223 protein-coding genes, 13 pseudogenes and 2 riboswitches (2 of these 238 running past the window's edge) are annotated in these 230,686 nt (G+C 34.6%); of the genes and pseudogenes, 64 read left to right on the forward strand and 172 right to left on the reverse strand.

The window, feature by feature from the left end; all coding sequences use genetic code 11:
- Positions 1-410, reverse strand: the beginning of a protein-coding gene (gene hemE / locus M1D66_RS21695) for a uroporphyrinogen decarboxylase (RefSeq protein WP_000252605.1). 637 nt of this gene lie to the left of the window's left edge; the window shows 410 of its 1,047 coding nt (coding positions 1-410); the start codon lies at positions 408-410; the stop codon falls past the left edge of the window.
- Positions 411-587: 177 nt separating this feature from the next.
- Entirely contained in the window at positions 588-2,705 is a 2,118-nt protein-coding gene (locus M1D66_RS21700) for a transglycosylase domain-containing protein (protein ID WP_000756287.1), read from the reverse strand.
- Positions 2,706-2,832: 127 nt separating this feature from the next.
- On the opposite strand from M1D66_RS21700, the gene hmoB reads away from it, so the two are divergent.
- A complete protein-coding gene (gene hmoB / locus M1D66_RS21705; RefSeq protein WP_000644062.1) occupies positions 2,833-3,330 on the forward strand; it encodes a heme-degrading monooxygenase HmoB in 498 nt (165 codons plus the stop codon).
- Between the two features lie 293 nt (positions 3,331-3,623).
- Here hmoB and M1D66_RS21710 read toward each other — a convergent pair whose 3' ends face one another.
- The 14 genes from M1D66_RS21710 to M1D66_RS21775 all read right to left on the reverse strand — a co-directional run bounded on the left by M1D66_RS21710 (position 3,624) and on the right by M1D66_RS21775 (position 20,416).
- Positions 3,624-5,039 (reverse strand): PH domain-containing protein, encoded by a 1,416-nt coding sequence (locus M1D66_RS21710; protein ID WP_000278131.1) that lies wholly within the window; start codon positions 5,037-5,039, stop codon positions 3,624-3,626.
- Complete coding sequence (locus tag M1D66_RS21715; RefSeq protein ID WP_046392433.1) at positions 5,032-5,508, reverse strand: PH domain-containing protein; 477 nt, start codon at positions 5,506-5,508, stop codon at positions 5,032-5,034. Before M1D66_RS21715 ends, M1D66_RS21710 begins: the two co-directional genes overlap by 8 nt.
- A 230-nt stretch (positions 5,509-5,738) precedes the next feature.
- A complete protein-coding gene (locus tag M1D66_RS21720) occupies positions 5,739-6,680 on the reverse strand; it encodes a DMT family transporter (protein ID WP_000939621.1) in 942 nt (313 codons plus the stop codon).
- An 89-nt stretch (positions 6,681-6,769) separates the two neighbouring features.
- Positions 6,770-7,516 (reverse strand): SDR family NAD(P)-dependent oxidoreductase, encoded by a 747-nt coding sequence (locus M1D66_RS21725; protein ID WP_001208947.1) that lies wholly within the window; start codon positions 7,514-7,516, stop codon positions 6,770-6,772.
- Positions 7,513-8,250 carry a 2OG-Fe dioxygenase family protein gene (locus M1D66_RS21730; RefSeq protein ID WP_000144813.1) on the reverse strand — a complete coding sequence of 246 codons (738 nt, stop codon included), beginning with the start codon at positions 8,248-8,250 and terminating at the stop codon, positions 7,513-7,515. Before M1D66_RS21730 ends, M1D66_RS21725 begins: the two co-directional genes overlap by 4 nt.
- A gap of 478 nt (positions 8,251-8,728) precedes the next feature.
- On the reverse strand, positions 8,729-14,686 hold the full coding sequence (locus M1D66_RS21735; protein WP_242554793.1) for a SpaA isopeptide-forming pilin-related protein: 5,958 nt from the start codon (positions 14,684-14,686) through the stop codon (positions 8,729-8,731).
- Positions 14,687-14,745: 59 nt separating this feature from the next.
- Positions 14,746-14,838, reverse strand: a riboswitch (cyclic di-GMP riboswitch).
- Positions 14,839-15,010: 172 nt separating this feature from the next.
- Positions 15,011-15,547, reverse strand: coding sequence for a TetR/AcrR family transcriptional regulator (locus M1D66_RS21740; protein WP_000028016.1), 537 nt, complete (start codon positions 15,545-15,547; stop codon positions 15,011-15,013).
- Between the two features lie 338 nt (positions 15,548-15,885).
- A complete protein-coding gene (locus M1D66_RS21745) occupies positions 15,886-16,152 on the reverse strand; it encodes a CPCC family cysteine-rich protein (RefSeq protein ID WP_049107223.1) in 267 nt (88 codons plus the stop codon).
- Complete coding sequence (locus tag M1D66_RS21750) at positions 16,149-16,586, reverse strand: hypothetical protein (RefSeq protein WP_242554794.1); 438 nt, start codon at positions 16,584-16,586, stop codon at positions 16,149-16,151. Before M1D66_RS21750 ends, M1D66_RS21745 begins: the two co-directional genes overlap by 4 nt.
- A 224-nt stretch (positions 16,587-16,810) precedes the next feature.
- Positions 16,811-17,464 (reverse strand): DUF975 family protein, encoded by a 654-nt coding sequence (locus M1D66_RS21755; protein ID WP_000625400.1) that lies wholly within the window; start codon positions 17,462-17,464, stop codon positions 16,811-16,813.
- Positions 17,465-17,664: 200 nt separating this feature from the next.
- Positions 17,665-19,116 (reverse strand): PH domain-containing protein, encoded by a 1,452-nt coding sequence (locus tag M1D66_RS21760; RefSeq protein ID WP_242554795.1) that lies wholly within the window; start codon positions 19,114-19,116, stop codon positions 17,665-17,667.
- Positions 19,109-19,585, reverse strand: a complete 477-nt coding sequence (locus tag M1D66_RS21765) for a PH domain-containing protein (protein WP_000371345.1) — start codon at positions 19,583-19,585, stop codon at positions 19,109-19,111. The genes M1D66_RS21760 and M1D66_RS21765 overlap by 8 nt, the downstream gene beginning before the upstream one ends.
- 79 nt (positions 19,586-19,664) lie before the next feature.
- Positions 19,665-19,832 (reverse strand): hypothetical protein, encoded by a 168-nt coding sequence (locus tag M1D66_RS21770; RefSeq protein WP_000783813.1) that lies wholly within the window; start codon positions 19,830-19,832, stop codon positions 19,665-19,667.
- 2 nt (positions 19,833-19,834) lie between these two features.
- Positions 19,835-20,416 (reverse strand): TetR/AcrR family transcriptional regulator, encoded by a 582-nt coding sequence (locus M1D66_RS21775; protein WP_000164838.1) that lies wholly within the window; start codon positions 20,414-20,416, stop codon positions 19,835-19,837.
- Positions 20,417-20,571: 155 nt separating this feature from the next.
- On the opposite strand from M1D66_RS21775, the gene M1D66_RS21780 reads away from it, so the two are divergent.
- Entirely contained in the window at positions 20,572-20,715 is a 144-nt protein-coding gene (locus M1D66_RS21780) for a YjcZ family sporulation protein (RefSeq protein ID WP_000522759.1), read from the forward strand.
- Positions 20,716-20,755: 40 nt separating this feature from the next.
- Here the strand turns inward: M1D66_RS21780 and ecsC are convergent, their stop codons facing one another.
- From ecsC to ecsA, 3 genes are read right to left on the reverse strand one after another with little or no spacing between them, the layout of a single operon-like run.
- Positions 20,756-21,463: an ecs operon protein EcsC gene (ecsC, locus tag M1D66_RS21785; RefSeq protein WP_000634142.1), complete on the reverse strand. Its 708-nt coding sequence runs from the start codon at positions 21,461-21,463 to the stop codon at positions 20,756-20,758.
- Positions 21,464-21,476: 13 nt separating this feature from the next.
- Positions 21,477-22,688, reverse strand: coding sequence for an ABC transporter permease EcsB (ecsB, locus tag M1D66_RS21790; protein WP_001089131.1), 1,212 nt, complete (start codon positions 22,686-22,688; stop codon positions 21,477-21,479).
- A complete protein-coding gene (ecsA, locus tag M1D66_RS21795) occupies positions 22,681-23,424 on the reverse strand; it encodes an ABC transporter ATP-binding protein EcsA (protein WP_001292603.1) in 744 nt (247 codons plus the stop codon). The genes ecsB and ecsA overlap by 8 nt, the downstream gene beginning before the upstream one ends.
- Before the next feature lie 562 nt (positions 23,425-23,986).
- Between ecsA and M1D66_RS21800 the strand changes: the two genes are divergently transcribed.
- The 3 genes from M1D66_RS21800 to M1D66_RS21810 all read left to right on the forward strand — a co-directional run bounded on the left by M1D66_RS21800 (position 23,987) and on the right by M1D66_RS21810 (position 25,819).
- On the forward strand, positions 23,987-24,421 hold the full coding sequence (locus M1D66_RS21800) for an HIT family protein (protein ID WP_001016835.1): 435 nt from the start codon (positions 23,987-23,989) through the stop codon (positions 24,419-24,421).
- Between the two features lie 178 nt (positions 24,422-24,599).
- On the forward strand, positions 24,600-24,962 hold the full coding sequence (locus tag M1D66_RS21805; protein WP_000030300.1) for a YtxH domain-containing protein: 363 nt from the start codon (positions 24,600-24,602) through the stop codon (positions 24,960-24,962).
- A 299-nt stretch (positions 24,963-25,261) separates the two neighbouring features.
- Positions 25,262-25,819, forward strand: a complete 558-nt coding sequence (locus M1D66_RS21810) for an HTH-type transcriptional regulator Hpr (RefSeq protein WP_000834924.1) — start codon at positions 25,262-25,264, stop codon at positions 25,817-25,819.
- 5 nt (positions 25,820-25,824) lie between these two features.
- On the opposite strand, the gene M1D66_RS21815 is transcribed toward M1D66_RS21810, so the two are convergent.
- Positions 25,825-26,160, reverse strand: a complete 336-nt coding sequence (locus M1D66_RS21815; protein ID WP_000383655.1) for a DUF1878 family protein — start codon at positions 26,158-26,160, stop codon at positions 25,825-25,827.
- Between the two features lie 115 nt (positions 26,161-26,275).
- Between M1D66_RS21815 and M1D66_RS21820 the strand changes: the two genes are divergently transcribed.
- Both M1D66_RS21820 and prsA read left to right on the forward strand, forming a co-directional pair.
- The gene (locus tag M1D66_RS21820; RefSeq protein ID WP_000172690.1) at positions 26,276-26,470 is read left to right on the forward strand and encodes a hypothetical protein; all 195 of its coding nucleotides are present in this window, start codon (positions 26,276-26,278) and stop codon (positions 26,468-26,470) included.
- 423 nt (positions 26,471-26,893) lie between these two features.
- Positions 26,894-27,757 carry a peptidylprolyl isomerase PrsA gene (gene prsA, locus M1D66_RS21825; protein ID WP_000710074.1) on the forward strand — a complete coding sequence of 288 codons (864 nt, stop codon included), beginning with the start codon at positions 26,894-26,896 and terminating at the stop codon, positions 27,755-27,757.
- A gap of 85 nt (positions 27,758-27,842) precedes the next feature.
- Here the strand turns inward: prsA and M1D66_RS21830 are convergent, their stop codons facing one another.
- Positions 27,843-28,088 (reverse strand): hypothetical protein, encoded by a 246-nt coding sequence (locus M1D66_RS21830; protein ID WP_001174905.1) that lies wholly within the window; start codon positions 28,086-28,088, stop codon positions 27,843-27,845.
- 279 nt (positions 28,089-28,367) lie between these two features.
- Between M1D66_RS21830 and helD the strand changes: the two genes are divergently transcribed.
- From helD to M1D66_RS21845, 3 genes are all read left to right on the forward strand, one after another.
- The gene (gene helD, locus M1D66_RS21835; RefSeq protein WP_242554796.1) at positions 28,368-30,701 is read left to right on the forward strand and encodes an RNA polymerase recycling motor HelD; all 2,334 of its coding nucleotides are present in this window, start codon (positions 28,368-28,370) and stop codon (positions 30,699-30,701) included.
- Positions 30,702-30,789: 88 nt separating this feature from the next.
- On the forward strand, positions 30,790-31,353 hold the full coding sequence (locus M1D66_RS21840; protein WP_242554797.1) for a hypothetical protein: 564 nt from the start codon (positions 30,790-30,792) through the stop codon (positions 31,351-31,353).
- A 278-nt stretch (positions 31,354-31,631) separates the two neighbouring features.
- Positions 31,632-31,820: a hypothetical protein gene (locus tag M1D66_RS21845; RefSeq protein WP_063246215.1), complete on the forward strand. Its 189-nt coding sequence runs from the start codon at positions 31,632-31,634 to the stop codon at positions 31,818-31,820.
- Positions 31,821-32,018: 198 nt separating this feature from the next.
- Here the strand turns inward: M1D66_RS21845 and glpD are convergent, their stop codons facing one another.
- The 19 genes from glpD to M1D66_RS21940 form a co-directional block, all read right to left on the reverse strand.
- Positions 32,019-33,701: an aerobic glycerol-3-phosphate dehydrogenase gene (glpD, locus tag M1D66_RS21850; protein ID WP_016122054.1), complete on the reverse strand. Its 1,683-nt coding sequence runs from the start codon at positions 33,699-33,701 to the stop codon at positions 32,019-32,021.
- A 133-nt stretch (positions 33,702-33,834) separates the two neighbouring features.
- The gene (gene glpK, locus M1D66_RS21855; RefSeq protein ID WP_000760006.1) at positions 33,835-35,325 is read right to left on the reverse strand and encodes a glycerol kinase GlpK; all 1,491 of its coding nucleotides are present in this window, start codon (positions 35,323-35,325) and stop codon (positions 33,835-33,837) included.
- A 13-nt stretch (positions 35,326-35,338) separates the two neighbouring features.
- Positions 35,339-36,160, reverse strand: a complete 822-nt coding sequence (gene glpF, locus M1D66_RS21860; RefSeq protein WP_001272200.1) for a glycerol uptake facilitator protein GlpF — start codon at positions 36,158-36,160, stop codon at positions 35,339-35,341.
- 228 nt (positions 36,161-36,388) lie between these two features.
- Complete coding sequence (gene glpP, locus M1D66_RS21865) at positions 36,389-36,949, reverse strand: glycerol uptake operon antiterminator GlpP (protein WP_000394285.1); 561 nt, start codon at positions 36,947-36,949, stop codon at positions 36,389-36,391.
- Positions 36,950-37,046: 97 nt separating this feature from the next.
- On the reverse strand, positions 37,047-37,496 hold the full coding sequence (locus tag M1D66_RS21870) for a helix-turn-helix domain-containing protein (protein WP_242554798.1): 450 nt from the start codon (positions 37,494-37,496) through the stop codon (positions 37,047-37,049).
- Between the two features lie 382 nt (positions 37,497-37,878).
- On the reverse strand, positions 37,879-39,075 hold the full coding sequence (locus M1D66_RS21875) for an oxalate decarboxylase family bicupin (RefSeq protein ID WP_242554799.1): 1,197 nt from the start codon (positions 39,073-39,075) through the stop codon (positions 37,879-37,881).
- Between the two features lie 229 nt (positions 39,076-39,304).
- The gene (locus M1D66_RS21880) at positions 39,305-39,454 is read right to left on the reverse strand and encodes a hypothetical protein (RefSeq protein ID WP_000260576.1); all 150 of its coding nucleotides are present in this window, start codon (positions 39,452-39,454) and stop codon (positions 39,305-39,307) included.
- The gene (locus tag M1D66_RS21885; RefSeq protein WP_086385438.1) at positions 39,435-40,085 is read right to left on the reverse strand and encodes a DUF7018 domain-containing (lipo)protein; all 651 of its coding nucleotides are present in this window, start codon (positions 40,083-40,085) and stop codon (positions 39,435-39,437) included. The genes M1D66_RS21880 and M1D66_RS21885 overlap by 20 nt, the downstream gene beginning before the upstream one ends.
- Before the next feature lie 274 nt (positions 40,086-40,359).
- Positions 40,360-41,211, reverse strand: a complete 852-nt coding sequence (locus tag M1D66_RS21890) for a DUF2935 domain-containing protein (protein ID WP_000554479.1) — start codon at positions 41,209-41,211, stop codon at positions 40,360-40,362.
- 214 nt (positions 41,212-41,425) lie between these two features.
- The gene (locus M1D66_RS21895) at positions 41,426-41,626 is read right to left on the reverse strand and encodes a sporulation YhaL family protein (RefSeq protein ID WP_000449223.1); all 201 of its coding nucleotides are present in this window, start codon (positions 41,624-41,626) and stop codon (positions 41,426-41,428) included.
- Positions 41,627-41,704: 78 nt separating this feature from the next.
- Positions 41,705-42,577 carry an alpha/beta fold hydrolase gene (locus tag M1D66_RS21900; protein WP_000819487.1) on the reverse strand — a complete coding sequence of 291 codons (873 nt, stop codon included), beginning with the start codon at positions 42,575-42,577 and terminating at the stop codon, positions 41,705-41,707.
- A gap of 240 nt (positions 42,578-42,817) precedes the next feature.
- Positions 42,818-43,009 (reverse strand): hypothetical protein, encoded by a 192-nt coding sequence (locus tag M1D66_RS21905; protein ID WP_049107796.1) that lies wholly within the window; start codon positions 43,007-43,009, stop codon positions 42,818-42,820.
- The gene (locus M1D66_RS21910) at positions 43,009-44,097 is read right to left on the reverse strand and encodes a response regulator aspartate phosphatase (protein ID WP_049107795.1); all 1,089 of its coding nucleotides are present in this window, start codon (positions 44,095-44,097) and stop codon (positions 43,009-43,011) included. Before M1D66_RS21910 ends, M1D66_RS21905 begins: the two co-directional genes overlap by 1 nt.
- Before the next feature lie 240 nt (positions 44,098-44,337).
- Entirely contained in the window at positions 44,338-45,315 is a 978-nt protein-coding gene (locus M1D66_RS21915; protein ID WP_001072554.1) for a ring-cleaving dioxygenase, read from the reverse strand.
- 49 nt (positions 45,316-45,364) lie between these two features.
- On the reverse strand, positions 45,365-46,309 hold the full coding sequence (locus M1D66_RS21920) for a ring-cleaving dioxygenase (protein WP_153595068.1): 945 nt from the start codon (positions 46,307-46,309) through the stop codon (positions 45,365-45,367).
- 504 nt (positions 46,310-46,813) lie between these two features.
- Entirely contained in the window at positions 46,814-48,241 is a 1,428-nt protein-coding gene (locus M1D66_RS21925) for a serine hydrolase domain-containing protein (RefSeq protein WP_242554800.1), read from the reverse strand.
- 294 nt (positions 48,242-48,535) lie between these two features.
- A complete protein-coding gene (yhaM, locus tag M1D66_RS21930) occupies positions 48,536-49,480 on the reverse strand; it encodes a 3'-5' exoribonuclease YhaM (RefSeq protein WP_000726639.1) in 945 nt (314 codons plus the stop codon).
- 41 nt (positions 49,481-49,521) lie between these two features.
- Entirely contained in the window at positions 49,522-52,446 is a 2,925-nt protein-coding gene (locus M1D66_RS21935) for an ATP-binding protein (RefSeq protein ID WP_242554801.1), read from the reverse strand.
- A complete protein-coding gene (locus M1D66_RS21940) occupies positions 52,443-53,684 on the reverse strand; it encodes a metallophosphoesterase family protein (RefSeq protein WP_017673397.1) in 1,242 nt (413 codons plus the stop codon). The genes M1D66_RS21935 and M1D66_RS21940 overlap by 4 nt, the downstream gene beginning before the upstream one ends.
- A 208-nt stretch (positions 53,685-53,892) precedes the next feature.
- Between M1D66_RS21940 and M1D66_RS21945 the strand changes: the two genes are divergently transcribed.
- Entirely contained in the window at positions 53,893-54,078 is a 186-nt protein-coding gene (locus M1D66_RS21945; RefSeq protein WP_000539552.1) for a YhzD family protein, read from the forward strand.
- A 27-nt stretch (positions 54,079-54,105) separates the two neighbouring features.
- On the opposite strand, the gene M1D66_RS21950 is transcribed toward M1D66_RS21945, so the two are convergent.
- Complete coding sequence (locus tag M1D66_RS21950) at positions 54,106-54,468, reverse strand: hypothetical protein (RefSeq protein ID WP_000582785.1); 363 nt, start codon at positions 54,466-54,468, stop codon at positions 54,106-54,108.
- Between the two features lie 155 nt (positions 54,469-54,623).
- On the opposite strand from M1D66_RS21950, the gene M1D66_RS21955 reads away from it, so the two are divergent.
- Positions 54,624-54,764: a YflJ family protein gene (locus M1D66_RS21955; RefSeq protein ID WP_000273537.1), complete on the forward strand. Its 141-nt coding sequence runs from the start codon at positions 54,624-54,626 to the stop codon at positions 54,762-54,764.
- Between the two features lie 121 nt (positions 54,765-54,885).
- Here M1D66_RS21955 and bsh read toward each other — a convergent pair whose 3' ends face one another.
- A complete protein-coding gene (bsh, locus tag M1D66_RS21960) occupies positions 54,886-55,872 on the reverse strand; it encodes a choloylglycine hydrolase (RefSeq protein ID WP_144597347.1) in 987 nt (328 codons plus the stop codon).
- Between the two features lie 174 nt (positions 55,873-56,046).
- Here bsh and M1D66_RS21965 point away from each other — a divergent pair, with 174 nt between their 5' ends.
- Together M1D66_RS21965 and M1D66_RS21970 are read left to right on the forward strand one after the other, a co-directional pair.
- The gene (locus M1D66_RS21965) at positions 56,047-57,039 is read left to right on the forward strand and encodes a zinc-dependent alcohol dehydrogenase family protein (RefSeq protein WP_086385428.1); all 993 of its coding nucleotides are present in this window, start codon (positions 56,047-56,049) and stop codon (positions 57,037-57,039) included.
- Positions 57,040-57,130: 91 nt separating this feature from the next.
- Complete coding sequence (locus M1D66_RS21970) at positions 57,131-57,436, forward strand: hypothetical protein (RefSeq protein WP_086385427.1); 306 nt, start codon at positions 57,131-57,133, stop codon at positions 57,434-57,436.
- 95 nt (positions 57,437-57,531) lie between these two features.
- Here M1D66_RS21970 and M1D66_RS21975 read toward each other — a convergent pair whose 3' ends face one another.
- The 5 genes from M1D66_RS21975 to M1D66_RS21995 form a co-directional block, all read right to left on the reverse strand.
- Positions 57,532-57,678, reverse strand: a complete 147-nt coding sequence (locus tag M1D66_RS21975; RefSeq protein WP_000498628.1) for a hypothetical protein — start codon at positions 57,676-57,678, stop codon at positions 57,532-57,534.
- A gap of 339 nt (positions 57,679-58,017) precedes the next feature.
- Positions 58,018-58,329 carry a YbjQ family protein gene (locus M1D66_RS21980; RefSeq protein WP_000637511.1) on the reverse strand — a complete coding sequence of 104 codons (312 nt, stop codon included), beginning with the start codon at positions 58,327-58,329 and terminating at the stop codon, positions 58,018-58,020.
- Between the two features lie 142 nt (positions 58,330-58,471).
- Complete coding sequence (locus M1D66_RS21985; protein WP_002023439.1) at positions 58,472-58,675, reverse strand: DUF4028 family protein; 204 nt, start codon at positions 58,673-58,675, stop codon at positions 58,472-58,474.
- Between the two features lie 139 nt (positions 58,676-58,814).
- On the reverse strand, positions 58,815-59,345 hold the full coding sequence (locus M1D66_RS21990) for a general stress protein (RefSeq protein WP_001100088.1): 531 nt from the start codon (positions 59,343-59,345) through the stop codon (positions 58,815-58,817).
- A 36-nt stretch (positions 59,346-59,381) separates the two neighbouring features.
- Positions 59,382-59,522, reverse strand: a complete 141-nt coding sequence (locus M1D66_RS21995) for a hypothetical protein (protein ID WP_001004570.1) — start codon at positions 59,520-59,522, stop codon at positions 59,382-59,384.
- Between the two features lie 236 nt (positions 59,523-59,758).
- On the opposite strand from M1D66_RS21995, the gene M1D66_RS22000 reads away from it, so the two are divergent.
- The 3 genes from M1D66_RS22000 to M1D66_RS22010 all read left to right on the forward strand — a co-directional run bounded on the left by M1D66_RS22000 (position 59,759) and on the right by M1D66_RS22010 (position 63,779).
- On the forward strand, positions 59,759-60,010 hold the full coding sequence (locus tag M1D66_RS22000; RefSeq protein ID WP_140335724.1) for a hypothetical protein: 252 nt from the start codon (positions 59,759-59,761) through the stop codon (positions 60,008-60,010).
- A 204-nt stretch (positions 60,011-60,214) separates the two neighbouring features.
- Positions 60,215-62,905 carry an ATP-binding protein gene (locus M1D66_RS22005; RefSeq protein WP_242554802.1) on the forward strand — a complete coding sequence of 897 codons (2,691 nt, stop codon included), beginning with the start codon at positions 60,215-60,217 and terminating at the stop codon, positions 62,903-62,905.
- A 16-nt stretch (positions 62,906-62,921) separates the two neighbouring features.
- On the forward strand, positions 62,922-63,779 hold the full coding sequence (locus M1D66_RS22010; protein WP_000429036.1) for a CheR family methyltransferase: 858 nt from the start codon (positions 62,922-62,924) through the stop codon (positions 63,777-63,779).
- Between the two features lie 39 nt (positions 63,780-63,818).
- On the opposite strand, the gene M1D66_RS22015 is transcribed toward M1D66_RS22010, so the two are convergent.
- The 5 genes from M1D66_RS22015 to rsbV all read right to left on the reverse strand — a co-directional run bounded on the left by M1D66_RS22015 (position 63,819) and on the right by rsbV (position 67,210).
- Positions 63,819-64,961, reverse strand: coding sequence for a fused response regulator/phosphatase (locus M1D66_RS22015; protein WP_000025520.1), 1,143 nt, complete (start codon positions 64,959-64,961; stop codon positions 63,819-63,821).
- 172 nt (positions 64,962-65,133) lie between these two features.
- Complete coding sequence (locus M1D66_RS22020) at positions 65,134-65,574, reverse strand: ferritin-like domain-containing protein (protein WP_000017742.1); 441 nt, start codon at positions 65,572-65,574, stop codon at positions 65,134-65,136.
- A 69-nt stretch (positions 65,575-65,643) separates the two neighbouring features.
- A complete protein-coding gene (gene sigB / locus M1D66_RS22025; protein WP_016122036.1) occupies positions 65,644-66,420 on the reverse strand; it encodes an RNA polymerase sigma factor SigB in 777 nt (258 codons plus the stop codon).
- Positions 66,383-66,865: an anti-sigma B factor RsbW gene (gene rsbW, locus M1D66_RS22030; protein WP_000970572.1), complete on the reverse strand. Its 483-nt coding sequence runs from the start codon at positions 66,863-66,865 to the stop codon at positions 66,383-66,385. Before rsbW ends, sigB begins: the two co-directional genes overlap by 38 nt.
- A 6-nt stretch (positions 66,866-66,871) precedes the next feature.
- Positions 66,872-67,210, reverse strand: coding sequence for an anti sigma b factor antagonist RsbV (gene rsbV, locus M1D66_RS22035; protein ID WP_002106052.1), 339 nt, complete (start codon positions 67,208-67,210; stop codon positions 66,872-66,874).
- A gap of 347 nt (positions 67,211-67,557) precedes the next feature.
- Between rsbV and M1D66_RS22040 the strand changes: the two genes are divergently transcribed.
- The gene (locus M1D66_RS22040; protein ID WP_242554803.1) at positions 67,558-67,758 is read left to right on the forward strand and encodes a methyltransferase; all 201 of its coding nucleotides are present in this window, start codon (positions 67,558-67,560) and stop codon (positions 67,756-67,758) included.
- A gap of 180 nt (positions 67,759-67,938) precedes the next feature.
- Here the strand turns inward: M1D66_RS22040 and M1D66_RS22045 are convergent, their stop codons facing one another.
- The 3 genes from M1D66_RS22045 to M1D66_RS22055 all read right to left on the reverse strand — a co-directional run bounded on the left by M1D66_RS22045 (position 67,939) and on the right by M1D66_RS22055 (position 68,906).
- Complete coding sequence (locus tag M1D66_RS22045; RefSeq protein WP_000522903.1) at positions 67,939-68,190, reverse strand: GlsB/YeaQ/YmgE family stress response membrane protein; 252 nt, start codon at positions 68,188-68,190, stop codon at positions 67,939-67,941.
- 75 nt (positions 68,191-68,265) lie between these two features.
- The gene (locus M1D66_RS22050; protein WP_029442042.1) at positions 68,266-68,466 is read right to left on the reverse strand and encodes a CsbD family protein; all 201 of its coding nucleotides are present in this window, start codon (positions 68,464-68,466) and stop codon (positions 68,266-68,268) included.
- Between the two features lie 50 nt (positions 68,467-68,516).
- Positions 68,517-68,906, reverse strand: a complete 390-nt coding sequence (locus M1D66_RS22055) for a YflT domain-containing protein (RefSeq protein ID WP_016125605.1) — start codon at positions 68,904-68,906, stop codon at positions 68,517-68,519.
- Between the two features lie 213 nt (positions 68,907-69,119).
- On the opposite strand from M1D66_RS22055, the gene M1D66_RS22060 reads away from it, so the two are divergent.
- Positions 69,120-69,575, forward strand: coding sequence for a hypothetical protein (locus M1D66_RS22060; protein ID WP_086385424.1), 456 nt, complete (start codon positions 69,120-69,122; stop codon positions 69,573-69,575).
- A gap of 84 nt (positions 69,576-69,659) precedes the next feature.
- Here the strand turns inward: M1D66_RS22060 and M1D66_RS22065 are convergent, their stop codons facing one another.
- Positions 69,660-70,073 carry a hypothetical protein gene (locus M1D66_RS22065; RefSeq protein ID WP_000120217.1) on the reverse strand — a complete coding sequence of 138 codons (414 nt, stop codon included), beginning with the start codon at positions 70,071-70,073 and terminating at the stop codon, positions 69,660-69,662.
- 280 nt (positions 70,074-70,353) lie between these two features.
- Here M1D66_RS22065 and M1D66_RS22070 point away from each other — a divergent pair, with 280 nt between their 5' ends.
- A complete protein-coding gene (locus M1D66_RS22070) occupies positions 70,354-70,593 on the forward strand; it encodes a DUF2798 domain-containing protein (RefSeq protein ID WP_000700224.1) in 240 nt (79 codons plus the stop codon).
- Between the two features lie 331 nt (positions 70,594-70,924).
- Here M1D66_RS22070 and M1D66_RS22075 read toward each other — a convergent pair whose 3' ends face one another.
- Positions 70,925-71,833 (reverse strand): alpha/beta fold hydrolase, encoded by a 909-nt coding sequence (locus M1D66_RS22075; protein ID WP_002023421.1) that lies wholly within the window; start codon positions 71,831-71,833, stop codon positions 70,925-70,927.
- A gap of 484 nt (positions 71,834-72,317) precedes the next feature.
- Between M1D66_RS22075 and M1D66_RS22080 the strand changes: the two genes are divergently transcribed.
- Positions 72,318-72,848, forward strand: coding sequence for an RNA polymerase sigma factor SigX (locus M1D66_RS22080; protein WP_000955512.1), 531 nt, complete (start codon positions 72,318-72,320; stop codon positions 72,846-72,848).
- A gap of 3 nt (positions 72,849-72,851) precedes the next feature.
- On the forward strand, positions 72,852-73,829 hold the full coding sequence (locus M1D66_RS22085) for a DUF4179 domain-containing protein (RefSeq protein ID WP_242554804.1): 978 nt from the start codon (positions 72,852-72,854) through the stop codon (positions 73,827-73,829).
- Positions 73,830-74,465: 636 nt separating this feature from the next.
- Here M1D66_RS22085 and M1D66_RS22090 read toward each other — a convergent pair.
- From M1D66_RS22090 to M1D66_RS22110, 5 genes are all read right to left on the reverse strand, one after another.
- Positions 74,466-75,083, reverse strand: coding sequence for a DUF6241 domain-containing protein (locus M1D66_RS22090; RefSeq protein WP_086385422.1), 618 nt, complete (start codon positions 75,081-75,083; stop codon positions 74,466-74,468).
- A gap of 151 nt (positions 75,084-75,234) precedes the next feature.
- Positions 75,235-76,968, reverse strand: a complete 1,734-nt coding sequence (locus M1D66_RS22095) for an S-layer homology domain-containing protein (RefSeq protein WP_242554805.1) — start codon at positions 76,966-76,968, stop codon at positions 75,235-75,237.
- Between the two features lie 258 nt (positions 76,969-77,226).
- A complete protein-coding gene (locus M1D66_RS22100) occupies positions 77,227-78,567 on the reverse strand; it encodes a C40 family peptidase (protein WP_000474055.1) in 1,341 nt (446 codons plus the stop codon).
- A gap of 62 nt (positions 78,568-78,629) precedes the next feature.
- Positions 78,630-79,895 carry a 3D domain-containing protein gene (locus tag M1D66_RS22105; RefSeq protein WP_242554806.1) on the reverse strand — a complete coding sequence of 422 codons (1,266 nt, stop codon included), beginning with the start codon at positions 79,893-79,895 and terminating at the stop codon, positions 78,630-78,632.
- 1,030 nt (positions 79,896-80,925) lie between these two features.
- Positions 80,926-81,207, reverse strand: a complete 282-nt coding sequence (locus tag M1D66_RS22110; RefSeq protein ID WP_000473814.1) for an LCI fold-containing protein — start codon at positions 81,205-81,207, stop codon at positions 80,926-80,928.
- 368 nt (positions 81,208-81,575) lie between these two features.
- Here M1D66_RS22110 and M1D66_RS22115 point away from each other — a divergent pair, with 368 nt between their 5' ends.
- Complete coding sequence (locus tag M1D66_RS22115; protein ID WP_242554807.1) at positions 81,576-82,469, forward strand: helix-turn-helix domain-containing protein; 894 nt, start codon at positions 81,576-81,578, stop codon at positions 82,467-82,469.
- Between the two features lie 371 nt (positions 82,470-82,840).
- Here the strand turns inward: M1D66_RS22115 and M1D66_RS22120 are convergent, their stop codons facing one another.
- Positions 82,841-82,978 carry a DAK2 domain-containing protein gene (locus tag M1D66_RS22120; RefSeq protein WP_000942237.1) on the reverse strand — a complete coding sequence of 46 codons (138 nt, stop codon included), beginning with the start codon at positions 82,976-82,978 and terminating at the stop codon, positions 82,841-82,843.
- A gap of 43 nt (positions 82,979-83,021) precedes the next feature.
- On the reverse strand, positions 83,022-83,411 hold the full coding sequence (locus tag M1D66_RS22125) for a hypothetical protein (RefSeq protein WP_000940665.1): 390 nt from the start codon (positions 83,409-83,411) through the stop codon (positions 83,022-83,024).
- Between the two features lie 292 nt (positions 83,412-83,703).
- Between M1D66_RS22125 and M1D66_RS22130 the strand changes: the two genes are divergently transcribed.
- Positions 83,704-84,255, forward strand: a complete 552-nt coding sequence (locus tag M1D66_RS22130; protein ID WP_242554808.1) for a DUF4352 domain-containing protein — start codon at positions 83,704-83,706, stop codon at positions 84,253-84,255.
- Between the two features lie 192 nt (positions 84,256-84,447).
- On the opposite strand, the gene M1D66_RS22135 is transcribed toward M1D66_RS22130, so the two are convergent.
- Positions 84,448-84,798, reverse strand: coding sequence for an SH3 domain-containing protein (locus M1D66_RS22135; RefSeq protein ID WP_000946193.1), 351 nt, complete (start codon positions 84,796-84,798; stop codon positions 84,448-84,450).
- Positions 84,799-85,027: 229 nt separating this feature from the next.
- Positions 85,028-86,779: a dihydroxyacetone kinase subunit DhaK gene (dhaK, locus tag M1D66_RS22140; protein WP_242554809.1), complete on the reverse strand. Its 1,752-nt coding sequence runs from the start codon at positions 86,777-86,779 to the stop codon at positions 85,028-85,030.
- A 178-nt stretch (positions 86,780-86,957) separates the two neighbouring features.
- Between dhaK and dhaS the strand changes: the two genes are divergently transcribed.
- Both dhaS and dhaQ read left to right on the forward strand, forming a co-directional pair.
- Positions 86,958-87,524 (forward strand): dihydroxyacetone kinase transcriptional activator DhaS, encoded by a 567-nt coding sequence (gene dhaS, locus M1D66_RS22145; RefSeq protein ID WP_061113231.1) that lies wholly within the window; start codon positions 86,958-86,960, stop codon positions 87,522-87,524.
- 19 nt (positions 87,525-87,543) lie between these two features.
- Positions 87,544-88,542, forward strand: a complete 999-nt coding sequence (dhaQ, locus tag M1D66_RS22150) for a DhaKLM operon coactivator DhaQ (protein ID WP_242554810.1) — start codon at positions 87,544-87,546, stop codon at positions 88,540-88,542.
- A gap of 99 nt (positions 88,543-88,641) precedes the next feature.
- On the opposite strand, the gene M1D66_RS22155 is transcribed toward dhaQ, so the two are convergent.
- The 4 genes from M1D66_RS22155 to M1D66_RS22170 form a co-directional block, all read right to left on the reverse strand.
- Positions 88,642-89,280 carry a VanZ family protein gene (locus M1D66_RS22155; RefSeq protein WP_025710322.1) on the reverse strand — a complete coding sequence of 213 codons (639 nt, stop codon included), beginning with the start codon at positions 89,278-89,280 and terminating at the stop codon, positions 88,642-88,644.
- 312 nt (positions 89,281-89,592) lie between these two features.
- A complete protein-coding gene (locus M1D66_RS22160) occupies positions 89,593-89,964 on the reverse strand; it encodes an ATP synthase subunit I (protein ID WP_006917967.1) in 372 nt (123 codons plus the stop codon).
- A 39-nt stretch (positions 89,965-90,003) separates the two neighbouring features.
- The gene (gene pssA, locus M1D66_RS22165) at positions 90,004-90,588 is read right to left on the reverse strand and encodes a CDP-diacylglycerol--serine O-phosphatidyltransferase (protein WP_016122030.1); all 585 of its coding nucleotides are present in this window, start codon (positions 90,586-90,588) and stop codon (positions 90,004-90,006) included.
- A complete protein-coding gene (locus tag M1D66_RS22170) occupies positions 90,581-91,039 on the reverse strand; it encodes a MarR family winged helix-turn-helix transcriptional regulator (protein ID WP_086385414.1) in 459 nt (152 codons plus the stop codon). The genes pssA and M1D66_RS22170 overlap by 8 nt, the downstream gene beginning before the upstream one ends.
- A 440-nt stretch (positions 91,040-91,479) precedes the next feature.
- On the opposite strand from M1D66_RS22170, the gene M1D66_RS22175 reads away from it, so the two are divergent.
- On the forward strand, positions 91,480-91,746 hold the full coding sequence (locus M1D66_RS22175; RefSeq protein ID WP_000400965.1) for a YmzC family protein: 267 nt from the start codon (positions 91,480-91,482) through the stop codon (positions 91,744-91,746).
- A 178-nt stretch (positions 91,747-91,924) separates the two neighbouring features.
- Here M1D66_RS22175 and M1D66_RS22180 read toward each other — a convergent pair whose 3' ends face one another.
- Both M1D66_RS22180 and M1D66_RS22185 read right to left on the reverse strand, forming a co-directional pair.
- The gene (locus M1D66_RS22180; protein ID WP_049107785.1) at positions 91,925-92,479 is read right to left on the reverse strand and encodes an HPP family protein; all 555 of its coding nucleotides are present in this window, start codon (positions 92,477-92,479) and stop codon (positions 91,925-91,927) included.
- 117 nt (positions 92,480-92,596) lie between these two features.
- Entirely contained in the window at positions 92,597-93,181 is a 585-nt protein-coding gene (locus tag M1D66_RS22185) for a CGNR zinc finger domain-containing protein (protein ID WP_242554811.1), read from the reverse strand.
- A 427-nt stretch (positions 93,182-93,608) separates the two neighbouring features.
- Between M1D66_RS22185 and M1D66_RS22190 the strand changes: the two genes are divergently transcribed.
- Positions 93,609-95,015, forward strand: coding sequence for an alpha/beta hydrolase family protein (locus M1D66_RS22190; RefSeq protein WP_242554812.1), 1,407 nt, complete (start codon positions 93,609-93,611; stop codon positions 95,013-95,015).
- A 268-nt stretch (positions 95,016-95,283) separates the two neighbouring features.
- Here M1D66_RS22190 and M1D66_RS22195 read toward each other — a convergent pair whose 3' ends face one another.
- Positions 95,284-95,544: a hypothetical protein gene (locus M1D66_RS22195; RefSeq protein ID WP_000013698.1), complete on the reverse strand. Its 261-nt coding sequence runs from the start codon at positions 95,542-95,544 to the stop codon at positions 95,284-95,286.
- 197 nt (positions 95,545-95,741) lie between these two features.
- Here M1D66_RS22195 and M1D66_RS22200 point away from each other — a divergent pair, with 197 nt between their 5' ends.
- Together M1D66_RS22200 and M1D66_RS22205 are read left to right on the forward strand one after the other, a co-directional pair.
- A complete protein-coding gene (locus M1D66_RS22200) occupies positions 95,742-95,867 on the forward strand; it encodes a YjcZ family sporulation protein (RefSeq protein ID WP_000540377.1) in 126 nt (41 codons plus the stop codon).
- Positions 95,868-96,730: 863 nt separating this feature from the next.
- The gene (locus M1D66_RS22205) at positions 96,731-98,113 is read left to right on the forward strand and encodes an alpha/beta hydrolase (RefSeq protein ID WP_242554813.1); all 1,383 of its coding nucleotides are present in this window, start codon (positions 96,731-96,733) and stop codon (positions 98,111-98,113) included.
- Positions 98,114-98,192: 79 nt separating this feature from the next.
- Here the strand turns inward: M1D66_RS22205 and M1D66_RS22210 are convergent, their stop codons facing one another.
- The 6 genes and pseudogenes from M1D66_RS22210 to M1D66_RS22235 all read right to left on the reverse strand — a co-directional run bounded on the left by M1D66_RS22210 (position 98,193) and on the right by M1D66_RS22235 (position 100,675).
- Positions 98,193-98,579 (reverse strand): hypothetical protein, encoded by a 387-nt coding sequence (locus M1D66_RS22210; RefSeq protein ID WP_086388855.1) that lies wholly within the window; start codon positions 98,577-98,579, stop codon positions 98,193-98,195.
- Positions 98,563-98,760, reverse strand: a pseudogene (locus tag M1D66_RS22215) (GNAT family N-acetyltransferase); the annotation flags it as partial. The gene M1D66_RS22210 and the pseudogene M1D66_RS22215, both read right to left, overlap by 17 nt.
- A gap of 331 nt (positions 98,761-99,091) precedes the next feature.
- Positions 99,092-99,415, reverse strand: coding sequence for a hypothetical protein (locus M1D66_RS22220; RefSeq protein WP_000351757.1), 324 nt, complete (start codon positions 99,413-99,415; stop codon positions 99,092-99,094).
- A 46-nt stretch (positions 99,416-99,461) separates the two neighbouring features.
- Positions 99,462-99,794 (reverse strand): annotated as a pseudogene (locus tag M1D66_RS22225) (hypothetical protein); the annotation flags it as partial.
- Positions 99,795-99,889: 95 nt separating this feature from the next.
- Positions 99,890-100,435: a GNAT family N-acetyltransferase gene (locus M1D66_RS22230; protein ID WP_001241521.1), complete on the reverse strand. Its 546-nt coding sequence runs from the start codon at positions 100,433-100,435 to the stop codon at positions 99,890-99,892.
- A 132-nt stretch (positions 100,436-100,567) separates the two neighbouring features.
- Complete coding sequence (locus M1D66_RS22235; protein ID WP_000540375.1) at positions 100,568-100,675, reverse strand: YjcZ family sporulation protein; 108 nt, start codon at positions 100,673-100,675, stop codon at positions 100,568-100,570.
- Between the two features lie 214 nt (positions 100,676-100,889).
- Here M1D66_RS22235 and M1D66_RS22240 point away from each other — a divergent pair, with 214 nt between their 5' ends.
- A complete protein-coding gene (locus M1D66_RS22240; protein WP_001198456.1) occupies positions 100,890-101,024 on the forward strand; it encodes a hypothetical protein in 135 nt (44 codons plus the stop codon).
- A gap of 92 nt (positions 101,025-101,116) precedes the next feature.
- Here M1D66_RS22240 and M1D66_RS22245 read toward each other — a convergent pair whose 3' ends face one another.
- Positions 101,117-101,299: a hypothetical protein gene (locus M1D66_RS22245; RefSeq protein ID WP_049108295.1), complete on the reverse strand. Its 183-nt coding sequence runs from the start codon at positions 101,297-101,299 to the stop codon at positions 101,117-101,119.
- A 135-nt stretch (positions 101,300-101,434) separates the two neighbouring features.
- Here M1D66_RS22245 and M1D66_RS22250 point away from each other — a divergent pair, with 135 nt between their 5' ends.
- Positions 101,435-101,590, forward strand: a complete 156-nt coding sequence (locus M1D66_RS22250; protein WP_180985045.1) for a hypothetical protein — start codon at positions 101,435-101,437, stop codon at positions 101,588-101,590.
- Positions 101,591-101,698: 108 nt separating this feature from the next.
- Here M1D66_RS22250 and M1D66_RS22255 read toward each other — a convergent pair whose 3' ends face one another.
- The gene (locus M1D66_RS22255; protein WP_242554815.1) at positions 101,699-103,174 is read right to left on the reverse strand and encodes an MDR family MFS transporter; all 1,476 of its coding nucleotides are present in this window, start codon (positions 103,172-103,174) and stop codon (positions 101,699-101,701) included.
- A gap of 142 nt (positions 103,175-103,316) precedes the next feature.
- Between M1D66_RS22255 and M1D66_RS22260 the strand changes: the two genes are divergently transcribed.
- Positions 103,317-103,892, forward strand: coding sequence for a TetR/AcrR family transcriptional regulator (locus tag M1D66_RS22260; protein WP_000999318.1), 576 nt, complete (start codon positions 103,317-103,319; stop codon positions 103,890-103,892).
- Positions 103,893-104,515: 623 nt separating this feature from the next.
- Entirely contained in the window at positions 104,516-105,403 is an 888-nt protein-coding gene (locus tag M1D66_RS22265; RefSeq protein WP_242554816.1) for a DMT family transporter, read from the forward strand.
- A 157-nt stretch (positions 105,404-105,560) separates the two neighbouring features.
- On the opposite strand, the gene M1D66_RS22270 is transcribed toward M1D66_RS22265, so the two are convergent.
- Complete coding sequence (locus M1D66_RS22270) at positions 105,561-106,328, reverse strand: TSUP family transporter (RefSeq protein WP_242554817.1); 768 nt, start codon at positions 106,326-106,328, stop codon at positions 105,561-105,563.
- A 109-nt stretch (positions 106,329-106,437) separates the two neighbouring features.
- Here M1D66_RS22270 and M1D66_RS22275 point away from each other — a divergent pair, with 109 nt between their 5' ends.
- Positions 106,438-107,223 (forward strand): TrmB family transcriptional regulator, encoded by a 786-nt coding sequence (locus M1D66_RS22275; RefSeq protein WP_242554818.1) that lies wholly within the window; start codon positions 106,438-106,440, stop codon positions 107,221-107,223.
- An 88-nt stretch (positions 107,224-107,311) separates the two neighbouring features.
- Here M1D66_RS22275 and dnaB read toward each other — a convergent pair whose 3' ends face one another.
- From dnaB to M1D66_RS22355, 16 genes are all read right to left on the reverse strand, one after another.
- Entirely contained in the window at positions 107,312-108,598 is a 1,287-nt protein-coding gene (dnaB, locus tag M1D66_RS22280; RefSeq protein ID WP_242554819.1) for a replicative DNA helicase, read from the reverse strand.
- Entirely contained in the window at positions 108,595-109,464 is an 870-nt protein-coding gene (locus M1D66_RS22285) for a DnaD domain-containing protein (protein ID WP_242554820.1), read from the reverse strand. The genes dnaB and M1D66_RS22285 overlap by 4 nt, the downstream gene beginning before the upstream one ends.
- A gap of 193 nt (positions 109,465-109,657) precedes the next feature.
- Positions 109,658-109,984 carry a nucleoside triphosphate pyrophosphohydrolase gene (locus M1D66_RS22290; protein WP_242554821.1) on the reverse strand — a complete coding sequence of 109 codons (327 nt, stop codon included), beginning with the start codon at positions 109,982-109,984 and terminating at the stop codon, positions 109,658-109,660.
- Positions 109,985-110,036: 52 nt separating this feature from the next.
- On the reverse strand, positions 110,037-110,780 hold the full coding sequence (locus M1D66_RS22295) for a MerR family transcriptional regulator (protein WP_242554822.1): 744 nt from the start codon (positions 110,778-110,780) through the stop codon (positions 110,037-110,039).
- Between the two features lie 8 nt (positions 110,781-110,788).
- A complete protein-coding gene (locus M1D66_RS22300) occupies positions 110,789-111,040 on the reverse strand; it encodes a hypothetical protein (RefSeq protein ID WP_142390979.1) in 252 nt (83 codons plus the stop codon).
- Positions 111,041-111,043: 3 nt separating this feature from the next.
- Positions 111,044-111,382 carry a DUF4870 domain-containing protein gene (locus tag M1D66_RS22305; RefSeq protein WP_221839637.1) on the reverse strand — a complete coding sequence of 113 codons (339 nt, stop codon included), beginning with the start codon at positions 111,380-111,382 and terminating at the stop codon, positions 111,044-111,046.
- Positions 111,383-111,598: 216 nt separating this feature from the next.
- On the reverse strand, positions 111,599-112,417 hold the full coding sequence (locus M1D66_RS22310; RefSeq protein ID WP_205687785.1) for a hypothetical protein: 819 nt from the start codon (positions 112,415-112,417) through the stop codon (positions 111,599-111,601).
- A gap of 643 nt (positions 112,418-113,060) precedes the next feature.
- Complete coding sequence (gene brxL, locus M1D66_RS22315) at positions 113,061-115,091, reverse strand: protease Lon-related BREX system protein BrxL (protein WP_242554823.1); 2,031 nt, start codon at positions 115,089-115,091, stop codon at positions 113,061-113,063.
- A 23-nt stretch (positions 115,092-115,114) separates the two neighbouring features.
- Positions 115,115-117,679, reverse strand: coding sequence for a BREX-1 system phosphatase PglZ type A (gene pglZ, locus M1D66_RS22320; RefSeq protein WP_242554824.1), 2,565 nt, complete (start codon positions 117,677-117,679; stop codon positions 115,115-115,117).
- Positions 117,680-117,758: 79 nt separating this feature from the next.
- The gene (gene pglX / locus M1D66_RS22325) at positions 117,759-121,289 is read right to left on the reverse strand and encodes a BREX-1 system adenine-specific DNA-methyltransferase PglX (protein WP_242554825.1); all 3,531 of its coding nucleotides are present in this window, start codon (positions 121,287-121,289) and stop codon (positions 117,759-117,761) included.
- A gap of 58 nt (positions 121,290-121,347) precedes the next feature.
- Positions 121,348-124,935 (reverse strand): BREX system P-loop protein BrxC, encoded by a 3,588-nt coding sequence (gene brxC / locus M1D66_RS22330; RefSeq protein ID WP_242554826.1) that lies wholly within the window; start codon positions 124,933-124,935, stop codon positions 121,348-121,350.
- Between the two features lie 27 nt (positions 124,936-124,962).
- Positions 124,963-125,541 (reverse strand): BREX-1 system protein BrxB, encoded by a 579-nt coding sequence (gene brxB, locus M1D66_RS22335; RefSeq protein ID WP_242554827.1) that lies wholly within the window; start codon positions 125,539-125,541, stop codon positions 124,963-124,965.
- Between the two features lies 1 nt (position 125,542).
- Positions 125,543-126,145, reverse strand: a complete 603-nt coding sequence (gene brxA, locus M1D66_RS22340; protein ID WP_242554828.1) for a BREX-1 system RNA-binding protein BrxA — start codon at positions 126,143-126,145, stop codon at positions 125,543-125,545.
- 147 nt (positions 126,146-126,292) lie between these two features.
- A complete protein-coding gene (locus M1D66_RS22345) occupies positions 126,293-127,261 on the reverse strand; it encodes a tripartite tricarboxylate transporter substrate binding protein (protein WP_242554829.1) in 969 nt (322 codons plus the stop codon).
- Entirely contained in the window at positions 127,258-127,935 is a 678-nt protein-coding gene (locus M1D66_RS22350; RefSeq protein ID WP_242554830.1) for a response regulator, read from the reverse strand. Before M1D66_RS22350 ends, M1D66_RS22345 begins: the two co-directional genes overlap by 4 nt.
- A 19-nt stretch (positions 127,936-127,954) precedes the next feature.
- Entirely contained in the window at positions 127,955-129,544 is a 1,590-nt protein-coding gene (locus M1D66_RS22355) for an ATP-binding protein (protein ID WP_242554831.1), read from the reverse strand.
- Positions 129,545-129,768: 224 nt separating this feature from the next.
- On the opposite strand from M1D66_RS22355, the gene M1D66_RS22360 reads away from it, so the two are divergent.
- A complete protein-coding gene (locus tag M1D66_RS22360; protein WP_242554832.1) occupies positions 129,769-131,091 on the forward strand; it encodes an MFS transporter in 1,323 nt (440 codons plus the stop codon).
- Positions 131,092-131,222: 131 nt separating this feature from the next.
- A pseudogene (locus M1D66_RS22365) lies at positions 131,223-131,438 on the forward strand (site-specific integrase); the annotation flags it as partial.
- A gap of 83 nt (positions 131,439-131,521) precedes the next feature.
- On the opposite strand, the gene M1D66_RS22370 reads toward M1D66_RS22365, so the two are convergent.
- From M1D66_RS22370 to M1D66_RS22430, 13 genes and pseudogenes are all read right to left on the reverse strand, one after another.
- Entirely contained in the window at positions 131,522-131,803 is a 282-nt protein-coding gene (locus M1D66_RS22370; RefSeq protein ID WP_046945335.1) for a hypothetical protein, read from the reverse strand.
- Between the two features lie 24 nt (positions 131,804-131,827).
- Positions 131,828-132,016, reverse strand: a pseudogene (locus M1D66_RS22375) (DUF4176 domain-containing protein); the annotation flags it as partial.
- Positions 132,017-132,289: 273 nt separating this feature from the next.
- Positions 132,290-132,940: a Yip1 family protein gene (locus tag M1D66_RS22380; protein WP_000450156.1), complete on the reverse strand. Its 651-nt coding sequence runs from the start codon at positions 132,938-132,940 to the stop codon at positions 132,290-132,292.
- A gap of 268 nt (positions 132,941-133,208) precedes the next feature.
- On the reverse strand, positions 133,209-133,661 hold the full coding sequence (locus tag M1D66_RS22385; RefSeq protein WP_000265793.1) for a YrhA family protein: 453 nt from the start codon (positions 133,659-133,661) through the stop codon (positions 133,209-133,211).
- Positions 133,662-133,816: 155 nt separating this feature from the next.
- On the reverse strand, positions 133,817-134,389 hold the full coding sequence (locus M1D66_RS22390) for an imm11 family protein (RefSeq protein ID WP_139872627.1): 573 nt from the start codon (positions 134,387-134,389) through the stop codon (positions 133,817-133,819).
- 201 nt (positions 134,390-134,590) lie between these two features.
- Positions 134,591-134,758: a hypothetical protein gene (locus M1D66_RS22395; RefSeq protein WP_000490950.1), complete on the reverse strand. Its 168-nt coding sequence runs from the start codon at positions 134,756-134,758 to the stop codon at positions 134,591-134,593.
- Positions 134,759-134,909: 151 nt separating this feature from the next.
- Complete coding sequence (locus M1D66_RS22400; RefSeq protein WP_176505817.1) at positions 134,910-135,347, reverse strand: hypothetical protein; 438 nt, start codon at positions 135,345-135,347, stop codon at positions 134,910-134,912.
- Between the two features lie 81 nt (positions 135,348-135,428).
- Positions 135,429-135,641, reverse strand: a pseudogene (locus M1D66_RS22405) (DUF4176 domain-containing protein); the annotation flags it as partial.
- 16 nt (positions 135,642-135,657) lie between these two features.
- Positions 135,658-135,876 (reverse strand): hypothetical protein, encoded by a 219-nt coding sequence (locus M1D66_RS22410; RefSeq protein WP_000856860.1) that lies wholly within the window; start codon positions 135,874-135,876, stop codon positions 135,658-135,660.
- A gap of 1 nt (position 135,877) precedes the next feature.
- Positions 135,878-136,045 carry a hypothetical protein gene (locus M1D66_RS22415; protein ID WP_375363488.1) on the reverse strand — a complete coding sequence of 56 codons (168 nt, stop codon included), beginning with the start codon at positions 136,043-136,045 and terminating at the stop codon, positions 135,878-135,880.
- Entirely contained in the window at positions 136,046-136,216 is a 171-nt protein-coding gene (locus M1D66_RS22420) for a hypothetical protein (protein ID WP_427251510.1), read from the reverse strand.
- 36 nt (positions 136,217-136,252) lie between these two features.
- The gene (locus M1D66_RS22425) at positions 136,253-136,408 is read right to left on the reverse strand and encodes a hypothetical protein (protein ID WP_000412691.1); all 156 of its coding nucleotides are present in this window, start codon (positions 136,406-136,408) and stop codon (positions 136,253-136,255) included.
- Positions 136,409-137,080: a hypothetical protein gene (locus tag M1D66_RS22430; RefSeq protein WP_242554833.1), complete on the reverse strand. Its 672-nt coding sequence runs from the start codon at positions 137,078-137,080 to the stop codon at positions 136,409-136,411.
- 127 nt (positions 137,081-137,207) lie between these two features.
- Between M1D66_RS22430 and M1D66_RS22435 the strand changes: the two are divergent.
- Positions 137,208-137,432, forward strand: a pseudogene (locus M1D66_RS22435) (tyrosine-type recombinase/integrase); the annotation flags it as partial.
- Positions 137,433-137,530: 98 nt separating this feature from the next.
- Here M1D66_RS22435 and M1D66_RS22440 read toward each other — a convergent pair.
- The 4 genes and pseudogenes from M1D66_RS22440 to M1D66_RS22455 all read right to left on the reverse strand — a co-directional run.
- On the reverse strand, positions 137,531-137,740 hold the full coding sequence (locus M1D66_RS22440; protein WP_033684284.1) for a hypothetical protein: 210 nt from the start codon (positions 137,738-137,740) through the stop codon (positions 137,531-137,533).
- A 3-nt stretch (positions 137,741-137,743) separates the two neighbouring features.
- A complete protein-coding gene (locus M1D66_RS22445; RefSeq protein WP_086385387.1) occupies positions 137,744-138,214 on the reverse strand; it encodes a hypothetical protein in 471 nt (156 codons plus the stop codon).
- A 178-nt stretch (positions 138,215-138,392) separates the two neighbouring features.
- Positions 138,393-138,540: pseudogene (locus M1D66_RS22450) on the reverse strand (DUF4176 domain-containing protein); the annotation flags it as partial.
- Between the two features lie 129 nt (positions 138,541-138,669).
- Positions 138,670-139,146, reverse strand: a pseudogene (locus tag M1D66_RS22455) (hypothetical protein); the annotation flags it as partial.
- On the opposite strand from M1D66_RS22455, the pseudogene M1D66_RS22460 reads away from it, so the two are divergent.
- A pseudogene (locus M1D66_RS22460) lies at positions 139,138-139,212 on the forward strand (integrase); the annotation flags it as partial. The pseudogenes M1D66_RS22455 and M1D66_RS22460 overlap by 9 nt on opposite strands.
- 129 nt (positions 139,213-139,341) lie before the next feature.
- Here M1D66_RS22460 and M1D66_RS22465 read toward each other — a convergent pair.
- The 11 genes and pseudogenes from M1D66_RS22465 to M1D66_RS22515 all read right to left on the reverse strand — a co-directional run.
- The gene (locus M1D66_RS22465) at positions 139,342-139,812 is read right to left on the reverse strand and encodes an SMI1/KNR4 family protein (protein WP_000694781.1); all 471 of its coding nucleotides are present in this window, start codon (positions 139,810-139,812) and stop codon (positions 139,342-139,344) included.
- A gap of 18 nt (positions 139,813-139,830) precedes the next feature.
- Positions 139,831-139,935 (reverse strand): HNH endonuclease, encoded by a 105-nt coding sequence (locus M1D66_RS22470; protein ID WP_098343272.1) that lies wholly within the window; start codon positions 139,933-139,935, stop codon positions 139,831-139,833.
- Positions 139,925-140,050, reverse strand: coding sequence for a hypothetical protein (locus M1D66_RS22475; RefSeq protein WP_002025382.1), 126 nt, complete (start codon positions 140,048-140,050; stop codon positions 139,925-139,927). Before M1D66_RS22475 ends, M1D66_RS22470 begins: the two co-directional genes overlap by 11 nt.
- 117 nt (positions 140,051-140,167) lie before the next feature.
- A pseudogene (locus tag M1D66_RS22480) lies at positions 140,168-140,398 on the reverse strand (hypothetical protein); the annotation flags it as partial.
- Between the two features lie 108 nt (positions 140,399-140,506).
- Entirely contained in the window at positions 140,507-140,860 is a 354-nt protein-coding gene (locus M1D66_RS22485; protein WP_000877046.1) for a type II toxin-antitoxin system toxin, read from the reverse strand.
- 33 nt (positions 140,861-140,893) lie between these two features.
- Positions 140,894-142,531, reverse strand: coding sequence for a ribonuclease (locus tag M1D66_RS22490; protein ID WP_000056051.1), 1,638 nt, complete (start codon positions 142,529-142,531; stop codon positions 140,894-140,896).
- Entirely contained in the window at positions 142,528-142,890 is a 363-nt protein-coding gene (locus M1D66_RS22495; RefSeq protein WP_000076116.1) for a DUF3958 family protein, read from the reverse strand. The genes M1D66_RS22490 and M1D66_RS22495 overlap by 4 nt, the downstream gene beginning before the upstream one ends.
- Positions 142,891-142,931: 41 nt before the next feature.
- Entirely contained in the window at positions 142,932-143,207 is a 276-nt protein-coding gene (locus tag M1D66_RS22500; protein ID WP_000529655.1) for a TIGR04197 family type VII secretion effector, read from the reverse strand.
- 186 nt (positions 143,208-143,393) lie between these two features.
- Positions 143,394-143,690: a WXG100 family type VII secretion target gene (locus tag M1D66_RS22505; RefSeq protein WP_000918591.1), complete on the reverse strand. Its 297-nt coding sequence runs from the start codon at positions 143,688-143,690 to the stop codon at positions 143,394-143,396.
- Positions 143,691-143,816: 126 nt separating this feature from the next.
- Positions 143,817-143,969 (reverse strand): ornithine cyclodeaminase, encoded by a 153-nt coding sequence (locus tag M1D66_RS22510; protein WP_325844544.1) that lies wholly within the window; start codon positions 143,967-143,969, stop codon positions 143,817-143,819.
- A gap of 115 nt (positions 143,970-144,084) precedes the next feature.
- Positions 144,085-144,270: pseudogene (locus M1D66_RS22515) on the reverse strand (DUF4176 domain-containing protein); the annotation flags it as partial.
- Between the two features lie 830 nt (positions 144,271-145,100).
- On the opposite strand from M1D66_RS22515, the pseudogene M1D66_RS22520 reads away from it, so the two are divergent.
- The 4 genes and pseudogenes from M1D66_RS22520 to M1D66_RS22535 form a co-directional block, all read left to right on the forward strand.
- Positions 145,101-145,319: pseudogene (locus tag M1D66_RS22520) on the forward strand (transcriptional regulator); the annotation flags it as partial.
- A 679-nt stretch (positions 145,320-145,998) separates the two neighbouring features.
- Positions 145,999-146,403 (forward strand): lactococcin 972 family bacteriocin, encoded by a 405-nt coding sequence (locus tag M1D66_RS22525; protein WP_000709112.1) that lies wholly within the window; start codon positions 145,999-146,001, stop codon positions 146,401-146,403.
- 87 nt (positions 146,404-146,490) lie between these two features.
- A complete protein-coding gene (locus M1D66_RS22530; RefSeq protein ID WP_044307484.1) occupies positions 146,491-148,656 on the forward strand; it encodes a DUF1430 domain-containing protein in 2,166 nt (721 codons plus the stop codon).
- Positions 148,657-148,658: 2 nt separating this feature from the next.
- Positions 148,659-149,276: a putative bacteriocin export ABC transporter gene (locus tag M1D66_RS22535; protein WP_000571715.1), complete on the forward strand. Its 618-nt coding sequence runs from the start codon at positions 148,659-148,661 to the stop codon at positions 149,274-149,276.
- Positions 149,277-150,083: 807 nt separating this feature from the next.
- Here M1D66_RS22535 and M1D66_RS22540 read toward each other — a convergent pair.
- The 9 genes from M1D66_RS22540 to M1D66_RS22580 all read right to left on the reverse strand — a co-directional run bounded on the left by M1D66_RS22540 (position 150,084) and on the right by M1D66_RS22580 (position 159,977).
- On the reverse strand, positions 150,084-150,608 hold the full coding sequence (locus tag M1D66_RS22540) for a nuclear transport factor 2 family protein (RefSeq protein ID WP_197323509.1): 525 nt from the start codon (positions 150,606-150,608) through the stop codon (positions 150,084-150,086).
- A gap of 347 nt (positions 150,609-150,955) precedes the next feature.
- Positions 150,956-151,576 carry a DsbA family protein gene (locus M1D66_RS22545; protein WP_000448622.1) on the reverse strand — a complete coding sequence of 207 codons (621 nt, stop codon included), beginning with the start codon at positions 151,574-151,576 and terminating at the stop codon, positions 150,956-150,958.
- 604 nt (positions 151,577-152,180) lie between these two features.
- Positions 152,181-153,152: an ABC transporter ATP-binding protein gene (locus M1D66_RS22550; protein ID WP_242554834.1), complete on the reverse strand. Its 972-nt coding sequence runs from the start codon at positions 153,150-153,152 to the stop codon at positions 152,181-152,183.
- Positions 153,145-154,137: an ABC transporter ATP-binding protein gene (locus tag M1D66_RS22555; protein ID WP_242554835.1), complete on the reverse strand. Its 993-nt coding sequence runs from the start codon at positions 154,135-154,137 to the stop codon at positions 153,145-153,147. The genes M1D66_RS22550 and M1D66_RS22555 overlap by 8 nt, the downstream gene beginning before the upstream one ends.
- A 26-nt stretch (positions 154,138-154,163) precedes the next feature.
- Positions 154,164-155,015: an ABC transporter permease gene (locus tag M1D66_RS22560; protein ID WP_001065302.1), complete on the reverse strand. Its 852-nt coding sequence runs from the start codon at positions 155,013-155,015 to the stop codon at positions 154,164-154,166.
- A gap of 6 nt (positions 155,016-155,021) precedes the next feature.
- Positions 155,022-155,972 carry an ABC transporter permease gene (locus M1D66_RS22565; RefSeq protein ID WP_000278778.1) on the reverse strand — a complete coding sequence of 317 codons (951 nt, stop codon included), beginning with the start codon at positions 155,970-155,972 and terminating at the stop codon, positions 155,022-155,024.
- Positions 155,973-156,027: 55 nt separating this feature from the next.
- A complete protein-coding gene (locus M1D66_RS22570; RefSeq protein ID WP_016121974.1) occupies positions 156,028-157,614 on the reverse strand; it encodes an ABC transporter substrate-binding protein in 1,587 nt (528 codons plus the stop codon).
- Between the two features lie 361 nt (positions 157,615-157,975).
- Positions 157,976-158,953, reverse strand: a complete 978-nt coding sequence (locus M1D66_RS22575; protein WP_242554836.1) for an ornithine cyclodeaminase family protein — start codon at positions 158,951-158,953, stop codon at positions 157,976-157,978.
- Between the two features lie 19 nt (positions 158,954-158,972).
- Positions 158,973-159,977 carry a proline racemase family protein gene (locus M1D66_RS22580; RefSeq protein ID WP_242554837.1) on the reverse strand — a complete coding sequence of 335 codons (1,005 nt, stop codon included), beginning with the start codon at positions 159,975-159,977 and terminating at the stop codon, positions 158,973-158,975.
- A gap of 208 nt (positions 159,978-160,185) precedes the next feature.
- On the opposite strand from M1D66_RS22580, the gene M1D66_RS22585 reads away from it, so the two are divergent.
- Positions 160,186-160,416, forward strand: coding sequence for a YflJ family protein (locus tag M1D66_RS22585; RefSeq protein ID WP_100617920.1), 231 nt, complete (start codon positions 160,186-160,188; stop codon positions 160,414-160,416).
- 141 nt (positions 160,417-160,557) lie between these two features.
- Here the strand turns inward: M1D66_RS22585 and M1D66_RS22590 are convergent, their stop codons facing one another.
- The 3 genes from M1D66_RS22590 to M1D66_RS22600 form a co-directional block, all read right to left on the reverse strand.
- Positions 160,558-161,511 carry a TRM11 family SAM-dependent methyltransferase gene (locus M1D66_RS22590; RefSeq protein WP_025709965.1) on the reverse strand — a complete coding sequence of 318 codons (954 nt, stop codon included), beginning with the start codon at positions 161,509-161,511 and terminating at the stop codon, positions 160,558-160,560.
- 150 nt (positions 161,512-161,661) lie between these two features.
- Positions 161,662-163,269, reverse strand: a complete 1,608-nt coding sequence (locus tag M1D66_RS22595; protein ID WP_088859411.1) for an N-acetylmuramoyl-L-alanine amidase — start codon at positions 163,267-163,269, stop codon at positions 161,662-161,664.
- 391 nt (positions 163,270-163,660) lie between these two features.
- Positions 163,661-164,710, reverse strand: coding sequence for a M42 family metallopeptidase (locus tag M1D66_RS22600; protein ID WP_000930085.1), 1,050 nt, complete (start codon positions 164,708-164,710; stop codon positions 163,661-163,663).
- A 126-nt stretch (positions 164,711-164,836) separates the two neighbouring features.
- Here M1D66_RS22600 and M1D66_RS22605 point away from each other — a divergent pair, with 126 nt between their 5' ends.
- Positions 164,837-165,016 carry a hypothetical protein gene (locus tag M1D66_RS22605; RefSeq protein WP_001027085.1) on the forward strand — a complete coding sequence of 60 codons (180 nt, stop codon included), beginning with the start codon at positions 164,837-164,839 and terminating at the stop codon, positions 165,014-165,016.
- Between the two features lie 21 nt (positions 165,017-165,037).
- On the opposite strand, the gene M1D66_RS22610 is transcribed toward M1D66_RS22605, so the two are convergent.
- The 3 genes from M1D66_RS22610 to M1D66_RS22620 all read right to left on the reverse strand — a co-directional run bounded on the left by M1D66_RS22610 (position 165,038) and on the right by M1D66_RS22620 (position 166,621).
- Positions 165,038-165,364 (reverse strand): nucleoside triphosphate pyrophosphohydrolase, encoded by a 327-nt coding sequence (locus M1D66_RS22610; protein ID WP_001277350.1) that lies wholly within the window; start codon positions 165,362-165,364, stop codon positions 165,038-165,040.
- 17 nt (positions 165,365-165,381) lie between these two features.
- Positions 165,382-165,699 carry a hypothetical protein gene (locus tag M1D66_RS22615; RefSeq protein WP_000827122.1) on the reverse strand — a complete coding sequence of 106 codons (318 nt, stop codon included), beginning with the start codon at positions 165,697-165,699 and terminating at the stop codon, positions 165,382-165,384.
- A 109-nt stretch (positions 165,700-165,808) separates the two neighbouring features.
- Positions 165,809-166,621, reverse strand: a complete 813-nt coding sequence (locus M1D66_RS22620) for an enoyl-CoA hydratase (RefSeq protein ID WP_001999174.1) — start codon at positions 166,619-166,621, stop codon at positions 165,809-165,811.
- A 301-nt stretch (positions 166,622-166,922) separates the two neighbouring features.
- On the opposite strand from M1D66_RS22620, the gene M1D66_RS22625 reads away from it, so the two are divergent.
- Positions 166,923-168,317 (forward strand): O-antigen ligase family protein, encoded by a 1,395-nt coding sequence (locus tag M1D66_RS22625; protein WP_086385380.1) that lies wholly within the window; start codon positions 166,923-166,925, stop codon positions 168,315-168,317.
- Between the two features lie 46 nt (positions 168,318-168,363).
- Here M1D66_RS22625 and M1D66_RS22630 read toward each other — a convergent pair whose 3' ends face one another.
- The 4 genes from M1D66_RS22630 to M1D66_RS22645 form a co-directional block, all read right to left on the reverse strand.
- A complete protein-coding gene (locus M1D66_RS22630; protein ID WP_000847506.1) occupies positions 168,364-170,226 on the reverse strand; it encodes an S-layer homology domain-containing protein in 1,863 nt (620 codons plus the stop codon).
- A gap of 146 nt (positions 170,227-170,372) precedes the next feature.
- Positions 170,373-171,461 carry a polysaccharide pyruvyl transferase CsaB gene (csaB, locus tag M1D66_RS22635; protein WP_242554838.1) on the reverse strand — a complete coding sequence of 363 codons (1,089 nt, stop codon included), beginning with the start codon at positions 171,459-171,461 and terminating at the stop codon, positions 170,373-170,375.
- 143 nt (positions 171,462-171,604) lie between these two features.
- Positions 171,605-173,125 (reverse strand): putative polysaccharide biosynthesis protein, encoded by a 1,521-nt coding sequence (locus M1D66_RS22640; protein WP_006919753.1) that lies wholly within the window; start codon positions 173,123-173,125, stop codon positions 171,605-171,607.
- A gap of 335 nt (positions 173,126-173,460) precedes the next feature.
- A complete protein-coding gene (locus M1D66_RS22645; RefSeq protein WP_242554839.1) occupies positions 173,461-174,930 on the reverse strand; it encodes a SulP family inorganic anion transporter in 1,470 nt (489 codons plus the stop codon).
- A 187-nt stretch (positions 174,931-175,117) separates the two neighbouring features.
- Here M1D66_RS22645 and M1D66_RS22650 point away from each other — a divergent pair, with 187 nt between their 5' ends.
- Together M1D66_RS22650 and M1D66_RS22655 are read left to right on the forward strand one after the other, a co-directional pair.
- Positions 175,118-175,582 carry a hypothetical protein gene (locus M1D66_RS22650; RefSeq protein ID WP_000954998.1) on the forward strand — a complete coding sequence of 155 codons (465 nt, stop codon included), beginning with the start codon at positions 175,118-175,120 and terminating at the stop codon, positions 175,580-175,582.
- A gap of 134 nt (positions 175,583-175,716) precedes the next feature.
- Positions 175,717-175,914, forward strand: a complete 198-nt coding sequence (locus M1D66_RS22655; protein WP_001098262.1) for a hypothetical protein — start codon at positions 175,717-175,719, stop codon at positions 175,912-175,914.
- Positions 175,915-176,466: 552 nt separating this feature from the next.
- Here M1D66_RS22655 and M1D66_RS22660 read toward each other — a convergent pair.
- Together M1D66_RS22660 and M1D66_RS22665 are read right to left on the reverse strand one after the other, a co-directional pair.
- Positions 176,467-178,023 carry a fatty acid--CoA ligase gene (locus M1D66_RS22660; protein WP_242554840.1) on the reverse strand — a complete coding sequence of 519 codons (1,557 nt, stop codon included), beginning with the start codon at positions 178,021-178,023 and terminating at the stop codon, positions 176,467-176,469.
- A 316-nt stretch (positions 178,024-178,339) separates the two neighbouring features.
- The gene (locus M1D66_RS22665) at positions 178,340-179,830 is read right to left on the reverse strand and encodes a coproporphyrinogen III oxidase (protein WP_002164625.1); all 1,491 of its coding nucleotides are present in this window, start codon (positions 179,828-179,830) and stop codon (positions 178,340-178,342) included.
- A 251-nt stretch (positions 179,831-180,081) separates the two neighbouring features.
- On the opposite strand from M1D66_RS22665, the gene M1D66_RS22670 reads away from it, so the two are divergent.
- Positions 180,082-181,785: an S-layer homology domain-containing protein gene (locus M1D66_RS22670; RefSeq protein ID WP_242554841.1), complete on the forward strand. Its 1,704-nt coding sequence runs from the start codon at positions 180,082-180,084 to the stop codon at positions 181,783-181,785.
- A 94-nt stretch (positions 181,786-181,879) separates the two neighbouring features.
- Here the strand turns inward: M1D66_RS22670 and M1D66_RS22675 are convergent, their stop codons facing one another.
- Both M1D66_RS22675 and M1D66_RS22680 read right to left on the reverse strand, forming a co-directional pair.
- Complete coding sequence (locus tag M1D66_RS22675) at positions 181,880-185,824, reverse strand: SpaA isopeptide-forming pilin-related protein (protein ID WP_242554842.1); 3,945 nt, start codon at positions 185,822-185,824, stop codon at positions 181,880-181,882.
- 394 nt (positions 185,825-186,218) lie between these two features.
- A complete protein-coding gene (locus M1D66_RS22680; protein WP_000640415.1) occupies positions 186,219-187,091 on the reverse strand; it encodes a Cof-type HAD-IIB family hydrolase in 873 nt (290 codons plus the stop codon).
- Between the two features lie 134 nt (positions 187,092-187,225).
- Between M1D66_RS22680 and M1D66_RS22685 the strand changes: the two genes are divergently transcribed.
- On the forward strand, positions 187,226-187,843 hold the full coding sequence (locus tag M1D66_RS22685; protein WP_086385377.1) for a DNA-3-methyladenine glycosylase: 618 nt from the start codon (positions 187,226-187,228) through the stop codon (positions 187,841-187,843).
- A 179-nt stretch (positions 187,844-188,022) separates the two neighbouring features.
- Here M1D66_RS22685 and alsD read toward each other — a convergent pair whose 3' ends face one another.
- The 6 genes from alsD to M1D66_RS22715 form a co-directional block, all read right to left on the reverse strand.
- Positions 188,023-188,781: an alpha-acetolactate decarboxylase gene (gene alsD, locus M1D66_RS22690; RefSeq protein WP_000215024.1), complete on the reverse strand. Its 759-nt coding sequence runs from the start codon at positions 188,779-188,781 to the stop codon at positions 188,023-188,025.
- A 16-nt stretch (positions 188,782-188,797) separates the two neighbouring features.
- Positions 188,798-190,486 (reverse strand): acetolactate synthase AlsS, encoded by a 1,689-nt coding sequence (gene alsS, locus M1D66_RS22695; protein WP_086385376.1) that lies wholly within the window; start codon positions 190,484-190,486, stop codon positions 188,798-188,800.
- Positions 190,487-191,263: 777 nt separating this feature from the next.
- Positions 191,264-191,920: a response regulator transcription factor gene (locus tag M1D66_RS22700; RefSeq protein WP_086385375.1), complete on the reverse strand. Its 657-nt coding sequence runs from the start codon at positions 191,918-191,920 to the stop codon at positions 191,264-191,266.
- A gap of 35 nt (positions 191,921-191,955) precedes the next feature.
- On the reverse strand, positions 191,956-194,259 hold the full coding sequence (locus M1D66_RS22705; protein ID WP_086385374.1) for an ATP-binding protein: 2,304 nt from the start codon (positions 194,257-194,259) through the stop codon (positions 191,956-191,958).
- Between the two features lie 575 nt (positions 194,260-194,834).
- On the reverse strand, positions 194,835-195,191 hold the full coding sequence (locus M1D66_RS22710; RefSeq protein WP_000164614.1) for a YlbF/YmcA family competence regulator: 357 nt from the start codon (positions 195,189-195,191) through the stop codon (positions 194,835-194,837).
- A 142-nt stretch (positions 195,192-195,333) separates the two neighbouring features.
- Positions 195,334-196,470: a DUF445 domain-containing protein gene (locus M1D66_RS22715; protein ID WP_025709955.1), complete on the reverse strand. Its 1,137-nt coding sequence runs from the start codon at positions 196,468-196,470 to the stop codon at positions 195,334-195,336.
- A 129-nt stretch (positions 196,471-196,599) separates the two neighbouring features.
- Between M1D66_RS22715 and M1D66_RS22720 the strand changes: the two genes are divergently transcribed.
- Positions 196,600-197,652 carry a YheC/YheD family endospore coat-associated protein gene (locus tag M1D66_RS22720; protein WP_242554843.1) on the forward strand — a complete coding sequence of 351 codons (1,053 nt, stop codon included), beginning with the start codon at positions 196,600-196,602 and terminating at the stop codon, positions 197,650-197,652.
- A 20-nt stretch (positions 197,653-197,672) separates the two neighbouring features.
- Positions 197,673-199,130 carry a YheC/YheD family endospore coat-associated protein gene (locus M1D66_RS22725; protein WP_000658062.1) on the forward strand — a complete coding sequence of 486 codons (1,458 nt, stop codon included), beginning with the start codon at positions 197,673-197,675 and terminating at the stop codon, positions 199,128-199,130.
- A gap of 19 nt (positions 199,131-199,149) precedes the next feature.
- Here M1D66_RS22725 and M1D66_RS22730 read toward each other — a convergent pair whose 3' ends face one another.
- Complete coding sequence (locus M1D66_RS22730; protein WP_000510474.1) at positions 199,150-199,395, reverse strand: hypothetical protein; 246 nt, start codon at positions 199,393-199,395, stop codon at positions 199,150-199,152.
- A 457-nt stretch (positions 199,396-199,852) separates the two neighbouring features.
- Between M1D66_RS22730 and sasP the strand changes: the two genes are divergently transcribed.
- Positions 199,853-200,056, forward strand: a complete 204-nt coding sequence (sasP, locus tag M1D66_RS22735; protein ID WP_000013338.1) for a small acid-soluble spore protein, SasP family — start codon at positions 199,853-199,855, stop codon at positions 200,054-200,056.
- Positions 200,057-200,107: 51 nt separating this feature from the next.
- On the opposite strand, the gene M1D66_RS22740 is transcribed toward sasP, so the two are convergent.
- The 5 genes from M1D66_RS22740 to M1D66_RS22760 all read right to left on the reverse strand — a co-directional run bounded on the left by M1D66_RS22740 (position 200,108) and on the right by M1D66_RS22760 (position 206,405).
- Positions 200,108-200,842: an amino acid ABC transporter ATP-binding protein gene (locus tag M1D66_RS22740; protein WP_000623610.1), complete on the reverse strand. Its 735-nt coding sequence runs from the start codon at positions 200,840-200,842 to the stop codon at positions 200,108-200,110.
- Positions 200,843-200,870: 28 nt separating this feature from the next.
- Positions 200,871-201,569: an amino acid ABC transporter permease gene (locus M1D66_RS22745; RefSeq protein WP_000281497.1), complete on the reverse strand. Its 699-nt coding sequence runs from the start codon at positions 201,567-201,569 to the stop codon at positions 200,871-200,873.
- Entirely contained in the window at positions 201,556-202,353 is a 798-nt protein-coding gene (locus tag M1D66_RS22750; RefSeq protein WP_000732840.1) for an amino acid ABC transporter substrate-binding protein, read from the reverse strand. The genes M1D66_RS22745 and M1D66_RS22750 overlap by 14 nt, the downstream gene beginning before the upstream one ends.
- 294 nt (positions 202,354-202,647) lie before the next feature.
- Positions 202,648-204,648, reverse strand: a complete 2,001-nt coding sequence (locus M1D66_RS22755; RefSeq protein WP_086385373.1) for an ABC transporter ATP-binding protein — start codon at positions 204,646-204,648, stop codon at positions 202,648-202,650.
- On the reverse strand, positions 204,645-206,405 hold the full coding sequence (locus M1D66_RS22760) for an ABC transporter ATP-binding protein (RefSeq protein WP_000953782.1): 1,761 nt from the start codon (positions 206,403-206,405) through the stop codon (positions 204,645-204,647). Before M1D66_RS22760 ends, M1D66_RS22755 begins: the two co-directional genes overlap by 4 nt.
- A 595-nt stretch (positions 206,406-207,000) precedes the next feature.
- Here M1D66_RS22760 and gapN point away from each other — a divergent pair.
- Positions 207,001-208,440, forward strand: a complete 1,440-nt coding sequence (gene gapN, locus M1D66_RS22765) for an NADP-dependent glyceraldehyde-3-phosphate dehydrogenase (RefSeq protein WP_000213634.1) — start codon at positions 207,001-207,003, stop codon at positions 208,438-208,440.
- A 78-nt stretch (positions 208,441-208,518) separates the two neighbouring features.
- On the opposite strand, the gene M1D66_RS22770 is transcribed toward gapN, so the two are convergent.
- Both M1D66_RS22770 and racE read right to left on the reverse strand, forming a co-directional pair.
- Complete coding sequence (locus M1D66_RS22770) at positions 208,519-209,604, reverse strand: DUF3626 domain-containing protein (RefSeq protein WP_242554844.1); 1,086 nt, start codon at positions 209,602-209,604, stop codon at positions 208,519-208,521.
- Positions 209,605-209,714: 110 nt separating this feature from the next.
- Positions 209,715-210,545 carry a glutamate racemase gene (gene racE, locus M1D66_RS22775; RefSeq protein WP_242554845.1) on the reverse strand — a complete coding sequence of 277 codons (831 nt, stop codon included), beginning with the start codon at positions 210,543-210,545 and terminating at the stop codon, positions 209,715-209,717.
- Positions 210,546-210,746: 201 nt separating this feature from the next.
- A riboswitch (Lysine riboswitch) is annotated at positions 210,747-210,928 on the forward strand.
- A 147-nt stretch (positions 210,929-211,075) separates the two neighbouring features.
- Here racE and M1D66_RS22780 point away from each other — a divergent pair.
- From M1D66_RS22780 to M1D66_RS22795, 4 genes are all read left to right on the forward strand, one after another.
- The gene (locus M1D66_RS22780) at positions 211,076-212,500 is read left to right on the forward strand and encodes an amino acid permease (protein WP_001186301.1); all 1,425 of its coding nucleotides are present in this window, start codon (positions 211,076-211,078) and stop codon (positions 212,498-212,500) included.
- A gap of 60 nt (positions 212,501-212,560) precedes the next feature.
- Positions 212,561-213,760, forward strand: a complete 1,200-nt coding sequence (locus M1D66_RS22785) for an ABC transporter permease (protein WP_242554846.1) — start codon at positions 212,561-212,563, stop codon at positions 213,758-213,760.
- A 274-nt stretch (positions 213,761-214,034) separates the two neighbouring features.
- The gene (locus M1D66_RS22790; protein WP_242554847.1) at positions 214,035-216,059 is read left to right on the forward strand and encodes a catalase; all 2,025 of its coding nucleotides are present in this window, start codon (positions 214,035-214,037) and stop codon (positions 216,057-216,059) included.
- The gene (locus M1D66_RS22795; protein WP_242554848.1) at positions 216,056-216,571 is read left to right on the forward strand and encodes a type 1 glutamine amidotransferase domain-containing protein; all 516 of its coding nucleotides are present in this window, start codon (positions 216,056-216,058) and stop codon (positions 216,569-216,571) included. Before M1D66_RS22790 ends, M1D66_RS22795 begins: the two co-directional genes overlap by 4 nt.
- 63 nt (positions 216,572-216,634) lie before the next feature.
- Here M1D66_RS22795 and M1D66_RS22800 read toward each other — a convergent pair whose 3' ends face one another.
- Entirely contained in the window at positions 216,635-216,784 is a 150-nt protein-coding gene (locus M1D66_RS22800) for a hypothetical protein (protein ID WP_166669621.1), read from the reverse strand.
- A 99-nt stretch (positions 216,785-216,883) separates the two neighbouring features.
- Here M1D66_RS22800 and M1D66_RS22805 point away from each other — a divergent pair, with 99 nt between their 5' ends.
- On the forward strand, positions 216,884-217,087 hold the full coding sequence (locus M1D66_RS22805; protein WP_001063863.1) for a hypothetical protein: 204 nt from the start codon (positions 216,884-216,886) through the stop codon (positions 217,085-217,087).
- A gap of 51 nt (positions 217,088-217,138) precedes the next feature.
- Here M1D66_RS22805 and M1D66_RS22810 read toward each other — a convergent pair whose 3' ends face one another.
- Entirely contained in the window at positions 217,139-218,401 is a 1,263-nt protein-coding gene (locus M1D66_RS22810) for an MDR family MFS transporter (RefSeq protein ID WP_242554849.1), read from the reverse strand.
- Positions 218,402-218,507: 106 nt separating this feature from the next.
- On the opposite strand from M1D66_RS22810, the gene M1D66_RS22815 reads away from it, so the two are divergent.
- Positions 218,508-220,247, forward strand: coding sequence for an SgrR family transcriptional regulator (locus M1D66_RS22815; RefSeq protein WP_242554850.1), 1,740 nt, complete (start codon positions 218,508-218,510; stop codon positions 220,245-220,247).
- Between the two features lie 62 nt (positions 220,248-220,309).
- On the opposite strand, the gene M1D66_RS22820 is transcribed toward M1D66_RS22815, so the two are convergent.
- Positions 220,310-220,858, reverse strand: coding sequence for an NAD(P)H-dependent oxidoreductase (locus M1D66_RS22820; RefSeq protein ID WP_086385365.1), 549 nt, complete (start codon positions 220,856-220,858; stop codon positions 220,310-220,312).
- A 19-nt stretch (positions 220,859-220,877) separates the two neighbouring features.
- Positions 220,878-221,417 carry an ester cyclase gene (locus M1D66_RS22825; protein ID WP_242554851.1) on the reverse strand — a complete coding sequence of 180 codons (540 nt, stop codon included), beginning with the start codon at positions 221,415-221,417 and terminating at the stop codon, positions 220,878-220,880.
- 169 nt (positions 221,418-221,586) lie between these two features.
- On the opposite strand from M1D66_RS22825, the gene M1D66_RS22830 reads away from it, so the two are divergent.
- Together M1D66_RS22830 and M1D66_RS22835 are read left to right on the forward strand one after the other, a co-directional pair.
- Positions 221,587-221,925, forward strand: coding sequence for a winged helix-turn-helix transcriptional regulator (locus M1D66_RS22830; protein ID WP_001059468.1), 339 nt, complete (start codon positions 221,587-221,589; stop codon positions 221,923-221,925).
- Between the two features lie 39 nt (positions 221,926-221,964).
- Positions 221,965-222,075 (forward strand): annotated as a pseudogene (locus tag M1D66_RS22835) (DUF6262 family protein); the annotation flags it as partial.
- A 418-nt stretch (positions 222,076-222,493) separates the two neighbouring features.
- Here M1D66_RS22835 and M1D66_RS22840 read toward each other — a convergent pair.
- The 3 genes from M1D66_RS22840 to M1D66_RS22850 form a co-directional block, all read right to left on the reverse strand.
- Entirely contained in the window at positions 222,494-223,516 is a 1,023-nt protein-coding gene (locus M1D66_RS22840) for a 2,3-butanediol dehydrogenase (protein ID WP_242554852.1), read from the reverse strand.
- Between the two features lie 204 nt (positions 223,517-223,720).
- Positions 223,721-224,275 (reverse strand): TetR/AcrR family transcriptional regulator, encoded by a 555-nt coding sequence (locus M1D66_RS22845; protein ID WP_000064560.1) that lies wholly within the window; start codon positions 224,273-224,275, stop codon positions 223,721-223,723.
- Positions 224,276-224,462: 187 nt separating this feature from the next.
- Positions 224,463-225,689: a cytochrome P450 gene (locus M1D66_RS22850; protein ID WP_086385361.1), complete on the reverse strand. Its 1,227-nt coding sequence runs from the start codon at positions 225,687-225,689 to the stop codon at positions 224,463-224,465.
- Between the two features lie 158 nt (positions 225,690-225,847).
- Here M1D66_RS22850 and M1D66_RS22855 point away from each other — a divergent pair, with 158 nt between their 5' ends.
- Positions 225,848-226,432 carry a TetR/AcrR family transcriptional regulator gene (locus tag M1D66_RS22855; protein ID WP_086385360.1) on the forward strand — a complete coding sequence of 195 codons (585 nt, stop codon included), beginning with the start codon at positions 225,848-225,850 and terminating at the stop codon, positions 226,430-226,432.
- Positions 226,433-226,917: 485 nt separating this feature from the next.
- Positions 226,918-227,859, forward strand: a complete 942-nt coding sequence (locus M1D66_RS22860; protein WP_086385359.1) for an alpha/beta hydrolase — start codon at positions 226,918-226,920, stop codon at positions 227,857-227,859.
- A gap of 250 nt (positions 227,860-228,109) precedes the next feature.
- Here the strand turns inward: M1D66_RS22860 and M1D66_RS22865 are convergent, their stop codons facing one another.
- Positions 228,110-229,552 carry a DHA2 family efflux MFS transporter permease subunit gene (locus M1D66_RS22865; RefSeq protein ID WP_086385358.1) on the reverse strand — a complete coding sequence of 481 codons (1,443 nt, stop codon included), beginning with the start codon at positions 229,550-229,552 and terminating at the stop codon, positions 228,110-228,112.
- A 52-nt stretch (positions 229,553-229,604) separates the two neighbouring features.
- Positions 229,605-230,686 carry the 3' portion of an FAD-dependent oxidoreductase gene (locus M1D66_RS22870; RefSeq protein WP_242554853.1) on the reverse strand. Its footprint extends 28 nt past the window's final position, so 1,082 of the gene's 1,110 nt are visible here — the last part of the coding sequence; its start codon lies beyond the right edge, outside the window — the gene reads right to left on this strand; it ends in the stop codon at positions 229,605-229,607.

Genomic DNA, 230,686 nt, shown 5'->3' on the forward strand with positions numbered 1-230,686 from the left:
ACGTCTAACATTTCTGTCGTTAATAAACGAATTGTATCTAGTATGTACGGTACGTCATCTTCTGGATTGATTTCCCCTAGTTTTTCTACATCTTGTAAAGAACGGATTGGGTTATCGATAACTGGGCCAATACCTGATTTAATTTCTACATCCACACCAATTGCAGGTAGTGGTGACATAATATCTTTATAAAGAATTGCTGCGTCTACGTTATATTGATCAACCGGCAACTTTGTCACGTAAGCACACAACTCTGGATTGTGTGTAATTTCAAATAAAGAATACTTTTCTTTTATCTTTCTATATTCCGGCTGCGAACGACCTGCCTGACGCATATACCATGCTGGTACATAATCAGTACGTTCCCCCCTACATGCTTTTAAAAATGTCTCATTTATAGTTCTTACCAAGACCCTTGCTCCCTTCCTTACCAATGCTTCGAATACGTTCGATATTTATCTTTTTTTACTATACAGCTTGTAAAAACAAAATGCATAATATTATGTACGTTGTTCATTAAATTGACACAAACATTCTTAAAAACGCTTACTATTTTCACAACATTCTTATTATAACACAGAGAAAAACTATGGTTTAGCTACTTTTGACTTTTCTCCTTCACGATTCGTTTGTGTATTATATGGTACAACGTAAAAGCTCGGTTTTGAAAATATGTTAATGAACTTTTCCTCATATTCTCCAGCACCATTTACAGTGCTAACATGCGTATGAATTCCGTTCTCCACTCTATAGATTCGGTACATAATTCTGTTATCTGGAAGTGGCGTCCAGCTTAATTTTGCTTTAAATAAACCGAAAGGGCTAAATGATAATTTCATTTTTACATCTTCAATTTTGCGCAGCCGAATCGGAGCGCCGATTGTTTCCACACCTTCAGGCTTCATAAACTTCTCTTTATGTTCTACATTAGCCTTCGTTAAAATTTTCTTAAACAATTTTGTCGCAGATGCACTTTCTCCTTGCAACTGATGCTCCTTATCCGTACGGTCATAACCAATCCAAACAGCGCCTACTAAGTTCGGTGTATAACCAACGAACCACATATCTCTTGCTCCCTTATCGTCATTTGGCAATGAAGTTGTACCCGTTTTTCCAGCTAACGCACCGTTATATACACCAACTCTTGCTGTTCCTTCCTTCACAACTCCTTCTAACATTTTCGTCATATACCATGCTGTCTGCTTCGAGAAGATTTTTGTCTCTACTTTTGGAGATTCCCCAATGACTGCACCGTGTCTATTTAATACTTTATCAATAACGTGCGGCTCGATAATATTTCCATTTGCTAAAAATGAACGATACATTTTTACAAGATCAAATGTTGAAACGCCATTTTTCAATCCGCCAAGCGCTGTACTTAAACCAGCATCTGCAATATGAACATTTCCTTTTTCTAAATATTGCTTTCCTTCTTCTACCCCTAACTCATTTAATAAAGAAACTGCCGGTACATTTGCCGACTCTAAAATCGCATCATACATCGTCATTTCTTTTGAATACTCATGATTATAATTTCGAGGTTCATACCCTTCAAAAGAATTTCTTTCATTCGTTAATAAAGAATACGGATTATACTTTTTCGTTTCTAGTGCTGGTGCATAAACGATAAGTGGTTTTAAAACAGATCCAGGCTGCCTTTTGGCAAAAACACGATTAAATCCTCTCGGGACGTACTTTCTTCCCCCAATCGCCGCTTTAATCCCTCCCGTACGATTATCCATTAATAAGAAAGCACCTTGCGCCCCCTCTTCTTTCCCAGGGAAATTCCTTGCATCTTGAAACTGGTTATATGCTACCTTTTGAATCTTTTCATCCATAGGTACGACAAACGTATATCCTCCGCGAAGTACTTCTTGATGAGACAATCCGTATAAACGAGCGGCTTCATCTATGACCATATCAATATACGGCATATATGCAAGCTCATTCTCATCTAAATTTTTATATAGAGCAATTGTCTTCCCTTGATAACGAACGCTTTCTTCTGCAGTCAAATAGCCTTGTTTATGCATAAGTGACAACACTAGATCACGGCGTTCCTTACTCTTCTCTGCAGAATAGTACGGTGAATATCCGTTTGGTGACTTCGGAAGGCCTGCAAGCATTGCCCCTTCCTCTACTGTTAAATCCTCAACATTTTTATTAAAATACAACTTTGCTGCCGCTTGAATGCCGTAAGCCCCATGACCAAAATAAATATGATTCATATACATTTCAAGAATTTGTTGCTTCGTATATTTTTGCTCTAATTGAAGAGAAATTGCGACTTCCTTCAATTTGCGCGTAAATGTTTTTTCACGAGTTAAAAAGACGTTTTTAGCGAGTTGCTGCGTAATGGTACTACCGCCCTCTACCTTCTCTCTAGCTAACGTATCTTTATAAAGAGCACGGAATATAGACGGATAATCAATCCCTTGATGCTCATAAAAACGAGAATCTTCCACCGCAACAAACGCCTGCTGCACATACTTCGGAATTTGCTCGATTGGTACGAGCTCTCTATTTTCTACGTATAATTTCGTAATTTCTTTCCCTTTCTGGTCAACGATACGTGATGAAGAGTGGAAAACGAGCTGCTTTTCATCCATCATATAGCCACCAGCTAACACGATAAGTTTATAGATTACAATCGCTACTACGAACGTTGCGACGCCGCCTAATAAAGTCCACTTTACTTTCTTCATACATCGTCCTTCTTTCCAAATGATGGTACATTTATTATTTGAAAAAGAAGTATCTTTATGTATATAATCTTCGAAGTTTTTTAAGAGAGTTGATATAATAGAAACAAACTATTAAGGGGGCATTAAAATGAAGGCTATTATTTCGTACGAAACACCTCTAGAACAAGCACATTTCACTGCAAAAAATGATGAAAAAAATATGTTTTATAAAGAAAATACAGAAGAATCTGTAGAAGGCTCACTTCAGTATGACGTACTAGATGCTGTCGGTGAATTTAAAGGACAACCTGGCTATATCGTTTGTAACAACATTTCTGTCACAGACGAAGGTCGCCCAGTATTCGAAAACCGCTTTAAAAACCGCGCAGGCCTTATTGAAAACGAACCAGGATTCCAAGCGATCCGTGTTCTACGCCCATTAAGTAACGATACATACGTCATCTTAACGATGTGGGAAACAGAGCAAAACTTTAAAGACTGGACAGAATCACGTTCATTCGAAAACGCTCATAAAAAACGTCCCACGCAAGCAGAAGGACAAGCTCCAGCGCATCCACATGCGGAACAGCAAAAGAGTATTTTCTCTCGTCCATCTTTTGTGACTACTTTTGATGTGTTAGTTTAATTAAAACATAATACAACACTAACAGTACGTGAAATTATATTAACGATTTTCCGAATATATCTATCATATCTTTGAATATATCAACGATTTTCCGAATATATCTATCACATCTTGAAATATATCAACGATTTTCCGAATATATCTATCATATCTTGAAATATATCAACGATTTTCCGAATATATCTATCATATCTTGAAATATATCAACGATTTTCCGAATATATCTATCATATCTTGAAATATATCAACGATTCGACTAAAGATATCAATTTAATGACAAAAAGGAAACACCATTACACACCGGTGTTTCCTTTTTCTTTGTACCAATTATATATACGAAGTGAATCTTTTTTTCTCATATGCTTTACTTCATAACCGCGCCCGGCTACCGCTACAAGAGTTGTACATAATTCATCTTTTCTTTGAAAATACGATTGATTATAACCTACTGCTTGAACATGTCTTCTTCGCATTATTCCTGTATATTTCGAAAAATTACGATATACAACCGTTAGTTGATTTTCTCTTAATTCATAACCGCCACTTTTATATCTAGCATACGCAAGTAACGAAAACACGATAAATAACGGTAAAATAACAAACAACGCAATATATTGTTTAAAATATATACTCACGCTGGCAATTAGAACTGTGAGTATGATACTTATTAACCAGCCCATAATGAAATAACGACGCAACGCTGTTTTTGGTAAGTGAACGATCTCTGCTTCGATTTCATATGGTAACTCTAAATATGTGATCAGGTGCTGTACATCTTTTTTCTTCATAAATGGATGCAACATTACTTCGTTACTTGCTGCTCCAATACTTTGAATTGCTTCCACTTCAACAGCACAATAGCCAAACGGCTGGCGAAGCATACCTTCTTTTACAGTAATCGCTTGAATGCGGTGCAATTTTAAGACAAACTCTTTCTTTTCAAATAATCCTTGAACGATACGAATCTCTTCCCCTTTTCGCTCAATTTTAAAGTTTGCATATTTCAACACATATCCAGCTGTGGAAATAATCCACGAAATTGCCATTAAAATTAATGCAATTACAATTAGTTTATAAACACCGTTTCCCATCACATACGCTTCTACTTTACTTGTGAATCCTTCAGGAAGAACAAAATCAAACTTTGTGTAAAGAAGTACTAGTCCAGAGAACACTAGTCCGAACCGACCAGATGTAATCGCTGCGGCTAAAACCTCTTTCGCTGTTAACTGATAAACCGTCTTGCTTTCTTCCTCTTCTATTTCTTCTTTTACAGTAGTTTCTTTCTTATGTAATAAAGAAATTAAATGTTTTGCCTCGTCTTCTTTAATACCAGCCAACATCACTTCTGGTTCATTACCACCACCGGCTACTTCTATATTTAACTTCATAAGTCCGAGCATTTGATAAATGATGTTAGAAGACGTACTAATATTTTGTACACGCTCTTTATTTAAATAGCTTTCCTTCTTTACAAAAACACCGTGCTTTATATGTAAAATATTATTCTCAATCCAGTACACTTTAAAATACCATTTAATTGCTGAAAAAATAGCCATGATGAATAAAACAACCAGAAGAAAAAGATAAAATAAATACCAAGGTTCCACTTGTTCATCAGGTTTAAATAAAACAAGAATAATAAGTGGCAACAAACTCGCAATCCTAATACCTAACAATATCGTAATCGGATGTTGCCTCTTATACATCCTCATCACTCACTTTCGCAAGTTCTCCAATTTGTCTTTTCAGCTGTTCTGCTTCTTCTTTCGTTAAACCTGGAATACTATGAGAAGTTGCGGCTGTTGAAATATGTAATTCTGCTAAATTATACTTTCTCATAATTGGCCCTTGCTCAATCGTTACGTGCTGCACACGGATCATCGGAATAAGTACGCGTTTTACAACGAACATTCCCTTTTGAATCTCAATCTCTTCTTCATTTAATCTGTAACTATAATAGCGCTGACGTAAATTTGGAAACACAAAATAATCAAGTGGAATAAATGTAATAGCTCCTGTTACTAATAGTCCAAACAACCAGCCCCACCAGTTAAAGTTAATCATAAAAAAGAAATACGCAATTACGACTGTTAGTATAACTGCCGTCCCAATTAAAGCGTGAATTCGCCACACTTTCAGCATATTAGAATGAATCTCCCTTTCTAACGGCTGCATCTCATCACTCCAATTCTATGAATTTATTACTTATATATTATCAAAAAATAAGGTTTTATATACATTTTTGTAAATTTATAGTCAAATGAAAATAGTTGAATCAAAAGCATATTAAAGAAACACATACCTCAGTTTTGAAAATTATGTATTATAAATATGAATTATATTGAACTAAAATAAACCTTACATGATTCATGTAAGGTTTATCGTTTTATACACAATATATTTCATTATTGTTGAGATATACTAGCATCGCTTTCAATTCGCTTTTCTTTTTGGCTCAGTTTTTTATCTTTAGATTTTTTTAATGTTAAAGTCATGCCAATAAAAATAAAAAGAATTCCTGTTATTTGCATTAAAGTTGGACGGAACCCAGTAAGTACAGTATCTAATAATATTGCCACTGCCGGATCTAAAAAAACTAATATTGAGATTGTTTTTGTAGATAAATAGCGTAAACTATCAAAAAACAGATAATATACTATCCCTGTGTGAATAAAACCAGTAGCTATAATATATGTCCAATTACTTTGAGTGAGGCCACTAAAAGCATCTAAATCTATAAATGGTATTAAAAGAAATATCCCCAAGAATGTTTGTAAAAATGTCATTGCATACGCACTCATTTTGTTAATCCCTTTACCAAATAAAGTTGTAAATGCATAAAAGAGAGCTGCAAGAAATCCCCATATCATACCTGAAGACATTAATGAACCGAAAGAGAAGCTTCCATCGATACCAGCAATTAATAAAGCTCCTGCAAAACACACAATTATTGAAATGATAGATATGAATGTTAATTTTTCTTTAAAGACGATACTTCCAATTAACAGTACAATTACTGGTGCAAGATGATAAACTGAGATAGCAATGGTAACTGACATATTTTCAAAGGCTTTAAATAAGAAAACCCAATTAAATACTAAGAAAAAACCACATATTAAAACTTGAATAACTTCTTTTCGTTCCCATTTATCTTGTTTATATTGCCCTGTAAGCAACCAGCATACACTTAAAAATATTGTCGCAAAAATACACCTTACAAACACTAATTCAAACGAAGGTAAGTTTGTTTGAACCGAAAAAAATCCAACTGATCCAAAGATAACCATTGATGCTATCATCTTTAAGGCCGGTACCGTTTTCTCTTGCTTAAAACTCTTTTGAAGCAAATTAATCCCCCTCCAATAAAAACTCGGTTTATAGTGAGAAAAACACCAGCCTAAAAAAAGGACAGGTGCTTTTCCTCAAAAACACTCAATTATAAATTTTTTCCAGCAGTCCAACCACCATCAATTACAAAATTAGAACCAGTAATAAAGCGGGCCTGATCAGAAATCAAGTACTCAATACATGAAACAATATCCTGCGGCAACCCCCAAGTATCTAAAGATTGATTACTTTTTATCATAGACATCAAGGCTTTATTACTAAAGTATTCTTCTGTAAGTTCAGTTCTAATAACACCGGGAGAAATACTATTTACCCTTATATTTTGCTTCCCAAATTCCATAGCCATCTGTTTAGTCAATCCGATTAAAGCATGTTTTGATGCAACATAAGCAGCTCGCTCTGGTTCAGCCATTAATCCAGAAACCGATGCTATATTCACAATACAACCTTTTATTTTCGATTCACACCATCGCTTAGCTACTTCCCTAGAAAGGATAAATGGGGCTACTAAATTTACATCAATTACTTTTTTAAACATATCATCGGATAAATGTAAAACAGGTGTTATCTCTCGAATACCAGCTGCATTTATTAATATATCAGGAGAAAGCTTTTCTAAATCTAATTGAGTAAAAAGATTATGAATCGCTTCGCTATTACTTAAATCAATTTGCACTACTTTCAAAGGCATATCTGTTTTCATATAATCTATTAAATTATTATTATGAATATCAAGCGCTATTACATAAAATGATTTTTCTAAAAAGTATTTTATACAAGCATGACCTATACCGCTATTGGCTCCAGAAATCATAATTATTTTATTCTCTCTCATTTTGTCTCCTTATAAGAAAATGTTACTAATAAAATATCACGAAAAGCCTCCGTACTACATTCTGTTCCAAGTGGCGTTACGGCATGGAAGACCTTTTGTCCAAATACTAAAGTTTCTAAAGGCTCCTTCAAACTTATAAACTGATTAATTTCCCGAGGAGAATTAGCTATTAAATTATCTCCACCAATAGCTGTATTACTTAAATTCATAAGGTGTAAAAATACTACTGGTTCATCATCTTTATGTAACCAAATAGGTGAACTAAAAGATGGTCTTTCTTTAGTAGCTTTATATCTTACTTGATGTAAACCTATAATTAAGTCTTTACTTGTATCTATTATATTTGTTTTAAATGCAAATTCAGTATCGAAACGCACGATATTTTGAATTAAAGGATTGCATAAAAAGCTATCATTTATGCTATTGAACTGTCTAACTTTCCCGCCATCGTCATAGTTATATTCTTTAGATTGGAAGTAATCATTACTATTATCTAAAATATAATCTGGTGAATCAACATACTTTATATACCTTGAATAAGATCTAGCACGGCATTCACCGTACGCATCATCTTCCAAATTATAATAATCTAACTGTGCTTGTGTTAATAAACGATGATTCTCTTCCTCTTGTAAAAAGATTTCATTTGAGATTTCAAGGAATCCTTTAGATTCAAATTCATGTACCTTTTCTTCTATGCTAAACCCATTCATTTTACTAAGAACAAACGTCATTATAAAAACCTCCACACTATTGTATTTTTCTATCTCATCCTATGTTAGAAATGCAATAAGTAACCGAGATTCTTGCTTAATAAAATTTTAAATTATGATATTCAATTAATACACCAAATGAAATATATGTAATTCATTAAAATTATTTATTAAGCAATATTATATATCCTTTTGGTTATTTTTTCCAATTATCTGAAGATTTATCAACATTAGTCTTAATATTCGAAATTAAAGAAATAGATTTTTCAGAAAGATAAAACTGCGCGTATTGCAATTATTTATGTATATAACTTTTTTAAAAATTATATTTTAAATATAGCTAGTTTTTTATAAATTTTTTGATATAATTACATACGGGAAAAGGGAAGAATTTTGTCTTCCCTTGTGTTTTTATTTGCATCTAGTACTTTTGCTAGATGCTTTTTTTTATGCTAAAAAAGGTATCCTCAAATACTTTGAGGATACCTTTTCACCTTTATTATCTCTGCTGTTTTCTACCTAATACGAGTAACCCAAAACTCATCATTACAAGAAGTGCTCCCATATATGGTTCCACAGGCATTTTCTGCCCTGTCTTCGGTAATTCTTTTTCAGGTTTCTCTGGATTCGGTGTCCCTGGCTTTTCTGGATCTGGTGTTCCAGGTTTTTCTGGATCTGGTGTTCCAGGCTTTTCTGGATTCGGTGTTCCAGGTTTTTCTGGATCTGGTGTTCCAGGCTTTTCTGGATCTGGTGTTCCAGGCTTTTCTGGATTCGGTGTTCCAGGTTTCTCCGGATCTGGTGTTCCAGGCTTTTCTGGATTCGGTGTTTCTGGACCTGGTGGTGCTAAATGATTCAATTTGTTTAATACTTCTAATTGAACTGCATTTATCATTCCATTTGTAATTTCAAATGGAATTGGATTAGTTAATTTTTCATATCCCTTTGGTGCTTCTACTTCTACTAGTGTGTAGTTACCTACAGATAGATCTGTGATTTTTGCCTTTCCATCTTTATCTGTTGTTACTTTCACTACTACTTTTCCCTTTTCATCATGAACTTCAAACACAGCTCCTGATAAGACTTCCTTGCTTTCAGCGGCCATTTTTGTAATCTCCACTGAACCTTTGTCTAACTGTTCGTTCTCTACTTTCAATGATAAGACTTTTGTCATACCTTTTGTAATTTCGAATGATACTGGTTCCGTTAACTTTTTGTAACCTGGTAAGCTCTTCGTCTCTACTAATTTGTATTTTCCTACTGATAGATCTGAAACGTTTGCTTTTCCTTCTTTATCCGTCGTTACTTTCGCAACTACTTTGCCTTTTGAGTCACGTACTTCAAATACAACATTTTCTAATGGTGCTTTACTGTCTTTATCTATTTTTGTGATTTCTACATTCCCCGTATCTACCATTTCATTTTCTACAGTGAACGCTAAAGATTTTGTCATACCTTTTGTAATTTCAAATGGTACAGGCTTTTCTAATTTTTTGTAGCCTGGTAAACTCTCTACTTCTACTAGCTTGTACTTTCCTACTGATAAATCTGAAACTGTTGCTTTTCCAGCTTTATCTGTCGTTACTTTCGTTACTACCTTGCCTTTGTCGTCTTGTACTTCAAAGACTACACCTGCTAACGGTGCCTTATTATCTTTATCTATTTTTGTAATTTCTACATTTCCCGTATCTACCATTTCATTTTCTATTTTTAATGATAGAACTTCTGTCATACCTTTTGTAATTTCAAACGATACTGGTTCTGTTAATTGTTTGTAACCTGGTAAGCTTTCTTTCTCTACTAATTTGTACTTTCCTACAGATAAGTCTGAGATTTTTGCTTTACCATTTTTATCTGTTTGTACTTCTGTTACTACTTTTCCTTTGTCGTCTTGTACTTCGAAGACTACGCCTTCTAATACTTTTTGACTATCTTTATCTACTTTTGTGATTTCTACTGAACCTTTGTCTAACTGTTCATTCTCTACTTTTAATGATAAGACTTCTGTCATACCCTTTTTAATTTCGAATGATACTGGCTCTGTTAGCTTTTTGTAGCCTGGTAAGCTTTCTTTCTCTACTAATTTGTACTTTCCTACAGATAAGTCTGAGATTTTTGCTTTACCATTTTTATCTGTTTTTACTTCTGTTACTACTTTTCCTTTGTCGTCTTGTACTTCGAAGACTACGCCTTCTAATACTTTTTGACTATCTTTATCTACTTTTGTAATTTCTACTGAGCCTTTATCTACTAATTCATTCTCTACTTTTAGTGATAAAACTTCTGTCATACCTTTTTTGATTTCGAATGATACTGGTTTCACTAGTTTTTTATATCCTGGTAAGCTTTCTACCTCTACTAGCTTATATTTTCCTACTGGTAAATCTGAAATTGTTGCTTGTCCTTCTTTATCTGTCGTTACTTTTGTTACTACTTTTCCTTTTTCATCTTGCACTTCGAATGTTACGCCCGCTAATACTGCGCCACTTTCTTTGTCCACTTTTGTAATCTCTACTGAACCTTTATCTAACTGTTCGTTCTCTACTTTCAATGATAAAACTTTCGTCATACCTTTTTTAATTTCGAATGATACCGGTTCCGTTAACTTTTTGTAACCTGGTAAGCTCTTCGTCTCTACTAATTTGTACTTTCCTACAGATAAGTCTGAGATTTTTGCTTTACCATTTTTATCTGTTTTTACTTCTGTTACTACTTTGCCTTGCTCATCTTGCACTTCGAAGACTACGCCTTCTAATACTTTTTGATTATCTTTATCTACTTTTGTTACTTCCACATTTCCCTTGTCTAACATTTCGTTTTCTACTGTTAAAGCAAGAGATTTTGTCATGCCTTTTTCAATTTGGAAAGTAATCGGATCTACTAATTGTTTATATCCTTTTGGTGCTTTTACTTCTACTAACTTGTATGTGCCGACTGATAAATTAGTAACTTGTGCTTGTCCTTTTTTATCTGTCGTTATTTTAGCGACTACTTGTCCTGCTTCATCTTGAATTTCAAAGACTGCATCAGCTAAAGCATCTTTATTTTCTTTATCTACTTTTGTAATTTCTACATTTCCTGTATCCACTAATTCATTTTCTACAGTCAATTGTAATGCTGTTACTCTACCCTTTTCAATTTCGAATGAAATTGGCTTTTCTAGTGGTTTGTATCCTGCCGGTGTTTCTACTTCTACCAACTCATACTTTCCAATAGATAAATCTGAAACGTTTGCTTTTCCTTCTTTATCCGTTTTTACTTTCGCAACTACTTTTCCTTTTGAATCACGTACTTCAAATACAACATTTTCTAATGGAGCTTTACTATCTTTATCTATTTTTGTTATCTCTACATTCCCTGTATCCACCATTTCATTTTCTACTTTCAATGATAGGACCTCGGTCATGCCTTTTTTAATTTCAAATGATACTGGTTTTTCTAACTTTTTATAACCAGGTAAACTTTCTACCTCTACTAATTCATACTTTCCTACAGGTAAATCTGAAACATTTGCTTTTCCTTCTTTATCTGTCGTTACTTTCGTAACTTCCTTACCCTTTTCATCTTGTACGATGAATGTTACTCCCGCTAACGGTGCTTTATTATCTTTATCTATCTTTGTTATCTCTATATTTCCCGTATCTACCATTTCATTTTCTATTTTTAATGATAAGATCTCGGTCATACCTTTTGTAATTTCAAACGATACTGGCTCTGTTAATTTCTTATAGCCTGGTAAACTTTCTTTCTCTACTAATTTGTACTTCCCTACTGATAGATCTGAGATTTTTGCTTTACCATCTTTATCTGTTTTTACTTCCTTTACTACTGTTCCAGCTTCATCTTGCACTTCAAAGACTACGCCTTTTAATGCTTTTTTGCTGCCTTTATCTATTTTTGTAATTTCTACTGAACCTTTATCTAACTGTTCATTTTCTACTTTCAACGATAGGACTGTTGTCATACCTTTTGTAATTTCGAATGATACTGAATCTGTTAGCTTTTTGTAGCCTGGTAAACTTTTCGTCTCTACTAATTTGTACTTCCCTACTGATAAATCAGAGATTTTTGCTTTACCATCTTTATCTGTTTTTACTTCTGTTACTACTTTGCCTTGCTCATCTTGCACTTCGAAGACTACGCCTTCTAGTACTTTTTGGCTATCTTTATCTATTTTTGTAATTTCTACTGAGCCTTTGTCTAACTGCTCATTTTCTACTTTTATTGCTAAAGCTTTTGTCATACCTTTTTTTATTTCAAATGGTACTGGTTCTGTTAGCTTTTTATAACCTGGTAAGCTTTTCGTCTCTACTAATTTGTACTTTCCTACTGATAGATCTGAAACGTTTGCTTTTCCATCTTTATCTGTTACTACTTTTCTTACTACTTCATCTTTCTCATCTTGGACTTCAAATTCGACACCCGCTAATACTGCCCCGTTTTCTTTGTCCACTTTTGTAATTTCTATATTACCTTTGTCTACCATTGCATTTTCCACTTGTATTGGGAATATGCCGTCCCCTGTTACATTTACTTCGAACTCTGCTTCTTTTAATTGGTAGCCTTCAGGCGCTTTCGTTTCTTTTAAAATATATTTCCCTGGTGCTAACGGTTTAGAGATTGCCTTACCATCTTTATCTGTAACAATATGTTCGACTACTACACCGTCTTTTACTATATCAAACTCTGCATTTGCTAATGGTTTTTCACCATTTTCCGAATCAATTTTCTTTACTTCAATTTGACCCTTTTGCATAGTATTTTTAATTTCAATTGTTTTTGTTTCTCCAGCTTGAAGTGTAACCTCTACTGGACTTGTTAATTTTTGATATCCTTCTGGTGCTACTGTTTCATATACTTTATACGTCCCAGGAGCTAAAGGTTGAGGTACTGAAAAACCTTTTTCGTCCGTTTTCAGTTTTGCAACAACTTCATTTGCACTATTTCGGACTTCAAATTCGGCACCTTTTAACCCTTTGTTCGGATTCTCAGAATCTATTTTATGAAGCGATACTGTACCATCTTTTGGAGCTTCAGGCGGCGTAATAGTTACTTCTTTTGATGTTAATGTTTTATCATCAAAATGTAATTCCGCTTTATTAGGAATCTTCTTATCTACGTAAGAAGATAAGTCTGCATCATTTTTAATTTTCGCCTTGATACTAAGATTAATTATCTGGTCTTCATATGACTTATAGTCAAAATTCTCACCAAACGTAAATGTTACTTCACTTCTTTGCTTATCTATCTTTAACGTCCCTTTAGAAGTAATATCTTGGCCATTTTGATCATATACTTTTGCCTCTAATACTTCTAAAACATCTTCTAAATCATCACGAATTACCATTGATGTGTATTTAGGAGGATCGTTCGGTATATGTGTACCAACTTGGTATTGAATCACTTGATCCATTTGTGTTAGCTGCTCATTCTCTACAAGCTTGCCATTCTCATCAACTATATTTTTTTCAATACTAGGTGGATTATCGTCACCTGAACCGGTTCCCCCTCCACCACTTACGAATACTTGTCCTACTTTTTCTTCAGTTTTAATATTTTTACCTTCTAATTTCACAGTATTTTTATGAGGCTTTGCAGAAGGATTAGTAATCTTTGTTTTATATCTTAAAATATAACCTTTTGAACTGTCTGGAAACTCAATTGTAAATCCAGCCTTTGTTGTATTAATTTTAATGTTAGATAAATCTGCTGGCTTAATATTTGTTGGTGCATAACCATCTTCAAATACAGCCTCTTCTAATACTACGCTGTCTGTAATTAACTCATGCCCAGGTCCTAATGTATCTGTTAATTTAAGATCTTGCATTTCTGTTCCAGTTGCATTTACATATACAAGCCAATCAGCAATCGAAGGATCTTCTTGATTATAAGAACCCCATTTCAATAGATTATCTGTATTGGGCTGTGGCTTCGGTCTCTCTGTCGTATTACTTACATTTACTTCTTTATTGACGATTTGACCATCAACGTTAAATTCTAATGGAATTTCTTTAACACCATCATATGCTTCTAGACCAAAGTAGAATTCTACGAATAAAGAACCTTTAATGTTATTCTTTCCTTCTACGTAATCACCCATAGTACACGTTAATAGACCCTTTTTCATCTCACATGTACCAACTGTTTTTCCTTCAGCATCTTTTAAAGGAAAACTCATATTCATAAGGTCTTTTCGAAACTCTTTTGGCATATCAATTGTGAATTGATCTCCACTTTTTATTTTTTCTTTAGCTGACCACTTCACTTCTACTTTCATACCATCTGAGGCTTGATACGGTTCAGATGTCGTGCCATCAGTACGGGAAATATTAATTTCGTCCACTGGACTTTTCATCACAGCAGCTTGAATAACTGGAGCCCACACATTCAGCACTGAAAATAATACTAGAAAAACTAATGAAACCATTGAAATATGTCTTTTAGTACTTTTCATTTGCATAGTTCCCTCCTATTTTTTATATTTATATAACAAAAAAAGACCGTCCGGTTGCATCAAAAATGTGCAACCAGACGATCTTAGTAACCAATATGTATTACCGTAGACTCTAAGCTTTGCGGCCTATCCTTTCGAATAGTGTGCTAAAAATATCTTTTATTCTTTTTTTGTTTCATTTTCCTCTTAAACCAAATATTACTATACCGTCTGGACGGTTATAATTCAATACTCTATAAAATTGTTCTATTTTTCTAATAAAAAAAATAATTCACCACTACATTAAAGAAGCAACGGTGAATTATTTTCACATTATATAGTTCGTATATTCTATTTATATGAATTTCTAATAAGAGCTTGAATCACTTTTTCTCTTAACTCGGGGCTTAGTCTTCCAACCCCTAAATATTCCGAATACCATAATCCATCTGCTGCTAATCTAATAATTGTTGCACAAACTGCATCTATCTCATCGTTTTCTATATTCTTTTGCAGTTGCTGAAATGATTGTTGTAATGGCTCAAGTAATTCAGGTTTTAACATGAATGCTGCCATCATACTACTAGATAACTCTTCTGTTCTTCTCTCATTATTTAATCTTTCCTCTACAAAAGAGCGAACCCATCTCCCTTTCTTCTCTGCGTCTTCCGCTACTTTATTGTAAATGGCTCCCTCATAATCCTCTACCCCTCTGACTATCATACCTTCTATTAAAGCTTCTTTATTTGAAAAGTGATACAATAATCCACCTTTACTTACACCCGCCTCTTTTGCCACTGCTTCTAAGGTTAATTTAGCAACCCCTTTACATTGCACAATTTGAGAAGCGGCCGCCAAAATCTTTTGCCGCGTTATGCTTATACTCATTCCTTTTTAAAACCCCATTTCTACTAAATTTATATAAATACGAATCTTATTTTTAATATTGTTGATTACTACTAAGTATTTTCTTTATACAACAAAAGCTTCATTACCTTTGAATTTTTAGTTACTTATTCTATTAAAAATTTCCATATCATTCAATATGATAACATTAAACACACAAAGCTGACTATACATCTATACTTTTGTATTTATTGAAAATATATCCATTAATAAAATTTACCAATTTAGTCCTTCTTATTACCTTATAAGACGGCAGTAATTCTTTCAGCACTAAATAAAAAATGTTATTACTCCCATTGAATTGAGTAATAACATTTCACTTAACAAATTCGCTGCCAACTAGCATCCTTCACATCTTCACTAGTCGGTTTTCTAACTAATCCAATAAAACATTCCTCGCAAGCACCAAATGCAATAAAATTTTTCTGTGCTTGTCTTAACGAGACTTCATTTGCACCACCTTCAAAGTCAGGATTGTTAAACTGTACCTCATCATCTTCCCAGTAACATATATTACAAATTTCATATGTACCTGGTGGTTCTTCTTCTATTGTTCTATACCCGCAGCACGGACATGTATATTTCATTCTGTTACTCCATTATTCATTTCTTTTTTCTCCCATATATTCCGGCCCATAAAGAATGTCACAGCACAAATCATAGTTATCCCCATGAAAAATGTATTAGAATCTTCATATGTAGTTGGAATGCCTACCGTTACGAAAACAATACTAAAAGCTAAAAGTAGATATAATAATAAAGATATAATATAGCTGAGTTTAAATCGTAAAATGATACCTCTAAACAATAGCTCACCAAGTAGACAGCCACCTAAAATAATAGGTACTCCGAAATACAATGTAAGGACTCCCATTTGCGCAGTAGATTGAATTATCTTTGCAATTATGTTCGGCGAAACCAGCTCACTATTGTTTCCCATCCTATCATATAAATCAAGTGCTGTTGCTGAAATAAAGAAACTTAATATAGAAAATGAATACGGTATTAAAAATTTGCTCACTCTCATTCACCTCGCTTGTTTCTTTACATATATTATTCATTATTTCCTATCATTTTTACATAAAAAAATAACCCTCTATGATAAAACATAGAGGGTAGCATTTCTATATAAAAATCTATACCTTATCCTGAAGTGAATCCCGAAAATAGGACAAATATCAAAACACCTAAACCATCTGCTATCTGCTCCCTACATTCTTTAGGGTAGATAGTTTATATGTTTTATTAGAAAGTAGTGCCTTCTTTTTTATAATATTCTTTTGAAATCTCTTCATAAAATGCGGCTGATGTCGCGTAGAAATACGGTGCTAACCATAAGAAACCGATTCCTACAGTAAGAATACTTAAAATGAACCAACCTAAGAAACTTAAGCATAGTAAAAAGTAATCCATTTTATGTCCATTCATCATATGACGACTCTCAGTAATCGCTTGATTCGCTGTATATTCTGGATGATCATTCAAAATAAAATATGTCATAGAATAAGAAAATGATTTAATAATACCTGGAATAATAAGAAGTAATGTCCATAGAGTCAAGTATACATACATTAGTAAATATGTTAAAAACGACTTCATCAACTTACTTCCATCGCTAAACCATCTAAATATATGACCAATGCGAGCATCAGTCCCACGAATTGCATTTAAAACAAGATAATAGGCACCTATTGTTAATGGACCAATAACAAGCATTACTATAATACTTACTGTAAGTGAATCACTTGCTTCTTCCCAACCCCAAAATATCGAGAAAATACCTGTTGTTAGCATTTCAACAGCTCCAATAAGGATTCCAATTAATAAGGTTGCCCCTACCGCTAGTCCCCATCTTCCTTTTAATGCATCAAGTGCTTCTCTTTTCAACTGACTTATCATATATAACCTCCTAATACTATTTCCATTTTATTATACCATTTATATCAAAAATCCCACATATTTTCCTAAAACAGAAGCATATTACCTTTTTTCATACGTATTGATACATGTGTGCTGTAGTTGTACTAATATATGGATTAAACGACTCTTTTCCCTATAACAAAAAAGCCTGCCTTTCATAATAGGCAAGCTTTCTCAAGTTACATCTCATTTATTTTCTTCTTATACCAATCCTGCATTCTCTCCGCATCTTCTACTCTCGTATGCTCTATTTTATAACTAGATGATGCACTCGAAAACTTATACGTACATAAATCCGCACGGCGCTGGAAATATGATTGTGTCTTCTCCATTGATTGGACGTGTCTTCTTCTAATAAGTCCTGTATATTTTCCGACGCTACGATAGACAAGTGTAATTTGTTCTCCGTTAACACTGTAACCATTTGTTTTAAATGTTGCGTATCCAAGTGTAAAGATAAGGATTGCGAGCGGAATTAATGCCCACATGATGAAGTGCTTTTCAGAGTATATACTTATTCCAAGAAGCGGGATTGCTAGCATTGCGAAGAAAATGAAACTATCAATGAGATAGCGGCGTAATGCTGCTTTTGGTAATGCAATAATGTTTGCATTCAGTTCGTATGGTAATTGTAAATGGGCGAGTAACTGTTGTACTCGATCTTTTCGAATGATTGGGTGCAGTGTAACCTTTTCTTTTTCGTCACCCATTCCTTTACTTTGAATGACTTCTACTTGCACAGCACAATAACCGAATGGTTGGCGTAAAATACTTTCTTTTATCGTAATACCTTGAATACGATGCAATTTTAGTACGAGTTCTTTTTTCTCCAGTAATCCTTGCGAAATACGGACTTCGTCATTTCTTCGATTCACTGTGAAATCGCCATGTTTTAACGCGTAACCGATTGTAGATATAATCCAAGAAAGAACGAGTAACATGGCTACCATGAAAATCCAGCCATATATATCATGTTCCATTACATACGACTTTACACCATTCTCTATCCATTTCGGAATGTACTCATCTACTTGGTGATAGACGAAAAAGATTAAAGAGAATAATAGTCCAAATTGACCAGATGTAACAGATGCTAATAAAATCTCTTTCCAAGTTAATTTATATTCTGTCGTTTGTTTTTCCTCTGTAACAATTGCTTTTTCTACTACATTTTCTGCTACTTCGTCTAACGTTTTTTCTGCTTTCACTTCTGGAGTTGGCTCATTTAGCAAAGTAATAAGCTCCGCCGCTTCTTCTACCGTAATTCCAGCTAAGCTAACTTCTGCTTCATCGCCTCCGCCAGCTGTTTCAATCTGAATTTTTTTCAAACCGAGCATTTGATATAGTACGTTAGAACTTGTATTAATCGTTTGAACACGTTCTTTATTTAAGTAGCTCTCCTTTTTCACAAAGAGACCTTGTTTCACATGCAATACGTTATTTTCAACCCAGTATGTTGTGTAATACCATTTTTCAAACGCTGAAAAAACGGTGAGTAAACCAAATGCAGCGGGAATTAAATACCAAAACGGGAACTTTCCGTTTAAGCTAAACATGAAAATAATGAGTGGTATAAAGTCTGTTATTTTTAACTCTAATAACATCGTGATTGGATGCTGCCTTTTATACATCCTCATCACTCACTTTCGCTAATTCTGCGATTTTCGTTTTCAACATTTCAGCTTCATACATCGTTAAACCTGGGATGCTATGAGAAGTTGCTGCTGTTGAAATGTGTAATTCTGCTAATCCGTATTTTCTCATAATTGGCCCTTGTTCAATCGTTACGTGCTGTACACGAATCATCGGCACTAATACGCGCTTAACAACGAAAAGGCCATGCTGAATTTCAAGTTCTTCTTCATTTAGTTGGTAGCTGTAATAACGTTGACGTAGTTTCGGAAACGTAAAGTAATCAAACGGTGTATATACAATTGTTAATCCGATGAGCACATAGAAAATCCAAGCCCACCAATTAAACTTAATCATAAAGAAAAGATATGCAAAAATGACTATAATACTGATTCCTAGCTCAATTAAAGAACGCGCTTTCCACACCTTGACCATGTCAGGGTGAATTTCATTTTTCAATGGATCCATGTAACCACTCCAAATCTAGTAATCTAATATATGAATACTCTCAATCTATATTTTACGTAACTTTACAGAAAATTGGAATTTAATCTTCTTTCTTCTCAGGAATAAAATATCCGAACCAAAGTAGCCAAATGAAACCGATTAACTTCATCCAATTTCCATCCGCTTGAAAAGCTTCAATCATACCTGGTATTTTATAAACCCCAATAAATCCAAGAAAACCGAGCCACCAGTTTTTTTGCATTTTCATTTTTACTCCTCCTTCATTACGTTTTTCACATTTCGAATCCAAATTTCTTTATACTTTAACTGGAATCCCATGAGCATATAGTTGCTCATATTATCGATCACGAGCGCTAGCGTATGAGCATTTTCTTCCGTTTCATGTTGTGACACAACGCCCAGTCTCGCGCCTTTCTTCAATAAATCATGGAAACCATGCAAAAAATCCTCTTGTATTTCAAATAAACGTTTCTGATACTTTTCATTTCGCGATGCAGTTACGATAAATTCATTGATAACGCGTAGTATTCCTTCTTGCCCTTCATACTCAGAGAGCATATGTAAACCATCTGCGATTAGCTTTTCTGCAAAGTTTTCTTTCGTATACCGCTCTTCATTAAAGTATTTTGTAAAATGATAATCAGAAAAAATCTCTTCAAATAAAAAATCAACTAACGCTTCTTTAGAAGAAAAATGATAGTAAATAGCCGGTTTTGAAATACCTACCTCTTTCGCAATCATGGAAAGACTCATCTTCTCAATGCCGTGTTCTGCCATAAGTTTAAATGATGCCTCTACAATGTTCTGCGATGTTTGTAAATTCTTCGTCATACTGTACCTCACTTATTTTTACTTACCGGTCGGTAAGTAAATTATAAAACAAAACGAAATGATTTTCAATTTAGTTAGCACTACAGAAGGTATTTATTGGAAAATACAGAAAGTTATAAAGTAAAAGCAACATATAAGAATAAGGAGGATATCATATGGGACTTGGTGGTAATGGCGGTAGTGGTGGTAATGGCGGCGGTGAAGCGGGACAAGCTGGTAAGAGCGGATTTTCATTAATCATTGTACTTTTTATCGTATTGATTATAGTTGGAATTAGCTATATCGGACTTAGCTTCTAAGAAAAGGCGTCCTACATTACATATGTAGGACGCCTTGTTTTTAATCCCTATTCAGCAATCGCATACGATAACAATTCATCGTCACTTCTCCAAGCCTTTGCAGTAATTGATAGTTCGCATACGCGCCGACTGGGGCGCCGATTACTGGGACGAGCTGAAGCATTTTTGCTAAATCAATATAGTCTCGGTACTCTGTTTGGAACTTTTCCCAGTCCATATGATTTTCTTTTTCTGTATCCCACGTTTCGATTGCTTTCCATATTTCTTTTCTGTGATCGTCACTTGAAAAGGCAAGTTGGAAAACGTGAAGGATAAAAAGACGCTCTTCTTGTTTACTCGTATCAAATCCGTACAATGTCGCTGCATCGAATAAAAATTTAATTTTAATTGTAAGTAAAAGCGGAAAGTCAGCAAGACCGAGGAGAATACCACCAGCTCCAGTCCCTGCTCCTTCTGCCGCTGCTATTTTTTTGTACTCATCCATTTTTTTACGAACTTCATCGTCACGTCTTTGCAGTGACCATGTCGTCTCTTTTAGTTTCGGCTTTATAAAGTTTGACCCGGCGCTAATCGTTTGCACCATCATACGAATCGTCTCTGTTAGTACCTTTTGTACTTTCGCCGGAATGAGCTGTTGCACCTTCGTCTGCACTTTTTTGGAGAACCGTGTCATCATAGAAGAATCTTTCATGAATGTAGCTTTCCACTGCTCCAATTCTTTTATAACCTTCTCTTCGTATGTAATCATAGGTTCATTCCTTTCAATTTAAACGCTCAATGCGCTTCGCCCCGTATTGGTAAACGAAACCGATACTAAATAATATGCTTACGATAAGTAAAATTCCTGTCATCATGAAATCTTTCGTTGCTAGTGCAAATATAACTGTAAAGATTACGCTTCCGATGATTAGAATCGCGTTTAATAAAGCAAGAAAATCTTTCTTCTTCTCTTCTCCCCCTACTGGATACAAATCAAGCCAAATTTTCATGCGATGATGTTTCCATAAAGTTAATAGCTGATAACCGATTAAGTATAGGAAGATAAGGCTTACGATAAATCGTCCATATAAAAATGGAATGAAGTAAAGAATTACTCCGCCAAGAGCGAGCAGACGCACATATAATCCAAAATAATTACCAGATCTTAAAAATGTTCTCGTATATAAGTATAAATATGTACGCTTTTCGCCTATCATCGACAGAATGAAATCTAGCCATTTTCTGCGGGCTACTCTTTCTTTTAATGCTGGTACATCAACGAACATGTTCGCAATGCGGTACAGTAGCATCATCTTCTTACCTTCTTCGGAAATTAAATACTCCCAGTTTAGTGGCTTTCCTTTGACCATTTGATGCATGATAGCAAGGTATAACACCATGAGAAGGACGATTCCACCAATGAAAAGAACTGAAGTACGTTCTACAAGGAAATATACAAATAAACCGTTTAGGATAAAACGAATAAACCAATCAGCCCTTTGTATATTTTGATCTGTTAAAAATGACTTTTCCCACGCTACAAATAAATTCCACGCTTTTACAATGACAAATGCGAGTACGATCCATATGTAGCCAGCTCCTGTTTGCTTCATTTGTTGGAAGTATAACGGAGCAAGCGCGGCTGCTACGATTGCGATTATGTATAACTGAATCATAAATGTAAAAAGAAATGCCTTTGTGAAGTAAGGTTTTAACTTTTCTTCAACTGGAAGTAAGTAAACGAGATCCGCTTCTTTTAATAACGTTTGAATGGATCCAGCCGTTAACACGAGTCCAATTAATACTGCCATTACGAGCGCAGTTGGAAACGAAGTTGTTAACGTTTGTAACCATTGCTGGTAATAATACGCTCCCGCACCGATGATGAACACGAAAATAAATTTCAAATGATCATTAAATACGTATTTACTATATGTACGAACTTCTTTTAGAAAGTGACGAAATCGTTCTTTCCATAACGCTGTGCTATTCATAATCTTCTTCCTTTGTTAGCGCGATGTAAATATCATCTAACGTTGCACCTGGCATATTAAACTGTGATTGCAGTTCAGATAGCGTTCCCTTCGCTCTTACTTCACCTTGATGCAAAATAATGAACGAATCACAATAACGCTCTGCCGTCGCTAAAATATGTGTGCTCATTAAAATACCGGCACCACTCTTTTTCATTTGGTCCATCATTTGAAGAAGGGATTGAATCGCTAACGGGTCTAATCCAACGAAAGGTTCATCTACTATGTAAAGAGATGGCTCCACTAAAAATGCGCTCATAATCATTACTTTTTGTTTCATCCCTTTTGAGAAATGAGATGGAAACCATTTTAAACGATTTTTCATACGAAATTCTTGTAGTAGTTGTCCTACACGTTCTTCATATTGTTTTTCATCCACGCCATACGCCATAGCTGTTAATTTCAAATGCTCTTCTAACGTTAATTCATCATATAATACCGGCGTTTCCGGAATAAATGAAAAGCTAGAACGGTACGCTGTCATATCATCACGAATTGTTTTCCCATTAATTGTGACAGTTCCTTTTTTCGGTTCCATTAAACCGATAATATGTTTAATCGTCGTACTTTTACCAGCTCCATTTAAACCGATTAAGCCGACAAGTTCGCCTTTATTAACAGAGAACGAAACGTCTTTTAATACAGGTCGTTTCGTATATCCTCCTGTAACATTTTCCACACGCAATAACTCGCTCATACGACACCACTTTCTTCATTAGTATTCATTCTATATTCATCTTACCAAAAATTATGCTGTACTACATAGTATCCATGTACTCAAAAAAAATTTTTAAATTTATTAGCATATAATTTCCCGAAAGCGGACATCATAATTATTGAAGAAGGAACATATTGAAAAAGCAACCACCAATTGATGAGTACAACAACATAGTGAAGTCATCATGAAATGGGGTGTCCAAGTTGGACAATGAAATTTACACATAACCAGATCATTTGTTTCATTTTCGAAACGGGGTGTCTCTGAAAGAGCATATACTGTTTTAAAAAATAAACAATTTCATTTAAAAAAAGATTGCAATTCATTTCACTTGAAAATGGGGTGTCTGCGGCAGAAACTTTAGCCGATTTACCGTGCATTTCTTAAATAAATGAGGTGTCTGCGAAACGTAAATTACGATAATGCTTTTTCAATCCCTCTTCAGAAAACAGGAAGCTGAGTCAGCTTCCTGTTTTTCGTGTTTGTTCTCTTATGTAATTATGGTAAAATACGGCTAAGGATATTTGAAAGGATGAGATCAATGAATCATACAGCAGACAATTGTATTTTTTGTAAAATCATTGACGGGCAAATCCCTTGCTCAAAAGTATACGAAGATGAACATGTGCTTGCATTTTTAGATATTAGTCAAGTAACAAAAGGACATACTCTTGTTATTCCGAAAGTTCACAAACAAGACATTTTTGCGTTAACGCCAGAAATCGCATCACACATTTTTTCTGTCGTTCCAAAAATCGCAAATGCGATTAAAGCAGAGTTTAATCCAGTTGGCTTTAACCTACTTAACAATAACGGTGAAAAAGCTGGACAAACTGTGTTCCACTTCCACCTTCATTTAATTCCACGCTACGGTGAAAAAGATGGTTTCGGTGCTGTTTGGAAATCACACCAAAATGAATACACTATGGAAAATTTACAAAACATCGCAAGTACAATTGCAAATAGTGTGAAATAATGACACTATAAGAAGGCGTAATACATAACAAGCCACTTCCCTGAAGTCATCAAATTCCGCATGGCTTGTTTCTTTACTTAAAATGCTCAGGGATGATTGTTTGTGCATAGCACATATAAGAAAGATATGCATATTTTCCCATCATGAATACGAACAAAAAATAAGGAGGTCTCCTTTTATGTCAAAAGCTAAATCCTTTATTACAGGTGTTATTTGCGGCGGAGCAGTTGCTGGACTAGCTGTTCTTTTCTCAACTCCTTCTTCTGGTAAAGACATGCGCGGCAAGTTAAAAGAAAAAGGAAATGATATTAAAAAGACTTTAGCTGATATTACAGCTGATACGAAATTATTAAAACGTCAAATCGTTGAAACTGCTTCAGAAGGTAAAGAAGTGTTCCAAGAATTAAAAGACGATATGCACGATACACTTTCTAACTGGAAGCAAGATATTTCTCAAAACAAGCGCCATATTGAGAAAGAAATTTTGGACATCCAAAAGTCAATTGAGAAACTACAAGAAGCTGTTCCAGAAAAAGCGTAAACAAATTCCTGCTTAGTTTTTTGCATATAACAAATATTTTTTATATAAATTGACCTTGACACGGCATGTCGTATAGATATGCCGTGTTTTTATGCATTTACAATATATGTTATCACTTAACATGTAAGGACAACGTATGTATTCACGACTCATAAAACGCTTCCATAGTTATGCATGATTTGTATAGAATGTCATTTTTCCGAAAAATTTTCACAATTCTCACAAAAAGACTTTATTAATTTTTATTTTACTGGCATAATAGATAGTAATGAAAAAAGAATGTTAAAGTGGGTGAGTAAATGAAAAGTGGAGAAAAAGATTACTCGGTAAAAGAAGCGATGATTTTCAGCCAACGCATTGCTCAATTATCGAAAGCGTTATGGAAATGTGTAGAGAAAGATTGGCAGCAGTGGATTAAACCTTACGATTTAAATATTAATGAACATCATATTTTAACAATCGCTTATCATTTAAAAGGGGCTTCTATTTCTGAGATTGCTAAGTTTGGAGTTATGCACGTATCAACGGCGTTTAACTTCTCTAAAAAGCTGGAAGAACGCGGCTATCTTGTATTCTCAAAAAAGGAAGATGATAAACGAAATACGTACATTGAAATTACAGACAAAGGGGAAGAATTACTACTTCGCTTAATGGAGGAGTATGATCCTGAAAATAATTCAGTGTTTAATGGAGCTCTTGCACTTCGTAATTTTTATGGGAAGTTCCCAGAAAATATCGAACTGATTGCAATCCTGCGTAATATTTACGGACAAGACTTTATCGATATTTTTGAGAAATCATTAGAAGATATTGAAGAGAACTTTACAGAATCCGATCAAAAGTTAGTTAAGAAATAATCTATTTATTTTTTCGCAATCATGCTTAAGAATTCATTCATAAGCGGCTTAAATAAACCTTGTTTTGCTAGCGCTTCCGCAGTTTCGTGTACTTCGAGCTGATGTGGAAGCGCTTTTTCAAATTGATCTAACAGCGCATCGAACAAAAGAAGCCCTTCTGCTTTCTCCACTACATATTGCTCGTTCAGTTTTTCACAAAGATTTAGTATACGTTCAATATCTTTTTTACGAGCTTTTTTCTTTATGATCAAAGAATAAAATGGACACTTCTCTTCATCAATCATTTTAAATAGTAGGTCTACATAGTATTCAGCTTGTTCTAATCTTCTAACAACGTCCATTTTCTCCCTCACTTTCTAACACAAAGTCTTCTATTTCTGAATTTTGTAACACGAACAAAATATCGTGTGATACAATATATGTATATGTATTTTAGCCAAAAGGAGGTCTCGCCTCATGACACTTATAACAGTTGTTTTTGTCGCATTCGCACTTCTTGTTATATTTTACACGAATTTCATGACACATACACTGTGTGAACGAAAACAAATAGCTGCGAGCCGCCAGCCCGGTGTCTTTCGGGTTATTAATGTATGTATAACAATTTTATTAATTTCTAGTTATATAGAAATTATATTTCATGGAAAGTGAGGAAGGAAAGCCCCTTCCTCACTTTTTTCCTCTATAAGCAAATTATACCTACAATAACCAATAAAATAAACAGTACAAGTAATAAAATAAGTTGAGAATTCATCCCCATCCCCTCCTCTATTCTGTATATGCGGCATACGCCCAATATGGCACACTTTCAAAATCTGACACGTGCTGGTTAATTTTTCTTTATCAATATGAAAACGGTTCGAAATATGATATATTAAATTTTGTACATATTGCTTATACTATAGAACAAAACATTCATCAAAACTTTATCCTCAGCCTCGGTAAGCCCTGTTAAGCGCGCTTTACCAATATAAAAAAGCAAAAGTATCAGTGAGACTTAATCGGGCTCTTATGAATCAAAATTCATTGGTGTAGGATAAATTAAAAATACATAATAGTAGGAGTGTTTATCGAATGAAGAAAGCTATGCTTGCCTTAGCCGCAACAAGTGTAATCGCATTATCAGCATGTGGAACATCATCATCAGACAAAATTGTTACATCTAAAGCTGGTGACATTACAAAAGAAGAATTTTACAATCAAATGAAGACACAAGCTGGTAAACAAGTACTAAACAACATGGTTATGGAAAAAGTACTTATTAAAAACTACAAAGTAGACGACAAAGAAGTAGATAAAAAGTTCGATGAAACGAAAAAACAAGTTGGTGATCAATTCGATACACTGTTAAAACAACAAGGTCTGAAAGAAGAAACATTTAAAAATATGTTACGTGCTCAATTAGCTCAAGAAAAAGCAATTGAAAAAACAATCACTGATAAAGAATTAAAAGACAACTACAAGCCTGAAATTAAAGCAAGCCACATTCTTGTAAAAGATGAAGCTACTGCGAAAAAGGTAAAAGAAGAACTTGGACAAGGTAAATCTTTCGAAGAGTTAGCGAAACAATACTCTGAAGATACTGGCTCAAAAGAAAAAGGTGGAGACTTAGGATTCTTCGGACCTGGTAAAATGGTTAAAGAATTCGAAGATGCTGCTTATAAACTGAAAAAAGATGAAGTAAGTGAGCCTGTAAAATCACAATTCGGTTACCACATCATTAAAGTTACAGACATTAAAGAGCCAGAAAAATCATTCGAACAATCTAAAGCTGACATCAAAAAAGAACTTGTTGCGAAGAAAGTGCAAGATGGCGCATTCATGAACGATCTTATGATGAAAGAAATCAAAAAAGCTGACGTAAAAGTTGACGATAAAGATTTAAAAGATCTTTTCGAAGAGAAAAAAGCTGACGATAAAAAAGAAGAAAAGAAATAATGAAATAAAAAAAAGCTTGGGCTTCGGCCCGAGCTTTTTTATGTATCCTCTTCGTTAATGAAAGTTTATTTTTTCATTCGTTTAACTAAAACCATCTTTTATGCATTTCACTTAAAAACATTTCTGTAATTTTAAATCCAGAATTTTCTCCTATAATAGAGTCAATCCCGCAATGCGGACAAACTGCTGTGTTATCATCATCCCACCACTCTGTAATTTTTTCTGGATGAAAAATTTCTAAACAATAGAAACAACCACATATAACATCCTTTTCTAAGTGCTTTCTATTACGAGAACAAAAACGATGCGCTTCCTCAAAATATTTTTGCATCAGTATCCCCCTATTCCTGATTTTCTTCTTTGCTTTACTTACATTCTCCTCAATAAAATTGCAATTCTTCCTTAAAGAAAAACACAAAAAAACCTTGATCCACGCCATGCAGAACCAAGGTTTATCTTATTATCATTGATTAAATTCAAAAACTATGTTAAATTAGTACAGAAACACGTTTTCTAAAACGAAATGAACGTATTTATCCGTATCTTAATTGTACACCAAAACACATCTTCAGTCAACCTCTATTTTTCACTTTTAAAGGAGTGCTACCGTATGAACAAAAAACTTGATTTAGAGCAAAAAAGATTGGATACCGTAATCGAAACGATTAAGGAGCAAATTGATAAACTGGAAAACGAAACTGGCAGACGCCGGGCAGAAGTAATCAATATTCGTAAACACTTTTGGGATGATGTGAAAGTGAACACGGATACTTTTGATGATTATCTTGAAACAGTTATCAACTTAAGACAACAAGCTCAGTCACTAGCTGTCACACAAATTACTCATAAGCACACCTTTAATCGACTTGCCGCACTAAAACGCATGCATAAAGCACCTTATTTTGGACGAATTGATTTCAAAGAAGAAGGAGAATCTGCTGCGGATCAAATTTATATCGGTGTTGCTACACTTACGGATGCTAGCGGAGAAAACTTTCTTATATATGACTGGCGCGCACCTATTTCGAGTGTATACTACGATTATCCACCAGGACCGGCTGAATACAGTACACCAGGCGGCGTAATCCACGGTAATGTGGAGAAAAAATTACAATACATTATTCAAAATGGCGAGATTGATTCTATGTTCGATACGAGCCTGACAATTGGTGATGAAATCTTGCAACAAGCGCTCGGAAAAGGTACAAACAAACATATGCAAAGCATCGTTGCTACGATTCAGCGCGAGCAAAATGAAATTATCCGTCACGATGAAGGCCGACTCCTTATCGTGCAAGGAGCTGCTGGTAGCGGTAAAACATCAGCTGCCCTTCAGCGAATCGCCTACTTACTATATAAATATCGCGAATGGCTAAAAGCAGATCAAATTATTCTCTTCTCCCCTAACTCTATGTTCAATAGCTACGTTTCTAACGTACTACCTGAACTCGGTGAAGAAAATATGCAGCAAGTGACATTCCAAGAATATTTAAATCATAGACTGAGTAAGTCATTTGACGTTGAAGACCCTTATGAGCAATTAGAGTATATGCTAACTGAAACAAATAGCCCTACCTATAAAACGAGAAATGCTAGCATCCGATTTAAAGCATCTACTCAATTTTTCGAGATGATTAGAGCTTACAGACAGTCTCTTGAATCTTCAGGCATGCTATTTAGAGGAATGAAATTTAGAGGGAAACTAATTGCCTCAGCTAAAGAAATCACAGAGCAATTTTATAATACTGACTCCTCTCTCCGCTTCCATAGCCGAATTGAGAAGTTAACGGATTGGCTAAATAAGCAAATAGATGCACTTGAAAAAGCAGAACTGAAAAAGCCTTGGGTAGAAGAAGAAATCGAACTACTTAGTAAAGATGAATATCAAAAAGCTTATAAATATTTACAGAAAAAAGGCGAGTTTGACGACAACTCCTTTAACGATTTTGAGAAAGAGGCGAAAGTACTTGGACGTATGATTGTCCGTAAAAAATTGAAGCCTCTTCGTAAAGGCGTTCAAACATTGCGCTTTATCAATTTTACAGGTATATATAAACAGCTTTTCACAGATGCATCATGGGTTACTGGAGAAAAACCGAAAGAGTGGGATGATATTTGCTCATTAACAGTAAATATGCTTGATGAAGGAAAGCTATATTACGAGGATGCGACTCCATTTTTACTTTTAAAAGAATTAATTGAAGGCTTCCAAACGAACAGATCGATTAAACACGTACTCGTAGACGAAGCACAGGATTACTCGCCGTTTCAGTTCGAGTTTTTAAAACGTCTCTTCCCTGCTGCAAGAATGACGGTACTCGGAGACTTTAACCAAGCGATATTTGCCCATGCGAGTGAAACGGTGAATTTCGATACACTTACGAAGTTATACGGGCCAGACGAAACAAACGGCATTAACTTAACTCGTAGCTATCGCTCAACAAAACCGATTATTGAATTTACACGTGCTCTCGTACCGGAAGGGAAGAACATTCACGCCTTTGAACGTGACGGCGAGAAACCTACAGTGACGAAAGTATCAAATGAAAGCGAACTGCACGAACATATTACTGCCAAAGTTGCTGAACTACAAAAAGAGCAGCACAATACGATCGCAATTATATGTAAATCTGCAGCTGAGAGCGCCGCTGCCTACGAAGCACTTAATCATATCGAGAATATTAAACTTGTGAAAAGTAACTCAGCCGAGTATGAGCAAGGCATTGTCGTGATCCCCGCTTACTTAGCGAAAGGTATCGAATTTGATGCTGTTATTATTTACGATGCTTCTAAAGATGTGTACAGCGATGAGAGCGTTCGTAGATTGTTCTACACTGCTTGTACGCGCGCAATGCACGAATTACAACTTTATAGCGTTGGCGAAGTTAGTCCTTTTATACTTGGGGCTGATTCGGAGAGTTTTGAGCTTATTACAACACCTTGATAACAATCAAGGTGTTTTCTTTTTTATGCAGGACTTACACCTTTAAAGTAGAATATATGAGTTTAGAAAAAAGTTAAGGAGTGAAAAGATGAACCATTATTTTATTGCTATTTATGACGGTGAATTTCCTACCGAAAAATTACATACCATTTTACAATCTAATCAAACTTTTACTAACCTAAACGTCCGTACCATTTCAATCTCCTCACCAAGACCTTTCACATTATTAGTTGGCGAAGAACACGATGTACTTACAATTGGACTTACAGACAAATACCACTTATTAACGAAAGAGTTGCAAACACTTGAGCAGCAAGAAAAGTACTACTATGTATACGATTATAAAATTAGAAAGACCATCGAGAATCCTACCCAAAAATGCTTTCCATTCGCACAAATCCATATAAGTGTTACGAAATTCCACCAGATGATTCAAAAAGTAAAAGACTTAAAACAACCTGTATTTGCAGGTTATAACATCATTTCTCATGATGCAGACATACTTACGATTGATGTACTTCTTTCTTCACCTTTACTAGATCCTAACACTTCTGAAAAAAATGCGGAAGAATACTCTTATTTACAGCAACTAACTGAATCAATCTCTCGTTCTGAATTATGTATTTCTGTTAAAGAGAGTGCACTTATTTAAACACGAAAAGAGGGTTATTTATCATAACCCTCTACATACTATCTATTTATGTTTTTGAAACAAAACGTACTAAGTGTGCTAGTGTAAAAAATACAGATTGCGATGTCCATACCGTTTTTTTATGAATATTTATTTACTTCTTGTCCCCTGACACTAATGTTCTGCTTAAAAACAGGAATTTTCATCCATATATCTTGTTCCCTATTTTAAAACATAATACAATGAATACGTAACTTAATAAGCTATAACTAGTAGGTGTGGCAGTCATCTCTTCCATTTTGAAAAAAGGGGGAGGTGATAATATAATCGCGATGTTTGTAATTAAATTAGTGTATGGTATCCTAACCGGAGCTGGCGTTGTCATCGGTAGAAGATACGTCGGTCCGTGGCTAATTTCTGTATACAAAAAAGCGAGAACCACCCTGCTTCGTGGAAAAGGTAAGGGCGGTTCTCGGCTAAAACGTTAATGTAATTGTCTTATAACCGCACCTACTACCACCACAATAGCAAGTTAGGTTACACAAGGCAGAAGTTTCTCAGGCTTCTGTCTTCTTTATTTTATGCAAAATCCATACTACATACTCTATCATTATTGTAACACATTCTAATTATTTTTAGTCAAGAGAAAAAACACCTAAAGGGCTCTCCTTTAGGTGTTTCTCTTTTTATGCTAACGCAGCTGCCTGTTCTTGTTGATCTACAGGAATGACAGCGTCTGTTAGTGCTTTTTCTAGTTCAGCTGTATATTTCATTTGTTCTTCTTTGCTCCAGCCTAGTTTCGCAGCCATGTAGTTGATTACTGCTTCTTTCCACTCGTATACCCAGTGGATGTTGAAGAATACAGCGCCTCTGCGGCGTACGAAGAAGTCAACTGGTTTTGCTGTCATTTCGTAATCCATTGCGTATACAAGCGGGATTAGAACGTCTAGTGGCATGTTGTATTCTTTCGCTTCGTCTTTATGTTTTTTCGCTAAGTCAAATAGTACGTCAACGTTAGAGCCGTAGAATTTCGCGAATTCTTCTGCTTGTGCTGTCGTTAAACCATATTTCGTACCTTCCCCAGCTTTTTTCGCAACGAATGCTGGGAATCCGTGTGAACCATCTACATGTCCACCAGAGATTGGCATATGTTTCGTTGTACTCTTCGGATATGCACTATGGCCTTCTTTTTGTAGTAAGTTCGTTACGTAATCTACTACCATTTCAGCCATTTTGCGGTATCCTGTTAATTTACCACCTGCGATTGTAATTAAACCAGATTCAGAAGTCCAAATTTCATCTTTACGAGAAATTTCAGATGCACTCTTACCTTCTTCATAAATTAACGGACGTACACCAGCCCAGCTTGATTCGATGTCTTTTTCCGTAATTTTTACGCTTGGGAACATGTAGTTAATCGCATTAATGATGTATGTGCGATCTTCTGTTGTCATTTGTGGTACAGCTGCGTCTTTATCGTAGAACGTATCTGTTGTACCTACATATGTTTTTCCGCCGCGAGGAATCGCGAACACCATACGTTTATCTGGTGTATCGAAGTAAATCGCTTGACCTAATGGGAAACGTTTTTGGTCAATTACTAAGTGAACACCTTTTGATAACTGAAGTACTTTTCCTTTTTTCGAGTTATCTTTTTCACGAAGTGTATCTACCCAAGGGCCAGCTGCGTTTACAATTTTCTTACCGTAAACTTCATATACTTCACCGTCTAGTAAATCGATTACACGTACACCGCATACTTTTCCATCTTTATATAAGAAACTGTCTACTTTTGCATAGTTAACAGCTTTTGCGCCGTGCTCAATTGCTTCTTTCATTACTTCAATTGTAAGACGCGCATCATCTGTACGATATTCTACGTAGTAACCGCCGCCTTTTAATCCTTCTTTTTTTACAAGAGGCTCTTTGTTTAGCGTTTCTTCACGGTTAAACATCTTTCTGCGCTCGCTTCGTTTTACACCTGCTAAGAAGTCGTATACACGAAGACCAATTGATGTACTAAATGATCCGAACGTACCGCCTGTATGGAACGGAAGTAACATCCACTCTGGTGTTGTTACATGGGGACCGTTCTCATATACGATCGCACGCTCTTTACCCACCTCTGCTACCATTTTCACTTCAAGTTGTTTTAAATAACGTAGACCACCGTGTACAAGCTTCGTTGAACGACTTGATGTACCTGCTGCAAAGTCCTGCATTTCAAACACAATTGTTGATAATCCGCGTGTTGCTCCATCTAATGCAATACCAGAACCAGTAATACCTCCACCAATTACGATCACATCTAACTCTTGTTTATTTACTCCGTTTAATACGTCTTTACGTTGTTTACTTGAAAATTTCATGGTAATTCCTCCCTTTGATAACGAAAAAAGAGACCACAAACTCCGCTATAGATTTCGCCTCTATAGCGCGTTGTGGTCTCTCCAAATCTCCTACCGAATTATTAACTTGTCACCATTATAACACTGTTTATGATTATTTGAAAGCTTTTGTTGCTTCAATTGCTTTTTTCCATCCAGCATATAGCTCTTCGCTTGTTTTCGCTTCCATCGTTGGCTCAAAGCGTTTGTCCATATGCCACTGTTCTTTAATTTCATCTTGGTTTTTCCAATATCCAACCGCAAGACCAGCTAAGTATGCTGCACCTAAAGCTGTTGTTTCATTGATCACCGGACGCTCTACAGGAACATCTAAAATATCACTTTGGAACTTCATTAAGAAGTTATTTTTAACTGCTCCGCCATCAACGCGTAATGTTTTCAGTTCAATACCTGAATCTGCTTCCATTGCGCATAATACATCTTTCGTTTGGTAAGCTAAAGATTCTAGCGTTGCACGAATGAAGTGCTCTTTCGTCGTACCGCGTGTTACACCAAACATAGCGCCGCGTACTTCACTATCCCAATAAGGTGTTCCTAGTCCAACGAATGCTGGTACAACGTATACACCGTCAGTTGATTCAACGCGAGAAGCATATACTTCACTCTCACTTGCATCTTTAAACATGCGCATTCCGTCGCGTAACCACTGAATTGCAGAACCTGCTACGAAAATACTTCCTTCTAATGCGTAGTTTACTTTACCATCTATTCCCCATGCAATTGTTGTTAATAGGCCGTGCTCAGAAGCTACTGCTTTTTCACCAGTGTTCATTAACATGAAACAACCAGTTCCGTAAGTATTTTTCGCCATACCTTCACCGAAACAAGCTTGTCCAAATAATGCCGCTTGTTGGTCACCAGCTACACCTGCAATTGGTACATTTTGACCGAAGAAGTGATAGTCAATTGTTTCCCCATATATTTCAGATGATGGACGTACTTCTGGAAGCATGCTCTTTGGTACTGTTAACATATCTAGAAGCTCATCATCCCATTGTAAGTCGTGAATGTTAAACATTAACGTACGTGATGCGTTTGAGTAATCTGTTACGTGCGCTTTACCACCAGATAGTTTCCATACAAGCCACGAATCAATTGTTCCGAATAATAGATCGCCGTTTTCTGCTTTCTCTCTTGCACCTTCAACGTTATCTAAAATCCATTTTACTTTCGTACCAGAGAAGTATGCATCAATTAAAAGACCTGTTTTTTCGCGAACCATTTCGCTATAACCTTTTTCTTTTAACTCATCACAAATTTCAGCTGTTTGGCGAGATTGCCATACGATTGCGTTGTAAATTGGTTTACTAGTTGTTTTATCCCATACAACCGTTGTTTCACGTTGGTTCGTAATACCGATACCAGCGATTTGTTCTGGTTTTACATCCGCTTCGCTTAAGCAAGTTGCGATAACTGCTAAAATAGATCCCCAAATTTCTTGTGCATTATGCTCTACCCAGCCTGGCTTTGGAAAATGTTGTGTAAACTCTTTTTGAGCTGAATGAACAATTTCACCTTTTTTATTGAATAAAATTGCACGTGAGCTTGTTGTTCCTTGGTCTAATGAAAGAATATATTTTTTCATATCGGTTTCCCCCTTATGCTACTTTTCTACTATTTGTATTGCTTCCGCTTTTTTTACTTGTCATATAAGAGATTGCTAGTACAATCACAGTTGCGATAATCACATAAATAAGTGCTGAATTTTGTTTTCCTTCAAATACAACTTGATGGAATAAACCTGCAAGTGATCCACCTAAAATTGGACCAACTACTGGAATCCATGCATACTTCCAGTTTGAACCGCCTTTTCCTGCAATCGGAAGGAAGAAGTGTGCGATACGCGGACCTAAATCACGAGCCGGGTTGATTGCGTATCCTGTTGTTCCACCTAATGATAAACCAATACTTACGATTAAGAAACCTACGATAAATGGATTTAATCCATCTGCAAATTTATTTGCTCCAATTGCTAATATACCAAATACTAAAACGAATGTTCCAATCATTTCACTTAAAAGGTTTGCAAATGTGTTCGGAATTGCTGGACCTGTTGCAAATACACCTAACTTTGTTCCTGGATCTTCTGTTTCTTTCCAGTGTGGTAAGTAATGTAAATATACGATAACTGCCCCGATAATTGCCCCAATCATTTGTGCTACGATATAACCTGGTACGTCACTCCATGGGAACGCTCCCTTAAATGCTAATCCTATCGTTAAAGCTGGATTCAAATGTGCCCCACTAATTGATCCAACCGCATACGCTGCAACCGCTACTGCTAAGCCCCAGCCCATTGTAATAACAATCCAACCTGAATCTTTCGCAAACGATTTCTTTAAACTTACACCAGCACAAACGCCGCCACCAAGTACGATTAACAACGCAGTCCCTATTAACTCTCCTAAAAATGCTGACATAGTATCCCTCCACAATCAATTTAAACGCTTCCAAATGTGATAGAGGTAAAATGAATGGCCATTCGTTTTTGTCAAAAGAAAAAGACCCACAGCTTTGCACGCTTCTATATAAATTTATATAGAAACAATGAAATGTGGATCTCTACTTTTCTCCGTCACGTTTATTAACTTGTCTATAATGTTAACCTCTTATGAAAGCGGTGTCAACAGAATTTTTTCACATTTTCGTCACTTTTTTTGGTAATGTTTCCATAGTTCACGTTTTGATGTCGTAATTGCTGTCGCACCAGCGTTTAAAGCTCTTTCCACATCTTCTACAGTACGAATAAAACCACCTGCTAAAATCGGTACACCAGTACGCTCTTTCACTTCAGCGATAACATCCGTTAATGCTCCAGGAAGTACCTCAATATAATCCGGTTTCGTCTTATCTAAAAGATTGCAGCTCTTCTCCATCGCACTCGAATCGATTAAAAAGATGCGTTGTATTGCCACAACACCTTTTTGCTTCGCCTTCATAATAACGCTCGCCTTTGTTGAAAGTAACCCGTACGGTCTAAACTCCTGACATAAATATTCCGTCGCATGCCCATCACTCTGCAAACCATGAATTAAATCCACATGTAAAAACACCTTCTTACAATATTGCTTCGCAAGCGATATAACACTCTTCAATTGACCGACATGAATATCTAAAATAACGATATATTCATACGAACTATGTAATAGCTTTTCCAAATCTTTAATTTGCCTCACTGCCGGCAAAATCTTCTGTTCATGAAATTCCATTCTAAATGTCCCCTTCTTTATGTCATCCTATCCTTTATAGTACACAATTTAAGTGAAAAGAACAGCCAGTGTTGGGGATTTCTTTCAAATCTTTCCTCTATTTATATATTTTCTTCAACTTATCGGAACCTATACCACCTATAATCATGAATACAAGGGGCAAAAGATTCATTACATATGGCGCATCTACTACAATTGTAATACTTGCTCCAGCAAACTTATTTAGCATCCATACAACGATTTTTGTAATAAATAAAAATACTCCTATCATAAATAGACTATCAAAAAACACCTTCCATTTTGGATACGCCAATTGCTTACTATCTTCAATTATTTTCTGCGTCAATTCTTCATCACTCCTTAGCAGTTCATCAATTGTAATACCGAACAGATCACTTAAATGAATAATAATTTCAATGCTCGGATAGTTCTGTCCCGTCTCCCATTTCGAAACCGACTGCCTACTTACATGAATTTTTTCAGCCAAATCATGTTGCGACCAATTTCGTTTTTCTCGTTCTTCTTTTAAACGTTCGCTAAAAATCATACTGTGTTTATCACCTCTCTATGCCCCTTATGTTCAAATAATGATGAAGAGTAAAGCGAGTTATCGTTGCATTTCCTGCGCAACTTATGCGTTACAGCTTATAATGGCGCTATTTTATATGTATCTTCCCTATACTATGCTCCAATAATAATTTCCCGAACAATAATACAAAGAATGGATACTAATAAAGTGAAACTTTAATCAGCCCTCACCAATCGGGCTTTTACGGACAGCCCCCCCCACCTAACTTCTTTACTTCAGCTGAATTTTGAGGTAGGGGGCTTACTCCCCGGCAAATAGCGGGATAAAGACTAGATTAGGCATAAAAAATACGCCATCCCTTCTTATCAGTCTCCAGAAAGAATAACGCAAATTTTCATTTTTACTCATCACTTTTCGGACTATATGAAAACCCCGGATATTTCACAACAGGCCACTTCTCCTTACGCAGAGAATCCATTACTTGCGGGCCAACATGTATATTACTCTCCACTATTTCTTTAGGAGTCAGTGCCATCCATTGATTTAACGATACATCTTCAAAACGATTGCTTCTGAACATCTCTAAAAACCATAATGTTTCGGTACCTGTATTTTGAATATAATGCCCCGTCGCAAACGGTACATATCCGACATCGCCAGCTCTATAATCAAATGTACGAGCGGTACCATTTCCAAGAAACACAGTCATTCTCGCTTCCCCTGTCAAATAATATTGCCATTCATCATTATTCGGGTGCCAATGAAGTTCTCTCATTCCACCAGGCTCAACCTCAACGAGCGCTGCTGCGATTGTTTTGGAAATAGGGAAATTTGTGGAATCTACAATTCGAACGCTACCACCAGGCGTCTTAATCGGCTTTTGTTTTAACAATTCATGTTTAAATGTTAAAGAAACTTCTCCTTTCGGTGATTGAACTTCCTGACTTTCAAGGGAACCTGGCACCTCTCCTTGATAAATATAAACTTGATCTGAAGGGATAGAACGAAAAGCACTCTCAGGTACTCCAAAATTAGCCGACAACACCTCTTTTGGCGTATGCGCAAACCAATCAGAAATAGCTAAAGTAGATAAATCAGAAAAATGTCCATCATCGAAAACGAGTAGAAATTCACAATGTTCCAATCCTTGAATGGAATGCGGAATACCAGGCGGAAAATACCAAAGATCACCTGGTCCAACATCAGCAATAAAATTCCGTCCATTTTGATCAACAGCCGTTATGCGTGCCCGTCCTAAAAGCATATACGCCCATTCCGCTTCTTTATGCCAATGTAGTTCTCGTACTCCACCGGCCGTTAAACTCATATTTACTCCTGCAATCGTCGTCGAAACCGGTAGTTCTCGAACAGTAATCTCCCGAGACCACCCCCCTTGTTTCAAAATCATAGAAGTGTCCGAGAATGAAAACTTCAAGTTAGGAACTAACCCTGCATCCGTTATAGGCGGAACAAGCATATTCGGATTTTGAATATCCCGCATAACATTACGAGGTCCAGAATCAATCGCACCTGCTCCGTCGCTGCGGATTGGTTGTGGCACATTCCCTCCTGCTTCATTAACAGTACGTTTCTTCATGATTACACTCCTTTTTCATCCGGTTATGAAGTAAAAAGCCTCCATCATAGTGTATGGATTGGGCTTTAGATGGTTACAGTTACTATGGAGTTACATCATCTGCCTATCATTATCGTTTTGTTCATTTCTCAACTTATACTAGTATGCTTAGCGCTTAGGAAGACAAAAAAATAAACTAGAACTAACAAAAAACCCTGTAAAATTTATTACAGAGTTTTTCACCAATTATTTATTGTTTTACATATCGAATACGAACATTATCGTCCATTTGATAAATTTGTAATGTGTTTCCATAACTAATTCCTAACTCTTCACTTGCACCAACTGCACTTACAAATACCCCTTTAAATACTTTATTCTTAGTTGGTTTTACTACCAATACTCTTCGCTGCTTCTTCAAACAGTTTTGAACCTTCTTGTGCTTTACTTAATGATTGATGCATTTTACTCTCGTCTTCTTGGTCCAATGCATCAAAAAGAAGTTGAAAACAATCCGCATATAGTTCCATCGACTGCTTTATCTTCGCCTGTTCTCCCTGTAACTCAGGGGGTGCTTGTAAATTCTTCAGTTTCTTCGTTGTTGCCTTTGCTCCACCTAAACTTAGTTGTACTTCACTTTTCTTTTGTTTGTATGATTTTACGTCTGAATTTGCTATTCCTTCAATTAATTTCATTGTATCTTCAATTTGAGTAGCACTGTTTATGATATCTGCCTTATACCTTTCAACATCAGAATCAGTTACCTTACCAGTTGAAGAATTAGAAGAGGAACTTTGTTGACTACTTGATGAACTACTGTTTGTACCTTCACCTTTCGCTACAGATAAGCTATCTTCTTTCTTGCTATCAGTTGACTTACTCTCTTTTTCAGAAGCCTTATTCTCTTTCTCTACCTGTTGTGTTTCTTCTTTCTTTGGTTCATCAGCTTTCTTACCATCCGTTTCAATTGTAATACAACCGCTCAATAACATAACTGGTAATGCTAAACTTACTAATTTCTTTGCTTTCATGATTACTAATACCCCTTTATTTGTAAAATGTAGTGCAAACAAGTTAATATACTTAACTAATAAATTTCCCCCGAGTAATTTATCAAAATTTACTATCCATATATTTCCTATATATTCATAATCTTTCCATATATATCATTTTACAAAGAATTACATATTTGGTCAAAGGGATTTATGTAGTTCTTAAAAGGAAATTTTAATCGCAAAGAAAAGAAGCTAACAATAAATTGTTAACTTCTCAGCTTAAGGAAAAAATAGTATCTTTCCTTATCTTCTAATATCTAGGTTGTGATTGAATATTTGTAAGATGAACATCATACATATCAATGATTTCAAGAAATCTATCAGCTTCACGGAAAACATGGTCTGCCAATAATGGATGAATGATACTCTTTATTTTACATTGCTCAATTAAATCACGTGCTGTTTTCTTAAAATCCCGAAGAGATGCAACCGACACACGATTTTGATCTAAAAATTGATCTAAAAGAGGGGCTGTTTGGGATTGTGGTTTCATAGATTCTAAGTCAATTGCTTGATACATCAATTCATCAAAATCATTGCTAAAATTCCGTGCTGTATCTACAAGCTTTCTTTCCGATGGATCAAGAAGATGACCAATAAATTTAGCATGGTCTGCCATAATCCGTAAAAAGAAAACATTTTCTTTAATAATAGCATCAGGAAGGGCGTCTAATTTACCTTCATTTAATTGTATTAAACGTTTTCTAAAATAATCCGCTTCCCTGCTCGTATGATCAACTAAAAGTGGAAAATTATTTTGTCCTGGCAATTTACATGTGAGAATTAACCCTAAAATTTTTCGCTTAAATCCCCAAATATTAGTTGCGGCTTGTTGTACTTCTGCATTAAATCTTTTTATTTGCTCAGGATCTGTTTCATTTGTATAGGAATGCGCTATTTGTTCAATATGTTCAAACAACCGATAAAATTGATTCGCCTCTTCAATTAATTGAGTATCCTCACATCTAAATCCCAATCGAAGAAAAAAAGAATGCTCTTTCATGATTCTAGACCAAAAACGAATTTCATTTAATGAACGCTCAACAAACATTACAGACGTAACGCCTGTATCAGGATGTAATGAAGTTTCATCCCTATGCATTGTTAATCCCCCCCAGTAAAATCCCCGCTAGTTCCATTCTTATGAGGAAAAATATATATAAATGCCATCAATAAAAGTTTATGATGACTCTCTTATACATGTAAAATTAAACTAATATAACCTTAGCTTGATGAACATATACTGCTCCCCCAGAAGAAAAAAGCTACCACCTAGATGTAAAATCCTACTAGGTGGTAGCCTTTCAAAATTTCTATTAAAGCAATACCGAATCTTTATCACTATCCTGATTACGTTTCTCGCGCTCTTCTTCTAAGCGCTTCATATACACTTCGCCTTCTTTTTCGATAAACTCATTATCCATATCTTGCTCTTTTTTCGAAGTATATAAAACCATGTAGCCACTTAGTACAATCCCGACAATTACAAGATAAACCCACCATGGTAAAGTTTCCAAATCACTTCATTCCTTTCCTTAGACAAGCCTTATTAGTTTCACTTTATGAGGAAAGAAGTGGATTTATGCTTAAAATTTTTATTGTGGATGCTTCGCGAAAAATGCTTGTACATATTCCATAAACTCAATTGGTTCCTGACGAAACGGTGCGTGGTATCCTTTTTCAATAATATGAAACGTACTATTTGCAAATAACCCATGATACAGTTCACCATTTTTCCAAGAAACACTTTTATCATGTCGTCCCCATATAATTAAAGTCGGTACCTTAATTTTATCAGCTTCCATCGCAATGCGGCGCTCTCTCATTTTCGTAAGCTGATCATAATGCTCTTTATCATCACGACTATTTTTTACTTCATTTTTATTATACTTCGTAATCTCAGTTACAGTTTGTAAGTCCGTCGATAGCGGTGGTACTTCATAACTTTCTTTTTGTTGGAAAGACTCTATCCCTGTAGCATCCGCCAAGATGAGATGCGTGACTGCATCCGGATATAAATACGCTAAATTAAGGGACATCTCTCCGCCCATCGAATGGCCGAGCACCGCAAACTGATCGTATCCGAGCTTCTTCATTAACTTATAATATAAATTCACTTGCGCAGGAAACGAATACTGAAAATCAACCGGCTTAGAAGAACGCCCAAACCCTAAAATATCAACCGCAATAATCGTATGATCTCGCACTAGTTCCGGATAAATATCACTAAACCCATCAGAAGAACCACCAAACCCATGCAACATAAGTAAAGGAGGTTTTCCCTCACCAATTTGTTTAAAATAAATCGTCTGTCCATCAATTTGCGCCATACTCTCTTTCGTATTCAGCTTCATCATAACAGTATCTTTCACTTCTCCAACCTTCGCAATCGGCTTCTCAACGAAGTTACAAACAATTAACAAAACGAGCACAATACCGCTAATCATATAAAACTTAAACCTTTTCAAAGTTCCCGTCTCCTTTCTCTTGTTGCTATTTAAAGTTTTTACATTTTTTGGTTATTTTATGTTCTCTTTTTAATTGTAACTAAAACAGTTACAATTATACTAAAAAAATATAACTCATTTCTGTTACTAATGGTTATTCTGTAACCATTATAGTTACATATTTAAAGTAAGTCAATTCTTTTCTCTACATGACCTGAAAATAGAAAAAGGGACTTCATGTTGAAGTCCCTTTCTTTGTTATTATAGTTGGCTTACTCCGCCGTCGCCTTTATTATCTGCTGGTGCTCCGCCTGTGTCACCAATGTTAACGTAGTCTGGTCTTGCTGGTGCTCCGCCACCATCCCCTTTATTAAGTGCAACTGAATTAAAATCATGAAATCCTAGAGATAAAGTAAATGCGAACCCTATTACCGTTAATACAATTTTTTTCATTATTTTAACGCTCCTTTTATCATTTGTTTTTTTCTTGCTTCTTTACTCATATGATAATATTCGCTAGATTTTTCATGATTTTTTTCATAATAAAATTTATCTGCTAAGCGTTCCGTATACTCTTGAATACAATCAAATAATTCTTCTTTTTCAAAATAAGAAATCGCATCTAAAATAACATTTTCAAACTCACCAGTAGTCGCATTCATTTTATTTAAAATCATGAATCGGTATTGATACTCTTGATTTTTTAACTGATTACAAATACGTAACCCTTTATTTATTAACGACTCTGCTTTTTCTAATTCATTTAGTTTTAGGTATTCGTCTGATTCCAAGTATAGTGCTCGAAAATGATTAGGAGATTTCTTTGTTACTTCTGATAAGTGACGGATAGCTAACTCAGATAAATTTTGATTCGCGTACAATAAACCTAAATTATTTCTAACCATTAATATATATTTTTCATGATTAACTTGTTGGAAAACATTCAATGCTGTATTAAACGTTTCTTCAGCGAACTCGAATTGTTGTAAATCAATATAACACAACCCTAACATATTGTCGCACAACGCAAGATTAATTTCATAACCTGGTTGTTTTAAAAAAACCTCTTTTGCTGTTTTTATTTGATCAATCGCTAACATTTGTTGATATGATTGGTTATAAAGATATCCATAACGATAATTAAACTCCGCATGTTCTATCGGATCGGCAATATATTTCAATAACTTCTCAGCTTGCTCATACTGTTCTTTCGCTTCGTTATAATTTGAAATTAATGTGCAATGAAACCCTTTAAAGAAGTGATAATAATAAGCTAAAAAGCCCTCTGTTGGAATTTCGAAAGATTCCACTTTATCAAAACTATCTTCTCTAACTGAAATCCAATCAACTAATGCATCATATCTAAAATTCAACAACGCATGATAAAGCAATACCTCCTGATCCACATCCAACCCACTAATCTTACTTTCAATCTCCTCTTTCATTTCTGTGGCCTTCTCTATGTTTTGCTGCAACATTACACGATACCAATCATCTAAAGAATGTTTCATTTGCTCCCGCGTTACTACATCTGCTCCCATACACTCGCATCCCCTTTTCTCCAAAATTACAAAATTAGGATTTTTATACAATTATCAAAATTGTATATTACCACTCCTTTTCTATGCATTGAAAAACAATTATCAGAAAATTAAATATTCAAATTAATTATACCAAAGTTTTCCTTTTTGATAACTTGAGAAACAATTGTCAGAAAACTTACTAGAATAAATAAAAAAGCAAGTACTTCCAGCAATCCGCTAAAACTACTTGCTCTATTTTTACTCTTTAATAAATTCCTTCGTACTTCTCACTGTATCAATTGGACGAACTAATTTTTCAATTTCTTCACGTTTTGGCTCTAGGAATGGAGGTAAAGATAATTTTTCGCCAAGTGTTTCGTATGGCTCATCTCCCATAAATCCTGGGCCATCTGTTGCAAATTCAAATAAGATTTGTGGTGCAACTCTTGCGTATAATGATTCAAAGAAATGACGGTCTACATAACCAGATGAAGGAAGTCCAACGCTACTGATTCTCTCAATCCATTCTTCTAATACAGCGCGATCTTCTACGCGGAATGCAGCATGGTGAACCGTACCAAAACCTTGTCGTGCTTCTGGAAGAACCGTATTATGTTCTACAATGACAGAAGCACCATTTCCACCTTTATTCACTTCAAATAAATAGAATTCTCCTTCTTGCGCAACCTCTTTAAATAATAAAACTTTTTCTAGCACTTCTTTGAAGAAACTAAAGTTTGCAATACGGATGAATACAGGGCCTAAACCAGTAATTGCATATTCTAATGGAACTGGTCCGTTTTGCCATGGTGTACCTGATTCGATCCCTTTATCAAGTTCATCTGAGATTAATTGATAGTGTTGGTCATCAAAGTCAACGAAAGAAAGAGTTTTCTTACCAAATTGCTCTTTAATTCCTGTATGTTCTACTTCAAGACGGTCAAAGCGTTTCACCCAATACTCTAGTGCTGCATCAGTTGGAACACGGAATGAAGTTTTTGAAATTTCATTTGTACCGTGTACTCCTTTTGGAATACCTGGGAAGTCAAAGAATGTCATATCTGTTCCGGCACTACCTTTATCATCTGCAAAGAATAGATGATACGTTTGAATGTCATCTTGGTTTACTGTTTTCTTAACTAAACGCATCCCTAAAACGTGAGTGAAAAACTCATAGTTCTTTTCTGCACTACTTGTAATTGCTGTAACGTGGTGAATTCCTTTTAATTGGTTCATTTTATATTCCTCCAATAGTTTTAAATTTTATTTTATCTTTTCTCTACTATTACTTCTCTTCAATAGGTGCTAAATTCGCTTCAATTTCTGCTCGCTGACCTTCTAAGAATGGTGGTAAATCAAGTTTTTCTCCTAAATGTTCCACATCTCCATCAACTGTAAATCCTGGGCCATCTGTCGCAATTTCAAATAGGATTCCGTTTGATTCGCGGAAATATAAGCTTTTAAAATAGAAACGGTCGATGATTCCTGAAGAATGGAAGCCTCTTTGTTTCACCTGTTCTTCCCAATAGGCAAGCTCTACATCGTTTTTCACGCGAATTGCTAAATGGTGAATGCTGCCTCGGCCCGGCTTTTCAGTAGGACCATCTAAATATTTCACAACGATTTCTCCAAAAGCCTCTCCTTTAATGGACTGGAAAATTGCTTCTTCATCATTTCGGCTAACCTCTGTATAACCGAACATCTCTGTAAGTGTACTCGCCATTTTATCAAGTCTACGCACTGTCATTTCTACAGAACCCATTCCTTGAATTTGATGCTTTGCAGGAACTTCTGATTTCTCCCAAGTTTCCCAGTGCTCTACTTTTTCTCCGTTTGAAACGAGTAGTACTAAGCGAAGACCTTCAGCATCCTCAAATTGTAAAGCAGGACGATTTGCATATGTTGTCATTTCACTATGTTTCACATCAAATTTCTCAAATCGTTCTTTCCAGTAATGTAAGCTTTCCTCTGAAGGAACGAGTAATCCAATTCGAGTAATCGCATTCGTACCGCGATATGTTCTTCCTACTAATGGAATTTCAAAAAATGATAATTCCGTACCTGGACTTCCTGTTTTATCTCCATAAAATAAGTGGTACATTGACGGATCATCTTGGTTTACTGTCATTTTCACACGACGTAAGCCAAGCACGTTTTTATAAAAGTGATTATTTTCATTTGCATTTTTCGTAACCATTGAAATGTGATGATGCCCTTTAATTTCATACATTGGTTATTCCTCCGTTTCGTTTTACTAGTCAAGTGATAACTAAAAAAATAACATTTCCCACAACTAATATGGTTTTTAGCTTTTCAATTTATTCTTAATTATATTTTTGTAAATTCATCTTAGTTTTTACTGTATAAGTTACTTTGTTTTTTAATCGAAAACAACTGAGTGTATGTTTTTCATATGACTCAATCGCTTTCGTTACTATCACTTTACACCTCAAGTGATTAAAAAGCAAGTGATTTATCTCAAATTCGAGATGTTTTTTATAAAGTCTTATGTACTTCCTATAAAAACAGCTGTGCAGAAATAATATAGTTGTTTAAAAATCCTTATTCCACGAACGGAGCAGGTTCGTGGAATCTATGGTAATTAGGTTTGGCTGGGAATTTTGTCGATGATATTAAAAAAGACACCGAAGTGTCTTTTTTTTTTCAAATTAAGCATACCGATAAATTAAAATTTAATTACTTAACATTATGCTTATCTTAGGAGCAAGGTATTTTATCGGTGAGTGTATACAAACCATGTAATGCTTGCTGTTAATAATGCTGACGAAATCAAAGCTGTAAGAACACTATATGTTTGCCACATAAGTATTGTTGACCAATCGAAAGCGCAGCACAGTATACCCAGAGCAATCGTAGCGATCAGGAAAATAACTGTTACGGTTATTCTCTTTTTTGTCATTGGCTGTCGCTCATTCGTTCTCCTTCTGCGTAATCCTAAGAGAAATAGCAAAACGGCCAATAGGCAAAAAATAATTGTGATAGACGACAAAATGATATCCAAAAGCTGTGTGCCGCTTATTTCATATGACTGAGTTAGATTGCCTTCTAATATATCTTTAACTTTTAGTACCATGTTTGTATTGGTATTTGTGCCGTTGCTCAGCAAGGAGACGGCTGTTCGTTCATTTGGCAGTATGACTACTTCGGTTCTGAAATTTGGATTGCTCCCAGTGTGTTCTATAATCGTTTGTTCGGCATTTACGGACCAACCTGCCGCATAATACATACCGTTGACAGCCGAAACAGACATATCACCCCTATGTGATTTTTCGATAACCGTGTGAAATATTTCGGGTATGTCCTGCACGATCCCCATCTGTATGCCCAGCCAACGAGCCATATCTTTTGTATTAGAAATGATGTAGCCTGCGGGTTTATTCCCGGCATAATCCGGAGCTTTAAATGGAGTTGTCATAAAAAAGGAAGAACGGTAGCCCTGTGCCAACTGTCCAGTAGCTTGAGCATCTTCTTTATAAACATACGTCTGGTGAAGACCTAGCGGCTGAAATACCTGTTCCTTCATAAAGTCTTCATAGCTTTGTCGCGACACAATCTCAATAACCAAACCCAATACGTCATAATTAACGGTTCCATAGTTATACTGTTCACCGGGAGGGAACGCCAATTCAGCATCAACGAGCATTTCCACAGTCTTTTGCAACATATCCGGTGTATTGCCTTGTGGAATATTTTGAAGATGCCTAATATTTGTTAGACCACTGGTATGGTGAAGAAAGTTATTTAGTGTAAGACTTTGCATATCAACAGGTTTCCCTTGATACTTTAATGTAAACCAAGGTAAATATTTTTGGACAGGGTCAGTCATTGAGAGCAGCCCTTGCTCTTCCAATAGCATAATACCCATACCGGTAAAAGCTTTACTGACCGAGGCTAACTCATAGAGTGTATTTTCACTTGCAGACACCCCCTTTTCACGGTCTGCATACCCTGAAGAAAAGTAGAACACTTCATCATCAGCAAGTATTGAGATTGACATTCCCGGCACACCTGATATACGACAGGCATCATCTAGCAACGCTTGTATTGCCGCAGATTGCGAATCTGACAACGCATAACTTTGTGTTGCAAATCCTGAGAATAATATAAATATCGTTAATACAAAAACAATAATCTTTTTCATAAACTCTCCTTTTTGGAAAATTATAAGAGAATAATATAAATAACCTCCTTTTACAACTACGAAACTAAATTTTAATTTATCTTTCTATTCACCTGTATAATATCAAATGATTGCGAATAGTTACAATTGAACGAACAGATAGATGTAATTTGAAACAACTTTAAAGAGCCTTGCTACGTAGAATGTAGTAAGGCTCTTAGCTTTTTAATAATCAAAATTCAATAACTTTATTATCATTATACAACAGCCCCACTAAGCGTATTAAAACTTAATGAGGCCACTTTATTCACACTATTAATTATGGAACGTCGGCTTATAGAACGAACGATTATCAAGTGCGAAGACACGCTCTGTGTATTCGCCTGGTTTTGTGCGTCCTAATGCGCGGTCCATCATGTTCATTTTTGCATCTAAGTTATCGATGTAGTGCAGAATTTCTGCTTCTTTTACTAATGGTGGTTTTGGGCTACCCCATTCTGCTTTTCCGTGGTGAGAAAGGACGATGTGTTGAAGAATTAATACTTCTTCTGCATCGATTTGCAATTCATCTGCTGCTTTACCAATTTCGTTTACCATAATAGAAATGTGGCCTAGTAAGTTTCCTTCTAACGTATACGTTGTAGAAATTGGGCCAGATAATTCAATTACTTTACCAAGGTCATGTAAAATAACACCTGCATATAGTAAGTCTTTATCTAATGATGGGTATAGATTTGAGATAGCTTTCGCTAAATCAAGCATTGATACGACGTGATAAGCTAGTCCAGATACGAACTCGTGATGGTTTTTTGTCGCTGCTGGATAGTCTAAAAATTCATTTTGATGCTTATTTAATAAATGTCTTGTTAGACGCTGAATGTTCGGGTTTCTCATTTCAAATATGTATTGCGTAATTTTCTCAACCATATCTTCTTTTTTCACTGGTGCTTTTTCTACGAAGTCTGAGATGTCTGTTACTTCATTTTCATTCGCAACACGGATTTGTTTCACACGTAATTGAATACGTCCTTTGTAGTTTAAAATATCTCCAGCTACTTTCACGATTGTTTCCGCTACATATTGTTTCTCAACTTCTGGTGATACGTCCCATAGCTTCGCTTCAATATCTCCACTTGGATCTTGTAAGATTACTGTTAAAAATGGCTTTCCATTGCTTGCGATACCTTTTGTCGCTGTTTTAATTAACAAGAAAATATCGACTTGTTCACCAACTTCATACTCTGCAATTTTCTTTTTCATTCGAATTCCTCCACCAAATCAGTTACTTTTAGTATAGCACACTACAACTCATTTTCTTTACGCATATGTGTTAATTTTATAATCTGTTTTTCTGTAAAATACGCGAGTAAATGCGCATGACATGTAAAGAATATGACTTGTCTATCCTTTGCAATTTCCTTTATAAGTTCAATCGTTCGATTCGTCCTTACCGCGTCAAAGTGCACGAAACTATCATCAATAATAAATGGATAATCATGCTCAAATGTTTTTGCTAGTGCAAATCTCAGCGATAAATACAACTGCTCCGCTGTCGCTTGGCTTAGTTCATGACTGTAAAAACGCATACCATCGTTACGCTCTACAATAAACGGCTCTGACTCTGACGGTGAAAAGATTTTACTATATCGTCCGCCTGTTAAATAGACGAAATACTCTTCTGACTTTTGTAAAATACGAGGAAGATGTACTTCATGATAATATTGCTTCGTTTTCGTTAACACCGTTTTTGCGGCCGCATAAGCAGCCCACTTCTTCACTTGTTCACGCACTTGCGCTTTTTTCATTTCCCATTCATGCATTAAATCGCCGTACGTACTACCTTCTTCTAAATTCGCAATTTCCATACGATGTTTCGCAATACGCTCTGTCAGTTCTTTCTCTTGCGCCAGACAGTTTTGCACGACTGTCAGTTCTTGCTTTAATTTTCCGTCATAACCGTCAGCTTCGTAATGTTCAGCTAATGATAAACTCGTTAAACGTTGTTCTAACAGATCAATTTGCGGTAATAAACGCCCCACTTGTTTCTCTGCATCTTCACGTTTTTCCGCTAGTTTACCCGCTTCTAAAAACATCTCTTCATCTGTAGACGCTGCAATATGCCATAAACCATCTCGTTCTATTAGTAATTGCTTTAATTGTTCTTGCATAAACTCATATTCTTCTTGCCATTCCGCCAGTTTTTCTTTTAACTGCTTACAAGTTTGGCGCTTCTCTTTCTCATTTTGCATACGGCTTTGTGCCTCATGTAGCTTACTATACTCCGCACTACCGATAACAGTTTCTAGTTTATGTTCAAATTGCGAAATCATTTCATATAATGAAGATTTTCGCGTGCCTTGTTTCTCTAATTCACGATATAATTGCTGCATTTTTTCAATACGCTCAAACGCCGGCAATATGTGTGCATACGTATAAAATTCAGGAAACATATAGCGCGTTTTATATGCATCGACTTGTTCTCCCGCCTGGAACGTTTCTCTCTCCCATTCCTCATACGATGAAACGACTTTATCATACGCTCGTTCCAACTGCTGTAACTTATAAGACTCACGCTCAAATAACTTCCGAATCTCTTCATCTTTTTCTAACTGATAGCGAACAGACATCGCTTCTTCACTTTGTCTCCCGCCAGCACTTTGCTGAAGTGTAAGGAGCTCTTCTTGTAATCCATTTGATGGATTTTTATATAAAACAAGGGCGAGAACAATCCCTACAAAAACAATGACACTAATAAATAAGAGCGCTCGGTTATCTATAAATAAGCTTGTGAATAAAACGCCTGTGTTAATAAGAAGTAACAGAAGACAAACTCTTTGCCACTGCTTTTTCTTTTGCTTAGCTGCTTCTGCTTTCTCTTCATACTTGCGCTTCATTCTCTCTGCGCCCATACCGATAAACGCCGCATCTTGGAACGATTTCTCTTTCTCAACTAACACATTTCTCTCTTCATCCACTAACATTTGTTTCTTAATCTGTCTTATATTTTCTTCTTGTTCTTCTAATTGCTCTTGCGCTACTTTAAAACGATCATCGAGCTGTGCTTTTTGCGTTTCTAATTCGCGCGCCTTTTGCACTGTTTGCGTAATTAACTCTTTCGTTGCCAAACTCATATCAAATGAAAGAACTGTTTCCTTTTCAAAAGTAGTACCAATTTGTTGTTCTAGTTCTGCGATTTCTTCTTTTATATTCGTAATATTCCCGCTCATATCACGCATTTCTTGGCGTGCATTTTCGTAAGACATATGCTGCATACGAAGTTCTTCTACATAACTTTCTTTTTGTAAAAACTCTTCATCTATTTGAATCGAGGCAATTTCCGATTGCACTGTCTCAATTTTCTTGTGGAGCGAATCAATTTGTAATTGAAGCGGCTCCATTTTCGCCTTAATTGCTTCATAACGCGCCATTCCGTTTACAGGAAACTGCCCGCTCTCGTTCTCTAACACTTTCTCATGCGCACGCTTTTCAATAACGAGTGGCTCAAGCGCTGCTAATATTTCATAATCTTGCTTTCGCTTTTCTGCACTCTCTTTTTCCCCGCGAACAGAAGCAAGCTTCTCTTCACTTTCTTTTAACTGCTCCACTTGTTTTTCATACGTGCCAATTTTCCCTTGCCACTCTTTCATCTTCTCTTCAAGTTTCTTCATCTCTTGCAATGACACGTTAATTTCTGGTTTACGACCACTCGGCTTGAAGCGCTGGTCCATTTCTTTTTCTAGCTTTTTATCTAACTGCAATAGCGCATCACTTCCGACTGCACTTGCCGAAAATAAATAATTGCCAATATCCGCTTCGCCAAGCTGATGAATGTTTTGAAGGCCATGCATATCAAATGAAAAGACAGATTCAAATAAACTTTCATTCATCCCGCTTAATATATCGTTTAAAATTTCTTCTCCGCCCGTTTTCCCGTCTTCAAAATAAACGGTCACCTCGCCAGCTGCCGTCTTTGGCAATCGCTCAATTTTCAAACGACCGTACTGCTCTGTTTGCACAGTCATCGCGCCGCCATACTTCCCACCTTCTTTCGGCTCATAACGGCGCTGTCCTCTCGTCGGAAAACCGAATAAAATGCTTTTCATAAATGAGCGAATTGTCGATTTCCCCGCTTCATTTTCACCATATAACACCGTCAGCAAGGAAAGATCCATTTCCACATTTTCTAATTTTCCGTACCCATAAATATGGAGTTTTTCAATTCTCATTTTTTATCCCTCTCTTGCTGGAATAATTGCTCTAAAATAATATTTTCTGCTTCCTTTTGAATCTCTTTCTTCTCTTCTTCTGTAAAAGATTCAATACTATTACGCGCTACAGGAGATGTCCAAATAGTGCGCAATACGCCGTCCATATTGCTGAAAGCTTCTAACTCCTTTAGCACACTACCTACGAAATGATTTTCCGCTTTCAAACGTTCGATTTCCGCAAAAGAAACTGTCTCATTTTTCCACTTCATCGCATATACAAAATCTTTTCGCTCTTCGCTAGATGCTAAAATGTGAAAAATCTCTTCCACACGCTTTTCGTCACGCAAATAAGGAGAAAGTGGGCCCTGCCCTGTGAATACGACAGTTAAAAGCGTCCCTTCCTCTTCTCTTCTGCATTCATTCATCGCAGCAGATAGGCTCGTCATAAGTTCATCAACAGTTTCAAGTCCATCAATACAAACTTCAATCTCATCCCATACAACATCTGCCGTATGGAAAAATGAACACTGCGTTCCTTGTTTCGTAAGTTCAATAAGGTACGCACCCTTCTCGCCTGTTTCCTTACGATGACGACCTTGTATGTTCCCTGGATAAATAATGTATGGCTCTTCTGATAAAATTTCACGTTTATGTATATGGCCAAGAGCCCAATAGTCAAACTGTTTTTCTTTCAACTCACGAATTTGAAACGGTGCATAGCGATTATGCTCTGCATCTCCTTCCACACTTCCGTGAAGCATACCAATATGAAAAGGCGCATCACTCATTTTCGTATACTGCGCTGTCATATTATCCGTTACCGCTTGCTGCAAATAACTAAACCCATAAATAGAAGCTAATAGCTCACCATTTTTATAAAATGATTTCTCTTCTACATAAGGCTCAGTAAATACATGAACATTTTCCGGAAACTCAATCGCTGCCCAGCTTCCCCCTAAATGATCATGGTTACCGTGAATAATAAAAACAGGGATATCGTACTGCGAAAGTCTCTTCATTTGCTCACGCACAAACACTTGCGCCCTCAAACTTCTCGTCTCCGCATCATACAAATCCCCAGCTAGTAATACGAAATCAACGCGCTCTTGAATCGCTTTATCAACAATACGCTCAAATGATTCAAACGTACTTTGCTTCATTCTCTCCCAAACAGACTGCGCAACATTCATCTCCATCCCTTTAAACGGACTATCCAAATGCAAATCAGCCGCATGTATAAACTTTACTTGTTTCACAAATAACGATCCTTCCTATCTTTCAAAAGTTTCATTTTATTAAAATTAAAATCGCTGAAAACTAATATTCATCGAGAATAAAAATATTCTCGATGATTAAAGTTTCATTCTATTTTACCACGCAATGTCATATATTTCTTTGCATATTGTAGCGTTTTATGTCAAAATAATTATAAGATTCTGATTTTAATTATTGGAGGGAATTTTCATGGGAGTATACGTTCTAACAGTCTTTGAAAAAGATGGTTCAAAAGCATTAGACGAATCATTCGAGGCGGCAACTGAAAAAGAAGCAAAAGCAAAAGGTGAATCTATCTTACAAGAAAAAGGATTGTATGAAAAAACACATCGCTGTACATCTACTGCAGGTAAGCTCGTTTTATTCCAGCGCTAAAAAAAAGAAGCGTCATCCGCTTCTTTTTCACTCTACTATATCTTCGTCACACCACGTAAACACCACATCTAGAATGCGATTACCGATACGTACGCGTTTATTCCATTTACCTGTTTGGATCTGATGTTGCAATTCAGCTTTCATCTTTTCCGTCCAGTCGTGAATCGTTTCACTACCGTCGTACGGATATACGCTCGGAAACTCTTTCTGCAGTAGATGCAAGCTCTCTGCATCAAAATGAAAATGGAAGAAGTAGTTTGCTGTAAGCGATGGTTCTTGCAATCGTAAAAAATGATCATCAATTTGCTTTCTATTTCTATAGAAAGTAAAGATATTCACTTTACCGCTAGTAATTTGGTCAATTTGAATTTCGTGCTTCTCTATAATCACGTCTTGTCCACCTCGTTGTATACTATCTTTAGTATATATGTCTTTTGCAACAAAGTTAACCATTTTCGCGCGAAATTCATTTCCTTCATTAATAATTCCTGTACCTCCATATGCAATCAGAATAAATAAAAACAAAGTTGAAGGGGAGCGATCACATGTATTTCGGAAGCAAAGGTTGGTATGTAAAAGAACTTAAAAAATTAGGTATCCGTACTTATGAAGGTAAAAAACTAGAATCTTATCGTACGCATGTGTTGTCTAGTTTACTTGAGAGAATGAAGAGAGCTTCGGCTTAATAGAATAGCAAGAGGTAAACCTGAATATTGGTAAATGATAAAAAACACCTCCTAAATTCGCATACTAAGTATGCAAATTAAATGGAGGTGTTTTTATTAGTCTCACTTTTTCAAGGGCGCTTCAGTTTTCATAAAATATTTTTTGTTTCCGCTGAAACGGATAAGTTTTAATCTCAGCTGTATCTAAATTTTCATGGAATAAATGAATAGCTATAATTTGTCTACAATCGTAAGTATGGTAATAATATGTTCCAGACTCCATACACATTGCACTCGTATAGATCGTATTATCTAATATACCGTCTTCTGTTATTACTGCCCCCTTAGGAACCTCACAATTCGATAAGATATGAAAAATAGCCGATATCCCCTCTTCTTCGTTCTCTATACCTTGAATGTTTTGTTTGCCATACGCTGCCCGCACAAATCTTGATGGCGGTGTGAAATCTCCAGGAAGTCCCATCGATCCTGAACCTTGGCCAAAAGCACTTAATGGTACATCGCCCCACTCCGTTGGCGCAAATGGCTGCGATTTAAGACCAATATATTGTCTTAAATTTTGTAAATGCCAACTAAACTCCGGACTATTAGTCATCACTCCTATTGGATTGTCATACACTTTTATTCCATCAGCTGTCGGCTCAAGTACAATACACGCTCCCGATTTATCTGCTAAAATCCAATGTAGCGGTGGCGTAATTCCTAAAACTGGTAATGGCACATCTATAAAGGCAATGTTATCAATAGATTTTCTTACCTCTTCAACAGAATTGAACTGCGTGAGGCTCCAAGTCACAAAATCAAATGGCGCTACATTCGTTTTATTGCTATCTATATGATTACTATAAGTAGCGAATCCTGGGAAATAGAGAGTTGCACATGTCATACCAGTTTCATTTACTCCGTCCGCCATCATGACCCTTCCTCCAAAATTAATTCCCATTCCGACAACAGCCTTTTTCGCTCGGATCGTTTCACCAGTTATATTGTTCCACTGATAACGCCGAGGAATGATTATTACTTCCTGATTCATATCTAATGTGAAATCCATTGTTCTCCCAAAAAGATGCTGGAAATTTTTTGTTTGTAACGTCAAACTAGTACACATGAAGAAATCCCCCCCATTTCATATTTATATACACATTTTATAAAATTCTGATAAATACGTAAATTAAAATCTATTTTACTTACCATTGTACAAACCCTATTTATCATTAACAAAATAACCACCCAAACTAAAAATGCTATAATAAACCCAATGAAACTAAGGGGGCAAATTACTTTGCTTGGAACATGCATTCAATTTCATAAGTTTGGCAATCCAAAAGACGTATTACAAGTTGAATATAAAAATATAGAACCACTGAAAGATAATGAAGTTTTCGTCCGTATGCTAGTTAGACCGATTAATCCATCTGACTTAATTCCAATAACCGGAGCGTACGCACATAGAATCCCTTTACCTAACATACCTGGTTATGAAGGTGTTGGTATTGTAGAAGATGTGGGAGCTTTTGTTTCTAGAGACCTTATCGGCAAACGTGTTTTACCGTTACGCGGTGAAGGTACTTGGCAAGAATATGTGAAAACATCGGCTGATTTTGTAGTCCCTATTCCCGATTCTATTGATGATTTTACCGCGGCACAAATGTATATTAATCCCCTTACGGCTTGGGTTACATGTACGGAAACGCTAAACTTACAACGGAATGATGTTTTGTTAGTGAATGCTTGTGGATCCGCTATCGGGCATCTTTTTGCGCAGTTATCGCAAATTTTAAATTTCCAACTCATTGCCGTGACAAGAAATAGTAAACATACAGACGAATTACTTCAGCTTGGCGCTCATCATGTAATTGATACTTCGACTGCCCCGCTTTATGAAACAGTTATGACATTAACAAACGGCAGAGGTGCAGACGCTGCGATTGATTCTATTGGGGGACCGGATGGAAATGAATTAGCTTTCTCCTTACGTCCCAATGGGCACTTTTTAACTATAGGACTTTTGTCGGGAATACAAGTAAACTGGGCAGAGATTGTCACGAAAGCAAAAGTGCACGCGAACATATTTCATTTACGACATTGGAATAAAGAAGTGTCACCTTATAAATGGCAAGAAACGTTTCGTCATTTAATTCGCTTAGTAGAAAATGAGCAATTACGTTTTATGAAAGTACATTCTACATATGACTTAGTGGATGTAAGAGCTGCGGTTGATATTGTGCAGTCTGCTGAAAAAACGAAAGGGAAAGTTTTTTTAACGAATTATTAAATTGAGTACATTCAACTATCAATCCATTTAGTAGCATAGAATTTTAAGTAGCTTATGTAATTTAATTAAAAAAGCGAAAGGAGATTCTAACATGTGGTTACTCAAAGCAATTGCGCCTGTTGTAATAGCCGGAGGAATTGTAGTATATGTGATTGGTAGCCTTAAACATAAATATAACAACGGTAACTTAGGTAAGAAAAAATCAAAAAACGCTCAAATTTTATTAGACAGTTTAATACCTATAGGAATGCTTGTTGGCTGTATGATCGGTTTGATTTTCGGTATATTTTTCCCGAACTTCGCCCTGCTTTCAGTTAGTTTAGGAGCTGGAATAGGCTATTTATTTGGATATTTCGCCTATGAATTTTACAGCAAGACAGGAAACAATTTTTCCTAATCCAAAAGGAATAAGCGGAACAGTACATAGTAGTCATATACAATATGTACTGTCCTTTATTTTTGCATCAATGTTATCACCTTACCTTTCGCCTACTATACACCTCTTTTATTGATTTTTCTCTCCTCCCCTTTTTGCATATCCGCTTTTTTATTTTCATTGGATCTATATCCAAAGTAAAGTAGCGCACATGTAATAATAGAACCTACAATGTATCCTAAAAAACATCCTAACCAAAACATAGTGTAACCGCCTCCATTCATAATAAATTTTATGTAATATAACTCTTTACATACTCCATCGTTTATTTCTATTAACTATACACTTTCTAAAATTATTCATACCACTAATTCTCTTCGTACCTCAAATAGCAATTTTATTATTTGTCATAAAATTAACACCTTCTTTAAATACAAAAACTTCCATTTACTTGCTTTTTCTTAAGAAATAATATACTACATTTGAAATAAGCGAGCTAGTACATCGGCCCTTCTCTATTTTAACTTTAGTCATGAACAAAAGAAAAACAAAAAACCCCCTCAAAGCATAAACTTCAAGGGGTGAGCCTGTTTTTTATTTACTTATATACGTACAGCTGTACCACTTACAGCAACCATTAACATTCCATCACGAACTACTTCGTAATCTACGTCAACACCAACGATAGCGTTCGCACCTTTTTGTTTTGCAAGTTCTTTCATTTCGTCCATTGCGATATCACGAGCTTCTTTTAGCTTACTTTCATAAGAACCAGCACGACCACCGACAACATCACGAACAGAAGCGAATAAATCGCGGACAATATTTGCACCCATAATAGCTTCACCATTTACAATATCGATATACTCAATAATTTCTTTACCTTGAATTCCAGACGTTGTTGTTACAATCATGACTGACACTCTCCTAATAAGTTGTAGTTTTAATTAGCTTTCTTATGTCTTTATTATGACACGGAACAAACAACTAATCTATTGAATTACCTTACAGGAATGTGACAGTTTTGTAAGAATGAAACGCGCATTATGTTTCATTCTAATAAAGCGCTTTAACATTGGGATACATAAACGACTCTTTATTTTCTTTCCAGTCCTTTTCTACTTCTTTGAAAGTTGGTCGTCCTAATTTTTCATTGTTCTCATGTTTACGAAACCATTTCTTCACATACTGGTCTCCATTTTTATTTTGAACTGTACAAAGGAAACTATTACTGCTATCCTTTAATATTTTTACAATCACGAAAAGGCACCTCTTCCCTTTTAAATAACAGAATAGAACTTGATCTTTTACTATAAGCCCTTCCTCTCTTATAGTCATACGACTCCTCGGCCGCGCCAAAGTTGTAAGATCAAAAAATGATATTCACTTTGTTTACATTTTATTTAAAGAAATCAGAGTTATAGGCATTATGCTTATCAAATATTTTATAGATTTCTAACTTATCATCTAATTTTGCATCTACTAAAATTAATATATTGCCATCGTAAATATATTCTTCATACTTTTTAGCATGTTCTTCTGGAATTCCTAACCCTATAAATGCTCCTATTAAACTTCCAGCTCCTCCGCCAATACCGGCTCCTCCAATAGCTGCTGCGATCGGTCCTGCTGCTACGATTGGACCCATTCCAGAAACGGCAAGTATACCAAGACCTGTTAATAAACCACCGAGTCCGCCTGCTACTCCTCCTGCCACAAGCCCTGTTGCTGAAAAGATATCTGCTTTATGTGCAGTTTCATGATTTACTTTTTCACCCGATTTTTCTTCAAGGTGTTCAATTTCCTTCTGATCTTTTGCAATAGCTGAAATGTTATCTGCTGAGTATCCTTTATCATTTAATTCATTAATAACGAGTGCCGCATCATCAATTGTTCTAAAAACACCTACTATTTTTCTATCTACATTCATAACTATTAACCTCCTAAAGTTTTATATAATATATTTTTATTTTTCTTCATTTCTGTATACACTAATTTTCTTATTAACATAACCATTTATGAAAAAAGCGAATAGTAAAAGCACTACAAGTGAACTACTTAACAAGTAAATTAAATCAAATGTAATATTAATCATCATTTCATTCATGTATACCAGGCTCCTTTTTATTTAAAGTAAAAGTATATTTTGATAGACTAATCTACTAAACATAGACATCTTACAATTCATCTTCAGTCAATCTCTTTGTAGTATATGTATACCCTTCCTAACCTTTTCTAAACGTAAAAAACTATACTTATATTTTTTCTTATTTATATGTTTAACATTTTTTAAAACGGGTATGTTTATATTGTTATGCTTACTATATGGAAAGGAATATTACGATGAACGCCATTCACTCTACTACTATTTCTTATAATGAAACACCTACAATAACTCAGATTCATCATTTTTATGCTTTAATGACAACATTTCAAGCTAATTTATTTATAAGTAAACATGGAACAATAACATCAATCAAAAATTTAAGCACTCTAGTATCCTTTTTCCTTACTGTAAAAAAGAGAGATCTTGTATTATTTATTTTTGAAGGAATAGATGCAAAAAGAGCTTTAAGAACACTCTTCCCTTCTTAGAATGTTTGTTATCCTCTATTCCCTCGTCTACTACCTTTCATATATGTTTTTATATTTCAAAATGATTTCCTCTATTAAAAAAGAACCCCCTAATACAATAGGGGGATTTCTAGTTTGACCTTATGAAAACTGATATAATATATATTACGTTTTTCATTCTTTAAAATAGAAAAGTTTTAATAACCTTGAAGGTAGGAATTTTTAATGAACTCGAAAGCAAAATTTAGTATTCGCTACAAAATTATGGCTGGTTATTTAGTTATCATTTTGTTCTTACTTGTTTCTTTCATTATGTTAAACAATGAGATTTCCAGCTTACAAAAATCTCGTAATTTTATTATTGATCACGATTTTAAAGTTCTCAATTTAACGAATCAAGTGGAGAAAGAGTTACTAACAATTGAAAATAAAGCGAAAGGGTTTATCATTTCTAATAACCCTACTTACGTGCAATCCCTTAACTCTGCGGAAAAGGATTACGAAAAACATTATCATGATCTTTTTGCTTTATTAGAGGATAACCCCTCTCAGCAAGAAAAATTAAAACAGATTAACGAAAACATTACTAGTTGGATTAATAAAGAGATTCACCCACTCATTGCAAATAATAATAGTAATAATGTACAAACAATCGACACGACTCAAATTCAGTCATTACAATCACAGCTAACTAACTTCCGGAGCACTGAGGAGCAACTAACGAAAAAAAGAGCTGCACAATTAGATACTGAAAATAATAAATTAGAGATTTGGTTATACAGTTTATTGTTCTTACTTTCTTGTATTTCTATTATCGTTTCACTCTATATTTCGAATTCCATTACAAAAACGATTAAAAATGTAATTCAAGCTATTAAATCCATTTCTTCTAAAGAAAAAATTACGGAAAGAATTCATGTAAATACACATGATGAAATAAAAGATCTTGCTCATACAACAAATCACCTACTAGACGAAATATCAAAAAGAGAGTGGTTACAAACTGAGCTTGCAGAATTAATTTTACTGTATCAAGGTGTATCTTCTATTGAGATGTTAGGTAAAAAACTTCTTAGTGGAATTATACAAAAAACGCAAACTTCTTGCGGTGCATTTTATGTACGTGAAGAATATGAAGAAACTGTCTACTATGTGAAAAAAGCTTCTTTCGCCGATCAAGGTGCTGATATTGGAAAACAATCCATTAAAATGGGTGAAGGTTTCATTGGACAGTCTGCCTTAGAAAAGAAAAGTTTTATTCTCAGTGACATACCCGAAGAGTTTCGTTATGTCACTAGTGGCGTATTAGAAATACGTCCTAAAAATTTACTAGTCATCCCTATCTTATTTGAGGATGAAGTGATCGCAGTAATGGAGTTAGTAAGTGTAACTGAGATTTCAGATTTACATCAAGATTTAATTCAACAAACCGTTGATAATCTAGGTTTAACAATTCATAGCATTATGGGACGTATGCGAATTCAAACTCTTTTACATGAATCACAAGCAATGACAGAAGAGTTGCAAGTTCAATCAGAAGAATTACAAACGCAAGCGGAAGAACTACAAATGCAAGCAGAAGAATTACGAACAACGAATGAACAATTAGAGTCTAGAACTGAAGAGGCTGAGCAGAAGACAGCTGACTTACAAATTACCAAATCAGAATTAGAAGAAAAAGCAAGCGAGTTGTTACGCAGCTCAAAATACAAATCTGAGTTCCTAGCAAATATGTCACATGAATTACGCACACCGTTAAATAGTATTTTACTATTATCTGAAATGTTAAGAGAAAATCATGATAACAATTTATCCGACGATGAAATTGAATTAGCAACTGTCATTCATTCATCAGGGAAAGACTTACTTACTTTAATTAATGACATACTAGATTTATCTAAAGTAGAAGCAGGCAAACTAGACATCATTTTTGAGGCAACGAACATAAGTGACATGGCAGCCAATATGCATCAAAACTTTTTACATATAGCTGCACAAAAAAATGTCGAATTTACTATTGAAGACAGTGATACGATTCCTGATCTGTTTTATACAGATGCAAAACGGATTGAGCAAATTATTAAAAACTTATTATCCAATGCATTTAAATTCACAGAAAAAGGATCCGTTTCTTTACATTTTGATTCGATAGAAACAAGTAATTTAAGTCATGATATGCAGTCTATAAGTAAAGATTGGATTACAATTTCAGTAAAAGATACTGGTATTGGTATCGCTAAAGAACAGCATCAGCTTATTTTCGAAGCCTTTCAACAGGCAGATGGAGCAACGATTCGAAAGTATGGTGGTACAGGATTAGGTTTATCTATTTGTAAAGAGTTTGCGAGATTATTAGGTGGTTGGATTACGTTAGAGAGTAATGTAGGAGAAGGTAGTACTTTCACGGTATATATTCCTAACCTTCCAAATGGATTACATGATATACAGTTATCCAATTTAGAAGTCGCAGCAACGATAGAAGATGTTATTCCTGCTGAAGTTGTTGAAGAAACTATCGTTACTCCAGAAACAAATAACGTCTTCCAAGAGAAAACAATTTTAATTGTCGATGATGATCATCGAAATATATTTGCGTTACAAAATGCATTAAAAAAACAAAATGCCAACATTATTACTGCCCAAAACGGCATAGAGTGTTTAGAAATACTACAAAGTAATACAAATATTGACCTTATTTTAATGGATATTATGATGCCTAATATGGACGGTTATGAAACGATGGAAAATATCCGAATGAACTTAGGGTTACATGAAATACCTATTATCGCATTAACTGCTAAAGCAATGCCAAATGATAAGGAAAAATGTTTATCTGCTGGCGCTTCAGATTATATAAGTAAACCATTAAATCTACATCAACTCTATTCGGTAATGAGTGTATGGTTAATAAAATAAGTGAGGTTTAGTTGGAGTGGAAAATAAGTATTATAATTTTGATCCATCAGTAGATACAGATGAGCGCACGAACTTAGAAATTGAATTACTATTGGAAGCGGTATTTAAACTATCAGGATTTGATTTTCGCCAATATGCTCGCACATCTATTTATAGAAGGATTTGTAATCGAATGCAGCTCTCTAATATCCCAACCATTTCAAAATTAATTGAAAAAGTAATTCACGAGGAAGGAGTTTTAGAACAGTTATTAAATGATTTCTCAATTAATGTAACTGAGATGTTCCGTAACCCTGCCTTTTTTAAAGCGCTTAGAGAGCATGTTATTCCTGAATTAAAAAAGCATCCCGAAATTAGAATTTGGCATGCTGGATGCGCAACTGGTGAAGAAGTATTATCAATGTCCATCTTACTTCACGAAGAAGGATTAAGTGAAAAGTCGGTTATTTACGCAACAGATATGAATACAAATGTGTTAGAAAAAGCAAAACAAGGTATCCTCCCGTTAAATAAAATGCAAACTTATACGAAAAACTATTTACAAGCTGGCGGTACACAAGCGTTTTCTAACTATTATTCAACAGATAATCGTTTTGCTTATTTTAATCCATCACTTTTACAAAACATTATTTTTGCACAGCATAATTTAGTAACCGATCAATCTTTTAACGAGTTTCATATTATACTTTGTCGTAACGTTTTAATTTACTTTACAAGTAAACTTCAAAATCAAGTGCAGCAACTATTTTATGAAAGCTTAGGTCACAATGGTTTTCTATGTTTAGGGAATAAAGAAACTCTTCGTTTTTCAAATATAATGCCGCATTATACTCAATTTAATCCTAGCGAACAAATTTATCAAAAAATACAATAAAAAGCGTATGAAATCCTCTGTTTGGATTTCATACGCTTTTTATTTCGCATTCGTTTGTATCATAATGAGACACATATCATCTGATTGCGCTTTCTTTTGTTCTTCCTTGTAAAACCCTTCTATCTCGCCTTCTAAATCTCCCCATTTTCTTTCTGTAAAAGTACGTAATTTCTCTTCAGCTTCAAATTCATCATTTGCAATTGCTTCAAGAACACCATCTGTAAACAATAGTATTTGAGCGTTCTTCTCAAAAGGTATAACTGTCTTTTTAACTTTTATTTCATCAAAAAATCCTACCGCACAACTCCCGCGATCTAGTTCAACTACATTTGTTTCATCAACTAAAACATATCCAGAAGGATGCCCTGCATTTACATATTCAACTGTTCTATCTTCTGTATTAACAACTAAGTATATGGCCGTAAAATAATAGGGAATATTATCATTTTCATTATGTAAAAGGGTCATATATTTATTTAATTCTTTAATAACAAGTTCTGGATCAATTAAACATTTAATCGTTTCACGTAATACAGACGAAATAAACATGCAAACTAATGAAGCAGATACACCATGTCCCATCACATCTAATAATATAATACCGTAGCGATTTTCATCGATTTTATACCAATAATACATATCTCCAGCTAGTTTAAATGAAGGTAAGTAACTTGCTTCAATTTTTATATGATCTTCTCGTAATGGGCTACTTAATAAGTTTCTTTGTACTTGCGTAGCTAAATCTAGTTCATTCCGAAGATTTTCTTCTTGTTCTTTATGCCAATTTAATTCCGATTTCAAGCGTAACGCTACACGCATACGTGCTAATAGTTCAACTTTATTTATAGGTTTCGTAATATAATCCATTGCCCCCATATCAAGAGCTTCGGCCAATTTATTTGCATCCTCTAAAGCTGTAACAAAAATAATAGGGATATCTTTAAACTTCTCCTCTTTTTGTAATCGCCTACAAACTTCAAGTCCATCAATTTCAGGCATCATAATATCTAATAATATTAAATCAATTTCATTATGCCTGGAAGAATCTTTTCCAAACTGTATGTATTCGAAGAGCTCTTGTGCAGAATTGAGCGATACAAGATCATGATATCCGGCTTGTTTTAAAATCTTCTCAATTACAAATATGTTAACCGGATTATCATCAACAATTAAAATGGACACAAGTTATTTCCCCTTTTCTTATTTAAAATGTAAATCTATTATTATTTTCTATTTTTCTAGTATTACATACTCAGTTACAAAATGAAAATTTCTTACTCAAACATATTTATACAACAAAAGAACAAACCCCCAGAAATAGGAATTTGTTCTTTCACTCTATAAATTTCTACTTTTAATTTAACACCATTGCTTTATCATTTAAAAGACGATCTAATTCTTCCATATGATTAGTTTCATCTGCAATCATATCTTCTAGCTTTACAACTAACTCTGTCATATTTAATTTCGCTGCCTGTTCTTTTCTCGTTTCATAACGCTTAATTGTTTCATATTCTGATTGTCTAGCGTATTCTAACATTTCTCTAACATCTTCTACTTGTTTCACTGATAAAGGGATCGTAGTAGGTGTACCACCTAGCGTCTTAATTTTCTCCGCTAAATATAGGGCATGTCCTTGTTCATCACTAATTTCAGATTCAAAGAAAGGCTTTAACACTTGTCTATATATACCAGAAACTGTAGCTGCATTATGGTTATACATAATGATTGCTGCGTATTCTCCTGCTAAATCTTCATTCAATCCTTCGATTAGTTCTTTCACATCGTGTGACATTTTCATATCTCCTCCTATACTTAATAAGTACCCCTTTTCTCATGTTTTAAACATCATTATTTTTAATTTTTATGTATCTAAAAATGCGGCTTGCTTCAATTTACTTATCGCTTGTCTTTTAATACGAGAAACGTGCATTTGTGAAATACCTAACCGTTCCCCTGTATCTTTTTGATTTAAATTTTCTCCAAATATATAATGAATAACACTCTTTTCCGTGTCATTTAATACGTTAAAAATATCCTTTAAAACGAGACGCCTTTCTGTCTCTTCATATCCTTGCTCTACTTCACCTACAGATTCAATTCTCGCTACCGAACTACCATCAGATGCATTTTCAACTACATCATCTAAGGAAGATACTCGATAATTATTTTTAGCATCCATAATCTCTAGAACTTCCTCTTCCGATAGTCCTAAATGATTTGCGATTTCTATAATCTTCGGCGAACGTTGCAGGTGATCTGTTAACTCCTCTATCGCAAGTTTAATTTTTCCGCCTAAATCTTTAATTCGCCTTGGAACGTGAATGCCCCAAGTTTTATCGCGTAAATACTTCTTTATTTCCCCTACTATCGTAGGTATTGCAAAAGGCTCAAAAGCATTCCCTATCGAATAATCATACCTTCTTATTGCACCTAAGAGCCCTAACATGCCTACTTGTATAATATCCTCATGCATCGGCCCGCCTTTTGAATAGCGATATGCAATGGAATATACGAGATTTTTATAATGATCAACTAACCTTTCCTGCGCTTCATTACATTGGTTTTGTTGGAAGTCTGCAATTAGTTTAATAACGTCTTCTTTAGTAAGATTCGTAGGTTGAGATTGGATTTCCATCATTCTCCACCTGCTCTCTTTGTATATATTTTGTCATTAAAACCGTCATGCCCTCATCATGCATGATTTGTATATCATCCATTAACGTATTGATTAAATATAAACCTAAACCATTTTCCGGCAAATGTTCTACTGGTTTACTAATATCATACGGACCAACTTTTCTTTTTAAGTTATTAAAATCAAAGCTAACCCCATTATCCGCAACCATAATTTCTAATCGATCTTCATATAGCCCAAAGACAATTGTAATTTCTCCAACGTCTTCTTTGTATGCATGTTGTACAATGTTTGTACACGCCTCACTAATAGCAATTTTCATATCTTCTATATCGTCATAAGCAAAGCCTATTCGATTCGCAACACCAGCCATTGTTAAACGAATAATAGCCACATATTCTGCCTTTGCAGGAATTTTCATTTCTATCTTTTCAAATCTCTCCATCATCCCTAGTCACCTTCTTTCTACTTTTTCAAAATCGGAATTCAAATTTAATATTTCTGTTAACCCTGTAATATCAAATAATCTTTTTAACCTTTTAGATACACCGATAAACTCTAGTTTTCCATCATTTTTCTTAACCGCTTTTAATAGCGCTATAAAAACACCTAAACCGGTGCTATCCATATAATCTACGTTATGAAAATCTACTACAATATGAACCTCTTTTTCGCTTGTAATAGGCATTACCTTATTTTTCAAATCTGATGCCGTATACGCATCAATTTCACCATTAAGTTGTACCGTATAACCTACATCATTTTGCAAAATATTTATTTCCAAATTCATCATTTCCGCCCCCTTATCTCGAACTTTTACTATTTAATTACCCATAAAAATTAGTTTTAAACATATTTTTTTATTTTTATTATAAATAAAGTGAAACTTTAATCAGTGGGGGTTTTCTTCATCCCCCACTGATTATTAGTTGAACCAATCGGACTTTTATGGGCAGTAAGACCCCCACCTAATTTCTTTGCTCTGCTAAATTTTGAGGTGGGGGTCTTACTGCCCGTTAAAGCGGGATAAATTTTCTACACCTTTCTCAGCTTAACACGTAAAAAATACTACCAAATGTTTAAACCTTATAAATTTGTGTATATATAATGTATAAACATTATTTTTAGGGGGATCTATCTATGGAAGAGCACAGCTTTAAAAAGGGAGATTTTGTTCAATTTTCTTATCGACACGATCATGCTACAAAATTAGTTGGTTCCATTATTAATATACTAACGAATACAATTGTAGTGGATATAGGTAATAACGAGGACTTATCTCATATAGAACCAAGGCAGGTCGTAAGAATAAATAATTGTCAAAAAGTAACGATGGTTTAATACATAATAGAAATTGTAATTTCAATGAGTGGGGGCCTTCATCCCCCGCTTATTCCTATGTAGATTACATTAAAAAAGCATCCAAATTAGTTTAATTGGATGCTTTTTTATGTATATTTATCAGTTCATTCACTTTATAGTTATATATAATAAACTTAAGATTACTATTCATTATCATACTTACGCTTTCCGCAACATTCTAGAGAAGAATGTAACGATTAAAATAAAGACGATTGCACCTAATAACGCTGGAAGAACAAAAATGCCTCCCCATTCAGGACCCCAATGACCAAATAACGCACTACCTACCCAAGATCCAATTAAACCAGCAATCACATTACCAACTATACCTAAAGGAAAGTCTTTTCCCGTAATCATTCCAGCTAACGCACCAATAAGTCCACCTACAATACACGTAATAATAAGTCCCACAATTAAACCTCCTATATTGTTTTTATATTTGATTTATCAAGCTTTGGTATGTAACCAAAGCTTGATAAACATGTATTATTCTTTATTATCCAATCCATCACTTATCTTTTGTTTCACTTTTCCGACTTTTTCTTTTATCGTTCCCTTCGTCTTCTCCCACTTCCCCTCATTTTTCAACTCTCTATCTTCTGTTATTTCACCAATTCCTTCTTTTACTTGTCCTTTTTTCTTTTCAACTTTACCCGTAATTTGTTCTTTTAGACCGCTCTCACTCATATTTCCAATCTCCTTTTCGTAATAGATTTATAGATGTAAAGGATATAAATTTAAATAGAATACATGCATCTTCTTTCGTGTAGCCATTCACCGACTCTTTCTAAATCCTTAACGAATAACAAGATTTTTCCTTCATCCAGCTTTTCTTCATAAAAGTTAGCTTCTTCCTCATTAAGCCCTAACTCCTGCATCTTATTTCTTAACTGATCTCCCGTTTTTTGAAAGACATTAATAATGCTTGTCCCAAGTCCTTCCTCTTTTATTCCAATCGTGTTCACGTCTGCATTATCTGCGATTCTATCTGTCCTCTCTTTCTCATGTGTTAACACGTAAATATCTTTTTGTTCTATTCCTTTCTTCACTAGATCATTCGCCGCATTCATGACCTCTTTCTCCGTAATAAATTCATATACAAAAGGTTTACTATACTTCGTTTCCATCTTTAACTTCCTCCTTTAAAATGAATTATTTGTTATATTATATGTAGTACACCTATTTTCGAAATGTTAAACATAAAATATGAAAAAAGTTATGTGAATTTTAATTTTAATAGAAAATGAACAACATCATTTACCACTTTAAAACATCTTCTCCTTACAATAACTACCTAAATTAACAGAAAATTGTTATAATTAAATTTAAGGAGGGATACTATGAAAAAAATCATATCTATATGCGCTCTAACCGCTCTATCTTTCAATTTAATAGGTTGTACAAGCACCTCGGCTACAGATAAAGCTTCACAAGTTAAGCAAGAACATACACAATATACCTTTCAATTAAACTCCGCAAATATTTCAGACATTGAAATACTAAAAACAACAAATCATACTACTTCCAAATCTCAAACAGATAATAAAGAAATGATAAAATCTATCGTTTCAGCCGTTCAAAATGGAACACCTAAAACTATCACTTTAGATCAAAAAAAGAGAGAATCTGCACATTCTACTATTACCGTTACATATAAAGATGACGCAAAAGAAGAATTTCTTGTTTGGGTGGATAATAAGGAACAAATTACAATTGCTAAAGATGAGAAGAAAGATAAGGTAGAAGGTGTGATAGTAAATATTAAAGATGCTAAAATGATGAAGGATTTCTTTTAAAATTCTAGTTAACGTTAAAAAAAGAGTAGGATTACACCCTACTCTTTTGTTTAATCATGCTCAATAAATAGACCTTTATAAAATCTATTTAAGGTCTAATTTTGCTAAATCATGTTGTAAAACATTATTTCCTTCTTGTGGGTTAAATACGATTGCACTAAGACCAAAAACATTCGTAACAACATCTCTATCTTTCGGACGAATGATTCTTACTTCATAAGCAAAAAGTGCTGGAGGAAGAGCTGCTGAACGAAAAGTAACATATCGATTAGGTGGCAATGTTTGTGTTGAAGGGTCTATTAATGGTAATAATACCGGAGAACCTGATGACCAATCAAACATTTCAACTGTTACTCTACGAGTATCATCTGGATCAACATTCATAGCTTCAACAGTAAGAAATAACGTAGCGGAATGTCTACGTAATACACCCGTTGATAAAGTTTCATTATGATGTTCAAAGCATTTTTTTGGAGGGTGACCATAGCCATAACTCATACCAATTCCCCCCTTTCATTTACAATTAAGGACAAGTATTCCTTATAATATATAATGCTATTATTCTTTTATTGAAAGGTATAAAAGCGGATTTCTATCTATATTATTAGATATTTTATTTTTCATTTATTCGCTCTTAAATAATAAAGTGAAACTTTATTCCAAACAATATTGCTATTGCACCAAAGTAAAACAAACTGGACAACCTAGATTTCAAACTGTAAGATTAGATGTTGGTGAAATCGGGCAGCAAAGCATATATAGAAAATAGGTGTTAATGTTGAAAATCAATAAAAAATTTGAACCATTAATTTTTAATATCTTTATGATTTTAGGCATATCTAGCATTATCTCTTTCGTCATGGTTTCAATGAATGTTGGATATACAGCTTTATTTCTCAAATCATGGATGAAAACATGGGGAATTGCTTTCGTACTTGCATTTTTAGCTTCTAAATTATTACCCTTTGTAGTTAAAAAGATAATGAAAATCTTCACTTTTGTTGAGAATGATGCTTAAGAATAAAGTGATGTACTGCGTAGGTTCATTCCAATTAAAAGAGTTTATTATCACAAAAACTTAACCTAGTAAAATGTTTCAAATCGAAGGAAGACACCTTAAAGGTTGTCTTTTCTTTATAAGTAAAAAAAGCCCGCCTATTTCCGTAGGCGGGCTTTATCTTTATTACACAATACGAAAGTATACTCTCTTTTTCACTGAAATTTCATGTAATTATACATATTCATGAAAATAGCAGAATTAAAATATGCCAAAATAAAAAATGAGCTAAATCCCCTAAATAGCTATATAGAGATGAAGTTGTTATGACAACATATTTTCCACTTTCAACTTAGTTATCATTAGAATGTTTTTCTACAAAATCAAGGATCCTAGCATTAACTTCGTTAGAGAACTCACCATTGATTGCGTGAGATGCATTTTTCCAATTAACTATATCAATATCTTTAACGTATTTTTTTCCAGTTTCAACTGCTTTTACCGAATTGTGCATTGTACTTTTTTCAGCTATAAGTGCAAGCACTGGAATATCAATATTTTTTAAGTCTTCTTTACTAAATAAATCAGGCGCTGGCGTTTTCAGTTTATAGTTACGCATACCCGACTCGATTAACTTAGCGATAGGCTCATCGTCACTTGCTTCTGCTCCTCCAGCAACATAGCTTAACATCTTTTCTCTTAAAAACTTAGGGACAATAGGAACGGAAGCTGGAATAGATGCCAGAATCATTTTTATGGATATTTGCGCAAATACAAAGACTGGATCTAATAAACTAGCCGTAGCAATATGCTCAGGATTATATCTGGCCAAGTTCATTGTTGTCCACCCTCCAATGGAGACACCTACGATATGCACTCTTTCTAAACCTAATCCTTCAATTACTTCATTTAACCATTCTGCTTGTTGTTTTTGGTTTTCAATCACCTTCGTTTGCACACTCATCCCAGGTTCACCTAGTAAATCTATCGTATAAACAGGCCTTTTTTCTCTTAGACCTTCTAAATTAGGTACCCACATTGGAGTAGATGCACCACGTCCAGGGAGTAAGAGTATTGGTTCCTTATGTTTGTTTTCCTCTTTAGTAAAATAATAAGCACGAATTGTGCCATATTTCGTTTTTATATTTTTCGTATCGTTAGGTTTTGGAAGGAGTGCCATTGATTCATCGTAGGCAATTTGAAAGTCTTCCTTTCCTTTTTCAGATGTAAAGTGACCAACCTTATTATCATGTCTCTTCATTTGAATGCCTCCTTTCTACAAATATATGGATGAACTTTATCTATATATTCATGGTAATTATCCATTGAATTTTTATCTTCTTTAAGACAAGACTCTCATTTAGAAAAAAGAAAATCGTACGTTTAGATACAATTTGGCAACAAACTAACTGTTTTTTGTACATTAATAGACAACTACTGCAAGAATTATAGTTTTTATGTTTTCACTTATCTTTTTAATCAGATGAATGCTTTTTTAGTACATAATAAAGTGAAACTTTAATCAGTGGGGGGTTCATCGACCACTGATTATTAGCTCACACCAATCGGGCTTTTACGGTCAGCCCGCCCCCCACCTAACTTCTTTGCTTCCGCTGAATTTTGAGGTGGGGGTCTTACTACCCGTTAATGCGAGATAAAAAATATCCAGAAAAACTGTCACAAAATCCGTTTTTCTGGTTTCTCTATAATACAGGTATCAAATTGAAAGTGAGGTTTAAACGAACATGTTAACCATAGAAAATGAAGAAAGTCATGCTTCTAATATGACCTTTGAAGATTTATTTAAGCAGTACTATGCTTATGCTGTGAAACAGATTATATGGATTGTTAAAGATCAATCTATCGCTGAAGAGTTAGCACAAGAAGTATTTTTACAATTATATCGTAGCGATTGGAAAGGAATTAAAAATATACCTGGATGGTTGATTAAATCTTCTACTTATGTAGCTTATAACCATTTTCGATTTGAAAAAAGGCAGCAAGCGAAGATTGATAAGGAAATACAATACCATGAAGTACAAAATGTATCATCATTAGACGATGATTGGATAAGAAAAGAAGAAATTACAAAGGTCCAAACGACACTAAATAAAATGAATGATCGAGAACGAACCCTTTTACTAATGAAATTCTCTGGTTTTCAATATAAAGAAATTGCAGAAGTACTTCAAATTGAAATATCTTCTATAGGAACATTATTAGTCCGAGCCAAAATGAAATTCCGCAAGATTTATAAACAAATAGAGGAGGCATAACAAATGAAATGTTATGATATCGGGTTTATTCAAACATATATTGATGGAGAACTTTCTCATGATATAAGAAAGGAATTTACAAAGCACCTAGATACATGTGAAGCATGCCAAGATTTATTAGTAGAAATTAGTAAATTAAATCAATGGGAAAACGTAATGCTAGATGAAGAATCTGCAAATTCACCACAAGAAATCAAAATTGATATAGAACAAGCATGGAAAACATTTGAAAGTCGTTCCAAGTTAGACAACGTTTCTAATATAAATTACAAAAAACAACAAAAGAAAGGCATCTTTACAAACATGAGTAAAAAATCAAAATGTTTCATTTATACAGCAGTAGCTGCAGCTGCACTTTTCATAACAGCAATGATTCCACAAGTACAAGTGGCGGCTACAAATGTCGCTTCATATTTTTCTGATGCAATTACAAATGATAAAGTTGTAAATGAAGGAATAAAAGATGCAAATGGTATCACACAAGATATGATGAAGAATGGTAAATATATTCCTATTGATGAAAAAATTACAGATCAAGGTATTACTGTACATCTCAAAGAATTATTTATCGCAGATTCACGTATATCAGTTCATTATAGAATGGAAAAAGCTGACGGAAGTTTAGTACCATTTGAATTTGATACATCAGGATTAGATCTCCAAAGTGATGGTATAATTAATGGACAACAAGAGGAAAACCCTGAGATTAAACATGATGGGAGACTATCATTTATCCATGATTCAGATGATCGTCTTCCTTTTGAACTTATGGCAGCAGGTAAAAAATTAAATGAAGTGGGCATTCGTGATAATGATAAACCCGAAGGTGTCGCTACATTTGTTATAGTTCCTGGAGGAAAAGACGATTTTAAACAGCCCCTTACTTTAGATGTAAATATAACTAGAATTGGAAAAGTAATTGGATCTTGGAAAGCTCAAATTCCAATTGATACTTCACATTTGAAAAATAATACGAATTAACATGAAAAAAAGAATAGAACAATATGTATCTAATTCTCAGTTTATATGTTTTCTTGTTTTCGTTACATTTATTTCGTATATAGTTTTTACTCTATCTTTTATTTATGATTTAAGACCATTATAAGAAAAAGCCCTCTAAAAAAGTAGGAAAATAAATAACCGGTTTCTTAACGTATAAGGAATCGGTTATTTTGTATTTAAAATGCGTCTAAACGTACAATTTTCTTTTTATAAAAAAGAATAGACACCCTAAGGTGCCTTCCTCCGACTTGAACCATCTTAATTTTAATAATATGTATTGGACTCCCGTCCAACTATTATTTTACCACGTTAAGTTGTTTTGTTTATTGAGAAATACAATGTTTTATTTATGCTAATCTTCTGTATTAGTTCATTTTGTAGTCTGTGCAGCGGTTAACAAGAAAATAATAGCATTGATGACACCTAAAAGTCCCTGCTTAATCCACATAGATAATGCAGCATTTGTGCCAATGGCTAGAAAAATAAGCATTACTGTGTATCTATTGAATCTCAGTATAGACAACCTCCCGATGGGACTATATTTAAGGAAATTTCATTATTTTTTTGTTCCGTAAAACATTGTACTTCCTAGTGAAGAGAAATTCAGTTTTACTTCTATAACTGGCCCTGTTTCCACTCTTTATTATGGATATCTAATCCTTCTTGACCAAAGAAATGGAGAATAAATTCTTTTTCATCACTATCAATTTTTTTAGCTAGTTTAGATCCCTCCATACTTTGCTTTTTTCCTGAACGTAAATAATGAATTTCTTCAAAGTCTTTAACTACAGATTCGAACTCTCCATCATACCATTTGTTCAGAATAGATTCATATTTTGGTCTTTCATCATTATTAATAACATTTAAGTTGTTTTTTAAGTATTGAATGTTTTCTTTCGTCATTTGAAATCGCCCTACATCACGGGTACCGGAAACATGAAGATTATTCCCATTGAATTTGAGTTTTTGTAAAGACATATGTATCATCATATCATTTATAGTTTGCTCGTTTTGAATTTCACCAATCGACTGTGCCGCTTTAGAGAGTTCATCTTCACTTACTATATAACTATCTTTTTGCTGCTTTTGAATGGTTTGAACTTTCGGTTTTTCCTGAACCTTTTCTTCTTGTTTAGGTTTTGATTCAGTTGTAGTCTTCTCATTTGAGCTACAAGCAGCCATTCCCATAAGCAATGTACCGCATGTTAAAGCCATTAGTAACTTTCGGTTCATTTTTTTCCGCCTATCTGCATTAGTTATTTTAAACAGTTTTTTAATGTAAGATTTCTCATCTCATAGTAGCAAAGAATGTATCTATATATTGTCATGTTTTGTCGAAGAATAATAAAAAAACAACCTAGATCCTATAGGATCTAGGTTGCTTTTAATATGTAAACGTAATCGTCACTAAAGAATACCCTTCTTTCGCATTATAAGGCTCCGCTTTATAAGAAACTCGATTTGCCCCTTGCGGATAATCGATTTCGCCAATTGCCTTTTTCACATCTTGCAGTGCACCATTCATTGATTGCTTGTATAGCACTTCAATTTTCTCTGGTTTTGCACTATAGCGTTGCTGCATTTTATTTTTTAATTCGGTATAGTTATTTGCGATATATTCATTTCCTAAATAGTTTAACTTTGTATCTTTTAATATTTGTTGATATGCAGGCGTTTTCGTACTACCTGCCGCAATTTTGTTTGTCAGTGTACTATAATAATTCGTTGTAGCTTGCGGGTAGTCTCCGCGGTTCCACTCATGATTTCTTGCGATTTGTTCATCTGATAAATTGAAATACGAATACGTGACGCGGCCCTGCTCATCTGGCACTGGATCATCGAATGTTGTATCAAGGTGATACCATTTGTTTTCGATTTTCACTAAATTCCAAGCATGAGGTTGTCCGTCCCCAGTTCCTGTCACAAAATGATTTTCAATTCCTGCTTCTTTTAATAATTGATAAGTTAATAGTGCGTAACCTTGGCAAACCGCAGAACGATTTACAAGTGCTTCATATGCTGTGTAAGCTTTATAAGACGTATCATAAGAAACATGCTTTACTACGTAATCATGAATCGCCTTCACTTTTTCGTGATCATCCATTCCAACTTGAGTAATAGAAGAAACGATTGCTTTCGCTTGTTTCATGACATATTCCGTCTGTTCTTTCGTTTCACGATATGTAATCTTAAGCGTAAACGTATAATTTCCAGGTGATCCAGAAAGTCCATATGAAACATTCGATCTATTATTATTTGTATACTCATTTTTACTTGCAACTTCTTTATATGCGTTAAAAAGTGTATTCATCACTTCTTCTGTATTATTATTTTTCGTTTTATATGGAAGTGTAATATTTGTCTCGTATGTATTAATACGCTTTTGTACTTCCTCTTTAAAAGCTGTTAATAATGCCGCATCTCCTGTGTCTTTCACATCGGCATTTTTATATTTCAAAGTTTTATATAAAAACTGCGCATACTGTTCACGTGTTACTGTGCCATACGGTTCAAAATTCCCGTTCCCTGTGCCATCTGCGATTCCATTTGACTGCACCGCACTAATTGCATTTTCTGCCCAAAATGGATTTGGAACATCCTTAAAGGTATGTTTTTGTTTTGCCACAAGACGGAAAGCATTTGTAAGAATTTGTGCCATTTCCGCACGACTCACAGAAGCTTTCGGTCTAAATTGGCCATTTTCATCACCTTTAAAAACTCCTAAATTCGTTAAAGTTAACACCTCTTCTGGGAACATTGTAGAACTTTGATTAATATCACCGTAAGGATTTTTAAACGTAGATCCATCCTTTAATATGTAACGAGTTCCACCATTACTAAACGAACCGCCTTGTTTATTTGGTACTAACACTCGATAAATTAAAGCCGCAACTTGCTCCCTTGTCGCAACATCTCCAAAACCAAATATCCCATTTCCATAACCGGAAATAATATTCTTACTCGCTAAATCTTTAATCGCAGGATATGACCAATGTGATGTCGGCACATCAGAAAAAACACCCACTTCAGCAGCTTTTACATCGCTGCCATTTGTATATAACAACGCACCACCAATCAGTGATAATGATGTAATTGATTTTAATAGTTTTGTATACATAATGTCTTCTCCCAATACGCTCTCTATTTTTGTTGGTTTATGTCGAAAAATCTAAAAATATGACAAAATATATTATACAATTAAAAGTTTTTGAGGGATATATTGAATTTTAAAATATGCAAAAATTCATATTAATATATTTTTCCGTATTAATATTATGTTGTTTTGCTTGTGAATATATATAAGTAGTCAAGTCAACACAAATAATAAAAAGACAGCTATCCATAGATAGCTGTCTTTTTATTGAATCCAATTTAATTATTTTGAAAATCTAGCATACCCCAAGAAGTGCTTTTGAGTGTATGAACTATTTATCTTACTTTTAATTACACCTGTTGTTTCGTCAGCAGCATGAATATATTCACCATTCCCTAAATATATTCCTAAATGAGAAGGACCCGCTTTATATGTATTCTGTAAGAATACTAAATCTCCTGGTTGAGGATCACTTATTTTTGTAACCATTCCCCAGTATCCTGCAACACTTGTTCTCACAATGTTATATCCATTATTTTTAAATACGTAATAAATAAAGCCACTACAATCAAATCCATTTGGTCCTGTCCCAGCTTCAACATACGGCTTTCCAAGTTGTTTTAAAGCTAAATCAATTACTCCAGAAGAACCAGAATCTGTTTGGTTTAGGTTCATCCACTTGTCGCCTTCCCATGTTTTAATCTTCAACCATCCACTAGTTGTCCCATCTATTACTCTAAAATTCTGCGGACTATATAATGCTCCAGCGTTTGCTTTGCCTGAACTAAATGAAGGCTCGTTATACGCATAGAATGCTTTTTCTATGAACCTTTCTTCTCCATCTAGATTCAGCCATTTCTCGCCTTCCCATGTTTTAACCTTTAACCATCCATTAGGTGTCCCATCCACAACTCTAAAATTCTGCGGATTATATAATGCTCCAGCGTTTGCTTTTCCTGCATTAAATGAAGCTTCGTTATACGCATAGAATGCTTTGTTTATGAATCTTTCTTCTCCATCTGGATTGATCCACTTATAACCTTCATAAGTACTTACCTTCATCCAGCCATTTTCTTTTTTTTCTACTACTCCCCAATTTTGTGGGTTAAATGGTGCTCCATAATTTGCTTTCTGTGCATTAAATGAAGGCTCATTATATGCATAAATCGTTTTGTTGACGGTAATTTGTTCAGCCGCAGGATTCATCCATTTTTCGCCTTCCCACGTCTTAAATTTAAGCCAACCATCTGTTGTTCCATCTACTATTCTAAATGTTTGTCGCCCGTACTTCGCTCCAGCATTCGCAACCTTTGATGAGAGAGAAGGTTCATCATATGCATAGAAATCTCCCATGACACGTTCTTCCCCATTCAAGTTAATCCAAACTGGACCTTCCCATGTTTCAATCTTCCACCACCCATTATCTCTTTTTTCCATGACTCCTACATTTTGAGCACCATACTCTGATCCGCCATTTGTTTTAGCTGAATTAAAAGATGGTTCTTTATACCCATAGAATGATTGATTCACGTATTCTGAACTATTAGCAGCGTGAGTTACCATACTGAATGTCGAGATAGATAGAATAAAAAACAATAAGATTCCTATACTTTTCTTAAACATAAAAATATCCTCCCTTTTATTTTGTCTAATATATAATTTTCGAAGCAAAGAATAGATATATCCTATTTCATTATTTTAATTCTCACTTTTTTACGTCCCCATTCACGTGCTTGCTTTTCTGTAGGAAACAGAACATCAATTTTATTGCCTTTAATAGCCCCACCTGTATCTCCAGCAATTGCATCACCGTATCCTTCAACCCAAACTTTCGTTCCTAGTTTAATAACTTTAGGATCAACTGCAATTAACTTGATGTTAGGATTTTTTCCTATGTCTATTCCAGACGCCGTAATCCTTTCATTTGGTGGACTACCTTCTACACTATATGCAGTAGCTTCCACGTAGAATTCTACGCCTGTATCTTCCGCATTTAAATTCATCCACTTGTCGCCTTCCCATGTTTTAATCTTCAACCATCCACTAGGTGTCCCATCTATTACTCTAAAATTCTGCGGACTATATAATGCTCCAGCGTTTGCTTTGCCTGAACTAAATGAAGGCTCGTTATACGCATAGAATGATTTGTTTATGAATCTTTCTTCTCCATCTAGATTCAGCCATTTCTCGCCTTCCCATGTTTTAACCTTCAACCATCCACTAGGTGTTCCATCCACAACTCTAAAATTTTGTGGACTATATAATGCTCCAGCGTTTGCTTTAGCTGCATTAAATGAAGCTTCGTTATACGCATAGAATGATTTGTTTATGAACCTTTCTTCTCCATCTGGATTGATCCACTTATAACCTTCATAAGTACTTACTTTCATCCAGCCATTTTCTTTTTTTTCTACTACTCCCCAATTTTGCGGGTTAAATGGTGCTTCATAATTTGCTTTCTTTGCATTAAATGAAGGTTCATTATACGCATAGATTGTTTTGTTGACAGTAATTTGTTCAGCCGTAGGATTCATCCACTTGTCGCCTTCCCACGTCTTAAATTTTAGCCAACCATCTGTTGTTCCATCTACTATTCTAAATGTTTGTCGCCCGTACTTCGCTCCAGCATTCGCAACCTTTGCTGAAAAAGAAGGTTCATCATATGCATAGAAATCTCCCATGACACGTTCTTCCCCATTTAAGTTAATCCAAACTGGACCTTCCCATGTTTCAATCTTCCACCAACCATTATCTCTTTTTTCCACGACTCCTACATTTTGAGCACCATACTCTGATCCGCCATTTGTTTTAGCTGAATTAAAAGATGGCTCCTTATACCCATAGAATGATTGATTCACATATTCTGAACTACTAGCAGCGTGAGTTACTATACTAAATGTAGAAATAGATAAAATGAAAATTAATAGCAATGATACGCCTTTTTTAAACATATAAACTTTTCACCTCTTCCTTTTTTTAACAGTATATTACCATAAGTACATTAACATAAATTTCTTTATTTATCTATAATTTACCATACTAATTGGTAAACAATTTAGATTATTATATTTCTTTTAAACCCTCTCTATTCAAGGCATAATTGAGTTCAATGTAATATGAAATACAAGATATGCAATATTGCATATCTTGTATTCTTTATATTAAATTATTAATCTATTCCTTTCTTATACAAAAGTATCTAATTTTTGCTAGTTTCTCTTCTTTTTAAAATAACTATTTAAAGATAGTTTTATTAAATTTTTCACTACTAGCCACAAAAATATCTTATAATCTTTATATAATAAATTAATGTATTAGGGGTAGATAAAATGCCAGTTACACTCGAACTTATTCTTTTCATTCTTATAGCAATTAGTGCTGTTGGCTATTTAATAAAAGAATTTCAAAAAACTAGGAAACGAACACTTGGAATTTCACTAGAATTTTTAGTTCTTTTCTGGTCAATATGGAGAATATCAACTATCATAATCTAATTTATAAAACATGAATTCCTTCGAATGAAGTGAAACTCTAATCAGCGGGGTTATAGGATAAATTTACCAGTATTTTTACCACAACATCCATGTTAAAATCCCTTGTGAGTACGACATAACTCGACCTTATGAAGCTCCGCAGCTTTTATCGCGGAGCTTTTTTTATTTAAAATAACTATTTTGTTCACTTTTTTGATACATTTACGAAACATTCATATGTTACGTTATATAAGTCCTTTTTTAAATCTTATTCATTCTAGCAAAAAGTCCTAGTCCCCCTAGGGCTTTTTGCATTCAAACAATGAGTTGTATTTTTTCTCAATAACCGAAACTACTTAAGGTGGTAAAATAATAATTGGACTGGCATCCAATACCATATTACAATGGAGCAAATCGCAAGAAGGCACCTTAGGGTGTCTTTTTTATAGAGAATCGGTTTAAAAACTACAAATAAAAGAACCTCAATAAATGAGGTTCAAAAAATCTACTATTTTAAATTACCTTCGTAAAAAGCAACTCCATTTTGAACATGTTTTAAGTACCACGTAATCGTCCCGCCACAAACATTTTCATTAAAACTATTAGCATATACTCCATTTGAGTAATAAAGAGTTCTTTTGAATTTACCATTAGAATACTCATAAGGAATTGAGCATGTGGCTTGCTTCGGAGAGCTCACAGCTTTTTGTGTATCAGCTGAAGCTGCACCAATTCCTCCTGTTAATGCAATACCTGTTGCTAACGCTCCTACTACTAATTTCTTGAACATAATAAATCCCCCTTTAATAGTTTTTATAGCTTACAACTTAAATGTATCACTTTTATAATTTATGTAAATATCTTGAATATGTAGAAATATTTATTTAATTATTGGTAATATTGGAATTTCATTTTATCAAATGGAAAATAGAGGAATTGGAAAGGCATGTGAAAATACAGCTAGGTTTATATTAAATGAAAGTGGTTCAAGTCGGCGGAAGGCACCTTAGGGTGTCTTTTTTGTACATAAAAAAATCTCACCATCTTATAGAAACGATAAGCCCTTTAAAACAATAATTGCAACTATATTAATTTTACATTACATTAAGGTTAGAGAATGTTCTTATTTTAATAAAGTGCTAAATAGTAGGTGGAAAAATGGAATTTAACGATTTGGGTATTACCATTAAAGAACTTAGAATCAAAAAAAATATATCACAATCCGAATTATGTCATGGAATATGTTCACAAAGTCAAATTAGCAAGATTGAAAAAGGTATGATTTATCCATCTAGTATATTGTTATATCAATTATCAGAAAGACTTGGTATTGACCCAAATAATATATTTGCACTAACTCAAAACAAAAGATTAAAATATGTAGAAAATGTAAAATACGTAATAAAAGATTGCTTAAAGCAAAAACAATATAAAGAACTTTATGAAATAGTAAAAAAAGAGAAAAACTTAAATAATTTTCAAACAAAAGATGAGAAACAATTTCTAATGTGGCATGAAGCAATTGCTGTATTTATGGTGGATAAATCAATAAAAACTGCTTTAGATTTTTTAAATCATGCATTAAAACTGACTTTAACTAATTCTGATTTTTTATCAGAAAGAGAAATAGATATTATGCAAACAATGGCTATATTTTATGCAGAAAGTAAAGAATATGAAAAAAGTATTAATATATTCAAAAGATGTTTAACTAATTTTAATAAATTAGATTTTCCTAGAGATAAAGAAATTAAATTAAAACTCATGTTAAATTTAGCAAAATGTTTCGACTTCACATATCAATATGAAGAGGCAATAAAGTACATTGATAAGGGTATCAAATTAGCAATTAATCTACATACTTTATACCTACTAGGTGAACTATTCTATTTAAAAGGTCAGTGTTTATTAAAAATGAAACAACATAATGTAGAAGATGTTATTTATAACTGGAAAAAAGCATTATTTATATTTGAACTAACAGAAAAAGAATATTATACAAAAGTGATACCAGATGAACTTATTGAATTACAAAATAAAAAACACTCATAATTTCATAAAAACTACTTACAAATCCTATAGAAAAAATCCTTATAGCTTTTAAACTTAGATCGATAATATTAAAATAATTTAAGCCGGCGGAAGGCACCTTTAGGTGTCTTTTTTTTATTTTTACAAGGACCTGCTCAATTAATTCTTAAAAACATAATAGGGAATATTGTTTTATTTATCTCATTTTCATTCATGCTATATATAAAATTCTTTAATAAATCCACCTCAAATACTAGTTCCTTTTATAAGCCGTTTGTTTTGATGTAGATGACATTATTTTCCATACAATAGAATGAATTATTGGAACATATTTAGCAATATATATCAAAAAAACATAAAAAAAACCCTTCACCTTAAGGTAGAAGGGATCTTCAAATTTCCGTAAAGATAACCCAAAGCGTATGTGCACCTGCATCTGGATATCCTAAACTTCTTTCGCCAACTACCGCTCCTCTGCCGAACAATCTTTCACCGATAGATTGTATGCCGTGAAGTGCTACTTGTAACATTTCAATTCAGATATACGACAGTAAAGAATACATCATTACAGTGTCAGCAAGAAAAAGTGTATTCTGCATTTCTGAAAACAGTAGATGGCAGATTATGACCTACTGAATCTGCTAAGAAAGAATATACAAGAACATCCTTAACATCCTCTCTATTTCCACTAATGATGACATCAAGGAAATCTTCTACTTGGAATTCTGGAGTAAACAACACAATCTTAGTTGTTCTGTTTGGTTCTAAAGAAACAAAAGTACGAGAGATTTCAACTAATTCATTTTGAGTTGGGAAAAAGGTGTTTCGACTTCTCTTAACAGTTACCGTTACATTACTAGTATGACAGCGTGAATCATTGTTTAACATAATGTTGAGAGCAGTTGGAATAATCCCATTTTCAGAAACTGGAACTCGAAACACTCCAGTAGATTTATGAGCCATATAATCACATCCTTCCAAAATAAAATATATTTACAATATATTAAATGCAAAAAACGTTCATTTTGATATGGACAAATTACATGATTAATATATCTATAATAACCCTCGGTATTACTAAGCCAATGTTTTAAAAGATTAACAAATATCGCGAGAACCAATCGAATGTATATTAAAAGTAAAAAGAATAAGTTGTCTAAAAGATCCCCTATTTTGAGCCAATAATGAGACATTATGTTAATCTTATATGTATAGCTGCACAAAATTGAGAAACTTAAGGAGACAGATAAATTTTATGAGAAAATTATCTATATTACTTACTTTCATTCTAGTATTAGTCAGTATTACGGCTGCTTGCACACAAGATAAAACAGATAGTGCCGTTGAAAATGGTCCAATAGAAGAACCAACCGCAAAAAATGAAAATGAAGAATTAATAAATTTTGAAGAAAAAGAAGAGATAAGCCGCTTGGAACAAGGTATTTTATTAGTTGGTGAGAGTGTTAAGGGAGGCTATTACTTGACCGCTGTTCAAAGTGCATATTTAAATGCTAGCAACGATTCCGTCATTGTTAATGTCTCTGTAAAAAATGTACGAGGTCAAACGATTGGATTATCAGAATTAAAATATAACTTAAAAGATGAAAAAGACGGAAAGATCTATAAAGGAAAGGTGCTTGATCAAAACCCTTCTGATATACAAGTTAAACCAAATGAAACGGTAGAATTGAAAATAGCTTTTGAAGTACCAGGTACCGTAGATGAATATATGTTTTATATTGAAAGCTCTTTAGACCCTCTACAAACATACTGGAAAATTGATAAGCTGCAATCACAAACAAACTAAGTCTAAAATAAGCAAAAAACAATGAAAAATTTAATATAGATACAAATGAATACTATATAAACGTAAGACCATCGATTTAATGAATCGTTGGTCTTTTTCAAAAAATGCCCCATTAAAAACTAAGAGATAAAAAAGAACTAATCTCTAGAAGAGATTAGCTCAATATATCCAAAGCTATTATGGTACATAGTTTTATGAGCAAACGTTATATAATGTTGTATGGGATACATAACCTGTCATCCCTTTATATGTAACTTTTAACCACTGTTTAGAATTACTGTAATGACCTTGAACATATTCACCAGTTACCCATGTTCCAGTAATTTTCGTACCATCATTAAATGTATGTAAGACAGGTGAATCGACAGTATAACCACTGCGCATTTTTGCACCATATACACCTACCGTACCTCCCTTTGCACAAGCTGCTACTACATTTTGATTTTCAGTAGCATTCGTAGCCGCGAAAGCAGAGCCGTTAAATGTAAATAAAGTAAATATAAAAGCTGTTAGTACTGTACAAATAGATAAACGACGTAACAAAATAAATTCCCCCTTTTTTTATAATTTACTTCTTCACAAATGATTATCTTAAATATTCTAACTATTTTCAATATATTAATGTTGAGAAATATTAGTTGTATTTTTGAAATAAGATTTTATCAAAAATAGTAACAAACTCATATTTTACTGAGAAAGAACCGAAAGAAGTCTTCTACATATCAACTATATAAAAACCCCTCTACCTTAAGGCAGAGGGACTTTCCAATTCCTATTTCAAACTACCCGCAATCTCCGTAAAGATAACCCCAAGTGCATGTGCACCTGCATCTGGATATCCTAAGCTTCTTTCGCCAACTGTACCAGCGCGGCCCATGCGAGCTACGATTTCTTTCGTGTACTCTGCTCCTTTGACCGCTGCTTCTGCTCCTTTTTCAAAGGCAGTTTTTACGTCTACTTCGTTTGAGGCGCTATCTAACCAAGAATCTACACATGGAGCAAGTGCGTCAACTAATGTTTTGTCACCAACTACTGCTCCTCTACCGAATGATCTTTCACCGATAGATTGTATGCCTTGCAATGCTGCTTGCAGCATTTCAGCGAATTCTTTCACTGTTAACTCACGCTTCTCGCCTGCTGCTTTACTAGCTGCGCGGAATGCACCGCCCCAAATTGGACCAGATGCGCCGCCACAATGTTCCATAATAATCATGGAACAACCGTCAAGGAATGATCCGATCGTTACATTTTCTTGTTCTACAATAGAATGCCACTCACGTTTTAACTGCTTAAATCCTTTTGCCACACTCATTCCGAAGTCGCCATCACCAGCATGCGTATCTAGCTCACAGAACGGTACTTCATTTTTAATAATAACGTCGCTCATTTTATCAACGAGATAAATCATGTTGTTTAATGTAATAACATTATCTTTAATAACAGCGTGCTCTTCCGCTGTTTCTAGTTCAAAGGAAACTTCCTTCTCTTCTGTCTCTTCAAGTACATTTACGTACTCTACACTTTCAACTGGACCGTCTACTTTAAACGCTGGTGTATTACATTCTTTTGATAGTAATGTTTTTAGCTCTTCATCTAACTTCATTACCGTTAAAGACATACCAGCCATATCAATACTTGTCATATAGTTACCGACGAATACTCTATTAATTTTAATGTTTCTAGCTGCTAGTTCTCTCGTAACGGCGTTGTTAAATAAGTAAAGTTCTTGCAGTGGTGTTCCGCCAAAACCGTTAACTAGAAGCGCAATTTCTTCTCCATCTTTTACTCCTAAATCTTTTACAAGATCATTTGTCATACGGTTCGCTAGTTCATCTGCTGACAGCATTTTTTCACGCTTAATTCCTGGTTCGCCGTGAATACCTACGCCGTATTCCATTTCATCTTCCGCAAGTGTGAAAGTAGGTGATCCGCTCGCTGGAACTGTACAAGACGTTAATGCTAAACCGATTGTGCGCACGTTAGCCGCTGCTTTTTCTGCTACAGCTTTCACCGCTCCTAAATTCATACCTGCTTCCGCTGCTGCGCCAGCAATTTTATGAACTAAAATAACGCCTGCAACGCCGCGGCGTCCTACTGTGTACAGACTATCTTCTACCGCAATATCATCGTCCACTTTTACGTAGTCGACTTCAATTCCATCTTCCGTCGCTAAATGCGCACCGTTTTTGAAATTCATAATATCGCCGCTATAATTTTTAATAATTAATAACGTACCTTTTTTACTAGCTGTCTCTTTAATCGCTTGGTAAACTTGAATTTGCGAAGGAGAAGCAAACACATCTCCGCACACTGCCGCATCTAACATTCCTTTTCCAACTAATCCTGCATGTGCCGGCTCGTGACCACTACCGCCTCCACTAATTAACGTTACTTTATTTTCGTTCATTTCTTTCTTCTTAATTACTTTATATTTTTTCAAAAGCTCAAGCTCTGGATGAGCCATAACCATTCCGTTACACATTTCCATTACTAATGTTTCTGGTTTGTTTATAATCTTTTTCATTGTAGTTCTCCCTCAATTCCTTTAATATATTGTGATATATTTGAAATCTTCTTCTTACTACTCATGTTAAAATGAAAGCGTTTTATAGTAAACGGACAAAATGGACAATCTGTCTAAAGACACCGCTCTCATTTATAGATAGGATTTTTATATTACTAACATTCTAGGGATGATTCAGATGACCTCTTCTATAATTTCTAAAAAGATAATCGCGAACTCATTGAAGTATTTAATGGAAACAGAGTCGTTTCATAAAATATCAGTGAGCGATATTATGTTACACTGTCAAATGCGTAGGCAAACTTTTTATTATCATTTTAAAGATAAATTTGAACTATTAAGCTGGATTTATAGAGAAGAAACGAAAGAAAATATTATAGACTTTCTCGATTATGAAAAATGGGAAAACATTTTCGATTTATTATTTGATTACTTTTATGAAAATCAAAAATTTTACCGAAATGCTTTTAAAGTCATTGAGCAAAACTCGTTTAATCACTATTTATTTGAGCATACGAAAAACTTATATATGAAGATTATTGATGAACTATCTATGAGCTGTGGATTCAGCCTTTCTAATGAGACAAAAAATACGATTGCCTCCTTTTATAGTCACGGCTTCGTTGGAACGATAAAAGATTGGATTGAAAGCAAGTGCGAAGTAGATCCATCCGTTATGTCTTCTCTTATGAAAAATATGATAAACAATCAATTACTACTATTACTTGAGCAATCAGCAAAGTAATTAAAGGGTGGCAAAAGCAATGAAAAAGATTATGAATGATGTACAAAATATCGTTCAAGATATGCTGCATGGCTTTTATTTTGAACATAACGACAAAGTAAATTATGACGAAACAAATAACATCATTTATGTAAAAGATATTGAAAAACTAAAGCAAAACGTCGCGATTATAAGCGGCGGTGGTAGCGGACATGAACCCGCTGATATTGGCTATGTAGGAAAAGGAATGCTTACGGCGGCAGTAAACGGCAGTATTTTCACTCCGCCTACAGTGGAACAAATTATAATGGCAACTCGCCTTATGCCGAAAGATAAAAGTATACTATTCATCATTAAAAACTTTAAAGATGACGTTGAAAACTTTCTAGCGGCTGAGCAGATCGCTAAAGAAGAAGGAAGAAAAATTGACCACATCATCGTAAATGACGACGTTTCAATTGAAGATGATGCTTCTTTTAATAAAAGAAGACGCGGCGTCGCTGGTACTGTTTTCGTTCAAAAATTATTAGGTGCGGCCGCTCTTGAGGGCCATTCTCTAGAAGAACTAACAACACTTGGCCACTCTATAACTGAAAACTTACACACATTAGGAGTTGCCCTTTCCCCTGCCAACGATCCAGTAAAAGGAAAAGCTTCATTCACATTAAATGACGATGAAGTGTTTTATGGCGTCGGCATCCATGGCGAAAAAGGTTACCGTAAAGAAGCACTATCCTCTTCTGAAATATTAGCAATCGAACTAATGAACAAACTAAAAAGCATTTATCGCTGGAGAAAAGGAGACAACTTCGCTATCCTCATTAATGGACTCGGCGCAACTCCATTAATGGAACAATACATTTTCGCAAACGACATTCGCCGTTTATGTGAACTTGAAGGATTGCAAGTGGCATTCGTAAAGATTGGTACGCTGTTAACTTCTTTAGATATGAAGGGTGTTTCACTCAGTTTGCTTAAGGTAGAAGATTTGGATTGGGTGAAGTGGTTGAAGGCGGATGTTAGAGTGGGTAATTGGTAAGTAAAAATTATGATGATAAAAGCCTTTAACTATAACAAGTTAAAGGCTTTTTGCAAATTGAAATATCGCTCGAGCGTTCAAAAGAAATTCGTAATTACCTCACTGAATGATTACAGGTCTTCCAAATAAAGCTGGATGATAAATTAACATCGCCCCTACAAATGAACACACTAAACAAAAAATAGCCTCGTATTTTATAACTAGAGAAGAGTTTGTATCCAGCTTTTTTTCCTCTCTTTTATATATCATTTTAAATAATGCTTTATATAATAAATACCCAATAATCGCCCCGAGAGTGTTCGTAAATAAATCATCAATATCTGTAATTCTATTATTTAGTAATTGATTTAACTCAATAGCCAATGAAAAAAAGAATCCCGCGCATACCGTGTTTTTCATTTTTCTAAACTGAGGCCAAATAGTCGGTAATAAAAAACCTAATGGCATAAACAGTACAATATTTAAAAGATACGTCGTACTACCTGCCGTATCAAATAGAGTCAAGTTGATTTGATTTACACGAATCCACGTTTCATATCTACTTATATCCCATACAGTCGCGATTTGCGTCACCTTATACACTAACGAAAGGTAAAATAGAAAAACATACACCCACAAAAAATGCAGAATAGATATAGTTCTTTTCGCTTTAAAATAAAATCCAATTTGAAACACAACACAAAACATAATAGTAAAAAAATAAGTATACAAATAACTCATCAAAACTCCTGTATGCATGTGGAATCCCCTAACTTTACATTTTCATCTATTATTTAGAACATAGTTTAAGAATCGTTACTTTGTTCATATATTTAATCTTCTACTTTGTCTTCGAACATAGGGAATATATTAAAAATAAAAAATCCCCACTTCTTCATTTTCAGTCTCCTCCTTGATGTAACTTGTTTATAGGATAGGAAAAACTTTTAAAATAAAAAGTGGGGTAAATATAAAATTTTTCTTAAATTTTATGTTAGTTTTTATTATTACTCTAATTACTAATCCGCTATTCGTTGTTAGGCAACAGTATGCTTAAACTTAGTTTTCACTTTACTCCTTCTCATCCCTCATACTGTAATACCCCAAATTAATAATAACCAAGAAATACCCACTCATAATTCCAGCAGCAAATGTCCACATGAATTCATGGTGTTCAATTTCATACATAATAATTGCGCCGAGAATTGCGGCTGCGAACCGGTTCATCATTCCGAGCATCGGTGCTTTTTCTTTTTTTACAATGCTATCTCCGAACTTTTCAATACGTCTTCCTAAAATCCAGGCGCAGTACATACTTACTAAAAGGCCAATGCTTATCCCTACGAACTGTGCTGAAAAAGGTGTCACAAGCCATCCCAATAACATTACGCCTAGCAAACAATACATTTGTATGTTGAATGATCTTAATGCCATACGAATCATGTTATACTCCTTTATCTTTCTCATTGTAATCCCGTATCATCAATCCAATCTTCCAGGCTTCAAGCTTTCAGCTATATCTTTTTTAAAATGAGGGAATTTGATTTTGCTCACCATTAAATAAGCGAGTACGCATGTACCAAACGCCACAGAAACTGGATTCTTTAAAAAACATAAAATGAGGAGACACATTGCCGCGAATGGGATTGGCATGCCGATAAAGGTTGGGAGTTTGCTTTGCTGCGTGTTAAATCTCGCAAGCCGAAGCATTCCGCAAATACTATAAGCAAGCGCACATATCATCCCGATAGACTGCAAATCTTTTAACGCGACACTATATGCAAGAATAGACGGTGCCACACCAAAAGTAACTAAATCCGCAAATGAATCCAACTCTCCACCAATTTCCGAAACAGAATCAAGTTTCCGAGCAACCATGCCATCAAAAAAATCAAACAACATACCCGTAATAATAAAAACTGCTCCCAAATAAATATCGTGAACGAAAACAGCGTAAATAGCTAAAAGTCCACATACAAAATTTGCTATCGTAATCATATTTGGTATGTAACTCATAACACGCTTCTCCTCCTTTCTACTAATTGCTTCATCTACGTTCTTACTCATTACAATTAAGATCCTTCTGTTTTTCTTCCAATATCACTTTATTTATTTTCGTTAACGTATCTGTCATTTGCTCTAGGGCGTTTATATCGATTTTAGAAAAATATTTCTCAATTAATACATCATCTAACTCCGACAACCGCTCTATATACTTACTACCGTTTGGACCAAGTGTAAGAAAATACTCCCGTTTATTATTAGGGTTTACTTGTTTTGAAATCATCTTCTGTTTCTCCAATTTAGATAAAACTTGGCTAACGGCACTTTTTGATATATTAAAAGTAGTCGCAATGTGATTTGCTGTCGTGTTTTCATTTAAATTAATATGAAATAGCATGCTCTCTTGCTGTCCTGTAAGACCGAACTCATCTTTTAACTCCTGGAATAGTAAAATGTAGAATTCATTATAAGCTCGGTTCATTTCATTAATTACTTCTTTATACGTTCTAGTCATAGCGTTATTCCTCCATGCTTTTATTTCGTTCCGTTTGATAGTTAAGTTTACTTAACTTAACTATAGTATACCGTTATGTTCGTGTAAAGAGAAACATAACGCTACACTTTACTCACAATGATACAAAAAAGAAGACACTCTTCTAAAACAAGTTAAGTCCCTTCTTCCTCACTGCTTCCTTCATCCAAATACCCAATTAATCGTTCTGAATAATCAAAAAGAAAATCAATTAAATTCCATATAGACCCATTACTGGTTAAAATGTTATAATGGAATTACCCTACATAGTTACTCATAGCCAGACTGAGGAACTAGCGTCTTATTAAGTAATGCGCATAACTAAAATAAAAAAGACACTTTACGGTGTCTTTTTTATTTATATTCATTGCAATTATCTCTTTTATAAACAAACTCTATCAAACAGTAAAGGAGACTAACAGATGGAACATCCTGTTGCAAGAGAATTACGTTTTATACGGGTATGTCTTATCATTTTGATTATTGTCATTGCATTCTGGGATCGTGAGAAAACTGTGGAAATTACTGATCACGGTAGCGATCCTATCTTAAACACCAGCAATATGACCCAAGTTGGTGAGAATACATTTGCATACAAAGACGAATCGAATCAAATTAAAATATTTAAGTTTAATCCAGATACAAATGAAATAAAATTAATAAAAGAGTTTTATGCTAACGAATATTAATTACATGAATTAAATAATTCAAATCTGTAGAAGACACTTTAAAGTGTCTTTCCTTTATGAACTACAAAGTATGAGGCCCCAAGCCATTAGCTGCAATTACGACTAAGGCTTTTACTATATAAAAAATAAAACATAGTAAGAATAGAATACTCACTTAAATTATTTTTCACTTCACAAACTACATCCAAAAAGTTGGATAACTTCTTTTACTACTCATATTATTAATGAATAAAGCAATAACTACAATAACAACGGAGCCAATTAAAACTGGTGTTACTAAATAACTCCAACTATTTGCCCCTAAAATAACGATAATCGGATCGGCGCCTGCCGGAGGGTGCGTCGTTCTCGTTAACATCATAACGGCTATTGCCATCCCCACCGCTAAAGCAATTGTCCAATATTCATTCCCAAACAAATGATATATTGATAGACCAATGAAAGTTGAAATCAAATGTCCTCCAATAATATTACGCGGCTGAGATAATGGCGCATTCCAAACTCCAAACGCTAATACACAACTCGCACCAAATGGAGCCATTAATAATTCTGTAGAGGTTATGCTCGTTAAATATGTTAAGGTAAGAATTGTTAAAAATCCCCCTAGTAGTCCCGTTAAAGAGTCCTTTACATTTACTTGTAATGGACTTCTTCCTTTCCCTTTCATTTTTGTAAAATATCGTACACTTATTGGTTGAGGGTCTTTTTGCTTAGTTGCTGTTATATGATTCATCGTTCTCCTCCTTTATTTACCAACCATTATAACTCGGCAATAAATAACCTGTAAATATTAATTTTAGGGGTTAGTTAGAGAATACAAAAAAAGAATCAACTATTATAAGTTGATTCTCTAAACTTCCTCAAATTTTCGATCCTGAAATTTTGCTACCTTTTTCCGGTTCCCACATATTTTCATAGAACACCATTTTCGTTTCCCACTCTTATCTATAAATAATAAAACACATTCAGGATTTGAACACCTTTTAAGGAAAATCAGCTTATTTTCTGCTATTAAGGTTAAAGCATCAAATGCAATTAACGATGCGAGTACATCCTCGATTTCTCCAACCGGGATAGATACTAGCTGTTGTTCAATGATTTTATATGTAAATGGTGCCTTCTCAATTTGTTTTTCTAAATACGTAATAAAATCATTAGAAATTTTTTGCTGATCAGCAATTGCCTCAAACTGTTTTCTCAGTACTTTTCTTATTTCTAATATACTAGATGTAACTTGATTCATTCGCTTCTGAATTCCTATAAGTGTTTTTTCATTCCAAAAAGGAAGATTAACCTTTATTACATGTAACCATTCTAATACATCTTCATCTGTTATTAATAAATCATAACGTTGTCCACGCCTAACTAGCTCTGTATTTACTAAATCTAATGAGAGATTTCCAGATATAAGCGGGAATTGTTTTTTGTCCTGCATGTACTCATCACCTTCTCTTTAAATAATCATATTCCAAATTAATACAGCAGTGCAACTTTTTTATAAACTAAAAAGTATGAAGATCAAAGCCTTTAGCCATAATTACGACTAAAGGCTTTTTGTATGTAAGTAAATGAAAAAGGAGCTAATTTTATGGAACATAATAAAAATGGAATACTTGCTTTAATTGTTTTATTTGTAGGACTAGCATTTTTTGTCAGTGGAATGGTTTATCATTTATGGGGAACGGTTTAAAAATAAATAATAATTCATTTAAGAAAAAGTACTCGTATGAGTACTTTTTTAAATGTCATATAAAAACATTCTAAACTTACTTACATGCATACAATTATCAAAGATAGTTATATAATTGAGAAGGTTTTAAATTATCAATCTATATTTATATTGATTAGGAAAGGAGCTAAAAATGTTAGAAATCATTTTTGTTGCTGTATTACTTTTATCTAGTATCATTCCCATCTTTATCAAACGGGGTTTGACGAAAAAAAATGGAGTCATTTTACTAATAAATTATGCATTATTATTTGTCACCATCATTGTAATTGGTGCAAACTGGCGTATGATTCCCGCCTATTTCTTATTGTTCGTTTTAACATTACAAGTTTTTTTGAAACCAAAAACTACAGCCGTTTCTAAAAAGTTAGTGATGAAAGTTTTAAAAGGTTTAGGAATTATCGTAACTGCTATCGCAATGTTTACATTACCTTTACTTTTTCCGATCATAACACTCCCAGAGCCTACTGGAAAATATACAGTAGGCACGAAAGCTTTTCATTTAATTGATACAAATCGAAAAGAAACAACTGTACCAAATAATCATGGAAATCGTGAGTTAATGATACAAGTATACTATCCTGCCGCAAAAGGATCAGGGAATCCTTCTGCCTATTTTGAGAACATAAACGAACTGGGTGAACAATTTGCAGTAACAAACGGTGCTCCGTATATCGTAACGACACATTTAGGGCTGACAAAAACACATTCTTATCAAAATGCTAAGCCACTTCAAGCTAAAGAAAAATTCCCCCTCCTTTTATTCGGCCATGGGATGGGATTATATAGTCAACAAAATACATTCCAGTTAGAGGAATTAGCTAGTCAAGGCTATGTAGTAATCGCTCTTAATTTCACAGGATATGCAGCAACAACGATTTTCCCTAACGGAAACCGTGTAGACTCTATACCAATTGAAAATACACCTACGGCCTTAAATACCATAGTTCAAAAATGGGAACAGGATACTACTTTTGTTTTAAACGAAGTAATAAAAGGTAATTTCGATAAAAGTTTTAAAACGATTGCAGACTTAATTAACTATGACAAAATTGGAATGTTCGGTCACTCTTTTGGCGGAGCAACTGCCGCACAGATGCTAGTAAAGGATACGCGTATTAAAGCTGCAATTGATATGGATGGCGGATTGTTTGGCGACCCAATGCCTAAAGACGGTCCTCAGAAACCATTCATGTTGATGAATGCTGAGGCGACGATTCATTATATGAAAGAAGCGGAGAATCAAAAGACAACCGGAATCCAAAATGAATTATTGGAAATATCCTATTTAAGAAATAAAACGATTGAAAAACCGGGCGTGTACACAGTGGTAATTCCAAAAACAAACCATACCAGTTTTACAGATTTAGCAGCATTTTCACCTATTATTAATGAACCAGACGAAGATGTAGCCGCAAATTATACACTCATTAATAAACTAGTAACTAGCTTCTTTGATCAAAATTTAAAAGGGATAAACGAAAATCATTTAGAAGAAATTCAGAAGCAATATCCTGAACTTCAGCTCATTAAACACTAATAACCATTCATTTCCCTAGTCATGTAACCCCTCACTATGCTTGAGGGGTTTCTACTTTAACACAATTATAAAAAAGGCCTCATTACTGGGGCTCTCAAAAAATAATACGAATAAATGAATTAAAACAAATAATAGATAACTAAAATAGGAGTCGACAATCGTTATTTTCTTCTTATTTCTAAAGCAATATGGATATATCTTCTTAACTTCATTTGGATTGTACAAGCAAAAGAAGACATCTTAATTGATGTCTTCTTTTTTTATAGTTTTATGAATTTTTTTGAGCAGCTGCTCTCCAATCACGAAAAGATGTTGGGCGTCCAGAAAAAGCTCTTTGCTTTGTAACAGATGGTTTTTCTTCAGGAGTCATTGTTTTTTCTTTAAGAGTCGCTGGTTTTTCTTTAAGCGTCACTGATTTTTCTTCAAGAATAGTCACAGTTGTTTGCATTTTCTCTAACTGTTCTTTCAACAATTGTTGTTCAATCTTTAAATCCGTAAGTAAACGTAAAATCATCTCAGAATTAGCCATAAGATCCTCCTTCCCCCAATACACAGAATAAAATACAATATGTAGAAGACAAAATTCCGGTGACAAAAATAAGATCGTCAACTCTTTTTAACTTCCAAAATCCTTTTATTTTTTTAAGGACCTGCTCCATTCACCCTTAAAAACATAAATTAAATTAAATCCATTAATAAATGGTCTTTATGGAAGGAGGAGTTAATATGGGCTATGGAGGTAGTTGTGGTGGAGGCTGTGGTTTCGGCGGCGGATTTGCCTTACTTGTTGTGCTCTTCATCTTATTAATCATCGTTGGCGCTAGCTGTTGGGGCGGCGGATTCGGCTGCTAAGGAGAGGCACTCTTGAGAGTGTCTTTTTTTTGATATGTGACTCATATACATATTGCTCATAATTTCCGTTCTGGGGATAGTATACAGCATCCCCCTAATTAATAGTTGGTTCAAATCGATATAATTCTTTTAAATATAGGTTAACACTATATTTCTCAAGGAATAAAACAACTTAACATGGTAAAATAATAGTTGGATGGGAGTCCAATATATTATTAAAATTAAGATGGTTCAAGTCGAAGGAAGGCACCTTAGGGTGTCTTTTCTTTATGACTTCTAACATCAACAAAGGGTGATACAAACTATTACATATGTTTGTACCACCCTTTATTGATGCGTTTAGACTTCACAGTTGTTGAAGTTGTTGAAGTTTTAGACTTCTCCCTTAGTGTACCCATATTATTAGAACATCCTGTAATCTGTAGACAAAATGTAGCTAATAAAAACAATATTAATAATTTCTTCAATAAATCCTCCTACATGCATAAAACACCATATGTTACAAAACAAACATAACATCAACTCTTTATAAAAACAATATAATCCTCGGTCCTTAAGCTATCTCTTAACATAGGAGTACCGCCACAAATCCATTTTTAAAATATCCCCTACTTAAGGAATTTGTAAGTATCAAGTAAGAAAAACGAGAGCTTTGCTTCGTATAATCAAAATATAAAGTGAAGGAAGAAAGATTATTTCTGGGATTAATATGCATGTGACAAGAGAAGAAAGCTACGTTTTTTTAGAATAATAATATGAGTATGTCCAAGTTTTGGAGATTGCTTGCAAATGTTTTGAAGTTTTCGCACCAGAATTCTAATTACCATACCTGTTTTTTACCATCACATATTGGAGGTTAAAACATGAATAAAAAAAAGAAAATACAAAGATCAATACTTACCTTTCCCCTACTCTTTTCTTTAGGCGTTTTATCTTTCCCGCTTACAACAACTATTCACGCAGATACACGCGAGGAACAATCTGCTGAAAAGAAACTAGTCTCTTTAACGGAGCGTACATCATTATTTTTTGAATATCTCCAGCAAGGTAAGTATGCAGAGGCACTACAGTTGACGTCTACTGCTTTTCAATCCAAGTTTACAGCAACCACATTACAAAACTGGTGGACACAAAGTGGCTGGAGCGGGATAAAAAGCATGGGAACCCCTGTGATAAAAGAACGAAACTTGGTCCATCAGACGGTAGAAATTCCAGCAGCTACCGAAGGAACTACCATACCACTACTCCTTAAATTCACACCTGGCGGGAAAGTAGATGAAATTGGAGAAAGGCCACCCGAGGAATCTTTTACCATCCCCCATCCTAGCTATGATCAACCTAACTCCTATCAAGAACGTGAAATCGTCATTGGAAATTCTACCTATCCGTTACCAGCGACATTAACAGTTCCGAAACATAAGCGTGGTGAAAAGCTGCCCGTAGTTGTTCTTGTTCATGGTGCTGGCATCCATGATCGCGATAGCACATATATGGGAACAAAAATCTTACGAGACATTGCGGTGGGCCTTTCATCCAAAGGAATTGCAGTGTTGCGCTATGAAAAACGCACCTTAGAACATGCATTAAAGATGAGTGCAGAACCCATTACGTTAGACCGTGATACTACAGATGATGCCATATATGCAGCAAAATCAGCAGCGCAGCAGGAAGGCATTGATCCAAATAATATTTTCATTCTTGGACATAGCCTAGGAGCTGGCACAATGCCGCGTATACTGAGCAAAGCGCCTTCCTCACTTATCCGAGGAAGCATCTTACTCGCACCACCTGCACGCCCTTTGACTGAAATTGCCATTAATCAGTATGAATACCTTGGGGCATCAAAGGAAGAAATCGATGAACTAAAAAGACAGGCTGCTTTTATTCAGGACCCTACTTTCAATCCTGACCATCCTCCAGCTGGCTATAATTTTGGGTCACCTCATTTTATGTATGATGTTTCTAGGTGGCGTCCAGTTGAAGAGGCAAAATCACGAAAAGAGCCTTTACTCATTCTGCAAGGAGCACGCGATTATCAAGTAACAGTAAAAAACGAATATACAAAATGGCAGAAAGGACTTTCAAACCGCGGGAATGTTCAGTTCAAAAAATATCCGAAATTGAATCATTTCTTCACGGAGGGTGACGGGGAATTAAGTCTTCCTAGTGAATACGAAATCCCTGCTAACGTTCCCGAATACGTCATCCAGGACATTATTACATGGGTTAACGAGACAAAAAAATAAGAAAACATCAAAAGCCTTCATGCAATCATCATTGCGTGAAGGCTTTTTGAAACTGGTGATTCAGACATATCTATTATAATTATATTTTTCTACGCACTAAATAAAAAACTAAGGACCCCATCATAACAGGTGCAACGAAATAAAAGAAATGTGAAAAAGAAAAAGTAAAAAGAAAAAGAAATGGTATAAGTGTATAGATAACTGCTAGTCCTATAAATAAAGGAATTCCAAATTGAAACTCTCTACATCGTTTAATTTTCCTATATAAGACTTCCCCAAGTAAACAAGCTATAAGAGCTGGTATACTACCATAAGTGACGATAGTTTTTATGAATCCCTGTAAAACGTCCGGGTGAATAAAGCTAGGATTAAAAATATATGAAATTAAAAACCATCCAAAAATAAAAGCAAATAGACTTGCAGCATAACTAACTACAAATTTTATCAAAGTAAGCAACGTAATCATCCTCACAATTCCCTAATATTATCTTCATTTTATCATTTTCTCTTAAAAAGATTCCAAAAGGGTATACTTGCCCTTCAGCTTTCTTTTTTAACGCTTGTTCAAGACGTATTTTTTGATGTTATTTTGTATAAAAAACTTTTGGGAGCAACCTGTTCGAAAAATTGATAAAGAATAAGCGATTGAAGGATGAAAACAGAAGACTACAAGGAAAACTGTATGAACAAATATAATGAAACAAGGCTCTTACTTTGTAGCGGTATCCACGAAGTAAGAGCCTTGTTTTTTCTACTCATTTTTTATATCAGTCTTGATTTTCCGATGGAAAGGCACAGAAAATCTACTACAGAAGTTGTGATACCTCTAGGATTAACAAATTCTTTAAATTTCTGTGTACTACGTACAAGCCCTCTACTTTTGGCATGTGCCTCTAATTCAGCTCGAACTTGTATTGTATCCGGAGCCATTCTTTCTAAAGCATGCGCAGAATATTTACGATCATTAATTTCGAGTTTTTAAAACTCATTTATTGTAACTGTAAAATGTGGTTTGAATTTTACTTCGATTTTTTTCTTTTCTTCTGTACCTAGAATGTATAGTGAATCATTACGAGTATATATTTCTTTCACTGATTCCATCTTGGTTTCTATGATACGTTTGTCTTCGTATAGCATTATTAATTCAACTGTTGCATCATAATAGAACATATTCATAACCAGTTCAAATCCAAGTTTATCAATTTTACTATATCGATACGCACCTGCACCTGGAATATAGTAATCTTCTGGTTCGCTTTCGAAAATTTCTAGTAACTCATACTTATCATGTTTAATATCCAATATTCCTCAACCTTTTTGTCATAGATTACTTACTATGCTATTCATTCTATTCTTTTTTCTTTGCGGGAACAACTGTGATAACATCACCTTTATCATTTATAACTACGTAGCCTTCGTCTCTAACGTATTTCCAAGTACCAGGAGTGTCTCCTGGTTTGCGAGTGCCTGTTTTTATAATATCTTCAACTACATTTGGAGTCATTCCCCGAGGATCAACTTTTTTTAATTCTTCCATGTATTTATCTGATCCGAATGCATACCCTTTTCTTTCAGCTCGCTCACGTGCTCGTTTTGTAAGCTCCGCTCAAACTTGAACGGTATCAGGTGCCATTCTTTCAAGTGCATGTTCAGAGTACTTACGTCCATCAATGACGCCGCCAGCATTCCGAAAAAATCACGCTAAGCAAAAAATATAATAAGCTGTCGATATAGACAGCCCTTTACATAATTATCGTTATTGGAATCAAAATAAGCTTACACATCCAAACTGTTGATAATAGCTAATATTTGATGATCTGTCCATTTGCCATTAATCCTTATATTTTCTTTCGCTATACCTTCTTTTTTAAATCCCACTTTTTCTAATACACGAATAGATGCAATATTATCAAGCATCGCTCCTGCTTCAATTCTATGTAGCTTTAATTCCCTAAAAGCAAAATCTACAACAAGTTGAAGAGCCTCTGTTGTATAGCCCTTTGCATTATGCTCCTTATCTAAAGTAAATCCCGTATAACAGCTTTGGAGGTCTCCCCTAACAATTTGAGTTAATGAAATGTCTCCAATCAGTTTATCATTTTCTCTTAAAAAGATTCCAAAAGGGTATACTTGCCCTTCAGCTGTCTTTTTTAGAGCTTGTTCAAGACGTATTTTTTGATGTTCTTCTGTATAAAAAACTTCTGGGAGCAACGGGCAAACTCGTTGAAAAAATTCGCGATTTCTAATATGTAAGTTAGCTAACTCGTTAGCATCATCAGTTTTATAAAGCCGGATATAAATGTGCTTCCCTACTAGTCTCATAACATCCCTCCAACATTTTTATATGTCTAATGAGGAAAAAATATACCGTATACTATATACAGTTGGATAATATCAGGAAGCATTTTGCACGAAAGAAAAGACACTCTATATGAGTGTCTTTTCCAATAGTTTTTAGCAGAAGCAAGAAGCTCCAACGATGATTAATAAAATGAATAACACGACTAATAAAGCAAAGCCTCCCGAGAAGCCACAACCGCCACAACTACCACCATAACCCATAATAGTTCCTCCTTTAGATAAGAGGGGAAAACTAAGGTTCACTCATGTATTTTAATGGATTCGTTTCATCTTATGTTTTTCCGCATTGATTGAGCAGGTCCTTTCGAAAAGTATTCACATATTAACTATATTTTTAAAAATGAATAATTTAACTATATCAATAAATAGATTAATTAATATAATGTATTAATTCTAAAAGAAGGGAGGAATAGCCATGCAAGTAGTTTGTTTTAAAATAGTAAGTGGTCAGTATTTCTTGTTTGTAGAAGGCATTCAAATTCCTGTACCAATTCCAGCAGTTGCTGCAGCTTTATTAATTGGTTTAGGAGTAATTCCACTTTGTTCTTAATGTAAGGAATTCGGATCATTCCTATCTTTCCATTAGAAAAGCCTCAAGTATATGAATACTTGAGGCTTTCTTTATATTAAAGAAAAAACACCTTACAACGCTTGAAGATCTCCTGATTTAACTAATGCAGCCGTTACATCATCACCGAAAGTATTGAGACAGAATACTTGCTCGTCTACCGTATCCATTACTGTAGCTTCACCTATCTTGCCACCTTTTGCAAGTACTACTCCCCCTATAATAGATGCTAGCCAATACGTTAGCTTCTTGTCCATCTTCATTTCCCCTGTCTTCGTTTAAATATCTTAACTAAAGAATACCATATTTAATTCCTTTTTATTGAAGAGTCTCTAATTTTTACTATAAAAAACGCGCAAATCGTTTAATGTAAATATAATAACTTCATAATCATGACTATGCCTATTCTCATAACAGAATCTATATACGATGTCACTAAATCATCTGGTGAACTATTAGCGGCAGAACTTATTATAAGAACACACTCTCTCATTATTGGACTTTTAGTTATTAGCACAGCTTTGCATCGTTATTCTCAAAAAGGATAAATATTGTACATACCAATTCTTATGTATGAAGACAACCAAAACAAGTGTTACGAAAAAAATATGAAAAAGACATCTTTGCTAGGGAAAGATGTCTTTTTTATATAAACCTTAATGTTCGTTCTGTAAAACTCTCGCTTCCTTTACTCCTTCTTTCTCTTCTTTTAAGAATAACGATACGATAAATGCAACAATGATAAAGACTAACCCAAGTGCAAATGCACCTTGGAATCCTGAAGTTAAACCGTTTAACTTCTCTACCGGATCCAGTGGATTTGCGGAGCTTTCCATATACTTAGTTGTTCCTGAAGACATTTTCGAAATAAAGATAGCTGTACCAATTGCACCAGCTACTTGTTGCAACGTATTAAACAGTGCTGTTCCATGCGGATATAAATCTGGTGTTAATTGATTTAAACCGTATGTTTGTGCTGTCATGACAAACATAAGTCCAACCATTAATACGCTATGCATAATAATAATTTGTAACATTGATGTATCAGGAGTAATGCCTTTAAATAAGAACATTGCAATCCCTACTAACACAATGCCGGGAACGATAATAACTTTCGGACTAAATTTATCAAATAGTTTACCTGCAATTGGTCCCATTATAGCGCTAATAATACTTCCTGGAAGCATGATGATTCCTGACTTAAAAGCTGTAACGAGTAAAACTGTTTGCAGGAACATCGGTAATAAAGTCATCGTTGAAAATAACGACATCATCACAATGACAATTAATCCAACTGATAATGTAAACATCGGAACTTTAAATGCGCGTAATTCTAAAATTGGATTCTCAATTTTTAATTGTCGAACGACAAAAATACATAATGAGATAAGCCCAACAATTAAAGCGCCATATACTTTCGCATCGGACCATCCTAAATCACCTGATGCACTAAAGCTATACACAAATCCGCCAAATCCTAATGTCGATAAAAGGATTGATGGGTAATCTACTTTTGGCCTTGTTAACTCTGAAACATTTTGAATGTACTTCATCCCAATCATAATGGAAATAATCACGATAGGAATAACAATATAGAATAACCAGCGCCAATTTAATGAATCCACAATTACTCCAGATAATGTAGGACCAATTGCCGGAGCTGCCATCATCACAAGTGCGATTAATCCCATTGTCGCACCACGTTTTTCAGGCGGACAAATAATTAAAATCGTATTCATTAATAACGGTGAAATTAACCCTGTCGCTATAGCTTGGACGATACGGCCGATTAATAAAACAGAAAATGTTGGTGCAAATCCCGCAATTAATGTACCAGCTAAAAACGTTACCATAGCGATCAAAAACATTTGTCTCGTTGTGAGCCATTGCTGAAGTAACGCTGTAATTGGGACTAAAACCCCAACCACCAACATGTAAGCTGTAGAAAGCCATTGAATCGTTGAAGCTGTTACGTCAAATTCTTTCATTAATACTGTTAACGCATTACCAAGTAATGTTTCATTTAATAATGCAACCATTGCTCCTAAAAGTAACGCAATTAAAATGGGGGTATGTTTCAAATTAGAAGTATCAACTTTGCCACTTGCAGGGCTCTTAGTTGTCATATTCATTTACAGATTCTCCTCCTGTTTCTTACTTAAAAAACTTTAAATATACCTAAACACATGTAATATAATATACATATGTAGATTAAAAAGGGAGAATCAATTTTCAACCACTGTATATTTAATCTACAAAAAAGGAGAATTGTAGATGAATGATAACGAAAAACAACTTGATTTACGTATTAGACGTACACATAAATTACTGTGGGATTCCTTATTTGAATTAATGACGCAATCAAAACAGAAATATAGTACGATTACGATTAACCAAATATGTGACCGCGCTATGGTACACCGAACAACCTTTTATAAACACTTTGAAGATAAAGATGCTTTATTAACATTTGGATTTAAACGATACGGCAAGATGATTGCTGAAATACCGGTTTCAGATCGATTAAGTAAACCATTTCAAGTAATGGAACAATTCCTACATCATGAAGAACTCGGTAAAATATTAGAAACGCAAATGTCTGATGAACAATTTATTACCCGTACACATTATTTAAGTCACGAAACGAGAAAACAAGAAATAGAAGCATTAAATCAACTTTGCAAAAACCATACGATACCAAATGATTTAATCATTGAGTTTTATTCAGGGGCAATCACCTCATTAAGCACATGGTGGTTTAAAAATAAAAAAAGCGTTTCTGCTGCTGAAATGGATAGGTACCTCCACCAACTCATTAATCGGGATATTTTTCAGTTTGAAGAGGAATAAGACTACACCTTTTCAATCATTCAATCAAATTGACCACAAAATAGGAATATGATATATTTTCCGTAGAATACTATATAAGTATGACATCAAATAAAATGGCATATAATAAAAAGAAGAGATGCGCTCACATCTCTTCCCTAACTGCTACCGCTTAGGGTGGTGGTTATTATAAGCTATTTCTTTTTGCGGAACCCCCCCCTTTGCTTGTGACGGCGCGGAGTGGGTTTTTTGTTGTCCTTATCCAGAAGTTGATTCCGCAAAAAATACGCTGAAGCTTCGCGCACAGTCGCTTTGACAAACTCTTTTACAAGGTCAAACAAAACTCCATATTATCACCTCCTTTTCTTCCGAATAGAAAGAAGGGATAACCACCCTCACAATATGCAGTTGACTTTATTTTATCAAATTATTGTAAAGATATTATGTAAACAAAACAAATGAAATTTTACATAGAAAAAATCCCCTCCAAACTGGGCTTTTTTTTTATACATACTATTACTTCCCAATTGTTCTGAAAAAACCGTCGATAAATTTAAGTTACAAATATTCAGAATTAATATTAAAATTTAAAATGGGGATAGGGGTATGGGCTTATAAAATTTATACATAACGAGGGAATAGAAATGAAACTACAATTAAAAGCGGATTTAATGTTACTACTAGTTACATTTTTTTGGGGTGCATCCATCCTACTTACAAAGCTTGGACTTGATGGCATAGAAGAATATAATTTAATTGCATTACGATTTATTATCGCTTTTCTTTTATCAGGTTTAATATTTTACAAACATTTATTCAAAGTTGATTTTAAAACTGTAAAATATGCATTTATACTTGCTTCTGTCTTATTTATCGTTTATATTTTCGCGACTTTCGGTACAAAGTATACGAGTGTTTCTAATGCTGGTTTCTTACTATGTCTCACAGTCATTTTCATTCCAATATTATCAGCTATATTTTTAAAACACATTCCGGAAAAGAAAGTTATAGTAGGAATCATTTTAACGATAATAGGAATCGGCTTATTAACATTAACGAGCGAATTCAAAATCGGTAACGGCGATATATTTTGCATACTGTCTGCCCTATTTTATGCGATCCACGTCATCATTACTGGAAGCGTAACGAAACATGTGAATTCCATTGCACTTGGAGTAGTGCAACTAGGTTTCGTCGGTCTATTTAGTCTTATTTTTTCATTCATTATAGAAACGCCAAAGCTTCCTAGCACAATCAACTCATGGCTCATCATATTAGCTTTAAGCATATTTTGCACCGCAGTCGCATTCATCGTGCAAGTAATTGCCCAGCAATACACTACACCTACCCATACAGGTCTTATTTTTTCATTAGAACCTGTCTTTTCCGCAGGCTTTGCTTTCGTCTTCACAGGTGAAACACTTACCGGGAAAGGATATTTAGGAGCGACACTTATATTAGTCAGTGTGTTGATTGCTGAAGTGGATTTTAAGAGTTTATTACGAGTTAATTATAAAAAGAATATGGAATAGATAAACATACCCCGAGAAAATATTTGTTACTATTATTTTCATTCTCTTTTAAATGAGACTTTTTTAGATGCTATCTTCGAATAAGATAGCATCTAAAACATGTTAAAAGGAATTATTATATTAATGTAGCCTGCATAGTTCACCGTTTCTACATTACTTACTGCACATAGTCATACAGATTTTTCGCTAACAATAAACAAGTTACTGTAATGAAAAGAGCACGAACATACCCGCTCCCTTTTTTTATAGCAAATTTGGAGCCAACAATCCCTCCAGCAATTTGAGCAATTCCCATTATAAAACCATACGCATAGTTAACTTGCCCTACATACATAAACATCAACAATGCACCAACATTACTTCCTAAATTAAGAAGCTTCGCATTACCTGCTGCTTTTAAAAAATCATACCCAATAAATAAAAGAGCAAACATTAAAAATGAACCTGTACCAGGACCTAGAAATCCATCATAAAAACCAATAATAAAAATAAAAAAGGTAAAAATAATGACGTGTCGACCAGACAATTTTTTATGAGTGGAAATACTTCCCCAATCCTTTTTGAATATCGTATAAATAGCGACCACACCGAGCATGATCAGCATTAATGGCTTTAATACTTCTGGATTCATTAAATGAACGGTCCATGCCCCTATTATGGAACCTATGAAAGTGATTGGAAATAATTTAAACGCCGATTTCAAATCAAGATTACCAGAACGATAAAACACAATATTACTAGTTGCACTTCCCATCGTCGATGCTAGCTTATTTGTGGCTACTGCATTTGCTGGATTCAGTCCTGTAAATAATAAAGCTGGTAAGGCGATGAGTCCGCCACCACCTACAACTGAATCAATAAATGCAGCTACAAATCCAAAAACAATCAAAATCATTAATACAGATGGGTCTAAATAAAAATCCATATTAGTAGCCTCCCCTTTAGTCACTATTGTAATAGTAACTACTGATTTGCTAAATGTAAAGAGTTATTGTAACGTTGAAATATAACAGCAAACATCGGAGGACAAAAAAGTGGACTACATAGTGCAACAGCTTAAAAAAATTGGTTTTAATGAATATGAAGCTAAATCTTATGTATCTCTTGTGAAACAAGGGCCTGTCACAGCCTATCAAGTAAGTAAAGATTCGGGTGTCCCAAGAGCACGAATTTATGAGATTTTAGGTAACCTTGTAGAAAAAGGAATTGTCATGAAGGAAGAAATAAATGACACCACTCGCTATTCACCTCTACCTGTTGAAATCTTTTTACAGAAGGCGCAATCAGAATGGCAGTCTACTTATGAAGGAATTAGTGATTCATTAAAGAAACTAGAAACTTCCGAAGAAAAAACGGATAATCGAGTCATTACTTTAAAAGACAATCAAACCATCATTAGCTATTGTCAGGCATTAATAAAAAAAGCTGAACGACGTATTGTCATTTCGATGTGGGATGAAATGTATGAAGCGTTAAAAGAAGATCTAGCTGAGGTAGCTGATAAAATCACAGTACAAGGCATTACCTTGCATGTTGAAAATCCTATTAAAAATCTAGAAGCCCATCGTATAACAGCTTATACAGAAACCCTCTCTACAGAACATTGGTTTATTTTATCGATAGATTCTAAAGAGATGATTTATGGCCCATCACTTGAAGAGCGTAATGTTGCTTTTTATACAGATGACCCCGTTCATATATACTTATTAGAGGATTATGTATGGCATGATGTTTTAGTAAATCGACTTGTCCGACGTAGCCAAGATGACTTGGAGCAATGGATTACTGCAGAGAGAAGAGCTTTCTTTATGGGGAAATAAGAAGCATATTCAAAAAATAAAGCATAAGTGAATACAATGGAAAACTTATGCTTTATTTTATATGCAAAGCGATACCCAAATCTTTTCACTATTTCTCCTCCACAAACCGCCCAAACTCCTTCAAAAATCGCAGCTTAAAACTCCCCACAGGCCCATTGCGATGCTTCGCCACATGAATCTCCGTCATCTCTTTCTGCTTCGTTTCCTTATCATAATAATCCTCGCGATACATAAGCATAATGACATCCGCGTCTTGCTCAATTTGTCCTGTCTCTCTTAAATCAGATAAAAGAGGGCGCTTATCTTGACGCGACTCTACAGAACGAGACAATTGCGATAATGCTACTACACAAACATTTAACTCACGTGCTAATAACTTAAGTTTACGAGAAATCTCACTAATCTCTTGAAAACGATTGCCCTTATGCTTCGGATCGCCCGTAATAAGCTGCAAATAATCTACAATAATTAAAATCTTTTTATCACCGTGCTTCCTCTTTAACTTACGAGTTTGCATCCAAATATCTTGCACCGTAACCCCTGCATTGTCGTAAATCTCAAGAGGTAACTCACCAATCTCCGCAAACGCCTTACTCACCTTTTCCCAGTCTTCCATCGCAAAACGATGCTTCGGATTTTTCAGCCTACCTCCTGACACTGCACCTACGCAAGAAGCCACCCTTTTCAATAATTGCTTACTACTCATCTCTAACGAAAACAACCCAACCGCCGCGCCAGACTTCGCCGCATGCAGTCCAACATTTAGCGCAAACGCTGTCTTCCCCATCGAAGGACGAGCACCGAGAACGACAAAATCTCCTTCCTGCAATCCGCACGTCATTTTATTTAGCGATGTATAACCCGTCTCAATACCAGTAATCTCTTTCGCATCTTGATGAAGCTCTTCATATAAATCAACTAGCGCATCCTTCAAATCAAACTCACATACACAGTCCTTCTCCTCTAACTCACAAAGTGCCGTAATCGTCTCACCAATAATTTTCTCACTCTTCTCTGCAATAAGACGCTCTCCCATCTTGTGCCCAAGAACACCCGCCTGATACATTTTCCAGGCACCTCGAACAAGCCCCTCATAATAAGAGAAGTTGGCAGTTGTAGGCACACCATCCATTAACCCTATAAAATACTCCATTCCCCCGATCCCCTTCAAAAACTTCGGATCCACTCTAGAAGTGAACGTCACAAGATCAATCGGTTGCCCCTCATCTTCCATCTTTCGCATTAACTGAAATATAGACTTATGCACCGGCATAGAAAAATACTGCTCCGTCAAACGGCACTCCTTAATAAGCTCTCCATCAAGTAATAGAGAGCCTAACACCGTCTTTTCCGCCTCCACATTTTGAATACTCATGGACGCCACCCGCGCTCCGCTAAAAAGCGCTGCAACTCTTCCTCAGACGGCGTATTCTTCTCCCACTCCTCACACCTCGCCAAAAACTCCTCCGTCTCCCCCGTACTAACAGACGACCCCTTCTTCCGGAAATTCGCAGCATCCGCCTCAACCTCAGACACTTTCGTAAACCCTTTCCCGTACCAACCACGCAAAATCCCCTTCACATAAGCCATCTTCCGATTTTTATTCTCATACGAAATTTGAAGAGCCTTCAGCACAAGCTCCTCTGACAAATCATTCATCCATGCATTCAATTCCTCCACCGTAAAAGGAGACAAACTACCAAAATGTTGCTCATAAAACGTGAACACCTTACTTCCCGTCTCTTCCTGAACAACCTCTTCTTCCTCTTCTTCCTCTGCCTCCTCACAAGCCGGCTCTACATCATCCATAGCCAAATCACCAGGCATACCGAAATGCGCTAACAGCATCGGAACATTCATCTCCTCCTCCGCACACTTCTGAAGAAACATATGTACAAACTCCTTATTCTTCACACCCTTAAGCTCACGAAGCACACACTTCTCCACATTCGTATTTGTTACCGGATTATAACGAAGCCAATTCAAAACGAATAACTCCCGCGTATCCGCATCATAAAGAATCTTTCCATAATCAACAAAGCGCTGCACAAGCTTATCAACAGTCTCCCGATTATAACCAGTCTCCATCTCAGCTAACCGCTTCGGAAAAGGAAAAATCCCACACTGCGTCGTCTTCGAACAAGTCAACAAATACACATAAAAATACCGCTCCTCCGGCGTCAAATCCAAAACAAAATCATCCTGCCAAAAATTCACCTGCACAGTACGATACACCGCCATCCTAATTCCTCCCGTCTCCGTTCAAAATGAAAACCTCTTCATAATATATATGGGAGGATGGCCGGGTTTTTGGCGTGTTATTTCAAAATTTTTTTCGACTCCTACTACGGTGTTTGTTATAGTTTTTGTTATGGTTTTGTTTTTTCTTAGTGATTTATTACTTGATAGAGGCTTGTAAGGGGCTTAGGAGGGGCTAGTTATCGGTTACTTCGATTAGGAAGACTCGATTTGAGAAGCCACCTCGTTCTCCTGCTTTCTTTTTACGGATGTTGTTGATTTCTTTTAGTGTTGTGCCTTCGTGTTCGGCTAGGGCGTTGATTAGTTCTAGTAGGTCGGATAGTTCTTCTAGTTTATGTTCTTTAGTATTTGCTTCTAGATATTCAGTTAGTTCTTCTTCTGTTTTTTTGCAGAGTTCTTTTATGTATTCGTCTTTGGGTAGGATTCTTGTTGTGGGTATTTTTCCGTTAGCTTTTATGATTTGTGGGATTTTGTTTCGGATTAGTTTGTTGTAAGTTGGCATGTGGTTTTCCTCCGTTTGGTTTTTCTTCTATTATAATGGAAAAGCAGTTTAACTAGTTGTTAAACTGCTGCATTGCTTCTTTTATATAGTTTTCTTCTTCGGTTGTGAAGAGAGCTGGGAATTCGGATAGTGGGAGGTTTGATTTTTGGATTATATCCTCTATATCACTTTGAGGTATATCAAGATAGTTCGTTACTCCTTCTATTAAATTGAAAAATTCCTTCAAATTAACTTGAACGTCATGATGACTCGGATCCTTCTCTTCTTCCTTATACTTTTTCAACTTCCCTATCACATCCATAAAACGCCGATCAAACTTTTCTTTTAATTCCTTATTATTATAAAACGCTTGAATACTCTCCGTTGAAAAGTGTTCCTCTAACCATTCTTTATTTTCTTTCTCCCATATGAAGGTTTGCAAAAACGAAGAAAACAAAGCGACATCCACTCGTTCTTCCTTTTGAAACTTCTTCGTCATCTCATCCATATGCGAAAGCACCTTCGCAATTCTTTCTTGCTCTGCCAGAAGCACTTCTCTTTGAAAATGCATCTGTCTTAAAAAGACTTCTGTCTCTATATCACGCTGCAATATAATATTTTGAATTTCTCCAAGCGAAAAACCAAGATGCTTAAACGATTGAATTTGTTGCAGCACATACAGATCATCTTTCGTATATAACCGATGCCCACCCTCAGTATAATCGCTCGGTTTTAATAAATTAATCTTGTCATAATAACGAAGCGCCCGCACCGTAACATCCCCAACACTTGCGAACTCACTAATCATCCAAGCCATGTCATCACCTACTCCGATAACTTCTCTTTCACATACTGAAGCATATGAGAAAAACTCATCTCATTCTGCCTACAATATTGAAACAAACCTACAACAAGTAATAAAAAAGGAACATTCCCTCTATAACGATTTTCATACTCGCTAATACCATCATAAAAGTACTCATACTTTCTTTTTCGTAAAACAATATAAATCGCAATAAACAACACTGCAACCATAACAAAAAATTGCTTTCCCTTTACCTCCACTTCTTGTTTCATCACCTATTCTCCTTCCAACGCGTACTTATCTTCTTTAAATAACGGAATTCGAATGAAATAACGATACGGTTCATCACGTATTACTTTCCACGCAACAATGATCACTTGAACTACCTCAAAGATAAATACAATCCAAAACAAAACATCACTAATACGCGAACTAATATTAAATAGAAGAAAGATTAACAAATGAAAGTTGAACGCCTTTCGGCAATGGTACTTGTACACCTCATTTTTACGTGCCAGTGTGATGTACATGAGTAGTGGTGAAAAGATTCCTATTACGGCTGAGAGTAGTAGCATAATGATGGTGTTTCTTTTTTCTTTTGTGGTGGTTTTCATGAGTGGTTTGGTCCCCCCTTTTTTATTTTGTCTTCTTTAGATTAGGGGGTAACGTTGGGGGAGGTGCAAGGAAAATATATAGAAAATTGGTATCACCAATAAATGAAATGTAGTTTAAAAAAGCTTATATTATAACTATGTAATGAATAACAATTACTGATTAAATACCTAGAAAAAAGAACAAGCCATGAATGAAATCACGGCTTGTTAAGTTAATTAACAATTATTTTCCACATGACCTGTAGTATTAGTTTCAATGGTACTAGATGTTTTTAGTTGATTAGTATTAATGTCCGTTCCACTCAGCTTAATACATTTCATGTAGAGTTTTAAAGAAGAGTCATATATATACGAAGTCTTTTCTTCGGATTCTCCTGTATAAAAAACTATCCTGTTCTCATCCATTTGGTAATCAAATTTTAGATTTTTGATATTTTTAAATTCTTCTTCCTTAATGGGGTAAATATCATATTTGAATTTCTGCTTCTTTTCACTATTAGATTTTATAAGCATAGGAAAATGGACTATACTTAATAAAAAAGCTATTGTTCCTGTATTCCATAAAAAGTTTAAATAATTGTCTTTTTCGAGATATTCATATGAAAGAGAAGCAACCATTAATACACTGGAAATTATATGGATTAAAAACAACATGAAATGCCACTTCGTTTTAATAATTTTTTGAAACAATTTGATTGGTAATAAAGTGATAATAAAATAAATAAACATAAAAAAACAAACAATAACATTTAAAATCAAGGCAAAAGAATAAAGATACCCATGCAAACATTGATAAAGAACTATAGCATAAATTAAATAAAATATAGTTCCTAACAATATACCTGTAGCATAAAACCAAAATTTAAGTTTAACTTGATTAGATTTATCTTTGAATCGTCCATCAAGTGCATTAGTTGTTACTACGTTTATAAATTGACCACAAATATACATGAAAGCCCCTGTAACCAATGTTATAATAATAGCAATAATTGGAGAAAATTTACTTATTGTTTCAATTGTTAATCCTGCAAACATTTTTATACATTCCTTTCTTTTTTACTTATTTCAGCAATATTTGTTTTAACTTAGGATCATTTATATTCTTTCTATCCTTATTTCATTATATCACGTTATAACAATAATAAGAAAAAAAGTAATTCCTATATATGTACAGGTTTTAATTCTGGAAGCAAAGAACAATTTATAAAAAAATGCTATACACTATTTGAGTTCACCTATTTTACTTAACTAAACCTTTTACAACATATTTATTCATATTTATAAAAGATAAGTTAGCAAAAAACTCCATCATATCATTTCTAAAAAACGAACCTAAATTACAATCCTTAAACTCCATTATCACTTGTATTTTTTAACACCTTGTCATCATTAAAAATATACAATCCTCTTCCAAATACTATTCTCAATCATATCTTTCAGACCGCTACCCCCCCTTCCATTGTTGAAAGACAGTATCAATTCCTTATCCTTCCCACATTGGAATGACACTATTGGTACTCTCTTTCTTCTGAAAGCCCCGTACACATGTTATAGATGGTAACAATAAGCATTTCTATAACATCTAATATAACTACTTATTCACAAAATAAATCTCTATTTCATTGTTACTATTTAATAATACAAAAGGCAAATGGAATTTCCCCATTTGCCTTTTATATTATTCTACCCCTAAAGCTTTAAACACCGCATCTTCTGCACTTTGATAAAAACCTATTTGAAATTTAGCAAACAATTCGGGTGGTACGGTTGGTATATCTACAGCCGATACCATCGGTAAAAGTATTTTTTTTGCCCCTGAATCAAAACAAACTTGTAATACATTGGCTAATTCTTCTACTTTATTAATTGTTCCACTTATACTAATAGATCCTAATACAACCATTTGACTTTGTACTGGTTTATTCAATGCACCTGAACATAATGCGATAAATGCTGCAAGCGATAACTCACCAGTTAATCCAACACCATGAATATCTTGAATATGCATTAAGTAGTCTTTTGTTGTTGTACTAATAGCACCACTTATATTTTTATTATTTGCTTTAAAGAATCGAAAGGCGGTATCTATACTTTCTTTAGCATCTCGATCTGAATTTAATCCCGTTTTTTCAAACTTACCATTACCACTCACAACTTCTGTTTCCAATTTATAAGTACCAATCATTCCAGTCTTTCCACGAGCAACTGTATAAATATGCCCTGGTTTGTTCATCCCCTCTGGAATTAAAGTTCCTCCACCTTGTTCTGGAACCGATACAAACTCTTCATTCATTGATTCATTATCAATATAAGAGAAATTGACATCATAAAACTCCATGCCACCAATTTTCTTTAATTGTTCCTTCACACGTCTGCGCCCTATTAGAGCGTAACGTAGTACTTCTTCCACATCTTCTTTTATATATTCACCGTTCGGATATAACAACTTAATCAAACCCGAAACAGTTTTACGCACTGCGATTACATCTCGTTGATTTAAATTATTCCCTAATCTAAAATATTTATCGATCGCATCTGAGAAAGAACGTTTTCGCATTTCCCTTAAAAACTCTGCTAAATAATCTGTTATGAAGCCATATTCATTTGTGAAAAACTCGGGCCTCATTTTAGGAATTTCCCACCCAGGTAAATAGTAATGCATTCGATCGAAAAATGCCGAATCATATGCCATTGCTTCTGGGAACGGGTCAAACAAGTGTGAGGTTTTCAATAATACATCTACACTTTGATTAATATTTCCTACAAAAACCATAGAAGCGCTAGCATTTTTTTCTTCACGGCCTCGGGCAAAAGAACCTGAAGCCATATAATCTTTCATAATCTGGATACCATCTTTATCTTTAAATGTAATTCCTGCAACTTCATCAAATGCTACCGTATCCCACATGCCAACTAATCCTATTTTTCTAGTCGACATATTATAAAATAAATTCGCAACCGTTGTTTGACCACCCGATACTAGAATCGAATTAGGTGAAATCTCCTTATAGATATGTGATTTCCCTGTCCCCCTCGGCCCAAGTTCACATAAATTATAATTATTCTCTACGAGTGGTACCATTCTTTCAAGCAAATGCCACTTTACTGTTTCTTCTAATTGAGTTGGTTCCATACCAGTTGAACGAATAAGAACATCGATCCATTCTTCTTTGGAAAATTGCCTTCTTTGTTCAAACATCTCTTCTAAATCCATATTAGGCATTTGAATTGGTGTAACGCTCTCAATGCTAAATGGGCTTTTACCTTTTGATTCTTCATCAAAATAATATTCCATTTTCACAATACACCATATGCCACCTGCAAGGAGCTTATCAAATTCTTTTACATAATGTGAAGAAATGGGAACCCCATTTAATCCAAGATTAGAAAACTCAGCTTCATATATGTCTTTTTTATCATTTAATTTTACGCCAATTTTATCAATGACAGTATACTTGCCAAGCTCCTTAACTTTCGACTTTACTTTCTCTGCTTCATCTGGACGTACGAAATTATCCGATAAAATCTTTTTGACCATTTGTACGCCATCATTCATACTCTTTTCATCGTCCGTTGCACAATACATACCAAGCAAGTACTCAAGTACATATACTGGTACATTCGCACCTTCTTTAATTTTTTTTGTTAAATCTTTACGTACTACTTTTCCTGCAAAATGTGCGTTTAACTTTATATTTAAATCCTCCATCTCCACTCAACCCCACATTTCTTTTAGAAACCAAAATCATTTGTAATGGCTATATCAATCGTAAATGCTACTTTCTCATAAATATTTTCAACAGCCTCTTCTTCATCCTCTAACACTAAATAATATTTCTTCGTTTTATCATAAGTCATGCTTTTTAGCACAAACTTTTCTTTAAACGTACGATCCTCTGGCTTAGAAGACTGACTATCTGCAATAATAATATTTTCATTAGAAATTCGATTTCCGTCTTCATCAGTGAAATAAACCTTTAAGCGCAATGGTGTTTTCTTATCTTCAATTTTTTCCGTTTGGAAGAACTCCAGATATGTAATACTGTTTGTAATCTTTCTTGTTAAACTTGTTAATTTCACTTCTACCTTTCTCACATCATTCTTACTAGACTTACTACGATCATTTTTAAACTTAATTACTGGCACTACTATTTCTTGTAACATCGCACCACCGTGTACATAGTTTGCTCCTGTACCTTGAACAGCGAAACGATTCGCCCCTCGTGGCACTTTTACATACTTTCCAGAACCTTCACCTAACACATAGTCCATTGAAAAATTCATTGTACCTTCTATAGAATTGGATTCACTAGAGATAACAAATCGTCTTTTTTCAATATCTGTATTCAGCACATCTTTTTTCACTTTATCACTAGCTTGCAATGTATCTCGATTATAAATAAATCCGTGATCCGCCGTAATAACAATATTAGATGCGCTAACAGTATTAATAAGCTGATTTACTAAAGAACGAATATCTTTCAATGTTTGTTCCACCGCATGAAACACTTCATGTTCTGTTGTTGCATGATCACCTCGTGCATCAATTACATTATGATAAATATAACTTACTTTTTTTCCAGAAAAGACATCGCGAAATTGTTGACGATTCATTGCGGCTAAATCCTTATATTGAATAGCTGTAGAATCTTTATAATGATTTGAAAGAATCATTGCTCTATTTTCTGTACTTGATGCTTTGTAATCATTTACATATATTTCAGCATTTTCATTAAAAGTGATTGACTTATATGGAAGTAGTGTCGCCATCCCTAAGTCCGTATACGAAGGCAGAACACCTTGCATCGCGACAATATCAGTCGATGCTTTTCGTTCTAAATTCAAAACATTAGACAACTCTTTTGCAGCTTCATAACGGAGTGCATCTGATATAATTACAAACACTCTTTCCTCTTTATTAACGAATGGTTGTACAAATGATCGATAAAATGTATGTTGTGACTCTAGACCTGCAATTGGCCAATATTTTTCTTGTTCCCCCACAAGCGCATCTGACCATTTTATTGCTAAATCATTTATATATACATTTGTATATGTGTTTTCTACTTTATCTCGAAGTGCCCTAAAACCATCTTTATCTTCAATCTGATCGAATGCTACATAAAATTTTCTATACGCCGTGTCTATATTGTGATATTTACTCTCGTATGCTTTAAATAAATCAAATGGCTGTGATTCAGTAATCGCATTACCCATTTCATATATTTGTTGAAATAACTGAATCGCTTGATACAGTGCTTCGTACTCATTACGGAATACACTAAACCAATGTAACTTTCTTCTTGCCGCAATTATTTCTATATATGACGTGTAATCATGAATTGCATCCATTAATTGTTTTGTAATATAAGTAATAATGCTTGTGTCAAAACAACGGAACGTATCTGACGTTATATAATCTTTTATTTCTTTACTTTGCAGATGCTCCGTGACTTTAACTTGTTTTTCCACCGTATTTGCGAGCTCATTGTAAATTACTTCATCCGCACTATGATTCATAAATTGATTCATAAATACAATAGCGTTCATTGGCATAGCTGAAATGTATGGGTGCCATGTTTTTGGTATATCTCCACCCAATGTTTCACTAACATTTGTTAATAAGAAGAAAATAAGGAGTGAATTAATTGACTTATCTTGTAAATTATAGCCATATGTTTTCTCTACAAGGCTCCAAAATGTCTCTTCATCACCAAACTTTTGAATGTTCTCCCAATACTTATTCGTTTCTTTTAGTTGTTCTCTAAATAACGCCTTTATTACTTCATCTAAATTCACAATACTACATTTACATAAAGATGCTAATACAGTAAGATCAATTTGCTCTTCTGTATATTCAGGAACTGAAAACGATTTAAACAATGCTTCACGTTCTTTACTCTTAAAGAACTTTGTGTATTTCTTAAATACATCTCGCAAAGCAGCATCATTTGTTATGCCTAACTCTCGCATCATGACAGTCATTTTATCTGTTGCAAACTCTTGACTATATTTATACACATCAAGTAACCAATCTTCCCTTGCTGAAGGCTTAGCCATATTTGCATAAATTAAAAAGTTAGAATTCACATCATTTTTTTCTACTTCTAACTTAGTAGCGAACATATTATGCGGGGTTAATTTCCAAACACGAACACCCTCTAAATTTAGCTCATCAATATCTTCAAGAAATTCTCCTGGCTCATCATACCAAAAAACAATGTGACGCTTCTTTCCTTCTGTTAACTCTTTATTGAACGTATCTTGTAGGACACGATTTATTTCTTTTGTATTCATACCTCACCAACTCTCAATAGTAAGAAATAGACTCAGCGTTACCGCTGAATCTATTGTAGTTTTCACATATTATAACACGTTAAATCTTTGCTAATAAATTAGCCTTAAGTGGCTTTTTGCCTTCTCCTTGCGGAAGCTCAACATTTTGGAACTTCGCATAGTTCACTTTTACACCATCATCTAAATCAAACGTAACCTTTTGGTTTGCAATATGAGCAATTACTTGATCATAGTGTTGGCACTCAAGGAGTTGTTTTTGCAATTTTTCTTTTTCTTTTTTTGCACGCGTCTTATCCTTTGTTGAAGCATCAGACTCAAGTAATACATCACGACGTGCAATTTCCGCCTCATACTTACGTTGAAGCGTATGAAGATAATCAGTACGAACCTCCGCAACTGTACCAGCATCATAACGATGCATATAAATGAGAGCTTTAAACCCATCATTTTTACCACTATCAAACAACCAATAAATTGGACGTTTTTGATACATCTTCACATGATCCTTAAAGAAATCTTTCAAGAAATAACGACGAATACATTGACGAGATGTTTCATTCGCCTTCTTATTTAATGCTTCTGCAATAAAATCAAGATTCTCTTCTAGCGTCTCTTCACTAAACGTAACACGAACAAACTCAATAAAACGACTTACAATATCATCTTCAAAATACTCATCATCCGTAATTGGAATGATATTATCTGCATCTGCTTTAAATGTTTTATACTTTGTTTCATCAAAATCGCCACCAGCAAATACTAATCCTTCTTGATCTAATGAATAGCGACCAAACATGCAGCCTACTGCGTAGGAGATGAAGGATTTGATGTCACGAGTCAAATCCACCTTTCGAATAGTTATTTCTTTATCAAGCACTTCAGGAGATAATTCCTCCCTCAGTCCATAGAGGTCAATAAATATTTCGTTTAACTTTTCTTCATTTTCTTTCACAGTAATAAAACGACGCTCTAATTCTCGTTCCCAATAAAAGTAAGTCTGTCTAATAGTATTTCTCTCTTCTTTCATTTGAAACAAAGGATGTTTTTTGAAATCCCACGATGTTTCGAAAGAATTCCAGTCTTCTTTGGAAATTACAATGTTTGATTTAGCATTTTTTTCAATCTGCTCCTTGTTTAAATTAATAATAGGTATATTACTTATAGTATCTATTGGATAACTAACTGTTGGATTTATAAGGTTAATTATTGCGTTTGCCGGTTTTGAATTTAAAAAAGCAATAAGATTAAAATCAATTTCACCCTCAAAATAAATTGCATTAGCAGTAACGTCATTTAAGGTATCAGAATCTGATAATTTACAGCTAAATTTATGTTCGCCAATTAACGGCCAAGTAATATTAGCTTTAAAGTAGTTTTCAGGATTTCGTAACCGGTAAGTACTTTTATTAACTCTACTTTTGATTTCTTGAGCATTATTTTCAAGGTTTATTACGTACTCACATGTTCCATACCACTTCTTATTCCCTCCTCCTTTATTATACTTGAACCATTTCCCCTCATAAATATCTTCATATTTTTTTGGGGAAAGATTAATCTTTAACCAACTAACCTCATGCCATAATCTTAAAAATTCTTCATTATTTCCTGTTTTGATTCCGCTATCTAATTTATAATAATCTTTTATTTTTTTATTATTAAAAGCTAATGTAAGCTTTTCAGAACACCAATAAGCAAATATAGTATTTGGGTATAGTTTGAATCTGTCAATTTGAACTTTTTTGTTTCTGATATTCTTTGTAGGAAAACGACTTGGATAATCATTATGGATATCCGAATCAGTAATATACATAAATTCACTTTTAGAATTCAGAACATTATTTCTCCAAACAGTAGCAACTGTTGAAAAAGAAATCATTTGTGATATATCCATATGCATTAAACAAACAACATGCTTATTATTAATGATAAAATTTCTTAATTTTGAAAAGGAACCCAAGAACATCCACGACTCTGTTGTTATCATACTATTAAATCCATTGTCTTTTAAATACCTGAAACCTACCTCAATGAAAACAGAAAGAAAATCTTCTGGAGATAAAAAATTATCGCTAACATATCTATTCAATCGTGCATTCATGTTCTTTCGCCCCATATAAGGGGGATTTGTGACTACAACATCATACTTCCGACACATAATCATCGCTTGTCTGATCAAAATCGGGAATTTTTTCAATAAAACTTCTTTATCCTGTTCTACAAACAAGTTATTGAAGTCCGTGTTTCGAACATATTCAATCCAGTTACTGAGCAATTCAAAATTCACTGCTTCTATATTAATAATCGCCCCATATTCTTTGGCATCTTCAAACATATGTATAATATACTCAGCCGCTCCCAACAAGGCGTCTTTATTCTCTAAAAATTTACTGTTCTCTATTAAATTTCTAATCATTTCTTTGGTGATTGGATTACTCTCTTGAATCGAGCACACATTCACTTCAACCGGTCTCCGAAAAATACGTCTATTATAACTACGCGCCTTCATCATTAATGCAAAGTAAGCAAGTTGGGCTGCACGATCATCAATATCAAGTCCATATAAGTTCTTCTCTAAAATTAATTGAGGAATTTCTCGTTCAGAGTAGCCTGCATGTTGATAAATACTATATAGTACGTCAAATGCATAAACAAGAATATGGCCAGATCCCATACATGGATCTAATACTGTAATATCTTCTGGGCTGAGTTCTTTATTTTTCAACTTTTCTAGTTGCTCTTGTACATCAGGTTCCTGCTCTGCTTCTTCTAAGTAATATTTCCATTGTTGTTGTAAATCTTCATTGGGATGAGATTCGAGCCATAAACGTCCTAATGAGTTTTCCACCATGTATTTTACGATCCATTTTGGTGTAAAGAGCTGTGTTGCTGCCGGAATGTTTTCTTTTGTAATTTTTTTATTTTTCTTCAAATCGGCAAATACTTCATCTTTCTTCTCAGAAATATAGTATTGATATAACCATCCAATAATCTCTACTTGCTCTTTCCAATCATCTTCTTCAATCATGGAAACTAACTCTCGAACAACGGAACCTTCCGCAAGTAAGTTATCCGGTAGTAGTAATTCGGTATAATCTTGAATTTCCTCAAACATCATCGGCATAATTTCACCGAGTTTGTTACATTGCTTGACTAATATGTATTTAAACAAATCTTCTGTTTTGTTCTCATCTTGTAATTGATACACGATGTCTAAGTTTAAGTCTAAATCATCAGCGATATTCGTTACTTCACCGATAACATCCGGTTCGTTTTTCCCCTCTTGCGCTGAAGAAAGAATCCGTACACCTGTTGGTAGATATTCGTTTACTTCCATGAAACGTATTGCAATAAAACGGTTAAACCACGTATAAGAAACTTCTTCAATTACTTGTTTATAGTCTTTTTCTTCGATTTTCTGAATTAGTTTTCTACGTTGTTCTAATTCATAACTTTTAAAGAATTTATTATTAATTCGGAATCCATCTTCATATGTTTCTGGTTCTTTAATTTCAGCTTCTGTAATACCAAGCTCATACGCTTTTTGCTTTACAGCGTCCATTAAATTCGTACGAGCTGATACTGCAAAATTTTTAATTGCAGTTTTATTCATTATGTATTCCTCCATTTTACTTATAGAAAGGGAGGATAGCACCTCCCTTTTCGTTACTTTATACTAATTTAATAACTGAAGCGTCTTCTAATTCTTTTTGTAATTGTTTTCGAATTTCATCTAGTACTGCTTCAATATCTTCTGTATTTTCAATTGTTTTCGTTCCACGAAGAATTGTATTTTTACTAATTGTTTTCGTTTTAGCTTTATATTCAACTATCGGATCAATAACAGTCGCGCCGCCAGTACCAGTAGGTACTGTAGGTGGTGGTGTGACAGGTGGTTTACGTCTTTCAACTTCATTTGCAATGTCATCAATACATCTTACTTTCAATCGATCGCTTTCTGTTTGCATTGCAATTGCTTCATAGAAATTATTTACACGGTTCAATCTATCCTTTATACCGTCAAAATTATTTTTAAATTTGTTAAAGAGCGTACCTTTAATCTCTTCATGCTTATTAAGTTCTTCTAAAACAGTTTGATAATCAGCTTCAATTAAATTCTTAATTGGTTCACATTCTTTTTCTAACAATTCTACAAATAGTTCATCAAACTCTTTAATAAGCCCTGGCAATTGATGAATATTTTTATACGGTTCTTTATGTTTCACAATCTTCGATATACTCTCAATGAAACCAGTTACCTTTTGGTCAGTTACATATGTTTGGTTCTTCTCAAAGATGTTTAATCGTTTCACTGCATCGTCATAAATATCTCGCTGTGTTTCAAAGAAAGCTTTTACAAGTTCTACATCTTCTGCATAATCTAAGAAATCATCTTGTAATTGTTTAGCTTTGTTATAGAAGCTTGCAGTATCTGAAATAGTTACTAATTGTTCAATTATATCTTGGCCATCTTGTAATACATCTTTGCCCGGATAAAATCCATGTTGATAATGAGCTAATAGTTCATTAATTTTGTTTTTTTCTGTTGCTAACATTGCTTTAAATCGATTCATTAATCCGTCTTCATCATCCGGTAAAGCAGTAACTTCAAACACTTCTTTTGAAAGATCTTTAACAACTTTCATTAGTGCAGGTGAAATACGTTCCCTCTTTTTCACAACGACACGTTCTACATAATCACGCTTCGTTATGTAATTTACTAAATCGCGCTCACTTGTTGTTAAATTACTACTATTCAATTGTAATTTAATTTCTTGTCCTTTAAACAATTTAATAATAAATGAAGCAATATCAAGATCTTTCCATCCATATGGTTGTTTTGTAAAGTGGGTTGTGATGCCCTTAATCGTAATCTGTTGGTTGCGGGTTGTTAAACGAGCGATATAGTCATTTACCTCTTTAACCGCTAACTGATTAACATCTTCATTATCGCCTGACAGCGTTAACTGCGTTGTATTTTCAACTAACAATTCATTTAATTGCTTTGCTGTGTCAATAAATTTCTTCACATAATGCAACTTATTATATAAATTATCAATCAATACTTTGAAAGCATCATTAATTCTCTCAACAGGATTTTTCTCTTTCACATCTAACTGCTGCGAGTTAACAAAGATTTCCGCATGTTTTAATGCTTCTGTTACATACGTATGAACGCGATCTTTTCGTTCGTTCGCTTCTCTTGATTTACGCACTTTAATATCTTCGATCGCTTGGGAAGCTGCTGTGCCACTTTTGATTTTCAAGTATGCTTGTATTCTTAATATCTCTGTCATTTCATCTAAATAAGAAGTGTCTTGAGGTAATTTTAATATTACATTACTCTCACGCATAGACATCATTTTCAATTCAGAGTCATTTAATTCAGTCGTTGCATCGAAATATGGCGTGATGATCTTCAAGCCAATATCATTCGTCTGCATACCAATCGGACGATCGTCAATAATTGTATTAAAACTAAAATGATATTTAGGAGAATAACGATATTTTTTATCTTGATAGACTACATTAAAAATGACATCACCAATTTTTTGGATAACTTCCGCTGAGTCAACATGCATATTTTTAATTTCACGGTTAACATCTTGTTCATCATTTGTTAAGAAAATATACTCTTGTCCATTTTTTTGAATTAATGTTTCTTTACTTAATCGAATTAATGAACTTTCAATTTTCTTCTTCAGCTCAATTTTATCGTCACTTATGTTTTGAATCATTAACGTTGCTAAATTTTCTAGGTTTGCAGGTAGTTCTTTTACATATTTAATTAAGAATAATAATTTCAATACTTCTACATCATATTCATTTAAGCGTGAATTGTTTTGAGCATGGATGATTACAGTACGAATACTCGAATCTAAAAATGCTTCAATTGTTTGATAGAACGCCGAAAATGGGATAAGAGCTCCAGTCTCACTTTCAGCATATTTCATTGCTGATTCTTGGAATGCACTCAATAAAGAGCGCTCCCCTTCTGCTAAATGCTTTCCTGATGCCCCATGAATTCGAATACCTGTAAATACTTTTTGTAGTAAATTAAATTGGTATGGAATAAACGGATAAACATCTACGAAATCTTCCTCATTATTAAATATTTTCATTTCTGCTGTATCACCAGAGAATGTAATTAAATTCTTTAAGATGGAACTGTTATCACCATAAAGGAGTCGTAAAGTTTGTTTACCAACTTCGTTTTTTAATAAAATACGTTTTTTAATTACTTCATCTACGTGAGCACTAGACAGGCTTAATCTTGTATCAAAACGACCTTGAATTTTCGAAAAGTCGTTTCCGTTAACTTTAACAACAGAGTCAATATCTTGCTGACTTGTTACCAATACCCATACTTTTCCTCCACACTGCGTTCCGATATCTTCTACTACTGTTTGCAGATTCAACATCAGTTGTGAATCATTACCGATATATTGTCCTAGTTCATCTATAAGGAAAACAACATGATGGTTATTTCCTTTCGCTTCTACATATTCACGCACACGTTTAGCAAAACGATCGATACTAATGAAATAATCCTCTTCCGCACGTTCATACCAATTACGTGCTGCATCTTCACTCATTTTCGTTGTTTTTGACAACGCTTCTATAATCGAATCTTCTTCATAATAAAAATCTTCTCGAGCTTCTTCCCATGTATTCCCCGAAATCTTTTCAAATTCCGCCTTAAATTCCTCATAGCACCCGTCTTTCACCATTTGACGTTCTAAATCGGCTATCCAAGGGATCGAACCACAAAATCCTTGCATTTCATTAAATACTTTATTAAACACTTTTACAATTGCATTTTTATCCGACTTCGAATCCGATTCACTTTTAGAATCAATATTAAAAAGAATTACATCTGTTGTTGTATTTCCGGCCAGCTTCATATCTGCGAGAACCATCGGATCTAATATTTTATTATTAAAAAATGAAATGGCATCCTTATCGATTTCTTTTTCATCCATTACATGTTTATTCTCTAATAAATAAGAAAGGATTTTTAAGAAGTGTGATTTACCAGATCCGAAGAAACCTGAAATCCAAACACCCATTTTATCCGTGTGTCCAGTAATACCTTTTTTATATGATTTAAAGAATTCACCCATATGATGTAACAACTCATTGGTTACGACATACTCATCTAATTCTTGATAAATGTTTTTATCATCATCTTGTCCAACTTTAATAACACCCTTAATATCACGGTTAATCTCTTTTTCAAACATTTTTTGAATTTGCATATACTACCTCTCCTCCAATTCTCTCTATTATTTATCAATCAATTGAAATGCTCTATAGTAATTATCATCTTTGATTTCACCAAATAATACGAGCTCCAGTCCATCATATGTGCCTGGGAAAAACATCACTAACGGTACATTGTCGACTACTTTATGTAAGCTATTTAATATCGTATGCGAGCGAATGATTGGAAACACTTTTCCTACTCCTGTCAAAAAAACAATATCATTAGGTTGTACTCTATCTGTAATATACTGCACAACTAAATCATTGTTACTTGTTAGACGCAAAGCTTTTCGTGTCGCATTTAAAATAAAGTCGCTCCCCTTTTTTTGTTCCATATCGATATTTTTTTGCAAGTAGCCTTTTTCCTCTAATATTTCTAGCATCACTTCATATAAATCGAATTCTCTTATATGTAGAGAACTATCATTTTTTAATCGTTCTTGCATATAAACAATATGTTCTCTCACAAGCATCTCGTATTTCGGATCATAATCAAAAATATAAAACCCTATCTCATTGCCTAATCCTTTATTTTCACGAAAGGATGCATCTGTAATTTTCGGTAAAATTTCATCTAGACGTTCATTTATTCTTCTCACACTATTCACCTACTAAAATATCCATATATATGCCGTCACCTAATGCGCGTATATGTTCTACTACATCAATATTTAATAACGGTCTTTCAATTTCTCGATTACCTTTTTGATTCTTTAAATAACCAGCTTCAAATAATATTCTAATGTACACTTGTTTCAATTTATAAAATGTATAATCATTCCATGATGCAACCTTTTCACTTTGCTGCTGTTTATTTTCAAAGAATATATTAAAATCAGCATCTGTCAGAAAAGTTTCACCAAAAACAAACTTCTCTTTAAAGACTTCATTCATAAATTCAAAAAACAAACGGTCTGTTTTCATAATGGCGTATAATACAATCGCCTTGCTAGATTCTATATCTCCATGTCCAATTCCCCTAATTAAATACTCATCTAATATTTTCAATCGGGCCAAAACACTTGATGCAATTTCCTTTTTTCTCGATTCTGTATTAACTTGAAAAATATTTTCTAAAACCGCCTTTTCTTTCACTTCAAACTCTTTAAACCCTTGATTTAATAGGATTGAAACTTTCTTCATCTCTAAAAACAGAAGTGGACGGGACTTAATAGTTGACTTATAAACCTGCTCTTTTACCATTTTTTCACATTCCTTCGGGCCACTTTTTTGATATTTCTATTGTAACCTTTTAAGCGCATGAATAAAAGGTATTTCTATATTAAAATAAAATCCAGCACTATTTACGTCGCATATATCATCACTTACAAATAAACCAATAAAAGAGTATTAATCACTAAACTTAACCATTCCCCCATACCACCCACTACTCTCCTCCAAAAACCCCCGACTCTCCCCACTATCCTTATAATAAGAATTCCAACCCCGCTCTCTCAAAATCCCCTTCCAACTATCACTCTCCACCATCCTCTTAATCACACCATCCCAATAAGCAACCTCTTCCTCCGTCATATCTTTTGGGCCCATAATTCCTTTCCAGTGCTGGAATATGACGTTGATTCCTTGTTCTTTCCAGGTTGGGATTTCTGGTAGTCGGTCTAGTCGTTTTGGTGCGGATACGGCTAGTATTTTTATTTTGCCGGCTTTGTATTGTTTTTCGGCTTCGGATAGGGTCATGGTTGCGGCGCCTATTTGTTTGTTCGTTAGAGCATTTATGATTTTTTCTTTGTTTTCGTAGACGAAGAATTGTAGTTCGGCAGGGTTTATGCCGAATGCTTTGCTTACTTGTACGAAGGATAGGTGATCGTCGTTCCCTAGGCCGGGGGCAACGCCAATTTTGAAGTTTTTCTTGTTTTGTTTTAGTTGTTCCATTAGTTCGTTTGCGTTTTCTATGTTTGAGTCTTTTGAGACGACAACGACCTCCCAATCCGATGCGAGAGTTGCGAGCGACGTAAAGTCTTTATATGTTAGTTTACTGTGGCCTAGTAGGTTGTTCGTTATGAGTAAGCTTGAGTTAATCGCCAGTACGTGACCACCTTTTTGTTTCGTATATTTCCATCCGACATCACCGCTGCCGCCTACTTTGTTTGTGACAGTGATTGGTTTTGTGAAGATTTTTTCTTCTGTTAGTGTTTTTTGCATCGCCCGTGCTGTTAAGTCCCATCCTGCTCCTTGAACGTTTGGTGCAACGATTTCTAATTTGTCGATGTTCACTTTATTCGTATGGGATTTTTCCGAGGAACAACCAGCTATTACTCCTGTCATGATCCATATACATAGTAATAATCGTTTTTTCATAGTCCTCTTCCTATTCGGTACTTTCGTTCTGGTCGTCCGATAATGCCGTATGTGTATTCTACTGTGCATTCGTTTGTCGCTACTAAGTATTCTAAATATCTTCTTGCGGTTGTTCTGGAGGCCCCCATTTGTTCTCCCATTTCTTCTATTGTAATGCCCTCTTCGAATCCTTTTATAATGTCTTTCACTTTTTGCAGTGTTAACGGATCAACACCAGTCGGTAAGTTTTTTATGTCTTGTGTTTGTGAAATACCGAAGAAGTTATCGATGAGTGCTTGATTTACTTCATTGTTACTATGTAATAGTTGCTTCTTTCTTTTATAGTCTTCAATTGTGCGAACAAATTTTTCTAACGTGACCGGTTTTATAAGGTAGTTGCTTACGCCGTTTCGAATTGCTTTTTCTAGCATATGGTTTTCATTTGCCGCAGTAACCATAATGACGTCAACGTTTGGAAAGTCAGCGTGGATTTGTGGCAATAAGTCTGTTCCAATTCCATCTGGCAAGTAATTATCTAATAGAAGTAAATCGATTTCTTCCTTTTGTAGTAGTTCCATCGTTTCTTTCGCGTTCAATGATTTTCCGATTACTTTTACATCCTTTATTTTTAATAAAAACTCCTCTTGAATTTGCGCGACGCGGAAATCATCTTCTGCAATTGCAACCTTCAACATATGTCCATCCCCCTGTTTGTCATGTACTTTCTTTCAATGTTTTCGGAAGGTAAATTGTAAAAATAGCTCCCCCATTTTTCTCGTTTTGAATTTCAATTGTTCCCTCTAGTAGATCTACCATTTCTTTCACGTTTGCTAGTCCGTAACCACGATCAGTTCCTTTCGTTGAAAATCCTTTTTGAAAAATGATCGTAATTTTTTCTACCGGTATCCCTATCCCGCTATCTATCACTTCAAATACAATATCGTGCCCAATATCCGTAACAAAGAAGGAAACACTCTTTTCCTCTCGTTCGCTCACCGCATCAAATGCATTATCGATTATGTTGCCAAGAATCGTAATAAGGTGCGAAACTTTTATATGGTCTGGTAACGGATGAAGCGCACTATCTCCTTCAATATGAAAATCAATTTTCTTCTCAGACGCTGTTCCGAGTTTTCCTAATAAAATAGCTTGTACTTTTGCATCATGAATTTGATGGAATAAAATATGATTTTGGCTTTGATGAATATTAGATTCTTGCTGGATAAATTCAATCGCCTCTTTGTAATGTCCTAACTGAAGTAATCCTGATAAAACGAAAAGCTTATTTGTAAATTCATGTGTTTGAGCGCGTAAGTCCTCGGAATACTTTCTTACCTCAGATATTGTGTTCACAAGGTTTTGCAGTTCTGTTTTATCTCTAAAACTACATACAACACCTACCGTACTGTTATTTTCGAGTATCGGCGTCATATTTAAAATAAACACCTTATCTTGAAACGCGATTTCTTGATCGTTTTCTAGCACTCTCTCCATATTAAATTCCGGTAAAACTTTTGAAATGTGCTGCTGCATATAATCATCATTCACATGCAGCATCTCTTCTGCCGACGTGTTCATCATCGTAATAAAACCGTTTTGATCGATGGCGATAATTCCTTCTTTTATAGATAGTAGTATCGCACTTCTTTCACGGTATAACGCTGCAATTTCATTCGGCTCTAAACCGAGTGTATCTTTCCTGATGCTACGCGCTAAAAGAATGCCACCAACAATGCCGACTAATAATACTGCTAATGAAAAGAGCATAATTTCTTTCGTTCTGCTCAGTATGTTAGATTCAATACCTTTTATTAAAAACTCTACTGTCACAACGCCTACTACTTGATCGTAATCTCCGTTATGAACAATAATAGGTGCCTTCGCCATTAAAGCCGGGCCACTTGAACCCTTTCCTTCGAGCGTATAGTATCCGCCAAAAGTGAGCGCTTCATAGTTATACGGGTTGTTACTCTTTGTGCCAATTAACTCCGAATTAGAATGGGAATACATAACCCCAAAGCGATCTTCTATAATGACATAATCCGCACCAGCTTGCTCACGAACTTGTTCCGCAATAGATTGAATCGTACTTTTATGCTCGTTATTTTGAAAAGCATCTTTTATAGCAGGCATAAAAGAAAGCGACTTCGCTGTTTGCAGTGCTAACTGTTCTACTTGGCGCTTCGTATCAACGGACTGAATGTAAACAAATATTCCCGCTAATAGGAGAACGACAAATAAAATTAACGTGATAATTAAGCTTACTATTTTCGTTTGCAATGACACTTTGCGTGATTTTTTCATGCTTCATACCCTTTGATAAAATATTCAAAACTATCAATCTCCTTTTTCTATTATTATGACAAAACTAAAAATGAAGCAACTATTAAAAATATCCATGTACATAAAGTACAAAAAGAATAAAATTGTCATAATATTGAGATTTTAAATAAAGAACAGTACAATTCAAATACAATGAACACGCTTTCATATATACCTTTTATTACTAAGCAAGAGGAGGAATTAGTATGGCTCAAGCAAAATCTAACCGAGTCGCCGGCAATATCTTTAAAGGTTCTGTCGGTAATTTAATTGAATGGTACGACTGGTACGTTTACTCTGCTTTCGCCGTTTATTTTTCAGCAGAGTTCTTTCCTAAAGGAGATCCAACGAGTCAGTTACTGAACACAGCAGCTATTTTTGCAGTTGGATTTTTAATGCGCCCTATTGGGAGTTTATTAATGGGACGTTATGCGGATCGGCATGGACGCCGGGCGGCATTAACGCTTTCCATTACGGTTATGGCCGGTGGTTCTTTAATTATTGCCTGTACACCGAGTTACGAAAGTATCGGTATTATGGCACCAATTATTTTAGTTCTTGCTCGTTTACTTCAAGGATTATCACTTGGCGGAGAGTACGGAACTTCCGCAACGTATTTATCTGAAATGGCTAGTAGTGGACGCCGCGGTTTTTATTCAAGCTTCCAATATGTAACGCTCGTTGCTGGACAGATGGTTGCGTTAGGCGTTCAAATTGTTCTTCAGCAATTACTAAGCGAACCAGATATGAAAGCTTGGGGATGGCGTATTCCATTCATTATTGGAGCGATGGGTGCAGTAGCTGTATTATGGCTTCGCCGCACGATGGATGAATCGGAGCAATTCGCAAACATAAAATCACAAAAACTTGAAAGCGCAGGAACCATTCGCGCTCTTATGAAACATCCGAAAGCAGTATTAACAGTAGTCGGCCTAACATTAGGAGGCACTGTTGCATTTTATACGTACACAACATATTTACAAAAGTTCATGGTAAACACAGTCGGCCTTCCGAAAGAAGTTGTAAGCTGGATTAACTTTGTCGCACTACTTATATTCGTCGTACTTCAGCCAATTGCAGGGCTATTATCCGATAAAATTGGACGCCGCCCACTATTAATGGCATTCGGTATTCTCGGAACATTACTAACAGCACCGATCTTCTTCTTCATGGAAAAAACGACAGAACCAATCGTAGCATTTTTACTCATGATGGTCGGTCTCATTATCGTTACTGGTTACACATCGATTAACGCAATTGTAAAAGCAGAACTCTTCCCAACTGAAATTCGCGCACTCGGCGTAGGTTTACCATATGCTCTAACAGTTGCGATATTCGGCGGAACAGCTGAGTTCATCGCATTATGGCTAAAGAGTATCGGAATGGAATCACTCTTCTACTTCTACGTAGCTGGATGTATCGCGATCAGCTTTATTACGTATTGGCGTATGGATGAGTCATCGAAAACTTCGCAGATTGAGGCGGAGCTTGGTGGTGGGGATAGTTTAGTTAATAATAAATCTAGCTAAAATTATGTATTCTATGTTCTTCGTTTATCTGAACTCGATTTGCTTTATCTAAGAAAGCATAATTCATTAAGATATAATTTAAAAACCTCTAATTATATGTAGAGGTTTTTGTATGACGAAAAAACACGTATTATCGACAATTGCAAAAAGCCAGAGATTTTGCCGATGTAGAATTCATTGGTACTCACACCATGCGAAAAACCTTCGGCTATTGGTTCTATAAACAAACAAAAGATGTTGCTATGTTACAAGAAATTCTTAACCATAGCACACCACACATCCCCCTGAAATATATTGGAATTAATAAAGAAGAAAAAGATAATATTCTTGATACATTTCAAATTTAATTTACTTAAAATTACTATTTCAATCATCATAAAAAAGACCTTTTATTTTAAAATAAAAGGTCTTTTTTATAAACATATATGTATTAAGATTTATATTTTTTTACTGTACAAGGAATAGTTACAATGTACAAATCTATAGCATAGATTGTAACCCAGATACCTTTACCTTCAGCTTCTAACTTTTTATCTAGTTGAGACAAATGCTCTGAAACTTTTCTTTTTCCCCATCTTCTAGGAAACCATTGAAAAACCTTAGGAACATTATATTTTTTATTATACCAAGTATTCAATCTCCAAAAAATGAAAAAAAACAAAACAATAATTATAATACGAAAAATATCAGAATATGAAATTCCTAAAACCATATTATATTTTCTCCATTTCCACCAAAACTCAGATAATTTACTTCTTAATTCTAATTCATCCTCTGTTTCGAAACCCTTAAATAATAAATGGATTATTTGATTATGATTAAAAAAAACATTATATTCTTTTGATAAATTACCATGAGGATATGGACAAGAAACATAATCGCATAATTTATTATCAGCTTGTTGTTGCTTTCTTCCATAAATCATAAGAGGTTGATTAATTTCTTCTATAAGAGCTACAGAACCAATTGGTAATAATTAGCCTCCAATTGGAAAATAAGGGACAAACAAAGACAATCTACTCAGCTACCCTAAGATTTTAATGGTTTAATATTTTGATTTTCAAGTTTGCCTTCACAAATTCCTGTTAACACTAATAATAAGAAGAACAGGCCGTAAAACGGGCGATCAATTTGATCATATAGGTCATACGCTTCGCCAAGTAGAAAACGTTTGGATAAATACGAAGCAAATAAATTATTAAAAGATTGTAACCCCTACTATAAGAAATACTATTATTACCAAAGGAAGAATGATAATCATAAAGGATATTATTATTGTTAATAATGCTTTCCATGCTGAAAATTGGTGTGCTTCTCCTAAACATTTTAAAGAAATAATGATTGTCCAAATTGCAATAACTATATCAATTATGGCAAAAATAATAAACAAAATCGTTAAAGTTATGCTACTATCCATTTTCGGTGTCTCACTCGTAAAGTTTTCTATCCCAAACAAGAAAAATGAAGGCAACCAAACTAATATAAGAGAATAAACGTAAGGGATATAAGAATAGGCAACTGAGTAACGTGTTTTTTCAAAGGTACCTTGTCCACCAAGTTTTTTTGCTACCCAATTAAATAACGCTGGTAGCAAAAAATAATAAATTAAGAAAGCAACGAAGGTACCGAATATAACTATTGAAATTATTGAAAATGGACTACTTATTGAATCCGCCACATTTTTAGAAGATGCTCGATCTAAAGTCTGTACGAATGAGCCTAATAAAATGAGTAAAAACACATTCTTAGGTTTGGATATAAAAATTTCTTTCATTGTATCACGTGGTTTTGTCCAAATGGAGAACCAAGGATTAAGTGCACGTTTAAATTGATTTTCTGAAGTTTCCATAAAAAACATTCCCCTTTCTTAAAACATATTAAATATAAATCCCTAATTATCCCATTTATCTATATAGAAATATTAAAGCATAAATAGTCGATTATTTAAATATAAATATTCAATTATTTAATTTCATCTGAAACTCAGGCGGAGTGCTTCTTAGCAATTACCTCTATATTTTCTTGTATTTTTAACTATAGGCTGAGTAGTTACTTTCATTTTGAGTACCTCATATTCTTTAATACATTGGATAAACAGTTATAATTTTATCATCCTATTAAAGAAGGGTTATTTTTAACGCTTCCTCAAGCATTGTATTAAAATCATTATATGTGTTCATTACCGTACCAGATGGTTTATCAAGTTCTAAATAAGTACCTTCAGATATGTTTTTACAAAACCATGCTATATTTGAATCTCCAAGGAAAAGATACTCTTTTTGAAATTCATTTTCATACCAAATCTCATTGGTTTCTATAAGCCCGCAAATTGATTCGTCCCTTTCTGTATCTAACAAATAAGAGTCAACTCCATAAAGTACTAGCCCGTTAAAATCTAATCCATTTACAGTTTTAAGAAACTCCTCATATTCACTCGGTAGGCCAACATTAAAACTCTCTTTCATGCGTTCTCTTAATTTCTGAACTTCACTATCCGTTGCGGGTGTATTCAGTTTATCATTAAAACTTTTCTCTATTTTTTCAATTTCTAAAATTAGATTTTTCCACATATAAAAAACTTCTTTCTAAGAGTATTTATTCTCCTTTAGGATAGGTATTATATTTGGGTATAGACCAAGTTATATCTGCACTATCTCCATCTTGTAAGTGTCTAGTTAATGTAAGCCATTGCTTCAACTTCTATCAGTTATTTTAGGACTTTCTTTTACATGTTTGCTTCTGAATCCCATACCTCTATAAATTCAAAACCTTTTAAATCACTTTCTAACACTGTATTTCTAAATTCATCTGATACAAAAACGGAAGGAATATGTAATATTTCATTTAAGTAAACTTTAAATATTGTTTGGTTCTTAACCATATTAGGTAAGAATGCGTATTTTTTGAAATCTATTACTAAGCCAGAACGTAATTTCTTTAGTATAGCTTTCTCATAGTCAATGACATCTATTGCATTTAGAACGTTAATTATAGAATACACTTCTCCCGTCACATCATGAATTAGGGGAAGAAATTCTACATTATCACCAAGCATAGACTCTAAGAATTTTTTAGCTTCCCCACTAACCATTGGTGTACCAACTTCTCCCCAAAAATGAGGAAAATTACTTTGATTTCCTTCTTCTACACATTTAATACGTATTTCTCCCCATGAATCAGATGCTTTTACTGCCGAGTCAATTTTTCCTTCAAAATACTTTTTAGAATCTTCTTCTAAATTCAATAGTTGAAAGGATTCATAGTCATCAAATGAACTCTTTAATTCCCAAATCTTCATTTTTACTCTCCTTTGTTATTTTTCTATCCTTCCTTTATCTAAATGTAATTCTATATTCATGATGTTGCTTCTCTCTTTTCCATAGTCTTTACTGACTATAGGAGAACCGCGATTATATACTTAATATTCAATACAGACTCTTTAAAAGGTTTCCTGTGTTCTACCTCAACCTTCAAATAAAGAATATATGTATGATTAAAACTAATTATATTTTTTTACCTTTAAAGGAATAGATATAAAATACAAATCTATAGCATAAATAGTAATCAAAATACCTTTACCTTCATCAGCAAACTTTGATTGATGAAACTGTTCTGAAACTTTTCTTTTTCCCCATTTTTTAGGAAACCATTGAAATCCTGAAAACATATAATTAATCTACCTTTTCATTAAAATTTTGCTAGTTTATTTCTTAACTCTAGCTCTTCAACTGTTTCAAAACCTTTAAAAAATAAACTATCGATTTAATTATGATTAAAAAATACATTGTATTCTTTAGATGCCTTTTTCAATCCAAAAACTATTTTTCTTTTTTCCATGATATTCGAAATTCCCCACCATGTTCTTCCGTTTTAATTTTAACCTTATATGTATCATCCTTAGGCACTTTAATATTTTTTTCGCCTTCGCCACTATTAAACTCTAGTATTGTATTATCATTTGAATCCACAACATAAGCAATTATAGTTCCTTGTTTAGTTTTATCATCAAAAGAAAAAATCCAATTCTCACCTTTTTTAACTTTCCTATCTTGAGTTGCAGATCCAGTAAATTTTCTATAATCTCCAGATATACTACCTGATACACTATCTGAAGAACCATGAACTTTACCACCAACAATAGTTCCCTCTCTTGTAAAACAACCACTAAGAATTACTAAACACAAAACAAATAAAATTGTATTTTTAAAAATTTTCACTATCATTACCCCTTCTATTCCCAATAAAATTTTCACCATTAAACTTATAAAAATAACTATAATAAAAAATTATATCCATTAAGATATATATATTTTATTATAGTTATAAATTTCAAATTATTATTTCAAATCTTCACGCAACTTAATTTCATCCTCATTTATGTAACCAGTAAAAATAACTTCTGATATGTATTCATGGTTAAAAAACATATTATATTCAGTTGAAACATTTCCAATAGGATAATAACAAGCCACATAATCCCAAGTTTCCTTAGTTTTTGAATCTTCCTGTTTTCTACCATATATCATCAAAGGTTGCTCCCATGTTTTAAATTACTACAGTCTTATATTAATCCCGTTTTTTTGTAAATTTATCATAAAATTTCTCTTGCGCCCACCGTCCGAATTTTAAAAAACATATTAAACCTGCTCCCAAAAGAATGAGAACGATAGTTCCTAACAATTTTTCCCACAAATTGTTAGATGGAGTAATCATTAATCCTATAATAGATACAGATATTACGACATAAACTAAAATATATAATGGTTTATACGATGGAGTTTTCATATCATTTTTTCTCCTCAGGTTTTTCAAATTTTAAACTACTTCCCACAGTAAAACCCTCTAAAGCAGGAACCGTTATACCAGTTTCTTTTCCAAAGCTACCTTTCAAACCTATTGCGCCTAATCCCAAATCACCTTTAATTTTTAGGTCTTTATCTCCAATAATTGGCAACTATTCTGAAAAATGTAGCATACTTACTTCTACTTCATACTTAAGTGTAGAAGCTTCCGATGCTGCCTTTAAGGAGTAATCGTCAATACCCGCTATAACTTCTCCTGAAAAAATTTTTTGAGTAACTGTAACCTCTCTATCTTTTAATTGTATGATACCTAAAGGTGTCATTAAAGAAATTGTGGATTTAAATTTATATGAGTTATCTCAAATACCTGCTGCCCCTTTTACGCCAATAACTTTACTAACAAATACATCTTCTTTTAAACTCTTCCAATCATAGGGTATATTCACATCCAATTTCCCAGCTATAGCCTTTGTTGAAAGCTCATCACCATTAGAGAAGCTGCTCTTTTTTTCCATTTAAAAGCCTATACGTATTTTCCCTCCATCTTCTATATGCTTCCGTAAATAATAATACTTATGGAGTTCTATAATCATATAAAACAAACCAAACGAAAACACTGTGCATGCACACATAAATACAATCGCACCCATCTGTTGTGTTGCAATGCTAAGAATTATATTAGCAATTAACTGCCCCGATCCAGCTGCAATAGCTGCTACTTTTACACCACCAGTTCCTTTCGATGATTTTGATTTTTTTCTTGGTTCCTGAAGTTTTTCAATATGATTTTTATAAAAATAATACAAAGCAAAACCATACAAACCAAATGAAAGAATAAAATAGATGGGAGTTTGTAATTGTAACACTTCATAAGCATATTTTTGAGTTATAACCAATAATCCGACTGAACATATGGCGCCATATACTCCTCGAAATAGAGTGTATTGTAACTGTCGTTTCCGAGGATTGATAGCAATCCATATCGCCCACAAATTTAAAAAAACAACTGGAGGAGTTACTATATATACATAAAGTAATCGAAAAGGATTCGCAAACGCAGGCAAAAGAACAAACACGTCTGCCCCCAAAAGGACAAGGACAATTACTTGGAGCTTTATTTCATCTACAGGATAAAGAGCCATATAATGTGCAAAAGCTTTCTTATTAAAATCCATATTTTTTTTCATGTTAATTAAACCACCCTGCTATTGTTGACCAAGCTTTTTTCGAACCTGTTTTCACCATATCCTTAATACTTTCATCTTCATCATCACCATCTAAATCAGCATCCCATTTTACACCTTTTGTGAAATATTATTCCCTTCTCGAAAAGAAGATCAACCCATTAATAAGATCTAGACTTATCAAAAATCTCAAAACCCTGGAGACTTTTCCGGTATCGAATCTATTAGGACTCACACCATGCGCAAAACCTTCGGCTATTGGTTCTATGAACAAAAGACATTGCAATGTTGCAAGAAATCTTGAATCATAGCACACCACAGATTTTTACTTAAATATATTGGTATCACTAAATAAGAAAAAAGTAATATCTTAGTTACATTTCAAATTTTCAAAATAAAAAGGGCATATCCCTTTCGGAATTGCCCTTTACCTTAAGAGTATATGTCAGCTTATTATTTATTTCTTTTCACAAAATGATGAATCCCTTCAAAGATTACTTCTTTTAGAGCTTCTGCATAATCCGAATAACCTTGTTTCCCTGCAATTATTTCCAATAATCCCCTTACATTCCCATCAAGTATTATAGTAACTCCTGGCGTCAGTTCACCAGTTCCTTCATTCTTAAATGTTTCTTTTATCATAATTAATTTATTTTCTTCAATGACCTAATCCTCTCTAACTAAATAGCTTTTATTCTTATCTTCCCAGTATCTATATTCATAGGGTACTTGTTCATCAAATCGCTGTAAATAACCTCTCCAGTTATTCGGAATATATTCTTCAAAAGATATTGATTCCGGATAATTAGAATAAAAAATTAAACGCTCAAAATTTATTAGGAAACATGGATTATAATCATAATAGGCTTCTTCTCTATTAGTTCTTAGTTCTCTTAAAAATTCTAACCTAATATCTTCTGTAAATCTTTTATATTTTTCTATTCTTTCTAAAAAGTTAGCTATTGTAGTCTCATTTAAAATACTAATGCCTTTTCTTTCCTCTGGATATTCACTAGGAGAATATCCAGCTTGATTATAATCTAAATACCATAAATCCGATTCAGTTATATACCAATTGAGCTTATTTTTATATTTTACACCTACTATAATATTTTCGGCGTATAAAGGCTTAATCATTTAACACGCTCTCCTCTCTTACTTAATAAGTTTAGCATTCCGTCCGTATTCTACCAACCACCGACTAGTGAGGTCAGGTAATTCGTATGCAATACCTTCAAATCCATATTTATCAAAAGTACCCTTGTCAACAATCTTAGGAGCTGTTCTACCTTCGTTAAGTGGATTAGTTTTATAATCCTTCTGAATAAAAACAGCCTATGTAGTTATACAGGTTCTTCAACCATAAGCAGTTGTTTTCTTCCGTAAATTACAACCTTTTTTGTCCCTCCTTTTAAGAGAACAATAGAACCATTTGGTAAAAACTTTTCTTTAGAAAATTGCATAATTCCCCATCCTTGCTTTATCTAAATGTAATTCTATATTCATGATGTTGCTTCTCCCTTTTCTTTTCCGCATTCTTTACTGACTATAGGAGAACCACGATTATATACTTAAAATTCAATACAGACTCTTTAAATGGTTTCATGTGTTCTACCCCCATCTTCTATATGCTTCCTTAAATAATAATACCTATGGAGTTCCATAATGAAATGAAACAACATAAACGAAAGCATGGAATATACACACATTAATACAATTGCTACCATCTTTTGTGTTGCAAAACCAAGACTGATATTAGCAATGAGTTGACCCAATCCTACAAAAGCCAATACTCCGAAACCAGAGTTTTTTTTCGATGACTTTGATTTTTTGATTGATCCCTGAAGTTTTTTAATATGATTTTTATAATAATAATTCAAAGCAAAAATATATAAACTAACCGAAAAAATAAAATAGATGGGAGTTTGTAATCCTAACATTCCATATGCAAACTTTTGGGTTATAACTAATAATCCTACTGAACATACGATGCCAAATACCCCACGAAATAGAGTGTATTGTAATTGCCGCTTCCTAGGATTTATAACAATCTATATCGCCCACAATTTACACTTAAATACATTGGTATCAATAAAGAAGAAAAGGATAATATCCTTGATACATTTCTCCTTTAATTTCTTTAAAATATATATCAACCTATTAAAAAGCAAATATTAGTCTTCTTTTTTAATTAAAATATTAAAAGCAAAAAAACTTTAATACAAATTCAAACCCATAAATAAAATTTAATTATTTTTCTTACATTATTCTTTTAACATACTTAAAAACTCACTAAAATTATCTGCAACTTCACTAGTTACCGGATTCAACTCTTCTGATTCTTCATGATACCATACCACAACAGATGGTATTTCCTTTTCTCTAAAATCTAAACAAAGAAAATCACCTGCGAATAAAACAGCAAATGGAATAACATTTATCCCTGTTAAATCTTCATCATCCGTTAAACGAGTATCGATATCAGATAATACAACCTCTATATCATACCAACCATTTTCATCATCATCTTCTGGGTCCTCCAACAAACATAAGAAACGTTCAATTAAAAGTTCGTTTTTTTCATGTGAAAAAACATTAGTAATTGGAATAGAGCCATTATATTTTTTCAAAAAATCTATAAAATCATTTGGTAATTTTATCTCACAATATTCCTCAAATGATTCAATTAATTCATCATTTGGTGATTGAAGTTCACTACCATTTTTAATCTTCATTTTAATTCCTCCATTTCTTTACCTACCTTTAGATCTATAAGACCAATGTCCTTCACTCCGCCCACCTTTATGAAATATGCTATTATGTATTCCAAATGGTACTAATTCCATTTTACCTGGCATCTAACCATTTAAATTGTTGTTTGTCACTTGCCAACCACATTTCCTCTGGTAACTCATCCGATTTAATAATTAAACCAGCTTTCTTAAAATCAGGATATTGTGTACCTAATTTCATAGGAACATCAGGTATTAAACCTTTCTCAATAGCAACCTGCTTAATAATAGCTTTTTGGGGAGCTGTTAATTTTTCTCCACCACTAATCTACCTCCATTTCCACGGACTATTAGAATTTACTACTGCAGCATTATATTCTAATTCAAAATCGAGATATTTCCCTTCTACAGCATCGTCTAAAATCTTTATATATTCATCCACTTCATATAAATTTTCTATAAAATCAGATACAATAGCAATCTCTTCCTGTAAACGAATTCTTAATCCACTAAATGGATCACACCAAAATTCATGCGAACTATCTCTCCACCCATCATCATATCTAAATACCTTTAGATTCTTTTGCAATGACTATTGCTGATAATTATTTAGGAAAAAAGACTTTAAAACCTGAGATAATGGAGAAATATGAAATAATAGATAGAGCTGACCTCTATAAGAAGTCAGCTCTATCTATTATTTCAATTCTTTATTTTTTCCTTTTTTAAATTCTTTTTGTTTATCTTGCCAAATATGAATTAAATCTACTAATTCAATCGTTTCTATCTCACAAAAATCTCCCTTACCATCTTCAGCCAAATTGTCTAGGACAGTAGTTGTATCTTTCCGAATTTCTAAACCACAAATGTTTCCATTTACTACTACGTAATTTTCTTTCCCATTTAAAACACTATGTATTTCTTCTAAAATCCAATCTCCAAACGCAGAAACTTCAACGCCTAAAAAAGTCTCCATAAGTTTAATTTCTTGAGGAAGCCTCATAACTAGTTTTCCATTGGTAAGTACTTCAAAGCTATATGGATATTTCATTACTATTGTACTCCTTTATACTAAAGATAAAATTTATTCCGCTGGGAAAGCAGAGATAATTTTCCCATTCCCATCTATATACATGCTAATCCTTATACCCTCTGAACCTATTCCAGAATATGTGTTACCAAATTCATACGTTCTATTATTATATGCTTCATTTATATTATCTACAATCTTTTGCGGGCTCCAATCTTTAGGAAAAAATGTAGAAAATCCTCTATTTCCAGTTTTAGGGGTTCCATTCACTTCTACCCTAGCTTTATAAATGCCTTGATCATTTAATATCTCTTCTGTTCCGCTAATTATTTTTCCAGGTGTATTCTCCAATACTTCAGTATGATAACCCATTGCGTCACCACGCCAATTTATTTCACCCTCTAGGATATGTTTGAGTGTATTTGGTCTAAATTTTTCTGTATGTTGTAAATTAGATATAATTTCCCTATTAGAAAGTGAAGATCTATGATTTTCATTAACAAAATTACTCCCACCATAATTACTTTCACCTCTAGCAAACTGATAGGTCGACAGCTTTTCTTCAGCTTTTTTAAAATCAGGTGTATCAAATCTAAATCGCAAACTATTTCCACCAGCAAAAGCAAAGCGATCTCCCATTTGTAAATTACTTGTAATATGTGAAACAGCTTGCGGAATCTTATTTTTTGCTAGTTTGGTCACTTTACCTGCCTGACCTAATTTACTTGCTTTACTTAATCCTTTATCACCAATAAGTCCTAATCCAACTTGTGTTAAAGCATAACTTCCCCATTTAGCACGACTTTCAGCATCTCCATTTATTACATCATTAATAAATGAATCTGACAATGTATTATACATGGTACTAAGGGTATCAATAGGGTGCAAAGCAGCGTTCCCCATGTTTTCCCACGTTTCCCAATCTCCTAAAGCTTTTATTCCGTCTATTGTATCGCTAACTGCTTGTCCCGTACCCTCTACAATACCGTCCCAAATTTTTTCACCAGTAGATTTTTCAGGTAGCTTACCACACATTTCACCCTCTTCAATTGAATTGGCAGCTTGTCGTGCCCTCTCTTCTGTAATCGCCTGAATAGAAGTTGTCCATTCCATATTCAACCCTTGCGTACTAAATGTACCACTTGCAGGACTAAAGCCTTTTCCACTTTGAACTTCCGCAAGACCTGCAGCAATACTAGCTGCTAATTGAAGGGCTGTACTATAATTATTACTAGAGGTCTGATTGAATTGATACAAATGATCCAGCTTTTCTTGCAGTTTTTTCCTCATCACAGTAAAAAGATTCGCCATAGCGTCCATACCTGGGATTGGCATAGCTTGACTGATGGCTTCCATACTTGCTTTCATTCGGTCAATTTCTCGAATTTGTTCTAATATTTCTTGTTCAATTACATCTGTGGAAGCGACTTGTGATTGAAATTGACTTGGAAAAGCATCGTTCTGGCGAATTAACTCTTCACACAGATAAATGATTCCTTGCGCTAAAGGACGAAAGGTTTGTACAAAAAATGATTTTGCACTGCTATAAGTTTGTCCTTGTAGAACAGTATCAATTGCAAAGGCATCAATTGACTGAATGACTTGTTCCATACCTTGAATAGTAGCGTTACATACAGCATTCATACTTTGAGTTTGGCCTTGTACTTCTCCTAAATACATATTTAAGCTCATGCATTGACCTCCCTCGCTAATTGTTGTTGTTGATAGGAAAGGTCGTTTTCTAAATCACTAAGGTTTCGTCTTTCTTTAAGCAACGTTTCTTTTTGGTTTTCTAATTCAAATGTGACTTTTCGTTCAATATGTTGTGCCTCTTGATATGTCTTCATAAAAAACTGAGACATTTCTCTATCACCATGCCAAGTTCCTAAAATTCGATCAAACAAACGATGGTTTCGACCTCTCCATTCATAAAAATCTGCTTCCGCTTGCTCCTGAATGTGAATCGCGGATTGATTTCGGTCTTGTTCTTCAAATACACTTCTTAACTTTTGATTTACTTGATTGATTTGTTTTTCAATATCTTGACTCATCATATTCCTCCTACTATTTTACCTTTACGTAGGTTGTCACATTAGCGGAAAGTGTTGTGAAGTTCGTTATCCATTCTCTCAAACTCTTGGGCTACTGAATGAATATTATCGACCGCTTGTTGAAAGGCAGTGGAAAATTGTTTCGTAAAATCTAACATTTGTTGATTCGCTTCTTGTGCTTTGGAATTAACAGATAGTGTTGTACGCGTCGCCTTTGTTATAGAACGATTTGTTGCACTTTGGATTATATTCGAAGCTGTTCTCATCTGCGTAGCAATTTGTTGTGCCGTTTGAAAATTACTTTGAAATTGTCCCATCACTCAAATCCTTTCTCTAATTTTCAGAACATGCCAAAGAAATCCCAATAAATATATGAAAATTCCCTATCAATATCACTCTTTTTAAACGTGTGTCCAGCTAAGTTGGGCATGCAATCAAATGAGCCATACACTATAAGCTGTATGGCTCATTTGAAATGCTTGTTATATAGAGTATGACAATTTTTATTTCAAACCGAAATTACGTGATAATTCTTCATCATGAGAAGCAACAGCTTCTGCAGTTTTATTAAGCTGCATATTAATTTCTTGTAATAGCTGTGCGAAGTTTTGTACTTTTGGCTTTAATTGATTGAACTGTTGATCAAAACCTTCGAAAGCACGACCTTCCCATTCTCCTCTTAATTCATTTTGTAAATTTTGTAGTTGACTTAAAATGTCCTCAATTTGATTTGCACCTTGTCCATATCGAGCTGCTTTCGATTTAAGCTCCTCTGGTGACATACGAATTTGTCCAGCCATTTTCATTTCCCCTTTAATACATAATGAGTAAAATATAAATTGGTTAATTTTACTAAATATATTATAATGTATTATTTTGAACTTTAAAACATTTTATCTTTCTATTGAATATTAGAATATTAATATTCAACTTTTTCTTACTTTACAAGATTTCATGCGAAAAAGACCACCAAAAGGCAGTCCCTCAAAACCCAATTCCATCCCGCGCTCCACTGCTTTCTCATACAAATAATTCGCAACAATAATATCTACTACAGCCAAACCAACTGATTTGAAAATAGTAATCTCTTCATCATTTTCGTGACCAGCTTTTCCCCCTTATAATTTAAACAATTTCGGCGTGGAGATTGCTAGTTTTATCAAAATTTGAAGATCACCTGTTTCTAGATCCTATTCAATTAAGCAATCCTACAAATGCCTCTTCTTCCTCATCTATAAAACCTACAAATATAATTTCTTCGATATCCTCATGATTAAATACAAATGTATACTCAGGATTAATATATCCTTCTGAATAAAAACAGCCAATATAGTCATACATCACAAGTTCTTTAATCCTAAGTTTTTGTTTTCTTCCATAGTTATTTATGTGAATTCAGCTCGTTTTTTTGTTTTGGGTGAAAAAATTTTTTAACTTGATAGCAATGTGGTGCTGCCCCTATTAGGCAAATTCGACAAAGAAAAAACACCCAAAGGTGCCTTCCTCCGACTTGAACCATCTTAATTTTATTGTGTTGTTATTATATAAGAAAAGAAGACATCGCTTAAGATGTCTTCTTTTACTTGTACACTTGGTGTTAAGAAGGTATTTATTGCTTAAAAACCATAAAAAAAATATAACAATCATCGAGTAAACCTATTATAGCATCAATAAATAGAGTTTTTATATGCATTTTTACATATATATAGATTTATTTATGTTTTATCTATATAGTTAAATTGTCTGTTTCTTGTTTTAATTCGTTTGTTTATTTTGAGTGCTCCAGCAATGGAGCCTTTTTTTATGCAATAAAACATTTTCTTAGCATTACTTAGTTGATCTATATTAACTTTACCCTCTTAAATTATATCTATATTTTACCAAATAATTATGTAGATAACCAGTTTTTTCTAATAATTTAGTGGGTTGATAATTTTAATGTTAGTTGTTAATACTTATAGGAAAATTCATCATGCAATGAAAATTGAGAAATCAAGAATTATAAAAAACTTATAGTATCTTTTGTAAAAGTATATTTATAATTTGTATATTAATATGTTATAATTTAATTTCTAAAACTACCAAAAAAGGACTGCCAGTAATGGTGGTCCTTTTTTATATTGGTGAGATTGTACTAGTATAATAAAATAGGATTAACTGTTTATTGTGAGGGTGATTGGTTATCCCTTCTTTCCATTTGGAAGGAAAATGGATCGTTGTCAGTTTTGGATTTAAGTAAGCAAACAAGAATTACAGAGGATTTGATTGTACAACATTTGCGTAAATTAGCCTTTGGAAATATTGTAATTAGTGAACGTATAGGGAAAAGACTTCATTTTAAAATAAAAGATAATAAAACAATGGAGATTAATAGGGTTACAAAGTTAATTTTAATTACTTTCGATATAAATGCTTTTGCTATAACTTAATTGTGTAAAATCACGAGTAGTCCACCTACGGAAATAGGTGGGGTTGAAATTCATAAAAAAAAGACACCTAAAGGTGCCTTCTGCCGACTTGAACTATCTTAATTTTAATAATATGTATTGAATTCTGTCCCAAATATTATTGTGCCATGTTAAGTTATTGTATTTTATTTTTGCACCAGAACTGTTTTCTTTTCATAGGGTAATTTGTCCAATTAAAAAATACTTCCACTACAAAGATCAACTCTTTAATAGAGTTGATTTTTTTAATTTTGAATATTTTAATTTTTAATAACAATACAATCCTATATTATGTTAACATATAATTATATCCCAATATTACCAATAATCATTAAATTTTCCATAGTAATATTTGTTACTAGAAACGTCTATTTCACTGCTTTTTTCGCTGTTGTTCTCTCATAAAATAATAATAAAACCTCTTAACTTATTTGAAAGGCGTTATTATTTCAACTACCATTTAAATCTTAAAATACCCTTTCTTGATCCCGCAAAAATAATAAAGATGAATATATGAACAATGAATTAAAAACAATTATTATAAACCGAAAATTTACTTTTTATTTACAAAAAAATAAGGATATGGTAAATTTAAATTGTAAGATTTTCCATTAGTGTAAAATCTTAACAAAATATAAAATGATAGAAATGGGGAATTAGTATGAAAAAAGCTATTATCGGTGCAATTGCTGCAGGTGTTTTAGTAGTTCCAGCTTCAATGAATGTATTTGCCGCAGAAAAAACAGTTGGAAAGTCCGAAATTGTGACAGCGGATAGCACAATAACTGAAGGATTTGTAGCAGATGAAAACAATTCTGGCAATAAACCTCAGTTATACGCAGGTGTAACGTCTGGTAAAGCAGACGGTGGGTATTGGATTAGAGGAAAAAGAGATGGAAACGTTATTTCCGAATATAAACATTATACAAAACAAGGTAGAGCAACAGTTACAAATGGAAAAGGCGTCTACAATGATGGAAAATGGCAGAAGAAAGATGTATTTAGCAAAGCAAAAGCTACATGGACATCTAGTGGTACAAATAAAGCGAATTACGATAATAAATAATATTCAAAAACAAGAGAAGTTTAAAAACTTCTCTTGTTTTTGAATATAGATAATTAGTGATATTAGATTTTTCTAAGAGGTGTTTGCATGAAAAAAATCATTTTTATTTTAATGGCAGCAACGCTGGCATTAACTGCATTTTTATCTTTAAATATTTTTAAAGAATATAAAACACAACAATTATTCTATAAAAATACAACTAGTATTACTTTAAATTTTGAAGAAGAGAAAAGTTACACTAAGAATTACATTGAATTTTTACAAAGTTTAGCAAAGAAATATAATGTGAATATTTCAAAATACATATACCCGGGAGAAAATGATTTACATATTTTCACAACTGATACTAGTTTAAATAACCATATCAAGTTAAAATCAGGGAAGTTTCCAGAAGTAAATTCAAACAAATTTATAAGTACTTCTGAAATTGAGAGCACAGATCAAATTGGTATTATAAAAAGAATAGATTCGAAAACTAAAATAACTATCCAACCTTTAAGTGCAGATGAAAATTTTGATGGAAGTGGTATGTACTATATCTCGACTCAAGATAAAGAAAAAATAAATGCCATGTTAAAAGAACTAAATGAAAATGTAGCTAAAACAGAAATTTTTGGCGAAAATAAAGCCGATTTTATATATTTACTTGAGAGCAATGGGTTTCAAATATTTTGTATATTTTTGATTGTATTATGCATCTTTGTTGCGATTATTCACTATATCATTCGTAGATTGAAAGATATAGCTATCATGCAAACATTGGGCTATACAAGAAAAAAAATAGTTAGCTTCTTTATCTTTAATTTAGGGAAAATCATGATACTATCAAGTCTTATGATTTATGTATTATTTATTATGTATTGTATATTTACAGATAGTACAGATTTTTATTTTGAATTATCATGTATTTTTTGGATTATAGCAATTACATTGAGTTTTATTTTAATTATACCTATCACAATAATTACGATAGTAGCCTTTACTAGAAATATAAATGTTTCAAAAATAAAAGGTAACAAGCCATATATATTAGTTAGCACATTAAATTTCACTTTAAAATTTCTATTTATAGTCGTAATGTTATTGTCCACGTATCATTGGAAAATCCTATCGAATGAACTCAATCAAAAGATAGATAATTTATCTAATTGGTCAAAAACTAAACATATTTATAAAACTCAAGTTACTTTCGCTAAGGGCGACGATTTAGGTGCGGAAGAAAAAATTAGCAAAAAAATGAAAGACCTTTACTTGGATATGGAAAAACAACATGGTGGCTTTCTAATTAGTACGTCAAATTATGACAAAATAGATGGAAAGTATATCTATGATTTAAATAATGAAAATGGGGATCCGAAGTTAGAACCTTCCGGAAATAGTGTTACTATAAATTCAAACTATTTATCTTATAATCCTATTAAATCAGTTAAAAAAACAATCAAAGAGCAAATTATTCATGATTCGAATACTATGAATATATTAGTGCCTGAAAAATTAAAGGAATATGAGAAGGAGATATATAAGAATTATAGAAAACATTTTTATTTCCAAAAAGTTGAAGTTGATAACATTTATAATGAGGAACTAGGAAGAGAGAAAAATAACACTAAAGAACAAGAGTTAAATATAAATATTATATATGTAAAAAATAATCAAGATTATTTTACTTATGATTCAACTATAAAAGCGGAAGATAAAAATCTCATTAGAGATCCTATTGCAATTATTGATACAGGTATCTTCAATCAATCCTTTTATTTGTCATATGTTGCATCTGAATTTTATTTTAAAACTAATAGTGAGCAACCATACGATAGTATAAGGGCTACCATTACTAAAAATGAGGCTCAATCAACTATACAAAATATCACCTCAGTATATGATCGTTTAGCGTTTGAAATTCAAAACCTAAAAACAGAAAAAGAAAATTTATTGATCGCAATGATCATATTAATCGTCTCGAATTTTCTAATAACTTATAACACTATTTCTAGTTACTATGAAAAAAACAAGTTCAATTTGTATATTAAACAGTTATTTGGATTTAGCGCTATAAAGCGCAATAAAATTATGATTACTTTATTGTTATTAGTAAATATTATACCTATTATATCTGTATCTATATATGTTATTGATACTTATGTGATTTCTATAGGTATTTTGATCCTAATCTTAGAAATTTTAATAAGCTATTTCTTTGATAAGAAATTAAGCAATCAAACATTCAATGCTATCATAAAAGGAGAACATTAGTAATGATTGAATTAGTGAATATAAATAAGAAATTTGGTAATAAAGTTGTATTAAAAGACTTCTCATTGAAGATTGAAGATACAGACTTCATCGCAATCGTTGGGGAAAGTGGAAAAGGAAAAACGACGTTATTAAATATTATTGGTTTATTAGAACAAAGCGACTCTGGAGATATAATTATAGAAGAACAAATGAATCCAAACAAAAAGCAAACCTTACTATTGCAACGTGAAAAATTAGCTTATCTATTTCAAAATTACGCTTTAATGGAAAACGAAACGGTAGAGAAAAATTTATTAATAGCCCTAGAATATCAAAAAAATATCGATAAAAGAAAAATAATAAAAGAAGCTTTACAAAAAGTGAATTTGCCTAATTATGAGAAGAAAAAAATTTTTGAGCTTAGTGGTGGAGAACAACAAAGAATCGCTTTAGCAAGAATACTTATTAAAAAATGCGACTACATTTTAGCTGATGAGCCAACTGGTAATTTAGATAACAATAATCGAGATTTAGTGTTTAACATATTAAAAGACCTTAATGAAGATGGAAAAACGATAATATTTGTTACACATGATATGGAATTGGCCTCTAGAGCAAAAAAAATTATAACAATTTAGCGTAGGTTAAAAAGAAACTATTTTTACCCATACCATTAAAATAGTATGAGACTGATATTAATGCATCATTTGCAAAACGAAAGGACGATTCTTATGTATTTATAGAATCGTCTCTTCGTTACTATACGTATCCTTATTAAAGTCATTAAAATGGGTCCTATTGCAAAAAATCGAGAAGCTGATATTGTGTATGAAATATTGTATAAAAGAAGCTTATAACGATTTAATAGTGATGAATTATTAAATCAGTTGGAATCTGTTCGTAAAAAAGTAAGGTATGTAGAAAACAGCGCTAGTAATTGGGCTAGGATTAATCCCACTCTGTTCTTAATTTAAGGAATTCCAAAACGTTCTAACTTCAATGGAAGACCGCCTGCACCACAAGCTTAATTGTTCCGCAAAGAAAGTCATACTACTTGTATGGCTTTTTCTTTATTTTAGTTACTTAAGCCCTACATTTTTATCTGATTTGCTTTTGCTGGTGTAGAAGAGGGAAAATATAGAAGCATAAAGTGAAACTTTGCCCTCACCAATTGGGCTTTTACGGGCAGCCCGCCCCCACCTAATTTCTTTGCTTTCGCTGAATTTTGAGGTGGGGATCTTACTGCCCGTTAATGCGGGATAAAAGAAAACCGCCTGAAATGATATGTACTTGAATAGTAGTACATAAAAAATACAAATAACAATAAATTAAATATCGTTAAAACAAAAAGGAGATGTCCCAGGCATAGTACTAGGACATCTCCTTTACTTATCTAAATTCTACAAAGCACTATCAATTAAACAATTATTAAATATATCTTCTATCTAAAACATCGTATTATCATTAGCTGCTTCACTTGGAATCTCTTGAATTACATCCCAGTGTTCGACAATCTTTCCATCCTTGATACGAAATATATCCACTATAGCAACTCCCTTATCTTGAGAATTAGTACGAGAATGTACATGAAGAGCAACTGTATCCCCTTCAGCTACTACACGTTTAATCTCTGCAGAGGAATTAGGATTTTTAACAAAATCCTCCTTAAAGAAATCCATGAAGGCTTTTCGTCCATCAGCAACAAAAGGATTATGTTGCTGATAATCTTCGCTAACATATTTAGGGATAATATCGATATTATGTTTGTTAAAAACTTCATTATAGAAATCAACTACCATCTTTTTATTCTTTTCATTTTCTTTTACTTCTTTTGATACAGAAGCGACATTTTCGCTCTTAATTGAGTTCCCTTTGTTATTACCAGTGGAAGCTTGATATACCAAAGTCGAAACTACTCCTAAAATAAATACAGAAATAATTGTTATGATTAAACTTTTCTCTAATTTCATATATACCTACCTCTTCTACTTAAATAAGTTTTCTTCTATTGTTAAAGTTATTAACTAATTATCATATTTTTATCTTGTTCCGATAAAGTGAAACTTTAATCAGTGGGGGTTTTGTTCATCCCCCACTGATTATTAGCCCACACCAATCGGACTTTTACGGACAGTTGATCCCCTACCTAACTTCTTTGCTTCCACTGAATTTTGAGGTGGGGGTCTTACTGCCCGTTAAAGCGGGATACAATCTTCCACTCCCATTCATCTGAAAGTGTAATAGTACTGGCGAATATTCCGGAGATGAATGTCAGGTGGCCTAAGATAACATGTTTGCTACTATATCCTAAATTTTCTTAATATAAATTTTTAAAACGCGCTTCAATTTTATCCGGCGTCATTACGCCACCACCAATAGGAATAATTTGATTATCCTTTTGTAAAAGTAAGGAAGGATAGCTATTAACACCAAGCTGTCGAACTTTATTAAAATCATTTTGGACATCTATTATTGTTTCTTGAGCGTTTAAACGTTCTAATACTTGTTCAGGGTCCAAACCATGCTCGATTGCAATTTTACGATATGTTTCAGGATCACTCAGACTTTGGCCCTCATAATAAAACGCTTTTTGCATAGCCGAAGTGAATTCTAATAAACGGTCTGGCGCTAATGAGCGTAAAGCTGAAAAACCAATTGCAGCATCTTTCGAATTCATTTTAAAAGTCCCTTCCTCCACCAATTTTTGATAGGAAGGACCAAATTCAGCACCTGTAAGTTGATTAATTCTTTTATTTCCTTCTTCTATATATGAGAAGTTTTTCATTGGTAAATTATCCAAAAATAACCCTCCACATAAAACCGTTAATGGTACTTCAGTGTGGTTTTTGTAAAATCCTTTAATACTTTCTGAAAAACCATAGCACCATCCACAATATGCATCCCATACGTAAATAAGATTATCTTGTTTCGTCTCCATTTAAATCTCCTACCTTTTTTTTATTATCCAGCTCAACTAAATTTTTGGTTTATATAAGTACATCTTTTTATACCTTATTCTTTTTTAGATACCTTACTATATTTCCCCAAAACTAATATTTCCAAAGAAAGATCCACCAAGGTTTTTAACAAAAGATAACGTTTTACCTTATTGCCCCGTAACAGAAAATACTAAAGCTTAGAATATGCATTGATTTGAATGTGTTAGTAACTTTCTACACCGGGTGGCAACGTATGAACTACCATCCTTAATTAAATATATAAATCATATTTTTAGCAGATATTAGTTGTAACTAAATTAATTACATCTTTATGTAACTATTTTAGTTACAACAAATATAGAAGTCAATTCTTTTTTTCGAAAACATTAAATTTCTACATTAATCTACAACTAATCCCACTCTTTACAAAAATATATCAACGATTATTCGATTCTATCGATCGTAACTCCGAATATATCAACGTTTCGACACAACATATCGATTTACCGACAAATTTCGAGCGCGTTATCTCCTAAACTAACAACCAATCCCACACCCCAACACAAAAGAAAAAAGCACCAGGTTCCCCCTAGTGCTTTCTCCCTAAAACAAATGACAAGCCACCTCATGCCCTTTCGCAATCTCAACCATCTTCGGTACTTCCTGTGCGCATTTTTCAGTGGCGAATTTGCAGCGCGTTCTAAATTTGCAGCCGGATGGTGAGTTGAGTGGGCTTGGAACTTCCCCCTCTAGGATGATCCGTTCTTTGCCTGTGTTTGTTGGATCTGGTTCTGGCATGGATGAGAGTAGTGCTTGTGTGTATGGATGTGCCGGTTTTGCGTATAGGTCTTCACTATCGGCAATTTCTACTATGTTTCCTAAGTACATGACTCCGATTCGGTCTGATATGTGTCTTACCATGGATAGGTCATGTGCGATGAATAAGTATGTGACGCCTGTTTCTTCTTGGATGTCTTGCAGCATGTTTACGACTTGTGCTTGGACTGAGACATCGAGTGCTGAGATTGGTTCGTCACATAGGATAAAGTCTGGTTTTACAGATAGTGCGCGCGCGATGCTAATGCGCTGGCGCTGGCCCCCGCTAAATTCGTGCGGGTAGCGATATAAATGTTCTTCTTTTAAGCCTACCTTTTTAAGCAGGTCTAATATGATTTCTTTTTGTTCTTCTTTTTCATAAAATCCATGAATGTTCATTGGCTCACTAATAATTTGGAATACGTTCATTGCCGGGTTTAATGATGCATATGGATCTTGGAAAATGATTTGCATTCTTTTTCGATATTCTTTTAGTTCACTTTCCTTTAAACTTGCGATATCTTTTCCGTCGAATAAAACGTTACCTGAAGTGACGTCGTGTAAACGAATGATGCTTCTTCCTGTCGTTGATTTTCCGCAGCCAGATTCTCCTACTAACCCGAATGTTTCACCTTTTTTAATTGTAAAGCTTAAGTCATCGACTGCTTTTAATTGCTCTGTTTTTCTGCCAAATAGTCCTTTTTTAATAGGAAAATACTTTTTTAAGTTCCGAACTTCAATTAAGTTTTCTTCATGCATGAAAATCACCTACCGCCCTATCGTTTAGCCAGCACATGGAACGTCTTTCGTTTCCGATTTCAAAATATGGTGGACGTTCTTTTTCACAAATGTCCATCGCATGCGGGCAACGCTCTGCGAACGGGCAACCTTGTGGTGGGTTTAATAAGTTTGGCGTTACACCTTGAATGGGAGCAAGTCTTTCTTTTACGCCGTTTGCGATTTTTGGCAGAGAGTTTAATAACCCTTTCGTATATGGATGATTCGGCGATTGGAAAATATCAAGTACAGGTCCTTCTTCCATAACAAGTCCGCCATACATAACGATAACGCGTGTACAGTTTTGTGCGACTATTCCTAAGTCGTGCGTAATAAGAAGTAACGCCATGTTCGTTTCGTTTTTTAAGTTTTTCATTAAATCTAGTATTTGTGCTTGTATCGTTACATCAAGTGCTGTCGTCGGTTCGTCCGCAATGAGAAGGTCTGGGTTACAAGACATCGCCATTGCGATCATAACCCGCTGCTTCATACCTCCGCTTAGTTCATGCGGATATTGTTTCACCCTTTCTTCTGGCGACGAAAGGCCGACTTGTTTTAACAAGTTGATCGCGATTTGCTCTGCTTCTTTCTTTTTCACTTTTTGATGACGTATAATTACTTCCGTCATTTGTTTTCCAATTTTCACGACCGGATTTAGCGCTGACATTGGGTCTTGAGAGATAAGTGAAATTTGATTTCCTCTAATAGAACGCAATTCTTTTTCAGATTTAGAAAGTATGTTTTCATTATGAAAAAGGATTTCCCCTTCTTTCACTTTTCCTGGTGACGTAACGAGAGACATAACAGACTTCGCCATTACACTCTTCCCGCTTCCAGATTCCCCAACGATACCGACTACTTCTCCTTTATTTAAGCGAAATGTAACGCCGCGAACCGCTTCAACTTCGCCACTTTCTATGAAAAAAGAAGTCTTTAAATTTTTCACTTCTAGTAGTTTTTCAGACACGCTTCTCACTCCTTTCACTTAACACTTTAGTTTTCATGTCCGGCTCCTTTTGGTGCGAAAGCTTTCTTCAATGCTTCACCAATTACGTTAAAACTAAGTACCGTTAAAAGGATAAGGAATCCTGGGAAGAGTGTTAAATACCAAGCTTCACCAATATATCCTTGCGCATTGTTTAGCATGCTGCCCCAAGAAGAATCTGGTTCTCTAATACCTAATCCTAAGAAACTAAGTGATGATTCCATTAAAATCGATGTCGCAATTGTTAATGTCGCAGCGATAATAATGGTTGATAAAATGTTAGGAATGATATGTCTTACAATAATCATAAGTGATTTTTGTCCTGATACTTTTGCGTATAAAACGTACTCACGCTCTTTTACAGATAACGTTTCTGCCCTTACAATACGGGCGGTGTCCATCCATGTTAGTAATCCGATAATAAGAACTAACGTCGTAATTCCTGGTTTTAAATACGCATTTAATAGTAGCATTAAAAAGAATGATGGAATTGACATAAGCACTTCAACAACTCTCATTAAAAAGTTGTCTAACTTTCCGCCAAAATACCCGCTAATTGTTCCAACTGCAGTACCGATTGTAATAGAAACAACCATCGCAAGGAAACCGACCGCAAGCGAAACTCGTCCGCCATATAACGCTCTCGTTAAGTAATCCCTTCCGTAATCATCCGTTCCGAAAGGATGACTCATACTTGGTTCTTGTAAGCGATCTGGAATCGACATTTTGCTAGGATCGTACGGCGATACGAATGCGAAAATTGATGCGACCGTTAAAATCGCAAGTATTATAACTCCCATTAGTACAAACTTATTTTTCGTAAAACTACTTTTTATCGTTTGAAATCTCCTATTATTCATTCCAAATCACCCCCTCATTCGAATGCGCGGATCTACTACGCCATATAAAATATCAGCAATTAAGTTACCGAGAATTAACATGAATGATGATAGTAATGTAATTGCCATGATAATCGGATAATCAAATCTAAAAATAGCATTTACTCCAAGTGAACCAAGACCCGGCCATGAAAATACTGTTTCCGTAATAAACGCTCCGCCTACTAAACTTGGAATCGATAATCCGAAAATTGTAATGATTGGTATTAATACATTTCGAAGTACGTGATTAAATAACACCGTTTTCTTTGAAGCGCCGTACGCATATTGAATTTGTACATATTCTTCTTCTAATTGCTGAATCGTACTTGAACGAATATATCTCATATAAACAGATACGTTTTGGAATGCTAACACCATACAAGGTAAAATGCCGTGTTGCACAATATCCCAGACAGAATCTTTACCTACGGTGCGCATACCCATACTCGGAAGTAGGTTCAATTTTAAAGAGAATAAGTAGACTAATAGTAGTGCAAACCAGAAAACCGGCATAGAAATACCAACGTATGAAATAAAGTTTACAATGCGGTCAAAGAATGAATTCTTTTTCACACCTGTAAATAGTCCAAGTGGTATTGCGATTACGAATGAGACGAGTAAAGATGATCCCATTAACCCAATTGTTGCAGGTAATCTTTCTGTGATAAGTTCCAAAACAGGACGATGATTTTGAAGTGAGTAACCAAAATTTCCTGTTAAAATGTTTTTTAACCATAAAAAATACTGCACGTAAATTGGTTGATCTAGTCCTAAACTTTTGCGAATACGCTCCACATCAATTGGACTCATGTTTGGCGTTACAAAGTTTCGAACGGGATCCCCCGGCGCTAGCTTTATTAATAGAAAAGAAATAATAGAAATAACAAATAAAAGCGGAATTGCATTTAAAAGCCTCTTCGCAATTACTTTATACACAAACTTCCCCCCTCAAGCTAAAGAAGCTGATTTCCACCAGCTTCTTTATTGTTTCTTATTTCACTTCATAAATCTTAGATAGATCTTCAAACATTGTGACAGGAATTGCTTTCGCTTCTTTTAATCCATCAAACTTTTTATCTACTGCAATAACTGCTTTCGGATACGCGATTGGTAGATAAGGTACGTCTTCTCTAGCTGTCTCTTGAATTTTATGGTATAGCTCTGCGCGTTTTGTTTTATCTGTTTCAACTGCAGCTTCTTCCCATAACTTATCGAAATCAGCGTTTTTATATCGTGCATAATTGTATTCAGCATTACTTAAGAATAAGCTCTTATATGAATCTGGCTCAGGTCCCATTATGTAACCACCAAATGTAATGTCATATTCTTTATTCTCTTTATCTAAGCCTTTTTCACTTGCTGCACTAGCATCTAATGCATTTAGTTCAACTTCTAAGCCAACTTCTTTTAATTTTTGTTGTGTATATAACGCTAAGCTTTCCATGATTTTATTATTCGTTACATACATCACACGTACTTTTTCGTTATCTTTCACGCCAGCTTTTGCTAATAAATCTTTCGCTTCTTTTTTATCATACTTATAGTCTTTAATATCTTTCGCATAATACATAGCGTCTGGCGTTAAGATTGAATTTGCTGGTTCTGCAAATTCACCTGAAACGAATGCTGAGTTAATCATTTCTTTTTTATCTAACGCATGCGCAATTGCTTGGCGCACTTCTTTTTTCTTCATCAAATCTGTATTCATGTTATAAGATAAGTAGAATAATCTACCTTCAGGGAATGTCACCATTGAGAAGTTCCCAGTACTATCTAGTTTCTTAAAGTCTTGCGGCTCAATCATCTTCATGTTGATTTGACCATTTTGCAGTGAAACATTTGCTGTATTACGGTCTTTTACAACGCGGTATACGATAGAGTCTAATTTAGCTTTCCCACCTACATAATCATCAAATCGATCTAATGCAACGTACTCATCTGATTTATACTCTTTAAACTTAAACGGTCCTGAACCTACAGGCTGTAAGTTTTTCTTACTCTTCGCTAAATCTGCTTCCCCTTCAAATACATGTTTCGGAATTGGGAAGAAATCATTCATCACACCTTCGAAAGATGCGCTTACTTGTGGTAAAACGAATTGAGTAGTTAACTCATCTACCTTTTTCACCTCAAGCGGCTTTCCTTTAAAAATAAAGTTTTCACGGCTTGAACTATTTTGCTTCTCATCTAAAATAGATTGGAATGTAAATGCAATATCGTCTGATGTAATTTTCTTACCATCATGCCATTTCAAATTATCTTTTAGTTTCAATGTCCACGTTAATTGATCTTCTGAAGGCGTAAAGCTCTCAGCAAGAACAAACTTTTTCTTACCGTCTTCCATATGATATAGCGGCGCATATAAAGCTTGCTGCACAGTTAATGACACACGATCATTCGCATAAAGCGGATTCATCGTATCTGGATTATCGCTAACACCAATCGTTAACGCCCCTCCATCTTTCGGAGTCCCTGATTTACTAGTGCCCGCTTGCTTCGAATCTTTTTCCCCTGAACAAGCAGCTAATGCAATAAATAATAGTAGGACAAATGGTAATACAAACAACTTCTTCTTCATATTTCGACCCCTCTCGACTATTTACACCTATAAGAAAACTCGGAATTAATACCGAGTTTTCTTATAGGTTTTAAATTACCACTACCGGTATGTATTGTCAAACTTTTTCGCAAAGGTAGAAAGTTTGTAATCTATTAATGCATTCTTGCGATAAACTATATTTATGCGGAGGAGAAAATAAAAAGACCACGAATAAGTAGCCTCATAAAATGAGTTAAAAAACTAGCAGCTTACAGAAAACCCCTCTAAAATGATTGTTTTATATGATCGAAAATGTAGAATGGGATTAAAGACAAAAAACACATTTAGGCGGTTATCATGACATTTGATGAATTGAAAAAAAGACCACCAAAAGGCAGTCTCAAAACTCAATCTTATTCCCCATCCCTTGCTCCACCGCTTTCTCATACAAATACTTCGCAACGATAATATCTACTACCGCCAAACCAACTGATTTGAAAATAGTAATCTCTTCATCATTTTCGCGTCCAGCTTTTTCTTTGCTTATAATTTGACCAAGTTCAGCGTGAATGGCGTTTGCTTTGAATAGACCTTCTTTTATCGGAACTTGAAGGTCTCCTGTTTCGTCTAGTGCTGCTTCTTTTGATTCGACTACTACTTTGTTTGCGCTTGTGATGGCGTGTGAGGGTAGTTCTTGCATGCTCGGTCTGAATGAGCCGACGGCGTTTACGTGGACGCCTTTTTGTAGTTTTTCTGAGAAGACTGGTGTGGTTGCGTTCGTAGTTGTGACTATGATGTCTGCTTCACGTACTGCTTCATTTGGATCCCTGTGAACGTAAGCAGGTTTACCAAATTTCTCTTGTATATATTGCGCAAATGCATACGCTTTTTCTTCTGTGCGATTGTATAAGATGACTTTTTCGATATCTCTAACCGCAAATATTGCTTCGGCAATTCCTTTCGCTTGTTCACCCGTGCCGATAATGCATAAAGTTCTTGCGTTATGACGAGCTAAATATTTTGTCGCTACTCCTGATAAGGCGCCTGTTCGGATCATCGTTAAGTACGATCCTTCTAGAAGTGCGAGCGGTTCTCCCGTTTGAAAGTCTGATAGCATCACAATCCCATTGATCGTTTTCTTTCCTATCTGTTTATTTTGCGGGACTACCGTTACTATTTTTACTCCAAGTGCCTCAAGTCCTTCCGCTACTGAAGGCATAATTAATGCCGTATTTTGCTCGTTCGCAAATGGTAATGAGCCTCTTATTGGTGTAATGGTTCTTTCTGCGGAAAATTCTTTTAAAGCAAGCGCCGCGTATTCAATAACTTCATTCATATTTACTAAGTTTCTTTGTTCGTTCGCGCTTATGACTAGCATATCTTTCCACCCCCTCCTCTTATCCTAACAAAAATCCTCGATTCAAATCATCTCTCGGGTCTACAACGAACTGATGAAATCCTGTAATAAAGGCATTCCCCGTTACTTTTGGAACGACAGCTTCATATGTATCTACTGCGGTTACCGACAATACTTCCCCCTCGAATTTCCCGTCAGTAATGCATTCATGGACGAAAATTTCTCCCTTTTGTAAAGCATCTTTTCCAAAAAGAGTTGCGATTCTTGCGGAAGTTCCTGTACCGCAAGGAGAACGATCTACTTGCCCATCAGCAAAAATCGTTACATTTCGTAGCGTAGCACCTTTGTCTTTCGGTTCATCTGAAAAGATAACGCCGTATATTCCTTTCAATCCTTCTTCAAGTGGATGTTTCACTTCCATTTTGCTCTCTATATAATGTTTAATTTTACCGCCCCACGTTTGAATAGCGGGCAAGTCTTTAAAATCAACTTTCAAACCAAATTCTTTACAGTCTACAACAGCGTAAAATGCTCCTCCAAACGCGATATCTACTTGAAATTCATAGTTATCTATTTTAATAGGAACGTCTTTTTTGTATACAAATGAAGGGACATTTTCAAATGATACAGATTCTACTTCACTCCCGTTATATGTTGCATACGCAATGACTTCCCCAGCCGGGCTATCAATAATGAACTTTTGTTTTTCCCCCTTCACTTCAAACATGCCTGTTTCAATTCCAACTGTAATGACAGCAATAATGCCATGACCACACATCGTACTCCATCCTTCATTGTGCATAAATAAAACACCAAAATCAGCGTGGGCACTTGCTGGCGGTGTAATGATACAACCGTACATTCCGTGATGTCCTCTCGGCTCATACATAAGAACTTCACGAAGGTAATCCAAATGTTCCATACAGTATGCGCGTCTTTCCAGCTGCGTTTTCCCTTTTATTTCTGGCACGCCGCCCGTAATAATTCGAAGCGGCTCCCCAGCTACGTGTGCATCAATCGTTGTATATATTTTACTAACCTTCATTTCTATCTCTCCCCTATACGTTGATACTATTTCCAACGCAAGTATCATGCCAAATCGTATAGCATTACTTTTTTCAAATCCCCTCAGTAATGTGTATTCTTTTTTCAACAAATTCATATACAACTGTCTACTTTTTTATACACAGCTTGGATGTTACGTTATAAAACATCTCGATAACTTTGCAATTCCTCTCGTACACACATGTAGGATTCCTTTTACCATTAATATTTTCAATGTAAAGTTACTTCGCCCCCCAACATATACTGTTCAAAAGCAAAAAGGAAGTGATCCCATGTATTACGGAACAAAGGGCTGGTACGTAGCTGAACTAAAAAAATTAGGCGTACGCTATCATGAAGGACGAAAACTAGAAAGTTACCGCGGACACGTATTACGCAATTTATTAATCGCACAACAAGAAAAATTAAAAGAACAGTAATATTCTAATGTAACGATATCGGCGATTCGCCATGGAATATCGACTTACCGACAAATTCCGCTAATTCATCTATCTACACCACCAATCAATCACACATCAAACTACACTAAAAAGGTCACCCAAACGGGTGACCTTCCTTTCTTATTCACAAACAAGAATTTGTCTAGTAAATGATCCTTTTCTTGTAATACAGCGATCCTTAATTTCAAATCCTGCTTCATGGATCATGTCGTCCATTGTTTCCATCGTGACAACGACTACCTTTTTAGCGATGCGGCGTGCACTTGAAAGAATGGAGAGCTGGTCTTCTGGTGTGGCATGCGTAAATAGGTCGTACGGCATATCGATAATGGCAACGTCGTAGTTCTCAGTAATTTCCTCGATTGGTCCTTTTGTTACTGTTCCTTCAAATCCGAAATGTGCGATATTTTTTCTTGTTCCAAGAACTACAAGTGGATTTATATCTCTACCAACGATGTTAATCCCCATAGAAAGTGCTTCTACTACTACTGTTCCAATACCGCAGCACGGGTCAATTGCTCGTACTCCCTCTGGATTTGGTACAGCGATATTTGCAACCGATCTCGCAACACGTGTGCTAAGTGATGTCGAATAACTATGCGGTTTTTTTATGTGATGATACCAAACTGGTTCGCTTTCTACATAGTGCCCGAAGTACCAGCGTCCTCCAAGAGGAACAATCCCGAATACACGCTCTGGATTACGAACATCCGCTTCTCCTTCAATATGCATGCCAAGGTCTCGTTCAATAAGACGTCTTTCTCCATATTCAATTTTATTTTCTCCAACGAGGTCATTGATTTTAACGAAGATAACTTTAAACGACGCCCCCGCTAAATCAATTTGTTCCACTTGTTTTAAAATGCTTTCTAAGTCGTCCCCTTCATACATAACCTCAACGCGCTCTTTCATAAACGCACTTCTACTCGGGTCAATTTTTACATCACTTTTTAAAATATTAACGTGGGACTCCATTCCAAAGAACGAGCGCATTTCCAAGTAACATAAAGCACGCTCCTCCTCACGAAATGCATACGTATATATACAGGCAGGTGTTTTACTATGATTATTCAATCTATTATCATCCTCTATCGTTTAAAATTGTTATGATTACAATTACTCAAATACTTTTTTGTATATAAAATTAAATGATATCATATGCCGGAAATAAAGAGAAACGTTAATAAATAAAAGAGACTGCCAATGGCAATCTCTTATTATTTATTAACGGAAAGAAGACACGTTGTTACCCATTTCTTCATAGTAATCTAAAATACCTTGATAAATAGCTTCCGCTGCATTTTGTCTTTGCGCTGGTGTAGCTATTTTATCTGCATCACTTTTATTATCTACAAATGCTAATTCTGCTAATACAGCTGGCATTGTATTTTCTCTAATTACGTATAAATCGCCTTTTTTCACACCACGATCTTTTGTTCCCAGTGCATCTACAAGACGCTCTTGAATTTTTTCTGCTAATAAACGACTTTCTGATACGTTAGGATTTGTTCCTCTTGCTGTCGCTGATTCATAGTAGAATGTTTCTGTACCTTGTCCATTTTTCTCTTCCGTGCCATTACCATGAATACTTACAAAAATATCCCCATTATTTTTTTGAGCAAATTCTACACGTTTCTTTAAAGAATCAGAAGCACTTGTTCCTGGACGTGTATCATCTGTACGAGTGAATAACACAGTAAATGGTGTCTTTTTCTCAAATATTTTCTGTAATCGTAATGATACATCTAATACAGTTTCACTTTCTTTCTCATAATAACCTGGATTACCTGAATCTGCTCCACCATGACCTGGATCAATGATAATCGCTTTTCCTTCTAAGAAGTTACCTTGCTTCACTGGATTTAATTGATTTTTATTAACCCATTGGAAACCAGCGCCCATGCGGATACGAATCCAACTGCCGCTCTCTTCAATAACAGTTACTTGCTGTGCGTTATGTGTTCCCATTACTTTTGACGAAGAAGAAGCTTCTGCATAAGTAGTGAATCCTTCATTAATAACTTCTGTTTTCTCTACTAAAGGTGTCCATTTATCACCGTTACTTGTTGCAATTTTGATCCATCCATCTCGTTCTTCTTTAATTTCAACCATTTGTGGATTATGCTGATTTGCACTAATCCCAGAACTTAATGATGGTGCGTGATATGTAATGAATTTTCTATCTATGTACATTTTCTTTGTTTCTACTGGACGATCACTATTCTTGCTAAATTTATCTGTTTGCGCAGTAAGCTGAGCTGCTTGTTCACGCGTAATAGAATCATTCGGTTTCCAGCCATTCTCTGTACCTAAAGAAAGTTTTAATTCTACTAAAATATTAACTTCTTCTTTACCCCAATGATTCTCTAAATCAGCAAATTTTGTAGGAACTGGTCCTGTTACTTTGCTCTTCAGATTATATGCTCTTACAAGCATAGCTGCCATTTCAGCACGAGTTACTTTTCCTTCTGGATCAAATACTCCTGGTTCTCGTCCCTTAATAATATTCTCTTTTTCCATGGCTGCAATAAATGAAGCTGCCCAACTATTTTTTGCATCATTATAAGACGGCTTTGCATTTGGATCTACTTTAGCACCAATTGCTGTTGCGATAATCTTTGCTGCCTGGGCACGTGTTAAATTTCCGTATGGCATAAAGTTACCATCTGGCATACCGTTAATTACATTTCTCTCCACTAAATAATAAATTGCGTCTTTCGACCACGCACTATCTGAAACATCAGGAAATTTCTTCGTTTCTGCTAAACTACTAATTGGATGTGCTAGTAAATTTGCTGCTAATAAACCTGCGGCTATTGCTTTGTACTTCATGAAAAATAAATCTCCTCTCAAAACTTCATATTCATACAATTTTTTTAATCAAGCTAACTAAAAAATATTAACTATTAATTAATTCCTTTCATAGTGTATAACATTATATATCTATAGTAAATACGTTTCCGGTCGTATAACAAAAATCGCATATATATAACTTATAATGAATGTATATAAAAAACTTTAATCAGCCCTCACCAATCGGGCTTTTACAGGCAGCCTGGTCCCCATCTAACTTTTTTGCTTTCGCTAAATTTTGAGGTAGGGGTCTTACTACTCGGCAAATAGCGGGATAAAAAAGCGATTAGAACATGTCTCCTAATCGCTTTGCCAAATAAAAAGCTGATTAAAAATAATATCTTTAATCAGCTCTCTATTATCTATGAAATTATTCTTCAATTAAATTAGACATTACATATGCATACACTAATGCTTCTGTATGCGCAATAGAACTTTCATGTGTACGTTCAAATGCGTGAGAAGAATCAATACCCGCTCCAATTAAAGCATGTTTCACATCAAATCCCGCACGGATCGCAGCTGATGCATCAGATCCGTAGTATGGATAAATATCTACTTTATATTCAATATGATTCGTTTTCGCAAGCTCTACTAAATGTTTACGCAGTGCGTAATGATACGGGCCGCTAGAGTCTTTTGCACAAATAGATACTGTATATTCATCAGATGCTTGTCCATCACCTAACGCTCCCATATCAACTGCTAAGTATTCAACAGTTTCTTCAGGAATGTTAGAATTACCACCGTATCCAATCTCTTCATTATTAGAAATTAAGAAATGCGTCGTATATGGTAATGTTACGTTTTCATCTTGTAATCTTTTAATTAATTTTAATAAAATCGCAACACTTACTTTGTCATCTAAATGACGGGATTTTATGTATCCACTCTCTGTAATTTGAACACGCGGATCAAATGAAACGAAGTCTCCTACTTCAATTCCTAATTCGCGTACTTCATCAGCTGAAAATACGCGTTCATCAATACGAACTTCAATATTTTTCTCATCGCGTTTTGCTTCACCTGCATCTTTATATACATGTACAGATGTTTGATGCATTAAAATCGTTCCTGTATACGTCTTGCCACTTGATGTTTCAATTTCGCAATATTCGCCTTCTACAGAGTTCCAGCGAAATCCACCAATCATAGAAAGACTCAGGCGACCGTCAGGCTTAATTTCTTTCACCATCGCACCTAACGTATCAACGTGTGCCGTTAATAAGCGGTGCTGCGCATCATTCTTCCCTTTTACCGTTAAAATAAGAGCTCCCTTATTATTACGTTTCGTTTCTACGTTCCACTCACTGACATAGTTTTCAATGAAATTAATAATTTTTGCTGTATTTCCAGATGGACTCGGAATAGAGACAAGCTCCTTAATCAGTTCCATCGTTTCTTTCGTATGGTGTGCCATTGTCGTTTCCTCCTCATTTTCTCTACTATTCAGTATACAAAATTCGCCAGAAAACCTCTACTTATATGGCCTAATTTTCTAAATTGTAGTAAAATTCTTTTTAGTATACAAAAGGAGTCCTGAAATATGAATATATCAAAAAAATATATACACATTGCACTCATTTGGTTTTTAGCATCATTATTTTGTTTACAAATCTCTTATGCCATTCATACTACTACTTCTATTACAATCGGCTGGATATTAACAGCTATCTTCTTCATTATTAGCTTCATTGCAACAAGAAAGCATAGCGTTACTCAGTAACGCTATGCTTTTCCTATAAAACTATTCTTCTGAAACATCTAATAAATAAATACCTCTTTCAAATCCACCGCGCTCTATCTCTTTTTGCTTACGAAGGCGTTCCACATCTTCAATCGATGCACCTTCTGCACGTGCTAATGAAATGATAACCTCTAGCGCATCTGCAAGAGAATCTAGTGCATGTTCGCGTTCTTTCATAGAAGCAAATTCACGAATTTCTTCCGTTCCAATTTTCGCTAAAGCTTGTATGTAGGCTTGACCTGTTAATTTTTGTGCTGTATATGTTTTTCCAGACATTAAAATCTTCTCTGGAACACGATCTCTTACTAACTTGTTATATGCTGACATCATTCATCCTCCTATATTTAATAACATCCCAGCTCTGCTTTATAGAAAAACCATTTTTTCTTCACGCATGCACTTAACATATCAATTCCTGATCCATGTGCTCTTACATGCGGAAAGAAATAGTGCTCTAAGTCTTCGTCCTTACCATATAGAGTTTGATACTCATCTGGAATCGCTTCTTTTTTCACATCTTTTTCTTTCGTCACCCCGTCAGAAAATGCAACACTTGGATGTCCCTCAAAAAATAACGCAGTCCGAACTGCCAAAGATGGTGTACTATGCAAAGCAGAATATGTAAGCAAAATAATAGTGATAACACCAATCATTCTCTTCATGTATTACTCCTAAAAAAAAGTGCTAACACAATTATACTAAAATGTGTTAGCACTTTCTCCCCTTTATCCCGAATTAACGAGCTAATAATCAGTGAGGAATGGACAAACTTTATTCCCCTTTAAATGCTGGTAAACGTTTCTCTAAAAACGCAGCAATACCTTCTTTATGATCCGCTGTTTGTCTCATTGCATATTGACCACGCTTTTCTAATTGCAATGTTTGCTCTAAATTAGAGCGATTTACTTCACACAAAATTTGCTTCGTTTGAATCATTGCTTTAATCGGTTTTTGTGACCATTCATTAATCTTCTGCTTCACAGCCGTTTGGAAATCTTCGCCGATTACTTCATCAATTAAGCCGATATCAAGCGCTTCTGTCGCTGATAATTTCTTGCCTTCCCAAATAATTTGCTTCGTCATATTTTCACCGACGCGCTTTTGAAGGAAGAAATGACCGCCTCCATCTGGAATTAAAGCGATTCCAATAAAGTTCATCGCAATAACAGATGATATATCCGCCATTACATAATCAGCTGTTAACGCAATACTTAATCCAAGACCTGCAGTTGGTCCATGAATTGCACTAATAACAAGCTTTGGCATCGTATATAATGTCACGACAACTTCAGAAATGGTATTCATAATACCATCAAACTTACTTTCATCATTACTTGAAAGCATCGATTTAATATCCCCACCCGCAGAAAAACCACGACCGTTCCCGCATAACACAACGATATGCGCAGAACTTTCCGCTACTTCTTTCAACTTTTGTAATAACTCTTTTAAGGTCGGCTCATCTAACGCATTTAACACCTCTGGGCGGTTGACCATAACCGTTGCAACGTGCCCTTCATATTTCACAACGACAGATTCTGTTTTACTTGTTATTTCCATTATATATACCCCTCTTTTCTCCATAAAGATTATACTTATATAATTATAGAAAACCACTGAAAAATCCTTCTTTTTTCTCAATTTTCTGTCTAATAATCTCGCAATTTGTACATATACCGTATAAAACATACAATTCCGTTGAAAAATATAGAAATTAAAGTCGGTTTATCCATGCTTTTCATCTATTTACCATTACAATGAAATGGTGTATTCTTAAGTTTGATAAAAAAACAAATATTGAAATTCATTCGCCTTACTATGTAAAAAAGGCTTTATACCCATCTTTTGGGTGTTGTAATAAAGGAATGAAGAACTGGAGGAACATATGGTTAATAAGTTGAAACAAACGGATAACTACTTCCCACATTTCCTATTGCTATTCATTGTGTTTCAACCAATTTTAGATTTATTAACATCTTTTTCAATCTATATACTACACATGAGCGCAACAGTTGGAGTTGTAGTCCGTTTCGCCTTTATGCTTCTTGCATTAGGATACCTACTTCTTCATCACAAACAACAAGATGCGAAAAAGTACATCTTCTATTTATGTTTACTCGGAATCGCACTCGCAATCGGTCTTGTAAATAATATGATGGTTAAATCTCCAGTTTCATTTGGAGAAGAAGTTAAATTTATCTTAAAGAGCGTATATCCAATTGTGCTACTGTTTGGATATATTATCGCCTTTAAAGAGCTAAAAAATAAAGAGTATGTATTTCATAAAATCATTACATATTTCTTATATGCAACTTTAATTTTAAGCATCACAATGATTGTCGCAATGCAAACTGGAACGGATTTCCCAAGCTATCCGCACTCAAAAATCGGTTCAAGAGGTTGGTTCTTCGCTGGAAATGATTTAAGTTCTCTTTTCGCCATTATGTTCCCAATCATTGTCTTATATTCGATTCATAAAACAACTTCTTTCTCAAAAATATATTACTGGATTCCAACAATACTTGCGATGTATGCAAGTATTATGGTCGGAACGAAAGTCGGATATGGCGCAATTGTTATTACATTAGGCGTAGCACTTTTCTTCTCATTCATTGAATATATGATAAATCGTAAAAAAGAAGGAAAAGGATTCACACATATTGTAAATACCGTTGTTGCCGCTGTTATACTAGGAGGTTTAATTGCTCTTACACCACATACTCCTATCGCAAAAAATATGGGCATTCACATGCAAATATACGAATACAAAAAATCAGTACAAGAAGAGAAAGATCGAAAAGAAGGAAAAGTAATTAAAGAAGATCCAGAAGATGCAAAAAAACATGCAAAAGGTGAACTTACAGATTCTGAAGTAAAAAGTTTAATTTACAGCGATCGCGACAAATTCTTAAAAACATACAAACAGTACTATAAAGACGCACCGCTTTCACAAAAACTATTCGGAATGGGTTATGCTGGTAACTACACAGATAAAATTAAATTAATTGAAATGGACTTCCATGACCTATTTTTCGCATTTGGAATTGTCGGTTTCCTTATTTATTTAATACCGTTTCTATACTTTGGTATTAAATTATTCATCCGCATGATCACAAACTTTAAGAAAATCATGAGCGTAAAGTATATGCTATTAGCGAGCACACTCATTCTATCACTTGGCATTGGCTTTATGTCTGGCCACGTATTAACAGCACCAGCCGTTAGTATTTTCTTCGTTGTGATACTCGCTTATATCATTGTTGATTTTGAAATTGAATAAAAAGAAGGTGCTACGAAATATTAGTAGCACCTTCTTTTTTATTTAATTAATGTTTTACGTACTCTAAGCTTTCTTTTGCAATATACGCTTCTGTTACAGTAGGATTATCTGAAATAACTTTAACCCACGCTTTTCCATTTATTATTTCTTCACCAGTAACTGTGACAACTACATTTGTATTTAAACGATACAGTCGCTCATTTGATATACTAGGATTCTTTTTCACTTCCACGTTATTCATCACACGTGCAAGTTTGTACTTGTTGTATTCTTTTTTACCTAAATAAGAATCAAAACGGTTCATATGCCCCGCTACTTTTTTACCCCAGTTCGCATCAGATGCATATTTCGCATTTAAACCAGCAGCTTTATCACCTGTATATGTTGCTGTATAACGCCAATGTCCTGGATTTAAATATCCTTCATTCATGTATAATTTTGCTGCATGTTCAATACAATCTTCTTTTGAATTGAATGCTTCCCCGTTACCATATGGACTATCGTCTGTTGCTTTTAAACCAAATAAATTATTTTTGTCTTTTGCAAGAGCGCTTGTTCCATAATAACTTTCATGAATTGCTAATGAATATAAGAATAATGCATTTACATTATACTTGCTTTCTACTTCTTTAAATTTCTTTCCTAAACCAATTAATGGAGAGTCTGGCTTAATCGATTTCACATAACTATCTAGTTGTTCAGCTGTATAATCTGTTTTCGAACGTAATGATAAATAATTGAAATATTGATAGAAAGTTTCGTCTCCAAATGTCTTTCCATCTACACTATACATTTGCTGTCCTTGCTTCATGAAAGAAGGTGCCACACCATATCTAAATTCTGTATATCCAGGTGAACTTGTATTATATGTATAATATTTATGGTATAAATATCCATCTGATTTCACATAATAAGACGACTGTTTCATTTCATTGGTAGGAATTAAAGTGATTTCATTCTTCTTCACATAACCTGTCAAACCAGAAAGTTGAACTTTCACACGATCTTCGCCAACTTCTAACACTTTCAATTCTGTTCCATACTGAATATACGTATATACTGTTGATAAATTCTCATCATAAATATTAATGATGTTTTGCCCAGTTATTCTTTTCGCACTTGCAAAACCATCTTTAATCCATAAAAATTCGTTCTCGTATTTTACCGCATTCATACCTTTATTTTGAGCAGCGGTAACCGCTTCTTTATACGTATTATAGCGCTCTACTTCTTGCTCTGTTCCGTTTTCTCTTACATTTGTCACGACATATTTCTTAGTTTCTACAGGATTGCTATTTCCGTTTTTTTCAATCGTCTGAAGCATGCGATCCAACATAGCTGAAGCCATCCCTCTTGTAGCTGATAAATGTGGTCTAAATGTATTATCTTCTGGATACCCTTTAATAATTTGAGTAGCCACCATAACTTGCACATGCTCTTTATAGTTAATACTATCTTTATCAGTAAAGGTAAGCGGACTTACAGCTACTTTAATATTTTTATAGTCTAACGCTCGCTTTACCATTATCGACATTTCTTCACGTGTAATCACATCATTTGGTGAGAACGTCTCGTTCGTACGACCATTAATAATTTTCGCTCCATATGCTCTACTTACACCATCATATAAACCGTAAGTCTTCGGCACATCCTCGAAATTCGAATCAGCTTTCGGTAAATTTAAAGCCCTCGCTATGAATGTAGCAAACTCTGCTCTTGTTACTAATTTATCAGGCGCATATACATTGTCTCCATACCCCATTAAAACTCCTTTAGTAATAAGTGAGCGCATATTCGTCTCAAACATATGTCCTGTAATATCATCATTTGCCGCATAACTTGAAATAGGAGTTAAAAGTAATGATCCCGTTAATGCCACTGCTGTTATACCTTTTGAAAAAGTCTTCAAGGTTATCCTCCTCGTAATCTACGAATTTATTATCACAAATTTGATTATATAATAATCACAATCATTTTAGCATAATAAATAGGAATTAAAATAAAACGTTTTTTAATTTGAATTTTCATTACATTCAAAACAAAATAAAAGACACTTTACTTTTTTAATAAAGTGCCTTTTTCCATATGATCAATGAGTTTCTTTGTTGCCTGTTTGCCTTGCAACCGAAGCTCATCTATTGTCAATTGTAACTCTTGCTGCACAGTTCCTTGTTGCATTAATTGCTTTTTCGCAATTTCATATAAATATTCAGCACTCCATTCGCCATCCACACTTCCTATAACTGGCTGATTCACTTGACTTAAAAACGAATCAATTTTCGGATCGTATGAAATCCCGACCATTGGAGTTTTGGCTACAGCAGAAAAAACTAGTGCATGAAGCCGCATACCAATTAGTAATGAACATTGTGATAAAATGAATATTTTCTCGTCGATATCCATTTTATATGGAAGCATATACGTCTCTTCTCCCATTAAGTCTACTACTTCACGCGAAGCTTTTTGATCAAATGGCTCATGCATTGGAACAAATAGAATTTGGTATCCTTCTTGCTTTAATTTTTTTAATGCCGCAGCTAATTTTTTTATATAATCTTCTTTCGCATTCCAATAACGCACACTAACCGCAATTACTTTTCCATGTATCGAATGCTTTTGCAACCAATCCGATTGTTTTGTCCGTTTCCATGTTAAAACAGGGTCTGGAACAATTTCAATATCGTTTTTTATGCCAAGTTCTTTTAAATATAAAAACGAATCCTCATCTCGAACTGATACATAGGAAGCTTTTGACAAGTTCCATTTTACTAATAGACGATTATATCCTTTTGTAATTGGACCTATTCCTTGTGAATAAATATAATACGGCTTTTTTAATAATCGAGCGAGTCCCATAACACCCGTATAATATAGAATACTCTTCGTACTTGTCTGATCTTGAAGAAGGCTCCCGCCACCGCTAATAACTCCATCACTGTTTTTGATTGCATGATAAACAGCTTTTATATCCCAGCGATCTACCGATTCTACACCATACATTTCCTTTGTATATTTAGAATCATTTGATAGTACTACTAGTTCTATATCCGGGTTCTCTTTACTTAACGATTCAATAATTGATTGTAGAATCGCCTCGTCTCCAACATTATAAAAACCATAATATCCTGATAAGACTAAACGCACCCTAAATCTCCTCCAAAACTAGGTAACCGTTTATTTCATCTAACATAAACTAGTACCCATTCCTTACCTAAACACTTGATACCCTACATAGTTTCCTCTTTATCAGTTCATATGAATTATAATAAAAAATTAAATTTCTATATTTATCTTTTTAAAAATGGTATTTTGTTTATTGATATCCATTTTAATTTCAAAGCACATACACCATACAAAATGGTTGTAATACTTAATGCTATACCACTGAATAATAACGTCATAATTCTTGAAGATGTAATATTTATCACATTACATAATTCATACAATCCTAGTCCCAAAATACATGCTATTGCTAGCACACCAAAAAAGCTTTTTAAATGAATAGAATAGGCAATATAGCTTCGAATATACAAATGATTTACAATACAAATCAATACGTAAGTAATTAATGTACTATACGCCGCTCCATCTATGCCAAACTTCTGCACGAACATTATGTTTAACACGACTTTCACACAACTCGCACCAATAACAATCCATGCAGCTTGTGCAGAACGGTTAATGCCCTGTAAAACACCTATTGATAATACCATAACCGCAGTAAAATACGAACTGCCAATCATAACTGTTAACATACTACTGCCTTTTACATCTGTGAACAATCCGACATTTAACGGTACTGTTAATGCCATCAACCATATTGTTAACGGTGCTGTCAAAACATGCGCTAGTCGATTTGTATTTTGAATTGTTATTTTCGCCAAATTTATATCTCTTTTGGCCAATGCGGAAGTTAAGAGTGGTATTAACGGAAATACAATTGCGCTTGCAAAAATAACAATTATTTGCGTGAATGCAAAACCGCGACTGTATATTCCAAATTGTTCTTGAATTTCTGTTGATGATCCTTGTAATACATGCGGTATTGTAAGCGAGTCTACTAAATTTAAAAGTGGCATTGATAAAGCTCCAATAGCAATTGGGATCGATACCCGCAATATCTTTTTGCCGTTTTCTCTTAAATCTCGGAGCGAATAGGAATTGCTTTTATTGTAGTATGGACTTCTATTATATTTTATACGCAAATATATAAGCGAACTAATGACTCCAAGAAAAGAGCCAACCATCGCACCACTAGTAATAACAGTATTACTCTTATCCCATGATACTAGTATGTAAGCAATTATTAACATAAAAAACACACGTACAAATTGCTCAATGACCTGTGATACCCCTGTTGGTTTCATATCACCGAAACCTTGAAAATACCCTCTATACACCGCCATGTATGGCGCAATGAGTAACGCTAATGAAGTAATAAGCAACGGCATTCTAGTTTCTTGTCCACCAAGCATATTTGCAATTTCAATAGAAAATAATACAATGACTAAACAGCCGAAAACGCCAAATGCTATCCCAATAATTGACGCTGATTTAAATAATTTCGCAATTTCCTTTTGCTTATTTTTTTCGTTCAACTCTGCAATTAGTTTCGAAATTGCAAGTGGAACTCCGGCTACCGATAATGTAAGAGCAATCATATATACAGGAAAAACAAGGCGGAAAATACCGAGCACTTCATCTCCTGCAATATTTTGTAATGGAATTTGAAAAAAACTACCCAGCAATTTCGACAAAAAAGTTGTAATGGTTAAAATTGCTGCTCCTTTTACAAATGTTTTATTCATATTTTTTCTCTTTTCTTTTATACATATACTCTCAAACATATTGTTTTAAACGATAGGAATTCACTTTATCCCATTGGTTATCATAACAAATTTATTATAGGTTGAATACTTGGTTTTTTTTTCAAAATAGAAAAGAGAACCCATTTAAGCCTGTCTCTTCACAATATTTTTTCTAATTCCTTCCATTATATATGTACACACTATAACCGTTTCTGTTACGCAAAAAGAGCCCTTCCTCTCTATCACTGCGATACATATTACTAAAAACATTATAAAAATATCCCACAACTCTACATTATAATTTATGTAAGATTGTGAGATATTCTAATTACCATCTAAACACTTAAAATTTTCAATTGCTCTTTCTGTTCATCGCTTGCCATTACTGCGATTGTTTTTTCAATACTCGGATGTACTTGCTCAAGCTTTACACTTGCTCCTACTTTATTTGATTGCTCAACAAAATTTAATAATGCCATAGCTCCTGATACATCCATATAACGCACATCTTTCATACGTAAAACAACCGGTGACTTCACATCTTGTAAAGTAGAGAAAATACGATCTACTGATAGGAAAGAGAGCGGTCCTTGAATTGTGTACGTTTCTTCTTTTTCTTTTACGATAGAAGTTTTGCGTTCTTTACATTTCACCATATATATGATGAACGAAAGAATAATACCGAATGCAACAGCAATCATTAAATCGAACTTCACCGTTACAATCATCGTTACGAGCATAACAACGACATCACCTTTAGGAGCGACATGCATCTTTTTCATGCTTCCCCAATCGAACATTCCAATACCAGTTAAAATTAAAATACCTGATAATACAGCAAGTGGAATATATTGTACGACCGAACCAAGACCCATAATAAAAATAAATAAGATAACACTATGCATACATGCCGAAAGTGCCGTTTTACCGCCACTTCTTATATTCACGATAGACCTTACAGTCGCACCTGCACCTGCTAATCCGCCAAACAATCCGCTCATCATATTACCGATACCTTGTCCAACGAGCTCTTTATTACTTTTATGACGTGTACCTGTCACATTATCCATTACGACCGATGTTAACAACGAGTCAATCGATCCTAATAAAGCAATACTAAGCGCTGGTAAAATAAGTGCTGCTATTCCTGTTCCACCTAAAGATGGAATATGAAGCGTAGGTATCGCTTCTGGAATGGTTCCAATCTTTTCAATTACTTTATTTAGTGAAAGATTTCCGATAATCGGTAACTTTACTGTAAGTCCTTCGAGTAAGGAAGAAAATAAAGGAAGCAAAGCTGTCACACCGACTAGTGCTACTAAACTAGACGGAATCGCCTTAATCCATTTGCCAGAAACAATCATTACAATAATCGTTAACACAACAAGTAAAAAACTATTTTGTACGTGCTTTATTTCGCCTAAAATAATGATTAATGCAATACCATTCATAAATCCCGAAACGACAGGATACGGAATATATCGAACGTAAGAACCGAGCTTACATACACCGAATAAAATTTGAAATAACCCTGCCATCATAAAGGCAATAAAACTTGCCTCTAACCCGTGCGTCGCAATAACTCCTGTTGCAATAACGGTAATTGGTCCAGTTGGTCCTGTTACTTGCCCAGGTGTCCCGCCAAATAACGCTGCGAATAAACCTGCAAAAATCGCACCATACAATCCAACAAGCGCTCCCTCAGACGTTCCTGTCGCGGCAATACCAAATGCAATCGCAAGTGGTAACGCAACAATCGCAACAGTAAATCCTGCCAAACATTCCTTTGCTATTTTTTGAAACATAAAAAAAACACCTTTGTATAAAGTCCATGTTCCATTGTACACCTAAAAAGATACATTCGTTAGCTCACTTTTTACATTCTCGTGACGTAAACGTATTCAACGAAAAGTTTTCCCCTTATCTTTGGAAACAATTGCAACTATGCTATAATGAACAAATTAAATCTTTTACTATATACTTGGAGGCACTATGCTAACTTTTGAAGAAAAATTATCGATTATTGAATCTTTCCCAGAACTAGAAAGAAAGAACGTATCATTAAAACGTGTAAACTTCCACTTTGAAGAAAGTCGTTTAGATAAAAAGAACGTTGTATTTCATTTACACCCAAATGGAAATGGATTTGTATATGCAAGCGGTATTAAAGGTTATAAAACAGATGATAAAGGCATGGTTAACATCCGTGAGTTTTCAGCAGAGGAGTTACGTTCAGTAATTGAGAAATCAATTGACCTTCTATCACAAGAAGAAGTAGTAGCACCTGTAGAACCTGCGAAAGAAGAAGAATGGCAGAACGAAGATGGTCATATTCTTACTCTTATTTCAGAGGATGACATGTGGAACGTGTACGCTGGTGTAAACTTAGACGGTACATTCAACTCTTATCCAGAAGCTGCGGAATACCTTGATGAAGAAGGCTTTTCACGCAAATAAAAATAGAAACCTATTTCATTCAACGACTTTTATAGTAATCAAAGAAGACACTTAAGGTGTCTTTTTTTGTTATATAAACTCCTTTCTCACACTATCTCTATTAATTTTCATAAAATGATTCAGAGGAGGTTTATATGAATACAACTGCTAAATTAATAACTTGGAAAGAACATGGCGATATGATTATTCTAGAATGTGAATTAAATGGAAAACGCTTCGAGATATCAACATATAAACAACGAATATATAATGCACACCTTTTATCAGCTGACGTTTATATTCGTTTAGACTCATCTGATAATATAATTGGAATAAATATTTATAAAAAGTAAGAAAAGCCCCCTATTCGTAGGCGGGCTTCATCTTTATTACACAATATTAGAGTATACTCTCTTTTTTTTCATACAATTTATGTAATTATACATATTCATCAAAAAATACACTAAATGAATATTACATGTAGTAAAATATAACTTGTGGGCACGTTCTATAAAGCAGATTCTTTTAAAAGGCGTAACATATCAATTAATATAGGGGATGTGGCGTCACTTCGATATTGATCTCAAATCTCTTGTCTTTTGTGAACTAACAATCTAGTGTATATAGACGATTCTGCTTTATAGTGTGTGTTTACACTCATAACAAAGGGGTAATGGTAATACGGATAGATTCCGATTCGTATGAAATGAAATGGTTCAAGTCGGAGAAAGGCACCTTAGGGTGTCTTTTCTTTTTGTATTACATCCACTTTGTGTTTCCACCTTATTTCAAATGCGCTAATTAACCTTCACCAAGAAGAAATGAGAATTAACAAAGATATTGTTTCTTCTGTTTAATACAGAAAAATGAAGGATACCCCATAGATATGGGGCATCCTTCATTTTCTATTTTTTCGCACCTTTCAACGACTCCCTCAGTACAAACTTCTGCAACTTCCCGCTCGCATTACGAGGGAGTTCATCTACAAATAAATAATGACGCGGACGTTTATAATCTGCTAGTTCATCACTTTCTTTGCAATACGTTTCTAAATCAGCTTCTGTTATTGTTTCATCTTTCTTCACAATAACTGCCACAACACGCTCTCCCCATAATTCATCTGGCTCGCCAAGTACCGCCACATCTAATATACCTGGATGACTATGAAGGAAATCTTCAATTTCACGAGGATAAATATTTACGCCACCGCTAATTACCATATCATCAACACGATCAGCAACGAATAAATAACCGTCTTTATCAAAATAGCCTAGATCACCAGAATGATACCATCCTTTATACATCGATTTTTTATTCGCTTCTTCACGATTATGATAGCCGGCCATCATAGTTGGGCCGCGTAAAATAATTTCTCCCACTTCATAAGGAGGTAATACATCATCTGGTTCTGCCGGTGCATCCTCGTTCGATTTCACAATACGAACTTCATGGCTAAAACATGGCGTGCCTGCTGAACCAGCTTTGGTAATTTGATCCTCCTCTACGAGAAATGCAATAACTGGCCCCATTTCTGTCATTCCGTATATTTGAACAAGATCAATATAAAGACGTTCTTTACATTCTTTCACTAACGCCGGTGCCATTGCTGCTCCGCCATATATACCGATTTTCATTGACGTTAAATCATACTGAGCTAAATCTTTTTGCAACAACATATTCCACATCGTCGGCGCTGCAAAGAACGTCGTAATCTTTTCTTCTTGAATCGTATGTAATACTGTTTCTGTATCAAAATGATGCAAAATAACATTCTTTCCGCCAACTTGAATGCGTGGTATGATTCCGGCATTTAATTCACCACAGTGATATAAAGGTGCAACAACAAGCCCAACGCTATCTCTATTATATTTTAGGAAATACGTACAAATCATACTATGCTCAGCCATTTCACGATGGCGGTGTAACACGCCTTTCGGATGACCTGTCGTACCGCTCGTATACAGCATAGAACAATAATCCATTTCATCAATTTCGATATTTACTTTCTCAGAAGATGCTTCATTCACTTTTTCATGGTAGGAACTTGCATAGGAAGGTTTATCGTTTTCTATAGACCAAAAAGATGTATTTGGAAAATCTCTTTCAATTATAGCAACAGTTGACTCAACTGCTTTTTCAAAGACAACGACTTTCGAGGATGCGTCCTGAAGAATATAAGATACTTCTTTTGCTTTTAAGCGGAAATTAATCGGGTTAAAGATCGCTCCAATTTTCGCACAGGCTAAGTAAACGTTTACAAATTCATGGCAATTATATAAGTAAACAGATACCGTATCTCCCTTTCTTACCCCTTCTTCTAATAGAGCGTGCGCTGTTTTATTTATTTGTTCATCCCACTGTTTATACGTCCAGCGAATATTTTTTTCAGGTTCCACTAACGCCTCTTTATTTGGATACTTACCAACTGATAAATCAAAAATTCTCCCTATCGTCATATACATGCCAACAATTTCCCCCTTTTCTCTTTCATAAATCTATCATTTCGTCCATAAGTAGACATTGTCCTCTAATGATTTGACTAATTTTTCTGATTATTATCGACATAGTTTTACATACGGTACCGCTAGACGGTAAATGAAATTATATCGGCGATTTTCCAGATATATCGACCGTAACTTGAAATATATCAACCACAACTCAATTTATATCAGCGATTTTTCAAATATATCGACTTACCGACAAAAACTGATAAGATATAATCGGACCGCCTACAGGATAAAAAAGAGGTTGTTCCGAGTCGGAACAACCTCTTTCTTCTTATGCAAATAGCTCTTCTAAAATTTTCAGTTTATCTTCTGTATATTTCACAAAGCCATCGTTATATGATTTTGGATCTTTCGGATTCGCAAAGTGCGTAATTGCTCCCGTCTTCGGGTGAACAAATTTACTTGATGCACCACAACCAAGTCCGATAATTGATTGTACTTCTTCCATAATGACAATGTTGTAAATACTTTCTTGCGTCGGCATTGCATAACCAACGTTCTCTAAGTTACCTAAAATATTCTTTTGACGATATAGGTAATATGGTACGTAATTATGCTTTTGCGTCCACTCTTCTGCTTCATGCATCATCGCTGTAATTTCTTCGCGACCTGCTACTTTATATTTACGTTTGTTTTGCGTCATTTCAGAAGCACGTTTAAATGATAACGTATGAACTGTTAATGATTCTGGCATTAACTTTTCTGTTTCATCTAACGTATGCTTGAAGATATCTAACCCTTCACCAGGAAGACCAATAATTAAGTCCATATTAATATTGTTCATTCCCATTTCACGAGCTAAATGGTATTTCTCAATTGTTTCTTCTACAGTATGATGACGTCCAATTGCTTTTAGTGTCTCTTGATGGTATGACTGCGGATTAATACTAATACGGTCAATATTCCATTTATTTAACACTTCTAGCTTTGCTGGCGTAATTGTATCTGGGCGACCTGCCTCAACTGTTACTTCACGCACATTTTTCACATCTGGGAACGCTTCATACATTTCTTCATACAGCATATCCATCTCTTCTGCTGTAATACTTGTAGGTGTACCGCCGCCGTAATAAATCGTCGTAACTTTTACACCTTTTTCTTTTAAAAACTTACCAATTTCACGAACTTCATAATGTAAACCACCTAAGAACGAATCAACAGATCCTTGGCGTCCATTAATTGCATAGGCCGGGAATGTACAATATGCACATTTCGTTGGGCAGAACGGAATACCGATATAAATACTTACTTCTTCTTTCAAACGGTATAAATCCGGAACAACTGCTAATTGGCAATCAACAATGCGCTGAAGAAGTTCAATTTTCTCTTCATGAATTAAATAACTTTCACGAAGTTCTTGATGCGCTTCTTCTTTTGACATACCATTTTGAAGCATTTTGTGAAGAAGTTTCGTCGGACGTACTCCCGTTAAAATACCCCAGCTTTGTTCAATACCAGTTAACTGCTGAAGAACAGAAAGATATACATAAGAAACAACGTGTTTCACTTGCTTCATACGCTCTTTTTCATCTGTGAAAGCAGATAAATCTTTCGAGAATGTTTCTTCATACACATTTCCTGTGCTAACATCCGTCAATTGAGCAGATGCTTTCACATTATCCTCAATGTGTATATCAACGATCAGATTTGCTTCCTCTTGTTCAAATCCAATCGTACTATCTTCAAAAAATAAGCCGCCAATATTTTGTAGCGGACGTAAAAAACGATCATCTTGTAACGTTTTAATTGAAATTAACAACATTATCACCTTTTCATTTGCAAACTCTCTTTAGTTTACTTGAAGGGCGTTTACAGGTCAATACAGAAGGTTTTACCTGTTTCTCTTACATTTTTTCAAATAATTCTTTTTATGAATATTGCTCATGTATATAGACATCATGATTTTCTCTTGTTAAAATTTATTAGTGTTAAAATCGATACATAGTGAAAATACAATATAAAAAGGAGGACTGTTAACACTAGATTCCATAATCTAATGTGTTAAAAACAAATATGAAAAAGAAATTTTATAGTGTTTTAACTCTCTCTCTTGCATTACAAACTGTTCTTGCACCTACTTATTCATTTGCAGAGAGTGCTGAAAAATCCGCCGAAGTATATACGGAGGATCAAGTTTTTAAAAGTATTAAAGAACATGTTAATGAGCATAGTACTCATGAAGAAGATATCGAGGTTACTGGCCAATTCCTACTATACACTTCAAAAAAACATTCATTATATACCGCGAATGATTTAAAAAACAAATCGAATATCGAGATTACAGAACAAGTCGTAACGGCGACAAAGAAAAAAGGAAATGCTTATTACATAACGACGTCAACTGGCGCTGGATGGATAGATAACAATGATAATAGCTTAGAAGTTCAAGAGATTCATAAACTATCTAACCAAAAATTAATCGTAAAAGAAGAAGCTTCCATACATGCACTTCCGTTCCAATCGTTTAAAGAAGAAGGAAAACTAGCGCCACAAGTCATAACTCCTACTGAACAAGCTGGAAATTGGTTTAAAGTCCAAATAAATGAAACAGCAAAATGGATTTATGCACCTTCTGCTACATTTGAAGGTACAAAAGCTTCATTATTAAAAAACAGTCGTACTGCTAAAAATAGTTTATTGAGATCGCCAGAAGCTCTACAAACAAACAATATTTATGGCGTTACATTTAAAGAAATGATTGTCCCAAAAGGAAATGACGATATTCGCCCTGGCTACCCGATGGTGCCTAAATATATTACGATTCACGAAACGGCTAATACAGCGAAGGGTGCTAATGCTCTGAATCATGCAAAATTCTTAGATAATCAAGCACGCGGAACAGCTGATCGCGCTGCATCTTGGCATTTCACAGTAGATGATAAAGAAATTTATCAACATCTTCCAGTAAATGAAGTTGGATGGCATGCTGGAAATAAAACTGGAAACTATGAATCTATCGGAATTGAAATTGCCGTTAATCAAGATGGAAACTATGAAAAAGCGGTAGAAAATGCACGTAAATTGGCAGCTTATTTAATGAACGACTTAAATATTTCTCTAGATAAGGTCCAAAAACACCAATTTTGGTCAGGAAAAAACTGCCCTGCGTTTATGATTCAACGCGGACAATGGGATGCTTTCTTAAAAGGAACTGAAACATACTATAAGGAAAACCAAAAAAATCCCGTAACTGATGACATTACAGGTGGATGGTATGAACAAGACATTCGTCAATTAGCAGCTAGAGGCATTATGCAAGGAGAAGGGAACGGCAAGTACTTCCCAGAACGTCTTGTAACGCGCGCTGAATTTGCTACATTAATTACTCGTGCTTTACAATTACCAAGTGGAAATGCTAATTTCACAGACTTAGAACAAGTACACCCATCTTTAAGAGACGGTATTAATCGTGCAGCAAGCGCAGGCATAATCCGCGGACGTGGTGATAATACATTTGATCCAAATACTACAATTACACGCGAAGAAGCTGTTATTATGATCGATCGTTCTCTAAAACACGCTGGTATTTTTGCAAAACAAGTTGAACTACCATTCGTAGACCAAAACTTAATTTACGCTAAAGAAGAAGTACAAAGAGTGTATGGATATGGAATTGTAAAAGGTAATGAATTTAATCAATTCGTACCAAAAGGACCATCACAACGTGCTCACGCAGCTGCATTTATAAACAGAATGCTTAGCGTAATTGAAGCTTAACATATTTATCATTCCATATAGATATTTTCATTTTATCTGTATTCACTTAAAAGGCATCAGAGATTATATATCTCTGATGCCTTTTATACATTCGTTAACTATTTTTAGCCATGAATCTTAAACGTATTCCTAGTAACAGAAGCATAAAACCGATGAATGGAACGTAATTCGTATTGTGTCCTGTAGCTGGGAGTTGTTGATTATTAGAAGAACCTTGTCCTTGTTCTGGTAAATTAGGTTTTTCTACTCCCTCACCTGGTTTTTCTACTCCCTCACCTGGCTTTTCTGTTCCTTCACCTGGCTTCTCTGTTCCTTCACCTGGTTTTCCTGTTCCTTCACCTGGTTTTCCTGTTCCTTCACCTGGTTTTCCTGTTCCTTCACCTGGTTTTCCTGTTCCTTCACCTGGTTTTCCTGTTCCTTCACCTGGTTTTCCTGTTCCTTCACCTGGTTTTCCTGTTCCTTCACCTGGTTTTCCTGTTCCTTCATCAGGCTTCTCTGTTCCTTCACCTGGTTTTTCCGGATCTTTATCTGTATCTTTTTTATTTGTAATTTGAAGCTTTACAACTTCAATTTTTTCATTAGAAATCGTAAATTTCATTTCCTTATCGGATAAAGTATATCCTTCTGGCGCTTGGATTTCTTTTAAAGTGTAATCTCCTGGTTCTAACTTCTTAGAAGTCGCTTTACCGCTCTTATTTGTTGTTAATGTGTCGATTTTTATTCCGTCTTTCCAAATTTCAAACACTGCGCCTGCTAATGTTTTATTTGTATTATTAGTATCTACCTTTGTAATTTCTAATTGACCTGTAATTTCTTCTTTTACTTTTTCATTCATAACTTCTTGTTTTACTACTTCGTTCGCTACAACATTTACTTCTACTGTTACTTCTAACGCCTTATAACCTTCCGGCGCTTTCGTTTCTTCTAACGTATACTTTCCTGGCACTAAGCTTTCGAATTTCACAACGCCGTCTTTATTCGTTGTTTTCGCTTCTCCAACTACTTGATCAGCTTCGTTCTTTAATTTAAATTCCGCACCTGCTAGAACTTTTCCACTCTCTGCATCCTTTTTGATTACTTGTAAGCTTCCTAGTTCTTTTGCGTTTTCTATTTGTACTTCTACTACTTTGTCTGCTTCCACAACGACTTCAATTTCTTCTTTTAACAACTTATATCCTTGTGGTGCTTTCGTTTCTTTTAATTTGTATGTTCCTGGCTCTAATTTCTGAGAAATTACTTTACCAGTTTTATCTGTTCGTAACGTATCTACTTTTTTACCATCCTTATACACTTCGAATTCTGCATCTGATAATACTTTCGTTTTATCTTCCGCATCTACTTTTACAATTTCGAATTGACCAAGGCTCTTACCGTTCGTTACTTTTACATCAATAACTTTTTCACCGTCAACTGTTACATGAATTATTTGTTTTGTTAACTCATAACCTTCTGGTGCTTTTGTTTCTTCTAACGTATATTCACCTGGCACAAGTCCGTCTACTTTAACCGTTCCAGACTTATCTGTTGTAATTCCTTCTTTTACAACATTTCCTTTCGCATCTTTCAATGTAAATTCTGCGCCTACTAAGCGTTTCGTTTGATCTTTATCATCCATTTTAATAATTTGTAGAGAACCTAAGATTTTTTCGTTTTCTGCCTCTACTTTTACTACTTCTTTCTCATTTTGAATTGTTACTTTCCATTCTTTATTTGAAAGTTTGTAGCCCGCTGGTGCTTTCGTTTCTTTCACTGTGTATTCACCTAGCGGTAATTTCGGTGACATCACTTTTCCACTCTCATCTGTTTTCAGTTCCGCTACCTTTTTACCATCTTTATACACTTCGAATTCTGCACCTGATAACAATTTCGTTTTATCATTCGCATCTACTTTCACGATTTCGAATTGACCCATTACTTTTTCATTCATGACTTCTTGTTTTACTACTTCGTTCGCTACAACGTTCACTTCTACTGTCACTTCTAGCGCTTTATAACCTTCCGGCGCTTTCGTTTCCTCTAACGTGTACTTTCCTGGCACTAAGCTTTCGAATTTCACAACACCGTCTTTATTCGTTGTTTTCGCTTCTCCAACTACTTGACCAGCTTCATTTTTCAGTTTAAATTCTGCACCTGCTAGAACTTTTCCACTCTCCGAATCCTTTTTGATTACTTGTAAGCTTCCTAGTTCTTTTGCGTTTTCTACTTGTACTTCTACTACTTTGTTTGCTTCCACAACGACTTCAATTTCTTCTTTTAGCAATTTATATCCTTGTGGTGCTTTCGTTTCTTTTAATGTGTATGTTCCTGGTTCTAATTTCTGAGAAATTACTTTACCAGTTTTATCTGTTCGTAACGTATCTACTTTCTTGCTGTCTTTATACACTTCGAATTCTGCGTCTGATAATACTTTCGTTTTATCTTCCGCATCTACTTTCACAATTTCGAATTGACCTGTTACTTTTTCGGGGATCTTTTTATTCACCACATCTACAGTCACTACTTTATTAGCCTTTACATCAACAGAAACTGAACTAGATGATAATTCATATCCTTTCGGTGCTTCTACTTCTTTTAATGTATAGCTTCCAACTGGAAGTTGTTTCGATAAGGCTTCGCCTTTATCACCTGTAACAATTGTTTCCACAACATTACCATCTTTATCGATAACATCAAATTTTGCACCTGGCAGAAGTTGACCAGATTCACTATCTTTTTTCAATAATTTAAATTGGCCATTCTCTACTTTTTTCGTATTCTTCATAACAAGTTCAATTACGTTTGTATTATCAATTGTTACTTTGACTGGTGTATCAACTTTTATATATCCTTCTGGTGCATTTATTTCTTTTACAAAATAGTCACCAAGTGTTAAATCTTTAACTTCCGCAATACCCTTTTCGTTTGTTGTAACAGTAGTCACAACGTTATTATCTTTGTCTATAACATCAAATTTTGCGTCTTTTAAAACAATATTTTCATCGTTTTCATCAACTTTTTTAATTTGTAAATGTCCTTTTTCAGCTGCTGGTTTATTCCATTTTGGCCAGTTAAATTTAAAGTTATGAACCTCAAAACCATCTCTTTGGTGTAATCCTCCAACATAGGCTTGTCCATTAATAGAACCACCTTTTGTTTCTACAACTGCATTAGGTGCAAACACACTACCTACTACACCATAACCTTTAGTTGTTATCTTTGTAGCATTAGGAAATACCCAAATTACCTTACTAGCTAACTCAGTAAAAGATGAATTAGGGTCATATGCTTGAGATGTATTAATTAAATCCGTCGCCATCCCAGTATTTCTTGTATCATACAAAATTGCACCGCCACCAAAACTCACTTCTTCTGCATCTGAATAAATAACAATAAAATCTTTATTCTCTACATTCGGAAGAAAAACGTCTTTTACATCGAATGCTTTCTTTCCCGTCTGACCTGAAGAGACATAAATATTAGGGTTGTTTGCATCTTCACCGATTCCAAAGCTCATATTAGGTTTTGGCTTATCAGTGTGTAGTTTACTTGCATCCCCAATTACACCATCAACGTCTTTTCTAAATTCTTTAAACTTAGCATCAATCTCCGCTTGCTCTTTATAAGAGATACGGTCATACGATGTTTTCATTGCGCCATCTGGGTCACCGTCTTTTGTCATCGCCACTGTTCCATCTTGAATAATTACCTGTCCTGCTCCAGCTTTCGTAAATTGACCGCCTAGTAATAATGATGGATATCCTTCATCTACCCAAGTTGCTCCAGCTAAGTTATTTGCTCCAGTTGCAGCCGCTACGACTGTATAACTTGATGCGTTCATATTTTTCTGAACAGCCATCGCACCTTCAATATCCGCACTCGTTGCACTATGATCTCCAAAAATGATGGCGTTGTAATAAGATACATCACCTAAACCTTTTAATTCTGTTGTAGCTGCCTCTGCTTTAAATGGTAAATGGATTAAAAAATTCATACATATTAGTAATACAACTATTAAACTACTACTTAACTTTTTAATTTTTTGATTAAATGATTTCCTCAAGAAATTCATTCCCCCTTTTAAACTTCCTAAAACCACAAAAAGAAGTACATTTCATATGTACCAGGTCTTACTCACATTAACTTAAAATAATCCATTTAAATACAACAAAGGAACGCTACAACTACTTAATAAAATTACTACAATTCATTTTTGAAATAATACGTGAACTAAACTGTCATGCGGAAATACTTTTACGTATGGGAGCCCAATAAAATTAATCTGAAGAATATTTCATGTGGTGTAACTATTTTGACAACATCATCCACTTTACATTAGTTTTCTGAAGGATTCAAGTGAATTGTATGAATCCCATACACAATTCACAATTTAAAACGTTTCCATTCCTTTTAATAAGCTCAACAAAAAAACGTAGCCAAAAAGCTACGTTTTTCTTTCATCGTTTCGGTGTATTTTTATGATTCTTCAAAAACGGAAGCGGGAATTGCTTACGGAAATGCTCTTTAATCATATACTCTACACCGTTTTCGCTATTTGAACGTGTAATCCAATCTGCTGCTTGCTTTAATTCTACAGGCGAGTTCCCCATCGCTACCCCAAGTCCCACGTTTTCAATAACCTCTAAATCTTCCATACTATCTCCAATCGCAACCATTTCATTTAGCGAAATATTTAAATGCTCTCCAAGCAATTGTAATCCACGTAATTTTGATACATTTTGCGGTAAAATTTCTATTCGTTTTGAATCACATTCAACATACTCTACATCTTGGAACGCTTTTCTTAATGTGTTCAGTCCTCTTTCTTTTTCACCTTTACTTTGGAAAATAACATCAATTTTTGGCGCTGCTACCGGATGGTCACGAAGCGCGTCACCTAACGAATCTACAAATTGAACTGGATAAAATAACGGATCTGCGCTTGATAATACAGTGCGCGCAATTAAGTTTGGTGTATTTCTCTCACGATTTCCTATCGAAAACCGTTCATGAGAAATGCGTACGTTACAATCAAAGTGCTCTAACACTTGCACAATGTTAAAAGTCTTCTCTTCAGATAATCTTCTTTGAACGTACGGCTTATCTAACGTTGCTGAAACGAAAGCACCACCATGTGTCACTAATATAGAATCTAATTTTAACGCCTTTGCTACTTTATGAGCGGATTGAAAATTACGACTCGTAAATAATGTAACGTATACATCTTTTCTTTTCACAAATTCAATTGTTTCTCTTAATCCTTTTGCAATTTTTCCATTGTTGTATAGTAGTGTCCCATCTATATTAAGAGCTAGTAAGCGATAAATCATGTCGCACTCCCCCTCTTCGCTGTTGTACTCTATCCATAATTTATGAAATAAATGTAGCAAATAGAACGAGTTAGAATTACTACTGAAAATTTGGTTTACTATATACATATACACTTAGCAAAGGAGATAGTACAATGCAGGCACCTCCTTCTTTTTATGAAGGCGATACGTTAGAAGTCGCAAAAAAATTACTCGGGCAAAAACTTGTTCATATTGTAGACGGAATAAAGCGAAGCGGAATCATTGTAGAAGTAGAAGCATATAAAGGCCCGGATGATAAGGCCGCACATAGTTACGGAGGCAGACGGACAGATCGCACAGAAGTTATGTTTGGTGCACCAGGGCATGCTTACGTATATTTAATTTACGGTATGTATCATTGCTTTAACGTTATTACAGCGCCAGTGGGCACCCCGCAAGGTGTTCTCATTCGAGCCCTTGAGCCAGTAGATGGAATAGCAGAAATAAAACTAGCGCGCTACAATAAGACCGAAATTACAAAAGCGCAATATAAAAACTTAACAAACGGTCCTGGCAAACTATGCCGTGCACTCGGAATTACTTTAAAAGAACGCGGCGTATCGTTACAAAATGATACGTTACATATTGAATTAGTTCCAAAAGAAGAACACATATCATCACAATATAATATAACAGCAGGACCTCGTATTAATATCGACTATGCAGAAGAAGCTGTACATTATCCGTGGCGTTTTTATTATGAGGGGCATCCGTTTGTTTCAAAAAAATAAGCGATATCAACGATTTTTCAAATATATCTATCGTAAATTACAATATATCAACGATTTTTCGAATATATCTATCGTAACTTACAATATATCAACGGTTCGACAAGAAATATCGATTTATCGACAAATAATAACATTACGAATAAAAGAAGACTGTTCCAAAATGGAACAGTCTTTCCCTCTTACTCTGCACCTTCCGCAGTTGCAATATTATCCTCTAAATTTTCTCTTGATAATTCAGCCGCCATAAAATCAGCTGTTTCTGGAAGTGCTAAATGCATATGAGCTTTTTGACAAATTTGGATCGTACAGTTTTCTATAACATAGTCGAAAACATGTCCGCCCCCGCTTCTTTCATCATCAATGTAATGTAAGTGGAATCCAGCTACCCCAATACCTTGTGCGTAATCTGGTGTCCAAAATCCAGCAAGCGTACCTTCTGTATTTTCAAATGAAAAGATTGGTTGTGATTTCGTCACTTCAACGAGCGGTGTATACGGTTTTTCTTGTCTTGGAACAGTTCTCGTCCTTACTTCACGGAACGTACCGTCCATTCGAATACCGTAAAACAAGTTTTTACTTGGCATTAATTCATGTAATAACGCTTCAACTTCTTCACGATTCATCGGACGCTCTACCGTATAACTCATTTCTTTTTCAAAAAACGTTACAGTCGCAAATGGCGTTGTTTCTTCTGGCTCTACTTTTTCTGCTGAACCGTCTGAACGTAAATGATAAAATTCATTATCAAATGCAATCATTTCACCATCTAATTGATCAAATGTGCCGATGCCGAAATCACCATGTTTTTTCAAATCTTCAAAGCTAATTACACCATCATATATACCATCTAATAGCGCAAGCATTGTAGATGTTTGATATACTTCATTACTCGTTTTCGTTTTTTTCGCATCAATATCAATTAATTGCGCAACAGTCATCTCAAATCTGCCTCCATTAGTTTAATTGGTTTGGTAATAATTTTTCGCTTAATTTAATGTTGTCACGATAGTCAATTGGAATATCAATAATGACAGGACCATCTGCTGCTAGCGCGGATTTTAACACACCTTCTAATTCATCAGGCGTGTTAACACGAAGACCTAACGCCCCGAAACTTTCCGCATATTTCACAAGATCAACATCGCCAAACTCTGTAGCGGATGTTCTGCCGTATTTCATCATTTGTTGGAATGCAACCATATCATATGTGCCGTCTCTCCAAACAAGATGGACGATTGGAGAATTTAAACGTACCGCCGTTTCTAACTCCATCGCTGAGAATAAGAAACCACCGTCACCTGATACGGAAACTACTTTTTTACCTGGTTCTACTAAAGTAGCTGCGATTGCCCAAGGAAGTGCAACACCTAACGTTTGCATGCCGTTACTAAATAATAATCTACGTGGTTCATAAGAACGGAAACATCTCGCCATCCAAATAGAATGGGAACCGATGTCACATGTAACAGTTGTATCGTCACTAATTAAAGAACGAAGTGTACGAATCACTTGAAGTGGATGCGTAACACCTTCTGAAGGACGATTTGGAACTTCTGCTTGTTCTGATAATTTTGCGCGTAATCGTTCTAATACCGCTTCTGATTTCGTACTTAATACAAGTTTCGGTAATTTCTCCGCGATGCTATTTACCGTTAAGGCAATATCACCAATTAATTCACGCTCTGGTTGGTAATCATGGTCGATATCTGCTTGATGGTCGTCAAGATGAATAATCGTTCTGTCGCCAAGTTTATTCCAGAACTTTGGATCATACTCGATTGGATCATAACCGATAGAAATCACAAGGTCTGCTTCTTCTAGTAAAATATCACCTGGTTGGTTACGGAATAATCCAACGCGGCCGAAGAAATGATCTTCTAACTCACGTGAAATCGCACCAGCTGCTTGATATGTTTCAACGACAGGAAGTTCTGTATCCGCAATTAATTTACGAACAGCTTTCGTCACTTCATTTGTGCTCGCTCTCATACCGAGTAAAATAACTGGTAATTTCGCTGATTTTATTTTGTCTACTACATATGTAATATCATTTGTGGGAGCGATTCCAAGCTGTGGCTTAGAAAGCGCACCGATAGACTCTACAGTTGTTTCCGCAGTCATAACGTCTTGCGGAAGACTTACTAAAGTAGCTCCCGGATTTGTGGAAGTCGCACTTCGAAATGCATTACTAAGTGCTTCTGGCACATTATCAGGATGCTCTACTTCTACGCTATATTTTGTGATTGGTTCGAATAGTGCAGCATTATCCATAGATTGATGTGTACGTTTTAATCGATCCGTACGCGGTACTGCACCAGCTAAAGCAACAACGGGATCACTCTCCGCATTCGCAGTAACAAGACCTGTCGCTAAATTTGATGTCCCTGGCCCTGAAGTTACAAGACATACGCCCGGTTTCCCTGTTAATCTACCAATAGCAGCTGCCATAAATGCTGCATTTTGTTCATGACGACAAACAATTAACTCTGGTCCTCTTTCTTGCAATACATCAAATACAGAGTCAATCTTTGCTCCTGGAATACCGAAAACATGTGTAACACCTTGTTTAATTAAACAATCAACAACAAGATCTGCTCCTTTTGTTTTTGTCTTCACGTCGTTTGCATTTACACCTGTACTCAAACTAATCATTCCTTTGTTTCATAATGTGTGTAATAAAGATTTTAATTTCACCTAGTTAATTAAGCTGGTGAAGTATCTTTATCATTATATTACAAATGCATTATTTTTCCAACAATATGAATTCGAAATTATTTTGACAAGATTTAAAGAATGCGCTTACAACCTTTTGTTTATCTTAAAATAACATTTTTATATCTCTTCTAAAAATGTACAAAAATACTTCCACCTATTCACATTATTAATAATTTTATAGTACCTTGCTATTAGTATACCCCTTTCAAAATAACCAATAAGAAATGGCTATTTTGAAAGGGAGTTTTAATGTCTGAGGATGCACTTCATCCGTTTCCTATAAAAAAAAAGCCTCCTTAAAGGAGGCCCAAGCAAAAACAACAAACGCAAAATAACAACAAATAATAGACGATAAAATCACTATATTGACAAAGTATAGGATTTTTATCAATTGGAGTAACTCAACCCTAAATTACTCTTTTAACAATGCAATACTAATAACTGATTACAGCAATTTTTTACCGTGTCTTAAAATAATTGACTGTCTTTCAAATAATTATATTTATATTAATTGTTATTAATTAGTATATACTTGAATACGACTATACATCCTAATAAAAGGCAATATATTAAGCTGTTAGTCCTCGCGAGTTTATTTTGCCTTTAATGTAACTATACTATATTCTTCCATTTATATCACCGAACATTCCTCTCGTATTCACGCATTTTTCTTGCGTGAATACCGCAACTTAATAAAGAGCTACATTAAAAATTTATAGTTGGAATAAACCATAGTTCTTTCGCCTTTTGTACTGCTTCCATTCTTGATGAAACTTGTAACTTATGAAATATGTCGGTCAATTTATATTCTACCGATCTTTGACTTAAGTTTAATATTTCGGCAAGCTCTCTATTTGTTTTTCCTTTACCAACTTCAACTAGAATCATCTTCTCTTCATCATTTAAAGAAATTATATTTTTCATTTCGCCTTCTACATTTATATTAGATGCATTTTCTACTATCCTTAACTGTCTTACAAGTTGATGAGAAAGAACTACTTCTTTTTTCACTGCATGGCGGATTGCGTTTACCACTTCTTTCTCAGAAGAAGTTTTACTTAATACACCAAGTACTCCGTTATCTATTAATAAATTATAATGTGCAAGCACATCAAATCCTGTAAAAATAAGAATAGCTGCTTCTGGTTGCACACTAAGTATATATTTAGAAAGCTCTAAACCATTTATTTTTGGCATTTGTAAATCTATTAAATATACATCATACTGTTTATTATGCATAACTTCTCTTATTTCTTTACTATCATGGAAAACATCAGCCTCTATATCATCATATCTTTCAATTAATGCTTTAGTCCCTAGGCCAACTGCAACGTGATCATCTACAACAAGAACAGAAATCATTTTTTCATCCCTTCCACATCTAAAGATTGAATCAATTAATCAATTTTCATACTAACTTTAATCTTTAATCCATTATTCACCTTTGAATCTATTGATATTTCTCCACCTAAACTATGAATTCTAGCTACAATCCCGGATAAACCTAAACTACTATAAGAATGATTTAACTCGTCTAAATCTATCCCCATTCCTATCCCATCATCATCATAAATTAAATTCAAATATCCATTTTGCTCATATAATCGAATTGTAACTTTAGAAGCTTTTGAATGCTTTAGTGCATTATTTAATAACTCCTGAATAATTCTATAAATTGCTTGTTCATATTCTACATTAGGTAGAATAATATTATCTTGAATTTCATAATAGAAGAAAAATGTAGCTTTAAGATTTACTTGTTTAAATAAATCTAATAATGCTTTTTTCAAACCTAATTCATATAGAAATGGAGGACGTAAGTTATTACATGTTTCACGAATGACATAAATATGATCTAAGACATCTTCATATACTTCGTTAATTATTTTTTTCATATCGACATCTGGAATATCTTTATGATATTCCTCTAATTTCCTAGACAAGCGTATTTGGTCTTGTAATACACCATCATGAATATCACTCGCCAAATTTGTCCGCTCTTTTTCAGACAAATTAAATAGTAACTTTGAAAGCCAAATTGGAGGCTGTTTCGGTTCATTTATCGTTTGCAACTGATTCACTAATTCTTCCACTTGATATGAGCATTCTAATAATAAATCAGCATAACTACACAATGTCTCTAACCATCCAATTTCTTGAATGTTCAAACCTCTCCTATTATTAGATTTACATAACAATATAATCATTGTTTTTGCTGAAATGGACAAAACAAACACAAAATGATCTTCTAATTGTATAATGGAACCAACAGTATATGTCTCTAACTGATATCCATTCAATTGCTTTAGCACATCTTCAGAAACATATCCATCCCCAATAATTTGGAGCGAATTATCCCCTTTACTCACTTCAATACAGCATATTTCTTCTATTCTTAATACATCATTGATTTCTCTCTTTATGCTAACAATTAAGTTTGAAAACTTATATTCATTTTTTGCCTGATGTAAAAATCTATGTAAACTAAACTGATAATTTTTCTGAGAATGATATAATTTTTTCCTTAATTTAAAATCCAAATAATCCTTTATAAAGCAAGAAAGCATTAACGAAACAAACAAGATACCAGCAAATCGAATAACATCTAATATGTTATCGCTAGTATTGTGGAAAATTAAAATCCCTAGTATAACGATGAAACCCGTTAGACATATCGACAGTAAAGCATAATATTGAACTCTATGAATAACAAAATTATAATCAAATATTTTCCCTTCAATAATCATATAAAAAATACAAATTGGAACCAATAAAAAAAAGATCGCTGTCGTCTCGACACTTATTATTTCTTTGTAATTTATCAAATTAGGAATTAAAAATAAGAATATAAATGGCATGGCTGATATGATTGTGCTCATAATAATAACTCTTATAAACTTAAAATAATAACTTTTTCTACTTTTAAAATAAAATCTAAACAATACATATACTGTTAATAAAAACAAAACAGAACTTAACAATATAATATAACTCGTCGATAAATCATTATATTTTAAATAAATAAAAATGGTTAAACAAACTAAAATAAACGCTATTATATTTATGTAGATTAATTTTGTTTTTGTTATAAACCTTATCTTCAAGTTTTTCGTAAACATGTCCATAAATTTTATAAAAAAGACAACTGAGTACGTTAAAGAAATAGCAACTACAATATACGCTATTGAATCTTTTCGTAACCCCGCCATAATACTAATGTAACTCATTCCTAAACAATGCAGAAAATAGATTAAATCTTTCGTTCCTGCATTCAAGTATGGAGCACGTATTAAAATATATGTAGCCACAAAAAAACACGTTAGATAAAACACAGTTGGTAAAAAAAGATGATAAACCAATTGCTTATCGTACGGATTATACTCTACTTTATATTCTTCTATTGTTCCCCCTTTCTTCATTGTAATTTTCTTTACCCTTTCAGTAGCACCATATAATGAAATATTAGAGTTATCATCAGGGAGAATCCCATCTATTTTTTCAATAATATCCCCGACTGCTAGATCTTGTTCTGCTGCCCAGCTATTTTTCACAATATTATTAATCACCAAATTATTTTCTTGATGCTCTATCTCAATCCCTACCCTAGGATATAACATAATTTCGATTGCAAAATAACTAAATAAACTAAGCGATAGTAACGTTACAATCAATTGATATTCATACTTAAATACTCGAATCACTTTTGTACAAAACTCCTTTTTAACTACAGCAATAACTCCATTTTCTACATTTTGTCATCATAAATTAAAGCATACACATTTCATTTAACGGTTATAAGCACAAAAATATAGTTATCCTCTAATATAGAATAACTTTCACATTATCATTCACATTTGTTAGATAGAATTCATCATTCATTTTATAAATCTCTACTTTGTTAGTTTTAATACTAATAGTATTTATCCTAATTTCCGACTCATTTATAAGTAAAATTCCTACTAGCTCAGAATTTTGATAAAAAATCACTTTCCATCATCACATGTACCAACTTTTTTAATGCTATTTCATATTTAAAATGATTTAACTCGATACAATGCCTCACAGTTCACCTTCCTCCTTGTCCTAATATGTAATTTTAAAGAAAAACCTTAGTTAATACTAATGAAAGTTTATTCGTATTTCATCAAAAATTGATTGCGCTTTATCGAACATGAAATATACGGATATATAATATAAAACGTACAATTTCCCTTATTCCAAATATAAGCCTTTTTCTACAACAAAAAAGACGCCCCTATAGGAGCGTCTTCCACTATTACGCTTGTTGTTGCGCGCTATATAATTCTTCAAGTGGCTTCATGATAATTTTGTTAACGTCACCGATTACAACGTTTAGGCGTTGCTCAGTTTCCATTAATTTTGTAATTTTAGCATCTTGTTGAATGCGAGCTACAACTTCTTGTGCTTGTTGGTTGTCTTCTTCAGTGATTTCTTGGCCTTGCATCATTTTCTGTTGTAGGCTAAGTTGCATTGTACGGAACTCATCGAATAAGTTCTTTGAAGCTGTGTCAGCTTGAACTGCTGCGTAGCTCTCTTTTAAAGTTTTGAAGTCTTCGTTTTCAGCGATTGCTTTTTGTAATTCATATGCAACATCATGAATGTTCTTTGTCATTTTATTTTTCCTCCTTTAGAAGGCTAGCGCTTTTCACTCGCACTGCCTTTTACGTGCATTTACATACGCACCTCTTCTTACCATATCAAACTATGCAAGAGATGTGAAGAAATTTCACTTTTATTTCTATGTACTCACCTTATTATCTAAGAAACAATAGTAACAATCCTTGTACGAGCCCAATCATTCCGCCTAATAACGCTCCTAAATACGTAATCATTTTCAATTCGTTTTTCGTAATAGACAGAACTAAGTCTTCTAATCTTTCTGTTGAGAATGTAGATACTTCTTGCTGGACAATTTCCGCAAGGTGTAGATTATTTAGTATACTCTCCACATTTTCTGTTCCCCACTTTAAGCCTTTCGCTACTGCACTTGGAACCACTTTTTCAATAATTGTTTCTCGAACTGGTTCACATACCTGCTGAACAGATTGATTTAAAAACTTACTCACTGTTTCCTCTACTTTAACTGCTGACAGCACGGAGCTTACAATCATTTCTTTCTCTACAAATGCTTCTAATTCTTTTACATCTCTTCCTTTTAACTTTTCCCACTCTTTTTGTAGTACGTCAGTTAAAAGCTGCTTTGTAGCATCTTGCCCTAAAAACTTAATAACTTCTGGCTGCACACGATCCACAACACTTACATTTCCTAAAAACATTCCGACTAAGTTAAGTAGCGTTCCGCGAGAAGCAAAAAAATCATCAATCATTTTTGAAAGACGCGCTTTCCCTTCTTCACTTTCAAAAAAGCTAATTCCTCGCTCTAAAATAAACGCAGAGGCATTCGGAATCGCATTCTCTATCTTTTCATGTACAGAATGAGGTAAAGCCTGTTCCCATGTATATGTATAATACTCTGCTAAAAATGCATGAATTTTTTCTGTAATCACATATTCGATTTTTCGAGTCGCTTCTTCTTCTACATGCGCTACATTCCATTTTTCTAACATATATCGCAGTGATTGTTCATTCGTAATTACTTTATCCACTTCCACTTGCGCCCAGTGGATTAAACCTTTTTGAAACTCTTCATTTGTTAGCTTTTTTCCGATTCCTTCTGGTGTTAACAAATGTTCTACAACCATTTTTCCTAATTGAACAGCAAGTTCATCACGACGCTTCGGAATTAACCCTGGTGTAAATGGAACTTGAAACTTTCCGATATAAATAGGACGATGAGGACGAAATAACATTTTTATCGCTAAATGATTCGTGTATCCCCCAATAATTGCTCCGAGTCCTGTCGTCGTTAACATATTTAACCATATATTCATTACAATCAACCTTTCACTTCTCCAAAACTATAGCATATCATCATACGGACAAAAGTATAATGGTATAAAAACGTATTTGCAATATATAGCTTCGCCTATTATGCAAATAGTAGTAAAGGAGTGATTTCGTTGGTTCTCGGCCTTTTAACTTCTAAACTTCATTATGAGCAAACGTATTACACCGAAATCGCTAAACGCGCTCGGCTTTATCATAATGTCGTTGCCCAGTTTACGCCATTTTGTATTGATTCTAAAACAGACCTTGTTTCTGGTCTTATTTACGATACAGATACAGGAAAATGGAAAGAGCAAACATTCCCTATTCCTTCTTATATATATGATCGTTATTCTTTTCACGAGGAAACAGACTTTGAAAAAGCAAAATCAATTATTCACTCTTTGCACAACCGTCCTTCCACTACCTTTTTAAATAACACACTTATTAACTTAAGTGAACTACATGATTTATTTCTCACTAATAAAAAACTGTCTCCTTATATACCCAAATTTGAAGTGGCAACGATACAAAACATTTTCAAACTTTTGTTAAAATCTAAAGATATTATTATACGCCCCACTAATATACATTCTAAAGATAACTTATATCGAGTCACTTACAAAAATAAAACGTTTCATATCGATACAGTAAATGAAAAATACCATACTTCTCTTTCAATCAAGCGGACAGATGAATTTATATCTTGGTGTAAATCTAACATACGTTCATCACGCTACATAGTGCATACCATGCTACAACCACCAAATCAATTAACATACCCACTCCACATTCGAACCATTTTGCAAAAAAACAAAGAACAAACTTGGAATATTATCGGTCAATTTATACAAAAAAGTTCATTTCCTAATCAACTTTTACCCTCAGCAACAGACGATGATTCATTGCATTCATTTTCAAAAATTAAATACGTACTATCTAGTACAGGTGTGCAACTATTGCAAGACGCTTTACACGACATTATAAATGAAGTATTCCAAACACTAGATCAGTCTTATTCTTCATTATTCGAACTAGAACTTTCCACAATTATGGATCAAAAAGGCGCAATTTGGCTTATGTATGTCAACACGATCCCTCCTTACGAACAATACATTCGTCATAGTGATTCATTAGCTGAAAAGATATTTCACGGACCACTTAAATTCAGTCGCTTTACACCATAATGAAAGGAGGTAAACCTATTTTGAAAGAGCATATATATACATTAAATATTTCAGATGACCATCCAAATAGCATTACTTTACCTTACGTTTTTTCTATTACACCGCCTATTACATCTCTCTCCTTCGGCATACGTCATATTGCAAGTGAAGAGGTGAAAATTCATTATTCCTTTACTCGCGAAATTATTATCGGAAAGCATATTGCCGAAAAACTTTTACTGCCTCAATCAACTACTATTCATGCATTTACACAAAACCAAACAATTATTTTCGGACCATTAATCGGCATTTTTACAACTGGCTTTAACGATGATTCTTCTAACCCTTTAGGAAATCGTTCAATTGCTCTGAGTGAGTTGTTAACACCACCATTCTCATTACGACCGTTCGTATTCGTCTTTGGCGTTCAACATATACACTGGGAAGAAGAAACGATTGAAGGATATTTCTTTCAAGAGAAACAATGGATAAAGAAAAAAGTCCCTTTACCAAATGTCATTTACGATCGCTTACCGAATCGGCAAGCGGAAAATTATAAACCAATTGTCAGGGCAAAAAGAAAATTAGAACAAGACTACTGCATTCCATGGTTTAACCCAGGTTTTTTCAATAAATGGGAAGTTCATCAACTTCTTACGAAAGACGAGTCAATTAAACCCTTATTACCAAATACAGAAGCATTTCAGCATTTTGAACAAGTAGAACGGTTTCTTGGCACGTATAAATCAGTGTACATGAAACCAATACACGGGAGCTTTGGTAGAAATATTCATCAAATATTTTATTCTCAAACAGAGAATTGCTACTACTGTCGTTATCGCGAAAATGAAGAAAATAAACTGAGAAAGTATCAATCATTAGAAACGCTTCTAAACCATGTATTAAAAGGACATGATTTAAAAAAGTTTATCGTACAGCAAGGTATTTCGTTACTTCGCTTCGATGGGCAACCTGTTGATTTCCGCATTCATACAAATAAAAACCATTTCGGTAATTGGATAGTTAGTGCAATCGTCGCCAAAATCGCCGGCAAAGGCAGTTTAACAACGCACGTAAATAGTGGCGGTGATACAAAATTATTACAAGAGCTTTTTCCAGATTCAACGAAACAAGTTCAAATTGAAAATAAATTAAAACATACTGCCTTACAAATAAGTTACGCGCTCGATGAACAAGTAACTGGAAATATTGGAGAAATCGGTTTTGATATCGGTTTAGACACAAAGGAAAATCCGTGGCTCTTTGAAGCCAACTCTAAACCTGGGCGAACTGTATTCCAAGATAAAAAATTAAAAGAGCAAAGTGAACTGACGCGCCAGTTATTTTACGAATATGCCGTCTACTTAACTGAACATTCTTTACGTGATACAAAAGAAAAAATGTCTCAAATAAAATCAGGGGCTTCATCAAACACCGAACATATCCCTTCTCCTATGATTCACTCACAAATACAAAAACAAAAACTTCCACCTAGATAATAAGGTGGAAGTTTTCTATTTACACAAGTTTTACTACAACCTCAGTTTCCACGTTACATACTCCGCAATAAAAAATATGATTGCAATATTCATTTGAATTATTATGCGTTAAACCATCTACTGCACTTAATAATTCTTGATCCATATAGGCACTATAATCGTCTATATAATCTACAGACTTCCCATAATCTTGGAGTATACTTTGGCAATTTTGACAAGAATATGTTTGTGATTCTAATGCGTTGCAAAGCGGGCAAATCCCCATCATGATTCCTCCATACGTTATCGTTTAAAGCCTCTCTTTTTTAGAGTGAAGAGAGCGACCTATCCAGACATAGGAGCGCCCACTCCATCCCTACTTAAAAATAGAACTATGAAGTTGCTACCGATTTCATTTTTATTTCAATAAATCATAAATAAGAAGCTAATAATTAGCCTACAAGTAGCAGGCCACAATGAAAAAATTATATTTAATATCCTCCTTAGTTTGGCCTGTTTTCTTAAAAATACAACGATTACTCTTATTTCATAATTTACGAAATCAATGCGTTTTTTTGACAAAATTTACAAATTATTATTTTGTATATCTTTCTAGGTAACATCCATACTATGAGTACAAACTTAATTACCGATGGATTAGCGCCAACCGGGGCGATAATCTGGTTCAACTCCAGCTAGTCCAACCAAAAAAACTTTTATAACTCTAAGGAGGATATATTCCTATGGCAAACCAAAATTCTTCAAATCAATTAGTAGTACCAGGTGCAACAGCTGCAATCGATCAAATGAAGTACGAAATCGCTCAAGAATTTGGTGTACAATTAGGAGCAGATTCTACGGCTCGCGCTAACGGTTCAGTTGGTGGAGAAATCACAAAACGTCTAGTTGCAATGGCTGAGCAAAGCCTTGGCGGATTCCACAAATAAATATATATGGCAAAAAGGTCTCAAGGCATATGCCTTGAGACCTTCCTTAATTTATTGCAACATTTGTAAAAACTTCTTCGTGCGTTCTTCTTTTGGATTTGTAAATACTTCTTCTGGTGTACCTTGTTCGACAACGACACCACCATCCATGAAAATAACACGGTTCGCAATTTGATGTGCAAAACGCATTTCGTGCGTTACAATAACCATCGTCATGCCCTCTTTAGCAAGTTCTTTCATTACTTTCAGAACTTCTTGAACGAGTTCAGGATCAAGCGCTGACGTCGGCTCATCAAATAGTAACACTTCCGGCTCCATCGCAAGTGCGCGCGCAATTCCAACGCGCTGTTGTTGTCCGCCTGATAATTGGAACGGATATAAATCCACTTTATCTGCTAAACCAACTTTTTCAAGGAAATAGTTTGCTTTTTTCTTCGCTTCTTCTTTCCCCATCTTTTTCACTGTAACGAGCCCTTCCATTACATTTTGAAGTGCTGTTAAATGCGGGAATAAATTATGGTGCTGGAATACCATACCTGTTTGCGTACGAAGATTAACAATATCTTTCTTCGTTACTTTTTGAGAGAAGTTAAGCTCTTTATTACCGATACGAATATTACCAGCATTTGGCGTTTCTAATACATTGAGACAACGTAAGAATGTCGTTTTACCAGATCCAGACGGCCCAATAATAACAACAACCTCGCCCTTCTCAACTGTTAAATCTATATGCTTTAGTACGGTATTATCTCCGAAACTTTTTTGTAAGTGCTGAATTGAAATCATAAAAACAAAAACTCCTTTTGTAAAAGGATTATTTTAATGTGTAGCGTTCTGAACGCTTTTCTAACATCTGTTGTACGATTGATAATAAGAAACAAATAACCCAATAAATAAGACCTGCTTCAAAATAAACAATTAAAAACTCGTAGTTCATCGCCGCAATTTCCTGCGCTTTTCGGAACATTTCTGTTACTAAAATTAACGATGCTAATGAAGTATCCTTCACTAAGCTAATAAATGTATTCGAAAGCGGCGGGATTGATACGCGCGTTGCTTGTGGTAAAATAACACGTTTTAATGCTTGTGGATATGTCATCCCAATTGTATAAGCTGCTTCCCACTGCCCTTTCGGAATGGAAAGGATAGAAGCACGAATAATTTCAGATGCATATGCACCGACATTTAATGAAAATCCAACAACTGCTGCTGTATATGGCTCAACTTCAATATTAAGAGTTGGAAGACCATAGAAAATAATAAATAACTGTACAAGAAGTGGCGTTCCGCGAATGATAGATACATAGATACGAGCAATCCATTGTAAAATACGACTACCTGAAATACGTGCGAGCGCTGTTAACGTTGCAAGTATAAGACCGATAATAAATGTAATAAGCGTTAATGGAATTGTTGTAAAAACAGCTTCCTTCAGCATAGGCATGAAGGAAGACTGCATAATATCTATCCAAGTAGACAATCGATCTGAAACTAATGCACTACTTAGATACATTTTCACCGAACCATTTTTTCGTTATTTTGTCATACGTACCGTCTTTTTTCATATCTTCTAACGCTTTATCTACTTCTTGTACAAGCTTATCGCTACCTTTACGGAATAAGAATCCACTTTGTGAAGCTTCTTTTTCTGTATCTACAATTTTAATTTTTGCATCTTTTTTCGTTTCTAAATAATTTAATACTGATAACTTATCATTAATTGTAAAATCAACGCGTCCTGAAGCTAATAATTCTGCCGCTTGGCTAAATCCTTCTACACCTTCGATTTCTGCACCGTTTTTCTTAGCAATATCTGCATAGTTACTCGTTAAAGATTGTGCTCCTTTTAACCCTTTTACATCAGCAAATGTAGCAGGCTTATCTTTATCTTTTGCGATAACTAATGCCGCTGAAGATGAAATGTATGGTTTAGAGAAATCGTATTTCTTTTGACGATCTTCACGAATACCAACTTCGTTTGCAACCATATCGAAACGTTTTGCATCTAGGCCAGCAAGTAAGCTATCCCATTGTGTTTCTTTAAATACAGGTTTTACACCTAAACGTTTTGCAACTTCTTCTGCTAATTCAACATCGAATCCAGTTAATTTATTGCTTGAATCGTGGAACGTAAATGGTGGATATGTACCTTCTGTACCAATTACAAGTTCACCGCTTTGTTTAATCTTTTGTAACGCGTCTTGACTAGCTGTATCTTTTTTCTCTTCTTTACCGCAGCCGGCTACAATCCCGATCGCTAATGTAGTTACTGCAAGCACTGAAAATAATTTCTTCATGATAGTAATCCTCCAAGTATTCTGATAGGAATTTAAAAACTATATTGATTGTATGCAATCTTGAACAATTTTTCAATGAAAATGTTCTTATTTAGTTTATCCTTTTTCTTCATAATCAAACAAAAGGAAAAAATAACGCTACATACAAAAAATAAGTAACATTTTTTAATATAGCATTTATGGAGAAAAAGGTAAAACAATACTTCTTATTTAACTGTCGTAATTCGCTAAAGAGTCGACATGTTCATCAATAAAAAAGAACTTGTGAAAATCACAAGTTCTCCTCCATACATATTAAGCACTCTGATTGCCTTCCATTTGCGTTTTATACATATCGTAATAACGCCCGCGCTTTTTCATGAGTTCATCATGAGACCCTTTTTCTAAAATGGTTCCTCTATCGAGCACAATAATTTGATCTGCGCTTTTAATCGTTGAAAGGCGGTGAGCGATAATAAATGTCGTTCTTCCTTTTTTTACAACTTCTAGTGCTTGTTGAATCATCGCCTCTGTTTCTGTATCAATACTAGACGTTGCTTCATCTAAAATTAAAATAGCCGGATCAAAAGCGAGCGCCCTAGCAAACGAAATAAGCTGACGTTCTCCAGTGGAAAGCGTACTTCCCTTTTCTGTAATTTCTTCATTTATATTGTTCGCAAACCTGTCAGCACCAACATCACGTAACGCCTTTACAATGCGCTCTTTTGAAATTTTTTCGTTTTCTAAGCTTACATTGGAAGCGACCGTCCCGCTAAAAAGAAACGGGTCTTGCAGTACGATTCCCATATGTTCACGAGTTGCTTGTTTCGGCATCTCTTTTACATCATGACCGTCAATCGTAAGCTTTCCTTTTTCAAACTCATAAAATTGAAAGAGTACATTCATGATAGAACTTTTTCCTGATCCAGTATGACCGACAAGTGCCACTGTCTCTCCTTGTTTCGCTTCAAAAGAAATATTTTTTAACACTTCATCTTTTCCATTATAAGAAAATGAGACATTATCAAATTTTACATTTCCTTTTAAACGAGGCATACGTTCTTCTTCTACCACTTCCCCTTTTTCCTCTAACAATTCAAAGACACGTTCTGATGCAACGCGCGCTTGCTCTAAGTTTGCAAGCTGGTTCACCATATTCGTAATTGGTGAGAATAATCGTGTTAAATAATCGACGAACGCATACAGTACCCCAAGTGAAATAATACCTGTAGCACTTAATGACGCACCGCCGAAATACCAAATTACTCCTGTGAAAGCGATATTTCTTAATACGGCTACTAAGTTATGCGAAGTTGCTGCATTTAAATTTAAAATTTTATTTTGATACTTAAAATAATCGCCATTTAATTCTTCAAATTCTTTTTTCGTTTCACGCTCTTGACGGAACGCTTGAATAATTGGCATCCCTTGAATGGATTCATTCACTGTTCCGTTAATATCAGATAAACGAGAGCGCATTTTATGATTGTATACAGACGCGTATTTTCTATAAAGAATCGCCCAAACAATTAAAATTGGGATAATTAATAAACATAATGAAGCGAGCTTCACATCTAATAAAAATAACGCAGCGAATATCCCAATAATATAGATGATACTAGAAACGAATGTTGCCAGCACCGTTACATATAAATCACGAATGGCCTCTGTATCATTCGTCACACGCGAAACAATTTTCCCCGCCGGTAAATGATCAAAGTACCGAATTGGCAACGTTTGAATATGAGAAAAAACATCTTCCCTCATAATTTGAATAATTTTGTTCGCTGCCTTTTGCAAGAAGAACTGCTTTCCGTATGCAAATAATGACACGACTACTAATAAAGCGAAATAGCCACCACCAAGTAATAATAGACGGTTTATTTCTGGCTTATAAAATGCAAATACTTCTTCCTTTGTTAATGCTTTCGCTTTATAAACTTGCACCGCCTTACCATTTTGAACGGTAATCATATCCCCTTTTACAGTCCGTGACCCTTCCGCATTTACTTTATTCGGTACAAAATAATATTGAAAACCGACTTGCATCACACGTACTTCTTTACCTTTTGTCTCGCCTTGTTCAAAGCGATCACTTCGCTTATAAAAAGCGCCATTATACGAAACAGCTTCTTCACTCTGTTCTGTTTCATACCAAGGTTTCTCTATCCCGACGATATGATCATCAATCATCGTTTTAGCAACGAAAGGACCAGCAAGCTCTGCGATGACGAAAATAAATAACATTAACATCGCAGCAAAAATCGTCCCTTTCACTTTCATCGCGTATTGAAACAACCGTTTTGAAACGCTCATATTTTCACCCCACTATCCGCACTTTCACTTTCACCTTGTTGTCTTTCAAACTGTTCAGCATACCAGCCTCCGCTCTGGATAAGCTGAGCATGCGTACCTTCTTCTATAACTGCGCCTTCATCCATAACGAGAATCCAATCCGCATGTTGCACTGCAGATAAACGATGCGTCGTAATAATCGTCGTCTTTCCACTTCTTTCCGTTCTTATATTTTCAATGATCGCTGCTTCCGTACGAGCATCTACAGCTGATAAAGAATCATCCAAAATTAAAATTTCTGGATTTTGAATAACAGCTCGTGCAATCGAGATCCTTTGTTTTTGCCCTCCTGATAAAGAAACACCTTTCTCTCCAACGAGCGTTTCTAACCCTTCTGGTAAAAACTCTAAATCCTTTTTAAACGCAGCAATTTCAATTGCTTTCTCTAATTCTTCTTCAGTCGCTTCCCTATTTCCGAATAAAATATTTTCTCGCGCTGTTTTTGAGAACAAAATATGCTCCTGCGGTACATAACCAATCCAGCCGAGTACATTTTCATTCGTCATTTTATCTAATGTCACATCAGAAACTGCAATATCTCCATCTCCAAGCGGATATTGGCGAAGAAGCTGACGTACAAGCGTCGTTTTCCCGCTTCCTGTTTTTCCGACAACCCCTAGCGTTTCTCCTTGCTTTAATGTGAAAGAAACCTTTTTTAAATTTTCTTCAGTTGATGAAGGATATGAGAAAGACACATCATCAAACTGAATATAATCCGGCTCTTGCACAAGCTTTGGATGTTTCGGATTCTTTACATCTGGCTCATACGCTAACGTTTCATTCACACGGTCAAGCGAAGCATTTCCTCTTTGCATAACATTAATTAATTCACCAATTGCAAACATCGGCCAAATCATCATCCCTAAATACACGTTAAAAGAAACGAGTTCACCAAGCGTCACCTTTGACTGGAACACAAGGTATGCACCGTACACTAAGCCGATTAAATAACTAAGACCGACAAGCATTTTCACAGTTGGTTGGAATAATGCATCAATCTTTGCTACCTTCATATTTTTTTCGTAGACGTCATCTCCTAAATGATGAAATCTTTCCTCGTCTGCATTCTCTTGTACATATGCACGAATAACACGCACACCAGCGATTGATTCAAGCACTTTATCGTTCATATCACCAAACGCATCTTGCGCAACGGTAAATCTTTCATGCAATTTCTTTCCATATATATTCATCGCATACGCCATAATTGGAAGCGGAATAAGCGCTGCAAATGTAAGCTCCCAACTAATTGTAAACCCCATCATAAAGACAATCGTAAGCATATATAAACTAGAATCCACAAGCGTTAATATACCAAAACCAGCTGTCATAGCGATTGCTTTCAAATCATTTGTCGCTCTCGCCATTAAATCACCAGTACGATTTTTTTGATAAAAAGTCGGCGTCATCTTAAGTAAATGCCCCATAAATTTAGAGCGCATCGTTTTCTCAAGTACGAATGCACCACCAAACAATTGATGTTGCCATACGAAAGTGAGGCCATATCCAACGATCGTAACCCCTATTAAAATAAGAATAGACTGTATAATAGCTTCGTTCGATAACGTTCCTGTTTTTATATTATCTATCGTAACCCCTAACACTTTCGGGGGAATCACTTCAACTATATTCACAATTAAAAGAGCTCCAATGGCAATACTATATCTCTTCCAGTGCTCCCTAAAAAACCATTTTAGCTTTAGTAATACTGATAACAATGTAACCTCTCCCTTCTCGTTCTCGTTTACCTCTCATTTCTTTATCCACTATCCAGACCTATCACATTTACATTTCGTAACCCATACAATCTCATCACATTTTTCCACCTTCCAAAGTTTTTTATCGGAACTAAACAAGGGAAAATAAACAAAAAAAAGCATACCGCCGCTTGACGATATGCACAGGAATGCATAAAAGCGTACGTTACGATATACGCAACGTACGCTTTTTATAAGACAAAGATGCCCTATATATCCGTACGGGTTGCGTAATGATATGAATGTTTTCTGCCATTTAACAGAGCTAAGCCCATTACATTTACGATTACAATCATTACGCACACCCCTTTCATTTATTTTCCATTTATAATCTTACAACTTTATTGAGTATTCTGTCAATTATTTTTTCACACTTTAAATAAAAATATATGATACACCATTTTGAAATAAGGGAATGTTCTGTAAGAAAGGGCATACAAAATAAAAAAAGAATAAGAAATCGTTTTCACAAACATTTCATTTGAAAAATGTTATCAAACCCCCTACAATCACCTTATACTCACTCTTACAAGTTGCTATTTTAGGAGGACTAATCATGACAACTAGCAATACGTACAAATTTTATTTAAACGGAGAATGGAGAGAAAGCTCTTCAGGAGAAACAATCGAAATTCCATCTCCATACTTACACGAAGTAATTGGACAAGTACAAGCAATTACTCGCGGAGAAGTAGATGAAGCAATTGCATCTGCAAAAGAAGCTCAAAAATCATGGGCCGAAGCTTCCCTACAGGATCGCGCAAAATACTTATATAAATGGGCTGATGAGCTCGTAAATATGCAGGATGAAATTGCCGATATCATTATGAAAGAAGTCGGTAAAGGATATAAAGATGCGAAGAAAGAAGTTGTTCGTACAGCTGACTTCATTCGTTACACGATCGAAGAAGCTTTACATATGCACGGAGAAAGCATGATGGGCGATAGCTTCCCGGGCGGTACAAAATCTAAGCTTGCGATTATCCAACGCGCACCACTTGGTGTTGTATTAGCAATCGCACCATTTAACTACCCAGTAAACTTATCTGCTGCAAAACTTGCACCAGCATTAATTATGGGTAACGCTGTTATTTTCAAACCAGCAACTCAAGGTGCAATTAGTGGTATTAAAATGGTTGAAGCACTTCATAAAGCTGGCCTTCCAAAAGGTCTTGTAAACGTAGCTACAGGACGCGGTTCTGTAATTGGTGACTACTTAGTAGAACACGAAGGCATCAATATGGTATCGTTCACAGGTGGTACAAACACAGGTAAACATTTAGCGAAAAAAGCTTCAATGATTCCACTTGTATTAGAACTTGGTGGTAAAGATCCTGGTATCGTTCGTGAAGATGCTGACTTACAAGATGCTGCAAACCATATCGTAAGCGGTGCATTCTCTTACTCTGGTCAACGTTGTACAGCTATTAAACGTGTACTTGTACACGAAAACGTAGCGGACGAGCTTGTTAGCTTATTAAAAGCACAAGTAGCTGAACTATCAGTTGGATCTCCAGAACAAGATAGCACAATCGTTCCATTAATCGACGACAAGTCTGCTGACTTCGTTCAAGGTTTAGTTGACGACGCTGTAGAAAAAGGTGCTACAATCGTTATCGGTAACAAACGTGAGCGTAACTTAATTTACCCAACATTAATCGATCACGTAACAGAAGAGATGAAAGTTGCTTGGGAAGAGCCATTCGGCCCAATCCTTCCAATCATCCGTGTTTCTTCAGATGAACAAGCAATTGAAATTGCTAACAAATCAGAGTTCGGTCTGCAAGCAAGTGTCTTCACTAAAGACATTAACAAAGCATTTGCAATTGCTAACAAAATCGAAACTGGTTCTGTTCAAATTAATGGACGCACAGAGCGCGGCCCTGACCACTTCCCATTCATCGGTGTAAAAGGTTCAGGTATGGGCGCACAAGGTATTCGTAAGAGCCTTGAGTCTATGACACGTGAAAAAGTAACTGTATTAAACTTAGTTTAATCTTATAAAAAGAAGCTGATCTATAAATAGATCAGCTTCTTTTCTATATAAATACTTCCAAAAATGGAGTATTTCATTCTACTTCCGATTTGGTTTTCCAAATCGAACTAAAACATGCCATAATAATTTTAATTCCTGAAGCACTTCTTCATAAGTTCCACGATCACTCCAAGATAATGGATTGCACTTCAAATCCACTACAGCAGAGCCAATTATATTTGCATCGATACAATGATTCCGTGCAATGCGTCTTGCTAAAGATGGCATTTTTGAACCTCTAAAATCCATCGGAACTTCGTCTACCGCAAGTACAAAACCGATGTGCCAATACAAATCAATAGCATACTTCAGGCAAATTTCTTCTAGAACGTTTCCTACATCCGTACCCTTAAATGAAGGATCTGCGACAAGCGCTTCCACGTCTTCTTTTAGAGAAATCTCTCCATGAATCTGCGCTTCAATATAATGATTAAGGTTACGGGCTGGCTCTTTGCTTACTACATCTATAAACGGCCTTTTCAGGTTAGCCAGTAAATGATTAATTAATATTGTTGGCGTCAAATTTCCTTCACCAATTGCAAAATCTCTTACGAATGTCTCTTCCAAAAGAGCAGCTAAAATCATATCAAACTCCTCGTAAGTCCCCTTTTCTTTCGGATCTTGATGCGAATCTAAATATGTATATGTAGAACGCGAAGAAACTTTTGGAGATAAGAGAAAATAACAGGAACCAAAACGCGGAGCCGGCCCATCTGGATGTAACATTAAATTTAGCGCTCCGTATTTTGGACGTTGATCATTCGTTACGCCTTCTAATTGATATGCCCCTCCAAATATTCTCTTTTCCCAAAGGTCACGTTCACCACCAGGATAAGCAGATACGCTTCCATTAGATAGCAATGTTTCAAACTGACTTTTATATACCCCTTGCTCAAATAGTGCTTCAGCAACACTTTTCTTACTCGAATCTAGTCTGTCTGGATGAAAGTGTAAAGCAATCCTTGCGTGAGATTTTAAATTAGCGACAGCCTCTTCAAATATTTCATCTGTAATATTAGACATTTTAAGTATATGATTAATCGTTGCTTTAGCCTCACGTTTTTCGTTCTCTGCATATTTTGAAATATACTCTAAAGCAAATAATTGAGATCTTGATAATTCCATAATCAAACCTCTCCTTTAATTAAAATGACCTTAATCATTTCAATTAAAAGCTTATTCTTTCCTTCTTATGAAACGAACCTGATTTATTTAAAAACGTAATTTACTAAATCTTAATTATGCATACACGCATTTTTCATGGGTAAATGTACACATTCTACAGAAATTTGATACCCTAGCCATCGCTCAGCAATATGTTCAAATGATAAAACAGATCCCGTCGTAAAAAAACGATGCTTCGGATTCAGATTGTCAGACAAAATTCCTTTGTGCTGTAAAATGGTACTTAGCTCTATCGCTGTTTCTTCTGCCGAACTAATAATCTTTATGTCTTCTCCTAGTTCCTTTTTTATATAAGACTCTAAAAGTGGATAATGCGTACACCCAAGAATTAACGTATCTATATCTTCTTTCGTTAATGGAAGTAAAGCTTGTTTCACTTGCTGCGTGACATATGCTGTATCTTCTAATTGATTTTCTACAACTGTGGCTAAAGTCGGGCAAGCATAGCTATGCACTTCCAAATATGTATCCAGCTCGTGTAATGCTTTTTCATACATATTAGATTTTATTGTACCTACAGTTCCAATTACCCCGATTCCTCCTTTCTTTGTCACTTTAATTGCCGCTCTTGCTCCTGGATGTATAACGCCAATAACTGGAATGGAAAGTGCTTCTTGCAGCGCAGTCAATGCAGCAGCTGCAGCAGTATTACATGCTACGACTAGCGCTTTTAATGGAAACTGTTTGAGGAACTCAACCATTTCAAATACGAAAGATTGCACCTCCTCTACACTTCTTGGCCCATACGGGCAACGCTTATTATCACCAATATAATAAATGCTTTCTTTAGGCAATTGTCTTATAATTTCGCTCGCAACTGTTAATCCTCCAACTCCCGAATCTAGCACACCTATTACTGAATGTTTATGACATACAGACATTTACTTCATCCCCTTTTCAATCATCTAGCGCTAATAACATGTATTATATTACGAAAATTCAAATATCACATAACAATCCCTCTTACTTTTAATCACAAACTCTTCTCTATAATCTGATTATTACTATATCCATTGACGTATAAAAATACATTTGTTACTCTTAAAGACGTTAATTTAATATTTAAATCCTCATTCGTATCTCGGTGAGGTAGAGGTTGCAATCATTAAGAGTATCATTTCAGGAGATGTAGTGGCATTGATGAAGGAATGAGAAAGGAATGGTTGCCGAAGTAAGTCGTGTCCACCATGCACGCTTGCTGGGTCTGCATTTAATAAGTGCAGAACTGTCACAAACGTTTCGTTTGTGGAGAGCTATCGAGAGGTATGTCGTGGGTTTCTTATAAGATAGAAAGCATGTAGCGGCAAATTACGTGCTTTTTTTGTTTTGTTTGGGACTTCTCTTCCTGACTCAGGAAGACATACATATCTCCTCGCTTGACTTGGTTATACTAACTTTGGAGGTATTTTCTATGCAACAAAAAAAATGGGGCTTTTGGGTACTAACAGCTTTCGTTGTCGGTAACATGGTTGGCGCTGGTATTTTCATGGTGCCAAGTACGTTGGCACAAACAGCAAGCCCACTCGGTGTCACTTTAGCTTGGTTAACTACAGGGTTTGGTGTTTTAATGCTAGCTCTTGTTTTCGGTAATTTAGCAATTCGTCGTCCTGATTTAACGACAGGGCCACAAAGTCATGCATATGCTTTATTCTCAACACCAAAAAAGAAAAAAATGGCTGGCTTCAGTATGGTATGGGGATATTGGGTTGCAAACTGGGCAAGTAACGTTGCCATCATTACATCATTTGCGGGATATTTATCACTCTTCTTCCCAATTATGAAAGATACGCGACTACTATTTTCAATCGGTTCGTTTAACGTAGAAGTCGGAAAACTAATTACATTTACGATTTGTTCCATCTTACTTTGGGGAACTCATATTATATTAACAAACGGTGTAAGCGGAGCTGGAAAACTAAACTTCTTAGCAACAACAACGAAAGTAACTGGATTCCTTTTATTCATCGTCGTTACGTTATTTGCATTCGAAGCTTCTAAATTTGGACAATGGTACACACCGATGATTGATAAATCAGGGGCATCACACGGTCTTCTTTCACAAGTGAATTTAGCTGCTCTTACAACACTTTGGGCGTTTATCGGAATTGAATCAGCCGTTCTTTTATCAAACCGTGCTGTTTCTCCAAAAACGGTAAAACGCGCAACAGTTGCGGGATTACTTATTACAGTTGCCATCTACTTAGGAATCACAATTTTAACAATGGGTGTACTTCACGTTGATAAATTACAAGCTTCTGAACGTCCATTAGCAGATGCACTAAACGCTGCAATGGGTCACGGCGGCGGGAAACTGATGGCATTACTTGCTCTTACTTCCCTGTTCGGTTCTATCTTAGGCTGGATTTTATTAAGCTCAGAAGTACCTTATCAAGCAGCAAAAGAAGGTTTCTTCCCTTCCTTCTTCACAAAAACAAATAAAAAAGGAAGTCCAATTTACTCATTACGATTAACAAACATTATGTCGCAAGTATTCCTATTCTCAACATTATCAGGAACCATTGCGGAAGCTTATACATTCGTTATTACCGTATCAACACTGGCCTACCTCATTCCATATCTCGTTTCACCAATCTTCCAGTTAAAACTAGTCGCAACTGGTGAAACATATAAAAATGAAATGCGGGCAAGAATTACAGATGGCATAGTCGCAGTTATCGCACTTTGCTACGCACTATGGGTTATTAAAACGGGCGCATCCGATATAAAAACGTTCCTTCTCGGAATTGGTTTATTCGTAATCGGATTTGCTTTCTATCCATTAATGAATCGTGATCAGAAAAAAAATAACGAAAAGAAAAACGGGCAAGTTGCATAACGCAATTTGCTCGTTTTTTCTTTTGTAAAACATATATAATAGAACAAAGAGGTGAAAAACATGTCAATCGAATCGCTATGGAGCAGTCGCTTCCAACAACATATTCAAAATATCATTACATACTTTGCACGTATGATTAACGGTTTACTATATAGCTTTATCTTTATTTCATGCGTTGGTGCATATTATTATGCTCAGTTTCTAAAAGCATCTCCTTCTAAAGGAATATCTTTAATAATTATAACGATTGTACTTACATTCATTATAACGAGATGCCCTATCCGTACATTTATTCAAAAACCTGATGCTGTCTATTTACTAGCACTAGAAGAGAAATTAACATCTTATTTCAAAAAATCTCTTCTATACAATTACATCATTCAGCTTTTCCCATTGTTATTTACGTTCCTTATTCTCGTTCCACTTGCTATGCAATCATTGCAATTAACTGTACCTTTTTTATGTACAATCTTTATCGTGTTAATGATTACGAAAGCCTGGAACATGTACATACATTGGATGTGGCGTGATAGTCACGAAAAAAATATATGGCTAATCATTCGTATTACTTGTAACGCCCTAATCATTTACATGCTGTTTTATTCCGCAAATGTTCTCATATTGGGCGGACTACTCTTACTACTTGCTTTCCTACTTCTATATACGAAAAAACAGCCTACAAAACGAATACCGTGGGATTACATAATCAAGCAAGAAGAAAAAATGAACGTTCGTTTTTATCAATTTGCTAGCATTTTCACAGATGTTCCGCAACTGAATAAACAAGTAAATAAAAGAAAATGGCTTACAAATTGGATTGAACCTTTATTACATAAAAAACGAGCAACTTTCTTCTACTTACATACATTAGCATTTTTACGTGGAAATGATTATTTCGGTATATATATTCGCTTAGGATTGATCGGTGCTTTCGCCTTATATTTCATACCAAATATATACGTAAAAGGTGCTATCGCTTATATCGTCCTATATATGATTTCTATGCAACTTCGCTCTCTGTGGAAATATTTTTCGGGAAATATTATTGTAGCATTATATCCAACCCATACTGAAGAAAGGATGAAGCAATTTCTTAGCTTAATCTTTATATTGCTAAGTATTCAACTCATTGTATTTTCAATTGTTATACTCATTGCTACAGGTCAATTTTTACATAGCCTTATCATTATGATTGTCGGGTTACTCTGGATCAAATTTATTATTGTACCAAAAACGAAGCAAAGAATTTCCGCATTTTAACGAAAAGAATTATCTTAAAAGCCAAGGAGCAAATAAATTTTCTCCTTGGCTTTTTTATTTTTTAATGTTAAACCTATCGTTCATACTTAATTAAAAACTTTAGGTATGTTACTCCTGTTTTTCTTAAACATAGAGTGCTATACAAACCCCCTTTCTTCCCCTTGATGTTTTAGGGTTTAATTATGATTTTTACATACAAAAATCATAATACATGTTTACGTCCTAATAAAAAGGGTATCTATTAAATTAACAAAGTAAAGGAGGGGCCTATATTGTGAATAAAAAAATGGAGCAATTGAAGCACCATGTTACGGATAATCAACGCAAACATGCTTTAACAACAAACCAAGGAGTAAAAATAGCCGAGGATGAATTTTCTTTAAAGATGGGCTTAAGAGGCCCAACCTTAATGGAGGATTTCCACTTTCGCGAGAAAATGACCCACTTTGATCATGAACGAATTCCTGAAAGAATTGTTCATGCGCGCGGAGTTGGCGTACATGGTTATTTTCAGCTTTATGAATCGTTAGAAGCCTATACAAAAGCAGATTTCCTTACTAATCCTTCAAAGAAAACACCTGTATTTGTACGGTTCTCAACCGTTCAAGGTTCTAAAGGATCCAACGACACAGTAAGAGATGTACGTGGATTCGCCACAAAATTTTATACAGATGAAGGAAACTATGATTTAGTGGGTAATAATATGCCAGTATTCTTTATCCAAGATGCTATTAAATTTCCTGATTTTGTCCATGCAGTTAAACCAGAACCACATAATGATATTCCTCAAGGAGCTAGCGCTCATGATACCTTTTGGGACTTTGTTGCGCATAATCCTGAGTCCACTCATATGGTCATGTGGCAAATGAGCGACCGAGCTATTCCGCGTAGTTTACGAATGATGGAAGGTTTTGGAGTTCACACATTTCGACTCATTAACGCAGCAGGAAAAGCCCATTTCGTAAAGTTTCACTGGAAACCTACCCTCGGGGTTCATTCATTAGTATGGGATGAAGCTCAAAGGATTGCTGGGAAAAATCCTGATTTTCATCGTCAAGATTTATACGAAGCAATTGAAAAAGGGGATTATCCTGAATGGGAGCTTGGATTACAATTAATTCCAGAAGAAGATGAACATAAATTTGATTTTGATATTTTAGATCCAACGAAATTATGGCCAGAAGAAGAAGTTCCCGTAAAATTAGTTGGTAAAATGACATTGAACAAAAATGTTGATAACTTCTTTGCTGAAACAGAGCAGGTAGCTTTTCACCCTGGTCATGTCGTACCAGGTATTGATTTTTCAAATGACCCTCTTCTGCAAGGAAGATTATTCTCCTATACAGATACACAATTATCTCGTTTAGGGGGCCCTAATTTCCATCAAATCCCTATCAATCAGCCCGTATGTCCTTTTCATAATAATCAACGTGATGGTATGCATCAAATGCAGATTCATCGCGGTCAAACAAGCTATCATCCTAATGGATTAAATAACAATCAACCTGCAACCGTCCAAGCCGAACAAGGAGGATATGAACATTATCAAGAAAAGATTGATGGGCATAAAATTAGAGGTCGCAGTAAAAGCTTTCTTAACTTTTATTCTCAGGCTAAACTTTTCTACAATAGTATGAGCCCTATTGAAAAGCAGCACATAAAAGAAGCTTTTTGCTTTGAAGTTGGGAAGTGTAAATCAGACATGGTGAAGGCAAATGTAATTGCTCTCCTAAACCACGTCGATCGTCAATTAGCACAAGAAGTCGCTAACATTATTGGAGCTCCTTTACCTAAGGAAAATCAGGAAGTAAATTCAGATGCAAAATCACCTGCACTAAGTATGTCCAATACTATTTTTAAATCTGATTCCAAAAATGTTGCAATTCTATTAAATGGTGACCCAAGCGTCTCACTTCTGTCCGAATGGATTCAAGCTTTTGTACAACACCGAATTAACTATAGCATCATAGATAATAAAATTTATCAGTTCAATGATTCCATTAAAGTAACTGATACTTATACAACAACAGACTCCTCCCTTTTTGATGCAGTATTAGTGTTTAGTAGTGAGTCTGTCATTCAACCCCCTGTTTTAGAATTTGCAGAAACTACTTTTAAATATTTTAAACCGATAGCTCATGTCCTTAGTAATCCTCATGCTTTGGACCATAGTAAGATTAAACTGGATGGAGCAGGAGTTTACAACTTAACAAACACTTCAATTGAATCATTTATAGAAGGCATTGCCCAAGGAAGATTCTGGAACCGACAATATAATGTAAGGAGCGGATTAGAATGAGTAAAAAAATTGCTATTTTAATAACGGATTATTTCGAGGATACAGAATACACAGAGCCAGTAGGAACTTTTAAACAAAAGGGATATGAATTAACAACTATTGAAATGGAAAAAGGGAAAACAGTACACGGTAAACAAGGAAAAAGTGAAGTCGTAATCGATAAAAGTATTAATGATGTTTCTCCAGAGAACTTTGATGCCCTCTTCATACCAGGCGGGTTCTCCCCAGATATACTTCGTGCAGATGAACGTTTTGTTCGCTTTAGTAAAGCATTTATGGATGCGGAAAAGCCTGTTTTCGCTATTTGTCACGGACCTCAGCTACTCATCACTGCACAAACACTTGAAGGACGTGATGTAACTGGATATAAATCTATTGAAGTCGATTTAAAAAATGCCAGCGGGAACTTTCATGACAAAGAGGTTGTCGTATGTCAAAATCAGCTAGTAACAAGTAGACAGCCAGAGGACATCCCAGCGTTTATTGAAGAATCGTTGCGTATATTAGGATAACTAACCTCCCTTTATTTACATGAAAATAGTTAATCAGTGAGGTTTTATTCATCCCCCCACTGATTAATTAGCCCCCACCAACTGGTCGTTTACAGGCAATCCGACCACCACAAATAGCAAGATAAATAAAAAGAGGGGAATCCAAAAGTTCAGTTTTAATAATCTTTTAGATTCCCCCCTTTTCTCGCCCAAAAATTCCTTATCACTTTTCATAGGCAGTTCTCATATAGTGAAAATGACTATATAATTCCTATCCATAAGTTAAATAATGATTTCGCACATATATAAATACAAAAGATGGGAGCCTTATTTATGAATAACAATCCACCTTCAACGCCCCCAAATCCAACGGAAACAAATAATAATGAAGTGAGCTTACAAACGTTACGCGTTATTGGGCTAATTGTACTGATTAGTGGCTACATATTAGTAGCGCTTTCTGAAGTAGGCACATTAAAAAATCTTTTGCTACAGCCGAATACCACTCCAAATTTAGCTGAAGTTGATCCGTTCTAAAAATTATATAAAAAGCGAATCCCAGTATAGCTGGTTCGCTTTTATATAGTTTCATCCAATTTGAGAAACATTTCTCTCATCCTCATACTTCTCTTTCCCTATCGCTTTCATAAATAGTAAAATACTGCTCATACCAACGATAAAGTACAGAGCACTCATGCCCCAAGATGCAATAAATGAACCTAGCATAACACCTAATGCCCCGTTCATTTTTGCCACTTGAAAGACCATTCCGTTAATCGCCATATAAGAACCTCTTGCCTCATTTGGCACCATATCTGCCATAATAGATTGACGCACTGGCACATACATCATCTCACCTACCGTTTGGAAAAGCCCTGCAATTAATAAAATCCATAAGCTATTGCTCGTTCCGAGTATTGTAAATCCAATTGTATAAATGAATAAACCTACATATAAGATTTTCAAATCGTTGAAACTTTTCAGCATTTTAATAAGAAGTGCTGAACATAACACAACTAAAATTGTATTCTCTGCAGAAATCCAGCTCAGCATGCGAATCCCTGTTAAATCCAACGTAACACCATTCCCGAATAAAAAGTGCACCGTTTCAAATTCCTTCTGCAAGCGAACACCTAAATAATTATTAATTTGAAACTCTAAAGACAATGTACATATACTCGCTGCACAAAAAATTAAAAATGCTTTATCTTTCATCACGACTTTATAACTATCTGCCATATCTTTTAATACATTTTTCTTCTCCACCGTTTTTCGTGCTACATACACTTCTTCCATATACACAGCCATCACATATAAAGTAATAATTGCAACAAGCGTTAATACGATAAACAATTGCAATCTATAGTTTTCAAATAGTAACCCACCAAATATTGCTCCAATCGCAATGGATAAATTAATAGCCCAATAATTAATGCTATACATTACTTTTCGATTTTCAGGTGTACTCACATCAATTAACATCGCCTCTGTCGCAGGATTCATAAGTCCAGATCCTAAACTATTCACTAGCATAAAGATAAATGTTAACCACGGTGAATCTACATAATCCGAATTCGCAACTCCCATACAAGCAATGGAAATGACTTGTATACTTTGACCGATAATCATAACCTTTTTACGCCCAAGCCGATCCCCAACATATCCACCGTATAAACCAATTACTAATGAAGCTACGACATTAATGAGTAGTAAAGCACCAGCAATCGCACTACCTAACTTTATTGAAAAATAAATCGCCATAAATGGAAAAATCATCGTGGACACAGTACGTGTTAAAAACGAAGTTATAATTCTAATTTTTATATTTCGATGCATACTCCAAAATCCCATTGTTTCCCCCTCCTTATGCTTACTTATTTTACTTTGAAAAAAAGGAAGAAAAAGGTTAGAATATTCTAAAGAGTTTCCCCTTTTATAGATAGAAGGAAGTGTATATATGAAAATTATGGACTATTACATTAGACTAAGACTACATGCACAAGATCAACAACATATGCGAAATAGCTTACAAGAATTAGCTGATGTTTTATATTGCAGTACGAAAAACGTAAAGATTTTATTAAAGAAAATGAGCGAGGAACAATTAATTCGCTGGACTCCAGGACGAGGCCGCGGAAATAAAACGGAAATTCTATTTATACATAATTTCGTAGAAGCGATTGAGTCCTATACAGATGAACTGTTAGCGCAAGAAAAATTAAAAGATATCTTTCTTCTTTTAAAAGAATCCCTCCCCCTCGCACTTCAAAAAAAGATAGAAAATAAACTACATCATCATTTTGGATACGAACCTTCAAATGATATGTACGACGTATTAAAGATTCCTATATCAAGAAAGATATTCCCATTAGATCCGGCTTTTGTAGCTGTAACTACAGAGAGCCATCTTACGAGTCAAATTTTTGATACGTTAGTCGTCTATAACGATGTTACTGAAAAAATGGAACCACACATTGCGCATACGTGGGAATTAAGTGAAGACGGGCTTACGTGGACTTTTTATTTACGAAAGGATGTATATTTTCATAACGAAACAGTTTTAACTTCTAAAGATGTACAATTTTCATTTAAAAGACTAAAAGAGGTTCACTCTCCTTTCGAATGGTTAACAGAAGAAATTGTTCAAATTGAAACGCCATCACCACTGCAAATTCGATTCCATTTAGCAAAACCAAATTTATTTTTCTTATACTATGTCAGTTCAATGCAGCTCGCAATTTTACCGCGTGATACGAGTATTCAAAATCATCATTATATAGGTACTGGACCTTTCAAACTTGCTTATTACTCTGAAGATAATATCGTACTCGAAGCATTCACTCATTATTTTAAAGAGCGCGCATTATTAGACCGTATTGAATTTTGGGGTATTCCTGACCATGTGCAAATAGATGCTGATTATGAACTACCAAACGAAGAGGAAAATGAAAGGCATGATATACAAATAGAAGAAATAGGTTGTATTTATGCTAGCTTCAACTTTACAAAACCTGGTCCTCATCACGACATTTACTTTCGAAAGGCTTGGAGAGAACTATATGATGTTGAAATGATACTTCGTAACATAGAGGGTAGACGGACAATTGCTGCATCAAGCTTTTTCCCTGATAGAAGCCGCCTTGCAACAAGAAGATCCTACTCTTTAGAAAAGGCAAAAGAGTATTTGAAAAAGAGTACATATAATGGAGAAACGATACATATTTACTTCTTCGCATTTAAAGATAGTGCAAATGATGCATATTTCTTAAAAGAACGATGTGCAAGTTTAGGTATACAAGTAGAGCTTCACCCATTTCCCGTTTCAGATTATATGAATCGCTCTATTGATAAACATGCTGATATTATTTTCATGGGAGAAGTATTTGCTGCCAATCATGAAATTGCATTCTTAAATGTATTTAAAAATAAAAGTTGCTTCGTAAATCGGTTCATGGACCCGCACTACGAAAAACAAATTAATTGTTTACTAGATACATTTTTACTAGAAGAAAATAAAGAAAAGCGCTATGAACTCATGTATGAGATTGAAGAGTTTTTACAAGCAGAACACATCATTTTATTTAACTATCACGTTTTAAAAAGAAAAACATACCCTTCTTCTTTAAAAAACGTAACAATTGATTCATTCGGTTGGGCAAATTTTGCGAAGTTATGGATACAGCCATCCATGTCTTAAAATATGAGTCATTATAAAAGGAGAAGGTACTACATCCTTAGCAGTACCTTCTTCACATACTATTATTTAATTACTCCATCTAAGTGATCTTTCAAGTTCAATAAATACTTCTCTATATTCGGATTCTTCACCACATCATAACAAGCAAAACTCTTTAACGGACTCATACCGAGAAACTTTTGCACGCGGTGTAAATGACTAAGCGCTGATTCTAAACTTTCTCCTTCAAAGAACTTCGTCTTATCTCCAAATGCTTTTTCAGGTGCATTCCAAGTTGTAGAGAACATATACTCTTTCTCTTTTAATAAACCACCTGTTCCATATTCATCTGCACCTTTAAAGAACAAACCGTATTCATATACTTCATCCATATACGTTTTAAATAAGCCTGGTACACTAAACCAGTAAATTGGCGTTTGATAAATCACAACATCGGCCCATAAAAACTTATCTTGTTCTTCTTTAATATTGTAACCATCTTGAATCGTCGTTTTTTTCACATGATGATTCTCGCCTAATACAGTAACCATATAATCTACTAACGTTTTATTTAATCGTCCTTCCTTTGTACCGTATTTTTCATGTCCATTTATAATAAATATATTTTTCATCGTTTTTCTCTCCCCTACTCTATTCCTCGCTTATTAACCCAAGTTGCTGTTTCAACGTAAGATTATCTTCTAAATGCCAATCTTCCGTTATTTTTCCGTCTTTCACATGTAAAATATCAATTGCAAAAAAATTGATTTTCTTACCATTATGCGTTCCTGTAAAAGAAAGACGGGCTGTTACTTTATCACCAATAACTAATAAGTCTTCAATCTCGCAATGTATATCAGGCACAACTTTACGAAAATTTTGCGCTGCAAACTTTAATCCTTCAATGCCTTGTGGTCGCCCTTTCGGCAATGTATTATCGAAGAAATCTTTAATAACAGTCTGCGGAATAAGTTCCTCCTTACCTGTATCCCAAAATGCATAAAAACGCTGCGCCGCATGAACCATTTCTGTCGCTTCTTTTTTACTTAGTGAGGGATCAATTGTCATTGCTTTTGGCTTTGGCATTTCTTTTAATAACTGAACTTCAGTTTTTTGTTCTACACCACATGCTACAAGCACAATACAAATAACAAACAAACTAAGAAATCCAAGTAACTTTTTTATCCCCATGGAAATCACCACCTCCTTATATAAATCCTTTTTGTTTCGTATTGCTATTGTATATGCACTAACTTCCTTTATGGAAGTAGTGATATTTTTTTCATATAGTTACCAAAAGTATAGTTTTGTGATACTATAAAGCAAATTCATCAAAAAAAATTTTATGGAGGCTAGTTCCATGAACAATATAGATCCAGTTGAATTAACGAAAGGTTTACCTGGCATACCTTGTCCTATCGCTAAAACGCTTGATGTAATTCGTACAAAATGGACATTTTTAATCATTCGTGATCTTCTTATCGAAGGAACATTACGCTTTAGTGATTTACAAAAATCAATGGATGGGATTAGTCCAAAAACATTATCGCTTCGACTAAAGGAATTAGAATCTCAAGGCATTATAACGAGAAAAGTATATCCAGAAGTTCCGCCTCGTGTAGAGTACACATTAACGGATAAAGGAAAGCAATTAGAGGGGATTTTTATTGAATTAAAACGGTTTGGATTAAGTTTATAAAGCAAAAAATCCTTACCATCGTTAAACAGGCTATAATTAGAAGTAATTATAGCCTCATTGAAACGTATGATTAAGAAGTTAGAAAAAGAGAAGAAACAATTACGTGAGCAATTGAAGATTGCTTATGCAGATATATACAAAAAAATTTAGAATATGGGGAAACCTTGTCCGCCTTTATTCTGTTACTAAGTAAAGTATAAACTTATATTTTATTAGTTTATCTTCACGCTATTAGACCTCTCCATATGTGTGCATCAACTTAAGAATTTTATAATACCCCCACAAGAAAAAAATCTATATTTTTTCTTGTGGGGGTATACACGCAAAGCAACTACATCTTTGGTTTGTTATTTATCGGTTCGTTGCACAAAGCCTATATTTCTAGCAGGATTTCGTAAAACATTAGAGGATAAAAGGCTTGAATTTCTTGAGTAAATAGTTAAGAGTTCTCTATATTTTTAATTATTTCTTTTCCACTCTCTTTTAAAAGACATTTCAATTACATTCTAATATTCTCGACTACTTTTACAAATTTTTAATCTTCTCAAGTTATTTATCTAAAATATGTTTAATGTGCGCCACTTAATTTAACTAAAATTTTTGCTTGCGCTTTGTCATGAATTAACGCTTCAAAACCTTGTTCAGCGATATTATCTATACCAACTTTACTTGTAATAATGGATTGCGCAGGTAATCTTCCATTAGCAAGTAATTGAATGACCTCATTATAAGTTTCATTACTGTATCCCACAGATCCCATTAATTTTACGCCACTAAAAAGTAAGGAAGCAGGAGCATTAAATTGGATATCTTGCGTGTGGAAACTGATAACCATCATTGTGCCACGAACTTTAGTCGATTGAATGGCTTGATTAAATGTTGACTCAACACCTGCAGCTTCAATTGTCACATCTGCTCCATCTGGGAATAATTTACGAATTTCTTCTACAGGGTTTACTTCTTTAGCATTAAAAGTATGCGTCGCACCTACTTCGGTTGCTTTGCCAAGTCGACTATCCAATAAATCAACAACAATAATATTAGAAGCACCTGCAGCTTTTGCACCTAAAACAGCAAATAGCCCAATAGGACCTGCGCCATAGACAACAACAGTATCTCCTTCTTCTACATTTGAATCCTTAATTGATTGGAATGATACAGCTGCTGGTTCTACCATTGCTGCTACTTCTAGTGGTAAAGTATCTGGAATTTTAAAAATCGTTTTTTGTGGAAGTATCACGTATTCAGCAAATCCTCCATCAATTTGTGCACCAACCGCATCTAAAGTGATAAAACGTTCAGTTTCAGCATTTGAAGGATTTTTAAGCATCATTGGATAGATGCACACTCTGTCCCCTTCTTTAAATTTTGTTACATGAGACCCAACTTCTACAATTTCACCAGAAAATTCATGTCCGAGTACCGTATTCTTATTCATTGGTACTGAATCCGGATGCAAGTATGCATGCAAATCAGAACCACAAATACCAGCCCATGCCACTTTAACTTTTACATCATTGGGTTGTAACTCTTTTGTTTCTCTTTCCTCGATACGAATATCTTTTTCACCATACCACACTGCGGCTTTCATAAAAAATCCTCCCTCAAATAATTGGAATATTATATATAATTTTTATTTAATATTAGATCGTAATTCGTTTTTTAGCATAACAGCAATATTTTTTGCTCTTTAACCTTACTCATTCCTCCTTTGCTATGTTCAATAATCTATCATAGGTTTTTGAGGAAAACGATGAGCAAAAAATAATATACGTCTCGAATTGAGACATTTGTTTTAATTTGGTTCATTTATCAATAAATTCTTAGAAATCTGAATTAATTCTTCTTTTGTATAGGAATATTCATTGCTTAACCATTTTTTTATAATCTCAAAAAAACCACTACAGTAGAAATCACATAGTACCATTGGATAATCTGAGTTTTGGATTTTTTTCGAAAGCGGATCATTATATTCCATTGAGTTTTCATATAAATTTTCTGCACCAAATCGAATCAATTTTTCGTATAACTCAAGGCTATTATTTTTACTAGTAATATTAAAAAACAATGCACGATTAACATCTATGTATTCAATTATTTCCTCAAACAATGTATGTTCTAAATCCAATCCTTCTTTTGTTTGTTCAAAAAGATTGATTGCGATGGAATTTGAAACATCGCTAAATAATTCATATTTATCCTCATAATGACGGTAAAATGTGCTTCTATGAATCATTGCTTTTTCACAAATATGATTAATTGTGATGGATGAAAATGTTTTTTCTTTTAATAAATCCATAAACGCATCTTTTATTATGGTTTGTGTGCGTAAACGTGTGAAATTACTCAATTTTAGTATCCTCCTATATTGAATCTAAGTACTGCATGAATTTGTAATTGTTTTCCTAGTCCTTATCTCCTTTTAGTATGCCTAAATTAGTGATAATCTGGCATTCCCCCCGAATATAATCCTTTTATGAAACTGAGATGGATCATATAAATTTGGCTCTGGCGTGAATATACCAGAGCCAAAATGTTTAATTTAGTTCACTTTTTACAGGGAAAGAATGTAATCCATATATAGAACTACTATTTGAGATAGGAGTGGGAAGGTTCTGGTCAATAAATGAAAATGATTTATATCTTTTTATTAATTCCGTTAATACAATTTTAGCTTCTAATCTAGCTAGAGGAGCACCTAAGCAAAAATGGATGCCATGTCCAAATGTAAGATGAGGATTACGTCTACGATATATGTTAAAACTATCGGCATCTTTGAATTGATGCGGGTCACGGTTAGCTGATCCAACCCAAGCTGAAATGATTTGATCTACTTGTAAAGTTTGCCCTTTTAATTGAATCTCTTTTTTTACTCTGCGTACAATTCTTTGAACTGGTGAACGATACCGTAATACTTCTTCAATTGCTTTCGGAACAAGAGATATATCCTGTTGTAATTGATCATAAACATTTGGATGTTCTATGAAGCAATATAAAGCGTTTCCAAGTAAATTGGTTGTTGTTTCATTTCCCGCTACTAAAAGTAGTTTACAAAACGGTACTATTTCTTTTCCTGAAATGTTTTTGTCCGCTTCACTTTGAACTAATAAAGAAATAATGTTATTTGAATCTTTTTTGGATTTCCCTCGATTGGATTGTATGATTTCTTCAAAAAACTCTCCTAATTCATTTTCTGCTTGTAAACGTGTATTAAAAAATCCTTCCAAATAATCCGAATCATCATGACTCGGTGAACTTACGATAATATCAGACCATCTCTTAAACCTTTCCATATCCTTAGCAGAAACACCTAACATTTCAGCAATTACTATAACTGGTAACGGATAAAATAACTCTCTAACAATATCAAAAGTTTCACGATTAGATAATTGATTGAGTATATCGTTTGTAATTTGTTGAATTCTAGGTTCCCATTCCCTTAATGCTTTAGGAGTGAAAGACCGATTTACAATAGACCGAATTTGCGTATGCTTTGGCGGATCCATCCCAAGAATACTTTGTGGAAATGGAGACTTTTTCTTCTCAGGCATAATACTAGAAAAGTACTCTTTATCCTCTAAGACAGTTTTTACATCTTCGTACAAAAAAACATTCCACATGTCTGCCTGATGATTAAAACAAATAGGCTCCTTTTCTCGCATCTCTTTATACCATGCAAATGGTTTATACGGATCTTCTAAAGCCTTTTTTCCCATCAACTTATTTGTAGGAATCATAACAACTGATTGATAAGGTGTTTTCATATATAACAATCTCCTCTCAACAAAAATTTCATTACACCGAATAATATTCACCGAATGTTATTCGGTGTAATGAGGATTATACAACAAGAACCAAAATATTCAAACTACTTTTTCAGTTTTAAAATATCCGTTAATATATAAATAAGGGGGAATAGACATTGCATAAAAAAACTCTGACAAATAGAAAACAACAAGCTCTACTAACACAGAACAATATATTTCATGTGTTTTTAAATTTAATGAGAGAAAAGAAATTTGAAAATATAACAATTGAAGATATTTGTAAAAAAGCAAATGTATCAGTAGGAACTTTTTATCATTATTTCACTTCCAAAGAGGATATTTATAAAAAATTATTTCAACAAATTGAAGAAAACCTACATATTGAATTAGAAAATATCGATCAACATACAACAATGCAAACAACTATTTTAACTTTCTTCCAATGCATAGCTGAATATACAACTAAATTAGAGTTACATATAAATCTTCTTAACGATTTCAACAAAAGGTCATTTATATATGAGCCTTCACTCATTTACGAAGCTCTAAATGGCTTTGTTTACAAAGGACAACTTGAAAAAGAATTAACAAACGATATGAGTGTAGAAGAAATAACAACGTATCTTTTTACAATTGCTAGAGGACTTATATTAGATTGGTGTCTTTTAGATGGAAAATACTCACTAGAACAGAGAATGAATACTTATATGAATTTAGCATTGAAATCTTTAAAGCCTTAAATTTTAATCAAGCCCTACGCTTTGTTGCTTCATTTTGTACATTTCATTCAGTTTTATTTTTTCTAGGTGTTAAAGCAGCTGGAATAAAAGAAAAAGCATGCCCTTCTTTATACTGCGAGAAGGGCATGCTTTTTCTTTTTTTACAATACAACTTATAAATCCCACATCAATCCATTTCAAGATAGTTAATTTCCCTTTTCCTATCCCCTCGGAAAAGGAGAATAACAGTCAAAATACATATGAAAAATCAAGAAAATGAATATTTCATACAGGCTAGTTTTAGCACTGTGTATACTTTATATCGTTAAAAATCCATTAAAAAATGAACCACTTTGAGATATATGTCGCATTTTGAAACACATAAACATTTTTGATTATCGTTTTCCTCTAATGCCTATGATAAATTGCTATACATAGCTAGCTTACAATTATATTTCTAAAAATAATATTTCACCTTTCATAAAAAATAAAAAGGAGTTTTTAAAATGAAGAACCGAGTAAACCCAGCATTATTACCAGGCTTAGAAATGTATCCAGATCAAGATTTACGCCCAGAGTGTTTGCCAGTAATGAGAGAAGAAGCATCAAAAGTCTTCCCTCCTACCATTGTTGATGAAACTCTTTCTGTAACAAATGGAGTCATTGAGGGACCTGATGCAAATCCATTACGATTAAAAATTTATCGTCCAAAATCAACTAATGAATCCTTACCTGCTCTGTTGTGGATACATGGTGGCGGATATATATTGGGATCTATAAATGATAATGATGATCTTGCTGTAAAAATTGCAAAAGAGGCTAACTGTATGGTCGTTTCTGTAGATTACCGTTTAGCTCCTGAACATCCTTATCCAGCTCCAATTGAAGATTGTTATGCAGCATTAAAATGGATTGCTGATAACGCGGAGACATTGAACATTGATTCGAATCGAATTGGTGTTGCAGGAGTGAGCGCTGGTGGCGGACTAACAGCTGCATTAACATTATTAGCCCGTGATCGCCAATATCCTTCTATTTGTTTCCAAATGCCGCTTTATCCAATGATTGATGATCGTAATAACACACCTTCTGCCAATGAAATTAAAGAAGGATTTGTTTGGAATCAAAAATCAAATGAAGCTGGCTGGAAAATGTATTTAGGAGAATTACATGGAACGGATCATATTCCCGCTTATGCAGCCGCTGCTCGAGCAGAAGATTATCGTAATTTACCACGTACCTACACATGCGTTGGTCAATTGGACCCATTCCGTAGTGAAACATTAACCTATGTAACCAAACTTGCAGAAGCTGGTGTTGATGTCGAGTTCCATTTATATCCTGGAGCTTATCATGGGTTCGAAATGATGCATCCGGATACTGATATATCTATTCACGCTTGGAATGATTATGTGCGAGCAGTTAAAACTGGTTTCGCAAGAAAGTAACTAAGGTAGCGACAAAAAATTTCATAATAAAGGAGAATTCTTAATGAAGAATAGAGTTCATCCAGAATTAAGAGAAATGTTTTCTGTATTACCAGAAGTAGATTAAAGAACCCACCATAAGAAATCTCTCTTTTCCCTCTTTTTATCAGTGTTGACACATAAAAAGAAGCTCAGACACAAAAACAGACTGTGGAGAAGACTTTCTCCATAGCCTGAAAAAAGTACTGGCAATGCCAGTACTTTTTTATTATTATGCTCGCTGTTCAACATTGACTCTTTTAATAAAGAACGAGATTATTAATCCAACAATTACTACAATGATAGCAAAGATAAAGGTATTTTGAACACCGTTTGTAAAGGCCAGAACTTGGTTTAATGGATTTTCTTTATCAGATACTGTCTGAAGGAAGCTTCTTGAACCTGAGGAAAGAATTGAAATTCCAACAGCTGTTCCAATAGCACCAGCAACTTGTTGTAAGGTGTTCATAATCGCTGTTCCATGAGGGTATAGTTCAGGTGGCAGCTGATTTAATCCGTTTGTTTGAGCTGGCATCATAATCATTGAAATTCCAACCATAAGTGCAATGTGTAGTGCAACAATAAATCCTGTAGATGTTTCCAATGTTAAGGTTGAGAAACCATACAGTGCACATGCTACAATGACAAGTCCAGGAATAACTAACCATTTAGGACCAAAACGGTCAAATAATCCCCCCATAACAGGCGAAAGAATTCCGTTAATAATTCCTCCCGGTAGAAGCATAAGACCCGCTGCAAACGTTGATAACGCTAATGATGTTTGTAAGTATAATGGTAAAATCATCATCGTACAAAGCAGCACCATCATGCATACTAAAATTAAGAGAAGTCCAATAACGAACATTGGATATTTAAAAGCCTTAAGGTCTAACATTGGCTCATCCATCTTCATTTGACGAAGGGAAAATGCAATTAATCCAACGACTCCAATAACAAGAGAAAGAATAACGTGTAAGCTTCCCCAGCCTCCACTTTCTCCAGCGCTACTGAAACCAAATACGATACCGCCAAAACCAATTGTTGAAAGAATGATTGAGAAAATATCGATTCTTGGCTTTGTTAGTTTTGTTACGTTTTGCATGAAGAATATACCAAATACTAATGCGATAATCAATAATGGGAGTGAAATCCAAAAAATCCAGTGCCACGTTAACGTTTTTAGAATCAACCCTGAGACGGTTGGTCCAACAGCTGGAGCGAACATAATGACAAGCCCGATAATTCCCATAGCTCTTCCACGCTTATGTGGTGGAATAATAACAAGAATGGTGTTAAACATAAGTGGTAGAAGTAAAGCTGTTCCTACTGCTTGTACAATACGGGCAATCATTAGTACGCTAAATGTTGGTGCAATAGCTCCGATTAATGTTCCGATAATGGAGAATACAAGAGATGCGATAAAAAGCTGTCTTGTTGTAAACCATTGAAGAATTAAACCTGAAATTGGCACAAGAATTCCTAATGTTAATAAGTAGCCGGTTGTCAGCCACTGTGCTGTTGTCTCTAGAATACCAAAACCTGTAATTAAATCTTTTAACGCCATATTTAAGGCTGTTTCACTAAACAAGCCGATAAATCCAGCAATAAGAAATGACGTAATAATCGGCAGAGCTCTGATATTAGAGTTTTCTGCTGTTGTTTGTTGATTCCCCATATTAAATTGTCTTCCTCTCTCTTACCTAATTCTCTTATTTGAATTTTCGATTTTAATAATCTTCCCTTAACACCTCGTGGCACTCCCAAATCAGCTCTTCTATTCCCGTCTGGCCTTTCAGCCTACGGCGGAGGATTTCTGAGGATAGATTCTGGACTTTGAGTGCTCTTGGTGCTCTTCTTTCGAAGTATGCCTGAAATGCCGCTTCAATGTCATTATTGTTTTTGAGCTCTTCGGCGAGAACGATTGCATCCTCAATAGCCATGGCTCCTCCTTGCGCAAGAGTCGGAGCTCCGACGTGGGCGGCGTCCCCTCCAATGACGACGCGGCCTTTGTACCATGGCTCTTGCACTGCGACTTGCTCCAATTTGTTAAAAATAACAGGGTAATCTTTTGACATATGCTTTGTAATAAAATCAAGTCCCGGAAAGCCTAAGAGAATCTCTTTGACTCTATTAAACCGTGTATCTTCCTCATCCCAGTAATCGCTGGCGCAAGGCTGGAGCACAAAGACATAGCCGGCGCGTTCGGCTAATGGTACGACGCCGATTTGCGTTTCTCCGCTTATATACATCAATGACGAATCCTCGAATTTGTAATCAGGAAGCTCGAAATAAAATCGCCACGCCCCCATACCGAGATGCTCTTTTTCTATTTCCTTTTGCAACATCATATTCCTTACAGTTGAATGAATGCCGTCAAAACCTACTAAAATATCAGCCTTTATCTTTTCTCCGTCGTCAAATATGGCAGAGACCGATTCAGCCGTTTCTTCATAAGCAACAACCTTTTTCCCCCACTTGATGTCTACACCCGCTGCATCAGCATGCTTGATGAGAATATCACTTAATGTTTTTCGCGGGATATTATTGCGCCCTGGAAGTGTTTCGTCTAAAAAGGATTCACTGACTTGAAACTGCAGATTCCCCTGTGCATCAAATGTTTTAAGCCATTTTGTTTGAAAGCCATGTTCACAACACTCTTCGAATACGTCCAATTCTTTCAAGACAGCCAGTGCGTTTTGCGGCATGAGAATCCCCGCACCGGTTTTGCGATTTTCTAAAGCCGCTTCGCACAAGGTAACAGAAAATCCTACTTTACTAAGGGAAATAGACGCTGACAATCCGCCAATTC

Source organism: Bacillus sp. PK6-16 (assembly GCF_056530295.1).

Bases quoted from the DNA above. Each gene is read 5' to 3' on its own strand.
- M1D66_RS22115 (WP_242554807.1), top strand. From the start codon at position 81,576: ATGGAATTTAACGATTTGGGTATTACCATTAAAGAACTTAGAATCAAA.
- M1D66_RS21800 (WP_001016835.1), top strand. From the start codon at position 23,987: ATGAATCATACAGCAGACAATTGTATTTTTTGTAAAATCATTGACGGG.
- M1D66_RS22235 (WP_000540375.1), bottom strand. From the start codon at position 100,675: ATGGGTTATGGTGGTAGTTGTGGCGGTTGTGGCTTCTCGGGAGGCTTT.
- M1D66_RS22550 (WP_242554834.1), bottom strand. From the start codon at position 153,152: ATGCATGAAGAAAACTTAATTGAAGTTCGGAACTTAAAAAAGTATTTT.
- M1D66_RS22785 (WP_242554846.1), top strand. From the start codon at position 212,561: ATGTCAATCGAATCGCTATGGAGCAGTCGCTTCCAACAACATATTCAA.
- M1D66_RS22110 (WP_000473814.1), bottom strand. From the start codon at position 81,207: ATGTTCAAGAAATTAGTAGTAGGAGCGTTAGCAACAGGTATTGCATTA.
- M1D66_RS21755 (WP_000625400.1), bottom strand. From the start codon at position 17,464: ATGATAAGTCAGTTGAAAAGAGAAGCACTTGATGCATTAAAAGGAAGA.
- M1D66_RS22795 (WP_242554848.1), top strand. From the start codon at position 216,056: ATGAGTAAAAAAATTGCTATTTTAATAACGGATTATTTCGAGGATACA.
- M1D66_RS22745 (WP_000281497.1), bottom strand. From the start codon at position 201,569: ATGTATCTAAGTAGTGCATTAGTTTCAGATCGATTGTCTACTTGGATA.
- dhaK (WP_242554809.1), bottom strand. From the start codon at position 86,779: ATGAAAAAGATTATAAACAAACCAGAAACATTAGTAATGGAAATGTGT.
- M1D66_RS22600 (WP_000930085.1), bottom strand. From the start codon at position 164,710: ATGGCACACCATACGAAAGAAACGATGGAACTGATTAAGGAGCTTGTC.
- M1D66_RS22385 (WP_000265793.1), bottom strand. From the start codon at position 133,661: ATGTGGAAAAATCTAATTTTAGAAATTGAAAAAATAGAGAAAAGTTTT.
- M1D66_RS21745 (WP_049107223.1), bottom strand. From the start codon at position 16,152: ATGAAATATACATGTCCGTGCTGCGGGTATAGAACAATAGAAGAAGAA.
- M1D66_RS21805 (WP_000030300.1), top strand. From the start codon at position 24,600: ATGTCAAAAGCTAAATCCTTTATTACAGGTGTTATTTGCGGCGGAGCA.
- M1D66_RS22360 (WP_242554832.1), top strand. From the start codon at position 129,769: ATGGCTCAAGCAAAATCTAACCGAGTCGCCGGCAATATCTTTAAAGGT.
- M1D66_RS22750 (WP_000732840.1), bottom strand. From the start codon at position 202,353: ATGAAGAAATTATTTTCAGTGCTTGCAGTAACTACATTAGCGATCGGG.
- M1D66_RS22825 (WP_242554851.1), bottom strand. From the start codon at position 221,417: ATGGGGATAAAAAAGTTACTTGGATTTCTTAGTTTGTTTGTTATTTGT.
- M1D66_RS21775 (WP_000164838.1), bottom strand. From the start codon at position 20,416: ATGACGAAGAATTTACAAACATCGCAGAACATTGTAGAGGCATCATTT.
- M1D66_RS22820 (WP_086385365.1), bottom strand. From the start codon at position 220,858: ATGAAAAATATATTTATTATAAATGGACATGAAAAATACGGTACAAAG.
- sigB (WP_016122036.1), bottom strand. From the start codon at position 66,420: ATGATGGAAATCCAATCTCAACCTACGAATCTTACTAAAGAAGACGTT.
- M1D66_RS22100 (WP_000474055.1), bottom strand. From the start codon at position 78,567: ATGTTTAAGAAAAGTATAGGAATCTTATTGTTTTTTATTCTATCTATC.
- sasP (WP_000013338.1), top strand. From the start codon at position 199,853: ATGGCAAACCAAAATTCTTCAAATCAATTAGTAGTACCAGGTGCAACA.
- M1D66_RS22500 (WP_000529655.1), bottom strand. From the start codon at position 143,207: ATGGGACAATTTCAAAGTAATTTTCAAACGGCACAACAAATTGCTACG.
- dhaS (WP_061113231.1), top strand. From the start codon at position 86,958: ATGACCTCTTCTATAATTTCTAAAAAGATAATCGCGAACTCATTGAAG.
- M1D66_RS22860 (WP_086385359.1), top strand. From the start codon at position 226,918: ATGAAGAACCGAGTAAACCCAGCATTATTACCAGGCTTAGAAATGTAT.
- M1D66_RS22345 (WP_242554829.1), bottom strand. From the start codon at position 127,261: ATGAAAAAACGATTATTACTATGTATATGGATCATGACAGGAGTAATA.
- M1D66_RS22650 (WP_000954998.1), top strand. From the start codon at position 175,118: ATGCTAACTTTTGAAGAAAAATTATCGATTATTGAATCTTTCCCAGAA.
- M1D66_RS22780 (WP_001186301.1), top strand. From the start codon at position 211,076: ATGCAACAAAAAAAATGGGGCTTTTGGGTACTAACAGCTTTCGTTGTC.
- M1D66_RS22160 (WP_006917967.1), bottom strand. From the start codon at position 89,964: ATGATTCGTATGGCATTAAGATCATTCAACATACAAATGTATTGTTTG.
- M1D66_RS22260 (WP_000999318.1), top strand. From the start codon at position 103,317: ATGAATGATAACGAAAAACAACTTGATTTACGTATTAGACGTACACAT.
- pglX (WP_242554825.1), bottom strand. From the start codon at position 121,289: ATGAATAAAACTGCAATTAAAAATTTTGCAGTATCAGCTCGTACGAAT.
- M1D66_RS21765 (WP_000371345.1), bottom strand. From the start codon at position 19,585: ATGGATCCATTGAAAAATGAAATTCACCCTGACATGGTCAAGGTGTGG.
- M1D66_RS22580 (WP_242554837.1), bottom strand. From the start codon at position 159,977: ATGAAGGTTAGTAAAATATATACAACGATTGATGCACACGTAGCTGGG.
- M1D66_RS22605 (WP_001027085.1), top strand. From the start codon at position 164,837: ATGAATATATCAAAAAAATATATACACATTGCACTCATTTGGTTTTTA.
- M1D66_RS22640 (WP_006919753.1), bottom strand. From the start codon at position 173,125: ATGAATAAAACATTTGTAAAAGGAGCAGCAATTTTAACCATTACAACT.
- M1D66_RS22205 (WP_242554813.1), top strand. From the start codon at position 96,731: ATGAATAAAAAAAAGAAAATACAAAGATCAATACTTACCTTTCCCCTA.
- M1D66_RS22540 (WP_197323509.1), bottom strand. From the start codon at position 150,608: ATGAAATTAGAGAAAAGTTTAATCATAACAATTATTTCTGTATTTATT.
- M1D66_RS21740 (WP_000028016.1), bottom strand. From the start codon at position 15,547: ATGAGTATAAGCATAACGCGGCAAAAGATTTTGGCGGCCGCTTCTCAA.
- gapN (WP_000213634.1), top strand. From the start codon at position 207,001: ATGACAACTAGCAATACGTACAAATTTTATTTAAACGGAGAATGGAGA.
- M1D66_RS21820 (WP_000172690.1), top strand. From the start codon at position 26,276: ATGACACTTATAACAGTTGTTTTTGTCGCATTCGCACTTCTTGTTATA.
- M1D66_RS22290 (WP_242554821.1), bottom strand. From the start codon at position 109,984: ATGCCAACTTACAACAAACTAATCCGAAACAAAATCCCACAAATCATA.
- M1D66_RS22830 (WP_001059468.1), top strand. From the start codon at position 221,587: ATGAACAATATAGATCCAGTTGAATTAACGAAAGGTTTACCTGGCATA.
- dhaQ (WP_242554810.1), top strand. From the start codon at position 87,544: ATGAAAAAGATTATGAATGATGTACAAAATATCGTTCAAGATATGCTG.
- M1D66_RS22620 (WP_001999174.1), bottom strand. From the start codon at position 166,621: ATGGAGAAAAGAGGGGTATATATAATGGAAATAACAAGTAAAACAGAA.
- glpF (WP_001272200.1), bottom strand. From the start codon at position 36,160: ATGTCAGCATTTTTAGGAGAGTTAATAGGGACTGCGTTGTTAATCGTA.
- glpK (WP_000760006.1), bottom strand. From the start codon at position 35,325: ATGAAAAAATATATTCTTTCATTAGACCAAGGAACAACAAGCTCACGT.
- M1D66_RS21935 (WP_242554801.1), bottom strand. From the start codon at position 52,446: ATGAGAATTGAAAAACTCCATATTTATGGGTACGGAAAATTAGAAAAT.
- M1D66_RS22390 (WP_139872627.1), bottom strand. From the start codon at position 134,389: ATGAAGATTTGGGAATTAAAGAGTTCATTTGATGACTATGAATCCTTT.
- M1D66_RS22420 (WP_427251510.1), bottom strand. From the start codon at position 136,216: ATGACACCTTTAGGTATCATACAATTAAAAGATAGAGAGGTTACAGTT.
- M1D66_RS22595 (WP_088859411.1), bottom strand. From the start codon at position 163,269: ATGAAGTACAAAGCAATAGCCGCAGGTTTATTAGCAGCAAATTTACTA.
- M1D66_RS22170 (WP_086385414.1), bottom strand. From the start codon at position 91,039: ATGACTAGAACGTATAAAGAAGTAATTAATGAAATGAACCGAGCTTAT.
- M1D66_RS21780 (WP_000522759.1), top strand. From the start codon at position 20,572: ATGGGACTTGGTGGTAATGGCGGTAGTGGTGGTAATGGCGGCGGTGAA.
- M1D66_RS21815 (WP_000383655.1), bottom strand. From the start codon at position 26,160: ATGGACGTTGTTAGAAGATTAGAACAAGCTGAATACTATGTAGACCTA.
- M1D66_RS22715 (WP_025709955.1), bottom strand. From the start codon at position 196,470: ATGAATATATGGTTAAATATGTTAACGACGACAGGACTCGGAGCAATT.
- hmoB (WP_000644062.1), top strand. From the start codon at position 2,833: ATGAAGGCTATTATTTCGTACGAAACACCTCTAGAACAAGCACATTTC.
- M1D66_RS22490 (WP_000056051.1), bottom strand. From the start codon at position 142,531: ATGAGCTTAAATATGTATTTAGGAGAAGTACAAGGCCAAACTCAAAGT.
- M1D66_RS22180 (WP_049107785.1), bottom strand. From the start codon at position 92,479: ATGAATCATATAACAGCAACTAAGCAAAAAGACCCTCAACCAATAAGT.
- M1D66_RS22615 (WP_000827122.1), bottom strand. From the start codon at position 165,699: ATGAAGAGAATGATTGGTGTTATCACTATTATTTTGCTTACATATTCT.
- M1D66_RS21920 (WP_153595068.1), bottom strand. From the start codon at position 46,309: ATGTATGAAATTAAAGGGCATCATCACATTTCAATGGTTACGAAAAAT.
- M1D66_RS22840 (WP_242554852.1), bottom strand. From the start codon at position 223,516: ATGAAAGCCGCAGTGTGGTATGGTGAAAAAGATATTCGTATCGAGGAA.
- M1D66_RS22425 (WP_000412691.1), bottom strand. From the start codon at position 136,408: ATGGAAAAAAAGAGCAGCTTCTCTAATGGTGATGAGCTTTCAACAAAG.
- M1D66_RS22645 (WP_242554839.1), bottom strand. From the start codon at position 174,930: ATGTTTCAAAAAATAGCAAAGGAATGTTTGGCAGGATTTACTGTTGCG.
- M1D66_RS22685 (WP_086385377.1), top strand. From the start codon at position 187,226: ATGCAGGCACCTCCTTCTTTTTATGAAGGCGATACGTTAGAAGTCGCA.
- M1D66_RS22470 (WP_098343272.1), bottom strand. From the start codon at position 139,935: ATGCCAGGTAAAATGGAATTAGTACCATTTGGAATACATAATAGCATA.
- M1D66_RS22700 (WP_086385375.1), bottom strand. From the start codon at position 191,920: ATGATTTCTGTTCTTGTTGTAGATGATCACGTTGCAGTTGGCCTAGGG.
- pssA (WP_016122030.1), bottom strand. From the start codon at position 90,588: ATGAGTAAGAACGTAGATGAAGCAATTAGTAGAAAGGAGGAGAAGCGT.
- M1D66_RS22380 (WP_000450156.1), bottom strand. From the start codon at position 132,940: ATGGAAACTTCAGAAAATCAATTTAAACGTGCACTTAATCCTTGGTTC.
- glpP (WP_000394285.1), bottom strand. From the start codon at position 36,949: ATGGAATTTCATGAACAGAAGATTTTGCCGGCAGTGAGGCAAATTAAA.
- M1D66_RS22195 (WP_000013698.1), bottom strand. From the start codon at position 95,544: ATGGCTAATTCTGAGATGATTTTACGTTTACTTACGGATTTAAAGATT.
- M1D66_RS22125 (WP_000940665.1), bottom strand. From the start codon at position 83,411: ATGGCTCATAAATCTACTGGAGTGTTTCGAGTTCCAGTTTCTGAAAAT.
- M1D66_RS22570 (WP_016121974.1), bottom strand. From the start codon at position 157,614: ATGAAGAAGAAGTTGTTTGTATTACCATTTGTCCTACTATTATTTATT.
- M1D66_RS22530 (WP_044307484.1), top strand. From the start codon at position 146,491: ATGAAAAAAATCATTTTTATTTTAATGGCAGCAACGCTGGCATTAACT.
- brxA (WP_242554828.1), bottom strand. From the start codon at position 126,145: ATGGTAAAAGAGCAGGTTTATAAGTCAACTATTAAGTCCCGTCCACTT.
- yhaM (WP_000726639.1), bottom strand. From the start codon at position 49,480: ATGAAAAAGAAAATTGCAGAGTATGAAGTTGGTGAACAAGTCGATATT.
- M1D66_RS21885 (WP_086385438.1), bottom strand. From the start codon at position 40,085: ATGAAAGCAAAGAAATTAGTAAGTTTAGCATTACCAGTTATGTTATTG.
- M1D66_RS22270 (WP_242554817.1), bottom strand. From the start codon at position 106,328: ATGGATTTTTATTTAGACCCATCTGTATTAATGATTTTGATTGTTTTT.
- M1D66_RS22485 (WP_000877046.1), bottom strand. From the start codon at position 140,860: ATGAAATATCCATATAGCTTTGAAGTACTTACCAATGGAAAACTAGTT.
- M1D66_RS22770 (WP_242554844.1), bottom strand. From the start codon at position 209,604: ATGGAATTATCAAGATCTCAATTATTTGCTTTAGAGTATATTTCAAAA.
- M1D66_RS22190 (WP_242554812.1), top strand. From the start codon at position 93,609: ATGTTAGAAATCATTTTTGTTGCTGTATTACTTTTATCTAGTATCATT.
- M1D66_RS22395 (WP_000490950.1), bottom strand. From the start codon at position 134,758: ATGTTTTCAGGATTTCAATGGTTTCCTAAAAAATGGGGAAAAAGAAAA.
- M1D66_RS22575 (WP_242554836.1), bottom strand. From the start codon at position 158,953: ATGCTAGTCATAAGCGCGAACGAACAAAGAAACTTAGTAAATATGAAT.
- M1D66_RS22475 (WP_002025382.1), bottom strand. From the start codon at position 140,050: ATGAAATTAGGTACACAATATCCTGATTTTAAGAAAGCTGGTTTAATT.
- M1D66_RS21905 (WP_049107796.1), bottom strand. From the start codon at position 43,009: ATGAAAAAAATTGTATTAACGGTAATAGGGTTCGCATTTACTTTATCT.
- ecsC (WP_000634142.1), bottom strand. From the start codon at position 21,463: ATGATTACATACGAAGAGAAGGTTATAAAAGAATTGGAGCAGTGGAAA.
- M1D66_RS22865 (WP_086385358.1), bottom strand. From the start codon at position 229,552: ATGGGGAATCAACAAACAACAGCAGAAAACTCTAATATCAGAGCTCTG.
- M1D66_RS22250 (WP_180985045.1), top strand. From the start codon at position 101,435: ATGACTATGCCTATTCTCATAACAGAATCTATATACGATGTCACTAAA.
- prsA (WP_000710074.1), top strand. From the start codon at position 26,894: ATGAAGAAAGCTATGCTTGCCTTAGCCGCAACAAGTGTAATCGCATTA.
- M1D66_RS22310 (WP_205687785.1), bottom strand. From the start codon at position 112,417: ATGTTTGCAGGATTAACAATTGAAACAATAAGTAAATTTTCTCCAATT.
- M1D66_RS22525 (WP_000709112.1), top strand. From the start codon at position 145,999: ATGAAAAAAGCTATTATCGGTGCAATTGCTGCAGGTGTTTTAGTAGTT.
- brxL (WP_242554823.1), bottom strand. From the start codon at position 115,091: ATGGAGGATTTAAATATAAAGTTAAACGCACATTTTGCAGGAAAAGTA.
- M1D66_RS22805 (WP_001063863.1), top strand. From the start codon at position 216,884: ATGAATAACAATCCACCTTCAACGCCCCCAAATCCAACGGAAACAAAT.
- M1D66_RS22670 (WP_242554841.1), top strand. From the start codon at position 180,082: ATGAAAAAGAAATTTTATAGTGTTTTAACTCTCTCTCTTGCATTACAA.
- M1D66_RS22755 (WP_086385373.1), bottom strand. From the start codon at position 204,648: ATGAGCGTTTCAAAACGGTTGTTTCAATACGCGATGAAAGTGAAAGGG.
- M1D66_RS21925 (WP_242554800.1), bottom strand. From the start codon at position 48,241: ATGAAAAAGATTATTGTTTTTGTATTAACGATATTTATATTATTCTCA.
- M1D66_RS22545 (WP_000448622.1), bottom strand. From the start codon at position 151,576: ATGGAGACGAAACAAGATAATCTTATTTACGTATGGGATGCATATTGT.
- M1D66_RS22300 (WP_142390979.1), bottom strand. From the start codon at position 111,040: ATGAAACAAGAAGTGGAGGTAAAGGGAAAGCAATTTTTTGTTATGGTT.
- M1D66_RS21870 (WP_242554798.1), bottom strand. From the start codon at position 37,496: ATGATTTTTAGCGAACGTTTAAAAGAAGAACGAGAAAAACGAAATTGG.
- rsbV (WP_002106052.1), bottom strand. From the start codon at position 67,210: ATGATGAATTTGGAAATAAATATTTTGCAAAATGATGTAGGTTATACG.
- M1D66_RS22535 (WP_000571715.1), top strand. From the start codon at position 148,659: ATGATTGAATTAGTGAATATAAATAAGAAATTTGGTAATAAAGTTGTA.
- M1D66_RS21995 (WP_001004570.1), bottom strand. From the start codon at position 59,522: ATGAATGAAATGATGATTAATATTACATTTGATTTAATTTACTTGTTA.
- M1D66_RS22285 (WP_242554820.1), bottom strand. From the start codon at position 109,464: ATGGCGGTGTATCGTACTGTGCAGGTGAATTTTTGGCAGGATGATTTT.
- M1D66_RS21710 (WP_000278131.1), bottom strand. From the start codon at position 5,039: ATGTATAAGAGGCAACATCCGATTACGATATTGTTAGGTATTAGGATT.
- M1D66_RS21700 (WP_000756287.1), bottom strand. From the start codon at position 2,705: ATGAAGAAAGTAAAGTGGACTTTATTAGGCGGCGTCGCAACGTTCGTA.
- M1D66_RS22495 (WP_000076116.1), bottom strand. From the start codon at position 142,890: ATGAGTCAAGATATTGAAAAACAAATCAATCAAGTAAATCAAAAGTTA.
- M1D66_RS22370 (WP_046945335.1), bottom strand. From the start codon at position 131,803: ATGGTTTTAGGAATTTCATATTCTGATATTTTTCGTATTATAATTATT.
- M1D66_RS22155 (WP_025710322.1), bottom strand. From the start codon at position 89,280: ATGCATACAGGAGTTTTGATGAGTTATTTGTATACTTATTTTTTTACT.
- M1D66_RS22245 (WP_049108295.1), bottom strand. From the start codon at position 101,299: ATGGACAAGAAGCTAACGTATTGGCTAGCATCTATTATAGGGGGAGTA.
- M1D66_RS22680 (WP_000640415.1), bottom strand. From the start codon at position 187,091: ATGATTTATCGCTTACTAGCTCTTAATATAGATGGGACACTACTATAC.
- M1D66_RS22175 (WP_000400965.1), top strand. From the start codon at position 91,480: ATGGAACATCCTGTTGCAAGAGAATTACGTTTTATACGGGTATGTCTT.
- M1D66_RS21730 (WP_000144813.1), bottom strand. From the start codon at position 8,250: ATGACGTTTGTTCTTAGTAAAATGAATGGGTTTAGCATAGAAGAAAAG.
- ecsB (WP_001089131.1), bottom strand. From the start codon at position 22,688: ATGAATAGCACAGCGTTATGGAAAGAACGATTTCGTCACTTTCTAAAA.
- M1D66_RS22355 (WP_242554831.1), bottom strand. From the start codon at position 129,544: ATGAAAAAATCACGCAAAGTGTCATTGCAAACGAAAATAGTAAGCTTA.
- M1D66_RS22130 (WP_242554808.1), top strand. From the start codon at position 83,704: ATGAGAAAATTATCTATATTACTTACTTTCATTCTAGTATTAGTCAGT.
- M1D66_RS22430 (WP_242554833.1), bottom strand. From the start codon at position 137,080: ATGAAAAAAAATATGGATTTTAATAAGAAAGCTTTTGCACATTATATG.
- M1D66_RS21955 (WP_000273537.1), top strand. From the start codon at position 54,624: ATGTATTTCGGAAGCAAAGGTTGGTATGTAAAAGAACTTAAAAAATTA.
- M1D66_RS21980 (WP_000637511.1), bottom strand. From the start codon at position 58,329: ATGATTGTAACAACAACGTCTGGAATTCAAGGTAAAGAAATTATTGAG.
- M1D66_RS21810 (WP_000834924.1), top strand. From the start codon at position 25,262: ATGAAAAGTGGAGAAAAAGATTACTCGGTAAAAGAAGCGATGATTTTC.
- M1D66_RS22815 (WP_242554850.1), top strand. From the start codon at position 218,508: ATGAAAATTATGGACTATTACATTAGACTAAGACTACATGCACAAGAT.
- M1D66_RS22080 (WP_000955512.1), top strand. From the start codon at position 72,318: ATGTTAACCATAGAAAATGAAGAAAGTCATGCTTCTAATATGACCTTT.
- dnaB (WP_242554819.1), bottom strand. From the start codon at position 108,598: ATGAGTATTCAAAATGTGGAGGCGGAAAAGACGGTGTTAGGCTCTCTA.
- M1D66_RS22005 (WP_242554802.1), top strand. From the start codon at position 60,215: ATGAACTCGAAAGCAAAATTTAGTATTCGCTACAAAATTATGGCTGGT.
- M1D66_RS22445 (WP_086385387.1), bottom strand. From the start codon at position 138,214: ATGATTAAGCCTTTATACGCCGAAAATATTATAGTAGGTGTAAAATAT.
- M1D66_RS22625 (WP_086385380.1), top strand. From the start codon at position 166,923: ATGGTTAATAAGTTGAAACAAACGGATAACTACTTCCCACATTTCCTA.
- M1D66_RS22505 (WP_000918591.1), bottom strand. From the start codon at position 143,690: ATGGCTGGACAAATTCGTATGTCACCAGAGGAGCTTAAATCGAAAGCA.
- M1D66_RS22120 (WP_000942237.1), bottom strand. From the start codon at position 82,978: ATGTTACAAGTAGCACTTCACGGCATACAATCTATCGGTGAAAGATTG.
- M1D66_RS22060 (WP_086385424.1), top strand. From the start codon at position 69,120: ATGAAAAAAATCATATCTATATGCGCTCTAACCGCTCTATCTTTCAAT.
- M1D66_RS21760 (WP_242554795.1), bottom strand. From the start codon at position 19,116: ATGTATAAAAGGCAGCATCCAATCACGATGTTATTAGAGTTAAAAATA.
- M1D66_RS21975 (WP_000498628.1), bottom strand. From the start codon at position 57,678: ATGTTTTGGTTAGGATGTTTTTTAGGATACATTGTAGGTTCTATTATT.
- M1D66_RS22850 (WP_086385361.1), bottom strand. From the start codon at position 225,689: ATGAAAACACCTTATCAATCAGTTGTTATGATTCCTACAAATAAGTTG.
- M1D66_RS21735 (WP_242554793.1), bottom strand. From the start codon at position 14,686: ATGCAAATGAAAAGTACTAAAAGACATATTTCAATGGTTTCATTAGTT.
- M1D66_RS22660 (WP_242554840.1), bottom strand. From the start codon at position 178,023: ATGTATATGACGATAGGGAGAATTTTTGATTTATCAGTTGGTAAGTAT.
- M1D66_RS22065 (WP_000120217.1), bottom strand. From the start codon at position 70,073: ATGAGTTATGGCTATGGTCACCCTCCAAAAAAATGCTTTGAACATCAT.
- M1D66_RS22105 (WP_242554806.1), bottom strand. From the start codon at position 79,895: ATGTTTAAAAAAGGCGTATCATTGCTATTAATTTTCATTTTATCTATT.
- M1D66_RS21910 (WP_049107795.1), bottom strand. From the start codon at position 44,097: ATGGGAGCAGATGTAGTAACGCGGGAGCAAATGAAACATTCTTTAGAT.
- pglZ (WP_242554824.1), bottom strand. From the start codon at position 117,679: ATGAATACAAAAGAAATAAATCGTGTCCTACAAGATACGTTCAATAAA.
- M1D66_RS22665 (WP_002164625.1), bottom strand. From the start codon at position 179,830: ATGTTGTTAATTTCAATTAAAACGTTACAAGATGATCGTTTTTTACGT.
- M1D66_RS22200 (WP_000540377.1), top strand. From the start codon at position 95,742: ATGGGCTATGGAGGTAGTTGTGGTGGAGGCTGTGGTTTCGGCGGCGGA.
- M1D66_RS22085 (WP_242554804.1), top strand. From the start codon at position 72,852: ATGAAATGTTATGATATCGGGTTTATTCAAACATATATTGATGGAGAA.
- M1D66_RS22020 (WP_000017742.1), bottom strand. From the start codon at position 65,574: ATGTCACACGATGTGAAAGAACTAATCGAAGGATTGAATGAAGATTTA.
- M1D66_RS21830 (WP_001174905.1), bottom strand. From the start codon at position 28,088: ATGCAAAAATATTTTGAGGAAGCGCATCGTTTTTGTTCTCGTAATAGA.
- M1D66_RS21915 (WP_001072554.1), bottom strand. From the start codon at position 45,315: ATGAACCAATTAAAAGGAATTCACCACGTTACAGCAATTACAAGTAGT.
- M1D66_RS22655 (WP_001098262.1), top strand. From the start codon at position 175,717: ATGAATACAACTGCTAAATTAATAACTTGGAAAGAACATGGCGATATG.
- rsbW (WP_000970572.1), bottom strand. From the start codon at position 66,865: ATGATGGAGAGATTTGAAAAGATAGAAATGAAAATTCCTGCAAAGGCA.
- M1D66_RS21990 (WP_001100088.1), bottom strand. From the start codon at position 59,345: ATGAATGTAGATAGAAAAATAGTAGGTGTTTTTAGAACAATTGATGAT.
- M1D66_RS21875 (WP_242554799.1), bottom strand. From the start codon at position 39,075: ATGAAGAAACGTACTGTTAATGAAGCAGGAGGGAATGTGCCACAACCA.
- M1D66_RS22810 (WP_242554849.1), bottom strand. From the start codon at position 218,401: ATGGGATTTTGGAGTATGCATCGAAATATAAAAATTAGAATTATAACT.
- bsh (WP_144597347.1), bottom strand. From the start codon at position 55,872: ATGTGTACTAGTTTGACGTTACAAACAAAAAATTTCCAGCATCTTTTT.
- M1D66_RS22730 (WP_000510474.1), bottom strand. From the start codon at position 199,395: ATGGGGATTTGCCCGCTTTGCAACGCATTAGAATCACAAACATATTCT.
- helD (WP_242554796.1), top strand. From the start codon at position 28,368: ATGAACAAAAAACTTGATTTAGAGCAAAAAAGATTGGATACCGTAATC.
- M1D66_RS22240 (WP_001198456.1), top strand. From the start codon at position 100,890: ATGCAAGTAGTTTGTTTTAAAATAGTAAGTGGTCAGTATTTCTTGTTT.
- ecsA (WP_001292603.1), bottom strand. From the start codon at position 23,424: ATGAGCGAGTTATTGCGTGTGGAAAATGTTACAGGAGGATATACGAAA.
- M1D66_RS22095 (WP_242554805.1), bottom strand. From the start codon at position 76,968: ATGTATACAAAACTATTAAAATCAATTACATCATTATCACTGATTGGT.
- M1D66_RS22090 (WP_086385422.1), bottom strand. From the start codon at position 75,083: ATGAACCGAAAGTTACTAATGGCTTTAACATGCGGTACATTGCTTATG.
- M1D66_RS22075 (WP_002023421.1), bottom strand. From the start codon at position 71,833: ATGAAGAGACATGATAATAAGGTTGGTCACTTTACATCTGAAAAAGGA.
- M1D66_RS22610 (WP_001277350.1), bottom strand. From the start codon at position 165,364: ATGTCAGCATATAACAAGTTAGTAAGAGATCGTGTTCCAGAGAAGATT.
- M1D66_RS22710 (WP_000164614.1), bottom strand. From the start codon at position 195,191: ATGACAAAGAACATTCATGATGTTGCATATGAATTACAAAAAGCAATC.
- M1D66_RS22050 (WP_029442042.1), bottom strand. From the start codon at position 68,466: ATGAGTGAGAGCGGTCTAAAAGAACAAATTACGGGTAAAGTTGAAAAG.
- M1D66_RS22265 (WP_242554816.1), top strand. From the start codon at position 104,516: ATGAAACTACAATTAAAAGCGGATTTAATGTTACTACTAGTTACATTT.
- M1D66_RS22055 (WP_016125605.1), bottom strand. From the start codon at position 68,906: ATGGAAACGAAGTATAGTAAACCTTTTGTATATGAATTTATTACGGAG.
- M1D66_RS22305 (WP_221839637.1), bottom strand. From the start codon at position 111,382: ATGAAAACCACCACAAAAGAAAAAAGAAACACCATCATTATGCTACTA.
- M1D66_RS21715 (WP_046392433.1), bottom strand. From the start codon at position 5,508: ATGCAGCCGTTAGAAAGGGAGATTCATTCTAATATGCTGAAAGTGTGG.
- M1D66_RS22465 (WP_000694781.1), bottom strand. From the start codon at position 139,812: ATGAAGATTAAAAATGGTAGTGAACTTCAATCACCAAATGATGAATTA.
- M1D66_RS22295 (WP_242554822.1), bottom strand. From the start codon at position 110,780: ATGGCTTGGATGATTAGTGAGTTCGCAAGTGTTGGGGATGTTACGGTG.
- M1D66_RS22410 (WP_000856860.1), bottom strand. From the start codon at position 135,876: ATGAAAACTCCATCGTATAAACCATTATATATTTTAGTTTATGTCGTA.
- alsD (WP_000215024.1), bottom strand. From the start codon at position 188,781: ATGACTGTTGCGCAATTAATTGATATTGATGCGAAAAAAACGAAAACG.
- M1D66_RS22185 (WP_242554811.1), bottom strand. From the start codon at position 93,181: ATGCAGGACAAAAAACAATTCCCGCTTATATCTGGAAATCTCTCATTA.
- M1D66_RS22210 (WP_086388855.1), bottom strand. From the start codon at position 98,579: ATGATTACGTTGCTTACTTTGATAAAATTTGTAGTTAGTTATGCTGCA.
- M1D66_RS22255 (WP_242554815.1), bottom strand. From the start codon at position 103,174: ATGAATATGACAACTAAGAGCCCTGCAAGTGGCAAAGTTGATACTTCT.
- M1D66_RS21970 (WP_086385427.1), top strand. From the start codon at position 57,131: ATGTGGTTACTCAAAGCAATTGCGCCTGTTGTAATAGCCGGAGGAATT.
- M1D66_RS21890 (WP_000554479.1), bottom strand. From the start codon at position 41,211: ATGCATAGGGATGAAACTTCATTACATCCTGATACAGGCGTTACGTCT.
- M1D66_RS22740 (WP_000623610.1), bottom strand. From the start codon at position 200,842: ATGATTTCAATTCAGCACTTACAAAAAAGTTTCGGAGATAATACCGTA.
- M1D66_RS22000 (WP_140335724.1), top strand. From the start codon at position 59,759: ATGAACGCCATTCACTCTACTACTATTTCTTATAATGAAACACCTACA.
- M1D66_RS22230 (WP_001241521.1), bottom strand. From the start codon at position 100,435: ATGAGACTAGTAGGGAAGCACATTTATATCCGGCTTTATAAAACTGAT.
- M1D66_RS21770 (WP_000783813.1), bottom strand. From the start codon at position 19,832: ATGAAAATGCAAAAAAACTGGTGGCTCGGTTTTCTTGGATTTATTGGG.
- M1D66_RS22350 (WP_242554830.1), bottom strand. From the start codon at position 127,935: ATGTTGAAGGTTGCAATTGCAGAAGATGATTTCCGCGTCGCGCAAATT.
- M1D66_RS22040 (WP_242554803.1), top strand. From the start codon at position 67,558: ATGGAAGAGCACAGCTTTAAAAAGGGAGATTTTGTTCAATTTTCTTAT.
- glpD (WP_016122054.1), bottom strand. From the start codon at position 33,701: ATGAAATTTTCAAGTAAACAACGTAAAGACGTATTAAACGGAGTAAAT.
- M1D66_RS21725 (WP_001208947.1), bottom strand. From the start codon at position 7,516: ATGAGAGAGAATAAAATAATTATGATTTCTGGAGCCAATAGCGGTATA.
- M1D66_RS21840 (WP_242554797.1), top strand. From the start codon at position 30,790: ATGAACCATTATTTTATTGCTATTTATGACGGTGAATTTCCTACCGAA.
- racE (WP_242554845.1), bottom strand. From the start codon at position 210,545: ATGTCTGTATGTCATAAACATTCAGTAATAGGTGTGCTAGATTCGGGA.
- M1D66_RS22560 (WP_001065302.1), bottom strand. From the start codon at position 155,015: ATGAATAATAGGAGATTTCAAACGATAAAAAGTAGTTTTACGAAAAAT.
- brxC (WP_242554826.1), bottom strand. From the start codon at position 124,935: ATGCAAATTCAAAAAATGTTTGAAAAAGAGATTAACCGTGATATTAAG.
- M1D66_RS21945 (WP_000539552.1), top strand. From the start codon at position 53,893: ATGGGAGTATACGTTCTAACAGTCTTTGAAAAAGATGGTTCAAAAGCA.
- M1D66_RS22800 (WP_166669621.1), bottom strand. From the start codon at position 216,784: ATGAAAAGTGATAAGGAATTTTTGGGCGAGAAAAGGGGGGAATCTAAA.
- M1D66_RS22400 (WP_176505817.1), bottom strand. From the start codon at position 135,347: ATGGTGAAAATTTTATTGGGAATAGAAGGGGTAATGATAGTGAAAATT.